Origin of the sequence: Saccharopolyspora sp. NPDC050642, assembly GCF_040654735.1 — a bacterium.
Lineage (GTDB): Bacteria > Actinomycetota > Actinomycetes > Mycobacteriales > Pseudonocardiaceae > Saccharopolyspora > Saccharopolyspora elongata.
This window is the reverse complement of record NZ_JBFAIN010000005.1, coordinates 56910-285319: the sequence shown is the minus strand read 5'-3', so window position 1 is coordinate 285319 and position 228410 is coordinate 56910. Positions and strand designations below refer to the sequence as shown.

Annotated in this window: 206 protein-coding genes and 1 pseudogene (2 of these 207 cut by a window edge); 83 read left to right on the top strand and 124 right to left on the bottom strand. The window is 71.3% G+C overall.

Going from position 1 to position 228410, the window contains the following annotated elements:
• The 4 genes from AB0H93_RS11810 to lpdA form a co-directional block, all read left to right on the top strand.
• On the top strand, positions 1 to 249 hold the 3' portion of the coding sequence (locus tag AB0H93_RS11810) for a thiamine pyrophosphate-dependent dehydrogenase E1 component subunit alpha (protein ID WP_358571245.1). It extends 717 nt beyond the left edge of the window; 249 of the gene's 966 nt are visible here — the last part of the coding sequence; the start codon falls outside the window, past its left edge; the stop codon is at positions 247 to 249.
• A 13-nt stretch (positions 250 to 262) separates the two neighbouring features.
• Positions 263 to 1294, top strand: a complete 1032-nt coding sequence (locus AB0H93_RS11805) for an alpha-ketoacid dehydrogenase subunit beta (protein WP_358571242.1) — start codon at positions 263 to 265, stop codon at positions 1292 to 1294.
• Between the two features lie 2 nt (positions 1295 to 1296).
• On the top strand, positions 1297 to 2775 hold the full coding sequence (locus AB0H93_RS11800) for a 2-oxo acid dehydrogenase subunit E2 (RefSeq protein ID WP_358571239.1): 1479 nt from the start codon (positions 1297 to 1299) through the stop codon (positions 2773 to 2775).
• Positions 2776 to 2839: 64 nt separating this feature from the next.
• A complete protein-coding gene (gene lpdA, locus AB0H93_RS11795) occupies positions 2840 to 4234 on the top strand; it encodes a dihydrolipoyl dehydrogenase (protein WP_358571236.1) in 1395 nt (464 codons plus the stop codon).
• 87 nt (positions 4235 to 4321) lie between these two features.
• Here the strand turns inward: lpdA and AB0H93_RS11790 are convergent, their stop codons facing one another.
• The 3 genes from AB0H93_RS11790 to AB0H93_RS11780 all read right to left on the bottom strand — a co-directional run bounded on the left by AB0H93_RS11790 (position 4322) and on the right by AB0H93_RS11780 (position 8185).
• Positions 4322 to 5734, bottom strand: coding sequence for a cytochrome P450 (locus tag AB0H93_RS11790; RefSeq protein WP_358571233.1), 1413 nt, complete (start codon positions 5732 to 5734; stop codon positions 4322 to 4324).
• A gap of 129 nt (positions 5735 to 5863) precedes the next feature.
• Positions 5864 to 7483: an amidohydrolase gene (locus AB0H93_RS11785; protein WP_358571230.1), complete on the bottom strand. Its 1620-nt coding sequence runs from the start codon at positions 7481 to 7483 to the stop codon at positions 5864 to 5866.
• Between the two features lie 147 nt (positions 7484 to 7630).
• Positions 7631 to 8185 (bottom strand): FxsA family protein, encoded by a 555-nt coding sequence (locus tag AB0H93_RS11780; protein WP_358571227.1) that lies wholly within the window; start codon positions 8183 to 8185, stop codon positions 7631 to 7633.
• A 121-nt stretch (positions 8186 to 8306) separates the two neighbouring features.
• Here AB0H93_RS11780 and AB0H93_RS11775 point away from each other — a divergent pair, with 121 nt between their 5' ends.
• Positions 8307 to 9386 (top strand): GDSL-type esterase/lipase family protein, encoded by a 1080-nt coding sequence (locus AB0H93_RS11775; protein ID WP_358571224.1) that lies wholly within the window; start codon positions 8307 to 8309, stop codon positions 9384 to 9386.
• A gap of 87 nt (positions 9387 to 9473) precedes the next feature.
• Here the strand turns inward: AB0H93_RS11775 and AB0H93_RS11770 are convergent, their stop codons facing one another.
• The 7 genes from AB0H93_RS11770 to AB0H93_RS11740 all read right to left on the bottom strand — a co-directional run bounded on the left by AB0H93_RS11770 (position 9474) and on the right by AB0H93_RS11740 (position 15263).
• Positions 9474 to 9944 (bottom strand): Lrp/AsnC family transcriptional regulator, encoded by a 471-nt coding sequence (locus AB0H93_RS11770; protein WP_358571221.1) that lies wholly within the window; start codon positions 9942 to 9944, stop codon positions 9474 to 9476.
• A complete protein-coding gene (locus AB0H93_RS11765) occupies positions 9941 to 11083 on the bottom strand; it encodes a Xaa-Pro peptidase family protein (protein ID WP_358571218.1) in 1143 nt (380 codons plus the stop codon). Before AB0H93_RS11765 ends, AB0H93_RS11770 begins: the two co-directional genes overlap by 4 nt.
• Positions 11084 to 11293: 210 nt before the next feature.
• Positions 11294 to 11566: an HPr family phosphocarrier protein gene (locus AB0H93_RS11760; protein ID WP_358571215.1), complete on the bottom strand. Its 273-nt coding sequence runs from the start codon at positions 11564 to 11566 to the stop codon at positions 11294 to 11296.
• Positions 11567 to 11651: 85 nt separating this feature from the next.
• On the bottom strand, positions 11652 to 13115 hold the full coding sequence (locus tag AB0H93_RS11755; RefSeq protein WP_358571212.1) for a fructose-specific PTS transporter subunit EIIC: 1464 nt from the start codon (positions 13113 to 13115) through the stop codon (positions 11652 to 11654).
• The gene (locus AB0H93_RS11750; RefSeq protein ID WP_358571209.1) at positions 13112 to 13564 is read right to left on the bottom strand and encodes a fructose PTS transporter subunit IIA; all 453 of its coding nucleotides are present in this window, start codon (positions 13562 to 13564) and stop codon (positions 13112 to 13114) included. The genes AB0H93_RS11755 and AB0H93_RS11750 overlap by 4 nt, the downstream gene beginning before the upstream one ends.
• Positions 13561 to 14505: a 1-phosphofructokinase gene (gene pfkB, locus AB0H93_RS11745; protein WP_358571206.1), complete on the bottom strand. Its 945-nt coding sequence runs from the start codon at positions 14503 to 14505 to the stop codon at positions 13561 to 13563. The genes AB0H93_RS11750 and pfkB overlap by 4 nt, the downstream gene beginning before the upstream one ends.
• Positions 14502 to 15263, bottom strand: a complete 762-nt coding sequence (locus tag AB0H93_RS11740; protein WP_358571203.1) for a DeoR/GlpR family DNA-binding transcription regulator — start codon at positions 15261 to 15263, stop codon at positions 14502 to 14504. The genes pfkB and AB0H93_RS11740 overlap by 4 nt, the downstream gene beginning before the upstream one ends.
• Positions 15264 to 15366: 103 nt before the next feature.
• Between AB0H93_RS11740 and AB0H93_RS11735 the strand changes: the two genes are divergently transcribed.
• From AB0H93_RS11735 to AB0H93_RS11725, 3 genes are all read left to right on the top strand, one after another.
• On the top strand, positions 15367 to 17010 hold the full coding sequence (locus AB0H93_RS11735; RefSeq protein ID WP_358571455.1) for a putative PEP-binding protein: 1644 nt from the start codon (positions 15367 to 15369) through the stop codon (positions 17008 to 17010).
• Positions 17011 to 17254: 244 nt separating this feature from the next.
• The gene (locus AB0H93_RS11730) at positions 17255 to 18094 is read left to right on the top strand and encodes an NAD(P)H-binding protein (RefSeq protein WP_358571200.1); all 840 of its coding nucleotides are present in this window, start codon (positions 17255 to 17257) and stop codon (positions 18092 to 18094) included.
• Between the two features lie 134 nt (positions 18095 to 18228).
• A complete protein-coding gene (locus AB0H93_RS11725; protein ID WP_358571453.1) occupies positions 18229 to 19149 on the top strand; it encodes a 5'-3' exonuclease in 921 nt (306 codons plus the stop codon).
• A 144-nt stretch (positions 19150 to 19293) separates the two neighbouring features.
• Here AB0H93_RS11725 and AB0H93_RS11720 read toward each other — a convergent pair whose 3' ends face one another.
• From AB0H93_RS11720 to AB0H93_RS11675, 10 genes are all read right to left on the bottom strand, one after another.
• Positions 19294 to 19872, bottom strand: a complete 579-nt coding sequence (locus tag AB0H93_RS11720) for a TetR/AcrR family transcriptional regulator (RefSeq protein WP_358571197.1) — start codon at positions 19870 to 19872, stop codon at positions 19294 to 19296.
• A gap of 98 nt (positions 19873 to 19970) precedes the next feature.
• The gene (locus AB0H93_RS11715) at positions 19971 to 21164 is read right to left on the bottom strand and encodes a GNAT family N-acetyltransferase (RefSeq protein WP_358571194.1); all 1194 of its coding nucleotides are present in this window, start codon (positions 21162 to 21164) and stop codon (positions 19971 to 19973) included.
• 43 nt (positions 21165 to 21207) lie between these two features.
• Positions 21208 to 21726 carry a DUF4333 domain-containing protein gene (locus tag AB0H93_RS11710; RefSeq protein ID WP_358571191.1) on the bottom strand — a complete coding sequence of 173 codons (519 nt, stop codon included), beginning with the start codon at positions 21724 to 21726 and terminating at the stop codon, positions 21208 to 21210.
• Between the two features lie 165 nt (positions 21727 to 21891).
• Positions 21892 to 24669: a DEAD/DEAH box helicase gene (locus tag AB0H93_RS11705; protein ID WP_358571188.1), complete on the bottom strand. Its 2778-nt coding sequence runs from the start codon at positions 24667 to 24669 to the stop codon at positions 21892 to 21894.
• An 80-nt stretch (positions 24670 to 24749) separates the two neighbouring features.
• The gene (locus AB0H93_RS11700; protein WP_358571185.1) at positions 24750 to 25631 is read right to left on the bottom strand and encodes a YegS/Rv2252/BmrU family lipid kinase; all 882 of its coding nucleotides are present in this window, start codon (positions 25629 to 25631) and stop codon (positions 24750 to 24752) included.
• A gap of 118 nt (positions 25632 to 25749) precedes the next feature.
• Entirely contained in the window at positions 25750 to 26706 is a 957-nt protein-coding gene (tatC, locus tag AB0H93_RS11695; protein ID WP_358571182.1) for a twin-arginine translocase subunit TatC, read from the bottom strand.
• A gap of 20 nt (positions 26707 to 26726) precedes the next feature.
• Positions 26727 to 26999, bottom strand: a complete 273-nt coding sequence (gene tatA / locus AB0H93_RS11690) for a Sec-independent protein translocase subunit TatA (protein WP_358571179.1) — start codon at positions 26997 to 26999, stop codon at positions 26727 to 26729.
• Between the two features lie 78 nt (positions 27000 to 27077).
• A complete protein-coding gene (locus AB0H93_RS11685; RefSeq protein ID WP_132480650.1) occupies positions 27078 to 27278 on the bottom strand; it encodes a bacteriophage holin in 201 nt (66 codons plus the stop codon).
• Between the two features lie 19 nt (positions 27279 to 27297).
• Positions 27298 to 28269, bottom strand: a complete 972-nt coding sequence (locus tag AB0H93_RS11680; protein WP_358571176.1) for a WYL domain-containing protein — start codon at positions 28267 to 28269, stop codon at positions 27298 to 27300.
• The gene (locus AB0H93_RS11675; RefSeq protein WP_358571173.1) at positions 28266 to 29249 is read right to left on the bottom strand and encodes a WYL domain-containing protein; all 984 of its coding nucleotides are present in this window, start codon (positions 29247 to 29249) and stop codon (positions 28266 to 28268) included. Before AB0H93_RS11675 ends, AB0H93_RS11680 begins: the two co-directional genes overlap by 4 nt.
• Before the next feature lie 145 nt (positions 29250 to 29394).
• Between AB0H93_RS11675 and AB0H93_RS11670 the strand changes: the two genes are divergently transcribed.
• The 5 genes from AB0H93_RS11670 (at position 29395) to AB0H93_RS11650 (ending at position 36354) form a co-directional block, all read left to right on the top strand.
• Positions 29395 to 31026 carry an SMI1/KNR4 family protein gene (locus tag AB0H93_RS11670; protein ID WP_358571170.1) on the top strand — a complete coding sequence of 544 codons (1632 nt, stop codon included), beginning with the start codon at positions 29395 to 29397 and terminating at the stop codon, positions 31024 to 31026.
• Between the two features lie 78 nt (positions 31027 to 31104).
• Positions 31105 to 31956, top strand: coding sequence for an SRPBCC domain-containing protein (locus AB0H93_RS11665; RefSeq protein WP_358571167.1), 852 nt, complete (start codon positions 31105 to 31107; stop codon positions 31954 to 31956).
• A gap of 173 nt (positions 31957 to 32129) precedes the next feature.
• Positions 32130 to 33446 (top strand): HEAT repeat domain-containing protein, encoded by a 1317-nt coding sequence (locus tag AB0H93_RS11660; protein WP_132480634.1) that lies wholly within the window; start codon positions 32130 to 32132, stop codon positions 33444 to 33446.
• A gap of 28 nt (positions 33447 to 33474) precedes the next feature.
• Positions 33475 to 34122: a DUF6073 family protein gene (locus tag AB0H93_RS11655; RefSeq protein ID WP_358571164.1), complete on the top strand. Its 648-nt coding sequence runs from the start codon at positions 33475 to 33477 to the stop codon at positions 34120 to 34122.
• 90 nt (positions 34123 to 34212) lie between these two features.
• A complete protein-coding gene (locus tag AB0H93_RS11650; RefSeq protein WP_358571161.1) occupies positions 34213 to 36354 on the top strand; it encodes an SRPBCC domain-containing protein in 2142 nt (713 codons plus the stop codon).
• Positions 36355 to 36391: 37 nt separating this feature from the next.
• On the opposite strand, the gene AB0H93_RS11645 is transcribed toward AB0H93_RS11650, so the two are convergent.
• Positions 36392 to 37582 carry a KR domain-containing protein gene (locus AB0H93_RS11645; protein WP_358571158.1) on the bottom strand — a complete coding sequence of 397 codons (1191 nt, stop codon included), beginning with the start codon at positions 37580 to 37582 and terminating at the stop codon, positions 36392 to 36394.
• Entirely contained in the window at positions 37579 to 38862 is a 1284-nt protein-coding gene (locus tag AB0H93_RS11640) for an AarF/UbiB family protein (RefSeq protein WP_358571155.1), read from the bottom strand. Before AB0H93_RS11640 ends, AB0H93_RS11645 begins: the two co-directional genes overlap by 4 nt.
• A 651-nt stretch (positions 38863 to 39513) precedes the next feature.
• Between AB0H93_RS11640 and AB0H93_RS11635 the strand changes: the two genes are divergently transcribed.
• From AB0H93_RS11635 to AB0H93_RS11605, 7 genes are all read left to right on the top strand, one after another.
• The gene (locus tag AB0H93_RS11635; RefSeq protein WP_358571152.1) at positions 39514 to 40497 is read left to right on the top strand and encodes a DUF1702 family protein; all 984 of its coding nucleotides are present in this window, start codon (positions 39514 to 39516) and stop codon (positions 40495 to 40497) included.
• A 31-nt stretch (positions 40498 to 40528) separates the two neighbouring features.
• Entirely contained in the window at positions 40529 to 42415 is a 1887-nt protein-coding gene (locus AB0H93_RS11630) for a CRTAC1 family protein (RefSeq protein WP_358571149.1), read from the top strand.
• Positions 42412 to 43374: an enediyne biosynthesis protein UnbU gene (locus AB0H93_RS11625; RefSeq protein ID WP_358571146.1), complete on the top strand. Its 963-nt coding sequence runs from the start codon at positions 42412 to 42414 to the stop codon at positions 43372 to 43374. Before AB0H93_RS11630 ends, AB0H93_RS11625 begins: the two co-directional genes overlap by 4 nt.
• Before the next feature lie 20 nt (positions 43375 to 43394).
• Positions 43395 to 48962 (top strand): SDR family NAD(P)-dependent oxidoreductase, encoded by a 5568-nt coding sequence (locus tag AB0H93_RS11620; protein WP_358571143.1) that lies wholly within the window; start codon positions 43395 to 43397, stop codon positions 48960 to 48962.
• 3 nt (positions 48963 to 48965) lie between these two features.
• Positions 48966 to 49376 carry an acyl-CoA thioesterase gene (locus AB0H93_RS11615; protein WP_358571140.1) on the top strand — a complete coding sequence of 137 codons (411 nt, stop codon included), beginning with the start codon at positions 48966 to 48968 and terminating at the stop codon, positions 49374 to 49376.
• Positions 49377 to 49391: 15 nt separating this feature from the next.
• Positions 49392 to 50864 (top strand): MFS transporter, encoded by a 1473-nt coding sequence (locus AB0H93_RS11610; protein ID WP_358571137.1) that lies wholly within the window; start codon positions 49392 to 49394, stop codon positions 50862 to 50864.
• A 73-nt stretch (positions 50865 to 50937) separates the two neighbouring features.
• A complete protein-coding gene (locus AB0H93_RS11605) occupies positions 50938 to 51636 on the top strand; it encodes a winged helix-turn-helix transcriptional regulator (RefSeq protein ID WP_358571134.1) in 699 nt (232 codons plus the stop codon).
• Between the two features lie 227 nt (positions 51637 to 51863).
• On the opposite strand, the pseudogene AB0H93_RS11600 reads toward AB0H93_RS11605, so the two are convergent.
• Positions 51864 to 53462: pseudogene (locus AB0H93_RS11600) on the bottom strand (ester cyclase); the annotation flags it as partial.
• Positions 53463 to 53499: 37 nt separating this feature from the next.
• On the opposite strand from AB0H93_RS11600, the gene AB0H93_RS11595 reads away from it, so the two are divergent.
• Complete coding sequence (locus tag AB0H93_RS11595) at positions 53500 to 53955, top strand: YdeI/OmpD-associated family protein (protein WP_358571131.1); 456 nt, start codon at positions 53500 to 53502, stop codon at positions 53953 to 53955.
• 9 nt (positions 53956 to 53964) lie between these two features.
• Here the strand turns inward: AB0H93_RS11595 and AB0H93_RS11590 are convergent, their stop codons facing one another.
• Positions 53965 to 54771, bottom strand: a complete 807-nt coding sequence (locus AB0H93_RS11590; protein ID WP_358571128.1) for a helix-turn-helix transcriptional regulator — start codon at positions 54769 to 54771, stop codon at positions 53965 to 53967.
• A gap of 191 nt (positions 54772 to 54962) precedes the next feature.
• Here AB0H93_RS11590 and AB0H93_RS11585 point away from each other — a divergent pair, with 191 nt between their 5' ends.
• Positions 54963 to 56273, top strand: a complete 1311-nt coding sequence (locus AB0H93_RS11585; protein WP_358571125.1) for an AarF/UbiB family protein — start codon at positions 54963 to 54965, stop codon at positions 56271 to 56273.
• Positions 56274 to 56326: 53 nt separating this feature from the next.
• Here the strand turns inward: AB0H93_RS11585 and AB0H93_RS11580 are convergent, their stop codons facing one another.
• Complete coding sequence (locus AB0H93_RS11580; protein ID WP_358571122.1) at positions 56327 to 57178, bottom strand: NAD(P)H-binding protein; 852 nt, start codon at positions 57176 to 57178, stop codon at positions 56327 to 56329.
• Positions 57179 to 57444: 266 nt separating this feature from the next.
• Between AB0H93_RS11580 and AB0H93_RS11575 the strand changes: the two genes are divergently transcribed.
• From AB0H93_RS11575 to AB0H93_RS11535, 9 genes are all read left to right on the top strand, one after another.
• The gene (locus AB0H93_RS11575; RefSeq protein ID WP_132480589.1) at positions 57445 to 57822 is read left to right on the top strand and encodes a VOC family protein; all 378 of its coding nucleotides are present in this window, start codon (positions 57445 to 57447) and stop codon (positions 57820 to 57822) included.
• A 158-nt stretch (positions 57823 to 57980) separates the two neighbouring features.
• Positions 57981 to 58427, top strand: coding sequence for an ester cyclase (locus AB0H93_RS11570; protein ID WP_358571118.1), 447 nt, complete (start codon positions 57981 to 57983; stop codon positions 58425 to 58427).
• Positions 58428 to 58446: 19 nt separating this feature from the next.
• Positions 58447 to 59289, top strand: a complete 843-nt coding sequence (locus AB0H93_RS11565) for a methyltransferase domain-containing protein (protein ID WP_358571115.1) — start codon at positions 58447 to 58449, stop codon at positions 59287 to 59289.
• A 93-nt stretch (positions 59290 to 59382) separates the two neighbouring features.
• Positions 59383 to 59814, top strand: a complete 432-nt coding sequence (locus tag AB0H93_RS11560; RefSeq protein ID WP_358571112.1) for an ester cyclase — start codon at positions 59383 to 59385, stop codon at positions 59812 to 59814.
• Between the two features lie 35 nt (positions 59815 to 59849).
• A complete protein-coding gene (locus tag AB0H93_RS11555; RefSeq protein WP_358571109.1) occupies positions 59850 to 60317 on the top strand; it encodes an ester cyclase in 468 nt (155 codons plus the stop codon).
• Positions 60318 to 60420: 103 nt separating this feature from the next.
• Positions 60421 to 61020: a flavoprotein gene (locus AB0H93_RS11550; protein ID WP_132480574.1), complete on the top strand. Its 600-nt coding sequence runs from the start codon at positions 60421 to 60423 to the stop codon at positions 61018 to 61020.
• Positions 61013 to 61987: an ATP-binding cassette domain-containing protein gene (locus AB0H93_RS11545; RefSeq protein ID WP_358571106.1), complete on the top strand. Its 975-nt coding sequence runs from the start codon at positions 61013 to 61015 to the stop codon at positions 61985 to 61987. Before AB0H93_RS11550 ends, AB0H93_RS11545 begins: the two co-directional genes overlap by 8 nt.
• The gene (locus tag AB0H93_RS11540) at positions 61984 to 62784 is read left to right on the top strand and encodes an ABC transporter permease (RefSeq protein WP_358571103.1); all 801 of its coding nucleotides are present in this window, start codon (positions 61984 to 61986) and stop codon (positions 62782 to 62784) included. The genes AB0H93_RS11545 and AB0H93_RS11540 overlap by 4 nt, the downstream gene beginning before the upstream one ends.
• Positions 62785 to 62914: 130 nt before the next feature.
• The gene (locus AB0H93_RS11535; RefSeq protein WP_358571100.1) at positions 62915 to 64192 is read left to right on the top strand and encodes a cytochrome P450; all 1278 of its coding nucleotides are present in this window, start codon (positions 62915 to 62917) and stop codon (positions 64190 to 64192) included.
• A gap of 70 nt (positions 64193 to 64262) precedes the next feature.
• Here AB0H93_RS11535 and AB0H93_RS11530 read toward each other — a convergent pair whose 3' ends face one another.
• Positions 64263 to 64625: a VOC family protein gene (locus tag AB0H93_RS11530; protein ID WP_358571097.1), complete on the bottom strand. Its 363-nt coding sequence runs from the start codon at positions 64623 to 64625 to the stop codon at positions 64263 to 64265.
• Between the two features lie 206 nt (positions 64626 to 64831).
• On the opposite strand from AB0H93_RS11530, the gene AB0H93_RS11525 reads away from it, so the two are divergent.
• Positions 64832 to 65632 (top strand): AraC family transcriptional regulator, encoded by an 801-nt coding sequence (locus tag AB0H93_RS11525; protein ID WP_358571094.1) that lies wholly within the window; start codon positions 64832 to 64834, stop codon positions 65630 to 65632.
• 8 nt (positions 65633 to 65640) lie between these two features.
• On the opposite strand, the gene AB0H93_RS11520 is transcribed toward AB0H93_RS11525, so the two are convergent.
• The 4 genes from AB0H93_RS11520 to AB0H93_RS11505 form a co-directional block, all read right to left on the bottom strand.
• Positions 65641 to 66222 (bottom strand): DUF5655 domain-containing protein, encoded by a 582-nt coding sequence (locus tag AB0H93_RS11520; RefSeq protein WP_235883311.1) that lies wholly within the window; start codon positions 66220 to 66222, stop codon positions 65641 to 65643.
• Between the two features lie 79 nt (positions 66223 to 66301).
• Positions 66302 to 67630, bottom strand: coding sequence for a cytochrome P450 (locus AB0H93_RS11515; protein WP_358571090.1), 1329 nt, complete (start codon positions 67628 to 67630; stop codon positions 66302 to 66304).
• 13 nt (positions 67631 to 67643) lie between these two features.
• The gene (locus tag AB0H93_RS11510; protein WP_358571087.1) at positions 67644 to 68774 is read right to left on the bottom strand and encodes an FAD-dependent monooxygenase; all 1131 of its coding nucleotides are present in this window, start codon (positions 68772 to 68774) and stop codon (positions 67644 to 67646) included.
• Positions 68771 to 69202, bottom strand: a complete 432-nt coding sequence (locus tag AB0H93_RS11505) for an ester cyclase (protein WP_165967965.1) — start codon at positions 69200 to 69202, stop codon at positions 68771 to 68773. The genes AB0H93_RS11510 and AB0H93_RS11505 overlap by 4 nt, the downstream gene beginning before the upstream one ends.
• 172 nt (positions 69203 to 69374) lie before the next feature.
• Between AB0H93_RS11505 and AB0H93_RS11500 the strand changes: the two genes are divergently transcribed.
• The gene (locus tag AB0H93_RS11500) at positions 69375 to 70073 is read left to right on the top strand and encodes an SDR family oxidoreductase (protein ID WP_358571084.1); all 699 of its coding nucleotides are present in this window, start codon (positions 69375 to 69377) and stop codon (positions 70071 to 70073) included.
• 71 nt (positions 70074 to 70144) lie between these two features.
• Here AB0H93_RS11500 and pafA read toward each other — a convergent pair whose 3' ends face one another.
• The 5 genes from pafA to dop all read right to left on the bottom strand — a co-directional run bounded on the left by pafA (position 70145) and on the right by dop (position 75462).
• Entirely contained in the window at positions 70145 to 71503 is a 1359-nt protein-coding gene (gene pafA / locus AB0H93_RS11495; RefSeq protein ID WP_358571081.1) for a Pup--protein ligase, read from the bottom strand.
• Positions 71504 to 71816: 313 nt separating this feature from the next.
• Positions 71817 to 72572 (bottom strand): proteasome subunit alpha, encoded by a 756-nt coding sequence (prcA, locus tag AB0H93_RS11490; RefSeq protein WP_132480541.1) that lies wholly within the window; start codon positions 72570 to 72572, stop codon positions 71817 to 71819.
• A gap of 73 nt (positions 72573 to 72645) precedes the next feature.
• The gene (prcB, locus tag AB0H93_RS11485; RefSeq protein ID WP_358571077.1) at positions 72646 to 73479 is read right to left on the bottom strand and encodes a proteasome subunit beta; all 834 of its coding nucleotides are present in this window, start codon (positions 73477 to 73479) and stop codon (positions 72646 to 72648) included.
• Positions 73480 to 73609: 130 nt separating this feature from the next.
• Positions 73610 to 73801, bottom strand: a complete 192-nt coding sequence (locus AB0H93_RS11480) for a ubiquitin-like protein Pup (RefSeq protein ID WP_010310552.1) — start codon at positions 73799 to 73801, stop codon at positions 73610 to 73612.
• A 161-nt stretch (positions 73802 to 73962) separates the two neighbouring features.
• Positions 73963 to 75462 carry a depupylase/deamidase Dop gene (gene dop, locus AB0H93_RS11475; RefSeq protein WP_358571074.1) on the bottom strand — a complete coding sequence of 500 codons (1500 nt, stop codon included), beginning with the start codon at positions 75460 to 75462 and terminating at the stop codon, positions 73963 to 73965.
• 117 nt (positions 75463 to 75579) lie between these two features.
• Here dop and AB0H93_RS11470 point away from each other — a divergent pair, with 117 nt between their 5' ends.
• Entirely contained in the window at positions 75580 to 76089 is a 510-nt protein-coding gene (locus AB0H93_RS11470) for an NUDIX domain-containing protein (RefSeq protein WP_358571072.1), read from the top strand.
• Between the two features lie 89 nt (positions 76090 to 76178).
• Here the strand turns inward: AB0H93_RS11470 and AB0H93_RS11465 are convergent, their stop codons facing one another.
• Positions 76179 to 77129: an aldo/keto reductase gene (locus AB0H93_RS11465; protein ID WP_358571069.1), complete on the bottom strand. Its 951-nt coding sequence runs from the start codon at positions 77127 to 77129 to the stop codon at positions 76179 to 76181.
• 80 nt (positions 77130 to 77209) lie between these two features.
• The gene (arc, locus tag AB0H93_RS11460; RefSeq protein WP_358571066.1) at positions 77210 to 79000 is read right to left on the bottom strand and encodes a proteasome ATPase; all 1791 of its coding nucleotides are present in this window, start codon (positions 78998 to 79000) and stop codon (positions 77210 to 77212) included.
• 505 nt (positions 79001 to 79505) lie between these two features.
• On the opposite strand from arc, the gene AB0H93_RS11455 reads away from it, so the two are divergent.
• Together AB0H93_RS11455 and AB0H93_RS11450 are read left to right on the top strand one after the other, a co-directional pair.
• Positions 79506 to 80153, top strand: a complete 648-nt coding sequence (locus tag AB0H93_RS11455; protein WP_358571063.1) for a hypothetical protein — start codon at positions 79506 to 79508, stop codon at positions 80151 to 80153.
• Between the two features lie 37 nt (positions 80154 to 80190).
• Entirely contained in the window at positions 80191 to 80943 is a 753-nt protein-coding gene (locus AB0H93_RS11450; RefSeq protein ID WP_358571060.1) for a hypothetical protein, read from the top strand.
• Positions 80944 to 80998: 55 nt separating this feature from the next.
• Here AB0H93_RS11450 and AB0H93_RS11445 read toward each other — a convergent pair whose 3' ends face one another.
• Together AB0H93_RS11445 and AB0H93_RS11440 are read right to left on the bottom strand one after the other, a co-directional pair.
• Positions 80999 to 81832, bottom strand: coding sequence for a tRNA (adenine-N1)-methyltransferase (locus AB0H93_RS11445; RefSeq protein ID WP_358571057.1), 834 nt, complete (start codon positions 81830 to 81832; stop codon positions 80999 to 81001).
• A gap of 151 nt (positions 81833 to 81983) precedes the next feature.
• The gene (locus tag AB0H93_RS11440; protein WP_358571054.1) at positions 81984 to 83123 is read right to left on the bottom strand and encodes a site-2 protease family protein; all 1140 of its coding nucleotides are present in this window, start codon (positions 83121 to 83123) and stop codon (positions 81984 to 81986) included.
• An 89-nt stretch (positions 83124 to 83212) separates the two neighbouring features.
• Here AB0H93_RS11440 and AB0H93_RS11435 point away from each other — a divergent pair, with 89 nt between their 5' ends.
• Entirely contained in the window at positions 83213 to 84100 is an 888-nt protein-coding gene (locus AB0H93_RS11435) for a RecB family exonuclease (RefSeq protein WP_358571051.1), read from the top strand.
• A 54-nt stretch (positions 84101 to 84154) separates the two neighbouring features.
• Here AB0H93_RS11435 and AB0H93_RS11430 read toward each other — a convergent pair whose 3' ends face one another.
• The 5 genes from AB0H93_RS11430 to AB0H93_RS11410 all read right to left on the bottom strand — a co-directional run bounded on the left by AB0H93_RS11430 (position 84155) and on the right by AB0H93_RS11410 (position 88122).
• On the bottom strand, positions 84155 to 85000 hold the full coding sequence (locus AB0H93_RS11430) for a VOC family protein (protein WP_132480508.1): 846 nt from the start codon (positions 84998 to 85000) through the stop codon (positions 84155 to 84157).
• 210 nt (positions 85001 to 85210) lie between these two features.
• Positions 85211 to 86059, bottom strand: a complete 849-nt coding sequence (gene hisG / locus AB0H93_RS11425) for an ATP phosphoribosyltransferase (RefSeq protein WP_358571048.1) — start codon at positions 86057 to 86059, stop codon at positions 85211 to 85213.
• 35 nt (positions 86060 to 86094) lie between these two features.
• Complete coding sequence (locus AB0H93_RS11420) at positions 86095 to 86358, bottom strand: phosphoribosyl-ATP diphosphatase (RefSeq protein WP_093260198.1); 264 nt, start codon at positions 86356 to 86358, stop codon at positions 86095 to 86097.
• A gap of 91 nt (positions 86359 to 86449) precedes the next feature.
• Positions 86450 to 87418 carry a homoserine dehydrogenase gene (locus AB0H93_RS11415; protein WP_358571045.1) on the bottom strand — a complete coding sequence of 323 codons (969 nt, stop codon included), beginning with the start codon at positions 87416 to 87418 and terminating at the stop codon, positions 86450 to 86452.
• Positions 87418 to 88122: an HAD family phosphatase gene (locus tag AB0H93_RS11410; protein ID WP_358571042.1), complete on the bottom strand. Its 705-nt coding sequence runs from the start codon at positions 88120 to 88122 to the stop codon at positions 87418 to 87420. The genes AB0H93_RS11415 and AB0H93_RS11410 overlap by 1 nt, the downstream gene beginning before the upstream one ends.
• Positions 88123 to 88381: 259 nt before the next feature.
• Between AB0H93_RS11410 and AB0H93_RS11405 the strand changes: the two genes are divergently transcribed.
• Positions 88382 to 89275, top strand: a complete 894-nt coding sequence (locus tag AB0H93_RS11405) for a hypothetical protein (protein ID WP_358571039.1) — start codon at positions 88382 to 88384, stop codon at positions 89273 to 89275.
• A gap of 1 nt (position 89276) precedes the next feature.
• Here the strand turns inward: AB0H93_RS11405 and metH are convergent, their stop codons facing one another.
• Positions 89277 to 92819, bottom strand: coding sequence for a methionine synthase (metH, locus tag AB0H93_RS11400; protein ID WP_358571036.1), 3543 nt, complete (start codon positions 92817 to 92819; stop codon positions 89277 to 89279).
• 164 nt (positions 92820 to 92983) lie between these two features.
• Positions 92984 to 95353, bottom strand: coding sequence for a lysylphosphatidylglycerol synthase domain-containing protein (locus AB0H93_RS11395; RefSeq protein ID WP_358571033.1), 2370 nt, complete (start codon positions 95351 to 95353; stop codon positions 92984 to 92986).
• A 250-nt stretch (positions 95354 to 95603) separates the two neighbouring features.
• Between AB0H93_RS11395 and AB0H93_RS11390 the strand changes: the two genes are divergently transcribed.
• The gene (locus AB0H93_RS11390) at positions 95604 to 96497 is read left to right on the top strand and encodes a PAC2 family protein (protein ID WP_132481062.1); all 894 of its coding nucleotides are present in this window, start codon (positions 95604 to 95606) and stop codon (positions 96495 to 96497) included.
• 111 nt (positions 96498 to 96608) lie between these two features.
• Positions 96609 to 97709 (top strand): chitinase, encoded by a 1101-nt coding sequence (locus AB0H93_RS11385; protein WP_358571030.1) that lies wholly within the window; start codon positions 96609 to 96611, stop codon positions 97707 to 97709.
• A gap of 68 nt (positions 97710 to 97777) precedes the next feature.
• Here the strand turns inward: AB0H93_RS11385 and AB0H93_RS11380 are convergent, their stop codons facing one another.
• From AB0H93_RS11380 to mshC, 3 genes are all read right to left on the bottom strand, one after another.
• Positions 97778 to 99550, bottom strand: coding sequence for a C69 family dipeptidase (locus AB0H93_RS11380; protein WP_358571451.1), 1773 nt, complete (start codon positions 99548 to 99550; stop codon positions 97778 to 97780).
• A gap of 103 nt (positions 99551 to 99653) precedes the next feature.
• Entirely contained in the window at positions 99654 to 100880 is a 1227-nt protein-coding gene (locus AB0H93_RS11375; RefSeq protein WP_358571027.1) for a styrene monooxygenase/indole monooxygenase family protein, read from the bottom strand.
• 297 nt (positions 100881 to 101177) lie between these two features.
• Positions 101178 to 102413, bottom strand: a complete 1236-nt coding sequence (mshC, locus tag AB0H93_RS11370; RefSeq protein ID WP_358571024.1) for a cysteine--1-D-myo-inosityl 2-amino-2-deoxy-alpha-D-glucopyranoside ligase — start codon at positions 102411 to 102413, stop codon at positions 101178 to 101180.
• 541 nt (positions 102414 to 102954) lie between these two features.
• Here mshC and AB0H93_RS11365 point away from each other — a divergent pair.
• From AB0H93_RS11365 to AB0H93_RS11355, 3 genes are all read left to right on the top strand, one after another.
• On the top strand, positions 102955 to 104013 hold the full coding sequence (locus AB0H93_RS11365) for a glycine betaine/L-proline ABC transporter ATP-binding protein (protein ID WP_358571021.1): 1059 nt from the start codon (positions 102955 to 102957) through the stop codon (positions 104011 to 104013).
• Positions 104006 to 104902, top strand: coding sequence for a proline/glycine betaine ABC transporter permease (locus AB0H93_RS11360; protein ID WP_358571018.1), 897 nt, complete (start codon positions 104006 to 104008; stop codon positions 104900 to 104902). Before AB0H93_RS11365 ends, AB0H93_RS11360 begins: the two co-directional genes overlap by 8 nt.
• A 93-nt stretch (positions 104903 to 104995) precedes the next feature.
• Positions 104996 to 105838 carry a glycine betaine ABC transporter substrate-binding protein gene (locus AB0H93_RS11355; RefSeq protein ID WP_358571015.1) on the top strand — a complete coding sequence of 281 codons (843 nt, stop codon included), beginning with the start codon at positions 104996 to 104998 and terminating at the stop codon, positions 105836 to 105838.
• Between the two features lie 53 nt (positions 105839 to 105891).
• On the opposite strand, the gene AB0H93_RS11350 is transcribed toward AB0H93_RS11355, so the two are convergent.
• The 3 genes from AB0H93_RS11350 to AB0H93_RS11340 are packed head-to-tail and all read right to left on the bottom strand — an operon-like array spanning position 105892 to position 108568.
• Positions 105892 to 106755: an NAD(P)-binding domain-containing protein gene (locus tag AB0H93_RS11350; protein WP_358571012.1), complete on the bottom strand. Its 864-nt coding sequence runs from the start codon at positions 106753 to 106755 to the stop codon at positions 105892 to 105894.
• A 41-nt stretch (positions 106756 to 106796) separates the two neighbouring features.
• Positions 106797 to 107660, bottom strand: coding sequence for an NAD(P)-binding domain-containing protein (locus tag AB0H93_RS11345; protein WP_358571009.1), 864 nt, complete (start codon positions 107658 to 107660; stop codon positions 106797 to 106799).
• 20 nt (positions 107661 to 107680) lie between these two features.
• The gene (locus tag AB0H93_RS11340; RefSeq protein ID WP_358571006.1) at positions 107681 to 108568 is read right to left on the bottom strand and encodes an NAD(P)-binding domain-containing protein; all 888 of its coding nucleotides are present in this window, start codon (positions 108566 to 108568) and stop codon (positions 107681 to 107683) included.
• A 79-nt stretch (positions 108569 to 108647) separates the two neighbouring features.
• On the opposite strand from AB0H93_RS11340, the gene AB0H93_RS11335 reads away from it, so the two are divergent.
• On the top strand, positions 108648 to 111788 hold the full coding sequence (locus tag AB0H93_RS11335; protein ID WP_358571003.1) for a BTAD domain-containing putative transcriptional regulator: 3141 nt from the start codon (positions 108648 to 108650) through the stop codon (positions 111786 to 111788).
• Positions 111789 to 111792: 4 nt separating this feature from the next.
• Here the strand turns inward: AB0H93_RS11335 and AB0H93_RS11330 are convergent, their stop codons facing one another.
• Positions 111793 to 112443 carry a response regulator transcription factor gene (locus AB0H93_RS11330; RefSeq protein WP_358571000.1) on the bottom strand — a complete coding sequence of 217 codons (651 nt, stop codon included), beginning with the start codon at positions 112441 to 112443 and terminating at the stop codon, positions 111793 to 111795.
• Positions 112444 to 112469: 26 nt separating this feature from the next.
• Here AB0H93_RS11330 and AB0H93_RS11325 point away from each other — a divergent pair, with 26 nt between their 5' ends.
• Complete coding sequence (locus AB0H93_RS11325) at positions 112470 to 112775, top strand: hypothetical protein (RefSeq protein WP_358570997.1); 306 nt, start codon at positions 112470 to 112472, stop codon at positions 112773 to 112775.
• A gap of 6 nt (positions 112776 to 112781) precedes the next feature.
• Here the strand turns inward: AB0H93_RS11325 and AB0H93_RS11320 are convergent, their stop codons facing one another.
• Genes AB0H93_RS11320 through AB0H93_RS11310 form a run of 3 tightly spaced genes read right to left on the bottom strand, consistent with a single transcriptional unit; the run spans position 112782 to position 114343 of the window.
• Positions 112782 to 113294 (bottom strand): nitroreductase family protein, encoded by a 513-nt coding sequence (locus tag AB0H93_RS11320; protein WP_358570994.1) that lies wholly within the window; start codon positions 113292 to 113294, stop codon positions 112782 to 112784.
• Positions 113291 to 113482 carry a DUF397 domain-containing protein gene (locus AB0H93_RS11315; protein WP_358570991.1) on the bottom strand — a complete coding sequence of 64 codons (192 nt, stop codon included), beginning with the start codon at positions 113480 to 113482 and terminating at the stop codon, positions 113291 to 113293. The genes AB0H93_RS11320 and AB0H93_RS11315 overlap by 4 nt, the downstream gene beginning before the upstream one ends.
• 12 nt (positions 113483 to 113494) lie before the next feature.
• On the bottom strand, positions 113495 to 114343 hold the full coding sequence (locus tag AB0H93_RS11310) for a helix-turn-helix transcriptional regulator (protein WP_358570988.1): 849 nt from the start codon (positions 114341 to 114343) through the stop codon (positions 113495 to 113497).
• 147 nt (positions 114344 to 114490) lie between these two features.
• Here AB0H93_RS11310 and AB0H93_RS11305 point away from each other — a divergent pair, with 147 nt between their 5' ends.
• Complete coding sequence (locus AB0H93_RS11305) at positions 114491 to 114772, top strand: hypothetical protein (RefSeq protein ID WP_358570985.1); 282 nt, start codon at positions 114491 to 114493, stop codon at positions 114770 to 114772.
• A 62-nt stretch (positions 114773 to 114834) separates the two neighbouring features.
• Here the strand turns inward: AB0H93_RS11305 and AB0H93_RS11300 are convergent, their stop codons facing one another.
• Both AB0H93_RS11300 and AB0H93_RS11295 read right to left on the bottom strand, forming a co-directional pair.
• Positions 114835 to 116787, bottom strand: coding sequence for a VWA domain-containing protein (locus AB0H93_RS11300; RefSeq protein ID WP_358570982.1), 1953 nt, complete (start codon positions 116785 to 116787; stop codon positions 114835 to 114837).
• Entirely contained in the window at positions 116787 to 118187 is a 1401-nt protein-coding gene (locus tag AB0H93_RS11295; RefSeq protein WP_132480448.1) for an ATP-binding protein, read from the bottom strand. Before AB0H93_RS11295 ends, AB0H93_RS11300 begins: the two co-directional genes overlap by 1 nt.
• Positions 118188 to 118305: 118 nt before the next feature.
• Here AB0H93_RS11295 and AB0H93_RS11290 point away from each other — a divergent pair, with 118 nt between their 5' ends.
• Positions 118306 to 119544 (top strand): serine hydrolase domain-containing protein, encoded by a 1239-nt coding sequence (locus AB0H93_RS11290; RefSeq protein WP_358570979.1) that lies wholly within the window; start codon positions 118306 to 118308, stop codon positions 119542 to 119544.
• Between the two features lie 220 nt (positions 119545 to 119764).
• Here the strand turns inward: AB0H93_RS11290 and AB0H93_RS11285 are convergent, their stop codons facing one another.
• Genes AB0H93_RS11285 through AB0H93_RS11275 form a run of 3 tightly spaced genes read right to left on the bottom strand, consistent with a single transcriptional unit; the run spans position 119765 to position 122120 of the window.
• Positions 119765 to 120709, bottom strand: coding sequence for an MBL fold metallo-hydrolase (locus tag AB0H93_RS11285; protein WP_358570976.1), 945 nt, complete (start codon positions 120707 to 120709; stop codon positions 119765 to 119767).
• Positions 120710 to 120753: 44 nt separating this feature from the next.
• Positions 120754 to 121548 (bottom strand): SCO1664 family protein, encoded by a 795-nt coding sequence (locus tag AB0H93_RS11280; RefSeq protein WP_358570973.1) that lies wholly within the window; start codon positions 121546 to 121548, stop codon positions 120754 to 120756.
• A gap of 5 nt (positions 121549 to 121553) precedes the next feature.
• Positions 121554 to 122120, bottom strand: coding sequence for a DUF3090 domain-containing protein (locus tag AB0H93_RS11275; RefSeq protein ID WP_132480436.1), 567 nt, complete (start codon positions 122118 to 122120; stop codon positions 121554 to 121556).
• A 221-nt stretch (positions 122121 to 122341) separates the two neighbouring features.
• On the opposite strand from AB0H93_RS11275, the gene AB0H93_RS11270 reads away from it, so the two are divergent.
• Positions 122342 to 123286, top strand: a complete 945-nt coding sequence (locus tag AB0H93_RS11270; protein WP_358571449.1) for an LD-carboxypeptidase — start codon at positions 122342 to 122344, stop codon at positions 123284 to 123286.
• Here the strand turns inward: AB0H93_RS11270 and AB0H93_RS11265 are convergent.
• Positions 123283 to 123849, bottom strand: a complete 567-nt coding sequence (locus AB0H93_RS11265) for an ABATE domain-containing protein (protein ID WP_358570970.1) — start codon at positions 123847 to 123849, stop codon at positions 123283 to 123285. The genes AB0H93_RS11270 and AB0H93_RS11265 overlap by 4 nt on opposite strands.
• Positions 123850 to 123927: 78 nt before the next feature.
• On the opposite strand from AB0H93_RS11265, the gene AB0H93_RS11260 reads away from it, so the two are divergent.
• Together AB0H93_RS11260 and AB0H93_RS11255 are read left to right on the top strand one after the other, a co-directional pair.
• Positions 123928 to 124782, top strand: coding sequence for an alpha/beta hydrolase (locus AB0H93_RS11260; protein ID WP_358570967.1), 855 nt, complete (start codon positions 123928 to 123930; stop codon positions 124780 to 124782).
• A 13-nt stretch (positions 124783 to 124795) separates the two neighbouring features.
• Positions 124796 to 125425: a uridine kinase gene (locus AB0H93_RS11255; protein ID WP_358570964.1), complete on the top strand. Its 630-nt coding sequence runs from the start codon at positions 124796 to 124798 to the stop codon at positions 125423 to 125425.
• Between the two features lie 4 nt (positions 125426 to 125429).
• Here the strand turns inward: AB0H93_RS11255 and AB0H93_RS11250 are convergent, their stop codons facing one another.
• From AB0H93_RS11250 to AB0H93_RS11235, 4 genes are all read right to left on the bottom strand, one after another.
• Complete coding sequence (locus AB0H93_RS11250; RefSeq protein WP_358570961.1) at positions 125430 to 127028, bottom strand: ABC transporter ATP-binding protein; 1599 nt, start codon at positions 127026 to 127028, stop codon at positions 125430 to 125432.
• Complete coding sequence (locus AB0H93_RS11245; RefSeq protein WP_358570958.1) at positions 127025 to 127921, bottom strand: ABC transporter permease; 897 nt, start codon at positions 127919 to 127921, stop codon at positions 127025 to 127027. The genes AB0H93_RS11250 and AB0H93_RS11245 overlap by 4 nt, the downstream gene beginning before the upstream one ends.
• Positions 127918 to 128883 (bottom strand): ABC transporter permease, encoded by a 966-nt coding sequence (locus tag AB0H93_RS11240; protein ID WP_358571447.1) that lies wholly within the window; start codon positions 128881 to 128883, stop codon positions 127918 to 127920. Before AB0H93_RS11240 ends, AB0H93_RS11245 begins: the two co-directional genes overlap by 4 nt.
• A gap of 75 nt (positions 128884 to 128958) precedes the next feature.
• The gene (locus tag AB0H93_RS11235) at positions 128959 to 130749 is read right to left on the bottom strand and encodes an ABC transporter substrate-binding protein (protein WP_358570956.1); all 1791 of its coding nucleotides are present in this window, start codon (positions 130747 to 130749) and stop codon (positions 128959 to 128961) included.
• A gap of 169 nt (positions 130750 to 130918) precedes the next feature.
• Between AB0H93_RS11235 and AB0H93_RS11230 the strand changes: the two genes are divergently transcribed.
• Positions 130919 to 131746 (top strand): M55 family metallopeptidase, encoded by an 828-nt coding sequence (locus AB0H93_RS11230; protein ID WP_358570953.1) that lies wholly within the window; start codon positions 130919 to 130921, stop codon positions 131744 to 131746.
• Here AB0H93_RS11230 and AB0H93_RS11225 read toward each other — a convergent pair whose 3' ends face one another.
• Together AB0H93_RS11225 and AB0H93_RS11220 are read right to left on the bottom strand one after the other, a co-directional pair.
• A complete protein-coding gene (locus tag AB0H93_RS11225; RefSeq protein WP_358570950.1) occupies positions 131747 to 132460 on the bottom strand; it encodes an Imm1 family immunity protein in 714 nt (237 codons plus the stop codon).
• Between the two features lie 125 nt (positions 132461 to 132585).
• Complete coding sequence (locus AB0H93_RS11220; RefSeq protein ID WP_358570947.1) at positions 132586 to 133212, bottom strand: TetR/AcrR family transcriptional regulator; 627 nt, start codon at positions 133210 to 133212, stop codon at positions 132586 to 132588.
• A 153-nt stretch (positions 133213 to 133365) separates the two neighbouring features.
• On the opposite strand from AB0H93_RS11220, the gene AB0H93_RS11215 reads away from it, so the two are divergent.
• Positions 133366 to 134100: an SIS domain-containing protein gene (locus AB0H93_RS11215; protein WP_358570944.1), complete on the top strand. Its 735-nt coding sequence runs from the start codon at positions 133366 to 133368 to the stop codon at positions 134098 to 134100.
• Here AB0H93_RS11215 and AB0H93_RS11210 read toward each other — a convergent pair.
• The 4 genes from AB0H93_RS11210 to dgt all read right to left on the bottom strand — a co-directional run bounded on the left by AB0H93_RS11210 (position 134097) and on the right by dgt (position 138826).
• Complete coding sequence (locus tag AB0H93_RS11210; RefSeq protein ID WP_358570941.1) at positions 134097 to 134918, bottom strand: enoyl-CoA hydratase/isomerase family protein; 822 nt, start codon at positions 134916 to 134918, stop codon at positions 134097 to 134099. The genes AB0H93_RS11215 and AB0H93_RS11210 overlap by 4 nt on opposite strands.
• 67 nt (positions 134919 to 134985) lie before the next feature.
• The gene (locus tag AB0H93_RS11205; protein ID WP_093260265.1) at positions 134986 to 135195 is read right to left on the bottom strand and encodes a helix-turn-helix domain-containing protein; all 210 of its coding nucleotides are present in this window, start codon (positions 135193 to 135195) and stop codon (positions 134986 to 134988) included.
• Positions 135196 to 135383: 188 nt separating this feature from the next.
• Positions 135384 to 137012, bottom strand: coding sequence for an ABC-F family ATP-binding cassette domain-containing protein (locus tag AB0H93_RS11200; protein WP_358570939.1), 1629 nt, complete (start codon positions 137010 to 137012; stop codon positions 135384 to 135386).
• A gap of 242 nt (positions 137013 to 137254) precedes the next feature.
• A complete protein-coding gene (dgt, locus tag AB0H93_RS11195) occupies positions 137255 to 138826 on the bottom strand; it encodes a dGTP triphosphohydrolase (RefSeq protein WP_358570936.1) in 1572 nt (523 codons plus the stop codon).
• Between the two features lie 58 nt (positions 138827 to 138884).
• On the opposite strand from dgt, the gene AB0H93_RS11190 reads away from it, so the two are divergent.
• The 4 genes from AB0H93_RS11190 to AB0H93_RS11175 all read left to right on the top strand — a co-directional run bounded on the left by AB0H93_RS11190 (position 138885) and on the right by AB0H93_RS11175 (position 145753).
• Positions 138885 to 140084: a lycopene cyclase family protein gene (locus tag AB0H93_RS11190; protein ID WP_358570934.1), complete on the top strand. Its 1200-nt coding sequence runs from the start codon at positions 138885 to 138887 to the stop codon at positions 140082 to 140084.
• Between the two features lie 188 nt (positions 140085 to 140272).
• Positions 140273 to 141967 carry a GGDEF domain-containing protein gene (locus AB0H93_RS11185; protein ID WP_358570931.1) on the top strand — a complete coding sequence of 565 codons (1695 nt, stop codon included), beginning with the start codon at positions 140273 to 140275 and terminating at the stop codon, positions 141965 to 141967.
• A 138-nt stretch (positions 141968 to 142105) separates the two neighbouring features.
• Positions 142106 to 144469, top strand: coding sequence for a GH92 family glycosyl hydrolase (locus AB0H93_RS11180; RefSeq protein ID WP_358571445.1), 2364 nt, complete (start codon positions 142106 to 142108; stop codon positions 144467 to 144469).
• Between the two features lie 105 nt (positions 144470 to 144574).
• On the top strand, positions 144575 to 145753 hold the full coding sequence (locus tag AB0H93_RS11175) for a serine hydrolase domain-containing protein (protein WP_358570928.1): 1179 nt from the start codon (positions 144575 to 144577) through the stop codon (positions 145751 to 145753).
• A 4-nt stretch (positions 145754 to 145757) separates the two neighbouring features.
• On the opposite strand, the gene AB0H93_RS11170 is transcribed toward AB0H93_RS11175, so the two are convergent.
• Genes AB0H93_RS11170 through AB0H93_RS11120 form a run of 11 tightly spaced genes read right to left on the bottom strand, consistent with a single transcriptional unit; the run spans position 145758 to position 155425 of the window.
• Entirely contained in the window at positions 145758 to 147455 is a 1698-nt protein-coding gene (locus tag AB0H93_RS11170; protein WP_358570925.1) for a beta-ketoacyl synthase N-terminal-like domain-containing protein, read from the bottom strand.
• Positions 147456 to 147466: 11 nt separating this feature from the next.
• Positions 147467 to 148252, bottom strand: coding sequence for a polyketide synthase (locus AB0H93_RS11165; RefSeq protein ID WP_358570922.1), 786 nt, complete (start codon positions 148250 to 148252; stop codon positions 147467 to 147469).
• Positions 148249 to 148980, bottom strand: coding sequence for an enoyl-CoA hydratase/isomerase family protein (locus AB0H93_RS11160; protein ID WP_358570919.1), 732 nt, complete (start codon positions 148978 to 148980; stop codon positions 148249 to 148251). Before AB0H93_RS11160 ends, AB0H93_RS11165 begins: the two co-directional genes overlap by 4 nt.
• Positions 148977 to 150206: a hydroxymethylglutaryl-CoA synthase gene (locus AB0H93_RS11155; protein WP_358570916.1), complete on the bottom strand. Its 1230-nt coding sequence runs from the start codon at positions 150204 to 150206 to the stop codon at positions 148977 to 148979. The genes AB0H93_RS11160 and AB0H93_RS11155 overlap by 4 nt, the downstream gene beginning before the upstream one ends.
• Positions 150206 to 150442, bottom strand: a complete 237-nt coding sequence (locus tag AB0H93_RS11150) for a phosphopantetheine-binding protein (RefSeq protein ID WP_358570913.1) — start codon at positions 150440 to 150442, stop codon at positions 150206 to 150208. Before AB0H93_RS11150 ends, AB0H93_RS11155 begins: the two co-directional genes overlap by 1 nt.
• Entirely contained in the window at positions 150439 to 151314 is an 876-nt protein-coding gene (locus AB0H93_RS11145) for an LnmK family bifunctional acyltransferase/decarboxylase (RefSeq protein WP_358570910.1), read from the bottom strand. Before AB0H93_RS11145 ends, AB0H93_RS11150 begins: the two co-directional genes overlap by 4 nt.
• Before the next feature lie 8 nt (positions 151315 to 151322).
• Positions 151323 to 151583, bottom strand: coding sequence for an acyl carrier protein (locus AB0H93_RS11140; protein ID WP_358570907.1), 261 nt, complete (start codon positions 151581 to 151583; stop codon positions 151323 to 151325).
• Between the two features lie 11 nt (positions 151584 to 151594).
• On the bottom strand, positions 151595 to 152803 hold the full coding sequence (locus tag AB0H93_RS11135) for a ketosynthase chain-length factor (RefSeq protein ID WP_358570904.1): 1209 nt from the start codon (positions 152801 to 152803) through the stop codon (positions 151595 to 151597).
• The gene (locus AB0H93_RS11130) at positions 152800 to 154080 is read right to left on the bottom strand and encodes a beta-ketoacyl-[acyl-carrier-protein] synthase family protein (RefSeq protein WP_358570901.1); all 1281 of its coding nucleotides are present in this window, start codon (positions 154078 to 154080) and stop codon (positions 152800 to 152802) included. The genes AB0H93_RS11135 and AB0H93_RS11130 overlap by 4 nt, the downstream gene beginning before the upstream one ends.
• Positions 154077 to 154313, bottom strand: coding sequence for an acyl carrier protein (locus AB0H93_RS11125; RefSeq protein ID WP_358570898.1), 237 nt, complete (start codon positions 154311 to 154313; stop codon positions 154077 to 154079). Before AB0H93_RS11125 ends, AB0H93_RS11130 begins: the two co-directional genes overlap by 4 nt.
• Before the next feature lie 5 nt (positions 154314 to 154318).
• Entirely contained in the window at positions 154319 to 155425 is a 1107-nt protein-coding gene (locus tag AB0H93_RS11120; protein WP_358570895.1) for a ketoacyl-ACP synthase III family protein, read from the bottom strand.
• A gap of 113 nt (positions 155426 to 155538) precedes the next feature.
• Here AB0H93_RS11120 and AB0H93_RS11115 point away from each other — a divergent pair, with 113 nt between their 5' ends.
• From AB0H93_RS11115 to AB0H93_RS11095, 5 genes are read left to right on the top strand one after another with little or no spacing between them, the layout of a single operon-like run.
• Positions 155539 to 156276 (top strand): SDR family oxidoreductase, encoded by a 738-nt coding sequence (locus AB0H93_RS11115; RefSeq protein ID WP_358570892.1) that lies wholly within the window; start codon positions 155539 to 155541, stop codon positions 156274 to 156276.
• Between the two features lie 26 nt (positions 156277 to 156302).
• Positions 156303 to 157346 carry an LLM class flavin-dependent oxidoreductase gene (locus AB0H93_RS11110; protein ID WP_358570889.1) on the top strand — a complete coding sequence of 348 codons (1044 nt, stop codon included), beginning with the start codon at positions 156303 to 156305 and terminating at the stop codon, positions 157344 to 157346.
• Between the two features lie 52 nt (positions 157347 to 157398).
• Positions 157399 to 158346 carry an aromatase/cyclase gene (locus AB0H93_RS11105; protein ID WP_358571443.1) on the top strand — a complete coding sequence of 316 codons (948 nt, stop codon included), beginning with the start codon at positions 157399 to 157401 and terminating at the stop codon, positions 158344 to 158346.
• Positions 158347 to 158390: 44 nt separating this feature from the next.
• Positions 158391 to 159554, top strand: coding sequence for an acyltransferase (locus AB0H93_RS11100; RefSeq protein ID WP_358570886.1), 1164 nt, complete (start codon positions 158391 to 158393; stop codon positions 159552 to 159554).
• Complete coding sequence (locus AB0H93_RS11095; protein ID WP_358570883.1) at positions 159551 to 160759, top strand: cytochrome P450; 1209 nt, start codon at positions 159551 to 159553, stop codon at positions 160757 to 160759. Before AB0H93_RS11100 ends, AB0H93_RS11095 begins: the two co-directional genes overlap by 4 nt.
• Positions 160760 to 160862: 103 nt before the next feature.
• Here AB0H93_RS11095 and AB0H93_RS11090 read toward each other — a convergent pair whose 3' ends face one another.
• From AB0H93_RS11090 to AB0H93_RS11070, 5 genes are all read right to left on the bottom strand, one after another.
• Positions 160863 to 162197, bottom strand: coding sequence for a DUF222 domain-containing protein (locus tag AB0H93_RS11090; RefSeq protein WP_358570880.1), 1335 nt, complete (start codon positions 162195 to 162197; stop codon positions 160863 to 160865).
• Positions 162198 to 162867: 670 nt separating this feature from the next.
• Positions 162868 to 163650 carry an SDR family NAD(P)-dependent oxidoreductase gene (locus AB0H93_RS11085; RefSeq protein ID WP_358570877.1) on the bottom strand — a complete coding sequence of 261 codons (783 nt, stop codon included), beginning with the start codon at positions 163648 to 163650 and terminating at the stop codon, positions 162868 to 162870.
• A 54-nt stretch (positions 163651 to 163704) separates the two neighbouring features.
• Positions 163705 to 163950, bottom strand: a complete 246-nt coding sequence (locus AB0H93_RS11080) for an acyl carrier protein (RefSeq protein ID WP_358570874.1) — start codon at positions 163948 to 163950, stop codon at positions 163705 to 163707.
• Between the two features lie 14 nt (positions 163951 to 163964).
• Complete coding sequence (locus AB0H93_RS11075; RefSeq protein WP_358570871.1) at positions 163965 to 165170, bottom strand: ketosynthase chain-length factor; 1206 nt, start codon at positions 165168 to 165170, stop codon at positions 163965 to 163967.
• Positions 165167 to 166432, bottom strand: coding sequence for a beta-ketoacyl-[acyl-carrier-protein] synthase family protein (locus AB0H93_RS11070; protein ID WP_358570868.1), 1266 nt, complete (start codon positions 166430 to 166432; stop codon positions 165167 to 165169). Before AB0H93_RS11070 ends, AB0H93_RS11075 begins: the two co-directional genes overlap by 4 nt.
• A gap of 359 nt (positions 166433 to 166791) precedes the next feature.
• On the opposite strand from AB0H93_RS11070, the gene AB0H93_RS11065 reads away from it, so the two are divergent.
• A complete protein-coding gene (locus AB0H93_RS11065) occupies positions 166792 to 167913 on the top strand; it encodes a nucleotide disphospho-sugar-binding domain-containing protein (protein WP_358570865.1) in 1122 nt (373 codons plus the stop codon).
• A 51-nt stretch (positions 167914 to 167964) separates the two neighbouring features.
• Here AB0H93_RS11065 and AB0H93_RS11060 read toward each other — a convergent pair whose 3' ends face one another.
• The 5 genes from AB0H93_RS11060 to AB0H93_RS11040 are packed head-to-tail and all read right to left on the bottom strand — an operon-like array spanning position 167965 to position 172771.
• Positions 167965 to 168939: an NAD-dependent epimerase/dehydratase family protein gene (locus AB0H93_RS11060; protein ID WP_358570864.1), complete on the bottom strand. Its 975-nt coding sequence runs from the start codon at positions 168937 to 168939 to the stop codon at positions 167965 to 167967.
• Positions 168932 to 169543 carry a dTDP-4-dehydrorhamnose 3,5-epimerase family protein gene (locus AB0H93_RS11055; protein WP_358570862.1) on the bottom strand — a complete coding sequence of 204 codons (612 nt, stop codon included), beginning with the start codon at positions 169541 to 169543 and terminating at the stop codon, positions 168932 to 168934. Before AB0H93_RS11055 ends, AB0H93_RS11060 begins: the two co-directional genes overlap by 8 nt.
• Positions 169540 to 170277, bottom strand: coding sequence for a class I SAM-dependent methyltransferase (locus tag AB0H93_RS11050; RefSeq protein ID WP_358570859.1), 738 nt, complete (start codon positions 170275 to 170277; stop codon positions 169540 to 169542). Before AB0H93_RS11050 ends, AB0H93_RS11055 begins: the two co-directional genes overlap by 4 nt.
• Positions 170278 to 170291: 14 nt before the next feature.
• Positions 170292 to 171416: a DegT/DnrJ/EryC1/StrS family aminotransferase gene (locus AB0H93_RS11045; RefSeq protein WP_358570856.1), complete on the bottom strand. Its 1125-nt coding sequence runs from the start codon at positions 171414 to 171416 to the stop codon at positions 170292 to 170294.
• Entirely contained in the window at positions 171413 to 172771 is a 1359-nt protein-coding gene (locus tag AB0H93_RS11040) for an NDP-hexose 2,3-dehydratase family protein (RefSeq protein WP_358570853.1), read from the bottom strand. The genes AB0H93_RS11045 and AB0H93_RS11040 overlap by 4 nt, the downstream gene beginning before the upstream one ends.
• Before the next feature lie 246 nt (positions 172772 to 173017).
• Between AB0H93_RS11040 and AB0H93_RS11035 the strand changes: the two genes are divergently transcribed.
• Positions 173018 to 174160: a serine hydrolase domain-containing protein gene (locus tag AB0H93_RS11035; protein ID WP_358570850.1), complete on the top strand. Its 1143-nt coding sequence runs from the start codon at positions 173018 to 173020 to the stop codon at positions 174158 to 174160.
• Between the two features lie 25 nt (positions 174161 to 174185).
• Positions 174186 to 175406 (top strand): nucleotide disphospho-sugar-binding domain-containing protein, encoded by a 1221-nt coding sequence (locus AB0H93_RS11030; protein ID WP_358570847.1) that lies wholly within the window; start codon positions 174186 to 174188, stop codon positions 175404 to 175406.
• A gap of 53 nt (positions 175407 to 175459) precedes the next feature.
• Here the strand turns inward: AB0H93_RS11030 and AB0H93_RS11025 are convergent, their stop codons facing one another.
• From AB0H93_RS11025 to AB0H93_RS11010, 4 genes are all read right to left on the bottom strand, one after another.
• Entirely contained in the window at positions 175460 to 176440 is a 981-nt protein-coding gene (locus AB0H93_RS11025) for a nitroreductase/quinone reductase family protein (protein ID WP_358570844.1), read from the bottom strand.
• A 352-nt stretch (positions 176441 to 176792) separates the two neighbouring features.
• A complete protein-coding gene (locus AB0H93_RS11020) occupies positions 176793 to 177224 on the bottom strand; it encodes a nuclear transport factor 2 family protein (RefSeq protein ID WP_358570841.1) in 432 nt (143 codons plus the stop codon).
• Between the two features lie 44 nt (positions 177225 to 177268).
• Complete coding sequence (locus tag AB0H93_RS11015) at positions 177269 to 178210, bottom strand: MBL fold metallo-hydrolase (RefSeq protein WP_358570838.1); 942 nt, start codon at positions 178208 to 178210, stop codon at positions 177269 to 177271.
• Positions 178211 to 178238: 28 nt separating this feature from the next.
• Positions 178239 to 179066 carry an AfsR/SARP family transcriptional regulator gene (locus tag AB0H93_RS11010; RefSeq protein WP_358570835.1) on the bottom strand — a complete coding sequence of 276 codons (828 nt, stop codon included), beginning with the start codon at positions 179064 to 179066 and terminating at the stop codon, positions 178239 to 178241.
• A gap of 702 nt (positions 179067 to 179768) precedes the next feature.
• Here AB0H93_RS11010 and AB0H93_RS11005 point away from each other — a divergent pair.
• Positions 179769 to 180914: an acyl-CoA dehydrogenase family protein gene (locus tag AB0H93_RS11005; protein WP_358570832.1), complete on the top strand. Its 1146-nt coding sequence runs from the start codon at positions 179769 to 179771 to the stop codon at positions 180912 to 180914.
• Between the two features lie 67 nt (positions 180915 to 180981).
• Here AB0H93_RS11005 and AB0H93_RS11000 read toward each other — a convergent pair whose 3' ends face one another.
• The 7 genes from AB0H93_RS11000 to AB0H93_RS10970 all read right to left on the bottom strand — a co-directional run bounded on the left by AB0H93_RS11000 (position 180982) and on the right by AB0H93_RS10970 (position 187627).
• Positions 180982 to 181392 (bottom strand): metal-sulfur cluster assembly factor, encoded by a 411-nt coding sequence (locus AB0H93_RS11000; protein WP_093260343.1) that lies wholly within the window; start codon positions 181390 to 181392, stop codon positions 180982 to 180984.
• A 210-nt stretch (positions 181393 to 181602) separates the two neighbouring features.
• Positions 181603 to 182058 (bottom strand): Fe-S cluster assembly sulfur transfer protein SufU, encoded by a 456-nt coding sequence (gene sufU / locus AB0H93_RS10995; protein WP_358499239.1) that lies wholly within the window; start codon positions 182056 to 182058, stop codon positions 181603 to 181605.
• A gap of 24 nt (positions 182059 to 182082) precedes the next feature.
• Complete coding sequence (locus AB0H93_RS10990) at positions 182083 to 183372, bottom strand: cysteine desulfurase (RefSeq protein ID WP_358570829.1); 1290 nt, start codon at positions 183370 to 183372, stop codon at positions 182083 to 182085.
• Positions 183369 to 184142, bottom strand: a complete 774-nt coding sequence (gene sufC, locus AB0H93_RS10985; RefSeq protein WP_358570826.1) for a Fe-S cluster assembly ATPase SufC — start codon at positions 184140 to 184142, stop codon at positions 183369 to 183371. Before sufC ends, AB0H93_RS10990 begins: the two co-directional genes overlap by 4 nt.
• Before the next feature lie 41 nt (positions 184143 to 184183).
• Positions 184184 to 185368, bottom strand: coding sequence for a Fe-S cluster assembly protein SufD (gene sufD / locus AB0H93_RS10980; RefSeq protein WP_358570823.1), 1185 nt, complete (start codon positions 185366 to 185368; stop codon positions 184184 to 184186).
• A gap of 1 nt (position 185369) precedes the next feature.
• Positions 185370 to 186833 (bottom strand): Fe-S cluster assembly protein SufB, encoded by a 1464-nt coding sequence (gene sufB / locus AB0H93_RS10975; RefSeq protein ID WP_358570820.1) that lies wholly within the window; start codon positions 186831 to 186833, stop codon positions 185370 to 185372.
• Complete coding sequence (locus AB0H93_RS10970) at positions 186830 to 187627, bottom strand: metalloregulator ArsR/SmtB family transcription factor (RefSeq protein WP_358571441.1); 798 nt, start codon at positions 187625 to 187627, stop codon at positions 186830 to 186832. Before AB0H93_RS10970 ends, sufB begins: the two co-directional genes overlap by 4 nt.
• Before the next feature lie 121 nt (positions 187628 to 187748).
• On the opposite strand from AB0H93_RS10970, the gene mptB reads away from it, so the two are divergent.
• The 5 genes from mptB (at position 187749) to AB0H93_RS10945 (ending at position 193188) form a co-directional block, all read left to right on the top strand.
• Positions 187749 to 189305 (top strand): polyprenol phosphomannose-dependent alpha 1,6 mannosyltransferase MptB, encoded by a 1557-nt coding sequence (gene mptB, locus AB0H93_RS10965; RefSeq protein ID WP_358570817.1) that lies wholly within the window; start codon positions 187749 to 187751, stop codon positions 189303 to 189305.
• 11 nt (positions 189306 to 189316) lie between these two features.
• Entirely contained in the window at positions 189317 to 190252 is a 936-nt protein-coding gene (locus AB0H93_RS10960) for an ABC transporter ATP-binding protein (protein ID WP_358570814.1), read from the top strand.
• An 89-nt stretch (positions 190253 to 190341) separates the two neighbouring features.
• Complete coding sequence (locus AB0H93_RS10955) at positions 190342 to 191058, top strand: ABC transporter permease (RefSeq protein WP_358571439.1); 717 nt, start codon at positions 190342 to 190344, stop codon at positions 191056 to 191058.
• Between the two features lie 245 nt (positions 191059 to 191303).
• The gene (locus AB0H93_RS10950; protein WP_358570811.1) at positions 191304 to 192155 is read left to right on the top strand and encodes a hypothetical protein; all 852 of its coding nucleotides are present in this window, start codon (positions 191304 to 191306) and stop codon (positions 192153 to 192155) included.
• 70 nt (positions 192156 to 192225) lie between these two features.
• Positions 192226 to 193188, top strand: coding sequence for a COX15/CtaA family protein (locus AB0H93_RS10945; RefSeq protein WP_358570808.1), 963 nt, complete (start codon positions 192226 to 192228; stop codon positions 193186 to 193188).
• On the opposite strand, the gene AB0H93_RS10940 is transcribed toward AB0H93_RS10945, so the two are convergent.
• Entirely contained in the window at positions 193178 to 194374 is a 1197-nt protein-coding gene (locus AB0H93_RS10940; protein ID WP_358570805.1) for an MFS transporter, read from the bottom strand. The two genes, AB0H93_RS10945 and AB0H93_RS10940, sit on opposite strands and share 11 nt — an antisense overlap.
• Positions 194375 to 194484: 110 nt before the next feature.
• On the opposite strand from AB0H93_RS10940, the gene AB0H93_RS10935 reads away from it, so the two are divergent.
• Positions 194485 to 195474, top strand: a complete 990-nt coding sequence (locus AB0H93_RS10935) for a LacI family DNA-binding transcriptional regulator (protein ID WP_358570802.1) — start codon at positions 194485 to 194487, stop codon at positions 195472 to 195474.
• A gap of 83 nt (positions 195475 to 195557) precedes the next feature.
• On the opposite strand, the gene AB0H93_RS10930 is transcribed toward AB0H93_RS10935, so the two are convergent.
• From AB0H93_RS10930 to AB0H93_RS10905, 6 genes are all read right to left on the bottom strand, one after another.
• Positions 195558 to 196190: a response regulator transcription factor gene (locus AB0H93_RS10930; protein WP_358570800.1), complete on the bottom strand. Its 633-nt coding sequence runs from the start codon at positions 196188 to 196190 to the stop codon at positions 195558 to 195560.
• On the bottom strand, positions 196183 to 197421 hold the full coding sequence (locus AB0H93_RS10925; RefSeq protein WP_358570796.1) for a sensor histidine kinase: 1239 nt from the start codon (positions 197419 to 197421) through the stop codon (positions 196183 to 196185). The genes AB0H93_RS10930 and AB0H93_RS10925 overlap by 8 nt, the downstream gene beginning before the upstream one ends.
• Positions 197422 to 197429: 8 nt before the next feature.
• The gene (locus tag AB0H93_RS10920; protein ID WP_358570793.1) at positions 197430 to 198188 is read right to left on the bottom strand and encodes an ABC transporter permease; all 759 of its coding nucleotides are present in this window, start codon (positions 198186 to 198188) and stop codon (positions 197430 to 197432) included.
• A 1-nt stretch (position 198189) separates the two neighbouring features.
• Positions 198190 to 199092: an ABC transporter ATP-binding protein gene (locus tag AB0H93_RS10915; RefSeq protein ID WP_358570791.1), complete on the bottom strand. Its 903-nt coding sequence runs from the start codon at positions 199090 to 199092 to the stop codon at positions 198190 to 198192.
• Positions 199093 to 199201: 109 nt separating this feature from the next.
• Positions 199202 to 199696 (bottom strand): transcriptional regulator, encoded by a 495-nt coding sequence (locus AB0H93_RS10910; protein ID WP_132491546.1) that lies wholly within the window; start codon positions 199694 to 199696, stop codon positions 199202 to 199204.
• A gap of 110 nt (positions 199697 to 199806) precedes the next feature.
• Complete coding sequence (locus tag AB0H93_RS10905) at positions 199807 to 200127, bottom strand: hypothetical protein (RefSeq protein ID WP_358570788.1); 321 nt, start codon at positions 200125 to 200127, stop codon at positions 199807 to 199809.
• Positions 200128 to 200359: 232 nt separating this feature from the next.
• On the opposite strand from AB0H93_RS10905, the gene AB0H93_RS10900 reads away from it, so the two are divergent.
• Complete coding sequence (locus AB0H93_RS10900; protein WP_358570785.1) at positions 200360 to 201328, top strand: quinone oxidoreductase; 969 nt, start codon at positions 200360 to 200362, stop codon at positions 201326 to 201328.
• A 138-nt stretch (positions 201329 to 201466) separates the two neighbouring features.
• Here the strand turns inward: AB0H93_RS10900 and AB0H93_RS10895 are convergent, their stop codons facing one another.
• Positions 201467 to 202402, bottom strand: a complete 936-nt coding sequence (locus tag AB0H93_RS10895) for a heme o synthase (protein ID WP_358570782.1) — start codon at positions 202400 to 202402, stop codon at positions 201467 to 201469.
• A gap of 493 nt (positions 202403 to 202895) precedes the next feature.
• Between AB0H93_RS10895 and tkt the strand changes: the two genes are divergently transcribed.
• From tkt to AB0H93_RS10850, 9 genes are all read left to right on the top strand, one after another.
• A complete protein-coding gene (gene tkt, locus AB0H93_RS10890; RefSeq protein WP_358570779.1) occupies positions 202896 to 204992 on the top strand; it encodes a transketolase in 2097 nt (698 codons plus the stop codon).
• Positions 204993 to 205006: 14 nt separating this feature from the next.
• Positions 205007 to 206113: a transaldolase gene (gene tal, locus AB0H93_RS10885; RefSeq protein ID WP_358570776.1), complete on the top strand. Its 1107-nt coding sequence runs from the start codon at positions 205007 to 205009 to the stop codon at positions 206111 to 206113.
• A gap of 164 nt (positions 206114 to 206277) precedes the next feature.
• Positions 206278 to 207912 carry a glucose-6-phosphate isomerase gene (locus tag AB0H93_RS10880; protein WP_358570772.1) on the top strand — a complete coding sequence of 545 codons (1635 nt, stop codon included), beginning with the start codon at positions 206278 to 206280 and terminating at the stop codon, positions 207910 to 207912.
• Complete coding sequence (zwf, locus tag AB0H93_RS10875) at positions 207909 to 209444, top strand: glucose-6-phosphate dehydrogenase (protein ID WP_358570770.1); 1536 nt, start codon at positions 207909 to 207911, stop codon at positions 209442 to 209444. The genes AB0H93_RS10880 and zwf overlap by 4 nt, the downstream gene beginning before the upstream one ends.
• Positions 209441 to 210409, top strand: coding sequence for a glucose-6-phosphate dehydrogenase assembly protein OpcA (gene opcA, locus AB0H93_RS10870; RefSeq protein WP_358570767.1), 969 nt, complete (start codon positions 209441 to 209443; stop codon positions 210407 to 210409). The genes zwf and opcA overlap by 4 nt, the downstream gene beginning before the upstream one ends.
• Positions 210406 to 211170: a 6-phosphogluconolactonase gene (gene pgl, locus AB0H93_RS10865; RefSeq protein ID WP_358570764.1), complete on the top strand. Its 765-nt coding sequence runs from the start codon at positions 210406 to 210408 to the stop codon at positions 211168 to 211170. The genes opcA and pgl overlap by 4 nt, the downstream gene beginning before the upstream one ends.
• 136 nt (positions 211171 to 211306) lie before the next feature.
• Entirely contained in the window at positions 211307 to 211924 is a 618-nt protein-coding gene (locus AB0H93_RS10860) for a hypothetical protein (protein ID WP_358570761.1), read from the top strand.
• A 142-nt stretch (positions 211925 to 212066) separates the two neighbouring features.
• Positions 212067 to 214253 (top strand): NACHT domain-containing protein, encoded by a 2187-nt coding sequence (locus tag AB0H93_RS10855; RefSeq protein ID WP_358570758.1) that lies wholly within the window; start codon positions 212067 to 212069, stop codon positions 214251 to 214253.
• Between the two features lie 115 nt (positions 214254 to 214368).
• Positions 214369 to 215583: a family 10 glycosylhydrolase gene (locus AB0H93_RS10850; RefSeq protein ID WP_358570755.1), complete on the top strand. Its 1215-nt coding sequence runs from the start codon at positions 214369 to 214371 to the stop codon at positions 215581 to 215583.
• 36 nt (positions 215584 to 215619) lie between these two features.
• Here AB0H93_RS10850 and AB0H93_RS10845 read toward each other — a convergent pair whose 3' ends face one another.
• The 5 genes from AB0H93_RS10845 to AB0H93_RS10825 form a co-directional block, all read right to left on the bottom strand.
• A complete protein-coding gene (locus AB0H93_RS10845) occupies positions 215620 to 216270 on the bottom strand; it encodes a GntR family transcriptional regulator (RefSeq protein WP_358570752.1) in 651 nt (216 codons plus the stop codon).
• Positions 216271 to 216426: 156 nt separating this feature from the next.
• Entirely contained in the window at positions 216427 to 216804 is a 378-nt protein-coding gene (locus tag AB0H93_RS10840) for a hypothetical protein (protein WP_358570749.1), read from the bottom strand.
• Positions 216797 to 218290 (bottom strand): FAD-dependent tricarballylate dehydrogenase TcuA, encoded by a 1494-nt coding sequence (gene tcuA, locus AB0H93_RS10835; protein WP_358570746.1) that lies wholly within the window; start codon positions 218288 to 218290, stop codon positions 216797 to 216799. The genes AB0H93_RS10840 and tcuA overlap by 8 nt, the downstream gene beginning before the upstream one ends.
• Positions 218287 to 219198, bottom strand: a complete 912-nt coding sequence (locus AB0H93_RS10830; RefSeq protein ID WP_358570743.1) for an NAD(P)-dependent oxidoreductase — start codon at positions 219196 to 219198, stop codon at positions 218287 to 218289. Before AB0H93_RS10830 ends, tcuA begins: the two co-directional genes overlap by 4 nt.
• A 45-nt stretch (positions 219199 to 219243) precedes the next feature.
• On the bottom strand, positions 219244 to 220725 hold the full coding sequence (locus AB0H93_RS10825; protein ID WP_358570740.1) for an aldehyde dehydrogenase: 1482 nt from the start codon (positions 220723 to 220725) through the stop codon (positions 219244 to 219246).
• 270 nt (positions 220726 to 220995) lie between these two features.
• Between AB0H93_RS10825 and AB0H93_RS10820 the strand changes: the two genes are divergently transcribed.
• Entirely contained in the window at positions 220996 to 222264 is a 1269-nt protein-coding gene (locus AB0H93_RS10820; protein ID WP_358570738.1) for an SLC13 family permease, read from the top strand.
• 174 nt (positions 222265 to 222438) lie between these two features.
• Here the strand turns inward: AB0H93_RS10820 and rraA are convergent, their stop codons facing one another.
• Together rraA and AB0H93_RS10810 are read right to left on the bottom strand one after the other, a co-directional pair.
• On the bottom strand, positions 222439 to 222912 hold the full coding sequence (gene rraA, locus AB0H93_RS10815; protein WP_358570735.1) for a ribonuclease E activity regulator RraA: 474 nt from the start codon (positions 222910 to 222912) through the stop codon (positions 222439 to 222441).
• A 263-nt stretch (positions 222913 to 223175) separates the two neighbouring features.
• Entirely contained in the window at positions 223176 to 223979 is an 804-nt protein-coding gene (locus AB0H93_RS10810; protein WP_358570732.1) for an alpha/beta hydrolase, read from the bottom strand.
• A gap of 26 nt (positions 223980 to 224005) precedes the next feature.
• Between AB0H93_RS10810 and AB0H93_RS10805 the strand changes: the two genes are divergently transcribed.
• Positions 224006 to 224491 (top strand): MarR family winged helix-turn-helix transcriptional regulator, encoded by a 486-nt coding sequence (locus AB0H93_RS10805; RefSeq protein ID WP_358570729.1) that lies wholly within the window; start codon positions 224006 to 224008, stop codon positions 224489 to 224491.
• Positions 224492 to 224571: 80 nt separating this feature from the next.
• On the opposite strand, the gene AB0H93_RS10800 is transcribed toward AB0H93_RS10805, so the two are convergent.
• The 5 genes from AB0H93_RS10800 to gap form a co-directional block, all read right to left on the bottom strand.
• On the bottom strand, positions 224572 to 224916 hold the full coding sequence (locus tag AB0H93_RS10800; RefSeq protein WP_358570726.1) for an RNA polymerase-binding protein RbpA: 345 nt from the start codon (positions 224914 to 224916) through the stop codon (positions 224572 to 224574).
• A gap of 55 nt (positions 224917 to 224971) precedes the next feature.
• A complete protein-coding gene (gene secG, locus AB0H93_RS10795) occupies positions 224972 to 225205 on the bottom strand; it encodes a preprotein translocase subunit SecG (protein WP_358570723.1) in 234 nt (77 codons plus the stop codon).
• Between the two features lie 275 nt (positions 225206 to 225480).
• Positions 225481 to 226266, bottom strand: coding sequence for a triose-phosphate isomerase (tpiA, locus tag AB0H93_RS10790; protein WP_358570720.1), 786 nt, complete (start codon positions 226264 to 226266; stop codon positions 225481 to 225483).
• Positions 226267 to 226268: 2 nt separating this feature from the next.
• Complete coding sequence (locus AB0H93_RS10785) at positions 226269 to 227471, bottom strand: phosphoglycerate kinase (protein ID WP_358570717.1); 1203 nt, start codon at positions 227469 to 227471, stop codon at positions 226269 to 226271.
• A 338-nt stretch (positions 227472 to 227809) separates the two neighbouring features.
• Positions 227810 to 228410 carry the 3' portion of a type I glyceraldehyde-3-phosphate dehydrogenase gene (gap, locus tag AB0H93_RS10780; RefSeq protein WP_358570714.1) on the bottom strand. 410 nt of this gene lie beyond the right edge of the window, so only the last 601 of its 1011 coding nucleotides appear in the window; its start codon lies off the right edge, out of view; the stop codon is at positions 227810 to 227812.

Below are 228410 nucleotides of genomic sequence, written 5' to 3'. Positions count from 1 at the left end.
TTCTGGGGCCACTTCGAGGGCGACGCGCAGCTGTACCGGACCCCGGAGCAGGTCGCGGAGCTGCGACGGACGCGGGATCCGCTGCAGATCTTCCGGGACAAGGTGGACCGGAAGAAGACCACTGGGAGGGAGCTGGACGCCATCGACGAAGAGTCCCGGGAGCTCGTCGGCGACGCCGTGGCCCGGGCCCGCGCCGCCGCGTACCCACCGATCGAGAACCTGCTCACCGACGTCTACGTCTCGTACTGAAGGGCTGGCGACGATGACCACGTCGAAGAAGACGTACCGCGAGGCCGTGAAGGACGCCCTCTGCCAGGAGATGGAGCGCGACGAGACCGTCGTGCAGATCGGCGAGGACCTGCGCGGCGGCCACGCCGGCACCAACCCGGACCTGGAGACGAAGAAGGTCGAGGCGTTCGGCGGCGTCCTCGGCGTCACCAAGGGCCTGTGGACCCAGTTCGGCTCCGAGCGCGTCATCGACACGCCGATCACGGAGTCCGCGATCATCGGCATGGCGGCCGGGGCGGCGCTGACCGGCCTGCGGCCCGTGGCCGAGCTGATGTTCATGGACTTCTTCGGAGTCTGCTACGACGCGCTCTACAACCAGGCGGCGAAGTTCCGGTACATGTTCGGCGGCAAGGCGCGCACGCCGATGGTGATGCGCGGCATGATCGGCGCGGGGTTCTCCGCCGCCGCCCAGCACTCGCAGTCGCCGTACAACGTGTTCGCCGCCGTGCCCGGCTTGAAGGTCGTGGCGCCGTCGAACGCCTACGACGCGAAGGGGCTGCTGATCCAGGCCATCCGGGACGACGACCCGGTCGTGTTCTGCGAGCACAAGACCCTCTACGACACCAAGGCCGAGGTGCCGGACGAGCCCTACGCGATCCCGTTCGGGGTGGCCAACTACACCCGGCAGGGCACGGACGTGACGGTGATCGCCCTGTCCGCCATGGTCAACGCCGCCAACGACGCGGCCGACAGGCTGGCCGCGGAGGGCATCTCGGTCGAGGTCGTGGACCCGCGGACCGTCTCGCCGCTGGACGAGGAGGGCATCCTCGAATCGGTGGCCGCCACCGGCCGGGTGGTCGTCGTGGACGAGTCGGCGGCGCGCTGCGGTTTCGGCCACGACGTGGCCGCGCTCATCGCCACCAAGGCGTTCGACTCGCTGCGGGCACCGGTCGAGCTGGTGACGCCGCCGCACACGCCGGTGCCGTTCTCCCCCAAGCTGGAGAAGGCCTGGCTGCCGGACGCGGCCCGCATCGAAACCGCGATCCGCAGGCTGGTGGCGAACTGATCATGAGCGACATCAACCTGATCGAAGTGCCGAAGTGGGGCCTTTCCATGGAGGAGGGCACCATCACCAAGTGGCTGGTCGACGAGGGCGCCGGGTTCCGCAAGGGCGACGCGATCTGCGAGGTCGAGACCAGCAAGATCACCAACGAGATGGAGGCGCCCTTCGACGGGGTGCTGCGCCGCATCCTCGCGAAGCCGGGCGAAACGCTGCCGGTGGGAGCGCCGATGGCGGTGTCGGCGGACGCCGGCGTCCCAGATTCGGCGATCGAGGAGTTCCTGGCGGCGAACGGCTCTCCCGCACCGGAACCCGTTGCAGCGAAATCAGTTTCGCCCACTACCGCGGTGGCAGTACCGGCGCCGGTTCCGACGCCCGGCACGACCGTCATCCCGGATTCGCTGGCCGGCTCGACGAACGACGACGTCTTCGCGACGCCGCACGCGCTCAAGCTCGCGACGAAGCTCCGGGTCGACCTGGGCAAGGTGACCGGTACCGGCCGCATCGGCCGGGTTTCGGTGGCCGACGTCCACGCCGCCATCCGCGCGGCAGGCGGCATCGTCGCAGAACCGGTTGCACCGCAGCGCAAGACCACTCCCCCGCAGTCCACACAGGATGACAGCGGGGTCAACGCCACCCCGGTGGCGCGGCGCCTCGCGGCGAGCCTCGGTATCAACCTGCACGACTGCCGGGCCACGGGTGCGCGCGGCCGCGTGTGCGTCGCGGACGTCCGCGAAGCGGAGCGGAAGTTCCTGCCCACCGCCGAACCCGAGGTCCGCGAAACCGCCCCGGCAGCACCGGAATTCGAGACCGTTCCACTTGATTCGATGCGCAAGGCGATCGGCCGGCGGCTGCAGTCCTCGAAGCAGAACTCCCCGCACTTCCGGCTGACCGCGGACCTGGAGATCGATGCGCTGCTCACCCTGCGGAAGCAGATCAACGCCACGGTGCCGGCGGTCAAGCTCTCGGTGAACGACTTCATCGTCAAGGCGTGCGCGGCCACGCTGCGCAAGGTCCCGGACGTCAACGTGCAGTTCGACGAGGAATCCCAGGCGGTGCTGCGGTATTCCGCCGCCGACATCTCCGTCGCGGTGGCGCTGCCCGCCGGCCTGATCACGCCCATCGTGCGCGGCGCCGACACCAAGTCCCTGGCCGACATCTCGGGCGAGGTGCACTCACTGGTGACCAAGGCCAAGACCGGCCGGCTCAAGCCCGAGGAGATCCAGGGCGGCACCTTCACGGTCTCCAACCTCGGCATGTTCGGGGTGCGCGAATTCGACGCGATCATCAACCCGCCGCAGGCTGCGATCCTCGCGGTCGGATCCGGCGAGCAGCGCCCGTTCGTCGACGACGGACAGGTCATCGCCCGGACGGTGCTGACGGTGACGCTCTCCTGCGACCACCGCGTGATCGACGGCGCGCTCGGCGCGACGTTCCTGCGGGAGCTCAAGCGTTTCGTCGAATCACCGGCCCTGATGCTGGTCTAGTGCTGCGCAGCAGGGCGCATTGCCCCGATCGAGGTTCATGGACCCAGGACACGAGGAGAAAGCGATGGGCGAGAAGTACGACGTGCTCGTCGTCGGCGGCGGCCCCGGCGGCTACGTGGCGGCCATCCGCGCCGCCCAGCTCGGGCTGCGCACCGCCGTCGTCGAACGCGACCGGCTCGGCGGCATCTGCCTGAACTGGGGGTGCATCCCGACCAAGGCGCTGCTGCACGGCGCGGACGTCGCCCACACGCTGGCGAACCTACGACCGCTGGGGTTCACCGCGAGCGGCGTGGAGTTCGACATGGCGCAGCTGGTGGCGTTCAGCCGCTCGGTTTCGGACCGCCTCGCCGGCGGCGTCGAATACCTGATGCGGAAGAACGGCATCGACGTCGTCAGCGGGTCCGCCCGGTTGACCGACAAGGGCGTGGTCGAAGTCGCCGGGGAGCGCCCGGCGACGCTGCGCGCGGACCACGTGATCCTGGCGACCGGCGCGCGGCCCCGGGCGCTGCCCGGGGTGGTGCCCGACGGGGACCGGGTCTGGACGTACTTCGAGGCGTTGGTGCCCGCGGAAGTCCCGAAGTCCTTGCTCGTCATCGGGTCCGGCGCGATCGGGGTCGAATTCGCCAGCCTGTACAACGATCTCGGCAGCGAGGTCACGCTCGTCGAGATGGCCCCGCAGGTCATGCCCGCCGAGGACGCCGCGGTCGCCGAGCACGTGCGCAAGAAGTTCGAGAAGCGCGACATCAGGGTGCACACCGGCGCATCGGTGTCCGAGGTCGCTGTGGCGGCCGATCACGTGACCGCGACGCTGAACCTCGCCGACGGCGCGGCGGAGCGGCTCACCGCGGAGCGCGTCCTGGTCGCAGCGGGCGTCGAGGGCAATGTGGCCGGTCTCGGGCTCGAAGAGCTCGGGGTCGAGGTGGAACGCGGATTCGTCCGCACCGACGCTTGGTGCCGGACCAACGTGTTCGGCGTATACGCGATCGGGGACGTCGCGGGAGCCCCGTGCCTCGCCCACAAGGCGAGCCACGAAGGCGTGGTGTGCGTCGAGCGGCTCGCCGGGGTCGAGCACGTGAAACCGCTGGACCCCGGCGTAATTCCGGGGTGCACCTACGCACGACCGCAGGTTGCCCGGCTCGGCCTGACCGAAGCCCAGGCCCGGGAGACCGGGCGCCCGCTGCAGGTCGGCCGGTTCGATCTGCAGGCCTCCGGCAAGGCGATGGCCATCGGCGAGGCGGACGGCTTCGTCAAGACCATCTTCGACGCCGCCAGCGGCGAACTGCTGGGCGCGCACCTGGTCGGCCCGGATGTCACGGAACTGGTCCAGGGCTTCGGGGTCGCCAGCTCGTTGGAGGCCACGGCCGACGATCTCGCCGAGGTCGTCTTCGCGCACCCGACGCTGTCGGAGGCCGTGCACGAATCGGTCTTGGCGGCCCTGGGCAGGCCGCTGAACGCGTGACGACGTCCGCGGGGTCCGGCCCACCCGGACCCCGCGGATCACCAGGGTCGGCGCCGCCCGTCCTCGCCTACCGCGTCTGACGATCGCTCACGAGATGCGGTGCAGGCGGATCGGCAGGCCGTCGGTCGGCATCGGGCCGGTCCCGTAGCGCATCCGCGGCTCGTACCCGGCCGGGACGGTCCACCGGAACCGCAGCAGCAACTGGTGCATGATCGCCTTGAGCTCCATGCCGCCGAAGTGCATCCCGATGCACTTGTGCACGCCGCCGCCGAACGGCGCCCACGCGTAGCGGTGCACCTTGTCCTCCCGGCGGGGCTCGGCGAAGCGCTCGGGATCGAACTCGTCCGGCGCGGGCCACCACTGCGGCATCCGCTGCGTCGCGTACAGCTGGGCGACCACCCTGGTGCCCGCCGGGATGTAGTGGCCGAGGATCTCGGTGTCCGCGACCGCCTGCCGGAACAGCCCGCCCACCGGGGCGTTGAGCCGCATGACCTCCTTCAGCACCATGTCCAGCAGCGGGAGCCCGTCCGGATCGGGCCGGTCGATGGCCGGTTTCCCCAGCGCGCGGGCCTCGGCGCGGAGCCGCTCCTGCCACTCGGGATGCCTGCCGAGGTAGTAGGCCGCCATCGCGAGCGTGATCGTGCTGGTGTCGTGCGCCGCCATCAGCACGAAGATCATGTGGTTGACGACGTCGTCGTCGGAGTACCGCTCGCCGTCGTCGGTCTCGGCCCGGCACAGCACGCTGAACAGGTCGCTGCCCGTTCCGGCGCGCTTGGCGGGGATGCGCTCCCGGAAGTAGTCCTCCAGCAACCGCCGCCCGCGCAGCCCGCGCGCCCAGGTGCCGCCCGGCACGTCGGCGCGCACGATCGCCTGACCGCCGTGCACGGCCGCCACGAACGCCTCGGCGATCCGGTCCGCGTCGGTGCCGGGGCGTTCGCCGACGAACACCTCGGTGGCCAGGTCCAGCGTGAGCCGCTTCGCCGCGGTGTACACCGGGAACCGGTCGCCCGGCCGCCACCGCGCCAGGCCGCGCTCGATGGCCGGCGTCATCGCGCCGAGGTAGTCGGCGAGGCGTTCGCGGGTGAACGCCTGCTGCATGATCCGGCGGTGGTGCAGGTGCTCCTCGAAATCCATGAGCATGACGCCGCGGCGGAAGAACGGGCCGATCAGGTAGTCGTAGAAACCCTCGTTGCCGAACGCCTTCTCGCGGTTGGCCGCCACGACCTCGACCGCGTCCGGCCCCATCACGGTGACGACCTCGGTGCCGAGCATCCCGCCCCACGACACCGGTCCGAACTCCGCGTACCGGCGGCGCGAGGCCTCCAGCAGATCGGTCAGCACGCTGATGGTGTGCCCGATGACGGGCAACCCGTAGTCGCCGAGCACCGGCTTCAGCCCCGAGCCGGGCGGCGGCGCGGCCAGCGGCCGGACCGGGGACGCGAGCCGCTCGGTGCGGGAAATAGCGGACTGCAGCTGCCTTTTGAGCGCATGGGCGATCACCGGCGCACCTCCCGACGGCGCGGAGCACCTCCATTCCACGGAAGCACAACACCGCCGGAAACCTCATCGGCCACCAGCTCGAACCCGCTACGCCGAACGGCTCGTGCCGGGCACCGCGGCGACCCGGGATCAGACGAGTTCGTCGTCCTCGGAGGTCCGGGTGTAGATGGTTTCGCCGCGCAGGACCGTGCGCAGGCAGCGCGGCTGCGGCGCGCCCGGGGAGAGGTCGGGCAGGCCCGGCACTCCCGCTCGCGGATCGGTGGACCACCGCTGCACGCGCGAATCCGGTGCCGCCACAACGAGTTCCCCGGCATCCCACACCGCGTAGGTCGCGGGCGCGCCGGGCACCAACGTGCCCGTGATGCCGTCGTCGACGCCGGCGGCCCGCCAGCCACCCCGGGTGTGCGCCGTGAACGCCGCCCGCGGCGAGATGCCGAAACCGGCGGTGCGGTGGTGCACCGCCGCCTGCACCGCGCGCCAGGGATCGACCGGCGTCACCGGCGCGTCCGAGCCGAACGCCAGCAGCACGCCGTTGGCGGCGAGCTTCGAGAACGGGTTGAGCCGGGTGCCGCGCTCGACGCCGAGGCGCCGCGCGTACATGTCGCCGGGACCGCCCCAGGCGGCGTCGAAGGACGGCTGGACGGACGCCACGACGCCGAACCTGCCCAGTTCCGCGGCCTGCTGCTCGTCGACCATCTCCAGGTGTTCCAGCCGGTGGCGCAGGCTCGCCAGCGCGGGCGCGCCCACGATCTCCGCCGCCTTGCGGAAACCGTCGCAGACCTCGGCCACCCCGGCGTCGCCGATCACGTGGAACCCGGCCTGGATGCCGGCCCGCGTGCACTCCACCAGGTGCTCGGCCACCGCGTGCGCGTCGAGGTAGAGCACGCCCGCCGTCGTCCGGTCGTCCGCGTAGGGCTCGCGCAGCGCCGCGGTGCGCGAACCGACCGCGCCGTCGACGAACAGGTCACCGGCCAGGCCGCGGACGCCGAGCTCGCGGGCCCGCTCCACCGCGCCCAGCTCGCCCCAGTAGCCGACGACCTCGGGCACCCCGCCCTGCGCGGAAAGCGCCAGCAGGTCGGCCAGGTCGTCGGCCCCGGAGATGTCCGGCCCGCCGCATTCGTGCACGCACGCCACGCCCTGCGAGGCGGCGTGCTGCAGGAAGGCCAGCTGCGCTTCCTTGCGTTGCGCGGCACCGAGAGCCTCCCGCGCGGCGCGGCGCACGTGGTGGTGCGCAACGCGCGTCAACGGGCCGTGCTCGCTCCAGCCTTCGGCGTCACGGGTAAGCGGGGCCCGGTCCACCAGCGTCGTGGACACCAGGGCGGAGTGCACGTCGATCCGGGACAGGTACACCGGCGCGCCCGCCGCGGCGCGGTCGATCTCGTCGCGGGTCGGGGGCCGTCGCTCCGGCCACCACGTCTCGTCCCAGCCGTGGCCCCACACCAGCGTGCCCGGGTACTCGGCGACGTGATCCCGCAGTGCGTGCAGGAATTCCGTCAGCGACGCGCAACCGGTCAGGTCGAGGCCGTTGAGCAGCAGGCCGGTGGAGGTCGCGTGCACGTGCGCGTCGACGAAGGCAGGCGCCACGAACGCGCCTTCGAGGTCGATGACCTCGGCGTCGGGATGCAGCGCACGGCCGACCTCGTCGGCGCCGACCCACGCGATGGTGCCATCGGTCACGGCCATCGCGGTGGCACCGGCGTCGGCGGGCGAGTGAATCCGCCCGCCGAGCAACAACGTGGTCTCGGACATGTCCTTCGTGCTTCCCCGTTCCGGGTTTCCAACTGCGCAGGTCGAGATCGGCGAAGCGGGTCGTCGCACGCCCCCGGCGAACCCGGCCGCGATCGTTCTGGCGAGCTTACCCGCCGCCCGGGACCCGCCGACGGCACGCCGACCCGATCACCTGCGCGGGCTGCCGTCCGGCCGTTCTGCCTGCGCAGATCGTTGCGGCGGCAGCAACTCCGGCCCGGTCGCGGTCGGCTCGTCGTCCTCGGTGACCGAAACCACCTCGCCGTCGATGACGTCCTCGCCGGGCGCGGTCGCGCCCCGCCTGCGGTAGGCCTGCTGGGTGTGCAGCCACATCTGGTCCTGCATCGCCTTCGACCGCCGCTCCGCCGCGCGCAGCATCCGGTTGCGCAGCAGGGCGCGAGTCGGCGGGAACAGGCACAGCAGCCCGGCGATGTCGCTGATGAAACCGGGCATGATGATCAGGATCCCGGCGGCGGCGATGAGAACGCCGTCGGAGAGCTCCTTCTCCGGGGGCCTGCGCTGGCGCGCGGCCTCGCGGAACTCCTGCAGGGTGCGACGGCCCTGCCAGCGCACCAACCAGGTCCCCAGCACGGCGGCGGCGATCAGCAGACCGACGGTGGGCAGCACCCCGATGGCCTGGCCGATGGCGACCAGCACGGCGATTTCGACCACACCGGCGACGAGGAGAAGAACGAGGATCGGCACGGCGCGGAGACCTCCTGTCGGTGGCAGTCACCAGGTTCAACGAACGAGGCCCCGCAAATGCTCCCAAAACCCGCAGAGGTGATGAACGCCCCCGGCCCTCGGCCCCATAGACTTCCACCCGATGCGGGCGCACAAGTCGAAAACAACAATCCTCCTGCTGGTCAGCACGGTGCTGGCCCTCGCGGTGTTGATCAGCGACCAGTACCTGCCCGGACTGCCGCTGCAACCCAAGCAGCTCCCGGCCGCGGTCGTGACCCTCGGCGACAGCACGCTGTCCGGCGAGGGCGGCGGCCGGTACGAGGCCGGGACCAACGGCGAGCGGGACAACTGGTGCCACCGGTCGGCGGCAGCGCCGATCAACCAGCTCCGGCTCCCGCCAGAGGTGACCCGCATCAACCTGGCCTGCTCCGGCGCGCGGACCGACCTGGTCGGCGCGGACCCGGAACCCGGCCACGCCGAAGGCTCCCAGTCCCGGAGGCTGGCGGAACTGGCGCAGCAGTACCGGATCACCGACGTCGTGGTGCAGATCGGCGCCAACGACGACCCGGGCTTCACCGACGTCGTCAACCAGTGCGTGGAGGCCTGGGTGCGGCAGGCGCCGGAAGGGTGCGCGGCGTCGATGCGCACCGCGTGGCCGCAGCGGGTGGAGCGGATGAAGCCGAAGGTGCTGGGCGCGCTGAACGACATTCGCGTGGCGATGGACAGCGCCGGCTACACGCCGAGCAGCTACTCGCTGATCGTGCAGTCCTACGCCTCGCCGGTGGGCCCCGGCGTCAAGCCCGAGCTGCAGGACCTGTCCGGCTGCCCGTTCCTGACCGGCGACCTGGAGTGGATCCGGAACACCGGGGTGCCGCAGCTGTCCGCCGGCCTGCAGGACGTCGCGCGGCAGGCGAACGCCCGGTTCCTGGATCTGTCGCGAGCGGGCATCGGGCACGAGGCGTGCACGGGCAACCCGAGGACCGCGGACGGCGAGTGGTTCACGAGGCTGACGGTCGACTGGGCGAGCCTGCAGGACGAACAGCGCGCGGCGCACGCGATGCAGGAGTCCTTCCACGCCAACGCCTCCGGGCACGCCCAGCTCGGCCGCTGCCTCGGCGAATTCATGGCCGCGGAAGACCCGGCGGCGCTGTGCTTGCCGGACGAGCTCGGCAACCTCCACGCGGTCCCGGAACACGCCGCGGCCGCCCAAGCCCACCCCTGACAGGCACACCCCTGATCCGTTCCCCGCAATTTCAATGGAAATCAGACCTTCGATTTCAATGGAAATTGCGGGGAACGGCGGGACGCGTCAGATCGCCGGGGGGCGGTGTTCGAACGGGGTCGACAGGACCACCGTCGTCCGGGTCGACACCTTCGCGGCCTCCCGGATCTGCCGCAGCAGTTCTTCCAGGCCCAGCGGCGAGGTCACCCGCACCTGCAGGATGTAGGACTCGTCGCCCGCCACCGAGTAGCACGACTCGATCTCCGGCAGGTGCTCCAGGCGCTGCGGGTAGTCGTCCGGCGCGGCCGGGTCGATCGGCGTCAGCGAGATGAACGCGGTCAGCGGCAACCCGATCTGGTCACCGTCCACTTTGGCCGTGTAGCCCTGCAGGGCGCCGCGCTGCTCCAGCCGGCGAACCCGTTGGTGCACCGCGGAAACGCTCAGCCCGACGCGCTCGGCCAGGTCGGTGAAGCTGCACCGGCCGTCCCGCGCCAGCTCGCGCAGGATGGCGCGGTCGGTGGCCTCCAGCCCGCCCGGGGTTGCGGATCTTTCGCTCACGCCGGCAGCACCACCAACTCGTGCGGCTGGTTGTTCACGCTCTCCACGCCGTCCTCGGTGACGATGACGATGTCCTCGATGCGCGCGCCCCAGCGTCCCGGCAGGTAGATGCCCGGCTCGACGCTGAAGGCGATGCCCGGCTCCAGCGATGCGGCGTTGCCGCCGACGATGTAGGGCTCCTCGTGCACGTCCAGGCCGATGCCGTGCCCGGTGCGGTGCACGAAGTACTCGCCGAACCCGGCGGCGGCGATCGGCTCGCGGGCCGCGGCGTCGATCGACTCGGCGGTCGCGCCCGGCCGCACCGCCTCGACGGCGGCGCGCTGCGCGGCCTCCAGCACGGCGTAGGTCTCGCGGACGTCCGCCTGGGCGGGCTCGCCCACGCTGTAGGTGCGGGTGCAGTCGGAGTTGTAGCCCTCCGCGATCGGGCCGCCGATGTCGACGACGACCACGTCGCCGCGCTCGATCACCCGGTCCGACACGTCGTGGTGCGGGCTGGCGCCGTTCGGCCCCGAGCCGACGATGACGAACGCCACCTCGGTGTGGCCCTCTTCGATGATCGCCGCGGAGATGTCCGCGCCGACCTCGGCCTCGGTCCGGCCCGCCTTGAGGAACTCCGCCATCCGGGCGTGCACCCGGTCGATGGCGGCCCCAGCCTTGCGCAGCGCCTCGATCTCGGCGGCGTCCTTGCGCATCCGCAGCTCGCGCAGCACGGTCCCGGCCAGCACCTGCTCGGCGTCGGGCAGGGCGGCGCGCAGCGGGATGGTGTGCAGCGCGGGCATCACGTCGGCGACGGCCAGCCTGGACGGCGCGCCGCCGCGACGGGCCAGGTCGGCCACCATCGCGTGCGGGTCCTGACCGTCGACCCAGGTCACGACCTCGATGCCGAGCTCCGCCAGCGGGATGCCGGCGAAGCCGGGCTCCTCCAGCTTCGGCACGACCAGCGCGGGCCGGCCGTCGGCCGGGAGCACCAGGCAGGTCAGCCGCTCGTGCGACTCACCGCCCGCGCCGAGGAGGTAGCGCAGATCGGAACCGGGCGAGATCAGCAGCGCGTCGAGTTTCGCCGCGGCTGCGGTTTCGGCGGCCTTGGTGAGGCGGGCCGCGAGCACGGATGGATCCTGCTTGATCGAGACGGTGGCCATAGCTCCCAAGCCTAATCCCGGGGCGGCGACCCGATGCCCGGCCGGTCCGGTTCACGCCACCGTCGGGAGCCCCGGCCGATCGGCGCCCGGCACGTCAGTCCCCAGTTTCAATTGAAACCGGCGCGAAACGGGGTCGTGAGCACTTTGGGCTGCTATGGCGACCCGAAGCACCCACGACCCCGCGAGCGGCGGAAATCGTGCCCCGACGGCTCAGGCCGGAGCCTTGTCCAGGTCCTGTTTTAGCAGGGCGACGAGCTCGTCCAGGGCGGCCTCGTCGCCGGAGAGCTCGACCTCCTCGCCGTGCTGGGCGCCCAGCGACATCAGGCCGAGCATGCTGCTCGCGTCGACCGGGTCACCGGCCACGCCGTCGACGACCTTGGCGATCGTGACGGGCGTGGCCTGCGCCGCCGCGGCCTTGGCGAGCAGCGCGGCGGGACGGGCGTGCAGGCCGACCGAGGCGGCGATGCGGACTCGACGTTGCATTGCTGTTCCTCTCCGGATCCGGGGTTGGTACGCGGTCGTGAGCGGAAATTGCTGCTATGGCGGCCAAAACCGCTCACGACGTGATTCAGGCCGGGACGGCGGACGCGGCCTCGGGGGCCGGTTCCCCGGCGTCCTGGCGACCGAGCTGCTTGGCGAACAGCACCGCCGCCGCCGCGACCACGACGCCGACGACGATCGCGGCCAGGTACATCAGCGGATTGCCCACCAGCGGCGTCACGAAGATCCCGCCGTGCGGGGCGCGCAGCGTGGCGCCGAAGGTCATCGACAGCGCGCCCGTGGTCGCCGAGCCGAGCACGATGGACGGGATCACCCGCAGCGGATCGCCCGCCGCGAACGGGATCGCGCCCTCGGTGATGAACGACGCGCCCAGCAGCCAGGCGGCGCGGCCGCTGGCCCGCTCGGCCGGGCTGAACAGCTTGCCGCGCACCGCCGAGGCCAGGGCCAGCGACAGCGGCGGGACCATGCCCGCGGCCATCACGGCGGCCATGATCTCCAGCGACGCCGTCGTGCCGATGCTCAGGCCGCCGACGGCGAAGGTGTAGGCGACCTTGTTGATCGGCCCGCCCATGTCGAAGGCGATCATCGCGCCGAGCAGGGCGCCCAGCAGCGCCGCGTTGGCGCCGGACAGGCCGGTGAGCCAGCCGGTGAGCGCCGTCATGGCCAGCGCGATCGGCTTGCCGAGCACCACGAACATCAGCCCGCCGACCACCAGCGAGCCCAGCAGCGGCAGCACCACCACCGGCATGATCCCGGCGATCCCGCGCGGGACCTTCACCTGCTTCAGCCCGGCGATCACGGCACCGGCCAGCAGGCCGGCGACGAGGCCGCCGAGGAAGCCCGCGCCGACGGTCACGGCCACCGCGCCGCCGACGAAGCCGGGGGCGATCGCGGGCCGGTCGGCGATGGCGAAGGCGATGAACCCGGCCAGCACCGGCACCAGGAACTCGAACGCCGTCGTGCCGATCTGGTTCGCCAGCGCCGCCCAGCTGAGCAGGCTCGCCGGGTCGAAGACCTCGGTGACCGGCGGCGCGTCGGTGATCTGGTAGCCGCCGAGCGCGAAGCTCAGCGCGATCAGCAGACCGCCGGCGGCCACGAACGGGATCATGTAGCTCACGCCGGTCATCAGCCACTGCCGCAGCCGGGTGCCGAAACCGGCGCCCGCGACGACCTTGCTGGCCAGTTCCGGCTCGGCGGCAGCGGCTTCCGGCTCGGCGGCCGGTTCCTGCTGCGCGGCGTCGGCGGCCTGGGTCAGCAGGCCCGCCGCGTCGTTGATGGCCTGCTTCACGGAGACCTCGACGACCGGCTTGCCCGCGAAGCGCTCCCGGTCCCGGACCCCCACGTCGGCGGCGAAGATCACCGCGTCGGCCGCGGCAATGTCCGCCGCCGACAGCGGCGTCGAGCCCGCCGAACCCTGGGTCTCGACCAGCATCTCGTCCCCGGCGGCCTTGGCGGCCTGCTCCAGGGCCTCGGCCGCCATGTAGGTGTGCGCGATGCCGGTCGGGCAGGCGGTGACGGCTACGTACTTCACGGCGCGACCTCCTCACGCACGTACTTCGCGAGCTCGGCGGCGTCGGTGGCGTCCAGCAGCGTCTGCTTGAACTCGGCGCGCACCAGGCGCCGGGCCAGCGCGGCTAGCACGGTCATGTGGTCGGAGCCGCCGCCTTCCGGCGCGGCGATGAGGAAGATGAGCTTCGCCGGGCCATCTTCGGCGCCGAAGTCGACGCCGGCGGCGCTGCGGCCGAAGGCCAGCGTCGGCGCGGTCACCGCCGACGAGCGGCAGTGCGGGATGCCGATGCCGCCCTCCAGCCCGGTCGGCATCTGCTGTTCGCGGGCTTCGATGTCGGCCAGGAACCGGTCGATGTCCGTGACGCGGCCGGCGGCGACGAGCCGCTCGGCGAGGTCGCGCACGACGGCCCGCCGGTCGGTGCCCGCCAGGTCCAGTTCGACGAGGTCCGAGGTGATCAGTTCGGTAGTCATGCCGCCACTCCGCTGAGGCTCACTGTCTTGTCCACTGCATCCATCCGCACCCGCAGCGGGTGGACGTCGTCCGGGCCGGGCATCCGGCTGCCCGCCAGCCCGACCGCCGCCGTCCCGTAGGCGACGGCGGTGCGCAAGGCGGCCGGCCCGATGCCGCCCGCCCGCAGGAATCCGGCGAACATCGCGTCGCCCGCGCCGACGGTGCTGCGCACCTCGGTCGCGGTGCTCGTGGCGTGCCAGGTGCCGGTCTCCGCGACCAGCACCGCACCCAGCTGCCCGAGGCTCACCAGCACGGTCGCCACGCCGCCGGCCCGCAGCCGGTGCGCGACGTCCAGCACGTCGCCGAGGTCGCGCAGCGGGCCACCGGCCAGCTCCGCGAGTTCGACGAGATTGGGTTTGACCAGGTCAGGCGCGGCCTGACAGGCCAGTTCGAGGGGATGTCCCGAGGTGTCGACGGCGACTCGCGCCCCGGCGCGCCGCGCGGCGGCGGTGATCCGGGCGTGCAGGTCGTCCGGGCAACCGGCGGGCAGGCTGCCGCAGGTCACCACCCAGTCCGCCCGGCCGGCCTGCTCGGCGGCGGCGCGTTCCAGCGCCGCGACCTCGGCCGGCGTGAGTTCCGGGCCGGGCTCGTTGAACTTGCTCGTGGTGCCGTCGGCTTCCACCACCGCGATGTTGCTGCGGGTCGGCGCCTGCACCGGCACCTCCACCACCGGCACCGCCTCCGGCGCCAGCAGTTCGGCCAGCTGCGCGCCCGCCGCGCCGCCGGAGGGCAGCACGGCCAGCGTCGGCACCTCCGCCGCGGCCAGCGCGCGGGCCACGTTCACGCCCTTGCCGCCCGGGTCCAGGCGTGTCCGGAGGGTGCGGTGCACCGCACCGGGCACCAGCCGGTCCACCTGGACGGTGCGGTCCAGGCTCGGGTTCGGGGTCACGGTCACGATCACGCCAGCACCACTTCCGCTTCGATCTGCTTCAGCTCGTCGAGCGCCGCCTCGTCGAGGCCCTCGTCGGTCACCACGACGTCGATCTCGGACAGCTCGGCGAACCGGCTGAACTGGTCGTCGCCGTACTTGCTGTGGTCGGCCAGCAGCACCCGCTTGCGGCAGGCGCGCACCATCGCCGTCTTGACCGCGGACTCCGCCGGGTCCGGGGTGGTGCAGCCGCGGGCGGCCGAGAAGCCGTTGGTGCCGAAGAAACCCACGTCGATGGTGAGGCCGCGCAGCACGTCCAGCGCCCAGGACTCCACCGTCGCCAGCGTGGTGCCGCGGATCCGGCCGCCGAGCAGGTGCAGGTTGTAGTTGTTGCGGGTGGCGAGCTGGTTGGCCACCGGCAGCGAGTTGGTGACGACGGTGAGCTCGCGGTCGGCGGGCAGCAGGCCGGCCAGCCGCGCGGTCGTGGTGCCCGCGTCGAACAGCACCGTGCCGCGGCTGGGCACGCGGTCCAGCGCCGCCCGCGCGATGCGTTCCTTCTCCCCCGCGTTGGTCTGGTCGCGCAGCGAGACGCCGGGTTCGAAGTCGAGCCGCTCGACCGGGATCGCGCCGCCGTAGACGCGCCGCACCAGGCCTTGGCGTTCGAGCGCGGCGAGGTCGCGACGGATGGTCTCGGGTGCCACCTCGAACTCGGCCGCCGCGGCCGTGACGTCGATGCGCCCGTCGCGTCGTGCCCGCTGCGCCAGGAGCTGCTGGCGCTCCGCCCCGTACATGCCCGTTGTCCTCCGGTTAATGTTTGGTGTTGCCTGATTGTGCCTCTTGTTGCCATATTGTCAAGGCTTCGAGAACGCGAGGGAAACCTCCAGCACGATGGGAGTGCCGATGTCCACGCTGCAGGGGGTCGGGGTCAGCCCCGGCGGGGCGGCAGGCCCGGTCCTGTGGGTTCATGACCGGTTGCCCGATCCGGCGCCCGGTCCGGCGCCTGCCGATCCGGCCGCCGAGGCGGCGCGGATCCGCCCGGCCGCGGAAGCGGTGGCGCAGCGGCTGCTCGCCCGGTCGGAAGCAGCGACGGGCGAAGCGCGGGCGGTGCTGGAGATGACCGCCGCGATGGCCGCCGACCCAGCGCTGCTCGGCAACGCCGAGAAGGCGGTCGCGCAGCGGGGCCTGCCCGCGCCGCGCGCGGTGTTCGAGGCGGCCGGGGAGTTCGCGGAGCTGCTGGCGGCCTCCGGCGGATACCTCGCTGAGCGGGTGCGGGACGTGCACGACGTCCGCGACCGGCTGGTCGCCGAGCTCACCGGCACCGCCCCGCCAGGCGTGCCCGAGCTGACCGGTCCGGCGGTGCTGGTGGCCCGCGATCTGGCCCCGGCCGACACCGCCGATCTGGATCCCGGCCTCGTGCTGGCACTGGTGACCGAGGAGGGCGGCCCGACCAGTCACACCGCGATTCTCGCGCGGGCACTGGGAATTCCGGCCGTGGTCGCCGTGCGCGGCGTGCTCGCGGCAACGGCGGCAGGGGCGCGCGTGGACGGCGCGGCGGGCACCGTCGAGCTGCTGGAGCACGCCGTCGCACCCCAGTCGGCCGACCGCACCGGCGCGCGGTGGAACGGCTCCGGCAGCACCGCCGACGGGCACCCGGTGAAGCTCCTGGCCAACATCGGCTCCGCCGCCGACGCCCGGGCCGGCGTCGAAGCGGGCGCCGAAGGATCGGGCCTGTTCCGCACCGAGTTCTGCTTCCTGGACGCCGCGGTCGAACCGGACGCCGAAACCCAGCGGCAGGCGTACGCCGCCGCGCTGCGGCCGTTCGCGGGCAAGCCGGTCGTGGTTCGCACCCTGGACGCCGGAGCGGACAAACCCTTGCCGTTCCTCGACATCGCCGGCGAACCCAACCCCGCGCTCGGGGTGCGGGGCCTCCGGGTCGCCTTCGACCGGCCCGAGCTGCTGGACCGGCAGCTCACCGCCATCGTCGCCGCGGCCGCCGAGACCGGGGCGGTGGTGTCGGTGATGGCGCCGATGGTCGCGACCGCGGGCGAGGCGGCGTGGTTCGCCGAGCGCGCCCGGGACGCGGGCGTCGAGCGGGTCGGCGTCATGGTCGAAACGCCCGCCGCCGCGCTCTGCGCCGACGAGATCCTGGACGTCGTGGACTTCGTCAGCATCGGCACCAACGACCTGGCGCAGTACACGTGCGCGGCGGACCGCATGACCGGCGCGCTGGCCGCCCTGAACGACCCGTGGCAGCCCGCGTTGTTGCGCCTGATCGCCGGGCTCGGCCGGGCGGGCCGGGAGCGCGGCAAGCCGGTCGGGGTGTGCGGCGAAGCGGCGGCGGACCCGCTGCTGGCCGGCGTCCTGGTGGGACTCGGCGTCACCAGCCTGTCGATGACGGCGGCAGCGCTGGCGGCCGTGGGCGCCGCGCTGGCCGAACGCAGCCTGCCCGACTTGCAGGAGGCCGCCCGGCAGGCCGTCGCGGCACCGGGCCCGGCCGAGGCGCGCGACCGGGCCGGTCGCAGCCTCGAACGGGGCTGACCGACTGCGGCGAACGGCCCGTTCACCTCGCCGAAAGGCGTCGAACGGGCCGCTCGCACATTTCCGCTCATTTCGCTTGACAAGAACAAATAATGCTATCCGGCTGATATTAAAACAACCACAGAACAGCAATTCGGGGATTTGTCAAATTTCCCCCATTGGCGAATCGTGGTGTAGTTTGCGTGCGCCACCGAGAAGTGGATTCGATTTGTGCCGAACGAGCACGCGATCATGTGGAGCAGCCATGACCTTTCTGGTGACCGGTGCGACCGGCAGCGTCGGCAGGCACGTCGTCGAGCACCTGCGCGGCGCGGGCGCACGGGTGCGGATCATGACCAGGAATCCCGGCACCGCAGGGTTTTCCCCGGAGGTGGAAGTGGTCCGCGGGGACCTCGGCGAGCCGGGGACGCTGGCGGCGGCGCTGGACGGCGTCGAGCGCGCGTACCTCTTCCCGCACGACGGCGCGGGCGATTTCGCGGAATTGGCGAAAAGCGCCGGAGTGCGGCGGATAGTCGTGCTGTCATCGGCGTCCGCGGCGGCGGAGAACAAGCGCGCGCACAACGCGGATAGCCACACATGGCACCGCGCGGTCGAACGCGCAGTGGAGGATTCCGGCATCGAATGCACCGCTGTCCGGCCGGGCGCATTCGCGGGCAACTCGCTGATCTGGGCAGGCGCCATCCAGGCGGGGACCGCGGTCCGCTCGGCGCACGGCAGGGCCACGCAGGCGCCGGTCCACGAGGCCGACATCGCCGCGGTGGCCGCGACCGCGCTGCTCGAAGACGGCCACGCCGGCGCGAAGTACGAGCTCAGCGGCCCGGCCGCGATCTCCATCGCCGACCAGGTGCGCACCATCGGCGAGGCGATCGGCCGGGACATCCCGTTCGAGGCGGTGACCGCCGAGCAGGAACGGGCGGAGCTGGCCGAGTTCATGCCCGAGGACGTGGTCGACATGCTGCTCGGCTACTGGGCCGAGTCGGTCGACCGCCCGGACCCGGTCCTGCCGACCGTCGAGCAGGTCACCGGCCGCCCGGCGCGCACCTTCGCGCAGTGGGCGGCCGAACACGCCGCCGACTTCCGCTGATCCCGCGCCGCCGAGGAGGCCGACCTTGACCGAACGCCGCGGAGGCGCGCGCACATCCGCGGGTCGCACCCGGCAGGTCGTGCACATCGGCGAGCGCCGACGTGACAAGCTGGGCCACTGTGACTGGTCCCCTGATGCTCGTCGATTCGGCCGGGTTGTGGTTCCGCTCGTACTACGCCCTGCCGGACTCGCTGACCGCGCCGGACGGCACGCCGGTGAACTCGGTGCGCGGTTTCTGCGACATGCTCGCCAAGCTGATCACCGACCGGCGCCCGTCCCGGCTGGTGGCCTGCCTGGACAACGACTGGCGGCCGCAGTTCCGGGTCGACGCCCTGCCGTCCTACAAGGCGCACCGCGTCGCCGAGGACGACCCCGACGCCGAAGAGGTCCCGGATTCGCTGTCCCCGCAGGTCCCGGTGATCCTCGAAGTGCTCGACGCGGCGGGCATCGCCACCGCCGAGGCGGAGGGCTACGAGGCCGACGACGTCATCGGCGCGCTCGCCGATCGCGAGGAGAAGGACGCGGTGGAGGTCGTCACCGGCGACCGGGACCTGTTCCAGCTGGTGCGCGACCGGCCCACCTCGGTGCGGGTGATCTACGTCGGCGCGGGACTGGCGAAGGCGCAGGACTACGGCCCCGCGGAGCTCGCCGAGAAGTACGCCCTGTCGGCCGACCGAGCCGGGGACGACTACGCGGAAATGGCGGTGCTGCGCGGAGATCCGTCGGACGGGCTGCCCGGAGTGGCGGGCATCGGCGAGAAGACGGCGGCGAAGCTGATCACCCAGTTCGGCTCCCTCGAAGCGCTGCTGGCGGCGGCCGACGGCGGCGACTCCCGCCTGACGCCGCGAGTCCGCGGCAAGCTCGCGGACGCCGCCGACTACCTCGCGGCGGCCCCGTCGGTGGTCCGGGTGGCGCGCGACGCACCGGTGGTCATGGACCGCGCGGACGACGCGCTCCCCCAGCCTCCGGTGGACATCGACCGGCTGCGCGCGCTCCAGCAGACCTGGGGCCTGGGCGCGAGCATCGACCGCCTCATCGCCGCACTCACCGCATAGCACCGACGACCGAAGGGCGCCTTCTCCTTGCACAGCAGGGAGAAGGCGCCCTTCGGCATCATCAGTCCACTGTGGAGTTCTGCTGGGAGTGCCAGTCGGGCGCGCAGAACACGTCGACCTGGCCCCGGTGGGCGGTCACGAGCATCACGCCCGCACGCCCTCCAGCAGGTCGGCCAGCTGATCGCCCACCGTCCGCAGCGCCGCGACGTCCCGCTGGACCTTGCAGAGCAGCAGCGCGCCTTCGAGCATCGACAACGCGATCACCGCGAGCTCCTCCGCCCGCTCCGCCGGAATCCCCCAGCCGGCGAACGCCGCCGCCAGACCCACCAGCCAGGTCCCGTACGCGCCGTCGCACGCCGACCTGACGTCCGGGCTGTCCGCACTTGCCTCCAGCGCCACGGTGGCCACCGGGCATCCCCTGCTGAAGTCCGATTCCTCCAGCGCCTGCGCGAAGTGCGCCATCATCGCCGCCACGGCCTCGCGCGGCCCGCTCGCCTCCGCCAGCACCGCGGCCAGCAACTCCGCCACCTGCCGCCCGGATGCCTCGACGGCCTCGGCGGCGAGCTGCTGCTTGCCACCCGGGAAGTGGAAGTACAGCGAGCCCCGCGGCGCCTCGGCCTCGGCGAGCACCTGGTTGACGCCCGTGGCGTGGTAGCCCTGCCGCCGGAAAAGCTCCATCGCGGTGTCGAGCATCTGCTGCTTCGTCTGCGCACCTTTCCTCACGCAGAAAATATGACACTCGGTCTACATATTTTCAAGCCGAACGCGCCGCACCGCGCGTGCTTCGGGCCGCCGCAGCAGCCCGAAGCACGCGCGAGCGGTCAGAAATTGGTGCCGCACCAAGGCGTTTCGACCGCGGCGAACAGCCGGTCCGCCGCGGCGACCGCCGCCGGGTCACGCGCCTCGATCCGGCCGGCCGCCACCAGCCCCGACGCCTTCTGGTCGCCCAGGTACAGCGCCGCGAGCGCCGCAACGTCCAGGACGAGCTGGGGTTCGTCGGAACACCGGTCCACGCCATCCGGGCCGACCCGGTAACCGCCGTCGTTGTGCGGCAGGAACTCGTCCCGGACCTCGATCACCACCGGATCGCCCGGGCCGAAGGTCCGCGCCCGCAACGCTTCGAGCACGTCCACCAGGCGCAGCCACAGGTCGTCGTCGACGCTGGTGACCCGGCACTGGCGACGATCCGCCAGCCACCACTCCAGCGGCTCGTCCAGCGGCCGGTTGTGGCCCACCACCCGGTCCACGAGGTCGACGCCGAGCAGGAACCGCCACAGCTGGACCGCCGCCGTCGCGTTCGCCGACTTCAGGTCGTAGACCTGCAGCGTGCTGACGCCGTCGGCTTTCTTCGCCTCGTACAAGGCGAAACCGTCGTCCAGCCCGTCGCCATCCGTGTGCACCGCGATCAGGACGCCGTCGCCGAGCCACGACCGCTGCCCCACCCACCACGCGTCGTCCCGGCCGATCTGCCCCGGCCGGTCCTGGGCGCAGCGCTGGTAGATCGCGGGCAGGATCGGCGCCGCCTCGTCCTGGTCCAGCACCCGCACCCGGCCGCCGACCGGCGCGCCCGCCCGCAGCGCCGCCCGGCGGCGGTCGAGTTCCACCGTGCGGCTGCGGCTGACCACGCCGTAGCCGTACCGCTCGTAGATCACCGCTTCCGAGGCGTGCAGCATCGCCACCGCCTCGCCGCGCCGCCGCGCGTCTTCGAGCTGCTCCCGCATCAACGACGTGAGCAGTCCGCGCCGGGTCTGGTCGGCGCGAACGCCGACCCCGGTCACCGCGCCGACCGGGAGCCTGCGCCCGCCGGGCACCGTGACGACGTTCGTCGTCGCCATCGCCGTGCCCGCGAGCGCGCCGTCGACGAACGCGCCCAGCACCCGCCCCGGCTCGTGGCGCCCGGAGTTCCCTTCCCACTCCTCGTCCTTCGACGGGCGCCACAGCAGGGCGCGGCGGAACAGATCGTGGGCTTCGCGGAACTCCGATTCGGCCAGGGGCCGCACTTCATGACCGGTCACGCCCACGATCTTCCCGGTCGGATCCGCCCGGGTCGACCGATTTTCACCTGGGGTGGCCGACCTCGTAGACGCCCTTCTCGTTCTTCACCGTCACGGTCACGGTCTTGGGCTGCGAATCGATGGTGACCTTGCAGTCGAAGCGGTGCCCGACGGCCACCCGCTGCCCGGCGGGGCAGCTGACCTGGCCGACCCCGGTCATGCCGTAGGAACTCCGCAGCGTCTGCGAAACGCCCTTCTCGACGCTGGCCGAGTCGAAGACCGGCTTCACGAACCAGCCCGGCGTGATGAAGCCGAGGACCAGCACCACGAGGACGAGGATCACCGCGATGATGCCGGCGAACACCCACGGCAGCGCCGAACGCTTCTTCTTCTTCTTCGGCCCGAACTCGTCGAACTGGCCGAAGCCGCCCTGTTGCGGGAACTGGGCGCCGCCGGGCGGGTACGGCTGGCCATAGCCGTACTGCTGCGGTGGCAGCGCTTGCGGCGGCGGCGGTGGTGGTTGCGGCGGCTGCTGCGGCGCGAAACCACCTGGCTGCGGATAGCCCGGCGCCGCCGGCTGCATCCCAGGGCCCTGGGGTTGCTGCCCCCACTGGGGATAGCCCCCCGGCGGACCGTAAGGGGACGACATCTGTACCTCCGGACGATTCTTCACCTGACCGACGTTCCCGACGCCAGGAAATCCAACCACAACCGACCGGCCGCCCGAATCGGCCGGGCGGCCGCCACGTCACACTGCGCCGGCGGCGACCACGCCTCGCCGGATCGCGGTGACCGCCTTCGCCGCCGCCGAACCCACCGGGTCCGCCACGCCGACGACCTCGCGGACCTGGTCGAGCAGGTCGATGACCTGGCGGCACCAGCGCACGAAGTCGCCCGCAGACAGCTCGTGCCCGCTGGACTCGGCGGCGGTGAGCACCTTCTCCAGCGACTCGCCGCGCGCCCAGCGGAACACCGGCCAGGCGAAACCGGCGTCCGGCTCGCGCGTGCGGTCCAGCTTGTGCCGCCGCTCGTCGTCCTCCAGCTCCGCCCACAGCCGCCAGGTGGCGGCCAGCGCGTCGCTGACCGGGCCGGACGGCACCTGCGGCGCCAGCCCCTCCCGCCGCGACTCGTAGACCAGCGACGACACCACGGCCGCCAGCTCGGCCGGGCCCAGCCCGCGCCACGTCCCGACCCGCAGGCACTCGGCGGCCAGCAGGTCCGACTCGCTGTAGAGCCGGGACAGCCGCCGCCCGTGCTGGGTGACCTGGCCCTCCGACGAGCCCGCCACCGGCAGGTAGTCCCGTTCGGTCAGCAGCGCGACGATCCGGTCGAAGGACCTGGCCAGCGAGTGCGTGGTCGCGGCGACCTTGCGCCGCAGGTTCTCGTTCTCACCGCGCAGCCGCTCGTAGCGCTCGGCCCACCGGGCGTGGCTCTCGCGCTCGTCGCAGCCGTGGCACGGGTGCGCCTTCAGCGCCCGCCGCAGCGTCGCCAGCTCCGCGTCGTCGGTCGCGTCGGAACGCCGCCTGCCGCGCCCGCCGGAGGCCTCGAGGCCGGTGTTGCGCAGCGAGGACGCCAGATCCCGCCGCGACCTCGGCGAACGGGTGTCGACGTGCTTCGGCAGCTTCATCTTGCCCAGCGGCTCCACCGGCGAGGTGAAGTCGGCGACCGACAGCCGCCCCGACCAGCGGTCCTCGGTGACCACCAGCGGCCGCGGCTCGCCCATCGGCTCCAGGCCCGGGTCGATCACCACCGCCAGCCCCGAGCGCCGCCCGGCGGGCACCGAGATGACGTCGCCCTTGCGCAGCTTCTCCAGCGACTTGGCCGCCTCCGCGCGCCGCGACTGCCGGTTCTGCCTGGCCAGGTGCTTCTCCCGCTCGGAAATGCGGCGGCGCAGTTCGAAGTACTCCTCGAAGTCGCCCAGGTGGCAGTGCATCGACTCGGCGTAGCCGGTGAGCGCCTCGCTGTTGCGGTCCACGCGCCGCGACAGCCCGACCACCGACCGGTCGGCCTGGAACTGCGCGAACGACTGCTCCAGCAGTTCCCGCGCGGCGTCCTGGCCGACGCGCTGCACGAGGTTGACGGCCATGTTGTAGCCGGGCCGGAACGACGAGCGCAGCGGGTACGTGCGGGTGGAGGCCAGCCCGGCGACCTGCTTCGGGTCGACGCCCGGCTGCCAGACGACCACCGCGTGGCCCTCGATGTCGATGCCGCGCCGCCCGGCCCGGCCGGTGAGCTGCGTGTACTCGCCGGGGCTGAGGTCCACGTGCGCTTCGCCGTTGAACTTCACCAGCCGCTCCAGCACCACCGTGCGGGCGGGCATGTTGATGCCCAGCGCCAGCGTCTCGGTGGCGAACACGGCCTTGACGAGGCCGCGGACGAACAGCTCCTCGACGGTCTCCTTGAACGCCGGCAGCAGCCCCGCGTGGTGCGCGGCCAGCCCGCGCTCCAGCGCCTCCCGCCACTCCCAGAAGCCCAGCACCGCCAGGTCGCTCTCCGGCAGGTTGGCGGTGTGCTCTTCGATCACCTCGCGGATCTCGTCGATCTCCGCTTCGGTGGTCAGCCGCAGGCCCGACCGCATGCACTGGGCGACGGCCTGGTCGCAGCCGTTTCGGCTGAAGATGAACACGATCGCCGGCAGCAGCCCGGCCGCGTCCAGGCTGGTCAGCATCTCCACCCGCGACGGCGGGGAGAACCGGGGCGGGCGCGGGCCCTTGCGCTTGCCGTTCGGCCCGCCGCGCCGGCCGCCGTAGGGCAGGTGCACGCGGGCGAGCTGCTGGGTGTGCCGCAGCAGGTTCGGGTTGATCTGCAGTTCCCGGTCCGCGGTCTCGCCGCCGAAGAGGTCGAACATCCGGGAGCCGACCTGCATGTGCTGCCACAGCGGCACCGGCCGGTGCTCGTCGACGACCACCGTGGTGTCGCCGCGCACCTCCTGCAGCCACTCGCCGAACTCCTCGGCGTTGCTCACCGTCGCCGACAAGCTCGCGACCTGCACGTACTCGGGCAGGTGCAGGATCACTTCCTCCCACACCGCGCCGCGGAAGCGGTCGGCGAGGTAGTGCACCTCGTCCATCACGACGTAACCGAGCTGGTCGAGGCTGCGGGAACCCGCGTAGAGCATGTTGCGCAGCACCTCGGTGGTCATCACGACCACCTGCGCCTCGCCGTTGATCGAGGTGTCGCCGGTCAGCAGCCCGACCGCGTCGCTACCGTGCCGCTCGCACAGGTCGGCGTACTTCTGGTTGGACAGGGCCTTGATCGGCGTGGTGTAGAAGCACTTCCGGCCCTCCTTGAGCGCGAGGTGCACGGCGAACTCGCCGACCACGGTCTTGCCGGCGCCGGTGGGCGCGCACACCAGGACGCCGCGCCCGGCCTCCAGGGCCTGGCAGGCGGTGTTCTGGAACGGGTCGAGTTCGAAGGACATCCCCCCGGCGAACTCCGCTAGCGCGGGATGCGCGCTGCGGCGGGTGTGCGCCTGGAAGGCGTCGGCCGGGGACAGCTTGGTGGGGTTGGAACGGCTGGCAGCCACACCCCAAGGTTTTCACATCACCCCGACCGCCGTCGCGATTGGCTGATTCCAAGCTCGTCCTGCGTGCCGGTGCGGGCAGCTCACGAACCCACCACGGTGAGCGCACCAGGGACGCAGCGCATGCTCAGCGGCAGGCGGGCCTGCGGTTCTCCGTCCGCGTAGGCCATCCAGCCGTTCTCGCCGCCCAGCCGCACGCGCTGCGCCCGCAGCGTGAGCACCGCCGGGTGCTCGACGTGCCGCCCGGTCCGCAGCGACGGCAGGATCCGCACCAGGTCGCGCCGGGCGACCTCGCCGACCACCGTCAGGTCGAGGAGCCCGTCGCGCGCGTCGGCGTCCGGGCAGACCGGGATGCCGCCGCCGTAGCAGGCGGTGTTGCCGACCGCGACGAGCGTGGCGATCAGCTCCGTCGTGCCCGCGTCGGTCTCCACCCGCAGCGGCATCGGCCGCAGGCCCAGCAGCTCGCGCACCACCGCCAGGTCGTACCGGCGCTGCCCGCGCGGCCAGCGCATCCGGTTCGCCCGCGCGTTGACCCGCGAGTCGAATCCGGCGCACAAGACCGTCGCGAACCAGCCGCCGCCAGCGACCTTGCCGAGATCGATGCGGCGCCGCTCGCCCGCGCGCAACGCCTCCGCCACCGCCCGCGCCGCCGCGACCGGGTCGCGCGGCACGCCGAGCCCGCGGGCCAGGTCGTTGCCGGTCCCGGCCGGGATCAGGGCCAACGCCGTCGCCGACTCCGCGCACGCCTGCACCGCCAGGTGCGCGACGCCGTCGCCGCCCACCACCGCGAGCACATCGGCGCCGTCGGCCACCGCCCGCTTCGCGGCGTCGGCGGTGCCTCGGGCGTCGGCGGCTAGCACGGTCTTCACGTCGCAGACGCCGCGAAGGTGGCCGACGAGTTCGCCGACCACCTTCGCGGAGAGTCCACCACCGGCAGCAGGGTTGATCACCAGGACGCAGCGCACGAGGCAAGATCCTTACCCACGCGCCCCTGCCTTGGCCAGTGACCCAGGTCCCCGTTGCTGAGCTGTGCCGCAATTTCCATTGAAATCAGAGGTTCGATTTCAATGGAAATTGCGGATCTCAGGTTGCGTCGTCGTGCTGCTTCGGGGTCGCGGACGGCGTGGTGTCCAGATCGGAGGCCCGGAAGTCGACCTTCGACGCCTCGTCCGGGCTGAGCCCCGCCAGGCCCTGCCCCTCGAGCTTCTTGGCCCGGCGCTTGTCGTTGAACTTGCAGATCACCATCGCGACGGTGAACAGCACGCACAGCGCGGCCGCCAGCGCCAGCATCGAGAACGGGTCCTGTCCCGGCGTGGCGATCGCGGCGAACACGAACAGCGCGAAGACCAGGCCCCGCCACCAGCTCTTCAGCTTGGCGTAGCTGACGATCCCGGCCAGGTTGAGCATCACCAGGATCAGCGGCAGCTCGAAGCTCACGCCGAAGATCACCAGCAGGAGCAGCATGAAGCTGATGTACTTGCCACCGGTGAGCGCCGTGAAGAACGCGTCCCCGCCGAACCCGGACATGAACCCCAGCGCGGTCGGCAGGATGTAGTAGGCGAGCACCGCGCCCGCGACGAACAGCACGGTCGCAAAGGCGACGAACAGCCGGGCGAACCTGCGCTCCTTGGCGTACAGCCCGGGCGTGATGAACGCCCACAGCTGGTAGAGCCAGACCGGGCTGAACAGCACCGCGCCCACCGACACGCCGACCTTCAGGGTCAGCATGAAGATCTCGAACGGCTCGGTCTGCAGCAGCTGGCACGTCCCGTTCGGGCTCAGCCGTTGGGTGACGGGCAGCTGGCAGTACGGCTCCAGCAGGACATCGCTGAGCGTGGGCAGCCCGTAAATCGAGTTGGAGAACCACCAGATCCCGAAGATCGCGCCGACCGTCACCGCCACCACGGCCACGCCCAACCGGTACCGCAGCTCGTAGAGGTGATCGACGAGCGTCATGGTGCCGTCGGGGTTGTGCCTGCGGCCCCACCGACGGCGACCTTTGCGGAACGGGTTCAGGCGCCCCAGTGCACTGGCACCCACCTTGTTGTTCCCGTCCTCAGTCAGTTCTTGGAGTCGTTGCGCTGCTTCTCGTCGACCGTGGACGTGACCGGGGGCGCGCTGGTCTCACCGGCGGTCAGCTCCGGCTTCGGCTCCCGCTCGGCCTTCTCCTTCTTGGCCGCTTCCTCGTCGGCCTTCATGCCGCGCGCCTCGGCCTTGAAGACGCGGGCCGACTGGCCGAGCGAACGGGCCATCTGCGGCAGCTTGGTGGCACCGAAGAGCAGCACCAAGACCAAGACGATGAGGATCAGTTCCCAGCCACCTGGCAAACCCATTCGTGTCCAACCTTTCGTGATGTCCCTGCAGGCGCAATGGTACGCAAGACGGGAGTCGACAAATAGGGCCGTTGCGCGTCACCGGTTGCGACGTTGGGCGAACGCCACCTTCAAACCGGCCACGCGAGCCTTCACCAGGCCGCTGCGGTCGTCGATGTCGTGGAACACCTGCCGCTGCACGGCTTTGAACCTGCGCAGCTCCCGGAACAACCGGACCAGCAGCAGCGCGAGCAGGACCAGGCCCACGACCAGCAGGACGAGACTCCACACGTACGGCACGTCGGTAACGGTATCCCGCTCAGGTGGACGGAAGGTGACGCGCCCGCGTCAACGCGTCTTCCGCACGTTGACGCACGTCACACGCCAGCTCGTCGGGGCTGAGCACCCGCGCCTGGCCGCCCAGGCCCAGCAGCAGCCGGGTCATCCACGACCGGTCCGAGTAGCGCATCCGCACCCTGGCCCGGCCCTGCGGCAGCTCGACGAGCTCGTCGACCGGGTAGTACTCGGCCACCCAGCGCGCGTCGGGCTCCAGCTCCACCTCGGCGACGAGCTGGTCCGGCGCCGGCCGGAACAGCCCCTCCGAGACGTCGGTCGGCTCGGCCTCCGACGGCGGCTGCGCGGCCTCGGTCAGCACCTCGACGTCGTCGATGCGGTCCAGCCGGAACATCCGCACCCCGGCCGCGCTGCGGCACCAGGCCTCCAGGTAGCTGCGCCCGTCGATGAGCAGCAGCCGCATCGGGTCGACGGTCCGCTCGCTGATCTCGTCGCGGGAGGCCGTGTAGTAGCGCATCCGCAGCGCGCGGCGGCGCGTCGTCGCGTCCTGCACCGCCGACCGCACGCCCGGCCGCACCGCGCCTTCCCGGCCCTCCAGCCCGACCACCACGCCGGCCGGGCGAGCCTGCCCGACCGCGTTCTCCACCTTCGCCAGGGCGCGCTGCACCGCGTCGGTGTCCGCGATGCCCGGGGTGTCGGCCAGCGCTCGCAGCGCCACCAGCAGCGCCGTCGCCTCGGACGCGGTGAGCCGCAGCGGCCGCCGCATGCCCGCGTCGTAGGTGACGGTGATCGAGTCGCTCTCGAAGGACAGGTCGATCAGGTCGCCGGGCCCGTAGCCGGGCAGCCCGCACATCCAGAGCAGCTCCAGGTCCTTGCGCAGCTGCTGCTCGGTGACGCCGAAGTCGGCGGCGGCGTCGGCGATCGGGATGCCCGGCCGGCTCAGCAGGTACGGCACCAGCGCCAGCAGCCTGGGCAGCCGTTGGGTCGCGCTCGTCATCGGCCCTCCCCCACCTGGTCGACGACGTCCAGGTGGATCTCGTGCACCGTCTTGCGCAGCGTGTCCGGCTCCAGCACCACGACGTCCGGCCCGTACCCGGCGAGCCAGCTCGCCGCCGACTCCGGGTAGTTCAGGTCGATCTCCAGCACGTCGCCCTCGTCGCCGCCGAGCTCCATCCGGTCCACGACGGTCGCCCGGCGCCGCAGCCCCTGCGCGCGGCCGGCCGCGGCCCACACCCGGGCCAGCGTGGCCGGCGGCGGCTCGCGGTGCTCGCCGGCGACGAACCGCAGCAGGTCGGTGTCCGGCGGGCGCTGCACCTGCCCGGTGGGGCCCACCGCCTTGGCCTGCCCCTGGATCCGGGACAGCCGGAAGCAGCGCGGCGCCTGCCGGTCGCGGTCGTGCCCGACCAGGTACCAGCGGCCGCGCCAGGACACCACGCCCCACGGCTCGACGGTGCGGCGGTGCACGTCGGGGCTGCTCGGGCGCCGGTAGTCGAACTCCACCACCCGGCCCGCCTGCACCGCGGCCAGCAGCGGCGCGAACGCCGGATCACTGGTGCGCACCTTCGGCTCGACCGCCGCCGAGGAGCGCTCGTCGACGTCGACCCCGGCGGCGCGCAGCTTCAGCAGCGCGCCCCGGGCCGCCGAGGTGAACTCCGGGGAGTCCCACAGCCGCACCGCGAGGGCGACCGCGGCGGCCTCGTCGGGTTCCAGGTCGATGTCGCCGAGCTCGTAGTCGCGGCGGGCGATCCGGTAGCCGTCGGCGGCGTCGAAGGCGGAGTTGCGCCCGGTCTCCAGCGGGATGCCCAGGTCGCGCAGCTCGGCCTTGTCGCGTTCGAAGGTCCGGAAGAAGGCCTCGTCGGTGGGCGCGCCGGCATAACCCGGCACGATCGCCCGGATCCGCTCAGCGGTGAGGTACTGGCGCGTCGACAGCAGGCACAGCACCAGGTTCACCAAGCGTTCAGCACGCACAGTGGCCACTTCGAAAGCCTAGCCCCGCTGTATTCGATCATGTGTTTGGGTCCGGTGCGCGATGCGTCCAGCGGTGCAGGCGGGACCGATGTGGCGGCGGTGCGGTAAGAAGACTTGCCCCCGCACGCACCCCGACCGGAAGCCGGAGCCGTCCTTGCCGACCGAGCACGATGCCGAGACGCTCGCGGCGCTGCGCGCGATCGCCGAACAGATCGCCGCCGCCGCGCCCAAGGGCTGGCGGCGCGCGGTGCTGCGCGGATTCGCCACGGGCGGAAGCGGCTCCGGTCATCACGGGTTCTGGTACGAGCCGGAGCCGCCCGGCGGGACCGGCGAGCTCGACCTGCACGAGGCGCTGTGCCGGGTGCACGAGCTGGAGCGGGCCGGGGACCGGCTGAGCATCGAGCTGGTGGTCCGCCCGAACGGCAGGTTCGAGGCGCTCACCAGCGAATCGCTGCGGCGCCCGACCCGGTCGGACCGCACGGGCTTCACCTACCTGCTGCGCCCCGGCGAACTGCCCGCCGAGCCCGCCGACTTCCAACCGGGGCCGGCGGACCCGACGCAGGCCGGCGACCCGCTGCAGGCGCTGGATCTGCTGGACGGCTATCTCGCGCGGCGCGCCGAGATCCTCGACCGCCCCGAGCGGCTACCGCGACCGCTGGACGCGGACGAGCGGGAGTTCCTCGAAGACCGGCTGCCGGTGCCGCTGCCCGCGGATCTCCGGGCGCTGTACGGCCGGATCAACGGCGACCGGCGCGCCGGCCTGCTGCACGGGCACGAATGGCTCGGGCTGAACAAGGTCGTCGCGTTGAGCGACCCGGCGGACCGCTGGTGGGCGGTGCGCGACTGGGAGCGGCTGCTGTTCCGGGAGCTCCGCTACGACTCCCGGCCGGCGGGCGCGGTGCGCCGGGCGGTGGACCGCCCCGGCTGGCTCCCGTTCGCGCACGACACCGGCGGCGCCTTCCTGGCGGTGGACATGGATCCCGGCCCCAACGGCCGGCCGGGACAGGTGATCCGCGTCGGCATGCGCCACGACGACGGTCCGGTCTACGTCGCCGACTCGGTGACCAGCCTGCTCCAGCGCCACGTCGACGCGCTGGCGGACTACTCCTACCAGTACCGCGGCGGCGAGCTGCGGTTGTTCATGGCGGCGGATCCGGAACCCGCCGAAGGCCGCGAACTGCGGGTGGAGGGCGATTCGGCCCGGCTGCGCGACATTCCCCCGGCGGTCCAGCGGCTCGTCATCGCCAACACCGACCGGGTCGACCTGGCGCCGCTGCGCGGTGCGCCGTCGCTGCTCGAAGTGGAGCTGATCGACTGCCCGGCCGCCGACCTCTCCGCGCTGCGCGACACCCGGGTCGAGGTGCTGACCGCCGAACTCGACAGCATCGATCTCGCGCCGTTGGCCGCGCACCCGACGCTGCGCGTGCTGCGGCTGGCCACCGGACGGCCGGTCGACCTGAGCCCGCTGCGCGACTGCCCGCGGCTGTACGGACTGGACCTGGCCCGGGCCGAGATCGGCGATGTGGCCGTGCTGACCGAATTGGACGGCGTGCGCCACCTCAGGCTCAACGAGCGCCAGTGGGACACGTTGCGGGAGACGGCGTCCCACCCGGCGGGCCTGGCCGCCGCCGAGCTGAGCGGTTCGCCGGGGCTGCGCGACGCGGCCGCGTGGGCCGAAACCCTCGTCGACGAACCGGATCTCCGCTACACCCGGAGCCGCTACGAGCCGCCGGCGGGCCCGCGCACCTCGCTGTGGCGGCGGCTGCTGCGGCTGCGGCGGCCCTGACGCCTTGACCGGATCACTATAGTATTCGTCAGCAACTTGGAGCGATCGCGTCCCCGCCGAACGACCGGGAGGCCGGGCATGGGAACCGACGACCGAGCCGCCGTGCCGCAGGGCGGGATCACCAGCGGGCACGTCGAAGTGCGGGTGCACTGCGCCGCCCCGCTGCCCCGGGTGTGGGCGGCGATCACCGAGCCCGCGCACGTCGAGCAGTGGTTCGGCTACCTGGCCGGACCGTTGCGCGTCGGCGAGGAGAACCGCGTCGACTTCGGCGACGGGGATTTCTTCGTCCTGGTGCCGCGACGGATCGAGCCGCCGGAGCTGGACTTCGACTGGCGCTTCCTGGGCGTCGCCCGCCAGGAGCTGATCACCTGGCGGCTGGCGCCGACCGCGGACGGCGTGTCGGTGACCGTCCGCGACCACGACGATCGCCGGTCCCCCGCCGAGGCCGCCGAAATGCTGGAGGGCTGGACGGATTTCCTGTCCCGCCTGGAACGGCATCTGCGCACCGGCAAGAACACCCGCTACGGCTGGCGCGATGACATCGATGGTTCGGTGGAGCTGCCGGCCGGTGATTTCCACCCGCTGCGCGAATCCGAGTTGTACGAATGGCTGCCGATCGCCAGCGACGGTTTCGAACCGAGCTGGTTCTTCGTGCTCGACGAAGAAGGCCCGCGCCGGTTCCGGATCCGCGACTGGGATCTGACGCCGGACCGCCTGCTGACCTTCACCGTGGAAATCCCGGACTCGCAGCACAATCCGGCGTGCACCGTGCGGTTGCGGGAAGCGGCGGGCGGAACCTGGAAGCTGAGCTTCGCCCACACCGGCTGGACCCGGCTGGGCTGGTCCGCGCAGCGCGCGCAATCGGTGCGCCGCCGGTTCGCCGCCACCTGGATCGCGGCCCTCTCCTCCGCCCGCGCCCACGCCGGGTGAACGGGCACCGCCGGTTCCGCTCCCGCGCGCGTTTTGGGGTGTTATAGCGCCGCAAAACGCGCACGGGCATTTCTCCGCAATGCCAGTCGGCAACTTGGGAGAAGCTTGTCGGGCCCGGCTCTCAATACCTTCGGAAGGGTCGAAACAGCCCGACGCCGAAAGGAATCAGTGCAATGGCGATCGATTTGTGCAACAAATCTCCCGGCGCACTCGCCGAGCACCACCCGGGCCGCTGGGACGCCGCCGTCCAGGATCCGAAGGCACTGGAGGACCTGGCCACCGAGCAGAAGGACGCGCTGAACTTCGCGTACCGCACCACGCTCAGCAATGTCGACCCGCGGTTCGTCGCCGGCGACCCGGCGGCGTGGGCCAGCGACTTCGGCTACGCCCTCGACCGCGTCGCCATCCGGCTGGACAACCGCAGCAACGACCAGCTGCGGGAGCAGGCGTTCCAGCACCCCGACCCGGCGATGCGCGAGCAGGCCCTGTTCGAGTACGCCGACCGCGACCACGAGGACGCGGTGGCGCTGCTGGCCGAAGCGGCCCGCACCGACCAGGACCGGCAGGTGCGGTGGGATGCGCTCTGGGCCATCGAGAAGCTCGGCGGGCCGACCGCGATCGCGGCGCTCGGCGAGTTCCTGACCGACGACGACCCGGAGATCGCCGAGTGGGCGAAGCTGTTCATCAGCGAGCTGCAGACCGGCGACCCGGCGTTCGACGGACGATCCGGGCTGTACACGCCGGACCGCACCTTCGACGAGACGATCTTCCTGCTGATCCACTGCGACCTGTACGTGCGCCTGGACCCGTCCAACACGCACTGGGGCAAGATCTCCTTGGCGCCGCAGGGACTCGCGCGCATCTACGGCCAGGCGCACGCCTGCCCGAACGTGGCCACCAGGGAGAAGCAGCTGGTGATCGCCAAGACCATCGACGGGCTGCACCAGGACGGCTCGCCGCACTGCGACAACTACCTGTTCCGCGGGTTCACCGACCGCACCCGCCGCGACCGGGGGAACTTCTTCTTCGAGTCGCTGGTGCCCCGGACGTTCTTCAAGTCCGGGCAGGCCGACGACCCGAGCCAAGGCGTGCGGCAGGCCAACATCGGCTTCGCCCGCTACGGCACCTGGCACCTGGAGCCGCGGTTCCAGGTGCGGGAGGAGGCCGCGATCCGCTACGTGCGCGGCCGGTTCCAGGGCTGGGGCTACGTGGACCTGAGCCGGATCGCGGGCAAGTCGCTGGAAGAGGTGCTGGTGCCCGGCAACGGCGTGCTGTCCACATTGCACGATCCCGAGGTCGGGCCGATGACCAACGCCTTCATCCTCGGCACGTTCAAGGGCAAGCTCAACGACTGGGACGGCGACGGCACGATCGATCTCAACTCGCGCGACGTCTACTCCACAGTAGACGGCGAGATCGACATGGACCAGGACGGCGTCGCCGACCGGCCCGGCCTGACCTGCTGCGACCACACCGCCCTGATGCCCTGAACCACCCGACGCCGAAGGGACGACCACCATGTCCACACCGACGCAGAAGCCGTCCGTGGTCTACGGCCGCCCGGTCACCACGGACGGCGTGCCCAACCTCTACTCCGGCACCGAGGTGCAGCCGTGGACGACGCCGGATCCCGGCATCGACAACCTCGGCATCTCCTCGATCGACACCTTCGCGGTGCCCGGCGTGGGCGAGTACACCGTGCCGTTCGACGGCTACGTGCGCGTGGTGCGCTCGCAGCCGACCGCGACCGAGTGGGCCAACGCCGAGGTCTACACGAACCTGATCGAGATGCGGATGACCGGCGAGTCCGAGGAGCTGGGCCGGATCACCGTGACCCTCAACCCGGAATGCCTGTCCGCGGGCCAGATCCGGACCCCGTTCGACCCGTACGCGGGCGAGGGGCCGGCGGCGAAGGCCTGCCGGATGGCGGTCGGCGCGATCTTCGACATGCCGAAGCTGGGCCTGCAGCTGATCAACAAGGAACCGATCATCCTGACCATCGACGACGTCCGGCAGATCCCGCCGGCCGGTTCGCCGGGGAAGGGGCAGATCTACCGGATGCTGCCGCTGCACGACATCCGCCGCCCGGATGACGACCCGGTCGCCTACGTGACCAGCCTGCGCTTCACGATGGGCGGCTACCTCCCCAGGGAACAGATCGCGTGATTCCGAACCCAGCTGGAAGCCGGTGGTCGCGACCACCGGCTTCCAGTGGTGTCCGCCTGGTTTTCGTCGACGTGGCGAGGGAGAAGTCAGATGAGCACCGAACAGTTGCACGTCGGCGGTCCGCCCGGCCTGGGCGTACCGGTCGCCGACGAGGCCGCGGGCTTCGCGCCCCTGCGGGGTAGCGCCGTGCCGGTCGCCCAGGACCGGTGGGAACGGCTGGTCAGCACGGTCGTCATCCCGGAACCGCCGCGGGCGGTGTGGGCCGCGCTCACCGATCCGGACCGGGTTTCCCAGTGGTTCGGGGTGTGCCGGGGGGACTGGGCCCGCACCGGCGCCGAGGTGATGCTCGACTTCGAGGACGGCGAGTTCTTCTGGTGCCGCACCCAGCAGAGCAGCGCCCCGGGCGACGGCCGCCCCGGGGTGCTGCGCTACCTGTGGCGGTGGGTCGGCATCGGGCCGGCGACCTCGGTGACCTGGACCGTGGAACCGGCCGGGGCGGGCACCTCGGTGACGGTGGTCGAGGAGGCGGTCAACCCGCCGTCGGACTGGCGGTCCTGGAACGGCATGGGCTGGCCCGGCATCCTCGACCAGCTCGCCGCGCACCTGCGCACCGGCACCGAGTGGCGGTGGCCGTGGCGCCGGATGGGCCCCTACCTGCAGATCCCGCTGCCCGCGCCGCCGTTCCAGGCGTGGGAGGCGCTCACCGCGCCGGGCGCGGTGCGGCACTGGCTGCAGCCGTGCGCCGGGTCGCTGGCGGCCGGCGAGGAGATGACCGTGGTGATGGGCGACGCCAGCGGCCGGGCGCTGCTGCGGGTCACCAAGCTGGTCGACAGCGGGCAGGAGTTCCCGTCCTACCTGCCGCACCTGGAGTTCGAGCTGCGCCGGGCGTCGTGGCCGTCGGCGCTGGGCGGCCGGATCTGGATCGAGCCGGTGGGGCTGCGGGAGAGCCTGCTGCAGGTGTTCCACGACGGCTGGGAGGACCTCGGCATCCCGGACGCGGTGACCGAGCGCAAGATCGTCACCGGGTACTGGGTGTCGGCCGCCGCTCGGGCGCAGATGTTGTTGCAGCAGCAGGGCCCGCCTGACGGCGCGCCGGTGGGGCCGCACGGTTGGTCGATCAGCGGCGGCGAGGCCGAGGCCGGCCGGACCAACGGGCACGGCCCGGCACCGGCCGCCGTGCCCGCGGAGTCGCCCGCGATGGATTTCGCCGGGCGGGCGATGTCCGATCTGGGCGGTGCGATGACCAGCGTGCTGTGCGTGCTCGGCCTGCGGCTGGGGCTGTTCCGGGCCTTGGCCGGCGCCGGTCGCGCCACCGCCGCGGAACTGGCCGGCCTCGCCGGCTGCGACGAGCGGTACCTGCTCGAATGGCTGCACGGCATGGCGAGCGCCGGCTACCTGGAACGGCATGGCGGGCAGCGGTTCTCGCTACCCGCCGGGGCGGCCGCCGTGCTCGCCGACGACTCGCCGATGAGCCTCGCGGCCGGCTACGAGCTCGTGCCGCCGCTGGTGGACGCCGTCCGGGAGGTGGAGGAGGCGTTCCGCACCGGCACCGGGGTTCCGCACGACCGCTACCCGCAGCAGTTGTTCCTCGCCATGGAACGGATGAGCCGGACCTGGCTCGACACCATGCTGGTGCCGCAGTGGATTCCGGCCGTGGACGGGCTTTCCGAGGCGCTGGCGCGGGGCGGCACGGTCGTCGACGTCGGTTGCGGCGGCGGGCACGCGGTGCTCCGGCTGGCGCGGGCCTTCGAGGCCGCCGGCTTCGTCGGGTTCGACCTGCACGAGCCGAACGTGCACCGGGCGCGGGCGGCGGCGGTGGAAGCCGGGGTCGCCGGCCGGGTGCGGTTCGAGCACCAGGACGCCGCCGAGGGGCTGCCCGAGCAGGTCGACCTGGTCACGATGTTCGACGTGCTGCACGATGCGCCGGACCCTGGCGGGCTGCTCCGGGCGGTTCGCGGCGCGCTGCGGGAGGACACCGGCGCGGTGCTCGTGCTGGAGACCAACTGCGCCGAGGACGCGGCGGACAACACCGGCCCCGGCGCGACGATCCTCTACGCCACGAGCACGCTTTACTGCCTGCCGTCGGCTCTTTCGCAGGGCGCACCCGGATTGGGGACGCTCGGGCTGCCGCCCGGGAAGCTGCGCGAACTGGCGACGGCGTCCGGTTTCCGCAGCGTCGAGCGGATCCCGATGCCCAGTCCGATGAACGCGCTGTACGTGCTGCGGCCCTGAATCCGCCCGGTGCCGTGGGCCTTCGCAGTCCGAAGGCTCACGGCGCCGGCGGGAAGGTGCGGTCGCCGAGCCCGGTCACCGCCAACGAGCCGCGGCGCGGGTCGGTGAACAGGCGGAGCAGGACTTCCATGCCCGCTCGGAGCGGGACCGGCGGCATGCCCATGCTCCGGGCCTGGCGGACCGCGCCCATCCGGTGGGCCTGGCCCGCCCCGCTGAACAGCGACCACTCCACCGCCGTGCAGCCGCAGTCCGGCAGGCCGTCGGCTGCCGCGATGGTGCTGCGGCGGAGGAGTTCGTTCGCCAGCGCGTAGGCACCCATGTTCGGGTGCGGCGACCGGGCGGTGATGGATCCGAAGGTGATCAGCCGTCGCAGCGCTCCGCGATCCACCGCCGCGAGCACGTTCCGCAATCCGGCGACCTTCGGAGCTTGCAGCGCCGCGAGCCGGGAGGCCGTCGCCTCCGCTGTGAAACCGCCGCGCACATCGCCCGCGCAATGCACGATTCCGGTCACCTGGCGCGCCGCCAGCGCCGCCGCCACTTGTGCCCGGTCGGTGACGTCGGCGTCGATTACCGTTGTCCCGCCCGAGGATTTCAGCCGCGCCAGGGCCGCGCGCACGTCGCCGGAGATCTCGCCACGGCCGAGGTCGTCGAGGAGCACCGGCCGGATTCCGGTGCGGGCCCGCAACATCCCGGCCACCCGGATGCCCAGCCCGCCGAGCCCGCCGGTGATCAGCACCTCGCCGTGCAACCGCGCCGGATCGACGCGCGGAATGTCCACATCGGACCATCCGGTGCGCCAGGCGTTGCCGTTTCCGTCGATCTCCACGTGGCGGTAGCCGTCGGCGTGGTGACCGGCGAAGGCGATCGCCGCTTCGACGGCCGGCGGCGTCGCACCGCCGGACAGCTCGATCTCGATCGCCGACAGCCGGCCGTCCTCGGCCACCGCGCAGTTCAGCAGGCTCCCGCCGCCGGAGCCGGTGTGCACCAGCACGATCCGCCCGGATCCGGCGCGGGCGACCGCGAGCCCGCGGAGCAGGAATTCGTTGTCATCAGGGCCGAATCGGTCGCCCAGCACGACGACCGGGATGACCGGACCAGGGCCGGCCGATGCGTCCAGGACGGCGCGCAGCGGTGCCGGACCCCTTCCGATCACGAACCATTGCCGCGCCTCCGACCGCTCGGGCGCGACCGGCACCCGGTGCGCCCGCCACACCGCTATCCGGTTCACCGGTTCAGCGCGGGCAGCAGCGTCGGGATGGCTTCGGCCTGGAAGTCGACGTCCACGTCGAACTCGTTGATCATCCCTTCCAGCACCAGCATCGACAGCAGCGGGAACACGAACTCCGGTGCCGCCGCCACCCCGGAACGGCGCTGCAGGTCGAACAGCCGGGTGGCGAACGGGGCGAGCTGGAAGTCACCGGCCCGGCGCCCGGCGGTGGTCGCCACCAGCTCGACGATGTCGGCGCGGAATCCCGGCAGATCGGCTTCCGGTGGCACGTGTTCGGCGCTGCGCAGCACGACCTCGGCGCATTCCGGCCCGCGCCCCAGCGACATGTTCAGGAAGAACTCCGCGAACAGCCGCTTCACGTGCGGTTGCAGCGGCACGACGAAGCCCGCGTCGAGCAGCACGACGTTCCCGTCCGGATTGAGGTAGAGGTTGCCGGGGTGCATGTCGCAGTGCACCAGGCCGTCGACGAACAGCATCCGGTAGACGGCGTGCAGCACCTGGCGCACCAGTTCGCGCCGCTGCTCGCGGGTGAAGCTGTCCGGGCCGAAGCGCCGCAGGCCGGGCACGAACTCCATGACCAGCGCGCCGTCTCCGCAGGCGGCGGGGATCGGGGCGGGAATCCGCACCCGCGCGAAGTCGCCCAGGTTCGCGCGCAGGGTCCGCAGCGCCTGCGCCTCCAGATCCAGGTCGAGCTGCCGCCGGATCGCCTGGGACACCTGGTCGACGATGCGGGCCGCGGGCACCCGCCGCATCGCGGGCAGCCGCTGCACCAGCCCGGCACCGGCGGCGACCAGCCGCAGATCGGCACCGATGAGCCGGTGCAGGCCCGGCCGGCGCAGCTTGACCGCCACCTCGGTGCTGTCGTGCAGTTCCGCCCGGTAGACGCTGGCGATGCTGCCGCTGGCCACCGCCGTGGCGTCGAACCGGCGGAACGGCCATTCCCGCTGGGCGGGGTATGCGCGGTGCAATGCCTGCACCGCCTGCGGGCGGGACATCGGGCGCACCTGGTCGTGCAGGCCGCCCATCGCGTCGCACCACTTCGGGTCGAGCAGGTCCCGGCGGGTGCTGAGCAGCTGGGCGCCCTTCACGAACGCCGGGCCGAGATCGGCGACCAGCTCGGCCAGCCCGCCGGAGCCGTTCGGCGCCCGCCGCGCCAGGGCGCGGCGCGCGAGCGCCCGGCCGCCGTGCCGCAAAGCCGTTCCGGCGATCACGGCGGACCGCAACGCGAGGTGCCGCCTTCGCACTCCCGGTGCGGCGAGGTCGTCCCGATCGTCTGACACCGCTACCTCCCGACTTCCGGAATCGGCCGCGCAACGCGCGACGGATGTCGTCAATGTCGAGCAATGGCAGAAATCGCTTTACTTTTTGTAACCATTCACGGACAGCATCGGCTACCGAGCACGGTCCCCCACGAGACGTCCCCCGTCCCGTCACACCTTCGGCACACCCCAGAGCAGATGCGATCCGGACACTCGCGGTAACGTAGCGCACCGCCGCGGCTCGCGTCGAGCGCCGTTCGGACGCAACCGATCCAGTACCGCCATCCGACTGAAATCATCGGCATTTGCTGGCAAATCTCAGCTTTCCGAGGCACTCGGAGCGACTTGCGCCGATACTGCGGAGCCCGGCGTCGAATGCTCTGCGCGGCATCGGCGCAGCCGGCGGAAACGCATCGACGAGGCCGGCAACGGCCTTCCCCAGCAGGGCTGATCACCCCTTGACACCCCCGCGAATACCGATGTAGGAAATAGTAGTGACTGGGAGCAGCTGATTCCTGCTCCGGATCCCGGGGAGACCGGGCGCACGGCCCGCAGGGCCCGCCGCGCCCGGGAGGCACGCGACATCGGCGAAGCCGAACCCCGATCCAGCGGCCGCGGCCGCGAGCTCCGCAAACTGGGACGCACTCCTTCATTGCCGCGCTGGGGGAATACGTGATTTCTCCGCCCGATCGCACCCGTTCGCACCCATCCGAGGACACCGATCGATCCACGCCGGGCCACCGCCGACCGCCCAGGATCTTGCGGCTGCCGATGGGCATGGCCGATTTCGCCCACCGCGGCTTCCGGGTGGACCGCCCGGAAAACCGCGCGCTGCTGGAAGAACACGCGAGATCGTTCCTGCGCGGTTTCAACCTGGCCGTGTCGAACTGGCGGCACCCGCATCCGGCATTGGCCGATTTGCCCGACGAGGAAAGGGGATTCGCCTACGAGGGCGCGGCGATGCACGCCGGGATGCGGGATCTCGCCACCTTCGGCCGGGCGCGCGCGCTGCACCGGCTGCTGGCCGGCCCCGGCTCCGCCTACGTCCACCTGATCCACGTCGGAGTGGGCTGGGCGCTGGCGCCGCTGCGGATCCCGCTGCCGGTGCCGGTTCCCGCGACGCCGCTGCTGCGCTGGCTGGCGCTGGACGGCGCGGGCTTCGCGGAGTGCTTCTTCGCCGGTCCGGCCAGGCTGCGCAAGGCCTGCGCGAACCCGGAGGACGAGCGCCGCCAGGCCCGCATCGCCGGTTGTGGCCGGGCGCTGTGGTTCATCGAAAGCGCCGATCTGGGCGGGGTCCGGCACCGGATATCCACTGTGGACGAACGTGCCCGGCCGCACCTGTGGTCCGGCATCGGCCTGGCTTCCTGCTACGCGGGCGGCCTCGACGCAGCCGGGTTCCGCGCGCTGCGGGAGGCCAGCGGCCCGCACTGGGCGCACCTCGGACAGGGCTGCCTGTTCGGGATCGCCGCCCGGGCGCGATCGGGCATCGTTCCCGAGCACACCGCGCTCGGCGCCAGGACCCTGTTCGCCACCGACGCGGATGGCGCCGCCGGGTGGACCGACCTGGCCGCCGAAGGTCTCGACGGCAGCACCGGAATCGCGGCCTACACCGAGTGGAAGTCGCGGTTGCGGCGCACCGTGCTCGACAACTCCTGAACCCGGCACCCGATCTTGGAGGTTAACGCCCATGCCGAGCTCGCTGCGCCGCGCCCTCCCGGCCGCCGTCGGCCTGCTGCTGTGCCTCGCACTGGGACTGCTCACCGTCCGCCCGGCCCTCAGCGAAGCCGAAACCCGCGATCTGGCAGGGGGTTTCGGCTTCGAATCGGTGCCGATCAACGCGCCACCGCCGAACGCGCGCACCGACCGGACCGTGGCTCCCGGCCTGGAGCACATCCGCGGCTGGATCTCCGCGGTCGGCGCCTCGGTGGGCCTGGCGGATCTGCGCGGACTGGGCCGCTCCGGAGACGCCTGCCTGGTCGATCCGCGCGATGACTCGGTGACCATCCTCCCGGTGCCCCGCAGCGGCGGCCCGCAGTACGAGCCGTTCCGGCTCCGGCCGGACGGGCTCCGCCAGGACGCCACGATGGCGCCGATGGGTTGCGTGCCCGCGGATCTGGACGAGGATGGCGACCAGGACGTGCTGGTCTACTACTGGGGACGCTCACCGGTGCTGTTCCTGAACACCGGCCGGCTGGACCCGGCCGGCTTCCGCCCGGTGGAGCTGGTGGAGCCGATGGAGGTCTGGAACTCCACCGCGGTCAACGTCGGCGATGTCGACGGCGACGGCCACCTCGACGTCCTGGTCGGCAACTACTTCCCCGACGGCGCCAAGGTGCTGGACCCGGCGGCGGCCGACGATCCGCGGATGCGGATGCAGGACTCGATGGGCAAGGCGCGCAACGCCGGGACCAACAAGCTGCTGCTCACCACCCCGACCGGCCGGCCCGACGACAAGCCGCGGCTGGTCGACGCCAGCAACGCGCTGCCGGACGCCTCGGCGCGGTCGTGGACGCTGTCGATCGGGCTGCAGAACCTCGCCGACCGGATGCTGCCGGACCTGTACTTCGCCAACGACTTCGGGCCCGACCAGCTGCTGGTCAACTCCTCGACGCCGGGCCAGGTCCAGCTCACCCAGGTCGACGGGCGGCGCGACGTCACCACGCCGCGCTCCGAGGTCCTCGGCCACGACTCCTTCAAGGGCATGGGGGTCAACTACAGCTACTCCCGCGGGCAGCGGTTGCCGATGATGGTGGTCAGCAACATCACCACCCCGTTCGCGTTGCAGGAGAGCAACTTCGCGTTCGTCCCGACCGGCGAGGCGGCGGACCTGCGGCACGGCGAGCTGCCCTTCGACGAGCGCGCCGAGGAGCTCGGGCTGGCCCGCGGCGGCTGGTCGTGGGACATCAAGGTCGGGGACTTCGACAACTCCGGCACCGACGAGCTGCTGCAGGCCACCGGGTTCCTCAAGGGCGAGCGCGACCGGTGGCCCGAGCTGCAGGAACTCGCGATGGGCAACGACGAGCTGCTGCGGTACCCGGCGGCGTGGCCGAAGTTCCAGGCCGGCGACGACCTCTCCGGCCACGAGCACAACCCGTTCTGGGTCCGCGCCGGCGACGGCCGCTTCCACGACCTCGCCGTCGCGGCGGGCATCGGCGCGCCGGACGTCACGCGCGGTTTCGCGCTCGGCGACGTCAACGGCGACGGCCTGCTGGACGCGCTGGTCGCCAACCAGTGGGAGGATTCGCGCCTGCTGCTCAACACCGCGCGCGGCGCCCCACCGGCCGCCTACCTGCGGTTGCTGCGGCCCGCCGCAGCCGGCGGCCGGACCCCGGCGATCGGCGCCGAAGCGGTGCTCTCCTTCCCCGACGGCGAACAGCGCGCCCAGCTCTACCCCGCCAACGGGCACGCCGGGGTGTCCGATTCGACGCTGCACTTCGGGCTGCCGGACGGCCGCGCCGTGCCGGCCGAGATCACCTGGCGCGACGGCACCGCCGTGCACACCGCCCGGATCGACATCGGTCCGGGAACGCACACCGTGTTGCTGAACCCCGACGGAACGGCGGTCATCCGATGACGAGCACCGCACCGACCACCACCCGCCAGCCCTCCCGCGACGAGCCCGATCCGGCCCCGGCACCACCGGTGGACAAGCGGATCAAGGCCCTGCGCCGGTTCGCCGTCTCGATCACCGTGTTCAACATCGCCGGGCACACCGTGCTCGGGTTCGAGCAGTCCCCGATCACCCCGGTCGCCGCGGTGCTGACCAGCTACGCCGTCGCGTTCCTGCTGGAGTTCCTGGACAGCCGGGCGCGCGACGTCCGGCCCGCCTACCGGGGCGGCGCGCAGGCCGCGGTGAACTTCCTGCTGCCGGCCCACATCACCGCCCTGGCCTGCGCGATGCTGTTGTACGGCAACAGCTCGTTGTGGCCGTACCTGTTCGCCGTGGTGGTGGCCAACACGAGCAAGTACGTCGTGCGCATCCAGGTGGCGGGCCGGCTGCGGCACGTGCTCAACCCGTCCAACTTCGGCATCGTGGTGACGCTGCTGCTGTTCCCGTGGGTGGGGATCGCGCCGCCCTACCACTTCACCAACTTCCCCACCGGCACCGTCGACTGGTTGATCCCGCTGGGCATCCTGATGCTCGGCACCATGATCAACGCCAAGCTCACCGGCAAGGTCCCGCTGATCCTCGGCTGGGTCGGCGGGTTCGCCGCGCAGGCCGTGCTGCGCTGGCTGCTGCTGGACCACTCGCTGGTGGCGGCGCTGCTGCCGATGACCGGCGTGGCGTTCGTCCTCTACACCAACTACATGATCACCGATCCGGGCACCACGCCGGTGAAATCCCGCAACCAGGCCCTTTTCGGCGCCTGCACCGCGCTCGTCTACGGCGTGCTGGTCGTCTCCGGCGTGGTGTTCGGGCTCTTCTTCGCGCTGGTGATCACCTGCGTCCTGCGCGGCGCGGTCCTGCTGCTGGCGCGAGCCACCGGATCCCGGTCCGCGCGCGAGCGGCAGCCGTTAGATCCGATCCGGTGAGCACCGAACGGGAGGTTGGCATGGAAGGGATCGCCGTGGTCGGCATCGGCTGCCGGTACCCGGACGCCACCGGTCCGCAAGAGCTGTGGCAGAACGTGCTCGGCCGCCGCAGGGCGTTCCGCGCGCTGCCCGGGGAACGGCTGGCGGCCGGCTATCGCGGCGACCCGACCGAGCCCGATCTCACCTACGTCGACCGGGCGGCCCTGCTGCGGGACTGGGAGTTCGACCGAAGCCGGTTCGGGGTGCCGGGCGCGCTGCACCGGGCGGCGGACCACACCCACTGGCTGGCGCTGGAAACGGCCGCGGCGGCGCTGGCCGACGCCGGCCGCCCGGACGGCGACGGGCTGGACCGCGCCACCGCCGGCGTGATCATCGGCAATTCGCTGACCGGCGAGTTCACCAGGGCGGGCACGTTGCGCACGCGGTGGCCGTTCGTGCGGGACGCCGCCGCGACGGCGCTGCACCGCAGCGGCGTCGCCGACGACGTGGCCGCCGAAGTGGTGAGCCGGCTGGCGGAGCTGGTGAAGTCGCCGTTCCCGGTGCCCGGCGACGAGTCGCTGGCCGGGGCGCTGAGCAACACCATCGCAGGGCGGATCTGCAACCACTTCGACTTCCACGGCACCGGGTACACCGTGGACGGTGCGTGCTCGTCGAGCCTGCTGGCCGTCATGGCGGCCTGCCGGGCGCTGAGCACCGGAGAACTGGACTTCGCCCTGGCCGGCGGCGTGGACCTGAGCCTCGATCCGTTCGAGCTGGTCGGCTTCGCCCGGCTGGGCGCGCTGGCCACCGACCGGATGCGCATCTACGACCGCGCGCCGACGGGTTTCCTGCCCGGCGAAGGCTGCGGCATCGTGGCGCTGGCGCGCGCCGCCGACGCCGAACGGCTGGGCATGCGCGTGTACGCGCGCATCGCCGGCTGGGGCAGTTCGTCGGACGGCGCGGGCGGACTCACCCGGCCCGCCGAGAACGGGCAGGCGCTGGCGTTGCGCCGCGCCTACCGGATGGCCGGGATCCGGCCCGATGCGGTCGAAATGGTGGAGGGGCACGGCACCGGCACCGCGGTCGGCGACGCGGTGGAGCTGGCCGCGTTGACCGAGGTGCGCGGGCCCGGTGCGGCCAAGGCGGCGCTGGGCAGCGTGAAGGCCAACATCGGCCACACCAAGGCCGCCGCCGGGGTCGCGGGGCTGATCAAGGCCGCGCTCGCCGCGCACCACGGCGTGCTGCCGCCGACCACCGGCTGCGACACTCCGCACGAACTGCTGGATCGCGCGACCACGCCGCTGCAGGTGCTCACCGGGGCGCAGCCGTGGGATTCGCCGAGGCGGCTGGCGGCGGTGTCGTCGATGGGATTCGGCGGCATCAACGCGCACGTCGTGCTCGAAGCCGGTGGCGAGCGCGCGCGGCGCCGGATGCCACCGGAGGTGCTGCAGTGGTCCGCGCCGCTCCCGGAGCACGAGATCGTGCTGGTGGCGGGCCGCGACGAGACCGAGCTCGCGCACCGGCTGGACGTCCTCGCACCGATCGCCGAGCGGCTCAGCGACGCCGAGCTGCACGACCTCGCGGCCACCCAGCGGCAGGAGGTGGGTGCGGTGCGCGCGGCGCTGGTCGCCGACCATCCGGCGGCGCTGGCCGATGCGGCACGCGCCGCCCGCCGCGGGCTGCGGGGCTGGGACCGGCGGCTCGGCTTCGACGAGCAGGCCGGTTACGCGCTCGGTGCCGGCGCGATCCGGGTGGGCCTGCTGTTCCCGGGGCAGGCGGCGCCGGTCCGCACCGAGCTGCCCGGCTGGGCGGCCCGGATGCTGGTCCCGGACCTGCCCGCAGTAGATCGGTCCGAAGTGGACACTCGACTGGCGCAACCCGCCATCGTCCGGCAATCGCTGGCCGGGCTGGCCTGGCTCAACCGGCTGGGTTGCCGCGCCACCGCCGCGGCCGGGCACAGCCTCGGCGAGATCAGCGCGCTCGTCTGGGCCGGCGCGTGCACCGCCGGCGCGGGGCTTCGGCTCGCGGCCGAGCGCGGGCGCATCATGTCCGAGCACGGCGCGCCGGAGAGCGGCATGGCCGGGCTGACCGCCACGGCCGAGCAGGCCGAACGGCTGCTCGACGGCACCGCGGCGGTGCTCGCCGGCTACAACGGCCCGGAACAGGTCGTGATCTCCGGTCCCACCGCCGACGTGCTGGACGTCGTCCGGCGGGCCGCCGAACATGGCATCACCGCGACGAATTTGCCCGTCTCGCACGGGTTCCACAGCCCCGCGATGCTGGGCGCGGTCGAGCCGCTGCGGCGGGCCCTGCGGGACTTCGAGTTCGACGCGCTCTCGGGCACCGTGCTGTCCACCATCACCGGGACCGAACTCCCCGCCGGCGCGGCGATTCCCGCGCTGCTGGTCGAGCAGCTGACCCGGCCGGTGCGGTTCACCGCCGCGCTCGAACGCCTTGCGGCCCGCTGCGACCTGCTGGTCGAGACCGGCCCCGGCACCATCCTGTCCGGCCTGGCCCGGTCCGCCACCGCGACCCCTGCGATCAGCCTGGACTGCGGCGGCCCGGCCCGGCGGCATGCGTTCGCCACCGCCGTGCTCGCCGCCGGTGGCGCGGCCGATCTCGGCCCGTGGTTCGCCGGCCGGCGGTTCCGGACGGTCCGGGCGGATGCGATGCCCCGACTGCTGGCCAACCCCTGCGAGCAGCCCGCCGACCGCGTCGACGGCACCGCCTTGGCGGCAGTTTCAATTGAAACTGCTGTTCCCACCGGCGCTCGGCCCGAGCCCACGGCCCAGGCGCCGCTGCCCGCGCTCATCGAGCACCTCGCGGCGCAGCTGGAGCTGCCCGCCGAGTCGATCGGCCCGGGCAGTTCGCTGCTCGGCGACCTGCACCTGAACTCCCTGCAGGTGGTGCAGATCGTCGGCAGGGTGGCCGGCGCGCTCGGCAAGCGGCCGCCGAGCTCCCCGCTGTCGCTGGCGGACGCCACGGTCGGCGAAGCGGCCGCCGTGCTCGCCGAACTCGACGCGGACGCCGCCGACAGCGACGCCGAAGTGCCGACCGGGGTCCGGGGCTGGGTGCGCGCCTTCGCCGCCGACCGGCTCCCGGTAGCACCGGCCGAAGGCGGCGGTCTGCGCTGGTCGGTGCGGGCACCGGCCGGGCACTGGTTGCTCGACCACCACGACGACGGCGCCGGGAACCTGGCGGTCGTGCTCGACGAGACGCTCTCCCGCTCCGGGATCGCCGCCGAGCTGCGGGACATCGCGGAGACCGCACCCGACCGGCTGCTGATCGTCCACAGTGGTCACGAAGCGGCGGCGGCCATCGGCCGCAGCGTCGCGGCGGAGCTGCACCCGGACTGGGTGGGAGTGGTCGGGCTCGACGAACCCGGAACGCGCTTCGACCCGGATCGACTCCCGAGCCGCGACGGCTACGCCGAACTGCACATCGACGCCGCGGGCGGTATCACGCGCACCGCACTGCGGCACCGGGAACTCGTTGGCGGACAACCACTTCCGCTGCAACAGGGGGACGTGTGCCTGGTGACCGGCGGGGTCCGCGGCATCACGGCACATTCCGCCCTCGCGCTGGCCGAACGCACCGGTTGCACGCTGGTCCTGCTCGGCCGCACCGCCGCCGACGCCCCGGAGATCTCGGCGGCGGTGCGGGACATGCGCACCAGGGTGGACGCGCACTACATCGGCTGCGATGTCGCCGACCGGGCGGCGGTTGCCGCGATGGTCGCCGAAGCGAGCGCGCACGGGCCGGTCCGGGGCCTCCTGCACGGCGCCGGCGTCAACGAGCCGCGCCGGTTGGCCGACGTGACCGGTGATTCGCTGGCGGCGACGATGCGGCCCAAGGTGGACGGGCTGGACGCCCTGCTGTCGGCGTGCGAGGACCTGCGGCTGGTGGTCGGCTACGGCTCGATCATCGGCCGGTTCGGCCTTCCCGGCCAGGCCGAGTACTGCCTGGCCAACGACGTGCTGCGGCACCGCCTGGAGGCGTGGGCCGCGCCGGGCCGCCGGGTCCACCTGCTGGAGTGGTCGCTGTGGTCGGGCATCGGCATGGGCGTTGACCTCGGCGTGCTGGAATCGCTGCGCGCGCAGGGCGTGGTGCCGATCGGCCCGGAGCAGGGCAACTCCGCGCTGCTGGACGTGCTCTCCACCCCGGACGCCCCGGTGTCGCTGCTGGTCACCTCCCGGTTCCCCGCGATGCCGACGGCGTCGTTCGACACCGGACCGGAGCCGCTGCTGCGCTTCGACGAGGACCGGCTGACGCGCACGCCGGGCGTCGAGGCCGTCAGCGACGCGCACCTGAGCCCGGGCGCCGACCGCTACCTGGACGACCACCGGATCGCCGGCACCCCGGTCCTGCCCGCGGTGCTGGGCCTGGAGGCGATGGCGCAGGTAGCGACCGTGGCGGGAGCTGAGGTGCGCTCGTTCGCCGACGTGGCGCTGCGCGAACCGATCGCGGTGGACGGCGAGGCGACCATCCGCATCTCCGCGCTCGTCGGCGGCGGTGCCGTGGAGGCGGTGATCCGCGAGGCGCGGGACGACTTCCGCGCCGACAAGTTCACCGCCCGCATCACCGCGGCGCCACCGGCCCCGGCCGCGATCCACGCGGCCGAACCGCCCCAGGAGACCCGGCAACCGCACCCCTACTACGGGAAAATCCTGTTCCACAGTGGACGTTTCCGGCGTTTGCTGCGCTACGACGTGCTGTCGGCCTTCCGCGTGCGGGCGTGGGTCCAGGCCGCCGATCAGGACTGGTTCTCCGAGTTCCACAGCGGCGAACTGCTCCTCGGCGACCCGGGCGCGCACGACGCGGCGCTGCACGCGCTGCTGGCCTGCGTGCCCCACCGGCTCGCGTTGCCGACCGGCGCCGACCGGGTGACGGTGTGGCGAGCACCGCGCGGCCCGCTGCGGGTGATCGCCGACGAACGGGAGCACACCGCCGACACGTACTGCTTCGACGTCGACGTGGTCGATCCCGGCGGCGCGGCGGTCGCCCGCTGGGAAGGGCTGCGGCTGCGTGCCACCGGCGAGCACCGGTCCGGCGAGCTCCCGCTGCGCCTGGTGGGCCCGTGGTTGTCGCGCAGGCTCGTGGAAACCGGGCTGGCCGACGGGATCGAGCTGATCACCGCCGTCGGCGCCCGCGGCGACGCCGCCGGACTCCTCACCCGCGTGCTCGGCACGCCGGCCGGGCACGATCCGCGCGGCGCCCTGCACGTGCCCGGCGGGCACGCGAGCGCCGCCTACACCGGGGGCTGCCTGCTGCTCGGAGTCGCGGGAACGCCGATCGGCCTGGACTGGCAATGGATTTCACCGACCGAACCGATCGGGCCGACCGCGCTGGAACGCGTCGACCGCGGGCTGGTCGACGAGGTGGCGGACAAGCTCGGCGAGGACCCGGCGGCGGCCGCTGCGCGGGTGTGGACGGCGCGGGAAGCGGTGGTCAAGCTCGGGCACGAGCAGGGACATCCGCTGCGCATCGACCACGTCACCGAGGACGGCCTGGTCGTGGTCCGAGCCGGGCGGGTGCGGGTGGTCATCGCCCGCGCGCCGATCGACGAGCTCGGCGACGCGGCCCTGGCCGTCGCCGTGCCGGCGGAGTGAGCCGTGCGCGCCTACCACCACCGGCACACAGTCACGCTCGACGAGACCAACCTCGTCGGGAACGTCTACTTCGCGCACTACCTGCACTGGCAGGGCCACTGCCGGGAACGGTTCTTGGCCGATCACGCGCCAGGAGTGCTCACCGCGCTGAGCACCGGCGAGCTGGCGCTGGTCACGCTGTCGTGCTCGATGCAGTACCACGCGGAGTGCTTCGCGCTGGAGACCGTGGACATCGCGATGACGCTGCGGGCGGCGTCCGGCAACCGGATCGCGATGGACTTCGACTTCCGCCGCGACGACGCCCCGGTCGCCCGCGGCGGCCAAACGGTCGCCTGCATGCGCCGCACCGGCGACGCGGTCCACCCCATCCCGATCCCCGACGAACTCGCGCACGCCCTGCGGGCCTTCAGCTGAGCGAAGGAGATTCCCATGTCCGTCGTGGCGCCCACCCGCGGCACCGCCGTGGTGGCGGTCGGCACCGCCATCACCCTGATCGCCTCCGCCATCGGCTTCGCGCGGGCGATGACCATGCCCGCATCGATGCCGGGCATGACCGGCGAGACCCCGATGTCCCGGCTGCACGGGATGCCCCTGTCGGAGATGCCCGAGATGTTCGTCGCCGCCGTCGGCATCCTCCTCGTGCTCTCCGCCGCGCCCTGGCACCCCGCGCGCCGGCCGGTCGCGGCGGACGCGCTCTCCCGGCGGCGGACGGCCCTGGTCGCCGTCGTCGCCACCGCCGCGCTGACCATCGACATCAGCAAGACGTCCACGCTCGGGTTCGTCATCCCCGGCATGCGGGAGGAGTACGGCATCTCGCCCGGCACCGCTTCGCTGCTGGCCGTCGCTGGCCTCACCGGCACCGCCGCCGGCGCGCTGCTGTTCGGCCGGCTCGCCGACCGGTACGGCCGCCGCCGCTGCTACCTGATCGCGACCCTGGGCTTCACCGCCACCAGCATGTGCGGGTGCATGCCGACCTTCGCGGGCAACGTGGTGATGTGCCTGCTGATGGGCGTCGCCGTCGGCGGGCTGGCGCCGCTGCTGGTCACGCTGCTGGCCGACGTGTTCGGCACCCGGGTGCGCGGGCCGGCGGTGGTGGCGCTGTCGGTGGTGGCGACCGCGATCGGCTACCTGGTGGCCGCCGGATCGGCGCTGTGGCTGGAACCGGTCTTCGGCTGGCGGATCCTGTGGCTCATCGGCGCGCCCACCGGGCTGGTCCTGGTGGCGGTGACCTTCCTCGTACCGGAGCGCGCGCCGAGCACGGCACCGGTCGCGCCCGCTGCGCGGGCCGCCGTCGCGCGCTCGACGCTGAGCACCGGGCTGCAGCGGGTCTACGCCGCGCTGACCGGCCTCCTGACCTTCGGGCTCACCACGTGGGTGCCCACCCTGTCGAGGGCCGACGGGCTGCCGGCGGGCACCGCCAACGCGCTGCTGACCGCCGCGGCGCTGGCGATGGTGCCCTGCGCGGTGCTGCTGGCCTGGTGCTACCGCCGGTTCGGCCCGGTGCCGATCTGCCTCGGCCTGGCCGTGCTCACCGCGACGATGCTGTTCGCGCTGACCTTCTCCGGCGTGGCCGACGGCGCCGCCTGGGTCTCGGCGGGCGCCCTGGTGGCGTCGTTGTTCGCGGTCAACACCATGGCCGCGGTCTTCCTCCCGGTCGCCGCCGACCTCGCCGAGTCGGGACGCCGGGCCGGGATCGCCGGCAACATCTCGTTCTGCAACCGGCTCGGCGGGCTGGCCGGGCCGCTGGTCCTGGCCGCCCTGGTGGCATCGGTATCGGACGTGTTAGTGGCAGTGGCCGTGCTGGCCCTCTGCAGCGGCCTGCTCTCCTGGTACATCGGCCGCCGCCACCGCACCGCAACGGCCGGGAAATCCGCACTCCTGCCCGAGAAGGCACCGCTGTGAGGCGAACGCCACGCGATCCCGAACGGTCCGCCCGGCCCAGGATGTTACTATCATTTGCGATTGTCATCTCGCAGTGACTAGCCAGAGGACGGGCGGCGGAGCGATGGCGGGCAAACGCGACTACGGCCAGTTCTGCGGGCTCGCCGCCGGGCTCACCGTCATCGGCGAGCGCTGGACCATGCTGATCCTGCGCGAGCTGCTGATCGGTCCCGCGCGGTTCAACGAGCTACCCCCGAACCTGCCCGGCATCGGCCCGAACCTGCTCGCCGAGCGGCTGCGCACCCTCACCGAGCACGGCGTGATCGAGCAGCACGCGGTGCCCGGCGACGGCCGCGGCAAGCAGTACCGGCTGACCGAACGCGGCGAGCAGCTGCGCGAGCCCATCCTGGCGCTGGCGCACTGGGGCATGCAGTTCCTCAGCGAGGAGGACAGCGCGGGCATCAGCCGGGCCGAGTGGGGTTTCCTCGCCGTGCAGGCCATGATCTCCACCTCGGACCTGCCGGATCGCGACGAGAGCTACGAATTCCGGGTCGGCGACAGGGTTTTCACCGTCGAGGTCGCCGACGGCCAGGTGCACGTGCGCCGCGGCTCCGGGGAGCTGCCGCCGGCCATCGTGGTCGGCGCGGACCCGGAGACCTTCATCCGCATCGGCGCCCGCATGCTCAGCCCCTTCGACGCCATCATCACCGGCGGCCTGACGATCGACGGCGACCCGGACGCGATCCAGCGCTGCGTCCGGATGCTCCGGCTGTCCACCACCACCGACGGCTGACCCGGGCTCAACACCCGGCGAGGTGGCGCAGCGCGGAGACCGACGGCACGAAGAAGTAGCCGCCCCCGGTGAGTTCGGTCCAGGAGCGCTCCAGATCCACCTCGACGGCCCGGCCGCCGCCAACCGGGATGCGCACGGTCGTGGGGCCACCCGGCACGACGCCCAGCAACGGATCGACGCCTTCCCCCCGGCACCCGCAGGGACGGGTTGCGCAGCCACTGCTGCAGGACGAACTCGAACTGCCGCTCGATCGAAACCTGGTAGGAGAGGAACAGCAGCCCGCGATCGACGCCGGTCGGCGTCTTGTCGGTGTACGGGACTCCCCTGCGCAGCATCCGATGCCGCTGCACGTCGCCCGCGGCCGCACCGGGCGGGGTGTCGTCGCGCAGGTAAGCCTTGCGGATGTGCGCGCCGAGCGGGCAGCGCAGGCCCGCCGGATCCGCCGGCGCGGGCGGGTGCCCGACCGGGCAGGCCGCCGACGCGGGCAGCGGCGCGGTCGCCTGCTGGTAGGCGAAGTCGTTGTTGAGACGGCCGCTCCCGCCCAGTTCCGGCACGTCGGCGTCGGGCGCGCGCATCACCGGCGCGCCGCTGCGCCACCTCCCGACCAACAGGGCTCCCAGGCGGTCCGGGGTGAGATCGGCCAGCTCCGGTTCCCGCTCCGCGATCGATGCCGCGGCCCTGTCGAGGAAGTCCGCGAATCCCTCGGTGTCCTGCCGGTACCGGGCGTAAACCAGGAAGGTGCCGTTTCTGGTCCATTGTGGACCGACATCGGCCACCGGTCCCGGCAGGGCCGGATCGGCGGCGTCCTGAGCCGGGTACCCCAGCACGAACTCCCCCGGCCACACCAGGCGCTGGCCCGGGTGGCCGCGCTGCACGTCCCGCGGATCCCGGCGCGGCGTGATCGGGTCGAACGGCGGGGCCGCCCGGTGCCCGCGGATGCCGGGCTGCGAAACCCGTCGCGGAAGCCGAAGTGCTCGCGCTCGCCGGGCAGCGCGGCACCGCGCTGGATGCCGCGCACGTCGAACCCGCCGCCCAGTTCCGCCTGCAGCGCCGCGCATTCGGCGGTCAGGCCCGGCTCGTCGTCGGCGGCGAGCAGCACGACGACATCGGGCACGGACCCCGGCGATCCAGTCCACCGCCGGCGTGGCGGCGCGGGAGTGCATTCCCGCCCGGAAGGCCGGGGCGTCGATCTGATCGGCGTCGGGGGCGAAGCGGCGCAGGGCATCGTAGGAGAAGGCCAGGTTGCGCCAGGTGGCCGTCAACCCGGGCCGGTGACCGCGGCGGCGGGTCACCGCGCCGAACAAGCGCATGAAGTCGAGCACCTCGGCGGCGGTGGCGACGACGTCCGCCTGCCGGGCGACCCAGGCTCGGGCCCGCGTCAGATCCCGGATCTCCAGGTATGCCAAGGCGAAGTGGTCCTTGCGGAACCCGGGCAGCACGTTGCCCTGGATCTCGTCGAGCTCCAGCGCCGGTTCGACCGCATTCGCAGGATCGGCGAGCCCGGCCGCCACCACTTGCTCGTCCAGCCGCTGCCAGGACTGCACGATCCGGCCGCCGTCGACCCGGAACATGCCGAACAGCGGCGCGGCGATCCGCCGCCCGGTGGGTTCCGCCGCATCCGGTCCGGGCCCGGCGGCGAGGTGCGTGCCGTGGACGGTCAACCGGGCGACGATCCAGCCGCCGTCGTCGATCAGGTCCTCCAGCACCGGCCGGGCATCGGGGAACCCGGCCAGCAGGTCGAGGATCCGCAGGCACTCCGCGCGGACCTCGGCGGCGTCGTCGGCGACGAGCAGCTCCAGGGCGGCGCGATCCCGGCCGCGGTACACCCGGCGGATCAGCGAGCGCACGACATCGGTGGCCGGAGTGACCGGCCGCCGACGGGAACCGGCTACCACGACGACGGCTGCCCGCCCGGCGGCTGCTGGGGCGGCTGCTGCTGGGGCGGCTGCTGCTGTCCGCCCCAGGCATTACGTCCGCGGCACGATCAACGGCACCGAGTTCGAGGGCTCCCTCGGCAGCAGCGGCGGGGAGTTCTTCTTCCCGGTCAACAAGAAGCTGCGCGAGGCGGCGGGCGTCGAGCCCGGCGACGAGGTGGCGGTCGCAGTCGAACCGGCCGACCCGGAACCGGTGCGGCCGCCGGCCGAACTCGCCGATGCACTGCGGGAAGAACCGGACGCGGCAGCGTTCTTCGACGACCTCTCCGGCTTCTACCAGCGCCAGTACACGGGCTGGATCGCCGGTGCTAAATCGGCTGACACCCGCACATCCCGCGCCGCCGAGGTCGTCGCGCTGCTCAAGCAGGGTCGCAAGCAGCGCTGATGGGGTGCTTCAGCCCGCCGGGGCGAGCAGGTCCGCCGCGAGGAGGATCGGGGTGGCCAGCACCAGCGGCGGGTCGACCGGGGCCTGGGGGCGCAGCTGGATGCGCAGCGGGGTCGCGGAAACGGCGCGGCCGTCCCGGATCTGCACCACCTGCGGGGCCGCGCCCACGTGGCAGAGCTCCTCGTCCTCCCCGACCAGCGCATCCGCGACGCTCGCCCGCAGGTCGAAACTCATCGCCAGCGCGTGGAAATCGCCGTCGGGCAACCCGCCGAGGGCGGCGATGCCCGGCGGTCGCACGATCGCGCAGGCCGCCGGCACCTCCTGCGGAATGCCGGAGCGGAACAGTCCCACCGCGGCCAGCGCACCGTCCGGCGCACCGGAAACCCAGCCGGTCACCTGCGCACGCGCCGGTTCCGGCAGCACCGCGCGCAGCCGCCCGAGGATCTCGCCGACGGGCTGGTCGGCGTAGGGCTCGAGGAGCTTGCGGAACCGGCGCGGCGGCACCCCGACCAGCCGGGTGAACTGGGTGGTGAAGGTGCCGAGGCTGGAATAGCCGACCCGCATGCAGATGTCGGTGACGCTCATCGGAGTGCGCGCCAGCAGGCGCTTGGCCTCCGCCATCCGCGCCGCGGCCAGGAACCGGGCCGGCGTCGCGGAGGTGACGCGCCGGAACACCCGGTGGAAGTGGAACGGGCTCAGCAGCGCGGTGTGCGCCAGGTCCGGCAGCAGGTGCGCGTCGCCGACGTTCTGCCGAATGCACCGGATGGAGCGCAGCACCGCGGCGGTCCGGTGATCGGCGGTCGTTTCAGCGGTCACGTCGTCCCCCTTCACCGGAGAGAATCCGACTATGTGATAGTTAAGCAATCTAGCCGGTGCCGACACCTGGCGGGAGCGGCGAAACGGGGGACGTCCGGCGCTGCCGGGCGGCGCATCCGGCGCTCCCACCGCCCCGAAATTCGACAAGATGCGAGAAGTCCGGCGGCCACCGGCGGGCGCACCGTCGGACCATGGAAGCTGAGCGCCAGGACGACACGTCCACCGCCCGACCGGTGCCCGGTTGGCGACTGCTGATCCGCCTGGTCGTCATCCTCTCGATCGTCGGCTGGGAATCCGCGCGAACGGGGCCCCCGACGCTGTTCAGGCGGATCGCGCGCGGCCGGTCCGACGCGCGCCGGCACGGCTATCGCGGCCTGGTCCGCGCGCTGCAGAACCTGGGGCCGACCTTCGTCAAGTTCGGCCAGATCTCCAGCACCCGGCGCGACACCATGCCCGCCGAGCTGTGCGACGCGATGGCCGACCTGCACGACTCGGTCCGCCCGATGCGCCGCAAGCACGCCGAAGCGGCGCTGCGCGAAGCGCGACTGGCCCGTCCCGCGCTGGCGATCGACGAGGTCGAGCCGGATGCCGTGGCCAGCGGCAGCATCGCCTGCGTCTACCGCGCGGTGCTCGAAGGCGGGCAGGTCGTCGCGCTGAAGCTCAAGCGGCCGGGCATCGACGACCGGATGCGCGCGGACCTGGAGCTGCTGCGGCTGCTGGTGAAGGTCGCGCAACGCATGCCGAAGATGCGCGGCATGCCGATGGCCGACCTGGTCGGCTACGTCAGCCGCGCCATCCTCGGGCAGCTCGACTTCGAGCGCGAGGCGGCCAACGTGCGGCACCTCGCCCGCTGCCTGGCCGGCATCCCGGCGGTGCGGGTGCCGGCCCTGCACCCGGAGCCGTCCGGCCCCCAATGCCTGGTCTTCGACTACATCCCGGGCCTGGACGCGACGACCCCGGATTCGCTGCCCGCGCGGACGCGGCGCGACCTGGCCGGGACGGTGCTGGCCGCGGCGTACCGGATGATGTTCGTGGACGGCTTCGTGCACTGCGACCTGCACCCGGGAAACCTCTACGTGACACCGGAACCGCAGGTGGTGATCCTCGACGCGGGTTACTGCGTGCAGCTGCCGGACCGGGTGCGGGCGCTGCTGGCGGAGTTCTTCGCGCAGCTGGTCGCGGGCAACGGGCGGCGCTGCGGCGAGATCGTCCTCGAAAGCGCGGTCGACGTCGGCCCGCAGGTGGACACCGACGGCTTCACGGCGGCGATGACGGAGCTGGTGGCCACCGCGGCCGGACCCGGAAACCGGTTCGACATGGCCGAATTCGGCAACGCGGTGTTCGAACTGCAGCAGCGCTTCGGCATCTACGCCGCCTCGGACTTCGCCTTCCCGCTGATGTCGCTGCTGGTCCTGGAAGGAACCGCCCGCGGCATCAGCCCGGACCTGGACTTCCAGCAGGTCGGCGCGGCGGACCGGCCGACCGATCTGCACAACGCGTAGGAGATCGCCTGCAGGTGGGGCGGCGTTCGGCGCCGCCCCACCTTGGCGTGCGGTCAGCGGAAGGCTTCGATGTTGTCCTTCGCCCACTCGGCGAAGGTGTGCGCCGGGCGGCCGGTCAGCTCCGCGACGGTGTCGAACAGCTGCGAGTGGATGCCGGTCTCGTCGGCCATGTGCTTCATGATCCCGTCCACCATGCCCGCCGGGTATCCCTCGTTGAGCCACTCCGCGCGGGCCACGCCCGGCGGCACGTTGATGGTGCGGATGGTTCGTCCGGTGACCTCGGCGATGATCGCGACCTGCTCCTCGATGCTGATGGCGTCCGGCCCGGACAGCGAGTACGCCTTGCCCTCGTGGCCGTCGGAGGTCAGCACCGCGACCGCCGAGGCCGCGATGTCGCGCGGGTCGATCGGGGTCTGCTTGACGTGCGCGTAGGGTTCCCGCACGTAGCCTTCCTTGATCGTCTCGGCCCAGGACAGCGCGTTGGTCATGAACTGCCCCGGCCGCAGGAAGGTCCAGCCGACACCGCTGTCGCGGACCACCTGCTCGCCGTGCCGGTGGTAGTCGGTGTGCGGGTCGTCGGCGGATTCGTCCGCCGCGGCGATCACCGAGAGCCGCACCAGGTGCGAGACCCCGCTCCTGCTCGCCGCTTCCGCGACGTGCCCGTCGTAGGTGCGGGTCTCGGGCGCGCCGAAGGTCGGCATCAGCATGAAGACCCGGTCCACGCCGGCGAAGGCGTCCGCCAGCGTCTCCGGTTTGCCGAGATCGCCGCCGACCACTTCGACCGCCGACGAGAACCGCGCGCCCTTCGGGTCGCGGGTCAGCGCCCGCACGTCGGCACCGCGCTCGACGAGCTGGCCGACGACCTGGCTGCCCACCGGTCCGGTCGCTCCGATTACCAAGATCATGAAGTTCCTCCTGGGAATGCCGACGAATCCGCGAAGAACGCCGCCCGGACTCGGTGCCGCGATCGGCGGCGCGCAGTTGGTTCGGTCGGGTGAACGTTTCATCCATTTTAAAGGCCGGGCGCGCGGATGGCGATGACGCGGTTTATTCCAGATTGCTCAGCTAATCGGCGAGCTGGCGGGACATCTGCGCGATGTGGAAAGCTGCGCGGTGGAGCGGTCGGCGACGAACGCCCGGAATTCATCTGCGTCAATTGCCCGGAGGACACGTGATCTCCCACATTTCCCAGATCGGTGTTTACGTCACCGACCAGGACGCGGCACTGAGCTTCTACACCGAGAAACTCGGCTTCGAGGTGCGGGAACTGCAGGACGGCGGCGATTTCAAGTGGATCGAGGTCGCCCCGCCGGGTTCGCCGACCACCATCTCGCTGGCCACCAAGGACTTCCCGGTCGGCACCGAATCCAAAATCGGCGGCTTCACCGATATCGCCTTCGAAACCGCGGACATCAAAGCCCTGCACGAAACGCTGAGCCGGCGCGGCGTGCGCTTCACCGTCGAACCGGAGCTGCAGCCCTACGGCAAGTGGTTCGCGGCGTTCGTCGACCAGGACGACAACGAGTTCTTCGTATTCCAGCCGGCCTGAAAGGCGGGCCCCGCGGTCGGTTGATCGCGCCCAAGCGGGCAATGCGGAAGAAGAATCCGGGGGCCGCCGGTGCCTACCTTGGCGGCAGGAGCCGACTCCTCGGCGTCGCCGCCGGGTCGGCGCCGTGAGTCAACTCCAGCTCACGAGGAGGCCGGTGCATGACCACCGCAGCGAAGAGCACCCCGGAACGGAACATGGAACTGGTCCGCCACTTCCAGCGCGACTGCATGCACGCCCAGCGCGTGGACCTGATGGACCGGTACCTGGCCCCCGACCTCGTGATCCACCTGCCCAGCGGCGCCGTCCAGCAGGGCCGGGAGAACGCGTTCTCCTGGTTCCTGGAGTGCACCACCTGGTTCACCAGCATCGGCATCGAGGTCAAGATGATGCTCGCCGACGACGACACCGTGTTCCAGCTCATCGAGCTGCACTTCGAGCACACCGGCGAGTACCAGGGGATTCCGGCCACCGGCAAGCGGATCTCCGTTCCCGGCCTGGCCGCGTTCAAGATCCGCGACGGCCTGATCTCCGAGCACTGGGGGCTGTACGAGATGGACACCATCCCGCGCCAGCTGGGCATCGAGGTTCCGACCGCGCAGTGGTAACCGCTGGGAGGCGACGCAGATGACCGCTCGGTTCGTGCCGACGCAAGAGGACGTGACCGCTTTCTACGACCAGTCGATCCCGCTGATCAGCCGAACGGCCGGGCACAACTCGCACAGCGGCTACTGGAGTTCCGCGCAGGACGCAAGCGACCTGCGGCAGGCCTCCGACGCCCTGACCGACGCGCTGATCGAACGCCTGCCGGTCGGCCCGGCCGACCGCGTGCTCGACGTCGGCAGCGGCCTCGGCGGCCCGGCGCTGCGGCTGGCCGGTGCGACCGGCGCCGCGGTCGACGGCATCGACGCCAGCTCGGCGATGATCGCGGAGTCCCGCCGGCGCGCCGACGAAGCCGGCCTGGCCGACCGGGTCCGCTTCACCCAGGCCGACGCGATGGCCGAACTCCCCTTCCCCCCAGGCACTTTCGACGCCGCCTGGGTCGTCGAGTCGTTCGTGCACATGGCCGACCGGCAGGCGGCCGTCCAGCAGATCGCACGCGTGCTCAAGCCCGGGGGCCGCCTGGTCCTGACCGACTTCTACGAGCGGTTCCCCTTCACCGGTGATCGGCTGGAGATGAACGAGATGTTCCGCCGGATGACGCTCAACAGCCCGTTCCCCACGATCGCGGGCCTCGCGGACATGGTGCGCGACGCGGGCCTGTACCCGGTCGAGATCGCCGACCTCAGCGAGCAGGTCTCCCGGCACTACCCGGAGATGGTGAAGCTGCTGCGGGAGAAGGAGGCGGAGCTGGCGGGCGACTACGGCGCCGAGGCCATCGCGGCGCTGGAAGCGGTGTGCCGGAACTGCATCGCCACCGGCGAGCCGAACTACCTGGTGATGACCGCGCTGCGGCCGGCAGCCGCCTGAGGCCGCATGCGGCAAGGTCGGAGAAGCCCACCGGTCCCGCCGCCGCGCACGATGGAACCACCACCCGCCCGCCAGCGACCGAGGTGAGCCGACGTGGACACGACCGAGCAGACCAAGCGCGTCGCGCGCGCTTTCTTCGACGCCTGCAACAGCCACGACCTGGACCGGATCATGGACTTCTTCCACCAGGACCTGGTGCACCACGCGCGGCTTTCGGACTACCCGAAGGAAGGCGTCGCGTTCGTCTACGACCTGACCCTGAAGGCCTTTCCCGACCTGCGCTGGAACATCGTGGAGATGGTCGCCGAGGGCGACCGGGTCTGCACGCTCGTCCACTACGAGGGCACCCACCGCGGCGACTACCTCGGCCTGGTCGACACCGGCAAGCAGGTGAGCTTCTACTCCATCAACATCGCCCGGGTGCGCGACGGCCGGTTCATCGAACACCGCGGCGTCCTGGACGAACTCCACCTGCTCGCCCAGATCGGCGCGCTGCCGGAACCGTTCCTGGCGCAGATGTCCTGAGAACCGGGTGAACAACATCGGACGGGAGTCACGAGATGTCACAGATCCTGTTAGCGAGCAACGAGAAACCGGTCGCCGAGGAGCTGACCGCCCCGGTCCGCGAGTTCATCGCCGCGGTCAACGCCGATGACCTCCCGGCCGCGATGGACCGCCTGGCCGCGGATTCGGTGCACCACGGGCGGATTTCGAACTACCGCCCGGAGGGCGTGCGGGTGCTGTTCCGGCTGCTGCGCGGGGTGCTCCCGGACCTGCGGTTCGAGATCCGCGACATGCGCGTCGACGGCGACCGGGTCGTGTCGCGCATCGTCGGCACCGGCACGCACACCGGCTCCTACCTGAACAAGCCGCCGACGAACCGCCCGATCGCCTGGGAGAGCGTCGACATCGCCACGGTGGGCCGCGACCAGCACGGCGCGATGGTGATCCTGGAGCGGTTCTGGGACGTCTACGCGGACGCCCGGACCTGGGAGGAGATCGGCTTCATCCCCGCGGTCATGTGCTGACGGGGAGGGCGGGTTATTCGAAGTCCGAGGGTGGTTCGCGCGGGCGGTGGCGGCAACGCCGCGCCCGCGCGAACCCGTGCCGCGACCGGGGTAGGAGTCGAGGATGGCCACGAACACCGCGCTGCTGTGCGACCGGATGCTGCTGGCGGTGACCGGTTCACCGGCGCTGCTGACGATGCCGCAGACGGTGCTGCTCATGAGGCAGTCGCTGGTTCGGGAACTGCGCGTGATGATGTCCCGATCGGCGTGCCGGTTCCTGCCGCCCTACACGATGCGGCTGTTCGCGGGCGGCTGGGTGCACACCGAGACGCACCGGGCCCGCGACGACGCGCCCATCCCGCACCTGGACCTGACCGACGGCATCGACCTGATGCTGGTCATGCCGGCCACCGCGAACGCGATCGCGAAGGCCGCGCACGGCATCTGCGACGACCTGGTGTCCACCGCGATGGTCGCCAGCACCGCGCCGGTGGTCCTGGTGCCGGCGATGAACGAGGCGATGTGGCGCAGCAGGGCGGTGCAGCGCAACGTGGCGCAGGCCCGGGAACTCGGCTACTCGGTGATCGACCCCGCCATCGGCGTCCAGCTCGCCGACCGCCGCCCGGCGCTGGGCGTGATGCCGCCGCTGGAGCACATCCTCGACCAGCTCATCGACGTCGTCACCGCGGCGAAGGAACGAGGAGGAATCGCGACCGGTGCCTGATGCGCTTCGCGCCGAAGACCTGCGCAAGAGCTTCGGCGACGTGAAATCGCTGGACGGCCTGGACTTGGCGGCCGCCGAGGGGTCGGTGCTGGGCCTGCTCGGACCCAACGGGGCGGGCAAGACCACCGCGGTGCGGGTGCTGGCCACGCTGCTCGAACCGGATTCCGGGCACGCCAGCATCTGCGGGCTGGACGTGGTCGGCCAGGCCCGGCAGGTCCGCGGGCTGATCGGCCTGACCGGCCAGTTCGCCGCCGTGGACGGCATGCTGACCGGGCTCGAGAACCTGGAGCTGATCGGACGGCTCGGGCGGCTCGGCCGCCGCGAAACCCGCCGCCGGGCCCGGGAACTGCTCGACCGGCTCGGCCTCGCCGACGTCGCCGACCGGCCGGTGCGGACCTATTCCGGCGGCATGCAGCGCCGCCTCGACCTGGCCGCCAGCATCATCGGCCGGCCCCGCGTGCTGTTCCTGGACGAACCGACCACGGGCCTGGACCTGCCGTCCCGCCGTGCACTGTGGACGGTCATCGACGAACTCGTCGCCGACGGCACGACCATCCTGCTGACCACCCAGTACCTGGAGGAAGCCGACCGGCTCAGCGACCGGATCGTGGTGCTCGACCGAGGCCGCGCCATCACCTCCGGCACCCCCGCCGAGCTGAAGGCCGAACTCGGTGGACCGCGCGTCGAACTGCGGCTGACCGATCCCACCGCGCTGCCGGCCGCCGTGCACGCGCTGCCCGCGCAGGCCGTGCAGGGCAGCCCGCAGCCCGATGAGCGGACCGGCACCCTCGTGGTGCCCGTCCGCGCCGACGACGACGCGGTGATCCCGGCCTTGCTGGCCGCGCTGCAGGAGAACGGCATCGCGGTCGCCGAGCTGGTGTTCCGCCAGCCCACCCTCGACGACGTCTTCCTCGCCGTCACCGGCGCCGGAACCACTGCCGCACCGACGAAAGGACGCACCCCGTGACCCCGGCCGCCCGCGAGCTCACCTGGTGGTGGCTGGACGCCTGGCTGCTGACCGGCCGCAGCGTGCGCCGCACCTTCCGCGCACCGGACACCATCTTCACGATGACCGCGATGCCGGTCATCTTCTTCGTCTTCTTCGGCTACGTGCTCGGCGGCATGATGCGACCACCCGGCCAGGACTACCCGACCTACCTGTTCCCGGGCCTGCTGGTCGCCACGATCACCTTCAGCACGATGCCCGCGGTGATCGCGGCCGTCTCGGCGGACCTGCGCAGCGGGATCACCGATCGTTTCCGGGCCCTGCCGACCAGCCCGTCGGCCGTGCTCACCGGGCGCACCGCAGCGGACGGCGCGCGCAACATAATCGGGATCGCGGTGCTGGTGCTGCTCGGCGCGATCACCGGCATCGACCTCACCGCACTGGGCCTCGGGCGGGCCGTCGCCGCGCTCGCCCTGCTCCTGCTCTACGGGTTCGCGATGGCCTGGATCGCCGCGTTCCTCGCGGTCGTGACGCGCGGCGGCGAGGCCGCGCAGATGATCGGCACCTCCGTGTCCGGGCCGCTCGGGTTCGTCAGTTCCCTTTACGCCACACCGGAATCCATGCCGTCCTGGCTGCGGATCTTCGCCGAGCACAACCCGGCTTCGCACACCGGCGACGCGCTGCGCGCCTGGCTGGCCGGACAGCCCGCCGGCGCTTCGCCGTGGTACAGCGCGGCTTGGCTGGTCGGCATCATCGCGGTCCTGGGCTGGCTCACCGCGCGCCGCTTCCGGCGCACCACCGCCCGCCCGCCGGAATGAGTGCGCACCGCAATTCGTGAGAAGAAAACACCCGCACCTGCTGGGTAATGTCGCGGTCACTGGTCCCTTTCCCCCATGACCGTCGTGCCGAACGACGGCAGTTCCGCATCCGCCGAACGCAGGGAGCGCCATGACCGTCAACGATGCCGTCGAATTCGATCCGTTCTCCGCCGAAATGGCCGCCGACCCGCATTCCTTCTACCACCGGATGCGGCGCAGCTGCCCCGTTTTCCGCAGCTCCATGTCGTCGGACATGTGGATGGTCAGCGACGACGCGAGCCAGGTCTTCGTGGTGACCACCTACGAAGACCTGGCCTTCGTGCTGGAGCACCCGGAGCTGTTCCCCTCCGGCAACAAGACCGGTCCCGAGGACCCGCCCGAGGTCCAGGCCGAACTCGCCCGCGGCCTGCCGAAGGCCACCACGCTCTACGAGTCCGACCAGCCCGGGCACACCCGGCTGCGCTCGCTCATCCAGTCCGCGTGGACGCCCGGCCGCATCGCCCGCTGGGAACCCCGGATCCGGGAAGCCGCCCGGGAACTCGTCGAAGAACTCGCGCCGCGTGGTTCCGCCGAACTGGTCGAGGACTACTCGGACCGGCTGATGAACACGGCGATCCTGGACTTCATGGGCGTCCCGCGCGAGGACCACGAACGCATCAAGCACTGGGACAAGCTCTGGGTGAAGGTCTTCATCCCCGGTCACCCGCTGGAGGACCAGCGGTCCGCGGCCGCCGAAATCGTGACCTACCAACGGTATCTGGAGGACCTGTTCGAGGAGCGCCGCAGCAACCCCCGGGACGATCTCGCCTCCGCCCTGGTGCACGCCAGGACCGAGGACGGCGACGCGCTGACCATGCCGGAGCTGGTGTGGGGCCTGATGGAGCTCTACGGCGCCGGCTACGGCAACACCACCGAGGGCCTGGCGAACATCCTCAACCTGCTGCTCGAACGGCGCGAACTCTGGGAGGACCTGCTCGCCGACCCGAGCGCGGTGGAGCACGCCGTCGAAGAAGGGCTGCGGCTGGACGGCCCGGTGCAGTGGCTGTCCCGGGAAGCGGCCGCGGACGTCGAGCTGGGCGGCACGAAGATCCCGAAGGGCTCCACGGTGCTGGTCTCCTACGTGGCGGCCAACCGGGACCCGAAGGACTTCCCGGAACCCGATGAGTTCCGCATCCAGCGCCGCGGCGTGAGCACCACGGGCGCCCGGCACGTCGCGCACGGCCGCGGCATCCACTACTGCGTCGGTGCCGGCTGGTCGCGAACCGCGATCCGCATCGGGCTCGAAGCGCTGCTGCAACGCATCCCGGATCTGCGGCTGCAGGACGGATTCCAGGCCGAATACCACCTGCCCGCGCCGATGATCCGCTGCGTGCAGACCCTACCGGCGGTGTGGTCGCCACAGGATTGAGCGCTCATCGCCGCACGGCCGAATGCGGGGGCGCGGATCGCGATCCGTGCCCCCGCATTCGGAAAAGGGCTCATTCCGGAGCGTCCACCTGCAACAGCGAGAACTGGTTCTTGTCCTCATCGGTGAACACCGCGGTCCACCCGAACGGCAACTGCATCGGCGGCTGGGTGAACGGAACACCCCGCGCGCTCAATTCCTCGTAGGTCGCCTTGATGTCGCGGGTGACGAACTGCAGACCGGTGAACTCGCGCATCAGATCTTCCTGGTACAGCGGATTGTCCTGCGGGAAGAGCACGATGGACGTGCCTCCGCCCGCCACTCCGACCTCGACCCAGCGGATGGGCCCGAACGCGTCGTCCCGCCGGAGTTCCAGACCGAGCTTGTTCGTGTAGAAGTCGACGGCTTTGTCCTGATCGGTTACGAAAATCGTCACGCTGGCCAGCCCTGCGAGCACGGTTTCCTCCCACCTGACGGCGAACAACGACCATTCATCGGCATTTCCAACCTATTCGAGCCACCCGAACGCGCCCTTCTCCCAAGTTGCCAATGCCCACCGCGAATCGCGGCCGAGCCGCCGGAGTCCCCCGCGCCCGGCGTATTCTGGGCGGCGCGGTAGCGCGGACCTGGGAAGGACGTGGGGTGACCAGGAGGATCGACGACGCCATCGGGACGGGCCGGGCCGAACTCGCCCAGACCGAGCCGACGTCGGCCGCCACCAGCTGGCACACCGCGGTCGAGCGGGCCGTGCAGCAGATGCGCGAGAACCTCGCCGATCCCCAGTACCTGGCCGACCACGCGCGCGCCGGGCTGTTCAGCCCGTTCCACTTCCACCGGGTGTTCCGCAACGTCACGGCCGCCACGCCGGGCCGGTTCCTGGCCGCGCTGCGGATCGCCGAGGCGCAGCGCCTGCTGATCCGCTCCCCGTTGCGGGTCACCGACATCGCCGCCCGGGTCGGCTATTCGAGCCTGAGCACCTTCACCACCCAGTTCGCCCGCCTGGTGGGCCTATCACCGCGCCAGTTCCGCGCCATGGCCATCGAGTTCGGCGACCGGCCGCTGGCCGCGCTCGCGGCCCGGGCCCCGGCCGCGCCGTCCGGCCACGACGGGGTGCCCGTCGTCGTCGACGGCGCCGAGGACGGCATCCTGTTCGTCGGCCTGTTCCACCACGGGATCCCGCAGGGCGCTCCGGTCAGCTGCGCGGTCCGGGCCACCCCGGGGCCGGTGCGGCTGCGCCGCCCCCGCGACGGCGAGTACCACGTCCTCGCGGTCTGCTTCGACCCGGACGTCCGCATCGCGGAATCGCTGGACCACCGGCACGACTGCCGGGTGGTCGCGGCGGGCTCCATGACGGTGCCCGGCGGGCGGGCCTGCCACCTGCGGCTGCGCCGCCCGCGGCCCACGGACCCACCGGTCGTGCTGGCCCTGCCGCTGCTGGGCTGACGCGCGCGTCAGGAATTCGCCTCGTAGCACTCCCGCAGCAGGGCGACCACCTCGTCGTCCACTCCCGACTCGGCGGTCAACGCGATGCGCACGTTGCCCTTCGGCAAGCTCTTCGCCGGCAGCAACCGCCCGGCGGGCTGCCTGCCCGGCAGGTGCAACCCGATGTCGAGCCTGGATTTGGTGCTGGGTTTGACGATCGCGAAGGTCCGCTTCGGCGACACCAGCGACACGTAGGTCTTGCGGGCCTGGATCGTGACCACGCCCAGGTCCACCACGGCTTCCAGCAGCTCGTCGAACACCGGCCGCAGCGCCTGCCGGTCGGCGAACTGCTCGTCGATGAGCTCCGCCGGATCGGTCCGCATGAACTCGGGGTAGCCGTAGGTCTCGTACACCAGCAGGTCCTGCGAATAGCCCCCGACGCCCTGCTCGCCCAGCCATGCCCGCAATCGCGGTTCCGATGTCGTCCCGGACGCCGCGACCCGCTCCTTCCACTCCGCCAGGCCCGCACCGGTGCGCTGCTCCAGCAAGCCGGCCGCGTGATCCATCATCGACTGCCAGCCGACCAGGTTCATCCCGTCGCGTTGCGCCATGCCGTGCTCACCCTTCCTCGACGCGGACTCCCCACGGTGCCAGATCCGCGCGAGCCGAAGTTCGCCCAGATTGCGGAGCCTAGCGGCGCTCGTAGCGGATCCGGCACGGCGAACCCGGACGGGTGACGCCCAGGTCGACGTCCGGCCGCGGATCCGGCACCGACAAGTCCAGCCGGTAGCGCGCCAGCAGCCCGCTCAGCAGCACCTTGGTCTCGGTCGTGCCGAACGCCTGCCCCGGGCACCGGTAGAACCCGCCGCTGAAACCGATCAACGCGTGCGGATTCCGCTTGTCCTCGGCGCGTTCCGGGCCGAACCGGTCCGGGTCGTAGCGCTCGGGATCGGCGAACACCTCCGGCAACCGGTGCGCGACGCTCGGGCACAGCATGGTCAGCCACCCCTCGGGCACCCGGTAGCCGCCGATCTCGTACTCCACCGCTGTCGTGCGCGCGTAGTGGCTCATCACCGGCCGCATCCGCAGCGACTCCTTGAACGCGCGCTCCAACCGGGGCAGCCGCGCGCCCGCATGCGGGCACCCCGCAGCGGCACCACCGCGGTCCGCGTCGATCTCTTCGACCACCGCGTCCAGCTGCGCCGGGTGCTGCAGCAACTGCACCAGCGTCCAGCAGGCCTGCGCGGCAGTGGTGAGGTAGCCGGTGAACAACGTCGCCATCGCCATCCCGACCTGCACGTCCGCGCCTTCGGCCCGCAGCGCGGCGTCGTCGACCAGCGACTGCAGGAAGTCGTCGTAGCCGCCCGAGCGGGCCCGCTCGGCGAGGACCGGCCGCAGCATCTCGCCGAGCCGCCGCCGCGCCCGGTCCCGGCGGCGGAAGCGGGGCAACGGCAGGTTCGGCGGCAGGATGAACTCCATGCCCCGGGCCAGGTCCACCAGCAGCGGCCGGAACTCGTCGATCCGCGCCCGGATCTCCGGGCCGAGCAGCGCGCCTGCGGCGATGCGCATCACCAGCGGCTCGAAGGTGTCCCACAGCTCGAACTCGCCCGACCGCCCCAGACCGGCCAGCCACCGCTCGGTCTCCTCGGCCATCACCTCGGTGTACGCGGCGAGCCGACCGCCCTGGAACGCCGACTGCAGCATCGACACGTGCCGGCGCCGCCGCTCGGTGTCGGTCGCCGCCATCAGCAGATCACCGAACATCGGGACGGTGAACCGGTAGATCTCCGGCACCGAGAGCTTCCGGTCCACCTCCCGGAAGAAGAACTCGTGGTGCTCGGGCCCGATCAGCATGACCCCCTTCATCGGCCCGAGCCGGATCGTGAAGATCGGCCCGTGCTCCCGGTAGGCCCGCATGAACGTCGCGTGCTGGTCCTTGCGCCACTCGAGGAAACTGCCGAGCAGCGGCAGTCCGCGCACTTCGGGCGGGAGCGCCGGTTCGACGGCGGCAGTGGACACGACGACCTCCTGATCAGATCCGGAACTCGAACATCTGCCGCAGTTGCCGGAGCTGGGCGCGCTGCGGCGCGTGGCTGAGCATCCATTCCCGCAGCCGCCCGGCCACCGGCCCCGGCCAGCCACCTATCCGCGCCAGCATCCGGGCCTGCGACGTCGCCGCGTTCGCGCGCCCCCGCCGCTGCCGCTCGTACGCCCGCAGCGCTTCGGGCACGCTCGGCGTCGCGGCCAGGCGGGCCGCGAGCACCGCGGCGTCCTCGAACGCCTGCGAGGTGCCCTGGCCCATGTTCGGCATGCTCGGGTGCGCGGCGTCGCCGACCAGCGCGACCCGGCCGCGGCTCCAGGCTCGCAACGGGCGGCAGTCGAAGATCTCGGTGGCCACCACCTGCGCCGGGTCGGTGGCCCGCAGCAACTCCGGGATCGGCTCGTGCCAGTCCCCGAATCGCCGCAGCAGCCGATCCGCACCGCCCTGCCGCGCATCGGCGGAGGGCGCGGAGGCGAACCAGTACACCCGTTCTCCGGTGAGGTTCCAGATGCCGAACGCGTCCGCCCCGCCCATCGAGAGCAGGCCGGGCGTTTCCGGGAGCCCGAACGGGATGGTGGCCCGCCAGACGACGACCCCGCAGTGCCGCAGCCGCCGCCCCAGCCCGGCGGATTCCCGCACGGCGGACCGAATGCCGTCCGCTCCCACCACTAGGTCCGCCCGCACCTCGCTGCCATCGGCGAACTCCGCCACGGCGTGCTCGCCGGCGTCGCGCACCCCGACGCAGCGCGCCCCGAACCTCACCGCTTCGGGATCGAGCAGCCCGCGGAGCGCGGCCAGCAGCTCCGCGCGGTGCACCGCCATCCCGTTGCCGCCGACGGATTTCATCGCCTGCTCGGAGACCTCGTAGAGCGTCCGGCCGTCCGCCGCCCGCATCGCCATCCCGGCCGCCGGATGGGCCCGCCCGCGCACCGCGTCACCGGCGCCGAAGGCGTCCAGGGCGGCGAATCCGTTCGGCCACAGCGTCAGGCCGTTGCCGTGGCGGCGGAGCGCTTCGACCCGCTCGTACGCGACGGCCGCCAGGCCCGCCCGGCGCAGCGCGATCGTGGTCGCCAGCCCGGCGGGCCCGGCGCCGATGACAGCGACCCGCGGTCGGCCGGTCATGCCAGGATCGTGGTGAGCAGGTCGTCCGGCACCAGTCCGAGCTGGTTGAGGAAGTGCAGCTCGTCCATCACGTTGTAGTGCTCGACGATCTTGCCGTCGACGATCCGGACCTGGCCCATCACCTGCACCCGGACCCGCCTGCCGGTGGCCCGGACGCCCTGGAAGTCGTGCTGGTGGGTGCAGGTCGCGGTCATCCGCACGAACAGCCGGTCGCCGTCGGCGGCGAGCTCCTCGATCTCGAAGGCGAGGTCCGGGAACGCGGCGCGGAATCCGCCCATCAGCTCGGCGACCTCGTCGCGGCCGTAGGTGCCGAAGCGGCCATGGTGGACCATTTCGGGCGACCAGACCCGGAGCACCTCCTCCTGGTCGCCCCGGTTCATCGCGGCGACGAACCGGCGGAACATCCGCTCGTTGTCCTCTTCGACCATCGGGCACCTCCGTGCGGTGGAACCGGCGACGTGGGAGAACTCGTGCTCGACGATATGGCGACGCGGTGGCGGCGTTCTTCTCGCGCCTTGCCCGATCGACCCGAAGGTTGAGTTCGATCAGCACTGAAGCCTTCGTAGACATGAAAGATGTTCACCGACGTAGGGTGACGGCATGGCCGAACCCGTCATGTTGATCACCGGAGCGTCGCGCGGCATCGGCGCGGCCACCGCCCGCGCCGCCGCAGCGGCCGGTTACCGCCTCGCCCTGCTCGCCCGCTCCGCGGACTCCCTGGCCCCGCTGGTCGACGAGCTGGGCGACGACGCGCTCGCCCTGCCCTGCGACATCACCGACTGGCCCGCGCTCTCCGCCGCCGTGCAACGCGTCGAGGACCACTTCGGGCGCCTGGACGCGGCGTTCGCCAACGCCGGGCTGAGCATGGAGACGTCGTTCCTGGGCAACGGCGGCGCAGACCCCGAGCAGTGGCGCGACATGGTCCTGACGAACGTCTACGGCGCCGCCATCACCGCCCGCGCGGCGCTACCGGCGCTCACCCGCACGAGCGGCCACCTGCTGCTGACCGGCTCGAACGCCGGCCGCGGCATCCGCCCCGGGAACCTCTACTCCGCGACCAAGTGGGCGGTCACTGGCCTGGCGCAGAACATCCGCGCCGAATGCGTGGGCACCGGCGTCCGGGTCACCCTCGTCCAGCCGGGCATGGTCGAGACCGAGATGACGGCGTCCGCCCAGGACGCCCCGAAGCTCCGCGCGGAGGACATCGCCAACGCCGTCCTCTACGCCCTCCGCCAGCCCCCTGGCGTCGATGTCAACGAAGTGGTCATCCGCCCGGTCGGCCAAGACCCGAACCGCTGAGCCCCGCCGCGGACGAAGGCGCCCCGCACCGAGCTGCTCGGTGCGGGGCGCCTTCGTCCGAAAAGCGCCGGTCACAGCGAGCTGATCAGGCGCTCCACCCGCTCGTCGACCGCCCGGAACGGGTCCTTGCACAGGACGGTCCGCTGCGCCTGGTCGTTGAGCTTCAGGTGCACCCAGTCCACCGTGAAGTCCCGGCCCGCGGCCTGCGCGGCGGCGATGAAGTCACCGCGCAGCTTCGCCCGCGTGCTCTGCGGCGGCGTGTCCTTGGCCGCCTCGATCTCGCCGTCCTCGGTCGCCCGGTCCACCAGGTCCTTGCGCTGCAGCATGTCGAACAGCCCACGACCCTGGCGGATGTCGTGGTAGGCGAGGTCGAGCTGGGCGATGCGCGGGCTGGACAGCTCCAGACCGTGCTTGTTGCGGTACCGCTCCAGCAGCCGGTGCTTGATCGCCCAGTCGATCTCCCGGTCGATCAGCGAGAAGTCCTGCTGCTCGATCGCGTCCAGCGTCCGGCCCCACAGCTCCAGGATCCGCTCGGTCATCGGGTCCGAACCGCGCCGCGCCACGTGGTCGACCGCCCGGCCGTAGTACTCCCGCTGGATGTCCAGCGCGGACGCCTCCCGGCCGCCGGCCAGCCGCACCGTGCGCCGCCCGGTGAGGTCGTGGCTGATCTCCCGGATCGCGCGGATCGGGTTGTCCAGGCTGAAGTCCCGGAACTGCACGCCCTGCTCGACCATCTCCAGCACCAGGTTCGCCGAGCCGACCTTGAGCAGCGTGGTCACCTCGGACATGTTGGAGTCGCCGACGATGACGTGCAGCCGCCGGTACCGCTCGGCGTCGGCGTGCGGCTCGTCGCGGGTGTTGATGATCGGCCGCGAGCGGGTCGTCGCGCTGGAGACGCCCTCCCAGATGTGCTCGGCGCGCTGCGACAGGCAGTACACCGCGCCGCGCGGGGTCTGCAGCACCTTCCCGGCGCCGCAGATGAGCTGGCGGGTCACCAGGAACGGCAGCAGCACGTCGGCGATCCGGGAGAACTCCCCGGACCGGCCGACCAGGTAGTTCTCGTGGCAGCCGTAGGAGTTGCCCGCCGAGTCGGTGTTGTTCTTGAACAGGAAGATGTCCCCGCCGATGCCCTCTTCGGACAACCGGCGTTCGGCGTCGATGAGCAGGTCCTCCAGGATCCGCTCGCCCGCCTTGTCGTGGGTGACGAGCTGGACGAGGTCGTCGCATTCCGCCGTGGCGTACTCCGGATGCGAGCCCACGTCGAGGTAGAGCCGGGCCCCGTTGCGGAGGAAGACGTTCGACGACCTTCCCCACGACACGACCCGCCGGAACAGGTACCTGGCCACCTCGTCCGGGGACAGTCGCCGCTGCCCGTGGAACGTGCAGGTGACCCCGAACTCGGTTTCGATGCCGAAGATCCGCCGCTGCATGCTTCCACACTAGGCGCAAACAGGGCTTCTCGGCGGTCCGCCGTTCGGGCACCGGTGGTGCGTTTCTCACGCGGGACCGGTTGCACCGCGTCATCACGCCCACCGGCCGGCCCGGCGCGGCTCGGCGCGCGGCCGCCGCCAAGCCGCCCCGCATCGCACCAGAAGTGCTCAACGGCACCAGAAACCACAGCATCTTGTGGCCACCAACCGAATCCGGGCCAGGCACGAGCGGCGGGCGGCCGTCCGGGGAGCCCGGACAGCGGTGGAGGGCACCTCCTCGCCGGAAGATGCCCTCCACCCGTGGCCGAGAGGACTACTTGTCCTTCTTGGTCTCGTCCTCGGAATCGCCGTCGGCGGATTCCGCTTCGGACTCCGGCTCCTTCGCCGGGAGCAGCGCCGTCAGCGCCGCGCCCTGGATGCGGCGGAAGGTGCGGTGCGGCCGGGCGCGGTCGAGCACCGCCACCTCGAGCTGGCCCATGCCCAGCTCCCGGGTGCTGTCCCCGCTCGAGGACAGCGCCTCGACCGCGAGCTTCGTCGCGTCGGCCAGTTCCAGGCCGTCGCTGAACGAATCCTTCAGCGTGCTCGCGATCGCCTCGGCCTGGCCGCCCATCACGACGTACTGCGGTTCGTCCACGATGGACCCGTCGTAGGTCAACCGGTACAGCTGGTCCGTCTCGGCGGTGAAACCGACCTCCGCCACGCAGATCTCCACCTCGAAGGGCTTGATCTGCTCGGTGAAGATCGCGCCGAGGTGCTGGGCGTAGGTGTTGGCCAGCGACCGGCCGGTGACGTCGCGGCGGTCGTAGGAATACCCGCGGACGTCGGCGATGCGCACGCCGGCGACCCGCAGCGCCTCGAACTCGCTGTAGCGGCCCACCGCCGCGAATCCGATGCGGTCGTAGATCTCAGAGACCTTGTGCAGCGTCGGAGACGGGTTCTCGGCGACGAACAGCACGCCACCGGCGTACTTCAGCACCACCACGCTGCGGCCCCGCGCGATGCCCTTGCGGGCCAGCTCGGAACGCTCCCGCATCAACTGCTCGGGAGAGGTGTAGAACGGCATCGTCACGGCTGTGCACTCCTGGTTCGAATCTGCTCGCTCGGGCAGGCGTGATCAGGGCCCGGGGCACCGGGCCGCGGCGTCAGCCGCCGGGGTTCTCCAACCGGCCGTTGATCACCTCGGTGGCGACCTCGGCCGTCCGCTCCTCGGGCACCCGCACGGCGCCGTCCGCGGCGGTGATGGTGATGACCGACGGGAAGATGCGCCGGGACACGTCGGGGCCGCCGGTGGCGGAGTCGTCGTCCGCCGCGTCGTAGAGGGCCTCGACGGCCGTGCGCACGGCGGTGTCGGCGTCGGCGTCCGGGTCGTAGCGCTTCTTCAGCGCCGACTTCGCGAACAGCGAACCCGAACCGACCGCGTGGTAACCGCCGACCTCGTCGTACCGGCCGCCGACGACGTCGTAGGAGACGATCCGGCCGGCCCGCTCGGGGTCGTCGGCGTCGAGGTCGTACCCGGCGAACAGCGGCACCACCGCGAGGCCCTGCATCGCGGCCTGGAGGTTGCCGCGCAGCATGTTGGCCAGCCGGTTCGCCTTGCCGTCCAACGAGAGCGAGACGCCTTCGAGCTTCTCGTAGTGCTCCAGCTCCACCGCGTACAGCTTGACGAGCTCCTGCGCGACCCCGGCGGTGCCCGCGATGCCGACTGCCGAGTAGGCGTCGGTGACGAACAGCTTCTCCATGTCCCGCTGGGCGATCAGGTTGCCCATGGTGGCTCGGCGGTCACCGGCCAGCAGGACGCCGCCGCGGAAGGTCACCGCGACGATCGTGGTGCCGTGCGGGGCCTGCACGGTGCCCTCCGGCACCTTGCGACCCCCGGGCAGCAGCTCGGGCGCGGTAGCGCGGAGGAAGTCGGTGAACGAGTAAGACCCCGGCGTGAGGTAGGCGGCGGGCAGGGCCTGGCCCGAGCTCGGATCCATCAGCGACATCGTCTCCCGATCGAAGGGCTTTCGACTTCAACAGCACTTTAGTCATGATCCGGCGCGCAGCCGACAACGCCGGGCCGGAGTTTCCCGGCCCGGCGTCGACGTCACGACCGGGCCCGCCGGGCTACTGGCCGCCCTTCTGCACGTAGGCGCGGACGAAGTCCTCGGCGTTCTCCTCCAGGACGTCGTCGATCTCGTCCAGGATGGCGTCGACGTCCTCGCCGAGCTTTTCGCGACGTTCCTGACCGGCGGCCTCCGGACCCTGCTCTTCGTCGCCTTCGCCGCCGCCGTGCCGCTGAACCTTTTCCTGGGACATCTTGCCTCCCGGTGCTCGCCTTCCGGATGTTCTCCCGGCAGTGGGGACACCCTGCTGTGAACACTACCCATCCGACACCCGTTCGCCCACGTCCAGCCGGGCGTCATTTCGATCATCCACACCGGGCTGACGTGCACGAAACGTGTTCACCGGCCGGTGGATCAGCCCTTCGTCAGCGAGTCGACCAGTTCTTCGGCGCTGGCCGCCGCCTCCAGCAGGGCGCCCACGTGGGCCTTGGTGCCGCGCAGCGGTTCCAACGTCGGGATGCGCACCAGGGATTCCCGGCCCAGGTCGAAGATGACCGAATCCCAGGACGCCGCGGCCACCTCCGACGGGTAGCGCTCCAGGCACCGGCCGCGGAAGTAGGCGCGGGTGTCCTCCGGCGGCGTGGTCACCGCATCCCGCACCTCCTCCTCGCTGACCAGGCGCTTCATCGAGCCGCGCGCGACCAGCCGGTTGTACAGGCCCTTGTCCAGGCGGACGTCCGAGTACTGCAGGTCGACCATGTGCAGCCGCGGCGACGCCCAGCCCAGGCCGTCGCGCGCCCGGTAGCTCTCCATGAGCCGGAGCTTGGCGGGCCAGTCCAGCCGGTCGGCGCAGTCCATCGGGTCGCCGCCGAGCAGGTCCAGCACCTCGCCCCAGGTGTCCAGCACGTCGCGGGCAGGGCGCTCGGCGCCGTGCTCGTCGAGGTGCCGGGCGGCGCGCTCGTGGTAGGCGCGCTGCAGGTCCAGGCCGGTGAACCGGCGCCCGTCGGTGAGCTCGACGGTCTGCTTGAGGGTCGGGTCGTGGCTGATCAGGTGCACCGCCTGCACCGGGTCGGCCAGCTTCAGGTCGTCGAAGCGCTGCCCGGACTCGATCATGTCCAGCACCAGCGCGGTGGCACCGAGCTTGAGGTAGGTGGAGGTCTCCGCGAGGTTGGCGTCGCCGATGATGACGTGCAGCCGCCGGTACTTGTCGGCGTCGGCGTGCGGCTCGTCGCGGGTGTTGATGATGCCGCGCTTGAGCGTCGTCTCGAGGCCGACCTCGACCTCGATGTAGTCGGAGCGCTGGGAGAGCTGGAAGCCGGCCTTCTCCCCCGCCTGGCCGATGCCGACGCGCCCCGAACCGCAGATCACCTGGCGGGACGCGAAGAACGGGGTCAGGCCGCCGATTACCGAGGTGAACGGGGTGCTGCGGGACATCAGGTAGTTCTCGTGGGTGCCGTAGCTGGCGCCCTTGCCGTCGACGTTGTTCTTGTACAGCTGGATCGGCGCGCTGCCGGGCACGCTGGCGGCCCGGATCGCCGCCTCCTCCATGACGCGCTCACCGGCCTTGTCCCAGATGACCGCGTCGCGCGGGTTGGTCACCTCGGGCGCCGAGTACTCGGGGTGCGCGTGGTCGACGTACAGCCGCGCGCCGTTGGTCAGGATGACGTTGGCCGCCCCGAGGTCGTCGCCGTCCGATCCGTTGGTCTGCTGCGCCGCTGTGCTGAGGTCGAAACCGCGGGCGTCGCGCAACGGCGACTCGACCTCGTAGTCCCAGCGGGCGCGCCGCGCCCGCGGGATGTCGGCCGCCGCCGCGTAGGCCAGCACGATGTGCGTGGAGGTCAGCACCGGGTTGGCGCCGGAATCGCCCGGCACGACGATGCCGTACTCCACCTCGGTTCCCATGATCCGCCGCATACCTCGCAGCGTACGGGGTCTCACCGACCAAGCGGAGTGCCGCACGCCACAGGGATCCGAGTCGACCCGATTCGGCGCAACGCGTGTGCCTCGAAGGGAGGGTGCGACGATTGGGCCATGAGCGCGGGCGAGGAATCGGTGGCGGTGTACGACGCGGCCGGGAGTGTCGTGGGCAGCGCGACGCGGCGGCGGATGCGCGCGGAAGGCCTCTGGCACGCGGCCTCGGCGGTGCTCCTGCTCTCCCCGGACCGCAACAGCATCTACGTGCACCGCCGCACCGACACCAAGGACGTCTACCCGGGCATGCACGACTGCGCGGCGGGCGGCGTGGTCGCGGCCGGCGAGGATCCCGATGTCACCGCGGTGCGCGAACTCGCCGAGGAACTCGGTGTGCGCGACGTGCCGGTGCGCTACCTGTTCCGCTCCACCTACGAGCAGGGCACCGTGCGCTACCACGGATTCCTCTACGAGGCGCTGTGGGACGGCCCGATCGTCCACCAGCCGGAAGAAGTCGCCGAGGGCTGGTGGATGCCCCTGGGCGAGCTCCGCGAGCGCCTGAACGACCCCGGGTGGCCGTTCGTGCCGGACGGCCGCCAGTTCGCCGAGGAGTGGTTCGCCCGATCGTGACGGAGGTCCGCAGTTTCAATTGAAACTGATGCACCCACCCGGTTCGGTGAGGTCCAGTTTCAATTGAAACTGGAGATGCTGGCGCGGGCTCAGTGCCAGGGGAGTTCGGCGCGTTCGCCCCAGTAGGTCGCGGCGTCGCGGGCCAGCCGGCTCAGCGCGTCGAGGTCCTGGTCGGTGAGCTCCACCCGGCAGGCCGCCAGGTTCGACTCCAGCTGCTCGACGCTGGCCGCGCCGACGAGCACCACGTCGGCCCAGGGCTGGCGCAGGACGTGCGCGAGCGCGATGGCATCGGTGCCCACCCCGTGCCGGTCGGCGACCCTGGTGAGCTCCGCGGGCGGATCCACCGCGAGCCGCCCGTTCGCCAGGGTCTCCTTCACCAGCACCCGCCAGCCGCCGGTGTGCGCCTCGGCCAGGAAGCGGCTCGCGGACGGCTCCAGGGTGTTCCATGTGGACTGCACGGCGCTGAACAGCTGCCGCCCGCCCACCTCGATCTCCCAGGCGCGCTCGATGGTTTCGCCCTGCGCCGCGCCGCTGGTGGAGAAGCCCAGCTGCACCCCGGCGTCCCGGATCCGCGCCAGCTCGTGCTGCAGCGCCAGGTCGTCGAACAGCGGGCTGCTGGTGGTCAGCGAATGCACCTGGTAGAGGTCGATGCGGTCGCCGAGCAGCGTCCGGGTCTCGGCCCACTGGGTGCGCAGGCGTTCCACCGAGTGCTCCTTGACCTCGTGCACCTCGGTCTCGATGCGCCACTGCGCGACGTAGGCGTACCCCCACTTGCTGGACACCGCGACGTCCTGGTGGCCGCGCTCCCGCAGCCAGTCCGCGAGGAACTGCTCGGCGCTGCCGTAGGAGCGGGCCGTGTCCACCCAGCGGATCCCGTTGGCGTACGCGGCGTCCAGCACCGTCCGGGTGCGTTCCCGCATCGCCTGCGCGGTGCGCTGCACGGGCAGCACGGCGGCGCGACCGACGTTGATGTACGCGGGCCTGCCGAGCGCGGCGAGACCGAGTCCTAGGCGCTGCACCGATCGTTGCGCTGGGAGCATGCCTGGAACCTAACCTCTGTCGGCCTGCGGCACAGCTCGGGGCCGCCACCCCCGCGGAGATGGCGGCCCCGAGGTCGGCCTTACAGGTACTGGCCCGTGTTCGTGGCCGTGTCGATCGCTCGGCCGGATTCCTGGCTCTTCCCGCTGACCAGGGTGCGGATGTAGACGATCCGCTCGCCCTTCTTGCCGGAGATGCGGGCCCAGTCGTCCGGGTTGGTGGTGTTGGGCAGGTCCTCGTTCTCGGCGAACTCGTCGACGATGGCGTCCTGCAGGTGCTGCACGCGCAGGCCCGGCTGGCGGGTCTCCAGCACCGACTTGATGGCCGCCTTCTTCGCCCGGTCCACGATGTTCTGGATCATCGCGCCCGAGTTGAAGTCCTTGAAGTACAGGACTTCCTTGTCGCCGTTGGCGTAGGTGACCTCCAGGAACCGGTTCTCCTCGGTCTCGGCGTACATCCGCTCGACCGTGGTCTGGATCATCGCCTCCACGCACGCGCCCTTGTCGCCGCCGAACTCCTTGAGGTCTTCCTCGTGGATCGGCAGTTCCTTGGTCAGGTACTTGGAGAAGATGTCCTTCGCCGACTCCGCGTCCGGACGCTCGATCTTGATCTTCACGTCCAGCCGCCCCGGCCGCAGGATCGCCGGGTCGATCATGTCCTCGCGGTTGGAGGCGCCGATGACGATGACGTTCTCCAGCCCTTCGACACCGTCGATCTCGCTGAGCAGCTGCGGCACGATGGTCGTCTCCACGTCGGAGGAGACGCCGCTGCCGCGGGTCCGGAAGATCGAGTCCATCTCGTCGAAGAACACGATCACCGGGGTGCCCTCGGAGGCCTTCTCCCGCGCCCGCTGGAAGATCAGCCGGATGTGCCGCTCCGTTTCGCCGACGAACTTGTTGAGGAGTTCGGGACCCTTGATGTTCAGGAAGAAGGACTTGGCGTGGCCGTCGTCGTCGCCGCGCGCGGCGGCGACCTGCTTCGCCAGCGAGTTGGCGACGGCCTTGGCGATCAGCGTCTTGCCGCAGCCCGGCGGGCCGTACAGCAACACGCCCTTCGGCGGCCGCAGCTGGTACTCGATGTAGAGGTCGGAGTGCAGGAACGGCAGCTCCACCGCGTCCCGGATCTGCTCGATCTGGCCGGCCAGCCCACCGATGTCCTGGTACCCGACGTCGGGCACCTCCTCCAGCACGAGGTCTTCGACCTCGGCCTTCGGCACCACGTCGTAGGCGTAGCCCGCCTTGCTGTCGATCAGCACCGAGTCGCCGGCCTTCAGCCCGGACGCGGCCAGCGGTTCGGTGACCCACACGACGCGTTCCTCGTCGGTGTGGCCCAGCACCAGCGCCCGGGGGCTCTCCCCGGCACCGCTGGACAGGAGCTCCCGGAAGGTGCAGACCTCACCGGTTCGCTCGAACGCACCAGCCTCCACCACAGTCAGGGCCTCGTTGAGGCGCACCGACTGGCCCAGTCTCAGTTCCTCCGTCTCGACGTTGGGTGACACCGCCACCCGCATCTTGCGACCAGACGTGAACACGTCGACCGTGCTGTCCTCGTAGCCGTGCAGGAAGACCCCGTAACCGCTGGGGGGCTGCGCGAGGCGGTCGACTTCTTCGCGCAGCGCCATCAGCTGGCCCCGCGCTTCCTTCAGGGTCTCGGTGAGTTTGGCGTTCCGTTCGGTGAGCTGGCTCACTCTCTCGGATGCCTCGGCCAGCCGCTTTTCCAGCAACCGGGCCTGTTGGGGAGACTCGTTGAGCCTGCGGCGCAGCAGTGCAACCTCGTCTTCCAGGAGACGAATCTGGCTGCGGAGTTCTGCGGAGCCACCGCTGTACTGCTCGCCGCCCTCCTCAGGCCGGCTGCCGGGACGGTCGTGCTGCATGTCGGCACCCTCCTCCCGTGCTCGTACCACCACGGTACCGGCGATCACCGACGACGGCGGCGTCGTTGATGCCCGCCGGATCGCCCAGCGTGCCACAAAAATCCGCGAATACCCATGAGGCGGGCCAGGTTGGCGCCAGCGGGTCGCGTTTCGGCCGGGCGGGGCGGACACGTTGCGTTGACGATCATGGTCCGTTCGATACGTTCCCGATCGGACGACGCGGCCCCACGAGCACCGGTTTTCCGTTGCGCCACGCGGATCGGGACGGTCGGCGGGCATCCGGGTTAACCGATCCGGCAACCGGGTGGCGTTGCGGCCGCCCGGCTGCGAGCGCATCCGGCACTTCTCCCATCATTTGGAACAACTGCCCCTGGACGCCACTCCAGCCCGGCGAATTCCCCATGACGATTGAGTGCCGAAAAGTCCACTCCGTGCACCACGCGTCGCGGGCTCTGATCTACTTACGGCCGCCGAAAGCAGCAACGCACCACTCCGGGGAGGAGCCATGACCTATCCGCCGCAGCAGCCTGGACAAGGCGGGTGGGGGCAGCAACCCGCGGGCAACGGGTTCCCTCAGCAGGGTCCGCCGGAAACCCCGCAGCAGCAGCCCGCCTGGTACGGCAACCAGCACACCGGCTGGGGCCAGCAGGGCCCGGACCAGCAGCAGGCGCCCATGGCCCCCCAGTGGGGCAGCGAGTTCGGCCCCGGCTCCTGGATCCAGGAGCCCAACGGCTTCGCCGACATCGAGCCGCCGCAGCGGAAGAAGTCGAAGCTGCCGCTGATCCTCGGCCTGGTCGGGGCGCTGGTCGTCCTCGCAGGGGCCGGCGTCGGGGTGTTCTTCTGGCTGAACAGCGGGCCCGGCGAGGCCCGGCCGGTCGCGCAGGAGGTCGTCCAGAAGGTCAACGCCGGCGACTTCAACGGCGTGAGCAGCCTGTTCTGCGACTCCAACAAGGCCGAGCTGAGCAAGGCGATGAGCCAGCTCCGCCAGTGGAAGTTCAACGTCAAGCTCGGCGAGGTGACCGAGCGTGGCGACCAGGCCACCGCGAAGTTGACCGGAACCTACGAGGCCGACGGATCGTCCACACCTGTGGACCAGACGATGGGCCTGGTCGTGGAGGACGGCACCTGGAAGGTCTGCCAGCTCGACCAGTGAGCCCGCAGCAAGAGCATGTGAGCAAGGGGGAGGACCCATGACGTACCCACCGCAGCAGCCGCCCGGGCAGGACGGCTGGGGGCAGCAGCCCGGCGGCCAGTACCCGCCCAGCGGTGGCCAGCCGCAGCAGGGCTTCGGCGGCCAGCCGGGCGGCGCCTACCCGCCCAGCGGCGGCCAGCCCCAGCAGGGCGGCGCGTACCCGCAGAGCGGCCCGCAGCCGCAGCAGGGCTTCGGCCAGCAGCCCCCGTACCCGCCGCAGGGCGGCGGCTTCGGCCAGCCGGGCTTCGACGCGCCGAAGAAGAAGTCCCCGCTGCCGTGGATCCTGGGCGGCGTCGGCGGCCTCGTCGTGATCGGCCTGGTGATCACCCTGGTGATCGTCTTCACCGGCGGCCCCGGCGACCCCCGCAAGGTCGCCCAGCAGGGCATCGACGCGATCAACCAGAAGGACTTCGCCAGCCTGCAGCCTCTCTCCTGCAAGAAGGAGCAGGAGAAGTTCCAGGAGATGATGGACACCTTCGAGGGCAAGAGCGCCGATTTCCAGGACCTCAAGGAGTTCGGCCTCACCGACGCCGACATCCAGAAGCTGATCGACGGCATGAAGATCGAGATGAAGCTGGGCGAGGTCAAGGACAACGGCGACAACACCGCCACGGCCAAGGTCTCCGGCAACATCAGCATCACCGCCGACGTCGAGATCATGGGCCAGAACGTGGCCGACCTGATGCCCGACCAGCAGATCGACGAGGACATGAAGATGATCGTCGAAGACGGTTCCTGGAAGTTCTGCTGATCGAACCCCGATCACGTGAGAAGGCCCGCCCCGGTCCGGGGCGGGCCTTTCGCGTTCAGCCCTTGCTGGGGCGGCGCTGGACCCGGGGCGGGGTCACGCCGTCCGCCAGGCGGCGGGTCGTCAGGAGGAACGCCGTGTGCGCCACCATCCGGTGGTCCGGGCGGACCGCCATGCCCACCACGTGCCACGGGCGCAGCAGCGTTTCCCAGGACTGGGGTTCCGTCCAGTTCTGCTGCTCGCGGATCGCCTCCGTGATCCGGGACAGCTGGGTCGTCGTGGCCACGTAGACGACCAGGACGCCGCCGGGCAGCAGCTTCTCGTGGACCTTGTCCAGGACGTCCCACGGCGCGAGCATGTCGAGCACCACCCGGTCGACCGGGTCGCCGTCGTACTCCTGGACGTCGCCCAGCTGCAGCGTCCAGTTGTCCGGCTTGTCGCCGAAGAAGCGCCGCACGTTGCGCTCCGCGTGCTCCGCGTGGTCCTCGCGCACCTCGAACGACGTCACGCTGCCCTCGGGGCCGACCGCGCGCAGCAGGGAGCAGCTCAGCGCGCCCGATCCGGCACCGGCCTCCAGCACCCGCGCGCCCGGGCGGATGTCGCCCCACATGAGGATCTGCGCCGCGTCCTTCGGGTAGATGACCTGGGCGCCGCGCGGCATCGACAGCACGTAGTCGGCCAGCAGCGGCCGCAGCGCCAGGAACGACGTGCCGCCCGCCGAGGTCACCACCGAGCCCTCCGGCTTGCCGATCAGGTCGTCGTGCGCGAGGGCACCGCGGTGCGTGTGGTACTCCCCTCCCTGCTCCAGGACGACCGTGTACTTCCGGCCCTTCGGGTCGGTCAACTGGACCCGGTCGCCGGGCTGGAACTCACCGCTGACGGTGCTGCTCAACTGCTGCCTACCTTCTCCACGCTGGTACAGCGCACCATCGTCGCAGAGCGTCCGAAGAAGGCTCGGATCGGCTTCCGCCACCCCATTGCCGCCGCGCAGGTCCCGTGAGCGTTTCGGGGCGCTATGACACCCCAAAACGCTCGCGGGCGGCTCACCCGCGACGGGAGCGCAGCGCGTTGCGGAGGTCCTCGCGGCGCAGCACGCCGCTGGGCCTGCCCTCGCTGTCGACCACGAGGAACTGCCAGGCCAGCACCGACTGCACCCGCTCCAGGATCGCGTCCGGGGTCTCGCTGTCGAGCAGGATCGTGTCCGGGTCGACCGGTTCGGCCGCGCGTTCGGCCGGTTCGTTCGGCGCGTGGGTCGCCAGGCGCTCCGCCGCGGTCTGGTCGAGCAGGCCGACCGCGATGCCGTCGGCCCGCACCAGCACCACGCCCCGGCCCGCCGCCGCCAGCAGCGCATCGCCCACCGGGCTCTCCGCCGGGAGCTGCAGGACCGGGCGCACCAGGTCCCCCAGCGCCAGGCCCGTGGGCCAGCGCTTGCGCTGCTCGGCCGCGTGCTCCGCGCTCGCACCGGCCACCACGAACCACGCCATCAGCACGCACACGCCCAGCCGCAGCCACTGGTCCTGGGCGTTGTTGAGCAGGCCGACCAGCGCCCAGCCGATCAGGACCGCCGCCACCGCTCCCGCGCCGATCACGCCCGCCGTGGTGCCCGTGGCGCGCTTGCCGGTGAGCCGCCAGGTCAGCGCCCGCAGCATCCGGCCGCCGTCCAGCGGCAGGCCCGGCAGCAGGTTGAACACCGCCACCGCGAGGTTCGCCACGCAGGTCTGCGCGACAAGCAGCCAGATCGCGCCGCCGGGCACCAGCGCGAACCAGCCGATGCCGGTCGCCAGCGCCAGCGCCATCGACACCGCGGGCCCGGCCGCCGCGATCAGGCCCTCCTGGGTGGGTTTCGGCGGCGTCCGGGAGATCTCCGACAGGCCGCCGAGCAGGAACAGGCGAACCCGCCGCACCGGCAGTCCCAGGCGCAGCGCGACGATGCAGTGCCCGAGCTCGTGCAGCAGCACCGAAACCGCCAGCAGCACGGTGAACACCGCCGCCAGCAGCGCGCTCTCCCAGATCCCCGCGCCCGGCAGTATCCGGCCCACCAGCGGCGTGTAGAGCAGCACGATCAGCGCCGCCCCGAGCCACCACGACGGCGACAGCAGCACCGGCACCCCGGCGATGCGGCACAGCAGCAGGCCGCCGTCGTTCAACTTGGGCCGGGCGGGCGGGGACGCGGTCGACGGCATGCACGCAGGGTAGTGCCCCGCCCGTGGGGCAGTCGTGATCCGTGCAGGGGGTGATCGCGTGTCGGTCGGCTCGATTAGGGTCACGGGCCATGGCGGAACCTGCGCAGGCGACAGGCGGGACACTCCAGGACGGCGGGCCCAGACGGCCGGCGCTGTCCCCGTCCCGCGCGAGCGATTTCAAGCAGTGCCCGCTGCTCTACCGGTTCCGCGCCGTGGACCGGCTGCCGGAAACGCCCAGCAAGGCGCAGGTGCGCGGCACCGTGGTGCATTCGGTGCTGGAGCGGCTGTTCGGACTGCCGACGGCCGAGCGCGACCAGGCGCAGGCGCGGGCACTGCTGCAGCCGGCCTGGGAGGAGCTGCTCGCGCAGCAGCCCGAGCTCGGCGAGCTGTTCGACGGGCCCGGCGATCCCGAGCTGGCGGGCTGGCTGGAGTCGGCGAACGCGCTGCTGGACGCCTACTTCGAGCTGGAGGACCCGCGCCGGCTGGAGCCGGAGGCCTGCGAGCTGCGGGTGGAGACCGAGCTCGACTCCGGAGTGCTGCTGCGCGGGTTCATCGACCGCGTCGACGTGGCCCCGACCGGCGAGATCCGGCTGGTCGACTACAAGACCGGTGCCGCGCCGCGGGAGATCGGCGAGGCCAAGGCGATGTTCCAGATGAAGTTCTACGCCCTGGTGCTGTGGCGCACCCGTGGCGAGATCCCCCGCCAGCTGCTGCTGATGTACCTGGCCAGCAAGCAGCGGCTGGCCTACACGCCGGACGAGACGGAGCTGCGCCGCTTCGAGCGCACCCTGGAGGCGATCTGGCAGGCGATCCTGCGGGCGGGCAAGACGGGTGACTTCCGGCCGAACCCCAGCCGCCTGTGCGACTACTGCGACCACAAGCCGCTGTGCCCGGCCTTCGGCGGCACCCCGCCGCCCTACCCGGGCTGGCCGGAACCCGACCCGGGCCCGGAATCCGTCCTCGACCGCACCGACTGACCCGCCGCCCGGGGGTCGCAGTTTCAATTGAAACTGCGATCCCCCGGCGGGCGGTCAGTCCTCGTAGGGGTCGTAGTTGGCGGCGGTGCCGAAGTCACCGGCCTGGGTCGGGTCGATGACCGCGAAGCGGGCGCCGCTGGGATCCCGGAGGACCGCGACCCGGCCGATGCTGGAGTCGTACGGATCCACCCGCACGCGGCCGCCGAGGCCGATCGCGCGGCGGACCAGCTCGTCGGTGCCGACCTCCGCGTCGACGCCGAGGTAGAGCAGCCAGTGCGGCTTGGTGGACTCGGTGATGAAGTCGCGGATCATGCTGACCCGGGCGCACACCGACTCGTCCCCGAGGTACCAGACGGAGTAGTCCGAGCGGTGCTCGGTGCCGAACTGCTCGGCGCTGTAGCCGAAGAGCTCCTGGAAGAAGTTGTCCGCGGTCTGCGCCTTGATGGTGACCAGCTCGGCCCACATCAGGGTGCCCGGCAGCCCGACGTCGAACTGCCAGGACTCCTCGGGTTCCAGCAGCCCGAACTCGGCCCCGGCCGGCCCGACCAGCACCGTCTTGGCGCCCAGCCCGGGCACCTCGTTGCGCGGCACGGTCACCGTCGCGCCCAGCGCCACGGCCCGCTCCGCGAAGGCCTCGCAGTCCGCGGTGGCCAGGTAGAGCCGCCAGCTCGACTGGTCACCGGAGGCGGCCCGCAGGCTGGCCACCGGGAAACCCTCGCGCATGGCGATCACGTGTTCACCGGAGACCGGATCGCGATGGGTTTCGTACGTCCAGTCGAACAACCCGGAGTAGAACTCCTGGGCCCGCTCGAGATCCGTGGTGATCAGCTCTATCCAGCAGGGCATCCCCTCGTAGAGCTCCCACCGCGGCGGGGTAGTTCCCGGTACCACGACGGCCATTTCCTCACCCCCACCGGCTCGTCCAAGATCGTCTCGGATTCCATTATCCGCAATCGCCACGGCCGACTCGGGGCACTCGGATCACAATCCGGTGGAGCAATCGGACATACAGGACGAACTCGCGAGGAACGCGGTGTTCACCGGAGCACCGGCAGAAAACGCCACGCCCACCCGGCGCGGACCGGGTGGGCGTGGCGTTCGGACCAGGCTTCAGAGGCGGCAGGCCCTGATGTCGGAGGACAGGATGGCCTTGGCGCCGACCGCGGCGAGGCGGTCCATGATCGCCGGGGCGTCCTTGCGGGAGACCATCGCGCGCACCGCCACCCAGCGGTCGTCGGCCAGCGGCGACATAGTCGGCGACTCCAGGCCCGGCGTCACCTTGGTGGCGTCGTCGAGCAGATCGCGCGGGCAGTTGTAGTCCAGCATCACGTACTGCTGGGCGAACACCACGCCCTGCAGGCGGGCGATGAGCTGGTTCTTGGCCTGCTCGTCGTCCGAACCGCGGCGCTCGATCACCACCGCCTCGGAGTTGCAGATCGGCTCGCCGAAGGCGACCAGGCCGTGCTGGCGCAGCGTGCGGCCGGAGCCGACCACGTCGGCGATGGCGTCGGCGACGCCGAGCTGGATGGAGATCTCCACCGCGCCGTCGAGCCGGATGACGTCGGCCGTCACGCCGTGCTGCGCGAGGTCGTCGGTGACCAGCCTCGGGTAGGACGTGGCGATCCGCTTGTCCTGCAGGTCCGCGACGGTCCAGTCGTGCGGGCCCGCCGGGGCGGCGTAGCGGAACGTGGAGCCGCCGAAGCCGAGCGCGAGCCGCTCCTCGACCGGGGCGCCGGAATCGCGGGCCAGGTCGCGGCCGGTGAGCCCGAGGTCGAGCTCGCCGGAGCCGACGTAGATCGCGATGTCCTTGGGGCGCAGGAAGAAGAACTCGACGTCGTTGGTGGTGTCCAGGACGGTGAGGTCCCGCTGCTCATGGCGCTGCCGGTACCCGGCTTCCGCGAGCATCTCGGATGCGGGACCGGCGAGGGTGCCCTTGTTGGGCACAGCCACACGCAGCATGGAACTCGATCTCCTCGGCTATTCCTGGGTTGGGTTCACAGGTAGCGGTAGACGTCCTCAAGGGACAGTCCGCGCCCCAGCATGATGACCTGCAGCCGGTACAGCAGCTGCGAGATCTCCTCGGCGAGCTGTTCGTCCGATTCGTGCTCGGCGGCGATCCACACCTCGCCGGCCTCTTCGAGGACCTTCTTGCCCTGGGCATGCGTCCCGGCGTCGAGCGCGGCCACCGTCGCCGAGCCCTCCGGACGGGTCCGGGCTCGTTCCTGCAGTTCGGCGAACAACTCGTCGAAGGTCTTCACAGTCCACGATCCTTGCATCCCGGGCCGCCGAACCAGAAGGCGGACCCGCTCGTTTGCGGGTTTCATCACGGCGCGTCACCCGCCGGACACCTCAGTGGAACCCGGTGGTCGCCTCCAGCACCGCCCCGAGCGTGTCCTTGATCATGGCCAGCGCGGCGCCCCGCGGGCTCGACCGGCCGCCGGAGACTGCGACCGTCCCGGCTTCGCCGCAGTCGTAGCTGATCGCCTTCTCCGGCCCCAGCAGCGCGCCGAAGGTGCTCGCCGCGGGTTCGGCGCGCAGCTCGACGCGCACCAGCCCAGGCTCCTCGCGCTGCGCGCTGGCGACCTGCCGGAGCCGGTGGCCTTCCGGCACCGGCGGCAGCGGTTCGCGGATCGGCTCCGCCGCGACCGCGACGTCCGCCGGGTCCCAGCCCCACAGCAGGCCGGTGATCAGCCGGAGCTTGGTCGCGGCATCCTTGCCGGAGAGGTCGGCGGTGGGGTCGGCCTCGGCGATGCCGCGCCGCTGGGCTTCGACGACCGCACCGGCCAGGCCGTGACCTGCGGCGATCCGGTCGAGGACGAAGGTCGCGGTGCCGTTCGGGCAGCCCTGCACGGCGCGGACGTCGAAGCCGCGCAGCACCGAGCGGGCCAGGTCACCGGCCGGCATCGCGGCGCCGGTCGCCCCGGAGATCCGCACCGACCGCCCGGCCAGGCGCGCGGCCTCGTCGAGCTTCCGCCAATGCGTGAGCAGGTGCGACTTCGTCGCGGTCACGACGTGCGCGCCCTGCTGCAACGCCTGCAGGGCGTCCAGCGCGGGCTGGTCGCTGCCGTCCGAGGGCACGGCCTGCGCCAGCACCCGGGCGCCGGCGAGCAGTTCGGCGATCTCACCGGCGGGATCCCACTGTCCGCGGGACGGCACGGCGCCATCGACCCGGACCTGCGACTGCCTGCCGCGGACGGCGACGACGTGCAGGTCGGCGCCGTAGGTGTCGCGCCAGCGCGCGCGGTGCCGCCGGACCAGCTCGACGTACTCCCGCCCCACCGGCCCGTACCCGGCCAGGACGACCGGCACGTCGATCATCACGCCGCCCGGGCGAACAGCTCACCGAGGGCGGCGAAGTCCACGTCCGCCAGCGAGTCGCGCAGGACCCGGTGCGGGCCGGGCTGCAGCGGCACCTCGCAGGGGATGGCGATCACCAGGCAGCCGGCGGCCTCGGCCGCGGCCACCCCGGTCGGGGAGTCCTCGATCGCGACGCACCGCGCCGGATCGACGCCGAGCAGCCGCGCGGCCTTCAGGTACGGCTCCGGCTCGGGCTTGTTCTTGCCGTCCACCTCGTCGCCGCAGACCGTCACGTCGAACGAGTCCCGGCCGAGGGTTTCCAGCGCCAGCTCCGTCAGGGGACGGATCGTGGAGGTCACCAGCGCGGTGGGGATGCCCAGCTCGCGGGCCTCGCGCAGCGCCTCCGGCGCGCCCGGCCGCCACGGCAGGCCCAGCTCGAACAGCTCCTCCATGCGGGCCGCGACCCACTTCGCCGCCGCGTCGACCTCCGCAGTGCCGACTTCTTCCGGGACGCCCGCGATCCCGACATCGACCAACAGCATTCGCATGCTGCGGGTCATGTTGGAGCCGACCATCGCCTCCCGGGTCGCGTCGGTGAGCGCGCCGCCGAGATGCCGTGCGTAGTCGTCCAGCGCGATGGTCCACAGCTTCTCGGAGTCGACGAGCGTGCCGTCCATGTCGAACAGCACTGCGGCGGGCGAGTTCTGACCGGCGTCGCGGGTCACTCGGGGATCTCCGTTCCGGGAGGAGGTGTGGACCATGACCTCCACCAGTACAGCACCCGAGGTCCGGCCTCCCCCAGCGAAAGTGTTCAATCCCTCGTCCCCCGCCCCACCGGCCACGATCGGAGCAATCGACGCGCGGCCCGGGCCCGGTCGGCCCAACGCGGCGGCCCGAACGAGCGACGCGTGATCGTTCGGCCGGAAGGCGAGATCGGCTTCACCTACCTTGGAAGGCCGCATTCCCGTTGGGAGGAGGACGCGCATGGTGTTCAGCAGGACGGGCCGGGCCGCGGCGGCGTTGCTCGCGGTCGCGTTGCTGGCGCTCGGCGGAACGGCTGCGGCGCAACCGGAAAACCCGGAAACCTCGGCGGCGGGGAACAATCCGGTCTACTTCGTGCACGGCTACAACCCGGGCAGCGACGCGAACTGCAAGACCATCTGGGGCAACGCCGTCGACTACTTCGAGAAGCGCGGCTGGCCCGGCGGGCAGCTGAAGACCGTCGGCTACTACAAGGGCGACACCGGCTGCGACGTCTCGATCAGCGACGACAACACCACCGGCACGCGGATCAAGCACGTGGCCGCCGACTTCGCCAACTACATCTACGAGCACCACACGAAGAAGGGCGAATCGGTCGACATCGTGGCGCACTCGATGGGCGGGCTGGTCACCCGCGTCGCGCTGCTGGGTTCGGCCAAGGGCTGGTCGGGCTTCCCGAACGGGCCGCTGAAGGTCGGCGACGTCGTCACGCTCGGCACCCCGCACCGGGGCGTGCGCAACCCGGACGCCTCGGACACCACGCAGTGGAAGTCGATGGACCCGGACTCGGAGTTCATGCGCGTCCTGCACGCGCCGGAGAACCGCCTGAGCCAGTCCTGGGCGGCCGGGACGGACTGGACGTTCGCCGGCGCCAACGAGGACGAAACGGTCAGCGGCACGTCCGCGATCGACAAGGGCTACCACGCCGACCACAAGTTCCGGTACCTCAACGGGAACAGCCCGAAGGTGACGCACTCCGGCATCCGCGACATCGCCGGCGGCAAGCACAACCTCCGCTACTGGCACTCCAGCGAAGGCGTCCCACACGACACCGGCAACGGCTGGGCCCCGGTCAAGACCGCCTACGAGGCGGTGAACCGGAACGACGAGTGGTAGCTCAGGTGTTGAAGTACTTGGCCTCCGGGTGGTGGGCGACGATCGCGTCGGTGGACTGCTCCGGGTGCAGCTGGAACTCCTCGGACAGCGTCACGCCGATGCGTTCCGGCCGCAGCAGATCGACGATCTTGGCGCGGTCCTCCAGGTTCGGACAGGCGCCGTAGCCGAGCGAGAAGCGGGCGCCGCGGTAGCCCAACCGGAAGAACTCCTCCACAGTGGACGGATCTTCGGCCGCCACCGGCACGCCGGAGGCGAACAGCAGTTCCTGGCGGACGCGGCGGTGCCAGTACTCCGCCAGCGCCTCGGTGAGCTGCACGCCGAGGCCGTGGATCTCCAGGTAGTCGCGGTAGGCGTTGCGGGCGAACAGCTCGTTGGCGAAGTCGGCGATGGGCTGGCCCATCGTGACCAGTTGCAGCGGCAGCACGTCCACCTGCCCGGACGCCTCGGCGCGTTCCCGCGAGCGGAAGAAGTCCGCGAGGCACAGGTGCCGGTCGCGGGCCTGGCGCGGGAACGCGAAGCGGCAGCGCTCCGGCGCGTCCGCCGCGGGCCCAGCCAGCACGACCAGGTCGTCGCCCTCGGACACGCACGGGAAGTAGCCGTAGACCACCGCCGCGTGCTGCAGGATCCCCTCCGTGGCGAGCTGGTCCATCCAGTACCGCAGCCGCGGCCGCCCCTCGGATTCGACGAGTTCCTCGTAGGTCGGGCCGCCCTTCGCGCCGCGCAGCCCCCACTGGCCGAAGAACGTGGCCCGTTCGTCCAGGTAGGCGGAGTACTCGCCGACCGGCACGCCGCGCACCTCGCGCCCGCCCCAGAACGGCGGCGTGGGCACCGGAACGCCGGCGGCCACGTCCGAGCGGGTCACCGGCTCGGGTTCGGCCGCAGCCTTGCGCTTCTCGGCGATCCGCAGCGACCGCTCCCGGCGGGCCTTGCGCTCCGCCTTCTTCGCCTCCTCCGCCTGATCCGGGACGATCACGCCGCCGCGCTTGCGGGCCATGATGGAATCCATCAGCCGCAGGCCCTCGAAGGCGTCCCGGGCGTAGCGCACCTCGCCGCGGTAGAGCTCGTCGAGATCACCCTCCACATAGGACCGCGTCAGCGCGGCGCCGCCGAGCAGCACCGGGTACTTCTCGGCCACTCCCCTGGCGTTGAGCTCCGCCAGGTTCTCCTTCATGATCACCGTCGACTTCACCAGCAGCCCGGACATGCCGATGGCGTCCGCGCGGTGCTGCTGCGCGCTGTCCAGGATCGTGCCGATCGACTGCTTGATGCCGAGGTTGACCACGTTGTAGCCGTTGTTGGACACGATGATGTCGACCAGGTTCTTGCCGATGTCGTGCACGTCGCCCTTGACGGTGGCCAGCACGAGAGTGCCCTTGCCGGCGGCGGATTCCCGCTCCAGGTGCGGTTCCAGGTAGGCGACGGCGGCCTTCATGACTTCGGCGGACTGCAGCACGAACGGCAGCTGCATCTGACCGGAGCCGAACAGCTCGCCGACGACCTTCATGCCGGCCAGCAGGTTCTCGTTGATGATCTCCAGCGGCGGCTTCTCGTCCATCGCCGCGTCCAGGTCGGCTTCCAGCCCGTTGCGCTCGCCATCGACGATCCGTCGCTCCAAGCGCTCGAACAACGGCAGCGCCGCGAGTTCCTCGGCCCGCGACGCCCGGCTGGACTTCGCGGTCTGCCCCTCGAAGAGCTCCATCAGCTTCTGCAGCGGGTCGTAGCCCTCGCGGCGCCGGTCGTAGACCAGGTCGAGCGCGACCTCCCGCTGCTCGTCCGGGATCTTGTTCATCGGCAGGATCTTCGAGGCGTGCACGATCGCCGTGTCCAGCCCCGCTTCCCGGCACTCGTTGAGGAACACCGAGTTCAGCACCTGCCGCGCCGCCGCGTTCAGTCCGAAGGAGACGTTCGAAATGCCCAGCGTGGTGCGGACTTCCGGGTGCGTGCTCTTGAGCTCGCGGATCGCCTCGATGGTCTCGACGCCGTCCCGGCGGACCTCCTCCTGGCCGGTGGAGATCGGGAACGTCAGGGTGTCGATGATGATGTCCGACTCCGCCATCCCCCAGTTCGAGGTCAGGTCGTCGATCATCCGGCCGGCGACCCGCAGCTTCCAGTCCTTGGTGCGGGCCTGCCCGTCCTCGTCGATGCACATCACCACCACCGCGGCGCCGTGCTCGCGGACGAGCTCCATGACGCGGCGGTAGCGGGAATCCGGGCCGTCGCCGTCCTCGTAGTTGACCGAGTTGACCACGCACCGGCCGCCGAGGCGTTCCAGCCCGGCGCGCAGCACCGGCGGCTCGGTCGAGTCCAGCATCACCGGCAGCGTCGAGGCGGTGGCCAGCCGCGCGGCCAGCTCGGCCATGTCGGCGGCCCCGTCGCGGCCCACGTAGTCCACGCAGAGGTCGATCAGGTGCGCCCCGTCGCGGGTCTGGGCCTTGGCGATCTCGACGCAGGAGTCGTAGTCGCCCTCCAGCATCGCCTCGCGGAACGCCTTGGAGCCGTTGGCATTCGTGCGTTCGCCGACCACCAGCACCGACGCGTCCTGGGCGAACGGCACGGCCTGGTACAGCGAGCTGACGCCCGGCTCGGGCTGCGGCTCGCGCCGCGGCGGCGCCAGGTCGCGCACCGCCTCGACGACCTGGCGGATGTGCTCGCCGGTCGTGCCGCAGCAGCCGCCGACCAGCCGGGCGCCGTACTGCGTGACGAACTCGGCGAGCGCCTCGGCCAGCTCCTCGGGCGTCAGCGGGTACACCGCGCCGTCGGGACCGAGCTGCGGCAGCCCGGCGTTGGGCATCACCGACAGCGGCACCCGCGATTGCTTGGCCAGCTGCCGCAGGTGCTCGCTCATCTCGGCCGGACCGGTCGCGCAGTTCATCCCGATCAGGTCGATGCCCAGCGGCTCCAGCGCGGTCAGCGCGGCGGTGATCTCGGTGCCCAGCAGCATCGTGCCGGTGGTCTCCACGGTCACCTGCGCGATGATCGGCACCCGCCGCCCGGCCCGCGCCATGCCGCGCTTGGCGGCCAGCACCGAAGCCTTGGTCTGCAACAGGTCCTGCGAGGTCTCCACCAGCACGGCGTCGATCCCGCCGTCGAGCATGCCGACGGTCTGCTCCGCGTAGGCGTCGCGCAGCGCCTCGAAGGTCACGTGCCCCAGCGTCGGCAGCTTGGTGCCCGGCCCCATCGCGCCCAGCACGAACCGCGGCTGCTCGGCGGTGGCGAACTCGTCGGCGCATTCCCTGGCCAGCCGCGCGCCGCGCTCGGAGAGCTCGCGGATGCGGTCGGCGATGCCGTACTCGCCGAGGTTGGCCAGGTTCGCGCCGAAGGTGTTCGTCTCGATCGCGTCCGCCCCGGCCGCCAGGTAGCCGCGGTGCACGCCGCGCACCACGTCCGGGCGGGTGGCGTTGAGGATCTCGTTGCAGCCCTCCAGGCCCGCGAAGTCGTCGAGGCCCAGCGGCACCTCCTGCAGCATGGTGCCCATCGCGCCGTCGGCGACGAGAACCCGGCGCTCCAGCGCCTCCAGCAGCGGTGACCAGGGAGAATGCGGCATACCGACCAGCGTACGAGCGCATCCCAACCCAATTCCCACAGTGTGGTACGAGGCTCCCAGCGGCACGGGATCCCCGTCCTGGTCCCGCAATTTCCATTGAAATCGAAGGTTCGATTTCAATGGAAATTGCGGACCGCACGGGGGGGAGGGCTTCGGGCCGGCGCTCAGATGAGGCCTCGGTGCTGGAGGTAGCGGAACACCGCGATGCCGGGGAGGACCGGCAGCCAGTACGTCAGCAGGCGGGAGATCAGCACTCCGGTGACCGCCGCCGTCGCCGGCACGCCCATCGCTCCGAGGCCCGCGAGCAGCACCGCCTCGACCGCGCCCAGCCCGCCGGGCGAGGGCACCAGGTGACCGAGGGTGTTGCCGATGATGAACACGACCGTCACGGCCGTCCAGGAGAAGTCCGGGTGCAGCGCGGCCAGCGACGCGGCCAGCCCCAGCCCCGACACCACGAGGTAACCCAGCGCGCCGCCGAAGAGCTGGAGCGCGCGGACCGGGTGGCGCAACGTCTCCAGCAGCTCCCGGCCGACCTCCAGCGACGGCGCGACGATCCGGCGGCGGCCGAACGGCGAGGCGATCACGGCCGCCGCGATCACCACGACCGCGGCGGTGCCGACCAGCACCGGCCAGCCGGTCGGGATCGACAGGTTGGTGAACGTGCCGGACAGGCCGACCGCGAACACGCCGATCACGGCCACGACGAACGCCACCGCCCCGGTGCCCGCCTGGTTCAGCAGCGTCACCCCGACCGCCAGCGGGCGCCGCAACCCGAGGCGTTCCATGTAGACCACGTTGATGCCGAAGAACCCGGCGCCGCCGGGCGTGGTGCGCCCGGTGAACGCCGCCGCCATCTGCACCAGGAACGTCCGCCAGAACGGCAGCGGGATCCGGCTGGAGCCCTGCACGGAGATCGACGACAGCAGGATCGCGACGAACCCCGTCACGACCGCCACCGCCAGCCAGCCCCAGTTGGCGTGTCGCACCGCCGTGAGCACCTCGCCCATGCTGGACAGCTCCGGGAGCAGCAGGTACACCGCAGCGGCGATGAGCAGCAGGCCGATCACGGTGATCGGGCGGACCGGCGAGCGGAAGCCCGGGATCGGCAGGCCCAGCCCGTCCGCCAGGGTTTCGCGCAGCTCGGCCAGCAGGAAGCGCCCGCGCTCCGCCTGGCTCCTGATGCGCCGCGGCAGCGCCAGCGGCACCAGGTTCCGCAGCGCCGCCGCGAGCTGCTCGGCCGGCAGCGCGCTGATCGCGCTTCGCACCGCGCGCTCGGTGCCGACCACCGCCGCCATCGACACCAGTGCCTCGGCCAGGTCCTGGGCGAGGCGCGCCGCCTCCGCGCCCGCGTGGCTGAACGTGAAGCTGAGCAGCCACGGCCGGTTCTCGTCGTCCACCAGGATGTTCTTCGCGCGAAGGTCGTGATGGGCGATGCGGGCCGCGCCCAGGGCCGCGAGCTGCGCCCAGATCGCCGCGAGCAGCTCGTCATCGATCTCGTCGCCGCGCAGCTCCGACAGCCGGCGCCCGGTCACCTGGCGGACCACCAGCAGCGCGGGCGCGTGCTTGACGTCGCATGCGAGCACGACCTGCGGGGTTCGCACCCCGGCCCGTTCGGCGAGCAGCGTCACGTAGGCCTCGTGCTCCACCTCGTGGTGCGGCGTCGACAGGCGCGGCTCGTCCTGGACGTCGAGCATCGTGAGCAGGCGCTTGATCTTGTACCAGGGCCCGGCGCGGCGGCTCATCCGCCGCACCACCTTGGCGCGCAGCGTCCACCCCGCCGTGGTGCCCACGGCGAACTCCCGCGGATCCAGCAGCCGGTGGCGCAGCGCGACGATCCAGGTCGGTTCCAGCCCGGCCAGCTCCAGCTCGCCCAGGATCACCTGGCCGGAGATCTTCCGCCCCGGCGCGCCCCAGACGACGTGGCAGAGCAGGCCGACGCCCCACCCCAGCAGCGCGCCACCCACGGCGTCCAGCGGCAGGTGCCCGCCGAGGTGCACCACCGCCACCCCGACCAGCACGGCGAGCGCCCACCCGAGGTACCGCGCGGTGCGGCCCAGGTAGGGCGCGGCGACCACCGCCAGCACGGTCACGATGGCCACTTCGCCCGCAGGGAACGGGAAACCGCCCGGCGGCCCGGGGAACGGCACGGGCACCGGACGAACGCCCAGGACGTGCTGCATGAGCCCGGCCAGGGCCCAGGTCGCCGCGCCCGACACCGCGCACAGCAGCGCCACCCGGATCCAGCCGAAGTACATCGCCACCGCGGTGGCCCCGGCGATCCCGGCCCAGCCGCCGACCCAGGTGAGCACCACCCACAGCGGGTCGATGACCGCCGGGATCCGCTCCAGCTGCTGGTAGACGGCGAGCTCGACGGGGTTGGCGGGCACCAGGACCAGCAGCACGCTCAGCGTGAGCAGCCCGCCGACGAGGCCCAGCTGGGCCAAGTCCTTCGGGCGGCGGCCGATCGACAACCGCAGCCGGGAACTCGGGGATATCCCGGTCCCTTCGCTCGGTGACGCTCCGGTGCTGTCCACTGGCTGGATCGGCTTCCCTCGACCGCTGACACCCACGGTGACTCGGGTAAAGGGTCTGGCCCCGGCTCCCTCCCGTCAAACCGGGATGCGGATCGTTCCACCACGGCACCGCACTGCAAGCGACCACCGCCGCTTGGAAAAACAGCGGCCCCGGGTGTTCGCGCGCAGCGGATGATGTTCGGCGGGGACGTCGGGCGCTCGCGTCGGCGTGGCGTCGTAGGCTGGCGCCGTGACCGATCGCGACGCACACATCACCGGACAACAGCGCGCCGAACTGCCCCCGCTGACCGACCCGATCGTCGTCAGCGCCTTCGAGGGCTGGAACGATGCAGGCGACGCCGCCAGTTCCGCGATCGAGCACCTGCAGCTCATCTGGGACGCGGAGCCGCTCAGCGAGGTGGACCCGGACCCGTACTACGACTTCCAGGTCACCCGCCCCACGGTCAAGCTGGTCGACGGCATCACCCGCCAGGTCTCCTGGCCGACCACGCGGCTGACGGTCTGCCGCCCGCCCGGCTGCGATCACGACGTGGTGCTGGTGCACGGCATCGAGCCGAACATGCGCTGGCGGGCGTTCTGCGCCGAACTCGTCGAGCAGATCGAGCGGATCGGCGCCCGCACCGTGGTCACCCTCGGCGCCCTGCTCGCGGACGCGCCGCACACCCGGCCGGTGCCGGTCAGCGGCGCGGCCTACGACACCGAGTCGGCGGCCCGCTACGGGCTGGAGCGCTCCCGCTACGAGGGCCCGACCGGGATCGTCGGGGTGTTCCAGGATGCCTGCGTGCAGGCCGGGATCCCGGCGATCTCGTTCTGGGCGGCGGTGCCGCACTACGTGTCGCAGCCGCCGTCGCCGAAGGCCACGCTGGCGCTGCTGCACCGGGTCGAGGAGGCGCTCGACGTGGAGGTGCCGCTGGGCAACCTGCCCGAGCAGGCCGAGGAGTGGGAGCAGACCGTCAGCGAGATGGCGGAGGAGGACGAGGACGTCCGCAACTACGTCCGCGCGCTGGAGGAGCGCGGGGACGCCGAGGTCAAGCTGACCGAGGCCAGCGGGGACGCGATCGCCGCGGAGTTCGAGCGCTACCTGCGCCGCCGCGGTCCGGGCGGCCCCGGTGGCAAGGGGCCGCTGGGCCCCGGCCCGGGCTGACCGGCACTTTCGCGGCCGTTGGCGACTAATGGACTGGACCTTGACGCGAGCAATGGTCTAGTCCATTTTTTGTTGTGCCCCAGATCACTCCCTACGGATCGGAGCACTCCCATGCCACGGATGCGCACCGCGCTCGCCGCCCTGGTCGGCCTGGTCGGGCTGACGCTGCCCGCCACCGCCGCGGCCGCCCCCGAACCCGCCGCGCCGGACATCCCGGCCCACGCCCTGGTCGGCTACCTGCACGCCAGCTTCGCCAACGGCTCCGGCTACGTGCGCATCGCCGACGTGCCCGCCGAATGGGACGTCATCGACCTCGCCTTCGCCGAGCCCACCTCCCCCACCTCCGGCCGGCTGGAGTTCAACCGCTGCCCGGCCGCCGAATGCCCGAACGTCGAGACCGACGAGGAGTTCATCGCCGGCATCAAGGCCAAGCAGGCCGAGGGCAAGAAGGTGCTGCTGTCGGTCGGCGGCGCCAACGGGCAGGTGCGGCTGGAGACGGAGGGCGCGCGCGACGCCTTCGTCGAATCCGCCGCCGCGATCATCGACCGCTACGGCCTCGACGGCATCGACATCGACTTCGAGGGCCACTCGCTGGAACTCGCCCCCGGCGACACCGACCTGAAGAACCCGACCACGCCGGTCGTGGTCAACCTGATCGCCGCGCTCCGGGCGCTGAACGAGCGCTACGGCCCGGACTTCGTGCTGACCATGGCGCCGGAGACGTTCTTCGTCCAGCTCGGCTACCAGCACTACGGCGGCGGCTCCGGCGCCGACCCGCGCGCCGGCTCGTACCTGCCGGTGATCGACGCGCTGCGGGCGGACCTGGACCTGCTGCACGTCCAGAACTACAACTCGGGCCCGATCATGGGCCTGGACGACCAGTACCACACGATGGGCACCGCGGACTTCCACGTGGCGATGATCGACATGCTGCTGACCGGCTTCCCGCTGGCGAAGAACCCGGACAACACCTTCGCGCCGCTGGCGCCGGAACAGGTCGCCATCGGCCTGCCCGCGGCCAACCCGGCGGGCAACGGCTTCACCCCGGTCCCGGAGGTCCACAAGGCGCTCGACTGCCTGCGCGCGGGCACCGGCTGCGGCCCGTACCGACCGCACGGCACCTATCCGGCCCTGCGCGGCCTGATGGCGTGGTCGATCAACTGGGACGCCTACCACGGCAACGAGTTCGCCAAGGCCCACGACACCTACTGACCCGGGCGTCGGGTGCCTGCCGCCGAACCGCTCGGCGGCAGGCACCCCAGCTCACCGCACCCGGTGGATCAGGTGGATCGGCGGCGGGCGAAGAACATCCCCACCGCTCCGAGGGCGAGGCCCACGACGGCCGCGATCGTCACCGGGAGCCAGGGGAAGGGCCGATCGGTGCGGGTGGCCGCGCGGAAGTCGGGGACCGCGTTCGGGTCGCCGACCTGGCCCTTGCGATCGACCGTGGTGCCGTCCGCCCAGCCGTTGCCCAGGTCGCAGTTGACCCGGTCGCGCGCCGAGATCGACCCCTCCGGCAGCGACATGTCCAGGCTCTCCGCCCTGGCCGTCACCCCCGGCGGCGGCTCGACCGCCGGCTTGCGGATGCCGAACTGCTCCTTGGTGCGCGCCTCGACGTCCGCCACCAGGTACTCGGTGAGGTCCAGGCCGTCCATCGCCCACTTGTTGCTCCAGTCCGTGAGCAACGCGCGGGCCCGCGGGGCGTCGCCGGCCCGGTACGCCTCGGCCGCCTGCTGCTCGACGCCGCCGATCTCGCCGAGCATCTGGGCCTCGAAGCCCTCGAACGACTTCGTGACGTCGCCGAGGAACACCTCCGGCCGGTCGCAGGTGTAGTACATGAGCCGCTTCGACACGTAGGTGGCCGAGCGGGTCGCCTCCTGCGCCGCGTACTCCGGGCTCAGGTAGTTGGCCGCCGCCCCGGACGTCAGGTAGCGGTGCTGGCCGTACTCCGGCGGCACGGTTTCGGCACCGATGTGGAACGGGATGTACGGCGCGGTGATCGCGGCGGTGTTGGCCACCCACAGCGTCGCGAGCTCCGGATGCGCCAGATCCGCCTTCAGCTCGGCGACCTGCCCGTAGCCGGAGCGGTCGTCGGACCAGCGCGGGTCGCGGACCATGCGCTGCATGTCCACCAGCGAAACCTCGCCCAGCCGCCGCAGCTCCTCCTCCAGCGTCGGCGGATGCCGCCACGGCGCCTCGTCGTCCGGGGTGGACTTGCCGGGATGCCCCGGGAACGGCGTGCCGTAGACCTGCTGGACGTTGAACGGCCTGCCGTCGGCCGGGTTCCACCAGCCCTGCTGGACCGCGAAATCGACCAGGTTCGGCGAGCCCATGTGGTCCGGGTCGTTCCGGAAGTCCACCGGGAAGTCGCCGATGTAACCCGGATAGGACACCCGCACGTCGTCGGGCCCGAGCCGCTCGGCCGCCCACAGCCCCTTGCCGCCGGCGAACTCGATGAACACCCAGCCCTCGTTGGCATCGGCGAACAGGTGCGAGTTCCCGCCGTAGGTGGTGTAGCCGTACCGGTCGATCAGATCGCCGAGGATCTGCACGGCCTCGCGCGCGGTGTGCGCCCGCTCCATCGCGATCCGCGACAGGTCGCTGTAGTTCGGCCCGGTCTGGCCGGGCGGGGTCATCTCGACCAGCTCGGGCCGCGAGTCCGACCACACGTCGCGCGCCGCCACCTGGTACTCGTTCAGCCCGCCGTTGGTGAGCGGGGCCGGGAACCCGGCGAACTCCGAGTAGTTCGAGGTGATGTACTTCGCGGTCTCCGGCACCTGCGGGATCTGCGTCAGCCGCCCCGGCAGGTCGGCCTCCTCGGTGGCGCCCACCGTGATCGTCGAGCCGGGTTCGTGCTGCTGCCGGGGCACGATCTCCAGCCAGTGGCTGGAGGGCTCGTGCCCGAACCCGCCGAGCAGCGTCGCCCCGCTCTCCGTCCGGTTCTTGCCGACGTAGAAGGCGATGCTCTTGTCCGGCATCGGCCGGACCTGCTGCTGCGGCGGGGTGGCCGGATTGGCGACGGCGATCGGCGCGGCGAGCACCGCCACCGTCACTGCCAATCCGAGCGCACCGCACCGATGTCGGAGCCGCGACACGACAACCTCCTGGATTGAGATGATCAGTCGCGCCTTTTTTAGCCCAAACGGGCGAATATTCTCAACTGAGGCTGCTGAGGTACTCCTCGGCTCCGGCCGGGTCGAGGAACCAGGACTCGAAGTCCGCCGGGTCGTCGAAGCCGTTCGCGAAGCGGTTCCGGATCGCCGGGATCTCCACCGCCGCGCCGAGCAGCCGCTGCACGTGCGGCGGCGGTCGCAGCATCGCGTTGCTCCAGACCGTCACGTGCCGGGCGTAGTCCCAGAACCGGTCGAAGGTCTCCTGCATCCACTCGGCGTGGAACGGCCGGTCCGCTCGCCGCACGATGCTGTCCAAATAGGACTCCGCCGCCTTGCTCGCGCTGTTGACGCCCTGCCCGGTGACCGGGTCGGTAACCACCACCGCGTCCGCCATGCCCAGCACCGCCGCCCCGGAGGGCAGCCGCGCAACCGGCTTGCGCACCACCGGGGTCACCCCGCCGGCCAGGATCGCCCGGTCGTCGGTCAGCTCCGCGTCGGCGAACCGCTCGTGCTCCCACGGCAGGTGGGCGCGGAGCAGCTCCAGCATCCGCGCCCGGTGCTCCGCGGGACCCGGGCGATCGGCCCAGCAGTCCAGCGGCCCGCCCGGGACACCCTCGAAGAACAGGATGTCGCACGGCCCGCCCTCGGTGTAGCCGGGAATGACGAAGACCTCGCCCACGCCCGGCACCGAGTTGAACCGGACCAGCCCCGAATCGTCCACATCGGACGACCGCGCGACGCCGCGCAGGTAGGACACCGCGAGCGCCCGCTGCGGCTCGGCGAACGGGGACCACCCCGGGTCGCGTTCGAAGATGCGGCCGAGCTTCCCGGCACCCGCCGCGACCAGCACCAGGTCGTAGCCGCGGCTCAGCTCGTCCAGGTCGGACACCTCGATGTCGCGGTACTCGACGGCGCCACCGCGCTCGGCGAAGAGCTCCAGCCACCCGGCCATCTTCAACCGCTGGTCCACCGACTGCGCGAAGTCCGTCAGCTCGCCCCGCCAGTCCAGCACCCGGGAGCCGTCCGGGCCGCCCACCGACAGCCGCAGCCCGGTGATCTTCGGCGCCTGCTCCTCCCACAGGTTCAGGCCGTGCTCCCTTTCGTACCCGAGCGCGGTCCGGAACATGACCTGCGTGGACATCACCCGGCCGCCCCGGATCTCCGCCGGCGTCCGCGCCGAGATCAACGTCACCTCGTAGCGCAGCGCCTGCAGGCTGAGTCCCAGTTGCAACCCGGACTGCCCCGCCCCGACGATCAGGACCTTCCGCATCTCCCCGACCACCTTCCCTTGGTCTCCCCGAACTCCCGGGCGCAGCAGACCCATTCCGCCATTCGTCGCAGCAGATTGGTCCATTGCTCCCAGTAACCGAGGAAGATCCAACCAGACGGGGTTCGCGAAGTCCATGCGGCATGCGGGCTCGATCCACGAGTGGTGCATACCACGCGCTGACCGGCTACTTTTGCCGAATTTAACGCAGATCTGGAACCGGATCCAACAGCTCCACCAGAAAAGTGAGCGGAAGCCGAACAATCGGCTTCCGCTCACTCTCCGTGTTGATCGCCGGTTCTAGAGCTCGACGCCGAGCAGCGCGTCGACGGCGGCGCGGATCAGCCCCGGCGCGCCGCGGTCGGAACCACCGGCGGTCAGCGCCTCGTCGGCCCAGGCGTCGATCGCGGTCAGCGCCTGCTGGGTGTCCAGGTCGTCGGACAGCCGCTCGCGCAGCCGCGCGACCGCCTGCTCCGCCGCCGGAGCCGACTCCAGCGCGACGGCCTCCCGCCAGCGCGCCAGGCGCGCGGCGCCGCCGGTCAGCGAGTCCGCCGTCCACTCGCGGTCGGCGCGGTAGTGGCCGTCCAGCAGCGCCAGCCGGATGGCCATCGGGTCCACCCGGTCGCCGCGCAGCCGCGACACGAACACCAGGTTGCCCTTGGACTTCGACATCTTCTCGCCGTCCAGGCCGACCATCCCGGCGTGCACGTAGTGCTTGGCGAACGGGAACTCGCCGGTGAGCGCTTCGGCGTGCGCGGCGCTGAACTCGTGGTGCGGGAAGATCAGGTCCGAGCCGCCGCCCTGCACGTCGAAACCGAGCCCGAGCCGGTTCAGCGCGATCACCGAGCACTCCAGGTGCCAGCCCGGCCGGCCGGCGCCGAGCTCGGACTCCCAGGACGGCTCGCCGTCGCGGGCGGCCCGCCACACCAGCGCGTCCAGCGGGTGCTCCTTGCCGCCGCGGTCCGGGTCGCCGCCGCGCTCGGCGAAGAAGGCGCGCATGGTCGCGTCGTCGTAGTTGGACTCGTAGCCGAAGCGGCCGGAGGCCTGGTGCCGGAAGTAGATGTCGGGGTACTCGTCGTCGACCCGGTAGGCCGCGCCGGAGGCCAGCAGCTTGCCGACGGCCTCGACGATCTCCGGGATCGACTCGACCGCGCCGACGAAGTCCGCCGGCGGCACCACCCGCAGCGCCGCCATGTCCTCGCGGAACAGCGCCGTCTCGCGCATCGCGAGCACGATCCAGTCCTCGCTGTCGCGCTCGGCGCGCTCCAGCAGCGGATCGTCGATGTCGGTGACGTTCTGCACGTAGTGCACCTGGTGACCGTTGTCCAGCCAAACCCGGTGGACCAGGTCGAACGCCAGGTAGGTCGCGGCGTGGCCGAGATGGGTTGCGTCGTACGGCGTGATGCCGCAGACGTACATCCGCGCGACGGGCCCGGGTTCGGTGGGCCTGATCTCACCGGCGGCGGTGTCGAAGAGGCGCAGGGGGCTTGGTGTGCCCGGCACCTGAGGCACGGGAACCGATGACCAGGGTTGCATGCATCCGACCTTAAACGTCCGGGGCCGGTGGACGCCCCCACCCGGGTCATCGGCAGTATCACATCGTGGGAAGATCGGCAGCTCGCCGACGCGGCCACCGGAAACCAGATCTTGTCGGAACTATTCGGATTCCAGTCAGGAACTTACCAAATCCGGCCCCGGAAAAGATCAATTAACGGGCCGGGGAAACCGGTCGAAACGACGCATATCCACCCGCCTTGATCATTTGAAATCGTCGCTTCGCAACGCTGGCTCCGAGGTGGGATCATTCAGTTGGAAAAGTTGAATATTCGCACGTCAGAAGACTGGCAATAACCCAGCCATCCGGCCTCGAACTCGAAAGAGAACGCCCGTACCGCGATCAGTTCCGCGCCCGAATGACTGGACAAGCCCAACTCGCTACGTATGATCAATGCCCGCACGAAAGGACTCGAACGCGAATCCGCGGCCCGCCTGAATTGATCGGCTGGATCCGGCGATTCACGCGGCCCCCGGCGCCCGGGCGAAGCTCCCGGCACCGGCGAAGCAGTGGAGGCGATCGGTGACATCGGTACGCGTGGAACGGCTCTACAAGATCTTCGGGCCGCAGCCGACGGAGCTCGTTCGCCGCCTGGAGGCGGGAGCCGACCAGGAGGAGATCAAGGCGGCGGGCGCCACCGCCGCGGTGGTGGACGCGTCGTTCGACGTCAAGGAGGGCGAGACCTTCGTCGTCATGGGGCTGTCCGGCTCCGGCAAGTCGACGCTGATCCGGATGCTCAACGGGCTGCTCACGCCCACCTCGGGCAGCGTTCTCGTCGACGACGAGGACATCACCGGTATGTCCGCCGCGGCGCTGCGGACGATGCGGCAGCAGAAGATGAGCATGGTCTTCCAGCACTTCGCCCTGTTCCCGCACCGCACCGTGCTGGACAACGCCGGTTACGGGCTGCAGATCCGCGGCGCGAGCAAGTCCGAGATCGCCGAACAGGCGCGCGAGGCGCTGAACCTGGTGGGCCTGGAGGGCTGGGAGGAGCGCTACCCGCAGCAGCTCTCCGGCGGCATGCGGCAACGCGTCGGGCTCGCCCGCGCCCTGGCGGCGCAGACCGACGTGCTGCTGATGGACGAGGCGTTCAGCGCGCTGGACCCGCTGATCAAGCGCGAGATGCAGGACCAGCTGCTCAACCTCAACGCCAAGCTCAGCAAGACCATCATCTTCATCACCCACGACCTGAACGAGGCGATGCGCCTCGGCGACCGCATCGCGATGATGCGGGCGGGCCGGATCGTGCAGATCGGCACCGCCGAGCAGATCCTCAACGAGCCCGCGGACGACTACGTCGCCACGTTCGTCGAGGACGTCGACCGCAGCCGGGTGCTCACCGCGGCATCCATCGCCGAGCCGCCGGGCACCACGCCGCCCGACGGGGAACCGGTGCCCGCCGACACCCCGATGAAGGACCTGTTCGTGCGGATGAGCACCCGCGCGGCACCGGTCCCGGTGGTCGACGAGCAGCACCGGGTGATCGGCGTGGTCACCCCGGCCGCGGTGTTCGAGGCCCTGTGCCGCGAGGCCAGGGTGCCCGGCACCGGGCCCGCGATCGAGGAGGCGTCCGATGTCTGAGGCACTCCGGCTCGCAGCCGAGTTCGAGCTGCCGCGAATCCCCATCGGCGACTGGTTCGCGGCCCTGGTCACCTGGCTGAACAGCAACATCGGCCCGGTGTTCGACTTCATCGATCTCGTGCTCCGGTCGTCGGTGGAGGGCCTGAGCTACGTGCTGAACTGGCTGCCCGACCTGGTCATGGTGCTGGTGTTCACCGCGCTGGCGCTGTGGCTGCGCAGCTGGCGGTTCGGGCTGTTCAGCCTGATCGGCTTCGGGCTGATCGCCAGCATGCGGATGTTCGAGTCGGCCATGCAAACCCTGTCGCTGGTCCTGGTGGCCAGCGTCATCGCGGTTGCCATCGGCATCCCGGTGGGCATCCTGGCCGCCCGCAACCGCAAGGTGAGCGGGGTGGTGCGGCCGGTGCTGGACCTGATGCAGACCATGCCCGCGTTCGTGTACCTGATCCCGGTCATCTTCTTCTTCAACATCGGTGAAGTGCCCGGCGTGGTGGCCACCGTGATCTTCGCGCTGCCGCCCGGGGTCCGGCTCACCGAGCTGGGCATCCGGCAGGTGGACACCGAGGTGGTCGAGGCGGGCGAGGCGTTCGGGGCGCCGGCCCGCAAGATCCTCACCGGCATCCAGCTACCGCTGGCCATGCCGTCGATCATGGCCGGCATCAACCAGGTGATCATGCTGGCCCTGTCGATGGTGGTCATCGCGGGCATGGTCGGCGCGGAGGGGCTGGGCACCGACATCTACGAGGCGGTCACCCGGGTCCGGCTCGGTCAGGGCTTCGAGGCCGGGCTGTCGGTGGTGATCCTCGCGGTCTACCTGGACCGGATCACCGCCGTGCTGTCGGACCGCTCGCCGGTGGCGCGAGCGGAGCGCAAAGCGGCCAAGACCGGCTGAGTCCGCTCGGCGGTCGTCTTGGAAAGGCAGGTAGGAATGTTGAGCAGAAGACCACGAAGACTTGTCGCGCTCCTCGCCGCATTGTTCGCCTTGGTGCTGGTAGCCGCGGGCTGCGGTGGCAGGGAAACCGGGACCGGTCAGGAGGCCAAGGCGATCAACATCGGCTACATCGCCTGGGACGAGGACATCGCCGTCACCTACCTCTACAAGGACCTGCTGGAGCGGCGGGGCTACAAGGTCAACATCACCGAGCTGGAAGTCGGCCCGATCTACGCCGGTCTCGCCCAGGGCAACCCGGACCTGTTCCTGGACGGCTGGCTGCCGGAAACCCACGGCGACTACTGGAAGCAGTACGGCCCGCAGCTGGAAGACCTCGGCGTTTGGTACAACCAGGGCACGTTGAACATCGCGGTGCCCAAGTACCTGACCGGCGTGAACTCGATCGCCGACCTCAAGGGCAGGGGCGGCGAGTTCAACGGCGTGATCACCGGCATCGACCCGGGGGCGGGGTTGAGCCGGACCACCAAGGACAAGGCCATCCCGGCCTACGGGCTCAGCGGCGAGTACACCCTGCAGAGCTCGTCGACCACCGCGATGCTCGCCTCGCTGGAGAAGGCGATCGGCGAGCAGAAGCCGATCGTGGTGACGCTGTGGCACCCGCACTGGGCGTACGCGAAGTACCCGCTCAAGGACCTGCAGGACCCGCTGGGAGCGATGGGCAAGGCCGAGGAGCTGCACGCCATCGGCCGCGCGGGCTTCAGCCAGGACTTCCCCGAGGTCACCGAGATGATCAAGAAATTCAAGCTGACCGACGAGCAGCTCGCGTCGCTGGAGAACGAGATCAACAGCGCCCAGCGGGGCCAGGAACAGCAGGCCGCCAGGAAGTGGGCCGACGCGCACCCGGAGGTGATCAACTCCTTCGCACCGGGGCAGTGACGTGAACCCCGAACGGCTGGCGGGGCGTGCCCCACCGGCCTTTCGCGTTGCCGCTACTGGGGGTTCCGGATGCCGTCGATGAGGCGGGTCCAGTTGTCGCCGCCCTTCCCGGCGGCGATGGCCCGGTCGTAGTGCGCCTTGATGGCGCGCGGCAGTTCGAGGTCGATGCCCGCGGCCTCGCTGGCGGCCAGGATGTGGTCGGCGGTCGCGCCCATCATCTTGGCGGTGCTCAGGTGGCCGGGGTGCTCGCCGCTGTCGACCTGCTCGGCGGAATCCGGCAGGAAGTGGGCGGCGAGCTGCAACACCTTCGCCGCCCACGGCGCGAACTCCTTCGCCGGCACGCCCGCCGAGCCGAGCAGCGCCGCGCCGTGCAGGAAGGCCGACAGCGCGGTCAGGAAGACGTCGAGGTTGGCCTGGTAGAACAGTTGCGCCAGGCCGGGATCATCGCCCATGTAGTGGGTTTCCCCGATGCGCCGCAACGTCTTCTCGTGCGCGTCGTAGACGTCCTTCGGCCCGCTGTAGTACACGTAGGACGCTTCGGTGCCGACCACCGGGGCGGGCACCATGACGCCGCCGGTGAGGAATCGGGCGCCGCGCTGCTCGGCCCACTCAGCCGCCTCGCGGGTCTTCTCCGGGGTGTCCGAGCTGAGGTTGACGATCACCTTGCCGCCGAAGTCCTCGACCTGGCCCAGGATGTCGTACATCGCCTGGTAATCGGTCAGGCTCAGGATCACGATGTCGCTGGCCCCAACGGCTTCGGCGGGGGTGGCGGCGCGCACGGCACCGCGCGCGACCACGTCATCCGCACGGCTCGCCGTCCGGTTCCACACCGTCACCGGATGCCCGCCATCGAGCAGGGCCCCGACCATCGCCTGCCCCATCGGCCCCAACCCGATCAGGGTGACGTGCTCATTCATGTTGTGCTCCAAGGGGATTTCGTTGGGATGTCGCGCGGGATTCACGCGGGTTCGCGGATCCCGTCGATGAGCCGGGTCCAGCTGTCGCCGCCCTTCCCGGCGGCGATGGCCCGGTCGTAATGCGCCTTGATGGCGCGCGGCAGTTCGAGGTCGATGCCCACGGCCTCGCTGGCGGCCAGCAGGTGATCGGCGCTCGCCCCCATCATCCGGGCGGTCCCCAGGTCTCCGGGGTGCTCGCCGCGGTCGATCTGCTCGGCGGCGGACGGCAGCAGGAACGAGTTGGTGTTCAGGTTCTCCACCGCCCAGGGCAGGAAGTCCTGCGCGGACACCCCGGCCGAGCCGACCAGCGCGGTGGCGTGCAGGTAGGCCGCCAGGCTCACCAGGAAGAGATCGATGTGCGCCAGGTAGAACAGCTGCGCCAGGCCGGGGTCCTCGCCCACGTGGTGCGGTTTCCCGATCAGCCGCAACGTCTGCTCGTGGGCCTCCAGGAGTTCCGCCGGCCCGCTGTAGAACACCTTGGCCGCCTCGGTGCCTACGATCTCCGCGGAGGCCAGCACGCCGCCGGTAAGGAAAGCGCCGCCGCGCTGCCGCACCCACTGCACCGCCTCGCGGGACTTGTCCGGGGTGTCCGAGCTGAGGTTGACGATCACCTTGCTGCCCAGGTCCTCGACCGGACCCAGGATGTCGTACATCGCCTGGTAATCGGTCAGGCTCAGGATCACCAGCTCACCGGCCGCGACGGCCTCGGCAGGGGTTGCAGCACGCACGGCACCGCGCGCGACCACGTCGTCCGCACGGCTCGCGGTCCGGTTCCACACCGTCACCGGATGCCCGCCATCGAGCAGGGCCCCGACCATCGCCTGCCCCATCGGCCCCAGACCGATCAGGGTGACGTGCTGATTCATGTCGTGCTCCAGGGAGATCGTCACTTCTTGAGGAGTTCGATGACGCCGGTGAGGTCTTCGTGGGCGTGGCCGTCGGCGACGCGGCGCTGCATCAGGGCGTGCAGCGGCGCGAGGAGTTCGGCGCTGATGCCCGCCTCGTCGGCGGCCGTGAAGTGGTTGACGTACGCGGCTTCCTGCATGCCGAGGTTGGAGACGACGTCCTTGCCGTAGTCGCCCGAGTCGATCTGCTCGGCCGCGCCGACCGGCCACCCGCTCATGGTCTGCAGCCACCGGTTCAGCAGCGGCGCGAACTCGCGCGCCGACGCGCCTGCCGAACGCACCAGGGCGAAGGCGTGCAGGGTGCCGCTGATCATCCCGTACATGCCGCTGAGCAGGGCGAGGTCTTGCAGCGCGGCGGAGCCCGGATCGTCGCCGAGGTAGTTGCTCTCACCGAAGGCGTCCAGCACCGTCCGCGCAGTGTCGAAGGTCCCGCTCGGCCCGCTGTAGAGCACGAACGCCGCCGGTGTGGCGATCATCGGCGGGACGGCCATGATGCCGCCGTCCAGGTAGTCGGCGCCGTGATCAGCGGCCCAGGCGGCCATCTCGCGGGCCTGCCCCGGGGTGCCGTTGGTCAGGTTGACCAGCGTCCGCCCGGCCAGCACGTCGGTGTGCGGGGCCAGCACCTGGCTGACCGAGTCGTAGTCCAGCAGGCAGACGATCACCAGCCGGCTCACGAGGACCGCGTCGGCGGCCGTGTCCGCGCGGGCGGCGCCCTTGGCCACCAGTGGATCGGCCTTGGCCGCGGTGCGGTTCCACACGGTCACCCGGTGGCCGGCGGCGAGCAGCGCCTCGGCCAGCGCCGCGCCCATGTCACCGAGCCCGAGGACGCTCACTGCCTTCCCGTTCATCCCAGCTCCTTTCGTCGACATCCACCCTGCTGAGGGCCGCGCACGAACCGCGCACGGTCGGCTGCGGGTGCTGTCACGGGCGCGGACTAACGTTGCGGACGTGCGTTTCGGAGTGCTGGGCCCGCTGGAGGTGCGGACCGCCGACGGCGAGGCCGTCGCGGTGCCGGAGGCGAAGGTCCGTGCCCTGCTCGCGGCGCTGCTCGCGCACGACGGGCCGGTGTCGGCGGACCGGTTGATCGACGACCTGTGGGGCGTCGAGCCGCCCGGCAACCCGACGAACACGCTGCAGACGAAGGTCTCCCAGCTGCGCAAGGCCATCGGCAGGGGCCTGGTGACCTACCGCGCCCCCGGGTACGCGCTGGACATCGAGCCGGACGCGGTGGATGCGCACCGCTTCCGCCGCCTCGTCGCGCAGGCCCGCGAGACCGCCACCCCGGAGGCCCGCCGGACGCTGCTGGCCGACGCGCTGGCGCTGTGGCGGGGTTGCGCGTTCGCCGAGTTCGCCGACGAGCCGTTCGCGCAGGCCCCCATCCAGCGGCTGGCCGAAGAACGCCTCGCCGCGCAGGAGGAGTTCGCCGAAACCCGGCTGGAGCTGGGCGAGCACGCCGCGCTCGCGGGCGAGCTCGGCGAGCTGGTGAGCGCGCATCCGCTGCGCGAGCGGCTGCGCGCGGTGCACGTGCGGGCGCTGTACCGCGCCGGACGGCAGAGCGAGGCGCTGGCGAGCCTGGCGGACCTGCGGGAGCGGCTGTCCGACGAGCTGGGCGTCGACCCGAGCCCGGAACTGGCCGAGCTGCAGCAGGCCGTCCTGACGCAGGACGCCGCGCTCGCCGTCCCCGCCGCGCCGGTGCACGACCTGCCGGTCCCGGTCACCGACCTGGTCGGCCGCGACCGGGAGTTCGCGCAGGTCAAGGCGTTGCTGAGCACGTCGCGGCTGGTGACGTTGACCGGGCCCGGCGGGGTGGGCAAGACGCGGCTGGCCATCGAATCGGCCCGCAGCGCGGCGTTCCGCGACGGCGTGCGGCTCGTCGAGCTGGCCGGCATCCGGGCCGATGGGGACGCGACGTGCTCGCTGGAGCACGCCGTGCTGGCGGAGCTGGACGTGCAGGAAACCGGAGCGGCGCCCGTCGCACCGGCCGATCCGCTCGTCGATGCGTTGCGCGGCAAGGAGATCCTGCTCGTCCTCGACAACTGCGAGCACCTGATCATCGGCGCCGCCGGGATGGCCGCGCGCCTGCTGCGGGCGCTGCCCGGGCTGCGGATCCTCGCCACGAGCCGGGAGGCGCTCGGCATCTCGGGCGAGACGCTGCTCCCGGTGCCGCCGCTGGACGTTCCGCCGCCCGGATCCGGGCTCGACGACGTGCGGGCATCGGGCGCGGTGCGGCTGTTCACCGCCCGCGCCGCCGCGGCGTCTCCGGGCTTCGACGTCGACGGCGACAACGCCGCATCGGTGGCCGCGATCTGCCGCCGGCTGGACGGCATCCCGCTGGCCCTGGAGCTGGCCGCCACCCGGGTTCGCGCGCTCGGCGCGAAGACCCTGTTGTCCAGATTGGACGATCGATTCGCGCTGCTCACGTCCGGCCACCGCGATGCCCCCGAGCGGCAGCGGACGTTGCAGGCGGTGATCGACTGGAGCTGGCGCCTGCTGCCGACAGCCGAGCGAACAGTGTTGCGCCGCCTGGCCATCCACCGCGACGGATGCACTTTGGACAGTGCCGAAGCGGTGTGCTCCGGCGACGGAGTCCGGCCCACCGAGGTGCTGGACCTGCTGGCGCGGCTCGTGGACCGGTCGCTGGTGGTCGCGACGGAGACACCCGCCGGAGGTCGCCGGTATCGCCTGCTGGAATCGGTTGCGGCGTACTGCCTGGAGCGGCTGGAAGAGACCGACGAGCACGAAACCCTCCGCCAACGGCACAACGAGCACTACCTGGCGCTGGCGGAGCGAGCGGACCCGAACTTGCGCGGCCGCGAACAACGGCACTGGCTGGAGCGGCTCGACGCGGAGGCGGCGAACCTGCGGGCGACGCTGGACGACGCCGTCCAGCACTCCACCGAGGTGGCGTTGCGGCTGGTCAACGCGTTGTTCTGGTACTGGTTCCTGCGCGGCAGGCTCAGCGAGGCCAAGCGCTCGCTGGCCGCGGCCCTCGCGACGGGCGGCGGCGGGGAAACGCGGGCGAAGACGGCGGCCTGGTACGCCGGGATAGGACTGCTGACCGGGGAGCCCGTCGAGGAGGTCGACGCGTGGCGGAACATCACCGATCCCACGGACCGCGCCCGCGCGCGGTGGTTCCTCATCCACGCGAGGACCACCGTCGCCGACCTCTCCAGCACCGAACGCGACGTGGACGAGCTGGTGGCGGAGTTCGCCGAGCTGGGCGACCGCTGGGGCCTCGGCGTCGCGCTCAGCGACCGGACGACGCACCAGATGACGCGCGGCGACCTGGCTGCGGCGAAGCGGGATGCGGAGCGCAGCGCCGAACTCTTCCAAGAGCTGGGCGACAGCTGGGGCCTGGCGCAAGCGTCGTACGGGCTCGGCACGGTCGCCGGGATCACCGGCGACTACGCGAGCGCCGAGCGCCATCACGCCGAGGCGCTGCGCGGCGCGGAAGCCCTCGGCCTGTGGGCGGAGGTGGCCTACCAGACGTCCTGGCTGGGCCGCGTCGCGCTGCTCAGGCACGACTACGCGCGGGCGCGCGAGCTGCACACCCGCGCGATGCGCGTGGCCGCCGAGCGCGGCTTCACCCCGGCGGAGATGTACGCGGAAACGGGCCTGGCGCTGGGCGCGCGCCGCGAAGGCAGGTTCGACGAGGCGGAGCGCCACCTGCGCAGGGTGCTCGAATGGCACCGTCGCGTGCGGTTCGAGCCGGGGAACGCCCTGATCCTCGCCGAACTCGGCTTCGCCGCCGAAGAACGCGGAAACGCCGAGCAGGCCCGCGAACTGCACCTGTCGGCCTACCGGATCGCCAGCCGGGGCACCGACCCCCGGGCGATCGCCCTGACCTTGGAGGGCCTGGCAGGCGCCGAAGCGCTCACCGGTCGCGCGGCGCGGGCAGCCCGCCTCCTCGGTGCCGCCGCGGCAGCGCGCGACTCCGTCCGCACGCCGCTCCCGCCCGCAGAACGCCTGGACGTCGACCGGATCGAGTCCGCCGCCCGGAAATCCCTGGGTGACGAGGCATTCGACGCCGAGTACGCCAGCGGATCCGCAGTGCCGCTCGCCGACGTCGACACCTTGGTCGGCGACTGACCGTTCACACGGACTGGAGGAAGGCCAGGACCGCTAGGACGCGGCGGTTGTGGTCCTCGGTGGCCGGCAGCCCGAGCTTGCCGAAGATGTTGTTGGTGTGCTTGCTGACGGCCTTGTCCGAGACGTGAAGGCGATGCGAGATCGCCCGGTTCGACAGGCCCTCGGCCACCAGCGCCATCACCTCGCGCTCGCGGGGCGTGAGCGCGTCGACCGGATCGTCGCGCCGGGGGCGCGCGAGCAGCTGGGAGATCACCTCGGGGTCCATCGCGGTCCCGCCCTCGGCGACCCGGCGCACGGCGTCGACGAAGTGCCACACGTCGCCGATCCTGTCCTTGAGCAGATAACCGATCCCGCCGGAGCGGTCGGAGAGCAATTCGCGCGCGTAGAGCTGCTCGACGTGCTGCGAGAGGATCAGGATCGGCAGCGCGGGGTTCTCCCGGCGCGCATCGAGCGCCGAGGATTGCTGACCGGGGCCTGCCTCGTGCTGATCGTCGAGGCGGGCTTCCTCGTCGGCCTGGTGCTGCCCGGTACGAGCGTGCTGTTCGCGGCTGGGCTGTGCGCCCGTCACGGCATCGTGCCGCTCGGGCCGACGATGCTCGTCGTGGCCACCGGCGCGGTTCTCGGCGCGCAGCTCGGCTATCTGCGTGGCCGCCAATGCGGTGTGTTCCGCCCAGGATGCCGGTGCCGATCCTGGTGCGCCGTCTGGGCCTCGCGGCTGTGGCGGGCGGGCAGTGGCTGTCCGGCGCGCGAGTGCTGACGCCGCGGCTGGCGGCGTCGACGGGCATGCCATACCGGCGGTTCGCCGTGGCGAGCATCCCGTCGACGACGTTGTGGGCGAGTTGCCTCGCCGGCACCGGGTACGCCGCCGGCCTGCACGTCGCGCGGCTGCTCAACTCCGCACTTTCCGGCGTGGGCGTCTTGTTCGCGGTAGCCGTCGCGGTCGTGGTGTGGCGGGCGCGGCGGGCGCCCCTGCGGGCACGCTCGTGAGCGGCGCTAGTCCGAGGTCCAGAGGACATCGAGCGGGTGGCGGCCGGTGGGGATCGCCGAGGTTCCCGGCGGACGGGGCGCGGGATGCCCCAGCGCGATGCCGGTACGCACCTGCCAGGGCGGCAAGAACCCGGCGACGGCCGTGACGCGTTCGGCGTTCTCCGCGGGGAAGAACGTCACCGGGCACGACCCCAGCCCGAGCAGATGCGCGGCGAGCATGAGGTTCTGCGCGACCCGGCCGCCGTCGAACTCCGAGTCGGCCCAGCAGTGATCGAGCGCCAGCAGCACGACGACGGGCGCGGACCGCAGGTGCACCGCATACGCGCCGCAGCGGCTCAGCTCTTCCCGCATCGCGGCGTCGCGGACGGTGTGGAACCGCCAGGGCTGCCTGTTGCGCGCCGAACCGGTCCACCGCGCCGCGTCCAGGATCCGGTGCAGAGCGGCGTCGTCGACGTCGGCATCGGTGAACCACCGGGTGGCTCGCAGCGAAGCCAGCGCGCGGAGCGGATCTTCGGTCACGCGAGATCGAACCGCCCGGCCTTGACGTCGGCGACGAAGCGGCCCCATCCGGTTCCCTGGAACCAAAGCTCCGGGCCGCCAGGGTTCTTCGAGTCCCGAGCCCCTACGACACCTTGAGCATAAGCAACCTCGACGCATGCTCCGTTGTTGGCGCTATAGCTGGACTTTCTCCAAGTTGAGACGGACACGATGTTCCTCCGCTACGTCTCCGACATCAGCGCTTTCACGAAGTCCACCGAATCAGCGGGTTCAAGCGCGACGCGTTGCAAGTTTTCCGAAACAAGTGTATATGTCCGCACGTCGTCAGGGTCCTGCACGTAGATTGCTCCATCCAGGTGTTCGACGTACGCGACCGGGCGGGCTTCAGCAAAGCTCAGAACGACGAACTCCCCAGTGCCACCAGCGTCATGGGGTCCACATGCAGGCAGTAGGACCTGGAACTTGACGTTCTCCCGTTCCGCCAACTCGATCAAGCGCCGGTACTGATTCATGCGAACCTCCGGCGTACCCACAGCCAACCGCAGAGCACTCTCGCCAATAACCGCGTGCAACCACAGCGGCTCGGAATCGACGAGTCGCTGAGCGCGAGCCAACCGGAATGAAACGAACCGCTCGTTGTGGTTTTGCCGAACAAAGCCAGTCGCGGATGTCAGCGCCTGGGCATACTCCTCTGTCTGCATCAGGCCCGGAAGTGCCATTGGCTGGTACGCGAACTCTGACTCCGCCAGGCCTTCCAGCCCGACGAACGTGCTCAGCCAGTCCGGAATGACGTCGATCCAGGGCGCGAGCCACGAGCGCTGATCTGCGCGTCCGCACAGCGACGTCAACCTTTCTACGTCCCAGGCGGGAGCGCCGTAGAACTCCAGCAGCCCCGCGATCTGTTCTGGTTGCGGGAAGTACATGCCCTTCTCGAAGTGACCGACCAGGCTCGTCGAGCACCCGATCGCCTTCGCCGCTGCGGCGAGGGTTTGCCCAGCACGTTTCCGGTATCCCGCGAGCTCGACACCGATCAACCAGCGCAGCGCCGACGGGTCACCTCGTCCAGCCACTCGTACCTCCACACCTCTCGGAACCACCGCACAGTCTGCCCTGCTCGGCCAGCGACAACATCGACACCACCCAGTTCGGTTATAGACGAGCCTAGATTTCTAGCTATGGTTATAAGTGATCGATTTCACGGTCCCGAAGGAGGTCTGATGAACGACACCGAACCCGACATCTGGGCACCGGAGCCCGCGGAATACGCGCTCGTGCGCGAGGAAATCCGGCGCGCTCCCAGGCTTTTCGCGCTGTGCGAGCTCGACCGCGACGACGAGTGGGAACTGACCGAAGGCCGGGTGTTCGCCTGGGGGCTCGCCTTCGGCGACCGCGCCGAAGTCGTCAGCACCGATGGCCGTGGCCGTGGCTCCTTCTGCTCTCCCACACGCGCCGCCGAGATCTTCGCCCACACCGCCGAAGTGCGCCTCGTCTACCCCTAGCTGCGCCGAAAGTGCTCGCGAGTGGCGATGGTCGCTCTAACGGCCACAACCACTCACGAGCTTCATCGGCGGCGCTTGGTCCGCAGGTAATCGCCGACGACCGCCGCGCCGAGGCCGTCCGCGGTGGGCGACAGGACCCGGCCGCCGCCGCGGCGGGCGACGATGTCCACGAACGCCTTCAGGCGCGGGTTCTCGCCGAGCATGAAGACGCTCAGCGTGGTCCCCAACCGGTGCAATGCGTCCACTTCGGACAACGTCACGCCGAGGGTGTGCGGCGTCGGCGGGTACTGGAACACCGCTTCGCCGTCGGGTTCGAGGTGCGCGGTCGGTTCGCCGTCGGTCACGACGAGCACCACGGGCTGGGCGTCCGGGTGGCGGCGCAGGTGGCGGCCCGCGAGCAGCAGGGCGTGGTGCAGGTTCGTGCCCTGCTCCCAAACCCCCTCCAGCGCGGCGAGTTCACCCACGTCCACAGTGGACGCATAGCGGCCGAAGGTGACCAGCTGCAGCGCGTCCGACCGGAACCGGGTCGCGACCAGGTGGTGCAGCGCGAGCGCGGTGCGCTTCATCGGCACCCAGCGGCCGTCCTGCACCATCGACCACGACGTGTCCACGCACAGCACCACAGCCGCGCGCGAACGCTGCTCGGTCTCCGCCACCTCCAGGTCCGAGATGTCCAGCAGCGCCGAGTCCGGTCCCTCCCCCGCGCGCCGCAGCACCGCGTTGCGCACCGTGCGCACGGCGTCCCACGGCTCCGCGTCGCCGTAGCTCCACGGCCGCGTGGTTCCGGTCAGCTCCCCCGCCGCGCCCGCGCGATCGGTGTCGCGCTCGCCGCGTCGCGACCGCAGCTGCGAGATCACCGACCGCAGCGCGGTCTCCCCGAGCCGCCGCATCGCTCGCGGCGACAGCCGGAGGCTGCCATCGGGCGCCCGCTGCAGCAGGCCCTGCTGCCGCAGCTGCTGCTCGATCTCCGAAAGCCGCTGCGCATCGACGACCGCCTGCGAGCCGAGCTGCCGTTCCAACGCCTCCAGGTCGATGTCCTCCAGGCTCGCGCCCGGATACGCCTGCCCCAGCTGCTCCGCCAGCCGGTCCAGCTCGCCGAGCTCAGCCATCGCCGCGGTCGCCTCGGCCAGGCCCATCGGCTGGTCGCCGCGGAACCGCGCCTGGCCCGTCCAGTCCTCGCCCGGCCGCAGCCCCTGCAGCTGCTGATCGAGCCGCTGCAACGCCTGCGCGATCCGCGGGTCTCCGAATGCCTGCTGCGACAACGACATCAGCTCGGCGCGCTGCTGCTCGCTCATGGAGTTCAGCAGCCGCTGCGCGGCGGCCGAGCGGGCCGCCAGCGCGTCGATGAGCTCGTCGACGTTGCGCGGGTTCTCCGGGAAGAACTCGCCGTGCTGGGCCATGAACTGCTCGAACTTCTGCTGGACCTCGGCGTCGCCGCGGGCGTGCGCGGCCAGCAGCGCCGACAGGTCGTCGAGCATCTGCCGCACCCGCTCGACGTCCTCGGGCGTGACGTGCTGCATCGCCTGCTTCATGCCCTGGAAGCGCTGTTCGAGGAACTCGGTGCCCAGCATCTGCCGGATCTCCTCGAAGGTCTCCCGCGCGTCCGGCGAACGCCAGTCGTAGTTCGCCAGCTCGGCGACCTGACCGGCGACGTCCGGCGGCAGCGCGTCGAGCTGCAGTTCGCGGAACCGCGCGTCCTCGCTCGTGTCGGCCGCGAGCGCCAGCCGCTCCTGCTGCAGCGCGCGGTCCAGCAGCCGGCGAACCTCGGAGAGCGTCCCGTCCAGCCGGTGCCGCCGCTGCAGCTCGCTGCGCCGCTGCCACAGCCGCCGGGTGAGCTCGTCGAGCCCGGCGGTGTCGCGGGTTCCGGTGCGCAGCATCTCCTCCAGCGCGGAGCGCGGCGATGCGCCTTCCATGACGTCGCGGCCGATCTGGTCCAGCGCGGCGCGCAGGTCGACCGGCGGGGCCAGGGGGTCCGTCCCGCCGTGCCACGCGTCGTACCGGAACCGGCGGCTCATCAGCTGTACACCGACCGGTCGTCCTCGGCGTCCTTGCCGAGCCGCTTCGCCAGGTACAGCGACTCCAGCGCGAGCTCGACGGCGCTGGCGATCCGCCCCGGCGGGTCCCCGGCCCGCACGCCGAGCCGCTCCGCGACCTGGTGCAGCACCGGCAGTTCCGGCAGCGCCGTGAGCACGTCGTGCCCGGCGATGCGCTCGCCGGTGGCCACCGGGTGGCCGTCGACGACGGCCTGGGCCAGCGACTGCAGGTCCAGCCCGGCGAACAGGCCGCGGGCGGTGTCGGCCACCGAGCGGCGCAGCAGGTAGCCGAGCAGCTCGTCCTCGCGGCCCTCCTCACCGGCCTCGAACTCGATCTTGCCGCGCAGCACGGCGGGCACCGCCGCCAGGTCGACCGGCCGCGCCACCGCCGGGTGCTCGCCGGTCACCGCGGAGCGGTGCAGCGCGGCGGCCGAGACCGTCTCGGCGGCGGCGATGGCGAACCGGGCCGACACGCCGGAGCGCTGGTCGACGGCGTTGGACTCGCGCAGGTGGCCGACGAAGCGCGCGAGCACCTCCAGCAGGTGGTCGCCGACCTCCGCGGGCAGGTCCGCCTCCTGGCGAACCAGCGAGATCTCGTCGTCGACGTCCAGCGGGTAGTGGGTGCGGATCTCCGCGCCGAAGCGGTCCTTCAGCGGCGTGATGATCCGGCCCCGGTTGGTGTAGTCCTCCGGGTTGGCGGTGGCGACCAGCAGCACGTCCAGCGGCAGTCGCAGGCTGTAGCCGCGGATCTGGATGTCCCGCTCCTCCATCACGTTCAGCAGCGCCACCTGGATCCGCTCGGCCAGGTCGGGCAGCTCGTTGACGGTGACGATGCCGCGGTGCGCGCGGGGCACGAGTCCGAAGTGGATCGTTTCCGGGTCGCCCAGCGAGCGCCCCTCGGCGACCTTCACCGGGTCCACGTCGCCGACCAGGTCGCCGACCGAGGTGTCCGGGGTCGCCAGCTTCTCCACGTACCGCTCGCTGCGGTGCCGCCAGGCCACCGGCAGGTCGTCGCCGAGTTCGGCGGCGCGGCGGCGGGAGGCCGGGGTGATCGGCTGCAGCGGGTGCTCGCCGAGCTCCGAACCCTCGATGACCGGCGTCCACTCGTCCAGGAGTTCGGTGAGGCTGCGCAGCAGCCGCGTCTTGCCCTGCCCGCGCTCCCCGAGCAGCACGACGTCGTGCCCGGCGATCAGGGCGCGCTCCAGCTGCGGCAGCACGGTCTGGTCGAAACCGACGATGCCGGGCCACAGCGAGCGGCCGGAGCGCAGCGCGGTAAGCAGGTTGGCGCGCAGCTCCGCCTTGACGCTGCGCGGTGCGTGGCCGCTGGACCGCAGCTCCCCCGCCGTGCGGGGCAGCCCTTCGGGTGGAGTCGGGGTCGTCACCCCCTCGACGCTACCGGCACGCACCGACACGCGCTGCCATAGCAGAAAGGATTTCGCATGCGGTCGAGCGAGAGTAGAAAAACCAGGTAACCCGCGACGGCACGCGCAGGAGGATCAAGTGGCCCTGGAGATCGAGGTGGACCCCGCCGAGGCCGGGTTCGACGCCGCCCGGCTGAACCGAATCGACCAGCACTTCGCCAAGTACGTCGAGGCCGGCAAGCTGCCCGGCTGGCTGGCGCTGGTGTCCCGGCAGGGCAAGATCGCGCACCTGTCGACGCACGGCATGCGCGACGTCGCCGCCGGCGCCCCGGTGCAGACCGACACCGTGTTCCGGATCTACTCCATGACCAAACCGGTCACCTCGGTGGCGATCATGATGCTGCACGAGGAGGGCGCGTTCGAGCTCACCGACCCGGTCAGCGACTTCATCCCGTCGTTCGCCGAGCTGCGCGTCTACAGCGGCGGCACGGCCCGCGCCCCGCAGACCCGCCCGGCGGGCGAGGACATGCGGATCTGGCACCTGCTGACCCACACCGCCGGCCTCACCTACGCCTTCCACTACCTGAACCCGGTCGACGAGCTCTACCGCCGCGCCGGCTTCGAGTACGGCATGGCCGACGACCTCGACCTGGCGGGCTGCTGCGACGAGTGGGCGAGCATGCCGCTGCTGTTCGACCCCGGCACGGCCTGGAACTACTCGGTGGCCACCGACGTGCTGGGCCGGATCGTGGAGGTGGCGTCCGGGCAGACGCTGGACGAGTTCTTCCGCACCCGCATCTTCGAGCCGCTGGGCATGACCGACACCGGCTTCGCGGTGGACCGCGCCGACGCCGACCGGCTCGCCACCCTCTACGTCGCCGACCCGCAGGGCAAGGCCCGCCCGCACCCGAAGCAGGCGGAGCTGGGCGCGGCGGCGTTCGAGCTGCCCAAGGCCCTCTCCGGCGGCGGCGGGCTGTTCTCCTCGGCGCACGACTACCACCGGTTCACGCAGATGCTGCTGCGCGAGGGCGAACTCGACGGGGTCCGCCTGCTCGGCAGCCGCACGGTGCAGTACATGACCCGCAACCACCTGCCCGGCGGCGCGGACCTGGAAACCCTGGCGCTCGGCGCGTTCTCGGAGGTGGCCAACGCGGGCAAGGGCTTCGGGCTGGGCTTCGCGGTGATCGACGACCCGATGGCGGCGAAGGTGATCAGCTCCCCGGGCGAGTTCTCCTGGGGCGGCCTGGCCAGCACCGCGTTCTGGGTGGACCCGGCGGAGGACCTGACGGTGCTGTTCCTGACCCAGCTGATGCCGTCGAGCACCCACCCCATCCGCTCCCAACTGCACCAACTCGTCTACCAGGCCCTGGTGGACTAGAGACTGTTTCCAAACTTGTTCTGCGTAGCGGTGCGGGTCGCGGAACCTCAGACGCCGCCTGGACTGTGGGAGCCCCGACTTACGTATGACCAATACGCGGCGTCGGGGCTGTCCTCGCCAGGCGACGTCTGAGAACCCGCGGCGGTGCAAGTTGCGCAGGTGGGCTAAGCGGCTTCGCCGCTTCAAAGGCGAAGAACATCCTCTACGGGTCGAAGATCACTCACGACTCCAGGACGCGGGATTCGCCGACCGCCAGGTCCCACAGCCGCTCCGGGTCGCGGCCCGCGTCGCGCCAGGCCTTGCGGATCCTGGTCAGGGGCTCCGTGACCGGCTCGCGGGTCAGCACGAACGTTCCCCAGTGCATGGTCGCCGCGTACTCCGCGCCCAGGTCGGCCACCGCCTGCGCGGCCTCCTCCGGGTCCATGTGCACCGGCTTCATGAACCAGCGCGGGTCGTACGCGCCGATCGGCACCATCGCCACGTCGATGCCCGGGTAGCGCTGCGCGATCTCCGCGAAGTGCGGCCCGTAGCCGCTGTCCCCGGCGTGGTAGATCCGGTGCTCCGGCCCGGTGATCACCCAGCTGCCCCACAGGCTGCGGCAGGTGTCCCGCGGGCCGCGGCGGCTCCAGTGCCGCGCGGGCGCGAAGTCGAACGTCAGGCCTGCGACCTCCGCCGACTGCCACCAGTCCAGCTCGATGACCTCGGTGAAGCCGCGGCGCCGGAACCAGCGGCCCAGCCCCGCGGGCGCCAGCACCGGGGTGGCGCGGGGCAGCCGCAGCACGGTGGGCGCGTCCAGGTGGTCGTAGTGGTTGTGGCTGATCACGACCGCGTCGATGGGCGGCAGCTCGCCGAAGGCGACGCCCGGCGGCGTGAGCCGTCGTGGCACGCCGGGGATCCGCGACGACCACACCGGGTCGGTGAGCACCGTCGCCCCGGCCATCCGCACCACGTACGTCGAGTGCCCGACCCAGGTGACCGAGGTGTCCCGCGCCGTCACCGGCGGCAGTCCGGTGCGCAGCACCGGGATCCGGTCGGCGTCCTCCACCCGGCCGCGGAAGCCGCCGGTCCACATCAGCCGCATCACGGCTCGGAAGCTGGGCAGCGGCTCGTGCAAGCGGTCCGCGTAGGAGGACTGGATCACCGGCTGCTGGTACTCGGGTCGCACCCGACCAGATTGCCCTGCGCGGCCGCGGGTCCGCACCCGCGGCGTCAGAAGGCGGGCCAGGGGATGGCCGGCCATTCCCCGGACGGCGCGGGGAACACGCCGTCCACCAGCAGCCGCTCGATGCGCGCGTTGACCGCCTGGACTTCCTTCGGGGTGACGTGTTCGGCCAGCTCAGCGGCCAGCTCGCCCTCCATCAGGGCGCGCAGCTCGCCCAGCCGGTCGACGACGTCGCCCGGCAGCGGCTGCCCGATCCAGCCCCACAGCACGGTGCGCAGCTTGTCGTCGGTGTTGAGGCTCACGCCGTGGTCGACGCCGAGCACCCGGCCGTCCGGGGCGTGCAGGATGTGCCCGCCCTTGCGGTCGGCGTTGTTGATCACGATGTCTAGCACCGCCAGCAGCCGCAGCTGCTCGTGGTCGGCGTGCGCGAGCACGACCGGGTCGCCGCGGTGGTCCTGAGCGCGCAGCACCGCCAGCCAGCCGTCCGGGACCTCGCCGGGGGCGACGATGTCGACCAGCTGCGAGTCCTCCTCGACGTCCACCCACAGCTGCACCATGCCCGGCCCGAACGGGCCGTCGCGCAGCAGCGTCGGCGGGATCAGCCCCCAGCCGGTGGCCTCGGACAGCAGGTAGGACGCGACCTCGCGGCCGGCCAGCGTGCCGTCCGGGAAGTCCCATAACGGCCGCTCGCCGCGCACCGGCTTGTAGACGCACTCGGCGGACACGCCGTCGGCCTCGATCCCGCAGAACAGCGTCGCGTTGGACGCCTCCACCAGCCGCCCCTGCACGTCCAGCCGGCCGTGCCGGAGCAGCTCCGCGAGCGCGGGATCGCCCGCGTGCACGACCGTCAGACCTCTTCCGAGCGGCGGTAGCCGTTCTGCCGCGGGCAGATGTGCCCGGCGGGGTCCAGCGGTTCGGCGCACAGCGGGCACGGCTTGCGGCCCGCGTTGATGACGCGCTCGGCGCGCTCGGCGAACGCCCGCGCGTGCGCGGGGCTGAGGAACACCCGCAGCGCGTCGGGGCCTTCCTCGGTGTCGTCGAGCACCACCGACTCGTCGATCTCCTCCTCGGTGACCGCGAGGAGCTCTACGACCACCGCCTCGGTTTCGGCGTCCCAGCCCAGCCCCATCGTGCCGACCCGGAACTCCTCGTCGACCGGCACCGCCAGCGGGTCGGTGTCGACGAGGTCGTCGGGGGTCTGGCTGGGCAGATCGGTGTTGAACCGGCGCTGCACCTCTTCCAGCAGCGCGCCGATGCGTTCGGCCAGCACCGACACCTGCTGCTTCTCGAGCTGCACGCTGACCGTGCGGACGTCCTCGGACGCCTGCAGGTAGAAGGTGCGATCGCCGGGTTCCCCGACCGTTCCGGCGACGAATCGGTCGGGTTGACGGAAGACGTGGATGACACGAGCCATGACTCCTCCGACCCTAGGCCACCGCGCGCCGTGCGTGCGCGGCTGGCCCCCGTTTCCTTCATCACCGTTGCGAACCGGCCCGGCTTCCGCCGGGTCATCCGCCGGTTTACTCGCTGAACGGGCTCGTCGACCACCTGTTTCAGCGTTGTTCGCCGATGGCGAACTGCGGCGCGCCCCCTCCGGTGCCGATATCCTCACCGACGGTGGTCAAGATCGCGGGGATGGAGCATGCCATGACCATGCGCGAACTACGTCGCCCGCACCGGCTGCGCAGCGGGGACACCGTGGCGCTCGTCGCGCCCGCCGGACCGGTGCCGGAGGACCTGCTCGAAACCGGGCTGGAGCAACTGCGCTCCTGGGGCCTGAACACCAGGGTCGGCAAACACGTCCGGGATCGCCACCCGCGCCTGGACTACCTCGCGGGCACCGACGCCGACCGCGCCGCCGACCTGCAGGAAGCGTGGTGCGATCCGGATGTCAGCGCGGTGTTCTGCGTGCGCGGCGGCTACGGCAGCATGCGGATCCTCGACCTCCTGGACTGGACCGAGATGGCCGCGGCGGGGCCGAAGCTGTTCACCGGCTCCAGCGACATCACGGCCCTGCACGACGCGTTCGCCACCCAGCTCGGCCTGGTCACGGTGTTCGGGCCGATGGCCGCGACGAAGGCGTTCACCGAAGACGCGGCGGCGCGGGAACACCTGCGCCGCACCCTGTTCCAGCCCGAGTCGGTCACCATCCTGACGCGCTCCACCGCGGACGCGCTCGTACCCGGGCGGGCGCGGGGCATCACCTACGGCGGCAACCTGAGCATCGTCGCGGGTTCCTTCGGCGCACCGGACGCACCGACGCCGCCGGAGCGCGGCATCGCCCTGCTCGAAGACGTCACGGAGGACCCGTACCAGCTGGACCGGTTCGTCACGCAGCTGCTGCGCGCGGGCTGGTTCGACCACGCCGTCGGGATCGCGCTCGGTTCCTGGACGGAGTGCGGACCGCTGGAGGAGGTGCGCACGGTGATGTCGGACCGCCTGGGCGGCCTGGGCGTGCCGATCCTGTGGGAGCTGGGCTTCGGCCACTGCACGGCCCAGCGCACCATCCCGCTCGGAGTGGCCGCCGAACTCGACACCGACGCGCAGCGCCTCTCGATCCTGCAGCCCGCGCTGCTCTAGTTCGCTTTCTTCCGGGCGTAGTGCTGGCGGGCCTTCGCGCGGTTGCCGCACCGAGCCATCGAGCACCACTGCCGGTTTCGCGCCGGGGAAACGTCGACGAACCGGATCCCGCAGAGGTGGAAGGCGCAGACGGCGACGCGCGGGAACGGCTCGGTGGCGAGCAGGTCGATCGCGTCGACCGCGACCGCCGCCAGCGCGGCCCGCACTGGGTCGTCCGGCGGCGGTCGCCGGGCTTCCACCGACCCGTCGGGGCGCACCATCAGCTGAGCCGCGGCGCGGTTCTCCGCGCGGGCGGCTTCGTTGATCACGTCCACATCGGACTCCGCGATGCCGAGCCCCTGGGCCCGGGCCTGCAGCGACCGGTCGATCGCCTCGCGCAGGTCGCGGGCGGACTCAACGTGCGCGTCCGCGGGCGCGCTGTCGGCGCGGAGCCCGGCTTCGCGCAGCCATTCGGCCAGGCGATCCGGCGTCACCAGCAGTTCGCGGCCGCCGCAGTAGCGGTCGCGCAGCGTGTTGACCAGATCGAGGCTGGGACGACCGCCGTCCCAGATCCAATCACCCATTCTCGTCCCCTCCGCCGGCCGTCGATATGGCATTCTAAGTTCTAACCCCTCAAGACGGTTAGAATCGGAGTTCGCCGGATGCCGACCGAAGAAGTCGCCCTGATCAACGGTTTGCGCGTGCACTACACGCGGGCGGGCAGCGGCCCGGGCCTGGTGCTGCTGCACGGCTGGCCGCAGACCAGCCACTGCTGGCGGAAGCTGATCCCGGAGCTGGCCCGCACCCACACCGTGATCGCGCCGGACCTGCGCGGCTACGGCCGGACCGACAAGCCCCGCACCGGCTACGACAAGCGCATGATGGCCTCCGACGTGGCCGCGCTGGCCGAAAGGCTGGGCTTCGAGTCGGTCAGCGTCGTCGGCCACGACCGGGGCGCACGGGTGGCGCACCGCTGGGGCCTGGACCGCCCGGCGCAGGTCGACCGGCTGGCGCTGCTGGACGTCGTGCCGACCCGCGAGATGTGGAAGCGGCTGAACACCGAAGCCGGCATGGCCTACTGGCACTGGCTGTTCCACATGCAGCCGGACCTGCCGGAACGCCTGGCCGGCGCCGACGTCGCGGGCTACCTCGGGTACTTCTTCGAGCGCTGGACGGTCAACCGGCACGGCCTGGAAGCGGCGGCGATCGACGAGTACGTGCGCGCCTTCTCCGCGCCCGGCGCGCTGCGCGCCGGTTTCGACGACTACCGGGCGTCGTTCCCGCACGACAGCGAGCACGACGACGTCGACGCGGCGGCGGGCCGGAAGCTGACCATGCCGGTGCTGGCGCTGTGGGGCTCGGCCGGCCTGCCCGCCCGGCTGCCGATGCGCGAGATCTGGCTCGACTACGCCGAAGACCTCACCAGCGCCGAAATCCCGGAATGCGGCCACTTCCTGCCCGAGGAACGCCCGGAAGCGGTGCTGACGCACCTGCGGGAGTTCCTGAAGGCGGCTTGATACCTTCGGGCCCATGCGCGTCCGCCCCATCTCCCCCGACCTGCTGGCCGCGGAGGTGGTGGAACGCATCGACGCCCTGCAGGGGCCCTGGGCGCGGGTGGCGGTGGACGGCGCACCCGCCGCCGACACCGGCGAATTCGCCGCCGCGCTGGTGGAACCGCTGCGGGCGCTGGGGCGCGAGGTGGTCCGGGTGCGCACCGCGGACTACCTGCGCCCGGCCTCGCTGCGACTGGAACACGGCCACCACGACCCGGACTCGTTCTACGAGAACTGGTTCGACCTGAAAGCCCTGACCCGCGAGGTGCTGACCCCGCTGTCCGCAGGCGGAAACGGCCAGGTGCTACCCGCCTTCTGGGACGCCGAGGCGGACCGCTCGCCCCGACTCGCCCGCATCGCCCTCCCACCCCGCGGAGTGGCCATTGTGGACGGACCGCTGCTGCTCGGCGCGGGCCTGGACTTCGACTTCGCGATCCACCTCTGGCTCCCGGAAGCGGCCCTGCAGCGGCGAACCCCGGAACCGGACCGCTGGACGCTACCGGCATTCCGGCGCTACGCCGAAGAAGCCACCCCGGAACGCCTCGCGGACTGCGTTGTCCGGGTCGACCGCCCAGGCCGCCCCGCCGTCGTCGACAGCCTGGACTGAACGGCTAGGCCACGCGGCGCTCGACGGACGGGACTGCGGCCAGGAGCGTTTTCGTGTAGCCGTGCTTGGGGTCGAGCAGGACCTGCTCCACCGGGCCGACCTCCACCAGATCGCCCTGGTACATCACCGCCACCCGGTCCGCGATGTTCCAGGCCAGGCCGAGGTCGTGGGTGATCACCAGGGTCGACAGGCCGCGTTCGACCCGCAGGCGCAGCAGCAGCGCCAGGATCTCGCCGCGCACCGTCGCGTCCAGCGACGCCACCGGCTCGTCCGCGATCAGCGCCCTCGGTTCCAGCACCAGCGCGCCCGCGATCACCACGCGCTGCCGCTGGCCGCCCGAGAGTTCCTGCGGCAGGCGGCCGAAGAACTTCTCCGCCGGCCGCAGCTCCGCCGCCTCCAGCGCCGCCGCGACGCGACCGCGCTCGTCATCGGTGATGCCGTGGATCCGCAGACCTTCCGCCACCGCTTCGTAAACCGTGTGCCGGGGATTGAGCGCGCCGGTCGGGTCCTGCAGCACCAGCTGCACCTGCTTGCGGTACTCGCGCAGCCCGGCGCTGCCGGTCGGCAGCGGCACGCCGTCGAAGCGCACCGCACCGCCGGTCGGCTGCTGCAGCCCCAGCATCGTCCGGGCCAGCGTCGTCTTGCCGGAGCCGGACTGGCCGACCAGCGCGACGATCTCGTTCTCGCCCACCGCCAGGTCCACCCCGCGCACGGCGCGCACGGTCTGCCCGGAGCGGCTGGTGAAGTCGACCGACACCGCCTCCGCCGACAGCAGCGCGGGCCCGCTCGGCGCCCCTTCGGTGAGCCGGAACCGCGGGTCGCCGACGGTCGGGAAGGCGCTGGCCAGCGCCTGGCTGTGGGCGTGCTGCGGATCGGTCATGACCTGCCCCGACGGACCGTGCTCGACGACCTGCCCCTCGTACATCACCGCCAGCCGCTCGCAGCTGGCCGACAGCACCGACAGGTCGTGGCTGATCATCAGCAGCGAGATGCCGCGCTCGGCGACCAGCCGGCCCATCAGATCCAGGATCTGGGCCTGCACCACCACGTCCAGCGCCGTGGTCGGCTCGTCGGCGATGACCAGGCGCGGCTCGCAGGCCAGCGCCATCGCGATCATCACCCGCTGCTTCTGCCCGCCGGACAGCTCGTGCGGATAGGCGTCGGCCCGCTCCGCGGGCAGCTCCACCTGCGCGAGCAGCTCCGCGACCCGCTTGCGCAGGTCGCCGTTCGCCCGGCCGTGCAGCTTGATCGGCTCGGCGATCTGATCGCCGATGGTGCGCACCGGGTTCAACGCGTGCATGGCGCCCTGGAACACCACCGACGCGCTCGCCCAGCGCACCGCGCGCAGCTGCCCGAACGTCATCTCGCGCACGTCCTGACCGTCCAGCAGGACCTCGCCGTCGATGCGCGCCGAACTCGGCAGCAGCCGCAGCACGGACATCGCCAGCGTCGTCTTGCCGCAGCCGGATTCCCCTGCCAGGCCGAGGGTTTCGCCCTCGCCGAGGCTCAGGCTCACGCCACGCACCGCGGCTGTTCCCGGCGAGGCCTCCTGAGCGCCCCGATAGGTCACCGACACGTCCCGGAATTGCAGAATCGGAGTCACCGCCGCCCCCGCAGCCTCGGATTGAACACGGCCTCCAGCGCCCGCCCGCAGAGCGTGAAGCCGAGCACCACCACCACGATTCCCAGGCCCGGCGGCAGCAGGTACCACCACGCGCCGCCGGTGACCGCGCCGGTGTCCATCGCGGACTTCAGCATCGAACCCCACGAAACCATGCTCGGATCGCCCAGGCCCAGGAACGACAGCGTCGACTCGGCGATGATCGCGCTGGCCACCGACAACGTGGTGTTGGCGAACACCAGCGGCAGCACGGCGGGCAGCACGTGGCGGCCGATGACGTGGCCGTGCCCCGCGCCCAGCGCCCGGGCCCGCTCGATGTAGGGGCGGGCCTCGATCGTCAGCGTCTGCGCGCGCACCATCCGCGCCGTCGGCGGCCACGCCGTCACCCCGATGGCCAGCACGATCGTCCACAGCCCGCGAGCGAGCACCGTGGACAGCGCGATGGCCAGCACCAGCGACGGCAGGACCAGGAAGAAGTCGGTGAAGCGCAGCAGCACCCGGGAGGTCCAGCCGCCGAAGTGCGCGGCGAGCACCCCCACCACGGTGCCGATCAGCACCGACAGCACGGCCGCCGACAGGCCGACGACCAGCGACACCCGCGCGCCCCACCAGGTCAGCAGCAGCACCGAACGCCCGGATTCGTCGGTGCCGAGCCAGAATTCGCCGCTCGGCGCCTGCAGCGGGCGGCCCGGCGCCCGCGTGACGTCCAGGCCGCCGGCATCCGTGAGCAGCGGCGCGAACAACGCCAGCAAGCCGACCACGACCAGCACCACGAGGCCCGCCAAACCGGCCCGGTCCGCGCGGAAGACGCGCCACGCCTCGGCCGCCCTGGCCCGGCGGCGGGCCCGGATGATCTGCCCTGCGGTGGCCGTCATGATTCCCGCACCCTCGGATCGAGCACCCGGTAGAGCACATCGGCCAGCACGTTCATCACCACCACGCTCCCCGCAAGCACGATGAAAATGCCCTGCAGCAACGGAAGGTCCGGCACCCGCAGCGCCTCGTAGGTGAGCAATCCGAGACCCGGCCAGGAGAACACCGTCTCCACCGTGATCGCGCCCCCGACCACCAGGCCGAGCCGCAGGAAGATCAGCGTGACGGTGGGCAGCAGCGCGTTGGGCACCGCGTGCCGCCGCCGCACCAGGTCCTCGCGCAGCCCCTTGGCGCGCGCGGTGGTCAGGTAGTCCTCGCCCATCTCCTCCAGCAGCGACGAGCGCATCACCATCAGGTACTCGGCGTAGATCACCGCGACCATCGTCAGCGCGGGCAGCACCAGGTGATGGGCGACGTCGAGGACCTGCGGCAGCAGCTCCGGCGGCGTGTCCGGCGAGGAGATCCCGCCGACCGGGAACATGCCCGGGATCGGCCCGACGCCGACGCCGAAGGCCATCAGCACGATCAACCCGAGCCAGAACGTCGGCACCGACCACAGCGTCAGCGCGATCGACGTCGAGGTCTTGTCGAAGGCGCCGCCGTGCTGCCACGCCGCGCGCGAACCCATCCACAGCCCCAGCAGCACGGCGATCAGGGTCGCCGTGCCCACCAGCAGCACGGTCGGGCCGATGCGGTCGAGGATCAGCTCGCCCACCGGGCGGCTGTAGGTGTAGGAGGTGCCGAGGTCACCGCGCAGCAGGTTGCCGAGGAAGTCCAGGAACTGCTTCCACAGCGGCTGGTCCAGGCCGAACCGCTCGCGCAGCACGGCGATCTGCTGCTCGGTGACCGGCGCGCCGTGGGTCATGGTGCGCACCGGGTCGCCGGGCATCACCCGGAACAGGAAGAAGCCCAGCACCGCCACCAGGAACAGGCTCACCAGGCCGCCGCCCAGCTTGCCCGCCACGTAGCGGACCGCCCGGCGGCCGCCGCCGGTGGGCGGCGCCGGTTCTGCGACTGTCGCGAGTGCTTGGGACACGGTTCACTCCCGGGTGTCGGCGGTCGCCCGGCGGCGGACCACCACCAGCGCCACGACGACGCCGACCAGCACCACGACCCCGCCGAGCACCCAGGCGACGCCGGTGTAGTCGGTGCCCGAGCCGCTCAGCGCCTTGTCCGTGGGCTGGGCGCCGTAGTAGCCCCAGTAGCCCTGCTGCGCCACGATCACGCCATCGGCCTTCGGCTGCAGGGTGAACCCGCTGTAGCGGTCGGCCCGGTAGGCCTCCAGCGAGTTCTGGTACCACAGGATCAGCCCGGCGGCCTGGTCGTAGAACCGGGCCTGCGCCTGCTGGACCAGGTCGACGCGCTTGTCCTTGTCGAACTCGCCGAGCTGCCGGTTGTACAGGTCGTCGTACTGCTGGTCGCACAGGAACGTGTCCGGGTTGCCGCCGCCGCTGGGCGTCGGCCGGGACGCGCAGGTCTGCAGCCGCAGCACGTAGTCCGGGTCCGGGTTGGCCGACCAGCCGCTGATCACCATGTCGTAGTCGGCGCTGGTGGTGCGGTCGTTGAGCTGGTTGTCCGACACGGGCTGGAGTTCGACGTTGATGCCGAGATCGGCCAGCCACCGCTTGACGAACTCGCCGACCTGGGTGTCCTCCGACCGGGACCCGTGCAGCACGAGGTTGAAGTCCAGCGGCTCGCCCTGCGGGGTGCGGCGGATGCCGTCCGCGCCGCGGGCGTAGCCCGCCTCGTCGAGCTTGCGGTTGGCGGCGGCCGGGTCGAAGGTCCGCGGCTGCGGCGGCGTCCACTGGTAGTCGGAGAAGATCGGCGGCAGGTACCCGCCGCCCTCCTGGCCGTAGCCGCCGAGCACCCGGTCCACCAGGACCTTCCGGTCGATCGCCTGGTCGATGGCCTGCCGCACCCGCACGTCCTTCAGCGCCGGGTGACCGTTACCGATCGGCTCGTTCTCGCTGTTGGTCGCGCCCGGGTTGAGCGACAGCTCGAAGAACCGCCGGCCCTGGCCCTTGACCTGCTCGACGTCGGCCTCGCCCGCCAGCGCGTCGAACTGCGCCGGGGTGAGCTTCTGGACGACGTCGATGTCGCCCTTGCGCAGCGCCTGCACCGCGGCGTCGCTGTTCTTGAACTGGACGAACTGCAGTCCCGCGACCTTCGGTGCGCCGCGCCAGAAATCGGGGTTGGCGGTCAGCGTGACGTCCTGTTCCGCGCGGTAGCCCGTGAGCGTGAACGGCCCGCTGCCGACCACCGGCATCTGGTCGTTGGCGAAGCTCGCGACGTCGGCGACCTTCGACCACACGTGCTCGGGCACGATCGGCGCGTCGATCGCCAGCATCGTGGCCTGCGGCGTCTTGGTGCGGACGACCAGCGTGGTGTCGTCCGGGGCGGTGACGGTCTCGAAGTTCTCCACGAAGTTGCCGTTGGCGGTGCTCGCGGCCGGATCGGTCATCATCCGGTTGAACGTGTAGGCGGCGTCGCGGGCGGTCACCGGCTGCCCGTCGGACCACTTGACGCCGGACCGGATCCGGAAGGTCCAGGTGAGCTTGTCCGGGGAGGGCTCCCAGCTCTCGGCGAGCTCCGGCATCACCGAGAAGTCATCCGGGCTGTACGTCGTCAGCGTCGGGTAGATGGAGCGGAAGATGTCGGTGGAGGCCAACGTGTACCCCAGGAAGGGGTTCAGCGAGTCGATCTGCTGCTGCAGCCCGATCCGCAGCGTCGCGCCCTCCTGGCGCGCGCCGTCCTGCTGCGCGGTTGCCGGCATCGGCACCAACAAGGCGACCAGCAGCGCAGTCCAGAGCACGGCGAATCGTCTGCCCACGGCGACCCCTCCTTCGTGGCGAGTGAGAAGAAGGAACCACCTTCAGGCGCTGTTCGTCAATGGTTAACCGGCGGTTGTCTCCGAGCGGCATCACGCACAGGTACCGAACCGTTACCCGATCGGCGAGCCGCGCCTCGAATGTCTGGTCGTGGGGCATAGATTGGGCGGCGTGCGGATCTTGCTCTCAGCGGACATGGAAGGCGTCACCGGCGTCACCTGGACCGACGACGTGGTGCCCGGAACCGAGCAGTGGCAGCGCTTCCGGCGCCTGTTCACCGGCGATGTCAACGCGTGCGTCGAAGGGCTCTGCGCGGCCGGCGCCACCGGCGTGCTGGTGAACGAGGCGCATTCGTCCCAGCGGAACCTGCTGCTGGAGGACCTCGACGAGCGAGCGGTGCTGCTGACCGGGCGGCACAAGCCGCTGTCGATGATGCAGGGCATCGAGTCCGATGTGGACGGTGTGGCGTTCGTCGGCTACCACGCGGGCGCGGGCGAGGAAGGCGTCCTTTCCCACACCTACCTGGAGAACTCCATCACCGGGGTGTGGCTCGACGGCGCGCCCGCCGGGGAGGGCGGCCTCAACGCGGCGCTCGCCGCCGAGTACGGGGTGCCGGTCCTGCTGGTCACCGGCGACGACCGGGCCTGCGCCGAGGCCGCCGGGTACGCGCCCGCGGCGAAGACCGTCGTGGTCAAGGAATGCGTCAGCCGCTACGCGGCGATCTGCCGCCCGCCGGCCCGCACCGCGGCCGACATCCGCGCCGCGGCAAGCGAAAGCCTGCGCCTGGCCGGGCGGACCGGAGGCGTGGCCCGCCCGCACCGCATCGAGGTGGAGTTCGACGCCGCGCACCTCGCCGCGGCCGCCGCGGTGATCCCGACCGTCGAGCAGCTGGGCGTGCGGCGGGTCGGGTTCGACGCGCCGGACATGACCGAGGCGATGAAGGCGTTCAAGATCGTGACGACCATCGCCGCGCGCGCCGTCCAGGGCATCTACGGCTGATTACAGATCGCCCCAGCGCGCAGCCTGCCACTGCACGGCCGACGGCCGCTGCCCGGTTCGGGTGAATTCGTCCAGCGCCGCCCGGAGTTCCCGGAACGGCAGCACCGCGTTGCGCGGGAACTTCAGCGTGCTACCCGCGTCGAACGGCAGTGCGGGCGCGTCCGCCGACGGCTCCGGGTTGAGCGTGTGCCAGGAGTCGAGGTCGCCTTCCTCGGACTCCTCGGTGAAGTTCAGGACGCCGACCTCGGCCTCCGCGTCGGTGACGATCCGGATCTGCTGGTACGGCCCGGCCGCGTCCGGATCCTCGTGCGGACGGTCCCAGACGTAGAGGTGGCTGGCGCCGGGCTGCTGCGGCCGGAGCACCCGGTCCACCAGCTCGGCCTTGTCGTCCTCGGTCTGCGCGTAGTACCGCTCGCCGTCGGCCACCGCGGTCGCGACCGTGATCCCGAGTTCGGTGTTGCGGGCCCCGATCGCCTCGGAGCGCAGGCCTTCCAGGCAGATCCGCGCCTCCTTCAGCGCCTTGATCGCCGCGCCCTGGTGGAACACCAGGTCTCCCCAGTACGGGTGGCCGAGCACCTTGTTGAGGTCGGCGTAGACCTCGTGCGTCGCCTCGATCAGCTTGTCCAAGGCGTCCACCGGGACGTCCGTGAGGCGGGCGAACACGACCGCAGGCGGTTCGAGCGGGCCGGTCTCGTCCGGTGCTGGATTCGACATGGGTTCCCTGCATCCACTTCGATCGTGGGCGACCCCCAGGACGCCCTGCCCAGATCTCGTTCCCCCCAAAGGCTACCGTGCGTCATCCGGCGGTCCCGCAGCGCCACCGCACGGTCGCCCGGCGATCAGCTGGCGTGGTCGCGCAGCACGCTGATCGCCGGTTCGTCCCGCACCGAGGCGAGGGACAATAACGCCCGCGCGAGCCCGTCCGGGTCGTCGAACCCGAGCTCCTCGACCAGATCGTCGGGCAGGCTGAGCATCGACAGCGCGACTCCGAGCATGCCCGCGTCCAGCAATCCCGCGCCGCGGCGGCTCATCCGGCGCCCCACCGCGGCCTGCAGCTGCACCGCGGTGTCCACATTGGCCTCGGTGATGTCCCCGAGCTCCTCGCGCACCTCGGGGTTGCGCACCGCCTCCAGGTGCAGCTCGAACAGCGCCAGGAACTGGGATCGCGCACTCGTCGACATCCGCCGCAGCATCGCCGCGTACAGCGCGGTGATGTCCTCGCCGGTGACGTCGGCGGGAACCTGGCTGCGCAGGCCGCGCAGCGCCTCGGTGTGCTGGGCGGCGAGGTAGCGCGCAACGGCCAGGAACACCGCGCTGCGCGTCGGGTAGTAGTTCTTGGTCGTGCCCTCTGGAACCTCGGCCTCGCGATCGATGGCGCGGTGCGTCAGCCCGCGGCCTCCATCGCGCGCCAGCACCTCGATGGCGGCGTCGGCGAGCAGTTCCCGGCGGTTGCCTCGTTGCGGCATGCATCCCCTGGCTGTTCGATCTTGCAGGCTGATCAACAGCGTAGCCCGCGCACCACACCAGTGGTGGGCAGGGGCACGCCGCGCGCCTTGACCGGCATCCCCACGATTGGTATAGACCTCATGTCCGCGATCACCTCGCCACGGGAGCGCAAGATGTCGGAAACAGGCCCGGTTCACGCCGAGCAAACGCTGGAACACCTGCGAAAGATCGGCACCCACAACGCCGAGGCCCTGCGGGCCGCCGCCGACCACCTCTTCGCCGCGGTCCGGGCGGACGGCCTCGTGTTCACCGCGGGCGCGGGCCATTCGCTGGCCGGCGTGATGGAGTCGTACTACCGGGCGGGCGGCCTGGCCGCGGTGCGGCCGCTGTACCACCCGGACCTGCTGCCCCTGCACGGCGCGGTGGCCAGCACCAGGACCGAACGCCGCACCGGCCTCGCCGAGGAAGTGCTCACCGCGGCCGGTTTCCGGGGCGGCGCGGACGCGCTGGTGGTGTTCTCCAACTCCGGGGTGAACCCCTACCCGGTGGAACTGGCCAGGCTCGCCCGCGCGGCGGGCTCGACCGTCGTGGCGATCACCTCGCCGACGGCCAGCGCCGAGGCCCCGAAGCGCGCGGGCACGACGCTGGTCGAAGAAGCCGAGATCGTGCTGGACACCCTGGTCCCGGGCGGCGACGCGAGCTACCCGCCGGCGGAGCCGGTGACGGCACCGCTGTCCTCGATGGCGAACGCGTTCCTGTGGAACATGCTGCTGGTGCAGATGTACGACCTGGCCGGCGCGGCTGGCGTCGACCTGCCGGTCTGGCGCAGCTCGAACACGGTCGGCGGCGACGAAGCCAACGCCGCCAACCTCGCGCACTACGGAGCGCGGGTGCCCGGCCTGAACTAGTCCGAGCCGAGCTGCTCGGCCAGTTCCGCGATGCGGCGCAGCTGAGCGGCGCGCTCGGCGGCGAGCTGCTGCTCCGGGTCGACGGCCTCGTCGGCCTGGACCAGCAGCGCCAGGGTCTCGCGGACCGCGCCGTCCGGCGGTTGGGTGACGGCATCGGCGAGCTGGTCCACGGCGTCGTCGAGCCGGTCGGGTTCGACGACGGAGTTGGCCAGACCGAGCCGCAGTGCCTCGTCCGCCTGAATTTCCCGCCCGGTCAGGCAGATTTCCACTGCCTTTGCGTAACCGACGGTCCTGACCAGGGGCAACGTGCCGCCAAGATCCGGCACGAGCCCCAGGCCGGTCTCCGCCATGCGCAGCCGGGCATCGGTGGCGAGCACGCGCAGGTCGCACGCCAGGGCGAGCTGGAAACCAGCGCCGATGGCGTGCCCCTGCACGGCCGCGATGGTCACCCGATCGGGTTCGCGCAGCCAGCTGAACCCCTGTTGGAAGCCGGCGATCTCGGCATCGGCCTGCTCGGTGGGGCGCTGGGCCAGCGCCGCCAGCCCGGGCGCCCCGTCGACGTCGGCGAAACCGAAGAGCCGGCGATCCAGGCCAGCCGAGAACGACCGGCCCGTGCCGCGCACCACCACTACCCGGATCTCCGGGCCCAGGGATCGTCCGATCTCCCGCAGCGCCTGCCAGGTGTGCGGTGTCTGCGCATTGAGCTTGTCCGGGCGGTCCAAGGTGATCGTGGCCCGCCGCCCGTGGATCGTGAACCCCACACCGCCACGATCCAACAGGCCGGCGTCCACTATCGAATCCGCCAAGCGGACCTCCATTGCAGATCTGAGCAGATCTCTGGAGTCGTGCTATGTCGTCGGTGCAGACGGCCGGTGGCCGTCGTGCTCACTTCTTCTTCGAGCGCGTCGCGCCCCCGCGGCCCCGCAACTGCACGCCTGATTCGCTCAGGACGCGGTGCACGAACCCGTAGGACCGGCCGGTCGACTCGGCCAGAGCGCGGATGCTCGCCCCCTTCTCGTACTTCTTTCTCAGGTCACTGGCAAGCTTGTCCCGCGCGCTACCCGTGATGCGCGCGCCTTTCTTCAGCTCAGCCACGGTGTCCCCGCCTTCCCTCTGAGCAGGTCGGGCCTCGCGACCCCTGTCAGCGCAATGATCGAACAGGAAACGCGGGAACGCCAGGCGATCATGGAAAAAAGATCGGCCAACGGTCGAGATGACCGCGCGGCGATCACCGGAATGCACTAATCCATCCGTAGTAGCGGACGCTGCGAGCGCAACCCCTGCTAGGCCAACTGGACGAGGTCCAAGTAGTCGTCCGACCAGTGGTCTTCGGTGCCATCCGGCAGCAGGATGACCCGTTCCGGTTCGAGTGCCTGAACTGCGCCGGGATCGTGCGTGACCAGCACGACGGCGCCGGCGAAGCTGCGCAGAGCGTCGAGCACCTGCTCGCGGCTCGCCGGGTCGAGGTTGTTGGTCGGCTCGTCCAGCAGCAGCACGTTCGCCGCGCTGGAGACCAGGCCCGCGAGCGCGAGCCGGGTCTTCTCGCCGCCGGAGAGGGTGCCGGCGGGCTGCTTCAACTGCTCGCCCTGGAACAGGAACGCGCCGAGCAGGGTGCGCAGCTGCTGTTCAGGGGTGTCCGGCGCGGCGCTGCGGACGTTCTCCCACACCGTCGCGTCGTGGTCCAGCGTTTCGTGCTCCTGCGCGAAGTACCCGACGCGCAGCCCGTGACCAGGCACGATCTCACCCGAATCGGGCTTCTCCATGCCGCCGAGCAGGCGCAGCAGGGTGGTCTTGCCCGCGCCGTTGAGGCCGAGGATGACGACCTTGGCGCCGCGGTCCACCGCCAGGTCGACGCCGCTGAAGATCTCCAGCGAACCGTAGGACTTGGACAGCCCGTCGGCGGTCAGCGGAGTGCGCCCGCACGCGGCCGGCTCCGGGAAGCGGATCTTGGCGACCTTCTCCTGGGCCTGCTCCGTCTCGGCCTCGGCCAGCAGCTTCTCCGCCCGGCGGGCCATGTTCTGGGCCGCGACCGCCTTGGTCGCCTTGGCCCGCATCTTGTCGGCCTGCGCCATCAGGGCCGACGCCTTCTTCTCGGCGTTGGCGCGCTCGCGGCGGCGGCGCTTCTCGTCCGCGGCGCGGGCGTCCTGGTAGCGGTCCCAGTCCATGTTGTACACATCCGCCTCGCCGCGGATGGCGTCCAGGAACCACACCTTGTTGACCACGGCCGCCAGCAGCTCCACGTCGTGGCTGATGACCACCAGGCCGCCGTCGTGGTTCTTCAGGAAGTCGCGCAGCCAGTTGATCGAGTCGGCGTCGAGGTGGTTGGTCGGCTCGTCGAGCAGCAGCGTGCTGGCCGAACCTCCGCCGGGCCCGGCCTCCGACGCGGCGAACAGGATGCGGGCGAGCTCGACGCGGCGGCGCTGACCACCGGAGAGCGTGCGCAACGGCTGGTTGAGCACCCGGTCGGGCAGGCCGAGGTTGCTGCAGATGCGCCCGGCCTCGCTCTCCGCGGCGTAGCCGCCGCGCGCGGCGAAGCGCTCCTCCAGCCGGCCGTAGCGGGCGATCGCCTTGTCCCGCTCCCGGTCGTCGACCAGCTCGGCCATGGCGGTCTGGGCCTTCTCCATGTCGCGGATCAGCTGGTCCAGCCCGCGCGCGGAGAGCACCCGGTCCTTCGCCGTGACGGTGAGGTCGCCTTCGCGCGGGTCCTGCGGCAGGTAGCCGATCTCGCCGCGGCGGATCACGTCACCGGCGTAGGGCTGGCCCTCGCCGGCGAGCACGCGCAGCGTCGTCGTCTTGCCCGCGCCGTTGCGGCCGACCAGGCCGATCCGGTCGCCGGGCTGGACGCGCAGGGTCGCGTCGGAGAGCAGGATGCGGGAGCCGGCGCGCAGTTCCAGGCCGGTGGCAGAAATCAAGGGGAACTCCGAAAGTCGGTGGTCAAGCGATTCCATGAACGCGCCCACCGGCCGGGCCGGGTGGGCGTGGGCACTGCTGAGCGGCTCGGTCGCTAAACGACGACCGGGCGAATCAGCGATGGAGTGGCGCGGGGAACGCGAACCACGTAACGCTTGCTAACCACGAACCCAGTGTATCGGGCGTTGTCCACCGATTTGATCGCAGACCTCATCACGTCGGTCACAACCGGCGGTGCTCCTGCTCACAGCACGAACGTGTCGTTCCACAGCTGCGTCGTCCGGCCCGACAGGGCCTCCAGCAACGCGGCGGCCTGGTCGTCGGTCAGCGAGGCGACGAAGTCGATCACCGCTCGGCCGCGCGCCATCCGCTCCAGGCGCTCCGCGTCGACCGGCTCCGCGTCACCCGGCGCCAGCAGCAGCTCCGGGTCGTCGCTGCGCAGCTGCGCGAACTCGGCGCGGGCCCGGTCGAACAGGTCTCGCAGGCGGTGCGGCAGCCGGGCGGCCTCGCTGCGGTCGATCAGCCAGTTGTCCAGGGCCTCGACGAGCTTGCTCAGCAGCCGGTCCTGGCCGCGCTGGTGCAGCGCGAGGTCGGGGCGCTGCAGCACGAACCGGCGGTGCACGAACTTCAGCACCTGCACCTCGTGCCACTGCTCCACCGCGAGCGCCACGTGCCCGGACCGCGTGTTCGGGTGCTCGTCGACCTGGATGCCCTCGACCAGGCGCTGCGTCCACTCCCCGGAGAAGGCCGCGATGGACCGCTCGGCGAGCTGGGACCGGTCGAAGGGCACCTCCAGCAGCTTGTTGACGAGGTTCGCGACGACCTTCTTCACCGCGCTGACGAACGCCTCGTCGTCGGCGATCCAGTCGTCCTTGGCGTGCAGCCGACGGCGCAGCCGCTCCAGCGAGCAGCCGGGGCGCATGCCGTCGCCGGCGAGCTCGGCGTCGGAACGGGCGGCGAACTCCGCGACGTGCCCGAGCCACTCGGTCAGCTCGTGCGAGACGCTGGTGTGCTGCAGGACCCCGACGCGGTGGAAGTCCTCCAGGTCGTGGATCGCGTAGGCGATGTCGTCGGCGGTGTCCATGATCGACGCCTCGACGGTCTGCTGCCAGTCCTCGATCCGGCCGCCGAACGCCGCGCGGGCGTCGATCAGATCATCGATTTCGCTGCTGTAGCAGGAGAATTTCGCCGATCCGGTGCCCGGCTGGTCCTCCGGCTCGGATGCGCCGCGCGGCGGCGAGGCGAGGTGCCGGGGGTGCGGTTGCGGGCGGGACAGCCGGGTCCACGGGTACTTCAGCAGCGCGGCCCGCACCGCCGCGGTCAGGTCCAGTCCCTCGCCACCGACGCCGCGCACGTCGATGCGGGTGACCACGCGGTAGGTCTGGGCGTTGCCCTCGAACCCGTCCGGCAGCGAGAAGCGCTGCCGCGCCAGCCTGTCCAGCACGCTCTCGCCGAGGTGCCCGAACGGCGGGTGCCCGAGATCGTGCCCGAGCCCGGCGGCCTCGACCACGTCCAGGTCGCAGCCGCCGAGGCGGTCCAGGCGTGCCACGTTCTCCCGGTTGGCCATCAGCCGCTCGGCGATGGCCCGGGCGACCTGCGCGACCTTCAGGCTGTGGGTGAGCCGGTTGTGCAGGAGCAACCCGGAGCCGCTGGGGCTGACGACCTGCGTCACACCGCCGAGGCGGGCGAAGAACGCGGAGCTGGACACCCGGTCGCGGTCCGCGCGGAACGGGCTGGCGGCTAGGTCACCTGGGCCGTGGGCGGATCCGGCGCGGCTGCTGCGCCGACCGGTCCGGGTTGGCTGCACATCCTGCATGGGCTCACGTTAGCGGCCCTGGCGGCGGGATTGGTGGCCGACGTGATCTGATGCTCCGGTGGATGTCGTTGTCGTGGGCGGCGGCCCGGCGGGTCGTGCGGCGGCGGCTGCCTGCAGCGATACCGGCCTGCAGGTGACGCTCGTCGATCCCGCACCGCGACGCGTCTGGCCGCACACCTACGGGACCTGGCGCGACGAGCTGCCGCCGTCGGTGCCACCGGCGGCGATGGCATCGGTGATGCCGTGGATGGCCGTGCGCGGCACCGAGCGGCACGAATGGCAGCGGCCGTACGCGGTGCTGGACAACACGGCGCTGTGGAAGCACCTATGGCGTCCCGACATCGTCGAGGTGACCGGGCGCGCGATGGCCGCCGAGCACGGGCCGACGGGCTCGACGGTGGTGCTCAAGGACGGCCGGCGGATCGCCGCGGCCGTCGTGGTCGACGCCACCGGCGCCGCGCGGGCTCTCTCCGGTGGGCGCCCGGCGCACCCCGCGGCCCAGCAGTCCGCGGTGGGCTGGGTGGTCGACGCCGCGGCCGCGGAACCGTTCTGCGATCCGGACGCCGGCGTGTTCATGGACTGGCACCCCGCGCCGCAGACCCGCGGCGGCTGGCCCACGTTCCTCTACGCGGTCCGCCTCGGCCCGGACCGGGTGCTGCTCGAGGAGACCTCGCTCGCGCGCCGCCCGGCGCTGCCGCTGGCCCTGCTGCGCAGGCGGCTCGCCGGACGACTCGCCGCCGCCGGGGTGACCGAGCAGGAGCGGATCGTCGAGGAGCGGGTCCGGTTCCCGGTGGACGATCCGCTGCCCCGGCCCGGGCGGGTGATCCCCTTCGGCGCGGCGGCGGGCTTCGTGCACCCGGCGACCGGGTTCAGCGTGGCGGGCTCCCTGCAACGCGCGCCGTGGCTGGCGGCGGCTATCAGCGCCGCGCTCCCCTCCGGCCCGGCCTCCGCCGCCAGGGCGAGCTGGTCGATCTTGTGGCCGCCGCGCGCGGTGGCCGCGCACTCGCTGCGGCACCGGGCGCTGCAGGCCCTGCTGTCGCTCCCACCGGACCTGGTGCCGGAGTTCTTCGAGGTGTTCTTCCGGCTGGACGAGCCGCACCGGACGGCGTTCCTGGCGGCCGAGGGCAGCGCCGCCGGGACGACGGCCGCGATGTCGGCCCTTTTCCGCAGCGCGCCGTGGCGGATCCGGCGCAGGCTGATGCTCGGCGGCCTCACGGTGGGACACCCGCCCGCCCGGCACGGACTCGGCGGCAGCTGAACCCGCACACCGCCTGTAGCGAAACCGCTCCGTTTCGTTGTGTCGATGGCCACAGGGTCGCCGACTGGCCGATGCTTCACGCTGGCAAAACAGGCTAGGTTGGGCCGCGGGGAGAGGCGGTGTCCTCCGCCGGGGATGAGGAACTGAGATGTCGGTGAACAGGTCGTGAACACCGTCGATGGAGCGGCATGAGTCCGGGCAGCATCGACTCCGTGCTTGCGCTGGTTGACGAAGTGCGCTTCGCGTTCCAGCCGTTGATCAACATCAAGACCGGTGCCATCGTCGCGATCGAGGCGTTGGCCCGGCCGGCGGGCGCGCACGTCCAGGACCTCTTCCGGGAGGCCGCCCGGCAGCGGCGGCTGACCGAGCTGGACGTGGAACTCGCGACGGCCGCGTTGACCTCGGCGGCGGAGCACGAATCCCTGCTCCCCCTCCACCTGAACATCTTCGGCGGCACCGTCACCCACGATCTCCCCCGGCTCGACCTGCTGCGCGAGAAGCTCCGCGAGATCGGCCGCCGCGAGCAGGAGGTGACGCTGGAGATCGGCCCGCCGTTCGCCCGGCTGGACTCCGCCGAGCTGCTCAGCGGGGTGGAGAAGCTGCGCGCCGACGGCTTCCAGGTCGCCCTGGACGGGGTGGGCGAGGGCGACGTGCCGCTGACCCTGATCGCCGACATCGGGCCAGCCGTGGTCAAGCTGGACCGCGGCGTGGTCGCCGGGCTGCCGGACAGCCCCGCCCGGGTCGCGGTGGTGGAGGCGGTCCGCCACCTGTGCGAGTCGACCGAGAGCCAGCTGGTCGCCGAGGGCGTGGAGAACGAGCGCCAGCTGACCGCGCTGCGCCGCAACGGCATTCGCCTGGTGCAGGGGAACTTGCTCGCCCCGGCGGCCCGGCGGCCCCCGACGGCGAGCAGCGTGCCCGGCGTGGCGGCGGAGGTGACCGACCCGCACGGCCCGTCGATCAGCACCCTCGCGACCGGGCCCCGGGTGACGGAGTTCCTGTCGCCCGCGACGATGCTGCCGATCGACGCGACCGCCGACAAGGTGCGCGGCGTGCTGGCCGACCACCCCGAGATCAGCGGCGTGGTGCTGGTCGACGAGCAGAACCGGCCGCGGTGGACCATCGACCGCAACCGGTTCCTGCTCGCGGTGACCGGCCCCTACGGGCACGCGCTGCACGCCAAGCGCGCGGCGTCGCGGCTGGCCGACGAACCGCGGGTGGTCAACACGGCGACGACGGCGATGGAAGCGCTGAGCCTGGTGACCCGCTCGGACCAGTACCGGATGTACGACGACGCGATCGTGGTCGACGAGTCGGGCCGCTGCCTGGGCGCGGTGCGGGCCGGCGACCTGATCCGCGGCATGGCGGAGCTGAAGGTGGAGGAGGCGGCGGCGCTCAACCCGCTGACGCGGCTGCCGGGCAGCGACGCGATCGCCCGCGACGTGGCGCGCCGGATCGCCGCCGGCGAGATCTTCGCGGTGAGCTGGCTGGACATCGACAGCTTCAAGAAGGTCAACGACACCGCCGGGTTCTCCGCGGGCGACGACCTGATCCGCTCGATCGGCCGCGGCCTCACCGACGCGGCGACGGCGCTGCGGTCGGTGCAGGTCGGTCACGTCGGCGGCGACGACTTCTTGCTGGTGTCCGATCTCGACGACCTGGTGCAGCTGGCGAGCCTGGTGCTCGACCCGTCGCGCTCGGCGGGCGATCTCGACGTGACCCTCTCGCTGGCGACGCTGGTGTGCACGCCGACCACGGTCCACGGCTACGACGAGGCCTCCAGCCGGCTCGCGCCGCTGAAGCAGCGCGCCAAGTCGCTGTCCGGTTCGAGCTGGGTCATGTCGCGGCCCGGCTCGGATCGCATCGAAGTGCTCCGCGGCGCGTAACACGCACGGCGGATTGCCGAACCCTCCCCGGATCGCCCTAGGCTGGTGATCAAGCTCCACATGACAACGTTGTCACCAATGTGGGAGGGCCGAGTGCCAACGCATCGCCGCCGTCGCAGGATCGCGACCACCGCCGCACTGCTCCTGGCCGGGCTGACCGGAGCACAACTACCCGCCGCCGCGCAGCCCGCCGACCCCGTCGAGTCGGTGAACACCTTCATCGGCACCAAGGACGAGGGCAACACCTTCCCCGGCGCGGCCGCGCCGTTCGGCATGACGCAGGTCAGCCCGATCGGATCGCACTACGCGGGCTGGCAGTACGACGACGCCGAGATCAAGGGGTTCGGGCACTTCTTCCTCTCCGGCGCGGGCTGCTGGGAGCAGGGCGGGCTGGTCTCGACACTGCCGACCACCGGCAGCATCGGTGCCGGCACCGGGCACGACTTCGACATCACCGCACCGTCCACTTTCGACCACGAGCGCTACGCGGCCGCGGCCACGCACGACGGCGAGGTCGGCGACGCGGGCTACTACCGCACCCGGCTGACCGACTACGGCGGCGTCGACGTCGAAGCCACCGCAGACACCCGTGTCGGCGTCGAGCGGTACACCTTCGACAGCGACGCCCCGGCGCACGTGTTCCTCAACGTCGGCCAGGCCAACGCGAAGAACCCGATCAACGCGAGCGGCTTGGAGGTCGTCGACGGCCAGACGGTGCGAGGCTGGGTGCGCAGCAAGGGTTTCTGCGGCGGCCGGGACTACACGCTCTGGTTCACCACTCGCTTCGACAAGCCGGTGACCTCGTTCGGCACCTGGCAACCGGACGGCGGCCGGTTCGACCGCACCGCGGTCTCCGGTGGGGAGGGCCTGCGCGGTGCGTGGTTGACCTTCGCCGACCGGCAGGTCACCGCGACGACGGCGATATCCTATGTGGACCAGGCCGGCGCGGATGCGAATCTGGCGGCGGAGGGGTTCGACGGCGAGCAGCAGCTCCGGTTCGACCAGGTGCGCAGGCACACCCAGGAGAACTGGCGGCGAGAGCTGGACCGGATCAAGGTCTCCGGCGGAAATGCCGACGACACGGCGGTTTTCTACACCTCGCTGTACCACGTGCTGCTGCAGCCGTCGACCGCCACCGACGCCGACGGCCGCTACCGCGGGTTCAACGACCGGATCCACCGCGCCGACGGCTGGACCTACTACCAATTCTTCTCGCTGTGGGACACCTACCGAACGCAGAACCAGCTGCTGGCGCTGCTGGTCCCGGACCGGGCCCGCGACATCGCGCGGAGCGTGCTGGCCATCGAGGAACAGGGCGGCTGGCTGCCGCGGTGGGCGTACGCGAACTTCGAGACCAACACCATGACCGGCGACCCGGTCACCCCGTTCCTGGTCGACCTGTGGCGCTTCGGCGCCCTTGCGGGCCGCGAGGAGCAGGCCTACCGGGCGCTGTCGCAGAACGCCAACGGCGTGCCGCCCGCGGAATCACCGTTCGAGGGCCGCGCCGGGAATCCCTCCTACCTGGCAAGCGGTTTCGTGCAGTACGACCCGGACTTCCCGAAGAAGGGCCAGGACGTCGACCCGGCGCACGGCGGCTCGGCGACGATGGAGTACGCGCTGGCCGACTGCTCGCTGTCGCTGCTGGCCGGGGCGCTGGGCCGGGCCGACGACGCGGCGGCGCTGGCCGAACGCGGCCGGTCCTGGCGCAACGTGTGGGACCCGCAGGTGCACGACGCGGAACGCGGCTTCACCGGGTTCCCCCGGCCGAAGAACGCCGACGGCAGCTGGTTCGAACCCTACGAACCGATCTCCGACAAGGGATTCCACGAAGGCACCGCCTGGCAGTACCAGTGGCTGACCCAGCAGGACGTGCCGGGGTTGCTCGACGCCGTGGGCGGCGCGGAGCAGGCCGGCCGGCGGCTGGACGTGTTCTTCGCCTACGACCAGCTCGTCCAGGACCCGGCGCGGACCGCGCGGGAGGAATGGGTGATCGACCCGTACGACTACTACGGGCAGTTCCGCTACAACCCGAACAACGAACCCGACCTGCACTCGCCGTGGATGTACTCGCTGGTCGGGCAGCCCGCGAAGACCTCCGCGGTGGTGCGGGCGCAGCAGACCCTGTTCACCAACGCCGCCGACGGCGTGACCGGCAACGACGACCTCGGCACCATGTCTGCCTGGTACGTCTTCAGCGCCCTGGGCCTGTACCCGACGACACCGGGCACCGGCCAGTTCGTGCTGAACGCGCCGCGGTTCGCCAGCGCCGTCGTGGAGCTGCCGGGCGGTCCGCCGCTGAAGATCGAGGCGCCCGGGGCCGACGGTTCGAAGCTGCAGTACATCGACGAGGTGCGGATCTCCGGTGCCCCGCAGGAACTGGTGTCGGTGGACCTGGAGCGGCTGCGGTCGGGCGGCACCATCGAACACCGCCTCGCCGACCGGCCCACCGACTGGGCCACCGGGCCGGACGCCGCGCCCGCTTCTCCTTGCGCGGCACCGTGATCCGGTTCCGCCACAGCGGTCCTCGAGCCGTGGTGTAGCCCTCCCGCGCAGGCTGGGTGCGGTGCCGGAAGGGCCGGCGCAGCCTGCGCACTGGAGGTCGGGTCAGTGATCGAGTTCCCGCACGGCGGGTGGACCGAGGGCGCTTTCGCCGGAGTGGCGCGAGCTTTCCGGGAGAACTTCGCGATCGGCGCGGAGGTGGGCGCCGCGGTCTGCGTCTACCACCGCGGCCGGCCGGTGGTGGATCTGTGGGGCGGCTACGCCGATGCGGAGCGCACCGACCCGTGGCGGCCGGAGACCTTGGGCGTGCTGGCATCGCCGACGAAGGCCATGGTCGCCGCCGCGGCGCTGGTGCTGGTCGAGCGCGGGCTGCTGGAGCTCGACGCGCCGATCGCCGAGCACTGGCCCGAATTCGCCGCCGAGGGCAAGGGCGGGATCACGCTCCGCATGGTGCTCGCCCAGCGCTCCGGCGTGGTGTGCCTCGACCACGACCCGATCACCGCCGACCACCTGCGCGCGCACTCCCCCATCGCCGATGCGCTCGCGGCGGCGCGGCCGGAATGGGAGCCGGACACCGCGCACGGCTACCACGCGACCACCTTCGGGCACCTCGTCAGCGAGCTGGTGCGCCGGCGCACCGGCCGCACCGTCGGCCGGTTCTTCGCCGAGGAGATCGCGGCGCGGCTCGGCCTGGACTGCCACATCGGCCTGCCCGACCCGGGTTCCGCGCACCTGGCGACCATGGTGGAGTCCAAGGCCGAAGAGCTGATGGCGGGCGCCGACCCTGGCGACGAGCTGGCCATGCTGGTCGCGCTCGGCGACCCCGGATCGCTGACCTTCCGCGCGGTGATCGGCAGCATGTCGCTGGACACCGCGCCCGATCCGGTGCTGGAGAACCCGTCCTACGACGGGCTGGCCAGCGCGCAATCGCTGGCCCGCCTTTACGCCTCGTTCATCGGCGAGGTGGACGGCTACCGCCTGATCCGCCCGGCGACGCTCGCCGAAACCCGCCGGGTGCACTCCACCGGCACCTGCCTGGTCACCCTGCTGCCGAGCGCCTGGGGTCTGGGCTTCCAGCTGGCGGGCGGCCCGATCTTCCCGGCGTCGGCCGGGCTCGGCACGGCCTTCGGCCTGGCCGGGGCGAACGGCAACTTCACCTTCGCCGACCCCGAGCACGAGCTGGCGTTCGCCTACGTGCAGAACGGCGGTGCCCGCGAGATCGGCGACATGGACGACCGCGCCCGCCGGCTCACCGAGGCCACCTACCGGAGCCTCGGCGCCTGGTGACCCGTCACCAGGCCACCGGGGCCGGTGGCCTCCTGTCGTACCAGTGGGAGCGGCGGCGCAGCGGCGAGCCCGGGAGGTGACTCCTGGGCGGCCGGTCGCCACCCCAGCGGCTCGCCCAGTCCACCGCTTCGCCGCGCAGCCAGGCTTGTGCCAGCGCGGATTCCGGGATCCCGGCGGGCTTTCCGGCGGCCACTTCGGACAGTGCCGAGCGCAGTTCGCCGGGCTCCGCGGCCGCGATCACCGCGCGGGTCCGGTGGTCGTGGCGACCCGTCTGCAACGTCCAGGCGAGGCTCGGCAGGCCCGGTGCCGTCGGCGCGTCGAGCTCGGCGAGCAGGCTGCGCGCGAACTCCGCCAGGCAGTCCTCGTCCTGGCCGGACAGCGGGAACAAGTGCAGGCCCGGTTCCCCCTGGTGCAACGGCGTCGTCGGCTCTTCCAGCAGTACGTGGGAAACGGCGCCGCCGAGGCCGAAGGAGTTGATCCCGGCCAGGCGAGGCGCTTGCCCGGCCGGCCACGGCACGTCGTCCACCGCGATCGCCACGTTCGTGCCTTCGATCGGCAGCCGCGGGTCCGCCTCGGTCAGGCCCGCGATCCGCGGAATCCGGCCGTGCCGCAGCACGAGCGCGGCCTTGACCACGCCCATCAGGCCCGCGGCCGCTTCGAGGTGGCCGATGCTGGCCTTGATCGAACCGACCCACACCTTGCCGTCCGGGCCCGCGGCCGCGGTCGCCCCGGAGTCGACCAGGGCCCGGGCGAGCGCGGCGACCTCGACCGCGTCCCCGCTGGGCGTTCCGGAGCCGTGCGCTTCGAGGTAGCCCAGCTCGCCCACCGAACGACCGGCGGCCGCCGCGGTCCGGCTCAGCAGTCGCACCTGCGATTCGACGTCGGTGCCGGTCAGCCCGCCGCCCCGACCGTTGTGCGCGGTGCCGACCGCGCGGATGACCGCGTGCACCGGATCGCCGTCGGCCAGCGCCTCGTCCAGGCGCTTGAGCAGCACGCAGGCGCCGCCTTCGCCGCGCACGTAGCCGTCGCGATCGGGGCCGAAGGGCACCGAGTCACCGGTCGGCGACAGCGCGCCGCCGCGGTAGGCGGTGTTGGCGTAGAACCCGTTGCTGATGACGCTCGCCGTGCCGACCAGCGCCATCGGGTACTCGCCCTGTTGGAGCCCCTGCACCGCGATGCCGAGCGCCGAGAGGCTCGACGAGCACGCCGAGTCGATCACCATGCTCGGGCCGGTCCAGCCGAACTGGTAGGAGACCCGGTTGGCGCTGAACGCCGTCATGCCACCCGGGAACGCCGCGCCGTCGGCGAGGCCGTGCGCGTTGATCCGCTCCCGGTAGTCGGACAGGAACGTGCCGACGAACACGCCGATCGGCTCCCCGTCGAGCCGGTCCGGGGCGAGCCCCGCGTTCTCCACGGCGTGCCAGGCCAGTTCCAGCATCATCCGGTGCTGCGGGTCCATCCAGGCCGCCATCCGCGGCGCGATGCCGAAGAAGCGCGCGTCGAAGGTGTCGATGCGCTCCAGCAGCGACGCGGTCGGCGGATTCGGCAGGTCCACGCCGGGTTCGAGGCCGTGCCAGCGGTCCTCCGGCACCGGGGCGAAGCGCCGCCGGCCCCGGCTGAGCATGTCCCACAGCTCGGCGAGGGTATCGACGCCTGCCGCGCGCGCGGACATGCCGATGATCGCGATCGGATCGTTGGTCATCGGGAACAACCTCAGCTCTCGTCCGTGAACCTGGTGCGGCCGCCGCGGGCCGCGAGCCGCTCGCCGTGCAGGCCCTGGATCCGGCGGCGCGCCTCGGCGCTGCCGATCGTCGCCTCGTGGTCCGGGATCTCCCGCGCCAGCGCGGTTTCCGCTGCTTCGCGGGCCTGCTCGCGCAGCTGCGCCTTGAGCCGCTCGACGGCATCGCGCGGTGCCTGGGCGATCCGCAGCGCGAGCCGCTGCGCCTCCGCGTCGACTTCGTCGTGCGCCGTCACCCGCACGCCGGCACCGCGCGCGGCGAGCTCGCCGCCCCGGTAGCTCTGGCCCGCGTACAGCATCTCCGTGCCCAGCGCCTGGCCCAGCTTCGCCGGCAGCAGGTGGGTTGCGCCCAGCACCGGGGTGAACCCGAAGGTCAGGAAGTTCGCCGCGTACCGGGAACGTTCGCTGAGCACGGTGACATCGCAGTAGAGGGCGAGCAGGAAGCCGCCGCCCAGCGCGTGGCCCCGCGCGGCGGCGACCACCGGGACCGGGCAGTCGATCACCGCGCTCAGGAACTCCCACATCGCGACGATCCGCTGCTCGCGCGTGCCGAGCATCTGCTCCGCGGACGCGCCCGCGCAGAAGATGTCGGGCAGCCCGGCCAGCACGACGGCCCGCACCGCTGGATCCGCGGCCACCGCGCGCAGCGCGGCGATGACCTCGGCGCGCAGCTCGGCCGAGAGCCGGTTGCGCCCGGCCGGGTCGGCCAGGCGGATCGTCGCCACCGGCGCCACCACGTCCACCACGACAGCCGTGTTCACGGGATCAACCCCTGGTTCCGCAATCCGGCGATCCGCTGGTGGACCTGGGCATCCGCCAGCCGTCGGCCGAGAACTTCGACGACGAGTTCTTCCGGCGGCAGCGGGGGGAAGAGTTCCGCGTAGTACGCCTTGAACGCCGCCAGCGCGCCCGGGTCCGCCGCGCGCAGCCGCCGCAGGACGCGGCGCAGCTCGTCCTCGCCGCCGGTCGCGTCGGCCAGCCCGAGCCCGACCGCTTCCGCGCCGGGCACCTCGCGCGCGGTCAGCGCCAGCCCGTAGGCGCGGTGCGCGCCGATCCGCCTGGCCACCACCGGCAGGATCGTCGCCGGAAGCAGTCCCAGCAGCACCTCGGTCATCCGGAACTCCGCTCGCGGCCCGGCGATGACCTGGTCGCAGGCCGCCGCCAAACCTACTCCGCCGCCCAGCGCCGCCCCGTCCACGAGCGCGACCGTCACCAGGGGCGACGCCGTGAGTCTGGTCAGGAGCTCGCCGACCGCCTCGATCCGCGGGCGCCAGGCGCTCTCCAGCCCGTCCAGCGCCATCCCAGCGCAGAACGCGTCCCCGGCGGCGCCCAGCACGAGCACCTGCGCACCCGGCGTGGCCTCGGCCTCGGTCAGCGCGGCGGAAAGCTCCGCGAGCAGCGGCTCGTCGAGGCGGTTTCCGGTGCCGGGGCTGGAAAGCGTCACGCGGACGACCGGCGGGCGCGAGGCGTCCACGGACACGGCGTTCACCGCCACTCGTAGCTCCGGTGGTAGTTCTCGATGCCGGTCAGCACCAGCACCGGGCCGTGCACCCGCGACGGTTCGGCGTACTGGTCCCATGTGGACAGATCGGTGCGCAGGTGTTGCCGCGGCAGCAGGCATTCGCGGGCCCATGGCAGCAGCTTCTCGTACTCCGCGAACGAGAGCTCCCGCCGGCTGCGCACCCGGTCCGCGATGCCCGCGGTCGCCAGCTCCCGGCCCGCGCCCGGCTGGACGACGCCGCTGAAGAACTCGCTGGCGCAGCCGGAACCGTAGGAGTACAGCCCGACCCTGGTGCCCTCCGCCGAGGCGTTGTCGATCAGGCTCGCCAACGCCAGGTAGATCGACCCCGAGCACAGGTTGCCCACCGTGCGCGGGTAGACCAGGGACGGGCCGATGCGGCGGGCGAAGTCCGCCTCGATCGCCTTCGGCGGGCCCGGGGCCGCCTCGCGCATCAGCTTGCGGTGCGCCGCCTTCACCATTCCCGGGAACGGCGTGTGCATCACCAGGTGGTCGAAGGTGGTGGCGAAGTCGGTGTCCGGCGCGAGCCTGCGGTAGTCGGCGTAGCTGCCCGAGAGGCACTCCAGGTAGCTCAGCAGGGAGAGGTCCGCGTCGACGTAGTCGAAGTCCGGCGCGGGCCGCGCGGTGTCCATCGTCTCGAAGCTGTGCAGCCCGTTGCGGCCCTCGTCCAGCGCCAGCACTCGTGGATCGGCCGACAGCAGCACCGCGACGGCGCCGTTGCCCATCGTCGGCTCGGCGTACTTCGCGCGCTCGTCCATGGGGCTGATGTCGGTGGCGACGACCAGCGCCCGGGCTCGCGGATTCGCCGCCCCGGCGAGGTATCCGGCCGCCAGCTGCAGCATTCCCGTCGCGCCGTAGCAGGCCTGCTTGACCTCCATGATCCGGCAGCGCCGGGACAGGCCGAGGTGGCGGTGCGCGTAGGAGGCGATCGACTTGCTGAAGTCCACACCGGACTCCGTGGAGGTGACCAGCAGCTCGATGTCCTCCGCCGCGTCGCCGAGCGCGTCCACCAGCGGCTTGGCCGCGTTGACCGCGTTGGTGACCGGATCCTCCCACGGCTGCAGCACCGAGCGGTGTTCGAGCCCGAGGTTGCCGATCCGGTCGGTGTCCAGGCCGCGGCCTTCGAACAACTCCCGCACCGGGAGTCGCGCGAACCCGCAGTAGGCGTTGAGACCGTCGATGCCGACGCGCGCCATCAGCCGTTCCCCCCGCTCAGGTGCTCGATCAGGGCCCCGATGTCCGGGATGTGCGCGAAGTTCGAGATCGGCTCCACCCGCTCCAGCCGGTGCAGCAGCAGGCTGATGATCTCCACCCGGTCCACCGAATCCGCGCCGAGTTCGCGGAGGCTCTTGTCCCGGGTGATCTCGGCGGCGGGCAGGTCGGGCAGGATCTCGACGATCGCCGCCCGCACGGCCTGCTCGACTTGGTTCATGCTTCCTCCACGAGAAGGCTGATCGCGGACACCGCGAGCAGCCGGCCGGATCCGATCTCCCGGACCGCGACGTCGGCGACCTCCGCGCCGCTGCCGGAGTCGTCCCGCCACAACCGGATCGCGATGCGCAGCCGGGAGTCGAGGTCGGCGTTGCCGAAGTAGCCGAGCTTGTGGTCCAGCACCCGGCGGGCGAGGAACTGCCGGTCGCTGCGGCCCAGCCGCCGCCACAGCCGCAGCAGCGCGGTGTCGATGATGGAGAAGTACGACGCGAAGTACACGAGCCCGACACCGTTGAAGTCGTGCACGACGTCGAGTTCGTAGGTCGTGTCGAACGTTTCGGTCAACGTGTGGCCGGGCACGCCCGACGGGTGGAACGTGCCGTTCTTCCGCGCCCGGGAGGCGATCCCGCGCGGCGAGTACTGCGGCGGCAGCCGGGGCAGGTGCTCGTGCCGGAAGTCCGGCGGCGCGGAGCGCACGAGCTCCTCGTTGCTGTCCGGCCGCGAACGCGATATCCAGCGGTTGAAGTTCTGCACGTAAATGCCGTCCGGCCGGGGGTTCTCGTAGAACTCGACCGGGTCGATCTCGTCGTCCGATGTGGACATCCGGTGCAGCGTCAGCACCGACTCGCCGCCGACGTCGAACACCCGCGAGGACACCGCCAGCTCGTCGCCGAAGGTGAGGCCGTGCGGATGCCGCTCCGCGCTGCCCCGCACGTGGAAGTAGTAGAACGACAGGTAGGCCGGGTGGCCGTCGGCGGTGCGCGCGTCGTAGACGTTGGTCCCGCAGTCGGCCGCGACGGCCTCCCAGGTCCAGTCGCCCAGCTGCGCGAAGATCGACGAGCTGCCGCCGCACATGTGCGGCGTGATCGTCACCTGGCGGATCATGCCGCCCCGGCCGCGCGTTCGCGGACGTAGTCGGCGAGCTCGTTCAGCGTCGGGTGGTCGAAGACCGCGTCGACGACCTCGCTGAGCCCGTACTTGGCGTTGATGACCGAGACCAGCTCGACGCCCAGCACCGAGTCCAGGCCGAGGTCCTGGAACGTCGCGTCGTCCTCGACCTCGGCGACCTCCACGTAGAGCACCTCCGCCAGGTGCGAGCGCAGCTCGTCCCGAATGGTGGCTGCATCCAGCGAAACGGGCACTTCCCTCTCCTTCACTTGCGAATGACGATGGCCGAGTTGTAGCCGCCGTTGCCCCGCGCGAGCACGAGCGCGGTCCGCAGCGGGACCGCCCGCGGCTCGCCGAGCACGAGGTCGATCCGGTACTCCGGCGGCACTTCCGCGGTGTGCGCGGTGGGCGGGACGACGCCGTCGCGCAGCGCCAGCAGGGCGCACGCCAGGTCGAGCGGGCCGCCGCCCGCGTAGAGCCTGCCGACCAGCGCCTTGGGTGCGCTGACCGGGACCGCTTGCGGGCCGAACACCTCGGTGATGGCGGCGGCCTCGGCCCGGTCGAGCTCGGGGGTCCCGGCGGCGTCGGCGAAGACCACGTCGACCTCGCCGGGTTCCAGGCCCGCGTCCGCCAGGGCTCGGCGGATGGCCCTCGTCAGGACCGGCGGCCGCCCGGACTCCGGCCTCGGGTCGAACGTCGCCGCGTGGCCGGCCAGACGCCCGTACACCCGGGGCGCCCCGCGTTCGCGGGCCGACCGCTCGTCCTCCAGGACCAGGTACGCCCCGCCCTCGCCCGGCACGTAGCCGGACGCCGCGGCGTCGAACGGCAGGAAGGCCCGGCGCGGGTCGGGCGTGGTGCTGATCCGGCCGGTGGCCAGGTGGGAGACCCAGCCCCACGGGTCGTAGGACGATTCGACGCCGCCCGTCACCGAAAGCCGCACGCCGTCGCGGACGACCCGTCGCGCGTGCGCCACCGCGTCCAGCCCGCCGGCCTGCTCGGCGACGACCACGCTGCCCGGGCCGCGCATCCCGTGCCGGATGGAGATCTGCCCGGTGTTGGCCGCGTTGAACCACGCGAAGGACTCGTACACGCTGACGTGCTCCGGCCCCTTGGTCCACAGCTTCTGGATCTCCCGGTGGGTGAACTCGAAGCCGCCCGTGGCGTTGGAGCTGATCACGCTCAGCTCCGTGTCCACAAAGGACTTCGGGTCCGCCTCGGCGTCGGCCAGCGCCTGATCCGCCGCGACCAGGGCCAGCCGGGTGACCCGGTCGGTCTGCGGCAGCAGCCGGCTGGACAGGAACTGCTCGGGCTTGAAGCCCCGGACCTGCCCGGCGAGCCGGGACGGGTAGCGCGTCGCGTCGAACCGCTCCAGCTCGGCGATGCCGCTGCGCTGCTCCAGCGTCGCCGACCAGAACTCCGCCGCGCTCATCCCGTTGGGCGCCACCACGCCCAGTCCGGTGAAAACCGCTGTCATGACTGGACTCCTCGCCACTTCCGCAGCACCATCGCGCTCTGGTAGCCGCCGAAGCCGCTGCCCACCGTGAGCGCGGCGCCGACCTCGTGGTCCCGGGCGACCAGCGGCACGTAGTCGAGGTCGCACTCCGGGTCCTTCTCGTGCAGGTTCGCCGTCGGCGGCACCACACCGTGCTCGATCGCCAATGCGCAGGCCGCGATCTCGATCGAGCCGATCGCGCCCAGCGAGTGCCCGATCATCGACTTGATGGAGCTGACCGGGGTCCGGTAGGCGTGCTCGCCGAGCGCGCGCTTGAAGGCCGCCGTCTCGTGCCGGTCGTTCTGCTTGGTGCCCGAGCCGTGCGCGTTGACGTAGTCGATGTCCGTGGTCGGCATCCGCGCCTCGTCCAGCGCCGCGCCGATCGCCTCGGCCATCTCCCGGCCGTCCACCCGCAGCCCGGTCATGTGGTAGGCGTTGCAGCGCGTCGCGTAACCGCCGATCTCGGCGTAGATCCGCGCGCCGCGCTTGCGCGCGTGCTCGTACTCCTCGACGACGAACATGGCGGCGCCTTCGGCGAGCACGAACCCGTTGCGGGTGCGGTCGAACGGCCGCGCCGCGTGCTCCGGATCGTCGTTGCGCGGCGTCGTCGCCTTGATCGCGTCGAAGCACGCCGCGGCCAGCGGGGACACCGCGGCCTCGGTCGCCCCGGTCAGCATCACGTCCGCGCTGCCCTCGGCGATGAGCTGGTGGGCGTAGCCGACCGCGTCGATGCCCGACGTGCAGCCGGTGGACAGCAACCCGACCGAGCCCTCCGCCCCGACCTCCCAGGCGAGCTCGGTCGCGATGGTCGTCGGCGTGAGGTGGTTGAACAGGTGCGGCGACGCGTATTCGTGGTCCACCAACCAGTTCCGCCCGGTGTCGGAGAGCACCAGGTACTCCTGCTCCAGGCTGGTGGCCGCGCCGACCGCGCTGCCGACGCTCACCCCGAGGCCACCCGGATCCACCGCGCCGAGCTCCAGCCCGCTGTCGTCGACGGCCTCGCGCGCGCACACGATCGCGAACTGGGTGACCCGGTCCATCCGGCGCAGCTGCCGATGGGTCAGGCCGTGCTCGGCCGGGTCGAAGTCGCATTCTCCCGCGACCTGGGAGCGGAAGGAACTCGCGTCGAATGCGGTGATCCGCCGGGTCGCGGTGCGGCCGGCGGTGAGCAGGTCCCAGAACTCCTTGGTGTTGCCCCCGCCCGGGGCCACCACCCCGATCCCGGTGATCACCGCGCGTCGTTCGCCTCGTGCGCTCATGCCGACTTGGCAACCAGATCGAGCAGTAGCCGGGGCGTCTCGACGACCGCGATCTCCTCGTCGGAGATCTCGATGCCGAACTCCTGCTTGATCCGGCTCGCGGTCTCCATCAGCGCCAGCGAGTCGTAGCCGAGATCGGCGAACGGCGTGTCACGAATCTCGCCGTGCAGATTGACGTTCTCGTCCGCACCGGCGCATTCCGTGAGAATTCTCCGGAGATCGTCGATGGTCATGTGGCTCAGCCCTCCAGTTCCGTGCGCTGTGCACGATCGACTTTGCTTTCCCGTGCTACAGACCCGCTCGAGCTCCGGTGGTGCTCCGGCGCTTTCCATTGCGGCGCCTCGACGATCTCCAAGACCGCTGCGGACCACGTGAACCCGCCGCCGACGCCGAGCAGCGCCACCAACTGCCCCGGCCGCGCCCGGCCGCTCTCCACCAGGTGCGCGATGCCGGCGAACTGGTCGCCCGCACCGAGGTGCCCCACGCCGCGGCTCCACGACCACAGCGACCGGTCCGGGTCGATGCCGAAGCGGCGGAAGTAGTTGACGTCCAGCCGCCGCCGCCCGAAGTGCGGGAGCACGAACCAGTCGATGTCGGCCAGCGCCGCCCCGGCCTCGTCGAGCGCGCGCCGCACCGATTCGGTGTGCCGCTCGGCCATCAGCACGACCGACCGCTGCCCGGCCGGGCTGCGCAGGAACGCCCGCGTGGTCTCGTCGATGCTGATCGGGGTTCGGGCCGACAGCGGCGCCGGGCCGAACGGGTCGTCGCCGCGGTGCATCCGCTCCAGTTCCGGTTCTCCCACCGACACCAGCGAACGCAGCCGGGCGAAACCGGAATCCCGTGCCAGCACCGCCGCGGTCGCGCCGTCGGCGAACACGGTGCCCGGGTCCGATCGCCATCGGTCGATGCCCGGCGCGCAGAACCGGTCGGCCGTGGTCAGCAGCGCCGCGCGGCCGCCCGTCGCGGTGAGGTGCGCGGCGGCGAGTTCGAGCGAGGCCATGCCGCCGTTGGAGGTCTGCCGCAGCTCGATCGCCGGGCACCGGTTGCCGACCGCCCTGTGCTGCACGTAGGACGCGGGCGCCCACATGTCGTGGCCCTGGTGGTATGAGCACGCGTGCAGGACCAGCGCGATCTCGTCGGGAGCGCAACCGGAGCGCGCCAATGCTTCCGCTGCGGCGGCCACCGCCATGTCCGGCGGGGATTCCTCGGCCACGGTGACCCCGGTCACCTGCGCCCGCCGCACCGCCTCGGCCTCCACCAGCCCGCGCGAAACCGCCTCCGCCGCGGGCATCGCGGGCGGCAGCCAGCTCGCGCAGGCGCGCAAATAGATGTCGTCCCAACGCATCCGCGAAGCCTGACCGCACGCTGTGGAACCCGGCTGGAGCCCCGCTCTAGCAGATCTCGAACAGCGCGCGCCAGCCTCGCCCAGGCAAGCGGAGCCCACATTGGAGGATCGTGGTGAGCGAGGAACGAGTCGCGCTGGTGACCGGATCGTCGTCCGGCATTGGCGCCGAGGTGGCCAGGAGGCTCGCGGCCGACGGCATGCGGGTCGTGATCAACTCGGCGCGGTCGGTCGAGGCCGGCGAGGAACTGGCCGCCGCCCTGCCCGGCGCGGTGTACCTGCGCGCCGACATCGCGCAGCAGGACGAGGCCCGGCAGCTGGTGGACGCGACCGTCGAGCGCTTCGGCCGGCTGGACGTCCTGGTCAACAACGCCGGGACGTCGCGCCCGATCCCGCACCACGACCTGGATGCCGCGGATCTCGCGGTGTGGCAGGAGATCTTCGGCGTCAACGTGTTCGGCACCTGGCAGACCACGGTCGCCGCGATGCCGGCGCTGCGGGACAGCGGCGGCGGTGTGGTCGTCAACATCTCCTCGATCGCGGGCAGCCGCCCCGCGGGCAGCTCGATCCCCTACGCGGTCAGCAAGGCCGCGATCGAGCACATGACCCGGCTGCTGGCCAAGGCGGTCGGCCCGGACGTCCGGGTCAACGCCGTCGCCCCCGGGCTGATCGAGACGCCGTGGATCCAGGGCAAGGACTTCTTCAAGCCCATCTTCGAACAGGTCCGGGACACCACGCCGCTGCGCCGCGTCGGCTGGCCCGACGACGTCGCCGAAGCCGTGCACTCCCTCATCAACTCGACCTACACCACCGGCCAGGTGCTGCTCGTCGACGGCGGCGCGCACCTGCTCTGAACCACCGACGACGGAAGGGGAAAGCCATGCGCCTCGGCGCGAATCTCGTCTACCAGGGTGCCGGAGAACTGGCGCGGGAAGCCGAACGGCTCGGCTACGACCTCGTGCTCGCCGCCGAGGGCTACCGGGCCGACGCGCCCAGCGTGCTCGGGCTGGTCGCCGGCCAGACCGAACGCATCGGCCTGGCCTCCGGGATCATGCAGATCCCGGCCCGGCCGCCGGGCACCGCCGCGCTCACCGCGGCCACGCTCGACTCGCTCAGCGGCGGCCGGTTCCGGGTCGGCCTCGGCGTGTCCAACCCGCACGTCTCGGACGGCTGGTACGGGGTCCGGTTCGACAACCCGCTCGCCCGCACCCGCGAGTACGTGGAGATCGTGCGCCAGGCCATGCAGGGCGGGCCGGTGCGCTACGCGGGCGAGCACTTCGCGCTTCCCGCGTGGGGCAAGGAAGACGCGCCGCTGCACCTGTTCACCGAACGGCCGAGCACCCAGATCCCGCTGTACCTGGCCGGGGTCGGCCCGAAGAGCCTGCAGCTGGCCGGGGAGCTCGCCGACGGCTGGCTGAGCGGGTTCACCACGCCGGAGCACGTCGCGAAGTCGATCGACGAGATCCGCATCGGCCGCGACCGGGCGGGGCTGGACTTGGCCGGCTTCGAGGTCGTGCCGTTCGTCGCGATGCAGGTGGCCGAGGACGGCGCCGACATCGCGTCGGCGGCCGACGCGCTGCGCGGGCACTACCTGTTCCTGCTCGGCGTCGGCGACCCGGCGGACAACTTCTACTGCGGGCTCGCGCGGACCATGGGGTTCGAGCAGGAGATCGCCGAGTTCCGGGAGCGCCTGATGAGCGGCGACCGGCGGGGCGCCGCGGCGGCGATCCCGCTGGAGTTCATCGACCGCACCGCGCTGATCGGCCCGCTCGGGCGCATCGCCGAGCGGATGCAGGCCTTCGCCGAAGCCGGCGTGACGGTGCTCAGCATCATGGTGTCGGCCAACGACACCACGCTCGACGGACGGCTGCACATCCTCCGGAAGGCCGCGGAGGCGCTCGAAATGTCCGGTGTGACCGGATGATTCGACGGCACCTTGAGGTCAGCTCAAGCGGGCTGCGGAAGTCTCGGTGACCATGACCGACACCGAGATCTCCGTCAACCACGTCGAGCACGAGACTCCGCTCGACGCGCCGCCTGCCCGGGTGTACGACCTGATCGCGGACGTGACGCGCTGGCCGCTGATGTTCGCGCCCTGCGTGCACGCCGAGGTCCTCGACCACGGACCCGACTTCGACCGCATCCGGCTGTGGGCCCGGACCGGGGACTCGGTGCGCAGCTGGACCTCCCGCCGCCGGCTGGATGCAGCCGCGCCGCGGATCGACTTCGAGCAGGAGAACAGCAAGCCGCCGCTGGCGTCGATGGGCGGCAGCTGGCGGGTGGACGACGGCCGGCTGGTGCTCGCCCACCACTGGTCGCTCAGCGATCCCACGCCGGAAGCCGAGCGCTGGGCCGCCGATGCGCTGGACCAGAACAGCAACGCCGAGACCGCCGCGGTGCGGACTTGGGCGGAGTACGGCACGGACTTCGACGGCCTGGTGTTCGCGTTCAGCGACGAGGTCGCCATCCCCGCGTCGGCTTCGGCGGTCTACGACTTCCTGCACCGGTCGGACCTGTGGCCGAGCCGGCTGCCGCACGTCACCGAGCTCGACCTGGAGACCGTCGAGGCCTCCGAGCTCACCGGCGGCGCGGAAGTGCAGACGATGACGATGACCACCAAGGGCCACGACGGCAGCACCCACACCACGCGCTCGATCCGGCTGTGCTTCCCGCACGAACGCATCCTGTACAAGCAGACCGCCGTGCCGCGCCCGCTGCAGGCGCACTGCGGGGAGTGGCTGATCAGCCCGATCGAGAGCGGTGTCCGCGTGGTGGCCCGCCACCAGGTCGCGCTCGCCCCGGACGAGATCGAGGACTACTTCGGCGCGGGCACCACGATCCTGCAGGCCCGCACGAAGGTGCGTGAGCTGCTGCGTCGCAACAGCCTGACGACGCTGGAGCGGGCCCGGGAGTCCCTCGCCTGATTTCGCGGCGAATAGAGGTTTTCACACACTTCAGGAGTAGGAAAATGACCGCTGAATCACCGCCGGTGCGGCAGCTGCCGTCGCTGACCGGATATCGCGCGATCCTCTTCATCGCCGTGTTCCTGACGCACGCGTTGGGGGCGGGGTACTTCTTCGCCGACCAGTCGATCAACGAGCTGGGCACCATCCTCCCCTACGGCACGGCGGCGCTGGCGACGTTCTTCGTGCTCAGCGGTTTCGTGCTGACCTGGGGCGAGCCGTGGCGCACGTCGATCGGCCGGTTCTGGCGCCGACGCGTGGTGAAGATCTACCCGGGGCACATCATCATCTGGGCCGCCACGCTCCTGATGCTGGCGGTGATCGGGCCGATGTCGATGATGGGCACGCTGGAGGGCGTGGGGCCGGGGCCGATCCTGGCGAACCTCTTCCTGGTGCAGACCTGGATCCCGGACGAGCAGTACCTGTTCAGCGTGTACGGGGTGAACTGGTCGGTCTCGTGCGAGATCCTGTTCTACCTGGCGCTGCCGCTGCTGATCCGGCCGATCCTGCGGATCCGGGACGACCGGCTGTGGGGGTGGTTCGCCGGCACCGCGGCCCTGATCGTCGCGATCCCCACGGTGACGCACTTCTTCGTCGGCGGGGAGCTGTGGGGCGGGGGCGAGATGTCCTTCGCGCAGGTGTACCTGACGAACTTCTTCCCGCTGAGCCGGATGACGGAGTTCCTGCTCGGGGTGTTCCTGGCCCGCATCGTGCAGACCGGGAGGTGGCCGCGGCTGAACTCGTGGTGGGTGGCGCTGATCTCGATCCCGCTGTGCGCGGTGATGTACGTGCTGCCGCCGACGTACCGGATCAGCGGCATCCTGACGATCGGGATCTGCCTGTTCGTGCCGGTGATCGCGATGCGGGACCTGCAGGGCAAGCCGTGCTGGCTGAACAACAAGCCGATGGTGCTGCTCGGCAACGCGTCTTATGCCGCGTACCTGGTGCACTTCCCGGCACTCGGCCTGACCCGCTACCTGGTGGGTGAGAACGAGATGTTCGACGTCGGCACCGGCCTGCTGATCGTGCTCGCGCTGTTCGTCGTCACGCAGCTGCTCGGCATCCTGATGTTCCAGTACGTCGAACGCCCGCTGATGCGGCGCTTCGGGTCGCCGCGCAAGCCCGGGCAGGTCCCGCCGCAGAACTCGAAGATCCAGGAGCCAGCGTGACAACGCCCCAGGACGAGCCGATGAAGTACCCGTTCGAAGACGATCACCGCCTGACGGTCCCGGCCGAGTTCGCCGAACTGCGGGCCAAGTGCCCGGTGCAGCGCATCACGCTGCCCTACGGCGGTGACGGCTGGCTGATGACCAAGCACGCGGACGTCAAGACCGTCCTTGGTGACCCGCGGTTCTCCCGCGCGGCCACCGTGGACGCCGACATTCCCCGCACCACGCCGTGGAAGACCGAGGGCGGCGGCGATCTGCTGGCGATGGATCCGCCCGAGCACGCCCGGCTCAGGAGGCTGGTCGCGGCGGCGTTCTCCCGCAAGAACGTGGAACGCTGGCGCCCCCGCACGGAGCAGATCGTCGACGGCCTGATCGACGACGTGCGCGCGGCCGAGGCGCCGGCCGACCTGGTCGAGCTGTTCTCGATGCCGTTGCCGATCACGGTGATCTGCGAACTGCTCGGGGTTCCGGTGGCCGACCGGCACTTCTTCCAGCGCTTCTCCGAGCTGGTGTTCGGCGGTGCCGGTGTGTCGGCCGAGGACGTCGAGAACGCCTCCACCAGCCTGGCGACCTACCTCGCGGAGCACGTCGCCAGGCACCGGGCCGAACCCCAGGACGACCTGCTCTCCCAGCTGATCACCGCGCGGGACGAGGACGAGGACCGGCTCACCGAGGAGGAGCTGGTCACCCTGGGCGTGACGATCCTGGTGGCCGGGCACGAGACCACCGCCAACGAGATCGCCAACATCGTCCACACCTTGCTGGTCAACGACCTGTGGGCCGGGCTGGTGGCTCACCCGGAACGCGTCGACACCGCCCTGGACGAGCTGCTGCGGTTCGTGCCGCTCGGCGGCAGCGAGGCGATGCCCCGGGTCGCGACCGAGGACATCGAGGTCGGTGGCACCCTGATCCGCAAGGGCGACACCTGCTTTCCCGCGATGATCTCGGCCAACTTCGACGAGGACGTCTTCTCCTTTCCTGACGTCCTCGATCTGGATCGGCCTCACAACCCCCATCTGGCCTTCGGTTTCGGGCCGCACTACTGCCTCGGCGCTCAGCTCGCTCGGATGGAGCTCCGTGTTGCTCTCACGGCTCTCCTTCGCGCGTTTCCCGCTTTGCGCCTTGCTTTGCCTGAATCCGAGGTTCCTTGGCGCGGTAAGGACACTCTGATCCGGGGGCCTCGGGAGCTTCTCGTCTCCTGGTGACCTGTTCTTGGTTCCTCTCTTGAGTTTTCAAGGTGCTGGGACACGTGCGGTTGTTTAGGTCCTCGCAGGCGGCACGGTCGGGTCGTGCGCCTGCGAGTCGGCATCAGGGGGTGCCCTCCGGAACACGTGGTGTTGGGATCAGGTCTCGGAGGTTCTCCTGGTACGCAGCAGGCAGGGCTTTGCCTCCTGGTCTGGGGGTTCTGGTTCTGTCCACGCTTGTTGGCGGGATGAATATCGGCCTGCCGTCTTGCATTTCGATCCTCCAGTGCTGGTTGTGGATCGCCCTGTGGTGGTGGGCGCAGGTCATGACCATGTTGTTGACCTCGGTGGGGCCACCGTCCACCCAGTGCACGATGTGGTGCGCTTGGGGCGTTCCCGGCGGCCTGTCGCAGCCCGGGAAGGCGCACGCGCCGTCTTGGTGCAGCAGGGCCGCTCGGATGTGAGTCGGCGCCGTTCGCTGGGACATTCCCACGTCCAGCGGGAGGCTGTCTCCGCCGAGCACGGTGGGCAGCACCTCGCAGTCGCAGGCGATACGGCGGATGTTCTCCACGGTGATGGACTGCTCGGTGACTCCCAGCGTGCCCGGCATTCCTTCGTCGGCCGCCTGCAGCAGGGTGCGCTTGAGGTTGTCGAAGTCGATCGTGACGTTCAGGTGGGGCCGCTGGCCTCCAGTGCGGGGCATCTGGTCGGAGTCGAGCACGATGTCGACCATCGCCGCGAATCCGTCCGCGTTTCGCTGCCCCGCCGTGCGCGGGTCCTTCTCCCCGTCCACCTCCGGACTAGGCGCGGAGAGCGGGCGGATCGCCTCGACGAACTTCGCCCCCGTTTCCCTGTCCAGACGCGCCTTGATCACCAGCATTCCGTCGCGGGCCGTGGCGTAGTGCAGTTCCCGCGCCTCGTGCTGAGCTTCTTCGTCTCGGTGAGCACCGTCGTGGTCGAGCAGGTAGCGGATGCGGTCGGCGAGCTTCGCCAGGTCGCGCGGGCACATTCGCGTGGCGTGGTCGGCAAGGATCGCCTCGACCTTCGCCAGGTCGTGATCACGAGAGCTTTCGAGCAGGTTTTGTTTGCACTTCGAGATGACCTTGGCATGCTCCAGGCCGATGGCTCCCTCGGCGAGAGCCGCCGCAGTGGCGGGCAGATCCGGCAGCTGCGGCCCACCCTCCGAGTCCGCTTCCTGCACGTCGCCCGCCACCCTGATCCGGGTCTTGGCGTCGTGGGAATCGACGTTGAGCAGGCTTTGCAACCACACACTCATAGACCGAGCGCCCTGCTCGACGAACAAGCGACGACGCTCCGCCTCGGCGATCAACCGCAGCTGCTCCATCCGTGCCGCGCGAATCTCCTGCTCGATTTCGGCAATGCCGCCAACAAGTTCGGCATCGCTGTACGACTCCGCCGAACGCACCACCACGGACCCGCCGGCCACAGCTGCTGACACGGCCGGAGCACCGGCGCCAGCCGAGCTCGCGGCCGCGTCGGCACTGAGGCCGAGGGCCAAACCAGAGGTGTGCAGAAGCGGTGTCATGCTTCAAGTATTCCAAGCATCGAACGCATTTTCGAGCAAATATAGGTCGCTAGATCAGGTGATCATCACGACGAAAACCCTCTACACACAAGGATTTTTCAGAACCCACAAGCCAACCCGATCCCCCAAGCCAACCCAACGACACGAACGACCACACGCCGCCAGGCGACTCCTATCAAGGCCGCAGAATCAGTCCCATACGAAGAACAGGCTGCCCGCAACGCCACCAAGCCCACGACCAAAGCCCCCGGAAGCACCGAACAAGCCGCCACACAACCAGAAACGGAACCAGCCACCCCAAGTTCCGCCGCCCAGAACCGTGACGTACGTCCATCCCACACCGGGCCATCCCCGCGATATGAAGCCGAACGGGGCTGTGGGCCGGAGGTCAAGCCGTTCACCCCCGAAGGGGCGGCCGCGAGGCCGGGCTTGACCTCCGGACCACAGCCCCCACAATCCACCGAACCGCGGGGATGGCTCCACCCAAAACCAAACCAGAAAAAGCCCCAACCCCGCCCACCACGAAAGCAAGAACCCCGACGAAGCCCTCAAAGGAGCCCCGCCGGGGCGAGAAGCCAAGAGATCAGTAGTTCCCCAACCCCCCGCAAACGTTCAAAGCCTGAGCGGTAACGGAGTTGGCCCCGGGCCCAACGAGGTACTCGACCATGGCGGCGACCTCCTCGGGAACGACGTACCGGCCGATCGGCACCCGCGCGTTGACCCGCTCGCGAACCTCCTCGACGGACACGTCCCACATCCCGGAGTAGACCTCGCGAACCCGCTCGGCCATCGGCGTCTCGACGAAGCCCGGGCAGACGGCGTTCACGGTGACGCCGGTCTTGGCCAGTTCCAGGCCGAGCGCCTTGCTGAAGCCCACCACGCCGTGCTTGGACGCCGAGTACGGTGCCCCGTGGATCACGCCCTGCTTGCCGCCGGTGGAGGCGATGTTGATGATGCGCCCCCAGCCCTTCTCCAGAATGCCGCCGTTGTTCAGGACCTCCTTGGTCATCAGGAAGACGCTGTTGAGGTTCGTGTTGATCACGTCGAACCACAGCTCGTCCGGCACGTCCTTGGTGACACCGCCGCCGGAGCGGCCCGCGTTGTTGACCAGGATGTCGACCGGGCCGAACCGTTCGGCGCCTGCCTTCACGAAGGCCCTGATGTCCTCCTGCGACGTGACGTCGCAGGTCTGCCCGTCCACCTCGAAGCCCTCGTCCTGGAAGGACTTGACGGTGCTCGCGAGCGTGTCCGCGTTGCGCGCGCAGATGTAGACGCGCCGGCCGCTGCTCGCCAGCCGCCTGGTGATCTCCAGTCCGATCCCGCTGGTGGCGCCCGTCACGAGCGCCACCTGGTCGACCTCAGCCATGTTCCCTCCGCTGTCCGTCCACTTCAGACCGGTCGGTTCCGGTCGGTTCGCCTGTCAGACCGCCGCTACTCGGTCGAGCATCGCTCGCGGGGTTTCGAGGCCGCCCAGTTCGTCGTCCGGGATCACCACTCCGAACTCGCGCCCGATGACCGCGGCGGTCTCCATCAGGGCCAGCGAGTCGTAGCCGAGGTCGGCGAAGGTCAGATCCAGGATGTCGCCGCCCAGGTCGACGTCTTCGGCCGCACCGGCGCAGCCGGCCAGGATCCGGCGAAGGTCGTCGAGCGTTATCGGGTTGCTCATCGTGCTTCTCCCTCTCAGTGCGCCGCGGCGCGAACGACGATCGCCGCGTTGTAACCCCATTTACCCCTGGCCAGCACGAGCGCGTTGGTCACCGGCTGGTAGCGCGGTCGCCCGCAGACCAGGTCGATCTCGCAGTCCGCCGGAACCCCGTCGACACCCGCCGTGGCCGGGATGACCCCGTCCCGCACGGACAGCAGCGCCGCGACCACGTCCAGCGGCCCGCCGCCGGCGAACAGCCGCCCGGTCAGCACCTTCGGCGCGGTCACCGCCACTCCGCCCGGCCCGAACACGCCGGCGATCGCCTCGGCTTCCTGCCGGTCCAGTTCGGGCACGCCGACCGCGTCGGCGAAGACCACGTCGATCTCCCCGGGTTCGAGCCCGGCGTCGGCCAGGGCCAGCTCGGCGGCGCGGCGCAGCCCCGGCGGGCGCGGCGATCCGGGCGGCGGGTCGAAGGTGGACGCGTACCCGGCGATCTCGCCGTACGCCCCGGCCGCTCCCCGCTCCCGCGCCGCGTCGGCGTCCTCCAGGACCAGGATCGCCCCGCCCTCGCCAGGCAGGTAGCCGGTCGCGTCCGCGGCGAAGGGCCGGTAGGCGGTCGGGCTCACCCGGCCGCTGGACAGGTGGGACACCCAGCCCCACGGGTCGAAGGCCGAGTCCACTCCCCCGGTCACCACCAGCCGGGTGCCGCCGCGGATGGTGCGGCGGGCGTGGCCGATCGCGTCCAGTCCGCCGGCCTGCTCGGCCACCAGCGCCTTGCTGGGGCCGCGCATGCCGTGCCGGATGGAGATCTGGCCGGTGTTCACCGCGTAGAACCAGGCGAACGATTCGTAGACGCTCACGTACTGCGGCCCCTGGGCCCACAGCTTGCGGAATTCCTTGTGGGTGAACTCGAATCCGCCCAGTGCGTTCGAGGTCACCACGCCCATGTCGAAGTCGGTCAGCGCGGCCGGGTCGGCGGCGGCGTCGGTCAGCGCCCAGTCCGCGGCGGCCAGCGCCATCTGCGTGGAGATGTCGGTCTGCGGCAGCAGCCGGGCGGGCAGGTGCTCCTTGGCCGTGAAGTCCTCCACCTGGCCGGCCAGCCGCGCCGGGTACCGGGCGGCGTCGAAGCGGGTGATCTCAGCGATCCCGCTGACCCCGTCCACCGTGGCCTTCCAGAACTCCTCGACGCCGAGCCCGTTGGGCGCCACCACCCCGAGACCCGTCACCACCGCCGCGGTCATCGCGCTCCTCCCGGCCGCTTGAGCACCATCGCGCTCTGGAATCCGCCGAACCCGCTGCCGACGCTCAGCACCGCGTCCACCCGCTGCTCGCGGGCGGTCAGCGGCACGTAGTCGAGGTCGCACTCCGGGTCCTTCTCGTGCAGGTTCGCCGTCGGCGGCACCACACCGCGCTCGATCGCCAGCGCACACGCCGCGATCTCGATCGAACCGATCGCGCCCAGCGAGTGCCCGACCATCGACTTGATCGAGCTGACCGCCGTCCGGTAGGCGTGCTCGCCCAGCGAGTCCTTGAAGGCCGCCGTCTCGTGCCAGTCGTTCTGCTTGGTGCCCGAACCGTGCGCGTTGACGTAGTCCACGGCGTCGGGGTTCAGCCGCGACTGGTCGAGCGCGTCGCGGATCGCGTCGGCCATCTCTCGGCCGTCCTTCTTCAGCCCGGTCATGTGGTAGGCGTTGGCGCGGTTGGCATATCCGCTTACCTCGGCGTAGATGTGGGCGCCCCGGGCGCGCGCCCGCTCGTAGCTCTCCAGCACGAACATCGCGGCGCCTTCGGCGAGCACGAAACCGTTGCGGGTCAGGTCGAACGGGCGCGAGGCGTGCTCCGGGTCGTCGTTGCGCGGCGAGGTCGCCTTGATCGCGTCGAAGCAGGCCACCACGATCGGCGTGACCGGGGCGTCGGTGGCCCCGGTGACCATGACGTCGACGGTGCCCTCGCGGATGAGCTGGACGGCGTTGCCGACCGCGTCCAGGCCGGAGGTGCAGCCGTTGGACACCATCGTCACCGGCCCCTCGGCGCCGACCGTCCACGCGATCTCCGCGGGCATCACGCCCGGCGTCAGGTAGTCGAACATGTGCGGCGACAGGTACCGGTGGTCCACCTCCCAGTCGCGGCCGGAGTCGGAGAGCACGCGGTACTCGTTCTCCAGGCTGGTGGAGGCGGCGATCGCGCTGCCGAGGCTCACGCCCACCCGGTGCGGGTCGAGCCCGGGCACGTCCAGCCCGCTGTCCGAGATCGCGTCCCGCGCGCACACCGCGGCGAGCTGCGTGGCCCGGTCCATCCGCCGGATCTGCTGCGCGCTCAAGCCCTCGGCTTCGGCGTCGAAGTCGCATTCGCCTGCGATCTGCGAGCGGAACGGCGCGGGGTCGAAGAAGCTGATGCGGCGGGTCGCGGTGCGCCCCGAGGTCAGCAGGCCCCAGAACCCCTCGGTGCCCGCGCCACCGGGCGCGCGCACCCCCATCCCGGTTATCACCACACGACGGGACATCGGATATCCGTTCCTCCCTTGACGCAGCGCCTTCGCGGCCCACGTTGCCAACGCGCGCTCGAGGAGCGCTCAACACCGGCTAATGAGGCGGTTCGAGCTGCTGTGGGGGATCGTGGTTCTTGAAGCGGCGCAGCCGCTTAGCCCACCCTCGCAACTCGCACCGCCGCGGGTTCTCAGAACGTCGCCTGGCGAGGACAGCCCCGATGCCGCGGGTCATACGTAGGTCGGGGCTCCCACAGTCCAGGCGGCGTCTGAGGTTCCGCCACCCGCACCGCCACGCAAAACGAGTTTGGAACACCGCTCTTGCTCTCCACAGTCGATCCAGCGTTTCTCTAGGCGTGGTAACCACTCTCGGCGCGGTGAAGCTCCTCTTCCTCACCGGCGGCAGCCCCGCGACGGTATTCGCCTTGTCCCCGTTGGCAACCGCGGCCCGGTTGGCCGGTCACACGGTCATCGTGGCCTCGCCCGAGGACATGACCTCGTTCGTCGCGGCGGCGGGCCTGCCAGCGGTTCCGGTCACCGACCGGAAGATGCTGGAGTTCATGTTCACCGACCGCGACGGCGGCAAGCTCCCGTTGCCCGAGGACCCGGACGAGCGGCTCTTCTTCAACGGGCGCGGTTTCGGCCGGTTGGCGGCCGCGAGCCTGCCCGCGCTCCGCGAACTCGTCGCGGACTGGCGCCCGGACCTGATCGTCGGCGGCTCGCTCTGCTACGCGGCGGGACTGCTCGCCGCACAGCTCGGAGTGCCGTTCGTGCGGCACACGTGGGATCTCGGCGAGCCGCCGGGGATCGATGCCGGGGCGGCCGCGGAACTCGCCGCGGAGCTGTCCGGGCTGGGGCTGACCGAGTTGCCGGAAGCCGACCTGTGGGTGGACATCTGCCCGCCCAGCCTGCGCGCGCCCGGGCTTGGTGAGCGCCAGGACATGCGCTTCGTGCCGTACAACCAGCAGCGCGCGCTGCAGCCGTGGATGTACCGCCGCGGCGACCGGCCGCGCGTGTGCGTGACCGCGGGCAGCCGTGTTGCCCACGATGCCGACCTGAAGTTCCTGCGCGAGCTCGTCGGGAGCCTCGGCGCGCTCGACGTCGAGATCGCCATCGCCGCGCCGGAGGCGGTCGCCGACGAGCTGCGCGCCGGCGAGCACGTGCGGGTCGGGTGGTTCCCGCTGGACACCCTGCTCAGCACGTGCGATCTGATCCTGCACCACGGCGGCGGGCAGACCTCGCTCAACGCGCTGCACGCCGGGGTTCCGCAGCTGCTGATCCCGAACATCCCCAAGATGGTTCCGCCGTGCGCCCGCATGTCGGATCGCGGGGCCGCGATCACGTTGCTGGGCGACGACCAGGCCCCGGAGCGGCTCGGCGCCGCGGCGGCGGAGATCCTGGCCACGCCGTCCTTCCGGGAACGGGCGGGGTCGGTGCGCGACGAGATCGCCGCGCAACCGCCCCCGGCCGAAGTGGTCGCGGTACTGGAAAAGCTCTGAAAGCACTACGTGGCGGCGGCGATTTCGCGAGGAATCAACCCACTCCGAGGCTCAGCCTGCCGCCAGTGCGGCCGCGGTCCGCTCGATCGCGGCCGCCAGCGGGGTCTGGCACTGCCATCCGGTCGCCGCCGCGAACGCCGACGGGTCGACGTCGACGCTGCGGAAGTCGGTGCCGTCCGCGTGCGACGGCGGGGGCACCGAGACCACCGGCACCGGATCGGTGCCCGTGTGCCTGGCGACGGCCCCGGCGATCAGCCGGAAGACGTCGCCGAGCGGTTCGGATTTGCCCGTGCCGATCAGGTAGTGCCCTCCGGCCAGCGCGTCGGCGTGGTCCATGGCGGCGGCGAAGGCGCGGGCCGCGTCGGCGACGTTCAGCAGGTCGCGCCGGATGGTTCCGTCGTGCCACATCGTCAGCGGCTCACCGGCCAGCGCCCGGCGGATCATGGTGGACACCACTCCCCGGTCGTCCGCGGTCGCCGCGGGCGGCCCGAACACCGGGGGCAGCCGCAGGCTGATGCCGCGCAGCCGCCCCGCCGCCGTGGCCTCCTTGAGGATCCGCTCCGCGGTGAGCTTCTGCCGGTCGTACGTCCCTTCGGGACGGTCCTCCTCGGTGCCGTCCAGGCGGCCTTCGACGTGCTTGCCGACCTGGGTGTTGCTGCCCGGGAAGACCACGACCGGCGCGGGATCGCCGTGCAGGACTTCGGCGAGTTCCCGGATCACGCCGACGTTGGTGCGTTCGGCCACCACGTCGTCCTCGGCGATCCGCCAGCCCGATGCCCCGCGGATCTGCGCGGCGAAGGGGAACACCGCAGCGGCGCCCTCGACCACCTCGGCGAGCACTCCCGGTTCGGTCAGATCCGCTTGGCAGGACTCGAAATCCGCCGTGCAACCGGCCGGCGCGGCGACCTCGCGGCGGGCCACAGCCCGCAGCCGCACCGGCCGCTCGGCCAACGCCGCCGTCACGGCCGAGCCGAGGAAGCCCGACGCGCCCAGCACGACGACGAGCGGCTTGTCGGGTTCAGGCATCGGTGTTCTCCATCGCGAGCTCGGCCGCCCGGCAGGCGGCGTAGTCCGGGAGCAGCCCGTCGGCCGCCGCGGCGGCCAGCGTGGGCGCGTTGCGGTCCCGTTCGGACATCACCAGGTCGAGGCCGTCCGGGATGGCCAGCCCCAGTTGCGGGTCCAGCGGGTGCACGGCGCGTTCCTTCTCCGCGACGTACCCCGCCGACAGCAGGTACACCATCACCGTGTCGTCCTCCAGCGCGACGAACAGGTGCCCCACCCCGATCGGCAGGTACAGCGCGGTGAACTCGGTCGCGGACAGCTCCACGGCCTCCGCGCGCCCGAAGGTGGGCGAGCCGACCCGGACGTCGACGACGAAGTCCAGCGCCCGCCCACCGGCGCAGTACACGTACTTGGCCATCGACCCGGGCAGTGCGGTGAAGTGCACTCCGCGCACCACGCCGCGCCGGGAGCGGCTGCTGCTGGCCTGCGCGACCGGGAACAGCGGCCGGCCCAGCGCCTCCCCGAACGCCTGCTCCTGGAACGGCGAGGAGAACGCGCCCCGGTCGTCGCCGAAGACCTGCGGGGTGAACTCGTACGCGCCGCTGATGCCGAGCTCGCGCACCTTCATGCCCGGCCGCCTTCCGCGGTGCCCGCGAAGATGCCGGGGGCGACGAGGTCGTGCTTGACGTACTCGGGCGTCAGCCCGGCCCGGCGGAACGCGGTTTCGTAGGTCGCCCGGTCGAACAGGCTCATCACGTGCGTGTCGGTGAAGTGCTCGATGCCGGTGTCCGGTGCGGCGACGGTGTAGTGCACCTCCATTCGGCTCGAGCCGCCCTGGCGCACCGTGTGAGAGACCCGGGCGATGGTGCGTCCGTCCACTGTGACCACGTCCGCGCCGACCCAGCCGGGGAGGAAGTTCTCCGGGAACCACCAGGGTTCCAGCAGCAGCACGCCGCCGGGCGCCAGGTGATCGGCCAGGTTCTGCACCGCGCGGTCCAGGTCGGCGGCGGTGGGCAGGTAGCCGGCGGAGCTGAACATGCAGGTCACCGCGTCGAACCGGCGGTCGAGCCGGAAGTCCCGCATGTCGCCCTGGTGCAGCTGGAGCTCCGGGTTGTGCCGCTCGGCCACGGCGAGCATCTCCGGGGCGAGGTCGACGCCGACCACCTCGCCGAACGAGCCGGCGAGCTCCCGCAGGTGCGCGCCGGTGCCGCAGGCGACGTCCAGCAGCGACGCCGCGCCCGGGGCGCGCTCCCGCACCAGGTCGCGCACCAGCGCGGCCTCGGCCCGGTAGTCCTTGCCGCGACCGTGGTAGAAGTCGTGGTAGATGTCGGCGCGCTGGTAGATTCCGGTGTCGGTTGCCATCTCGGGCCCTTTCCTCACAGTTCGCGCAGCACTTCGCGCAGCGCGCTGATCACCTTGTCCTGCAAGCCTTCCGGCATGGCCGGGTACATCGGCAGCGAGAAGATCTGCTCGGCGAGCGCCTCGGTGACGGGCAGCGAGCCCTTGGCGACGCCGAGGTGCACGAATCCGGTCATGGTGTGCACCGGCCACGGGTAGCTGATGTTCAGCGAGATGTCGTGCCGGTCCTTGAGCCGCTGGATGATCTCGTCGCGCCGCGGGTGGCGGACCACGTAGACGTAGTAGACGTGCTCGTTGCCCTCCGTCACCGAAGGCAGCTGCAGGCCGTCGGGCCCGCAGAGGTCGCCGAGCTCCTCGGCGTAGCGGCGGGCGATCCGGCGGCGCCCCTCGACGTAGTCGTCCAGGCGGGTCAGCTTGCGGCGGAGGATCTCGGCCTGCACCTCGTCGAGCCGGCTGTTGTGCCCGGGTGTGGCCACGACGTAGTAGGTCTGTTCCATGCCGTAGTAGCGCAGCCTGCGCAGCGCGCGGTCGACCTCGGCATTGGCGGTGATGACCGCGCCGCCGTCGCCGTAGGCGCCCAGCACCTTGGTCGGGTAGAAGGAGAAGGCCGCGGCGTCGCTCATCGTGCCCGCGAGCTCGCCGTTGTGCCGCGCGCCGTGCGCCTGCGCGCAGTCCTCCACGATCTTCAGGCCGTGCTCGTCGGCGAGGCGCCGCAGCGGCGCCATGTCCACGCACTGCCCGTACAGGTGCACCGGCAGGATCGCCTTGGTGCGCGGGGTGATGGCCGCCTCGACCAGGGCGGTGTCCATCAGGTAGTCCTCGGCGCGCACGTCGACGAACACCGGTGTCGCGCCGACCTCGTCGATGGCCACGACCGTGGGCGCGGCGGTGTTGGAGACCGTGATCACCTCGTCGCCGCGGCCGACGCCCACCGCCTCCAGCGCGAGCTTCACCGCGTTGGTGCCGTTGTCGACGCCGACGCAGTGCTCTACGCCGTGGTAGGCGGCGTACTCGGCCTCGAAGCCGCGAACGCTTTCGCCGAGCACGAGGCGACCGCTGGCGAACACCTTCTGCACCGCGTCCAGGATGTCGGCTCGTTCCGCCTCGTACTCGGGCAGGTAGTCCCAGACATAGGTGGTCATCGGTCGTCCTCCTGGTAGAAGCGGAAAAACGTCAGCAGGCTCCGGGCCTCCACGTTGAGGTGGTTGCCGTAGCGCACGAACTCGGTGAGCTGGCGCAGCGTGATCCACGTGTAGTTCGCCGGCACCTCCAGCGGGAAGTCGTCGTCGACCTCCACGAGCAGGTAGCGGTTCTGCGCGTGGTAGAAGCGCCCGCCCTCCTCGGAGTGGATGCTGTCCCAGCGGATCTGCTCGGGTCGCGCGCCGAGGACCTCGTCGAGGAACAGCGGCTTGCGGTCGGCGGGCACGAACCGGTAGTTCTCCGGCTGGCACTGCACCGTCGGGGCCATTTCGACGCCGTCGAACGCGCCGGTCTCGGTCCGCGCCTGCACCAGCAGGTGCAGCACGCCGCCGATGCGCCTGGTGAGGAAGGCGATCACGCCGCGGCTGCGCGGCTCGAACATCGGCTGCTGCCAGCCGGTCACCTCGCGGTTGCTGGCGCGCACGTCCACGCCGACGACCGCGAAGTGCTGGTCCCGGTCGTGGCAGATCGTCCCGTCCCGCCACGACCAGCCATCCACTTTGGACAGCGGGATGAGCTGCCGGGCGAGCGTGCAGCGGCCCTTCGCCTCGGTGAACCAGCTGAGCAGCTCCACCGTGGCGTGCAGCGAGGCGCCGTCCCGGTCCCAGGAACGGGTCAGCGCGCCGTGGAAGGTGCCGGCGGCCGGATCGGCGCCGCGGGCGCGCCGCACCACCGCGCCGGAGAGCACGGTGCGGGTGTCCATGTTGATCAGGTCCGGCACCCGCAGCAGCTCGGCGATCTGCGCGAAGCTCAGCCAGCAGAAGTCGTCCAGCACCGGGACGTCGTCCTCGACCTGCACGATCATGTTCCGGTTGCGCTTGGCGAGGAACCAGGACGCCTGCTCCGACTGCAGCACGTCGGACACGATCCGGCCGGGGCGCGGCGCGGTGAAGTACTCCAGGTACGGCACCGCCTTGCCGCCGTGCACGCCGGTGAAGTTGCTCCGCGTGGCCTGCACGGTCGGCGAGAGCTGGAAGCCGTTGATGTTGCCCGGCTCCATCTTGATCTGCAGCAGGCAGTGCGCGACGCCGCCGAACTCCTTGACCAGGATGCCGAGCACGCCCTGCTCCGCCTGCACGATGATCGGCTGGCGCCAGGCCTCGACCTCGCGGCCGGACCGGCTCACGTCCAGCCCTTCGATGGTGAAGAACTTCCCGGTGCGGTGCACGATGTTCCCGGAGTCCGGATCGGTGTGCCAGCCGTCGAGCCCGTCCAGCGGCACCTTCGTCGCCCGGTAGTCCTGCGCGCGGCACCGGTCCTGGAACCAGGCGTGGAATTCGGCCGTGTCAGCGAACATTCGGCCACCACCCGCGCGGGGACGCGGCGTATCCTCCGCGAAACAAGGGTTTTCCGCAGAATCGCATGCCGAGGAGACTGCCAGACGACCGGCCCGTTGGTTAACCCTCTTGCGCCACATAACTTTTCGTCGCGAGCGCGGCAGTACCCAGATTTGAGCGAGTCCCGAGTCGAAACCGGATCATCGCAGCATGGGCAAGATCGGGCATGGGGGTATCGCGCAGTGAACGAATTCCCGCGGGGAGGGGTGGCCACCCATCCCTTCGCCGAGGTGAACCTGGCCTTCCGGGCCAATTTCGCCACCGGCGCGGAAGTGGGCGCCGCGGTGTGCGTGTACCACCGCGGTCGTCCGGTGGTGGACCTGTGGGGCGGGTACGCCGATGCGGACCGCGGCGATCCGTGGCGGGCGGACACCTTGGGCGTGCTCGCCTCGCCGACGAAGTCGTTGGTCACGGGCGCGGCGCTGCTGCTGGTCGACCGCGGGCTGCTCGACCTGGACGCCCCGGTCGCCGAGCACTGGCCGGAGTTCGCCGCCAACGGCAAGGGCGGGATCACGCTGCGCATGGTGCTCAGCCAGCGTTCCGGCGTCGTGTGCCTGGACCACGACCCGATCACCAACGACAAGCTGCGGGCGCACGAGCCGATCGTGGCGGCGCTGGAGTCCGCCCGGCCGGAGTGGGAACCTGACACCGCGCACGGGTACCACGCCACCACCTACGGGCACCTGATCAGCGAACTGGTCCGGCGCCGCACCGGGCTGACCGTCGGGCAGTTCTTCGCCAAGGAGATCGCCAACCCGCTCGGGCTGGACTGCTACATCGGCCTGCCCAACCCGGACACGGCGCACCTGGCGACCATGATCGAGTGCAAGGCCGAGGAGCTGATGGCCGGCGCCGATCCGGGCGAGATCGAGGAGCTGCGCGACGCGGCCACGCTGACCTACCGCGCGACGATGGCCAGCATGTCGCAGGATCCCGCCGACCCGACGGTGGAGGAACCGTCCTACGGCGGACTGGCCAGCGCGCAGTCGCTGGCCAGGTACTTCGCCTCGTTCATCGGGGAGGTCGACTGCTTCCGGCTGACCAGCCCGCAGATCACCGAGCAGATGCGCGAGGTGCACTCCACCGGCGACTGCCTCGTCATGCTCTCGCCGTGCACCTGGGGCCTGGGCGTGCAGGTGGCCGACAGCCCGGTGTTCCCGGCGTCGGCGGGTCTGGGCACCGCGTTCGGCTTCAGCGGCGCGAACGGCGTGTTCGCGTTCGCCGATCCGGCGAACGACCTCGCGTTCGCCTACATCCCGAACGCCGGTTCCGAGGTGATGGGCAGCATGGACGCGCGGATTCGCCGGCTCATCGAGGCCACCTACCGCAGCATCCAGAAGGTCCGCTGAGCGATCCTCCCGGAAAGGAAACGACATGCGAATCCTGTTCCCGGCGGCGCCCGGCTACGGGCTGATGCTGCCGCTGGTTCCGCTGGCGTGGGCGGCGCGGGCGGCGGGCCACGAGGTCCTGCTGGCCACCACCGCCTACATGACCAAGGTGGCCGCGGAGTCGGGGCTGCCGGTGACCGACGTGTTCCCCGCCCGGGACGTCGGGGAGGACCTGGTGGCCGGCGCGGCGGGCGAGACCGGCGCCGATGACGACGCCGTCCCGCCGGGCTACTGGGACCTGGTCCGCGGGATGCGGCCGTTCGAGCTGTTCACGCTGGCCATGACGGGCGGCACCATCGCCGCCGGCCGCGAGTTCGACGCCGACCTGGTCGTCTTCTGCTCCGACCACGCGGCGGGCAAGCTGGCCGCGACGGCGCTGGGCGTCCCCTCGCTGGAGGTTGGCAACCGGGTGTCCTGGTCGATGCGCGACGAGGGGTTCCGGGACGCGAAGAACCTCAACGCGCGCATGGGGATCGTGCCCGACGACGCCCCGGTGGTGCGGGCCTTGCGCGACGAGCTGGGCCTGGGCGACCGGCAACCGCACCTGCTGGCGCGCATCGATCCGCGCGCACCCAGCCTCGGCGGCCTGGCCGGCGAGGAACCGGACGCCGTCGACGGCGTGCCGTGGCTGCCGATGCGGTACGTCCCGTTCAACGGCGGCGCGCTGCTGCCCTCCTGGGCGATGCGCCGCCCGCAGCGGCCGCGGATCTGCCTGACCCTGGGCACGGTCGCGCCGCTGCTGCCGGGCGGTGGCGGGCTCGGCACGCTGATCCAGGCGCTGGCCGAGCTGGACGCCGACATCGTGCTCGCCGACGCGGAAACGGATCTGTCGCAGTTCGAGCCGCTGCCGGAGAACGTGCACCCGGCGGGATTCGTGCCGCTTTCCGGGATTCTGCGGGATTGCTCGCTGATCGTGCACCACGGCGGATCGGGCACCACGGCCTCCGCGCTGCACTACGGCGTGCCGCAGCTGATCGTGCCCGGCGGTGCGGACAACGAGCTGTGCGCGCAGCGGGTGGCGGACCGCAAGGTCGGCCTGGCCGCCGATCCATCCACACTGGACGCAGACGCCATCCGGGAGCTCGCCGAGCGACTGCTCGCCGAGGAATCCTTCCGCCAGGAAGCGGCGGAGGTGCGCGCCGAGATGGCCGCCCAGCCGAGCCCGGCCGCGATCATCGACCGCATCGCCGCCGAGATCGCCGGCTGACGAACGACGATCGCGGGTGGTTCCAGCCAGGAACCACCCGCGATCTCGTGCGCTCACGGGATGTTCGGCGCCGGGCCCATCTTGTTGAGGGCGTCGACGACCGTCCGCTCCTCGTAGGCGAAGTGCTCCTCGAGTTCGGATGCCAGGACTTCCAGCCGCTCCCGCAGCTGCACCGGGTCGCTCTCGCCCGGCACGTAGCCCTCCACGAGCTGCCGGATCCCGTCCTGCAGCCGCGCCACCACCTTGTGCTCCTCGCCCAGCTTCTCCAGCTCCGGGGCGAGTTCGGGGTACTGCTGGGCCAGCATCGGGAAGGCACCCATGTCCTCGCCCGTGTGGTGCTCCTTCACGGCCGCGCAGAACTCCAGGCAGTGCGCGCGCATCTGCTCCGCCAGCCCGGGCTTCGCCCGCTCCAGCGCGGCGTCGTCCGCACCTCCGGCGATGATCTCGTCCACCTGGGCGCGGAGCTCGGTGAGCTCCTTGCGGAGCCAATCGTGTCCCTCCACCAGGAAATCGCCCAAGCCGCGCACCCGGTCGGCGCCGGAATCCGATGTGGACTCCGCCGCCGGCTCCACCCCGGCGATCGGCTCGGCGTCGATCCGGCGCAGGGTGATCACCGGCAGCACGCGGGTGGTCTTCTCCTGGTACTCACCCATGCCCGGGTCCTGCGCGACGACCCCGGCGAACAGCGCATCGCGCTCGGCGCCGGTGGTGATGGTCGCGATCGCCTCGTAGGTCTCGGTGCCGGTCTCGACCGTCACCTGCTGGTTCTTCGCGATGTTGTGGTACCAGGCGGGGTTCTTCGGGCCGCCCATCGCCGACGCGACGACCAGCGGCTGCCCGTCGACCTCGAAGTAGCCCACCGGGCCCTCGCGGCGCCGGCCGGACTTGGCGCCGATCGTGGTCAGCACGACCAGCGACCAGCCCTCCATCCAGCCGCTGAGCTTGCCGTTGTGCTGCCTGAATTCCTCGACGACCTGCCGGTTGAACGCGTTGGCGTCGAAGTCGGCGTAGTCGTCGGTCTGTCCGTCGGTCATGCAGTCCTTCCCAATGGATCGGTTGATCGGAGGAAGAGCACCACCAGGAGCGGACACGAAAAGAGCCCCGCAGGCCAGGAACGCTGGAGGGAAACGTCGTACCGCAGGCGAGTTACCGCAATAAGACGAGACCAGGTGCGAGACACGCAGAATCGTGTCGCAACTCAAAAGGTGGCTTAGAAGCCGCTACCTCCATGCGTAGGCCCATCCGGGGCGCACCGAAAGATTAGCAGGGGCCGACCACGCCCGCAAGGCGGGACACCCCGGAAACCGCCCTCACCCGGACCGCACGAAGCCCCCGGAAACCGTTCCGCCGCAACGGTTTCCGGGGCTTCTTCGGCGAGCCGGCGGATCAGCTCATCTGGTCGTGGTGCACCTGCCGGGAGCGGTTGCGCAGCTCGCCGTCTTCGAACGCGAGCACGTCGCGCACCAGGCAGCTGGGGCCGACCACCGGCTCCTTGACGCCCGGCCGCGTGGTGAGCACCAGCGCGTAGAAGGTCGTGTCCAATAAGCCGTCCTCCCGCGGCCGCACGTCGATCATGTTGAACCAGTGCCTGCGCTGCACCGGGTCGTTGTCGAACCGTTCGTTGAACCGCGTCAGTTCGGCCGTGATCCCGTCGTGGCCGTGGGCGGCGGGCTGCCCGGGCGTGTGCTGGAACTCGCCGTCGGCGGTGAACGTCGCGGCGTACTCCTCGAATCGGCAGCTGTCGAGCAGCTGGACCTGGCGCGCGTAGTGCAGCTGGACGGCTGCGTAGAGCTCGGTGACAGTGGTCGTGCTGGTCATCGGTGATTCCTCCAGAAGACTTCTTCGTTGCCAGGAAGGGGAAATCAGGCGTGGCAGACCAGCGGTCCGCCGTGGTAGTCGACCATCTCCTGGAAGACGACGCCCATCTCCTTGATGGCCGCGGCCATGTCCAGCGCCTCGCCGTGGGTCGCCAGCCGCTCCTCGGCGAACGCCCGGTGCAGGTTGGGGATCAGCCGCTCCGGCTCCAGGAACCCCGCGAACTCCCCCAGGTCCGCTTCGCGCGCGACCTCGGCCGGCGTCGACCCGGCGGCCACGCCGTCGCGGGCCATTCCCTGGACCCACCGCAGGTACTTCTCGGTGCCGTCCAGCACCTCCGGGCCGCCGACCGGGCCGTGCCCGGCCACCACGGTGACCGGCTCGAAGGCGCGCAGCCGCTCGATCGCCCGCAACGAACCGGAAACCGAGCCCAGCGGGCAGAACGGGGTCACGCCGGACATCACGATGTCGCCGGTGAACAGCACGCGCCGCTCCGGCACCCACACCACGGTGTCGTTGGTGCTGTGCGCCAGGCCGACGTGCACGAGCTCCGCGGTGAGCTCGCCGACCTGCAGCGTCAGGCCGTCCTGGTAGGTCGCGGTCGGCAGGGCCAGCTCGATGTCGCCCCACGCCACGTCCGGCCACAGCTCGGTGAGGTGCAGGCCCGCCAGGTGCATCTCGCGGCGGGTCTCCCGGTGCGCGAACACCACCGCCTCCGGGAAGACGAAGTTGCCGAAGGTGTGGTCGCCGTGCGAATGCGTGTTGATGACCGCGAACGGCGGCCGTTCGGCGACGGCGAGGACCTGTTCGCGCAGCCGGCGCGCGCGGGCCTCGGTCGCCACGGTGTCCACCAGCGCGGCCGAACCACCGGAGACGAGGACGCCGGCGTTGTTCACGCACCAGCCGCCGGCCGGCTGGACGTAGGCGAAGACGCCGTCGGCCACCTCCACCAGCTCGGGCCGGGCCGTCGTTGTCGCTGAAGCTGACAAGGCAAACTCCCAGGTGTCTCTAGGCATCTCAGACCGTCTCGGCCAGGCGCTGCTCGGACGCGAAGATCGACCGCAGCGGGATGTCGGCGGCGTTGGACAGCAGGGCCTGGTGCAGCTTCTGCAGGCGGGCGGACGGTTCGACGCCCAGCTCCCGGATCAGCGCCTGGCGCAGATCCCGGAACACCTGCAGCGCGCGCGGCGCCGACCCCGAGCGCTGGAAGGCGATCATCAGCAGCGCGGAGATGTTCTCGTCGGTGGGGTTCTCCGCCACCAGCTTGCGCAGTTCGGGGATGAGCATCGCGTGCTTGCCGAGGTAGAGGTCGGCGATGATGCGCTGCTGGTGCACCCGCGAGCGGGCCTCCTCGATGCCGATGACCTCCATCGCGAGCATCCGGCCCATCGGCACGTCCATCAGCGCCTGACCGCGCCACAGGTCCATCGCCTGCGCGAGGAATTTCGAAGCCGCCTCCGGGTCGCACTTCTCCAGCGCCGCGTCACCGCTGACCGCGAGCCGGTTGAATTCGACGAGGTCGAATGAACACGGCGTCGCGGTGAGCTGATAACCGTTGTAGCTGGTGGCGAGCAGATCCTTCGCCGTCCACGACGAATCCGGCGGCAGCGATTCGGCGATCAGCCGGCGCAGCTGGAGGACGTAGGTCTGAAGCGTGGTCGCCCCGCTGCGCGGGATGGCATCGCCCCAGACCTCTTCCATCAGGGTGGACACCGGCACCACCCGGCCGCAGCGCAATGCCAGGAGCGCGAGGATTTGCCTCGGCTTTCCCGCCGTCGGCACGATCGACGCACTCCGCAGCCGAACCGTTAAGGGCCCCAGCACGTTGATTTCTAATGACTGCATTCTCAGTCGCCTATCCGACTAGAGCTGAACAAAGTACTTAACTTACGGACACCGTCCCAGCAATGGCTGACATTCCTGTCGATCACGCATTGATCGGCGGAAATCGGACCTGTCCGACCGCGCTCCGCGCGCGTCGCTTCCGGGCGTTATCCGCACCGGAGGAGCGCAGCGCGAAGCCCCCCTTTCCCGCATTCAACCAGTCGAGAAGTCGCCAACGGATTTGGCGCGGCACTCGAACCGTTCTTTACCCGGATTTCACGGGATCATGTGCAACGGCACGCCTGGCCCCCGGTCCAAATGTGAGCCGTCATCCGGCGGCGTGGCATACCCCAAACGGCCCATCGTTTACCCCAAAAGGCCTCGGTCGGCATACTCTTGGACCTTTCGCTCGTTACGCCCGTCACTCCAGGAATCTATCATCGCAATTCACACTACAGGGGGAAACCGCGAGTGCACCGACGACGACAAAGCGAGCCTCAAGGCTGGCTCTAGCGGAAGTCAACACCGGACCAGGAAGACCAGGCCAGAGGAGGTTCAGCGGGTCCGACAACGGCCGATGACGGCCGTTCGGCTCAGCTTTCTACTACTTTCGTATGTAATGCAGTTCTGGAGGTTGAATCCGACGGCATCGACTCTAGTGGTGTTCCAGCCGAGCGCGATCGAGTCGCCCCAATATCGGCGGCAAGCGAAGGAGGCGACTCGATGCCCGACCAATTCCCGTCGAACGCCGGGATGGCCCGCGCCGCACAGGAAGTCGCGGGGCTCGCGGCCCAGCACGCCGACCGCGCGGAACAGGACCGCGTGCTGGACCCGCAAGTGCTGCGGTCGGTAGTGAACGCCGGATTCGCCCGCCATTTCGTGCCGGCCGAACACGGCGGGAACAGCGGCACTTTCGCGGAGTTGGGCGCCGCGGTCCGCACCATCGGCGAGCAGTGCCCGGCCACGGCCTGGTGCGCCTCGATCGCCGCGAGCCTGGCCAGGATGGCCGCCTACCTGCCGGCCGAAGGCCGCAAGGAGATCTGGCAGCACGGGCCCGACGCGCTGGTGGTCGGCGCGATTTCGCCGCGGGGCAAGGCGAAACCGGAAGGCGACGGGTGGCGGCTGTCCGGCGCGTGGTCCTACATCAGCGCCGTCGACCACTCCGACTGGGCGCTCGTGCTCGGCCTGGTGCCCGGCGACGCCGGCCCGGAGCCGCGGCTGTTCGCGCTCCCCCGCGCCGCGTACCGCATCGAGCACACCTGGTCGGACATCGGGATGCGGGCGACCGGGAGCAACACCCTCATCGCCGAGGACGTCTTCGTGCCGGAGGCGCTGAGCGTGCCGGCCAGGAATCTGCACGAAGGCCGCGCGCCCGGCCTGGATTCCCGCTGCCATGCGGTGCCGCTGACGGCGGTGAACGGGCTCTTCTTCACCCTGCCCATCCTCGGGGCCGCGCGCGGCGCGTTGCGGCATTGGTCCGAGTACGCCGAGGAGAAGATCCGCGCCGCGGCGAAAGCGCCCGGCCCGGGCCCCGGCCGGTCGTTCTACGAGGAAGCGCTGGCCCGCTCCTCCGGCGAGATCGATGCCGCGCAACTGCTGCTGGAGCGCGTCGCGGCGGTCGCGGATCTAGGACCGGAGATCACGCCCGCGGAAACCGCCCGCAACCAGCGCGACTGCGCATTCGTGGCGGATCTCCTCGTCGGCGCGGTGGATCGGCTGTTCCGCGCGTCGGGCACCGGCGGCCACAGCGTGCACAGCCCGTTGCAACGCTTCTGGCGCGACATCCACTCGGCGGCCGGGCACGTGGTCCTCCAGTTCGGCCCAGCCGCGACCGCGTACGCGAACAGGACCCTCGACGTCACGCCCTGAACACCCCCAGCACAACGATGAGGGGCCTGCCATGTCGGCAGGCCCCTCATCAGGTCGAAAGCCAGGGTCAGACGGTGAATCCGAGGGCGCGCAGCTGTTCGCGGCCTTCCTCGGTGATCTTCTCCGGGCCCCACGGCGGCATCCACACCCAGTTGATGCGGAAGTCGTCGACCAGGCCGCCGCCCGGGCCGGTGGTCAGCGCGGCGCGCGCTTGGTCCTCGATGACGTCGGTCAGCGGGCAGGCCGCCGAGGTCAGCGTCATGTCGACGGTCGCCGTGTTGTCCTGGTCCACCCGGATGTCGTAGACCAGGCCGAGGTCGACGACGTTGATCCCCAGCTCGGGGTCGACGACGTCGCGCAGGGCCTCCTCGACGTCTTCCAGCGCGGCCACCTCGGCGGCCGGCGCGGCCTGCTCGGGCAGCGCCTCGGCGCTGCGGGCCACGTCGGTTTCCTCCTGCACCGGGGCTTGCTCGCTCATGCCAGTTCCGCCTCTCCGCGTTTCACAGTTGTGGTTGCGCCCGGCTCAATCCCGCGTTTCGCAGTTTCTTGTGGCTGGTTTGCGTCACGTTCCCCTGAGGTGCGGTTGAGCAGAACCGGGGCTGACACAGGGCTGCTCATGACGCCTCCACGGTGTTCTGCGGTACACCCGCACCCGGTCGGCTTACACGAGCGCGGAAGAGATTGTCGCTCATGACGCCTCCACGACAACACGCGAAACCGCGTCCTTGAAAGCCATCCAACCCAGCAGCGCGCACTTCACGCGCATCGGGTACTTCGCCACTCCCGCGAACGCGACGCCGTCCTCCAGCACGTCCTCGTCCGGCTCGATCTTGCCGCGGCCGTGCATCAGCTCGCTGAACGCGGCCTCGGTGGTCAGCGCCTCCCGCAGCGGCTTGCCGACGACCAGGTCGGTGAGCACCGACACCGACGCCTGGCTGATCGAACAGCCCTGCCCCGCGTAGGACACGTCGTCGACGATCGCGTCGGTGTCCGTGCCCGTCAACCGGACCCGGAGGGTGACCTCGTCGCCGCAGGTGGGGTTCACCTGGAACGACTCGGCGTCGAACGGTTCCCGGAGGCCGTGCCGGTGCGGTTTGCGGTAGTGGTCCAGGATTATCTCCTGGTACATCTGCTCAAGCTGCATGAAGAGTTCTCCGGCAGTCCCCGATCAAGCCACCCCGAAGAAGCGCTGCGCCTCGCGCACCGCGTCCACCAACGCCTTGACCTCGTCCAGTTCGTTGTACAGGTAGAAGGACGCCCGCACGGTCGCCGGAATTCCCATCCGGCGGTGCAGCGGCCATGCGCAGTGGTGTCCGACGCGGACCTCGACGCCCTTGTCGTCCAGCACCTGACCGGCGTCGTGCGGGTGCACGCCGTCGATCACGAACGACACGGTACCGCCGCGGTGCTCGGTGTTGGTAGGCCCGATGATGCGCACCCCGTCGATCGCCGACAGCTCCCGCAGCGCGACCTCGGTGAGCTGCTGCTCGTGCTCGGCGATGCGGTCCATGCCGATCGCCGTGAGGTAGTCGACGGCCGCGCCCAGGCCGACGGCCTGCGAGGTCATCGGCACGCCCGCCTCGAACCGCTGCGGCGGCGGGGCGAACGTGGAGCGCTCCATGTGCACCAGCTCGATCATCGAGCCGCCGCTGATGAACGGCGGCATCGCGGCCAGCAGCTCGCGGCGCCCGTAGAGCACGCCGACCCCGGAAGGGCCGAGCATCTTGTGCCCGGAGAACACGGCGAAGTCCACGCCCAGCGCCTTGAAGTCCACCGGCTTGTGCGGCACCGACTGGCAGGCGTCCAGCACCACCAGCGCGCCGACCTGGTGCGCCCGCGAGACGATCTGCTCGGTCGGGTTCACCGTGCCCAGCACGTTGGACTGGTGGGTGAAGGCGACCACCTTGGCGCGCTCGGTGATCACACCGTCCACATCGGACAGGTCGAGGCGGCCCTCGTCGGTGACCCCGAACCAGCGCAGCGTGGCGCCGGTGCGCTCGCACAACTGCTGCCACGGCACCAGGTTCGCGTGGTGCTCCATCTCGGTCACCACGACCTCGTCGCCCGGCCCGAGGCGGAAGCGCTCGGCCTCCGCCCCGGACGTGGCGGCATTGCTCATGGCATAGGCGACGAGGTTGACGCCCTCGGTGGCGTTCTTGGCGAACACCACCTCGTCCGCGTCGACGCCGACGAAGCGGGCGATCCGCTCCCGGGCGCTCTCGTACGCGTCCGTGGCCTCCTCGGCGAGCTGGTGCGCGCCGCGGTGCACTGCCGCGTTGGAGTGCTCCAGGAAGGAACGCTCCGCGTCGAGCACCTGGCGCGGCCGTTGCGAGGTCGCCCCGGAGTCCAGGTACACCAGGCGCTGCCCGTCGCGGATCGTACGACCCAGGATCGGGAAGTCCGCGCGGATCGCCGCCACGTCCAGCGGCGTGCTCGTGCGAGGAGGCTCAACGGTCATGACTGGGCTGCCGCCTCCTTCTTGCCGGTGAAGCGCACGTAGCCGTTCTCCTCCAGCTCGTCGGCGAGCTCGGCACCACCGGACTCGACGACCTTGCCCTCGGCGAACACGTGCACGTAGTCCGGGGTGATGTGCTTGAGGATCCGGGTGTAGTGGGTGATCAGCAGAACACCCTTGCCGCCCTTGCCGTGGTACTTGTTGACGCCCTCGGAAACCACCCGCAGCGCGTCGACGTCGAGGCCGGAGTCGGTCTCGTCGAGGATCGCGAACTTCGGGTCCAGCAGGTCCAGCTGCAGGATCTCGTGGCGCTTCTTCTCACCACCGGAGAAGCCCTCGTTGACGCTGCGCTCGGCGAACGACGGGTCGATGTCCAGGTCCGACATGGCCTGCTTGACTTCCTTGACCCACTTGCGGATCTGCGGCGCCTCGCCGCGGACCGCGGTCGCGGCGGTGCGCAGGAAGTTCGACATCGACACGCCCGGCACCTCGACCGGGTACTGCATCGCGAGGAACAGACCGGCGCGGGCCCGCTCGTCGACGCTCATCTCCAGCACGTCCTCGCCGTCCAGCAGCACCGTGCCGGAGTCGATCTGGTACTTCGGGTGCCCGGCGATGGCGTAGGCCAGCGTCGACTTGCCGGAACCGTTCGGGCCCATGATCGCGTGGATCTCGCCCGAGCGGACGGTCAGGTTGACGCCGTTGAGGATCGGCTTGGCGCCGTCCTCGGTGAGGACCGAGCCGTGCAGGTCCTTGATCTCCAGGGTGGCCATGTTCTTCTTCGTTCTCCTGGTGTGTTCGAAAAGCTTGCGGGTCAGGCGCCGACGACGGCGAGTTCGGCCTCGATGGCCGCTTCGAGCCGCTCGCGGACCTCGGGCACGGTGATCTTCTGCAGCAGCTCGCCGAAGAAGCCGCGCACCACCAGGCGCCGGGCCTGGTCCTGCGGGATGCCCCGGGCCTGCAGGTAGAACAGCTGCTCGTCGTCGAAGCGGCCGGTGGCGCTGGCGTGCCCGGCGCCCTCGATCTCGCCCGTCTCGATCTCCAGGTTCGGCACCGAGTCGGCCCGCGCACCCTCGGTCAGCACCAGGTTGCGGTTGAGCTCGTAGGTGTCCGTGCCCTCGGCCGCGGCCCGGATCAGCACGTCGCCGATCCACACCGAGTGCGCCGCGTCGCCCTGCAGCGCGCCCTTGTAGAGCACGTTGCTGCGGCAGTTCGGCACCGCGTGGTCCACCAGCATCCGGTGCTCCAGGTGCTGGCCGGCGTCGGCGAAGTACAGGCCGAGCAGCTCGGCGTCGCCGCCCTTGTCGCCGTAGGTGATGGTCGTGTTGACCCGCACCAGGTCGCCACCGAGGGTGACGGCGAGGTGCCGGAACACCGCGTCGCGGCCCAGGTAGGCGTGCTCGGAGCTGACCTGGGTGGCGTCGTCGGCCCAGTCGTGCACCGACACCACGCGCAGCTGCGCGCCGTCGCCGGCGACGAACTCGACGTTGTCGCCCAGCGTGCCGGAGCCGCGGTAGTCGACCACCACGACGGCCTCGGCGAACTGCTCGGCGCGGACCTGCAGGTGCCCGAAGGCGACCTGGCCCTCGCCCGGGCCGTGCACCGTGATGGTGATCGGGCCCTCGGGCTTGGTGTCCTTCGGGACCGTCACGATGGTGGCCTCGGTGAAGGAGCTCCAGGCCTGCGCGGCGATGCGGTCGGACGGGATGCCGCCGTTGCCGATCCGCGCGTCGTCGCGGCCCACGGTCTCCACGGTCGCGCCGTCCCCGGTGACCTCGACCTTGATGTTGCCGGTGGCGGTGGCGGTGCCGTCGTGCAGGCCCTTGAGCCGCTTCATCGGCGTGAAGCGCCAGTCCTCCTCGCGGCCGCCGGGGACCTCGAAGGCCTCCACGTCGTAGGACGTGAAGCGCGCCCCGCGGGACGACTGGGGGATGCCCGAGCCACCACCGTGCGAGTGCTCGGTGAGGCCGTGCTGGGCGTCGGTCTTGGTGGTGCTCATCTCAGCCGACGGCCCCTTCCATCTGCAGCTCGATCAGGCGGTTCAGTTCCAGCGCGTATTCCATCGGCAGCTCGCGGGCGATCGGCTCGACGAAGCCGCGCACGATCACCGCCATCGCCTCGTCCTCGGTCAGGCCCCGCTGCATCAGGTAGAACAGCTGGTCGTCGCTGACCTTGGACACGGTCGCCTCGTGGCCCATCGACACGTCGTCGACCCGGACGTCCACGTACGGGTAGGTGTCGGAGCGGCTGATGGTGTCCACCAGCAGTGCGTCGCACTTGACGTTGGACGACGAGTGGTGCGCCCGCTTCGCGACCTTGACCAGGCCGCGGTAGGAGGTGCGGCCGCCGCCCCGGGCGATCGACTTCGACACGATCGTCGAGGAGGTGTGCGGCGCCAGGTGCTCCATCTTCGCGCCCGCGTCCTGGTGCTGGCCCTCGCCGGCGAACGCCACCGAGAGCACCTCGCCCTTGGCGTGCTCGCCCATCAGGAACACCGACGGGTACTTCATGGTCACCTTGGAGCCGAGGTTGCCGTCGACCCACTCCATGGTGGCGCCCTCTTCGGCCTTGGCGCGCTTGGTGACCAGGTTGTAGACGTTGGTCGACCAGTTCTGGATCGTCGTGTACCGGCAGCGGCCGCCCTTCTTGACGATGATCTCCACGACCGCGGAGTGCAGCGAGTCGCTGGAGTAGATCGGCGCCGTGCAGCCCTCGACGTAGTGCACGTAGGCACCCTCGTCGACGATGATCAGGGTCCGCTCGAACTGGCCCATGTTCTCGGTGTTGATCCGGAAGTAGGCCTGCAGCGGGATGTCGACGTGCACGCCCGGCGGCACGTAGATGAACGAACCGCCCGACCACACCGCGGTGTTCAGCGCGGAGAACTTGTTGTCGCCGGCCGGGATGACCGAGCCGAAGTACTCCTTGAACAGCTCCGGGTGTTCCTTGAGACCGGTGTCGGTGTCCAGGAAGATGACGCCCTGCTCCTCAAGGTCCTCGCGGATCTTGTGGTAGACGACCTCCGACTCGTACTGGGCGGCCACACCCGCGACGAGGCGCTGCTTCTCCGCCTCCGGGATGCCCAGCTTGTCGTAGGTGTTCTTGATGTCCTCCGGCAGGTCCTCCCAGGTCTGGGCCTGCTGCTCGGTGGAGCGGACGAAGTACTTGATGTTGTCGAAGTCGATCCCGGAGAGGTCGGCGCCCCAGTTCGGCATCGGCTTGCGGTCGAACAACCGCAGCGCCTTGAGCCGGGTCTCCAGCATCCAGTCGGCCTCGTCCTTCTTGGCCGAGATGTCGCGGACGACGCCCTCGTCGAGACCACGGCGGGCACTGGCACCGGCGGCGTCCGAGTCGGCCCAGCCGTACTCGTAGCTGCCCACGCTGGCCAGGATCTCGTCCTGGCTGAGCTGGCCATTGCCTTCGGACGGCGTGGTGGGTGTGCGCTGCTCCGCAGCGGCAGTCATACGGACTCCCCTCCATCAGGAATCGGGGCGGTGATCTGCTGGCCCTTCGGGAGCGGGCCGGCAGGTGTCTGGGCGGAGCCCCGGGTGTCGCCACCCGGATCCGCGAACCGCGCGGTTGGTACGTGCGTGGTGCAGGCCGCATCACCGTTCGCGATGGTGGCCAGCCGCTGCACATGGGTGCCGAGCACTTCGGCGAACGCCGCCGTCTCGGCCTCGCACAGCTGCGGGAAGTCCGCAGCGACGTGCGCGACCGGGCAATGGTGCTGGCAGAGCTGCTCGCCGCTGGCGACGCTTCGCGTCGAGGCAGCGTAGCCCTCCCTGGTGAGCGCGTCGGCAAGGACCTCCGCGCGCTCGGCCGGGCTGGCCGCGGCCGCCAGCACCTCCCGGTGGTTGGCCACCAGAGCGGCCATCCGCCGGTCGGCGAACTCGCGGACCGCCTGCTCCCCTTCGTGTTCGGCGATGAACCGCAGCGCGGCCACCGCCAGGTCGTCGTAGGCGTGCCCGAACCGCGCCCGGCCCACCTCGGTGAGCAGGAACAGCTTCGCGGGCCGGCCGCGACCCCGGCGGCCCCGCGAGGAGGCTTCCCGGGTGTAGGCCTCGCCCTCGGCGACCAGCACGTCGAGGTGCCGGCGCACGGCGGTGGGGCTGAGCCCGAGTTCGTCGGCCACCGCGGCAGCGGTGATCGGCCCCCGTTCCAGCAGCAACCGCGCGACCGTGTGCCGGGTGCGCCCGTCGCCGTGCGCGGCCGCACCCTGCTGGGCCGACTGGGCCTCAGCGGCGGCCGCGGTGCCCACAGCTGGGGCAAGCGGAGACGTCCCGACGTTTTTCACAACACGAATGTTACCTATTTCGTCGCGAGGCACCAGGGTGCGGGGTCACCGCGTGAGCTGACTCACCCGGTTACGCTTCGTCGTCGTGGCGGCAGTCGAATCCCAAGGCGCAGCGGCGGTCGATCCCGCGGCGCAACAGCCCCTGGACCGCACCGAGCGGCGTCAGCTCGACGTCGTGCGCCGGTTCGGCACCACCGGGTCGCTGGTGCTCGCGGTCGGCGCGATCGGCGCCGGCGCCGCCCCGGTGGACAACCCGCTGTCCGGGGCCCGCCTGATCGGCCTGCCCGTCCGCATCCCGACCGTGGCGATGGCCTCCTGCTGGCTGGGCATGCTGATGATCGTCATCGCCTGGCTGTGGCTGGGCAAGCTCTGCTGGCCGGGCCGCGCCCGGATGCTGTCGGTCACCCAGCTGGCCCGCACGCTGGCGATGTGGGCGCTGCCGCTGGCCCTGGCCCCGCCGCTGTTCAGCACCGACATGTACAGCTACCTGGCGCAGAGCGAGGTGGCCGCGCGCGGCTTCAACCCGTACGTGCTGGGCTCCGCCGCCGCGCTGGGCGTCGACCACCCGTTCACTGCCAACGTGCCCAACATCTGGCGCGACACCCCATCGCCGTACGGGCCGCTGTTCCTGATGTTCGGCCAGGTGATCTCCCGGATCGTCGGCGACAACGTGGTGTTCGGGGTGCTGGTGTGGCGCGCGGTGATGCTGTGCGGGCTGGCGCTGGCGATCTGGGCGATCCCGCGGCTGGCCCGCCGCTGCGGGGTGCACCCGGCCGCCGCGCTGTGGCTCGGCGCGGCCAACCCCATCGTGCTGTTCCACGTGGTCAGCGGCATGCACAACGAGGCGCTGATGGTCGGCATCATGCTCGCCGCCATCGAGCTGGGCCTGCGCTACCAGACCGTGCCGGGCACCATCGCCGCCGGCGTGCTGCTGAGCGTCGCCGGGGCGATCAAGCCGCCGGGCTGGATCGCGCTCGGCTTCTTCGGCATCTACCTGGTGCTGCGGCGCGGCGGCCGGTTCCGCGACCTGGTGCGGGTCGCGGCGCTGCTGAGCGCGGTGTTCCTGGCCACCATGACGGTGATCACGGTGGCCAGCGGCTGGGGCCTCGGCTGGATCGACACCTTCGACGTGCCCAACCGGGTCAAGACGTTCATGGCGCCGCTGACCGCGTTCGGGATGACCGGCGGCGGCCTGAGCACGCTGCTCGGGCTGGGCAACCAGACCGACGCGATGCTGGTCATCACCAAGATCATCGGATATCTGATCGTCGCCGCGATGTGCCTGCGGATGCTGTGGCTGTCCTTCCGCGGGCGCATCGAACCGCTGGCGGCGATGGGCATCACGTTCCTCACCCTCGCGCTGGCGGTGCCGGTGCTGTGGCCCTGGTACCTGCTGTGGTCGGTGGTGCCGCTGGCGCTGTCCACCAACAGCAACCGGTTCCGGATCACCGCGACCGCGATCTGCGCCGCGGTCTCGCTGCTGGTGCCGCCGACCGGCGCGGGATTCGTGCTGCGCGCCTACCAGATCCCGTTCGCCGTGATCGCCGCGGCGATCGCCTTCGCGATCACGCTCTGGCTGGTGCGCGGCAAGGTGCCGGGCCTGCTGCCGACCCGCGGCGGTGTTCGGCCGGTCACGCAATAGGCTTGGATGTCGTGAGCAACGCCGACAGCCCGGCCGTCCGGTTGCGGGGGCTGAAGAAGCGCTTCGGCGACACCGTCGCCGTTGCCGGACTCGACCTGTGCTTGCCGCGCGGCAGCGTCCTGGCGCTGCTCGGCCCCAACGGCGCGGGCAAGACCACCACCGTCGAGATCTGCGAGGGCTTCCAGCGCCCGGACGAAGGCGAAGTGCGCGTGCTCGGGCTCGACCCGCACACCCAGTCCGAGGCGCTGCGGCCGCGGATCGGCGTGATGCCGCAGGGCGGCGGCGCCTACCCGGGCGTGCGCGCCGACGAGATGCTGCACCTGGTCGCCGCCTGCGCCGCCGACCCGCTGGACCCGGCGTGGCTGCTGGACGTGCTCGGCCTCGAAGCCGCCCGCCGCACGCCCTACAAGCGGCTCTCCGGCGGCCAGCAGCAGCGCCTGTCGCTGGCGTGCGCCCTGGTCGGCCGCCCCGAGCTGGTGTTCCTCGACGAACCCACCGCCGGCCTGGACCCGCAGGCGCGGCGGCTGGTCTGGGACCTGGTCGGCGCGCTGCGCAGGGACGGCGTCAGCGTGCTGCTGACGACCCACCTGATGGACGAGGCGGAGGCGCTGGCCGACCGGGTGCTGATCGTCGACCACGGTCGCGCGGTCGCCGAGGGCACCGCGAAGGAACTCACCGAGCCCGCGGACGGCAGGCAGGAACTGCGCTTCCGCTCGCAGACCGGGCTCGACCTGAAGCTGCTGCTGGCGGCGCTGCCGGAGGGCTGCGAGGCCACCGAGCTGCGCCCCGGCGACTACGTGGTGCGCGGCGTCGTCGACCCGCAGGTGGTGTCGACGGTGACCGCGTGGTGCGCGCAGCACGGCGTGCTCGCGCAGGAACTCCGGGTCAGCCGCCGCAGCCTGGAGGACGTGTTCCTCGAACTGACCGGACGGGAGCTGCGATCGTGAACGCCGAGACCAACGCGCCGGCCCAGCTCGGCGCCCAGTTCCCGGCGGGCACGTTCGCGCCGAAGCCGGGCCGGGGCCGCGCGGGCCGGATGCTGGCCGCGCAGACCAAGATCGAGGCGCTGCTGATCATCCGGCACGGCGAGCAGGCCCTGCTGACGCTGATCATCCCGCTGGCGCTGCTGATCGGGCTGAGCACGCTGCACATCGGCGCGCTGCCGGAGCCGCGGGTGAACTCGGTGATGCCGCGGATCCTGGCGCTGGCGGTGATGTCCACGGCGTTCACCGGCCAGGCCATCGCGCTCGGCTTCGACCGCCGCTACGGCGTGCTCAAGCGGCTGTCCGCGACGGCGCTGCCGCGGTGGACGCTGGTGTCCGGGCGCGTCCTGGCGACCCTGCTGGTCGTCGCGCTGCAGGCGGTCGTGCTCAGCGTCGCCGCAGTGCTGCTGGGCTGGTCGCCGGCGCTTTACGGGCTGCTGCCCGCGATCCCGCTGCTGGTGCTGGGCACGCTGGCCTTCGGCGCGGCCGGGGTGCTGGTCGGCGGTGCGCTGCGGGCCGAGATCGTGCTGGCGCTGGCCAACGCGATCTGGTTCGTGCTGCTGCTCGCCGGCGGCCTGGCGCTGCCCGCGAGCGACCTGCCGGGCCCGGTCGCCGCGGTCGCCGGATACCTGCCCTCCGGCGCCCTCGCGGAAGCGCTCGACGCGGCCCTGGTCAACGGCGCCCTGCCCGGCGTCCAGCCGGTCGCGGTCCTCGCGGCGTGGGGCGTGGTGTGCGGCGCCCTGGCGATCCGCACCACCCGCCTGACCTGACCTGTTCCCGCGAGCAAGTGACCGTGTGCACTTTGCGTTGCTGTAGAGGCTGTTTTGAATGTCGTGGTGCGAGGTGCGGTAACGCGGGTCTTGTCGAGAAGGCGCCTGAGGTTCCGCTATCCGCACCGCTACGCGCGATGAGTCTGGAAACAGTCTCTGTGGCAGCACAAAGCGCACACGGGCCTGAGCCCGGTGAAGCCGCGCGAGGGCAGACAAATACTGGAACGGCGTTCTACGATGCGCGCATGACGGAGATCGCGCGGCGAGCGAAGCAGTCCCTGGAACTCATCCACGCCATGATTTACTTCGCCCCCGAGGCCGCCGACGGCTTCGCCGGGCTCGGCCTCGAACGCGGCCTGATGTCCTACTACGCCGGCCGGTCCGCCGCGATGGGCCCCGTCGGCCCCGGCGTCGTCGCGGCGACGTTCTACAACTTCAACCCCGAATCCATCGCCCCCGTGATCCCCCGGGCCTGGTCGATCGCCACACCGGAAGCCGTCCTCACCGCCCGACTCAAGGCCGCCGACGCGGCGCTGCGCCGGCTGCTCGGCGACGACACCGTCGCCTCCGACGCCGTCGCCGAAACCGCCGAACTGGCCCGCGAGGCCGCGCAGGCCTGCACCCCGGACGGCAAACCGCTGTACGCCGCGCACGCCGACCTCGACTGGCCCGACCAGCCGCACCTCAAGCTCTGGCACGCGATCACGCTGCTGCGCGAATTCCGCGGCGACGCGCACATCGCCGCGCTGCAGCAGGGCGACCTGAGCGGCATCCAGGCGCTCGCGCTGCACAGCACCGTGCCGGGCGGCTTCAGCGGGGACGCGGCCAAGAAGCTCCGCGCCTGGTCCGACGAGCAGTGGGACCGCGCCTTCCAGCAGCTGCGCGAGCGCGGTCTGGTCAACGCCGACCGCGAGATCACCGAGGCCGGTCACGCGCTGCGCGAGAAGATCGAGGCCGCGACCGACGCGATGTCGATGGCCCCCTGGTCCGCGCTCGGCGAAGCCAGGACGACCGAGCTGATCGGCAGCGGCGGACGGCTCAGCAAGGCGCTGGCGGAGGCGGGCGCGATGCCGCAGGGACTCCGCCGCACGCGCTGAAAATCATCGGCTCCGCGTTGTCAAGCCCCTGCGGGCGGGCGGGCCCCGGCGGCGTCATACCATCGAGGTCGTGCCAACGGCCTCTCTGACTTCCCGGATCTCCCGCCCGTCGCCGCGCGTCGTGCGCGCGCTGGCCATCGCCGTGCTGGTGACGCAGGCGCTGATCTCGGTGACCGGCGTGATCGTCCGGGTGACCGGCTCCGGGCTCGGCTGCCCCACCTGGCCGCAGTGCTTCCCGGGCAGCATGGTGCCCGTCGAGCACCCCGAGGTCGCGACCCTGCACCAGGTGATCGAGTTCGGCAACCGGCTGCTGACCGGCGTGATCGGGTTCATCGCGCTGGCCTGCCTGCTGGCCGCGTGGCGCTGCCTGCCCTACCGGAAGCGGCTGGTCGGGCTCGCGCTGATCATGCCGCTGGGCGTGGTCGCGCAGGCGGTCATCGGCGGCATCACGGTGCGCGTCAACCTGGCCTGGTGGAGCGTGTCGATCCACTTCATGGCCTCGGCGGTGCTCATCTGGCTGGCCACGATCCTGGTCAAGGCGACCACCGAGGGCGACCGCCCGCCGGTCGGCGTGGTCCCGCCGCCGATGCGCAAGCTGCTGGCCGCCCTCGTCGTGGTCACCGCGGCGGTGCTGGTCCTCGGCACCCTGGTCACCGCCGCCGGCCCGCACGCCGGCGACCCGGACACCCCGCGGCTCGACATCCCGGTGCCGACCCTGGTCCAGGCCCACGGTCTGCTGGTGATGGCGTACGTGCTGCTGCTCGCGATCTTCGGCGTGTGGCTGCGCAGCGCCCGCCCGACCAAGGCCCTGCTGAAGACCTACGGCACCGCGTGCGTGCTCGTCCTGGTGCAGGGCGGGATCGGCTCCGTGCAGTACTACCTCGGCGTGCCCGAGGCGATGGTCGTGCTGCACATGCTGGCGGCGACGCTGGTGATCATCGTGACCGCCATGCTCTGGTGCGAGGCCCGCTACCGCGGTCCGCTGCCGCAGCCGGCGACCGAGGCCACCGCCAAGGAATCCGTCACCGCCTGACCGCGGTCTCCTGCGTGCCCGCCGTCGAGCGGGACCGGCGCAGCACCCACCAGATCGCCACCAGGCACAGGGCGTTGAGTCCGAACAGGACGATCGGAACCGATGTGGCGGAGGCGCGTTCGATGCCGATGCCGAGCAAGGGCGGGAACGCGACGCCGCCCAGCATCGAAGCCGCGATCACGTACGCCCCGGCACGGCGCGCATCGGGCACCAGCCGGTACAGCCACGGCAGGCCGGTCGGGAAGACCGGCGCGATGAACAGGCCGAGACCGGCGTAGGCGAACGGGGCGAGCGGCGGGACGACCGCCAGCGCGAGGCAGACCGCCATGCCCACGCAACTCCCGGTGAGAATGGCCTGCTCCGACCAGCGGAGCGTCAGCGGCGCCACGAGGAACCGGCCGACCGTCATCATGAGCCAGTACACGGCGGTGGCGGTCGTCGCCGCGCCGACGGTGTAGCCGACGGACGTCAGGTGCGTCGGCTCCCACCCGCCGGCCCCGGACTCGACGCCCATGTTGAGCACGTACAGAACGATGAACGCGACGGTTATGGCGATGCCGCGGCTGCGCAGGTGCGCGCCCCGGTCCACGGCCTCGGCCGGGCCGCTCCCGCCCCGCTGCTCGCGCACGCCGCGGACCAGCACCACGACCGCCGCCGACGCGAGCGCGAAGACGAAGAAGACGCGGGTATAGCCGTCCGGACCCAGCTGCGCCAGCACCGCCGGGGCGAGGATCGACCCGACCCCGAAGAACGCGTTGAGCAGGTTCAGCATGGCCGGGCTGCGCGCGCCGAACCCGATCGCGAACAGGTAGTTGAGCCCGTAGTCGATCGCGCCGTACCCGAGCCCGGCGACGAACGCGCCCAGGAGCGCGACCGGCCACTGCGGCGCCGCCGCGAACACGGCGGCGCCCACCGCCATCGCCACGTAGGACCAGCCGAGGAGGACTCGGTTGCCGACCCGGCCGCAGGCCAGGTGGAACGCCATCACGCCGAGCAGGCCGCCGACGAAGTGGGCGCTCAGCGCCAGTCCGGCCACGGCCGGCGAAACTCCGTGCGCGGCGCGCACCGCCGGGATCGCGGGGCCGTAAAGCGCCTGGAGCGCACCGATCAGGACGAAACCCGCGAACGCCCCGACGATTCCCACGCCGCTGAACAATCGCGGCGCGGCGTCCTTCGCATTGCGCAACGCTGCCTCCCGTGACCGTTCACGTGAACGTTCACGAGGATGCCGCGACGACATGCCGGCGTCAAGGCCGCGCGCTTCTCCGGCGCACGCCGGTGTGGTGAGATGGACCGATGGCGGCCCCGGTTCGCAGACCCACGATCAAGGACGTCGCGCGCGCCGCCCGGGTGTCGTACCAGACCGTTTCCCGCGCGATCAACGACAAGCCGGACATCGACCCGGAGACCAAGCGCCGGGTACTCGCGGCCGCCGAGCGGCTCGGATACCGGCCGAGCAGGCACGCGCGGGCCCTGGTCAAGCCGCGCCCGAGCACCATCGGCCTGGTCATCCCGGACCTGACCAACCCCTTCTTCCCCGAGGTCATGGCCGGGCTGATCGACTCGGCCGCGACCCGCGGCTGGCAGGTGAACGTCGTCAGCAGCGCGGGACCGGCCGACGAGGCCGACCTGCTCAGGTCGTTCGCCGCCGAGGTGGACGCCCTGGTCGGCTACTTCAACCACCTCGACCGGACGCCCGCCGAGCTGGACGTGGACATCCCCGTCGTGCTGCTCGACGCCGAGGACGAGGCGCCGCGCCGCGGTGCCGTCACCGTGGACGTCGACGCGGGCGTGCGGGCCGGCGTGCGGCACCTGCTGGACTGCGGGCACCGCGCCCTCGGCATGATCGACTGCTCCACCAGCTGCGACCGCCACCAGCGGCGGCGGTCCTTCGTGCAAGCCCTCGGGGAGAACGGGATCGAACTCCCCGCCGACGCGATCGAGCAGGCCGAGCAGTCCATCCCGGACGCCGAGCGGGCGACGCACCGGCTGCTGGACCGCCGACCCGGTTCGACCGCGATCTTCGCGTTCAACGACCTGACCGCGGTGGGGGTCGTGCGCGCCCTGCACGCGCGCGGGCTTCGCGTTCCGCAGGACTGCGCGGTGCTGGGTTTCGACGGCCTGGCGCTGGGCGAGTTGATCACGCCGCCCCTGACCACGCTGCACATCGACAAGCGACGCCTGGGAAGCCTCGCGGTCGACGAGGTGGAACGCCTGCTCGCGCGGCAGGACGAAACGGCGAGCGTCGAGCTGGTCCCCGAACTCGTCATCCGGGAATCGGCCTAGCAGCGCGGGAATCAGAAACGCACCTCGCGCTCCCCGCCGGACGACACCGGCAGAACTCGTTCACCGCGCGAGAAGTCCGTCGGTCAGCCGAGGATGCCGCGGTCGTAGGCCGCGGCTACCGCGGCGGCCCGGTCGTTGACCTCCAGCTTGCCGTAGAGGTGGGTGAGGTGGGTCTTGACCGTCGCCTCGCTGACGAACAGGTCCGCCGCGATCTCGCGATTCGACCTCCCCTTGGCCACCAGCCCCAGGACCTCGCGCTCGCGCGCGCTCAACGGCTGCTCGCCCGGCGACCGCACCCGGGACACCAGCCGCGAGGCCACGGCCGGCGAGAGCACCGTCCGGCCCGCGGCCGCCGCCCGGACCGCGGCGAACAGCTCGTCGCGCATCGCATCCTTGAGCAGGTAGCCGGTGGCGCCGGCCTCGATCGCCGCGAGGGTGTCGGAATCCGTGTCGTAAGTGGTCAGCACGAGCACCTTGCAGCGCTGACCGCGCCGGACCAGCTCGGCGATCGCCGCCACCCCGCCGCCACCGGGCATCCGCAGATCCATCAGGACCACGTCGGGATCCAGCTCCGCGGCCAGCGCGACTGCCGACGGCCCGTCCGATGCCTCGCCGAGGACCTCGATGTCGGCCACCGAATCGAACATCCCGCGCAACCCGTCGCGCACGACCGGATGGTCGTCGACGATCAGCAGCGTGATGGCGCGGTCAGGCATGGCGCACCAAAGGTACGCGCGCCGAAACCGCCGTCCCGCACCCGGGCTCGGACTCGATCTCGAAGGTCCCCGCCACCCGCTCCGCGCGGGCGCGCATCCCGCCCAGCCCGAAGCCGCCCGCGCGCTCCCGGGCGTCGACGCGGTGCGGATCGAAGCCGCGGCCGTCGTCGCGCACGTCGACGCTCACCTCGTCGTCCATGTACGACAGGGTCACGCCGACCCGGGTCGCGCGGGCGTGCCGCCCCGCGTTGGCCAGCGCCTCCTGGGCGATGCGCAGCAAGGTCGCCTCGATCTCCTCGTGCAGGGCCTCGACGTCGCCGGTCACGGTGAACTCGGCCCGCACACCGGCGGTGGCCGACCATTCCTCGACCGTCTTGTGCAGCGCCACGGGCAGCGCGTCGTGCTCCAACGCGCTGGGCCCGAGATCCTGCACCGACCGACGAGCTTCGCCGAGACCGTGGCGCGCCAGGACCGCGGCCCGCTCGACGTGGCCGCGAGCCACCGCCGGGTCCTCGCTGTCCGCGGCCGCCTGCAGCTGCGTGACGATCCCGGCCAGGCTCTGCGCGATGGTGTCGTGGATCTCGGCCGCCAGCCGCCGGCGCTCGTCGCTGACACCCGCTTCCCTCGCCTGCACCAGGAGCTGCGCGTGCAGACCCGCGTTCTCCTCGTGCGCCTGCCGCAACTGGGCGTTGGCCCGCTGAAGCTCGTCGATCGTGAGCGCCCTGGCCCTGACGTTGTCGTCCCGCTGCACCTCCAGCCGCACGAACAAGAGCACCAACCCGGCGTTGATCGCGAACAACGCGACGAATGCGAACCAGTTCATCGGGCTCTGCGGCGGCAGCCCGCCGGACTGCGAACCGGCCATCGTGACCGCGGTGGCCACGAACCCGGCGTTCGCCGTGCGTGGCGACAGCAGCTGCCTGGCGTCGAAGTAGCCTTGCAGCGCGTAGAGCGCGAAGAACGGGTTGAGCCAGGTGAGCACGAACGCGAGCGCCCACCGCACGGCGAAGTAGACCTGCCCGTGCACCCCGTGCTCGGGCACGCCCGGCCGGATGCGCTCCCAGCACAGCTGCCAGACGAGCGACACCAGGACCAGTGCGGCCGCGACCTCCATCTCCGCGCTCGTCATCACCGCATCCGCCGCGAACGCCGAAACCAGCGTGGCGACGCCCAGCAGCGCGTAAGGACCCCAGCGGACGGCCCAATCCTCCCGCTGCTCGACCGTCGTCATGCCCCGCTTCACCGTCCCGGCTGTTCCCAGCGGAACCAGCGCACGGCGGCACCGACGAGAACCCTGATCCACACCACCAGGACCACCAGGTGCAGCCAGTTCGGCCAGCTGCCCCCGGCCGCCTCGCCGAGCGCCAGCGACGCCGCCCCCAGCGGCGTGAACGAGACGATCCGTTGCAGGAGTTCCGGCATGACCGGAACCGGAATCCACACCCCAGCGGTGAACATCATCGAGAAGAACGCTACCGAACCGAGCGCCGCCGCGGCCTTCGAACTCCGCGCCACGGCGGACAACGCCGCGCCCAGCGCGAGCGCGCTGAGCATGGCGAGGAACAAGATCAACGCGTAGGCGGCGAACCGGTCGGGCAGCGCGACGCCGAAGGCGACGCGGCCGACGGTGATCGCCAGCACCGCCGAGCAAAGCACGCCAGCACCGTGCAGGCCGATCTGCGCGGCCAGCAGCGCGTTCGGCCGCACCGGCGTGGTCGACATGCGACGGAGGATGCCGCGCTCCCGGTAGCCGGAGAGCACCGGCGGCATGGCCTGGACACCGGCCATGATCATGGCCGTCAGCACCACCACCGGGACGTAGAGGTCGATGACGCGCCGGCCGCCGAGGTCGGGATCGGCCTCCCGGAACGCCGGGATCAGGCCGAGGATCGTCAGCAGCACGGTGGGCGACAGCACGATCCAGAACAGGTTCCCCGGCTCGCGGGCGAACAACCGGGCCTCGGCCTTGAGCACCGCGACGGATGCCGATGCCGCCATGTCAGGCCTCCCTCCCGGTCAGGTCGAGGAAGGCCTCGTCCAGCGTCGTGTCGGTGACGCGCAGCTCGCGGGCGGTGACGCCCTGCCGGGCCAGCAGCGTGAGCACCGCGTTGACCGTCTCGTCGGTGCCGCTGATGACCAGCCGATGGCCCTCGCGCCGCACCGACGCCACGTCCGGCAGCGAAGCCAGCTCGGTCTCGTCGAGCCGCCCCGAGGGCGCGAAGGAGATGACGGTCGACGCGGCGGCCCGGCCGACGAGCCCGGCCGGCGCGTCGAGGGCCACCACCCTGCCGCGGTCGATCACCGCGACCCGGTCGCACAGCCGCTGGGCCTCCTCCATGAAGTGGGTGACCAGCACGACCGTCACGCCGCCCGCGCGCACCTCCTCGATCAGCCGCCAGGTGTCCCGGCGGGCCCTTGGGTCCAGTCCGGTGGTGAGCTCGTCGAGCACCACGATCTCGGGATTGCCGATCAGGGCCAGCGCGATGAACAGCCGCTGCTGCTGGCCGCCGGAGAGCGCGTCGAAGCGGGTCTTCAGCTGCGCGGTGATCCCGAGCCGCTCCGCGAGGCCCCGCCAGTCCGCGGGTCGCGGGTAGAAGGCGGCGTAGAGCTCCAGCGCCTCGCGCGCGGTGATCTTGGGTTGCAGCTGGGATTCCTGCAGCTGCGCGCCCAGGATCCGGGTGAGCCGGTCCCGGTCGGCCGCCGGGTCGAGACCGGCGACCCGCACCTTCCCGGCATCGGGCGTGCGCAGGCCTTCGATGCATTCGACGGTGGTCGTCTTGCCCGCGCCGTTGGGGCCGAGGATCCCGAAGATCTCGCCCGCTTCGACGGTGAAGTCCACGCCGTCCACGACGGGTCTTCCGCCGTAGGACTTGCACAGCCCGTCGACTTCGATGATCGCCATGCCGAGAGTCTCGCGGGACGGCGCTCCGCCGGACATCGCCCGGCTCGCTCGAACCGGCATCAGCCGATCGGCCGATGCCGCCATCCCCCGCGCCCCGGCGGAGCGGTGGTCAGAAGCGCAGCTTGGGCTTGCCCTCGCGCTCCCAGCGGCGCCAGAGCTCCGGCATCTCGCCGGACAGCCACTGGTAGAACTCGTTCACCGTGCGCAGGCGGCGGGCCCGCTCGCCCTGGCCGCTGAACATCCGCAGCCCCTCCGCGGTGAGCGCTTCGAGCGCGGTCACGCGCTCCATGCGCTGGCGCACCAGCGCCGGCCAGCGGTCCTCCTCCACCTGGTACAGCGCCGCTTCGCGGCCCTGCCGCGTGGTCTTGGAGATCACCCCGAGCCGCATCAGCAGCCGGACGTTGGTGCTGATCGAACCCGTGCTCGCGGCCAGCGCGTGGGACAGCTCCGCGGCGGTGCGCTCCGGCGGGTCGCAGACCAGCAGGAACGCCAGGATGCGGCCGGCGATCAGCGGCATGCCCTCGCTGGCCTCGAAGTGCGCGGCCATCTGCTCGATCCACTCCGACATGGCTGGCCGGTCGGTGCGCTGCAAGTAGTCGGACACGACGACTCCAAGTGATCGACTTTAGTCATCGCTGAAAAAATAGACCACAGCGAAGATTTCGGCCAGCATCGACCACCGGTGTGTCGCGGGACGTCAGTGCCGGGCGAACGTCACCGGGCGCGCGGACCCGCCATCTTCCGCCGGTGCGCGGGGCCGATCTTCAGCGCCGCGACCGTCTCGCCGTCCCACTCGTGCGACGACAGCCCGTCGACGGCTTCGACGAGGGCCTCCCCCGCCGCCACGTCGGGCACCATCACGTCGCCGAGCAGCCCGTCCTCGCCGACCAGCACGACCCGGGCACCGGCCCGCCCCAGGTTCTCCACCACCGCGCGCGCGGACCCGCCGTGCGCGGCGACGAACGCCTTGGCCGCGGCGATCGCCTTCGGCGACGGTGCGGTGGTCTGTTCGGTGTCCTTCTCAGCAGCCGTCATGCCCGGAATCCTAAACACGTTTCACCCCTTGGAGGGCTGCCACGTTGCGCACGACACCCGCGCGATCAACGGGCCCGCCGGGGATGATTTCGGCTGCCGGCCGGTTTCCGGGGAAGGATGGTTCGGTCTTCTTCCTCGCCGTGCAAGATGAGTTTGGAAACCTTCCTTCGGGGAAGATCGGGTCGGAGTGCGGAGTTGCACCCGTCGAACGACAACAGGCGAAGGAGCGAGCATGCGTGCGATTCGGGTGGCGGCCAACGGCGGGCCGGAGGTCCTGGAGTACGGCGAAGCCGAGCTGTCCGACCCGCAGTCCGGCCAGCTGCTGGTCGAGGTGGCCGCGGCCGGGGTCAACTTCATCGACACCTACCAGCGCAGCGGGATCTACTCGATGCAGCTGCCGTTCACGCCCGGCTCGGAGGGCGCGGGCAAGGTCGTCGCGGCGGGCCCCGACGTGACCGGCTTCGGCGTCGGCGACCGGGTCGCCTGGGCGATGGCGCCGGGCGCCTACGCCGAGCAGGCGCTGGTGCCCGCCGACAAGGCGGTGCGGGTGCCGGACGGGGTGGACGACCAAACTGCGGCCGCGGCGCTCCTGCAGGGGCTGACCGCGCACTACCTGATCACCTCCACCTACCCGGTGGGCACCGGCGAGACCGCCCTGGTGCACGCCGCGGCCGGCGGGATGGGCCTGCTGCTGACGCAGCTGATCAAGTCGCGCGGCGCCAACGTGATCGGCACCGTGTCCACGGCGGAGAAGGCGGAGCTGGCGCGAGAGGCGGGGGCCGACGAGATCATCCGCTACACCGAGGAGGACGTGGCCGAGGAGGTCGCGGACCTCACCGACGGGCGCGGCGTGGACGTGGTCTACGACGGCGTCGGCAAGACCACCTTCGACGCGAGCCTGGCCAGCCTGCGGCCGCGCGGCATGCTGGCGCTGTTCGGCGCGTCCAGCGGCCCGGTGCCGCCGGTGGACCCGCAGCGGCTGAACGCGGCGGGCTCGGTGTTCCTGACCCGCCCGAGCCTGGCGCACCACATCCTGACCCGCGAGGAGCTGGACTGGCGGGCAGAGGAGCTGTTCGCCTGGATCGCCGCCGGCACCCTGAAGATCCGCATCGGCGGCACCTACCCGCTGCCGGACGCCCGCCGGGCGCACGAAGACCTGGAAGGCCGCCGGACCACCGGAAAACTCCTCCTCCTGCCCTGACCGCCTGTTCCCGGACTCGTTCCGAGTGGCGGTGCGGGTCGCGGGGGTGGGCTGAGCGGCTGCGCCGCTTCAGAGAAGACAAAGAGCTCGTGCGCACTTCGGGCTGCCATAGCGGCCCGAAGTGCGCACGAGCTCTTGTCAGAAGGGCCAGCCGAGGACCGGGAGGCTCAGCGCCGAGTCCACCGCGAGGGCCACGCACACGATCATCAGGTACGTGTTCGACATGTGGAACAGCTTCATCGGCTTGGTCTTCTCGCCGCGCTTGGTCGCGGCGTGCAGCCGGTGCGCCAGGAGGATGAACCACGCGCCCGCCAGGACCGCGAACGCCGCGTAGAGCCAGCCGGTCGCCGGGACCAGCAGCAGCGTCCAGGCCACCATCAGCCAGGTGTAGATCACGATCTGCCGCGACACGTACGTCGGCGCGGCCACCACCGGCAGCATCGGGACGCCGGCGCGCTCGTAGTCGTCCTTGTACTTCATCGCCAGCGACCAGGTGTGCGGCGGCGTCCAGAAGAAGATCACGCCGAACATCACCAGCGCCGGCCAGTCCACCCCGCCGGTCACCCCGGCCCAGCCGATCACCACCGGCATGCAGCCCGCGGCGCCGCCCCAGACGATGTTCTGCGCGGTGCGCCGCTTGAGCACCAGCGTGTAGACGAAGACGTAGAACAGGATGGTGCCGACGGCCAGCGACGCGGCCAGCAGGTTCGTCGTCGCCCACAGCCAGCCGAAGGACGCGACGCCGAGCACGATCCCGAAGATCAGCGCGTGCCGGTTGGACACCGTGTGCCGCACCAGCGGGCGCGCCCGCGTGCGCTTCATCACCTGGTCGATATCGGCGTCGGCGACGCAGTTCAGCGCGTTCGCGCTGCCCGCCGCCATGGTGCCGCCGATCAGCGTGGCGATCACCAGCCAGGGCGACGGGATGCCCCGCGCGGCCAGCAGCATCGCCGGGATGGTGGTCACCAGCAGCAGCTCGATGACCCGCGGCTTGATCAGCCCGGCATAGGCTTTCAGCAGCTCAGCGGGCCGCCGGGCGCGCTGCGTCCGGGGGGCGTCGACGACGGTGGTCACGACGCTGCGCTCACCGACGGCATGGCACTCCTAAGGCGATTCGGACGACCTGGACCAACCCGGGCACCCCGGAAATGGACCGACCTCGAATAGTAGGCGCGCTACTGAAGCCGCCCTCGCGCGGGTCGCGCCCGAGGGGCCGCGAACGGACCGGTGGCCCTGGTCACGCCCCTTCCCCGGTATCCTGGCCGTGTTCCCGCCGCGATCGGGAACGGGTCGCCCCTCAGCGCAAAACCGCAGGGCACGGGCAGGCGGCAGCCGAGTCTCCGACATCACCCGGATGGCGCAACCGTGGTCTCCCAGGCGCAGTGCCGGGCGCCGACCGCCGCCGCTCCCCGCGAGCGGTGGACATCAATCCAGACGGGTCGGCACGTGGCTGATCGGACACGACTAGGCTGCCCGTCGGACGAGGGATAACCGCGGTTCGAATCGGTCCAGCACCGCATTCGCCGTCACATACGAAAACCGCCGAAGGAAACTTGGAGCTGCGTCCGTGTCCGTCACCGACGACCTTGCCCGCTTGACCACCAAGCACCTGCCCGAAGACTGGACCGAGCTGGACCAGCGCGCGGTGGACACCGCCCGCGTGCTGGCCGCCGACGCGGTGGAGAACTGCGGCAGCGGCCACCCGGGCACCGCGATGAGCCTGGCGCCCGCCGCCTACGCGCTGTTCCAGCGCGTCATGCGCCACGACCCCACCGACCCGAACTGGATCGGCCGCGACCGGTTCGTGCTGTCGGCCGGGCACTCGAGCCTGACGCTGTACGTGCAGCTGTTCCTGGCCGGCTACGGCCTGGAGCTGGACGACCTGAAGGCGCTGCGCAAGTGGGGTTCGAAGACCCCGGGCCACCCCGAGTACGGGCACACCGACGGCGTCGAGACCACCACCGGTCCGCTGGGCCAGGGCCTGGCCACCGCGGTCGGCATGGCGATGGCCGCCCGCCGCGAGCGCGGCCTGTACGACCCGGAGGCCGCCGCGGGTGAGAGCCCGTTCGACCACCACGTCTACGTGATCGCCTCCGACGGCGACATCGAGGAGGGCATCACCTCCGAGGCGTCGTCGCTGGCCGGTACCCAGCAGCTGGGCAACCTCACGGTGATCTACGACGCCAACGAGATCTCCATCGAGGACGACACCCGCATCGCGCTGTCCGAGGACACCGCCAAGCGGTACGAGTCCTACGGCTGGCAGGTCCTGGTGGTGCACGGCGGCGAGGACGTCAAGGGCCTGCTGGAGGCCATCGAGTCGGCCAAGGCCGAGACCTCCCGCCCGACGCTGATCGTGCTGCGCACGGTGATCGGCTTCCCAGCCCCGACCAAGATGAACACCGGCAAGGCGCACGGCGCCGCGCTGGGTGCCGACGAGGTCGCCGGGGTCAAGCAGGCGCTGGGCTTCGACCCGGAGCAGTCGTTCCAGGTCGACGCCGAGGTGCTGACCCACGCCCGCGAGGTCGTGGCCCGCGGCAAGGCCGCCCGCGCCGAGTGGCAGGTCGCCTTCGACAAGTGGGCCTCGGCCAACCCGGAGCGCAAGGCGCTGCTGGACCGGCTGAGCACCCGCGAGCTGCCCGCCGGCTGGCAGGAGAAGCTCCCGACCTGGGAGGCCGACGGCAAGGGCATCGCCACCCGCAAGGCCTCCGGCGAGGTCCTCAACGCGCTGGCCGACGTGCTGCCGGAGCTGTGGGGAGGCTCGGCCGACCTGGCGGAGAGCAACAACACCACGATGAAGGGCGCCGCCTCGTTCGGCCCGGAGTCGATCTCCACCAGCACCTGGAACGCCAACCCGTACGGCCGGACGCTGCACTTCGGCATCCGCGAGCACGCGATGGGCGCGATCCTCAACGGCATCGCGCTGCACGGCGGCACCCGCCCCTACGGCGGCACCTTCCTGGTGTTCAGCGACTACATGCGCCCGGCGGTCCGGCTGGCCGCGCTGATGAAGACCCCGGTCATCTTCGTGTGGACGCACGACTCGATCGGCCTCGGCGAGGACGGCCCGACGCACCAGCCGATCGAGCACGTCGCCTCGCTGCGTGCGATCCCCGGCTTCTCGCTGGTCCGCCCGGCGGACGCCAACGAGACCGCGGCCTCGTGGAAGGCGATCCTGGAGGACCCGAGCGGCCCGGCCGGGCTGGCGCTGACCCGCCAGGGCGTGCCGACGCTGGAGGGCGTGGACGCCGACGGCGTCGCCAAGGGCGCCTACGTGCTGGCCGAGGCCGGCAACGGCAAGCCCGAGGCGATCCTGATCGCCACCGGCTCCGAGGTCCAGCTGGCCGTCGAGGCCAGGAAGATCCTGGAGGCCGACGGCGTTGCCACTCGTGTGGTGTCCGTGCCGTGCGTCGAGTGGTTCGACGCCCAGGACGAGGCCTACCGCGAGTCGGTGCTGCCGAAGGCGGTCAAGGCCCGCGTCTCCGTCGAGGCCGGCATCGCGCTGCCGTGGTACCGGTTCGTCGGGGACGCCGGCGAGTCGGTGTCCCTCGAGCACTTCGGCGCCTCGGCCGACTACAAGACCCTTTACAACGAGTTCGGCATCACCGTCGACGCCGTTGTCGCGGCGGCCCGGCGCAGCCTGAGCAACGCCGAGCAGGCGTGAGCGGAGGAATTCCTGTGACCACCAACCCGAACCTCAAGGCGCTCAGCGAGGCCGGGGTCTCGATCTGGCTGGACGACCTGTCGCGCCAGCGGATCTCCTCGGGCAACCTGGCCGAGCTCATCACCGACCAGGCGGTCGTCGGCGTCACGAGCAACCCGACGATCTTCGCCAACGCGCTGTCCAACGCCGCCGACTACAACGAGAAGGTGCGCGAGCTGGCGGCCCGCGGCGCGAGCGTCGACGACACGGTGCGCGAGCTGACCACCGCCGACGTCCGGGACGCGGCGGACATCTTCCGCAACGTCTACGAGTCGACCGGCCGCGTCGACGGCCGGGTCTCCCTGGAGGTCGACCCGCGGCTGGCGCACGACACCGACCGCACCGTGGCCGAGGCCATCGACCTGTGGAAGGCCGTGGACCGGCCGAACCTGATGGTCAAGATCCCGGCCACCCTGGCGGGCCTGCCCGCGATCACCCGCGTGCTCGCCGAGGGCATCAGCGTCAACGTCACGCTGATCTTCTCGGTGCAGCGCTACCGCGACGTGATGGACGCCTTCCTGGCCGGCCTGGAGCAGGCCAAGGCCAACGGCCACGACGTCAGCCAGATCGCCTCGGTCGCGTCGTTCTTCGTGTCCCGGGTGGACACCGAGATCGACAAGCGGCTGGCGAAGATCGAGGGTGGCGAGGAGCTGCGCGGCAAGGCGGCGATCGCCAACGCCCGGCTGGCCTACGCGGCCTACCTGGAGGTCTTCTCCTCCGAGCGCTGGAAGGCGCTGGAGGCCGACGGCGCCAAGGCGCAGCGTCCGCTGTGGGCGTCCACCGGTGTGAAGGACCCGTCCTACTCCGACACGCGCTACGTGGACGAGCTGGTCGCGCCGAACACGGTGAACACCATGCCGGAGGCGACCCTGAAGGCCACCGCCGACCACGCCGACGTGCGCGGCGACCTGGTCACCGGCACGGCCGCCGCCTCGCAGCAGGTCTTCGACGACCTCGCGAAGATCGGCATCGACCTCGACGACGTCTTCGCGGTGCTGGAGAGCGAGGGCGTCGAGAAGTTCGAGAAGTCCTGGACCGAACTGCTGGAGACCGTCAGCCAGCAGCTGGCCCAGTCCGAGTAACGAACAGCCGAAGTCTCCGGGAATTCCGGGCCGGTGCGCATCTGCCGCACCGGCCCGGATCGGCGACACTGTGGTCGCACGAAGTTGGCTTCCAAGATCGAACTCCGGAGACGCAGGTCGAACTGGGGTTCGAGTCCAACTAAATCGAGCGCTGAAGGAACTACATGGCAACCGAAACCTCCGTCGACATTCGCGATGTGGCGCTAGCGGCCGAGGCCCGACCGCTGGTCGAGCAGTTGGCCGCCGATGCGGTTGCCGGCAAGCTCGCCGCCCAGGACGCCACGCTGTGGGGCCCGGACGCGGAGAGCGAGGCATCCATCCGGCTGTCCTGGACGACGCTGCACGAGAGCTCGCGTCCGCTGCTCGCCGAGATCGACGCGCTGCGCGCCGAACTGCACGCCGAGGGCCTGGACCGCATCGTGCTGGCCGGGATGGGTGGCTCGTCGCTGGCTCCGGAGGTGATCACCGCGACCGCCGGCGTGCCGCTGGTCGTGCTGGACACCACCGACCCCGGGCAGGTCGCCGACGCGCTGGCCGGTGATCTCGACCGGACCGTGCTGGTGGTCTCCTCGAAGTCGGGCACGACCGTCGAGACCGACAGCCACCGCCGGATCTTCGAGCGGGCTTTCACGCAAAACGGAATCGATCCTGTGACCCGCATCATCGTGGTCACCGACCCCGGTTCGCCGATGGAGTCGGCGGCGCGCGAGGCGGGCTACCGCAAGGTCTTCACCGCCGACCCGCACGTGGGCGGCCGCTACTCGGCGCTGACCGCCTTCGGCCTGGTGCCCGCCGGACTGGCCGGTGCCGACGTCGCCGCGCTGCTGGACGACGCGGCCGCCGCGTTCGGGCGGCTGAGCGCCGATGACACCGGCAACCCGGCGTTGCAGCTGGCCGCGGCGCTGAGCGCCGCGCACGCCAAGGGCGCCGAGAAGGTCGTGTTCGCCGACACCGGATCGGGCATCAAGGGCTTCGGCGACTGGGTCGAGCAGCTGATCGCCGAGTCCACCGGCAAGAACGGCACCGGCCTGCTGCCGGTGGTCGTGGAGAACACCGAGGCCCCCGGCTTCGCCGACGCCGGTCCGGACGCGACGACCGTGGCCGTCGGGCCGGCCGTCGACGGCGCGCGGATCAGCACCACCGGCCCGCTGGGCGGCATGTTCCTGCTGTGGGAGTTCGCGACCGCGGTGGCCGGCCGGCTGCTGGGCATCGACCCGTTCGACCAGCCGGACGTGGAGGCCGCGAAGAAGGCCGCGCGGGCGCTGCTGGACGGCCCGGCCGGTGGCCCGGCCGCGACCCCGGCGCTGGTCGACGGCTCGGTCGAGGTGCACGCCTCCGGCGACTGGCTGACCGCAGGCGTCGGCACCGTGGCCGAGGCGCTGCGGGCGTTCCTGGCCACCGCGCCGGAGCGCGGCTACCTTTCGGTGCAGGCGTACCTGGACCGACTCGACGACGCCTCGACCGCGGTGCTGCGGCCGGAGCTGGCGCGCCGCACCGGGCTGCAGACGACCTTCGGCTGGGGCCCGCGGTTCCTGCACTCCACCGGCCAGTACCACAAGGGCGGCCACCAGAACGGCGTGTTCCTGCAGATCACCGGTGCCGCCGAAGAGGACCTGGAGGTGCCGGACCGGCCGTACACCCTGGCCGGGCTGCAGCGCGCCCAGGCGCTCGGCGACGGGCAGGTGCTCGCCGACCGGGGCCGGCCGGTGCTGCGCCTGCACCTCACCGACCGGGCGGCCGGGCTCGTCGAGCTGGTCAAGGCCGTGCAGGACCTGCGCTCCTTGGAGGACCGGGCGTGACTCAAAGCGAACAGTGGCACAACCCGCTGCGCGACCCGCGGGACAAGCGGCTGCCCAGGATCGCCGGCCCGTGCGGGCTGACGATCTTCGGCGTGACCGGTGACCTCTCCCGCAAGAAGCTGATGCCGGCGATCTACGACCTCGCCAACCGCGGCCTGCTGCCGCCGGGCTTCGCGCTGACCGGCTTCGCCCGCCGCGACTGGGCCGACCAGGACTTCGGCCAGGTCGTCTACGACGCGGTCAAGGAGCACGCGCGGACCCCGTTCCACCAGAACGTCTGGGACCGGCTGGCGGAGGGCATCCGGTTCGTGCCCGGCTCGTTCGACGACGACGCCGCGTTCGACCGGCTCGCCGCCACGGTCAAGGAACTCGACGCCGACCGGGGCACCGGCGGCAACCACGCGTTCTACCTGTCGGTGCCGCCGTCGGCGTTCCCGACGGTGCTCAAGCAGCTGTCGCGGTCCGGGCTGACCGAGCCGACCGACGAGAGCTGGCGGCGGGTGGTCATCGAGAAGCCGTTCGGCCACGACCTGGAGAGCGCGCGGCACCTCAACGGCATCGTCAACGAGGTGTTCCCCGAGGAGTCGGTGTTCCGCATCGACCACTACCTCGGCAAGGAGACGGTGCAGAACATCCTGGCGCTGCGCTTCGCGAACCAGCTGTTCGAGCCGATCTGGAACGCGCACTACGTGGACCACGTGCAGATCACCATGGCCGAGGACATCGGCCTGGGCGGGCGCGCCGGCTACTACGACGGCATCGGCGCGGCGCGCGACGTGATCCAGAACCACCTGCTGCAGCTGCTGGCGTTCACCGCGATGGAGGAGCCGGTCTCCTTCTCGCCGCAGGACCTGCGCGCGGAGAAGGTCAAGGTGCTGTCGGCGACCAAGCCGGTCGGCCCGTTCGACGAGACCACCGCCCGCGGCCAGTACACCGGCGGCTGGCAGGGCGGTTCGCTGGTGCCGGGCCTGCACGAGGAGGGCGGTTTCGCGTCCGACTCGATCACCGAGACCTACGCGGCGATCACCCTCGAGGTGGAGAGCCGGCGGTGGGCCGGGGTGCCGTTCTACCTGCGCACCGGCAAGCGGCTGGGCCGCCGGGTCACCGAGATCGCGGTGGTCTTCAAGCGGGCCCCGCACCTGCCGTTCGACAGCACGATGACCGAGGAGCTCGGGGAGAACGCCCTGGTGATCCGGGTGCAGCCGGACGAGGGCATCACGATGCGCTTCGGCGCGAAGGTGCCGGGCACCTCGATGGAGGTGCGCGACGTGACCATGGACTTCGGTTACGGGCACGCGTTCACCGAGTCCTCGCCGGAGGCCTACGAGCGGCTGATCCTGGACGTGCTGCTCGGCGAGCCGTCGCTGTTCCCGGTGAACGAGGAAGTCGAACTGTCCTGGCAGATCCTGGACCCGGTGCTCGAGCACTGGGCCGCCCGCGGCAAGCCCCAGCCGTACAAGGCCGGGACGTGGGGTCCGCCGTCGGCGGACGCGATGCTGGCCCGAACCGGACGCGTCTGGAGGCGACCGTGATCATCGATCTGCCGTCCACCACCACTTCGCAGGTCAACAAGAAGCTGGTCGAACTGCGCGAGTCCGGTGGTGCGGTCGCGCTGGGCCGGGTGCTGACGCTGGTGATCGTCACCGGCGACGGCACCGAGGTGGAGAAGGCCATCCAGGCCGCCAACGACGCCAGCCGGGAGCACCCGTGCCGGGTGATCGTGGTGGCCAGCGGGGCGCGGCAGGCCGCGCCGCGGCTGGACGCCCAGATCCGCGTCGGCGGCGACGCGGGGGCGTCGGAGGTCATCGTGCTGCGGCTGTACGGGCCGCTGGCCGACGAGGGCGCGGGCTCGGTGGTGCCGTTGCTGCTGCCGGACGCCCCGGTGGTCGCCTGGTGGCCCACGGACGCGCCGGAAAGCCCCGCGAAGGACCCGATCGGCGCGCTGTCGCACCGGCGGATCACCGACGCGGCGGCCGACGGCGACCCGATCGCCTCGCTGCAGAAGCGCGTCGAGTCCTATGCGGACGGTGACACGGATCTGGCTTGGACCCGGCTGACCTCGTGGCGCGCGGTGCTGGCGGCGGCGCTGGACCTGCCGCCGCACGACGCGGTCACGGCCGCCACGGTCACCGGCGCGGCGGACTCGCCGTCGACCGACCTGCTGGCCGCGTGGCTGGCCAGCTACCTGGGCATCCCGGTTCGCCGGGTGGAGCACCCGCGCGGGCCGGGCATCGTCTCGGCGGTGCTGGAGCGCCCGTCGGGCAACGTGGAGATCGTCCGCCCGGACGGCAAGGTCGGGACGCTGACCCAGCCGGGCCAGCCGGACCGGCGGGTGTCGCTGCACCGCCGCGAGGTGCGTGACTGCCTCACCGAGGAGCTGCGCCGCCTCGACCCGGACGAGATCTACGAGGCCACCCTGCAGGGCCTGGACAAGATCGTGCGCGGCGAGGAGGAACCGGCGGCGGAGGCCGCCGAGTCGGCAGAGGCCGGTTCATGAGCCGACCGGAAGTGGTCGTGCACGCCACCGGCGAGCTGCTGGCCGCCGCGGCGGCGGCCCGGCTGATCACCAGGATCGTCGACGCGCAGGCCGCGCACGGCGTGGCGTCGGTGGTGCTCACCGGTGGCCGGACGGGCATCGGCGTGCTCGAACAGGTCAACCGCTCCCCCGCCAGGGACGCGGTGGACTGGGCGAACGTGGACGTGTACTGGGGCGACGAGCGGTTCCTGCCGGACGGCGACCCGGACCGCAACGAGACCCAGGCCCGCCACGCCCTGCTCGACCACGTCCCGGTCGCCCCGGAGCGGGTGCACGCGATGGCGCCGTCGGACGGCAAGTTCGGCCCGGACGCCGACGCGGCGGCGGCGCACTACGCGGAGGTGCTCGCGACCACGGCGTCGCGGGCGACCGACATCGCGGTGCCGCACTTCGACGTCCTGCTGCTGGGCGTCGGCGAGGAGGGGCACACGGCGTCGCTGTTCCCGGACACGCCGTACGTGCGGGAGGCCGAGCGGACGGTGGTGGGCGTGCACGACTGCCCGAAGCCGCCGCCGACCCGGATCTCCCTGACGCTCCCGGCGATCCGGGCTGCTACGGAGGTCTGGCTGATGACCACGGGCGAGGCGAAGGCCGAGCCGGTGGCGGCGGCGCTGGGCGGGGCGAAGCCGGTGGACATCCCGGCGGCGGGAGCCCGCGGCCGGGACCGGACCCTGTGGCTGCTGGACCCGACCGCGGCGTCGGCCGTCCCGACCGGAGGCTGATCTCCCGAGGCGAAGGGCACCCCGAGCACGAGTTGCTCGGAGGTGCCCTTCACTCGTTCCGCTGGTCGCACATCTGGTGGCGGGGCAGTTGATCGTTCCGGTTCCGCGGGCGGTCCCGCTGGTTCAGACTGGGCCGGTGCACCAGGAACGAGATGTGGTCCCGGAGTTCGTCGTCGAGATCGATGCCCGGACGGTCGCCCAGGGACGCAAGCTCATCCTGCGGTCGCGGCGCACCTCCGCTTGGACGTCGTCGATCGCCGCCGGGCTCATCATCGGGCTCGGCGGCGGCAGCGCCCTGGCGCTTCCCGACAACTGGCCGATGATGCTGCTGATCGCGTTGCCCGGCCTGTTCCTCGCGCTCGACGCCGGACGCCAGTTCACCGCGGTGCGACGCCTGCAGGAGACGTGGCAGCGAGCCGGGATTCCCGCGGTGGCGATGCGGTTCTCGGCCGCGGGACTGCACTGCAGCAACGAGGCGGCACCGGCCGTCTTCCTCCCCTGGCCCGCGATCGCCGGGATCCACCTCAAACGACGGCTCGGCCAACCGGTGCTCGCGCTGGAACTCGCGCCCAGCGCAGCCGCGACGCCGGGCGTTGTGGGGCTGGACCATCCCGACGTCCAGCGCGCACTGCGCAAGAAGACGCTCGGCGTCCGCGGCCTGTGGTTCGGAGTCCGCCCGCTCCGGCAGCCCCTCGAACAGATCGACCGGGCATTCGCCCACTTCACCGGCGGCCGGCTGCGCTGCCTGCCCTGAACGCACCGGCTCGAGATCGTTCCAATCCGCGTGAGCGGGAACAATCCGCTGCGGGCGCTGGGTAATCTTCCGCGTTATGCGCCGTGCACGAGGTCGACTTCTTCGCGTCTGCGCATTCGTGCTGGGGATTTCCGTCAGCGCCGTGCTGTTGCCGACCGCGATCAACATCGGCACCGGTGGCAGCGCGCCGGCGTTCCTCGCGCCGTACACCGGCTGGACCTGGCCGGTCATCGGTGTGCTGTGGGCCGTTTCCGTGGTGGTCGGGTTGTGGGAGATGCTGGCGCGCCAGCAGTCGGCCATCACCAGCCGCCCCGTCGATCACCCGCGCAACCGGCCGAACGCGCTGGACCGCGTCGAGCGCTACGTCGACCAGCGGTTCTCGCAGTCGCTCGCCGCCAAAGCGCGGATCGAACTGGACCTCGACGAACGGCCGGACGCGGTCATCCGCCCGCAGTCCCTGACGGTGCAACCCGTCGGCGGTGCCGAGAAGGCCATCGCGTCGAACGCGCCGATCTCCGAGGTCTTCGACGAGCTCCACCAGTCCATGCTCGTCCTCGGCGACCCCGGCGCGGGCAAGACCACGCTGCTGCTGGAGCTGGCTCACGCACTGGTCGGACGCGCCCGCCGGGACCCGGAGCAGCCGATCCCCGTGCTGGTCGACCTCTCGGGATGGCCCGGCACCGACGACAAGAAGCGCGGGCCGAACGATTTCGTCCAGTGGCTGCGCGACGAACTGCGGCGCAGGTACACCATTCCGCACGCGGTCACCGAAGCCTGGCTTGCCGCGGGAAAGCTGGCGTTGTTGCTCGACGGTCTCGACGAGGTGGCCCCGGAGCACCGCGAGGAGTGCGTCCGCGAGCTGAACTCCTTGCCGCAGAAGGTGTTCGTGCCGCAGATCGCGGTGTGCAGCCGCCTGGGCGAGTACGACAGGCTGCCCGAACGGCTCAGCCTGCACGGCGCGGTGCGCATCCAGCCGCTGACCCGCGACCGGCTGGCGGAGTACTTCGAGGGCACCGGGCGGGGACTCAGCGGCGTCCGGTCGATGCTGACCAGCGACCCGGAGCTGTGGGAACTGCTGGACTCCCCGCTGATGCTCAACATCATGGCGCTGGCCGTGCAGGGAGCCGACGGCGAGCAGCTGCGGGCCGAGGACACGACCACCGCCCGCCGGGAGCTGTTCGACGCCTACGTCTGCGAGGTGCTGGCGCGCCGGGTCACCCCGCCGTCCCGCTACACACCCCGGGAGACCATCCGCGCGTTGTGGTTCCTGGCGATGCTGGCCCGGGACTCCTACCGCGGGAACGCGACGTTGCGGATCCGGTTCCTGTCCCACCTCGACTGGTACAAGTGCGTCCCGCTCGACGTCACCGTGGCGGTCACGGGCGTTTTCACACCGGTGGCCCTGGGGGCTTTCACCGCACCGATCGTGCTCGCCGCAGTGGTGCGGTTCGGCCTGTTCGCGGGCGCGGTCACCGCGTGCGCCGCGGCGGTGGCGACAGCCATGACCAGCAACGATGCGCTCGCGCCCGCCCGTGCGCGGCCGTTGCCGCACCTGGCAAAGACCGTCCGCTCCGCAGTGGTCGTCGGCCTGACGGCCGGGGCGGGCACGATCGGTCTCGTACTGGCGGTACGCTGGATCCTCGCCGATGTCCCCGCACCGGTGTGCGCCGCCATCGTCGCCGCGGGCGCCGCCGTCAGCGCCGGTCTCACCGCATCGGTTTACCACGTGGCGGAAGCCGTCACCGCGTGGTTGGTCGGGCTCGCGTCCGGTCTCGCGGCCCTGGGGCTGGTGCTGTGGATCGGCCCGACCGAAGAACTGGTGGCCGGCTGGATGATCGGCCTGGCGGGCAGCGCCTTCATCGGAGCGATGGTCTTGGGCACGGACCAGTTCTGCATCTCCCGGCTGACCAGGGCCGCGCCGAGGAACTGGGGCTTCACCAAGCAGAACGTGCTCTGCGTGGTCGCGGGAGCGCTCGTCGCCGTGTTGCCGGGCATCGCCGTGGGCGCACCGCCCGACTCCCGGTTCCTCGGGTTCGCCGTTGGGTTGGTGATCGGCGGCTGCGGGCTCCTCGCCTGGGAAGACGGTCCAGGAGCATCGCTGCTCGGCCTGCTGGTGTTCCGCTTCACCGGCTACCTGCCGCCCAGGCGGCGCGACTTCCTCTCGCACGCCGCGGACCGGAGCCTGCTGAGCCGGTCGGACGGCGAGTGGCGGTTCGTGCACCTGCTGGTGCGCGACCACCTCGCCGAATGCGATCCGGCCCTGCTCGGGGCCCGAGCCGAGCAACGGGCCCGGGAACTGGCCGGGAACCGCTCCCGCCAGGCGGCGTGACCCGATCCGGCCGGGATCGGCCCGGATCGGGCGATATGGGTGTTCCTCGCCATTTCCGCGTCGTTGGTCGTACGCTGTGGCGCGCAGTTGTCGATCAGCGGCGAGGTGAGCTGGGATGACCCGCACGCAAGGGTTGCGTCGGATCCGGGCGGACGTGATGGGGCTGGCGCTGGGGTTGGTGGCGATCCTGCTCGGGCTCTTCGGGACCAGCGGGGCGGCCGCGAAGGAGCCGACCACCGCGATGCGCGGGATGTGGATCGCCGGGGTGGAGAACATCGACTGGCCGAGCAAACCGGGGCTGTCCGCCGCGCAGCAGCAGGACGAGTACCGGAAGCTGCTCGACCAGGCCGTCGCGAACAAGCTGAACGCCGTGTTCGTCCAGGTGCGGCCGACCGCCGACGCGTTCTGGCCGTCGCCGCACGAGCCGTGGTCGCACTGGTTGACCGGGCAGCAGGGCCGCGACCCGGGCTACGACCCGCTGCGGTTCATGGTCGACGAGGCGCACCAGCGCGGCCTGCAGTTCCACGCCTGGTTCAACCCGTACCGGATCAGCATGACCGACGACCCGCAGGCGCTCGTCCCGGAGCACCCGGCCCGCAAGCACCCGGAGTGGACCTTCGCCTACGGCGGCAAGCTCTACTACGACCCGGGCGTGCCGGCGGCCCGCGAGTTCGTGACCCGCGCGATCATGCACGCGATCGAGAACTACGACGTCGACGGCGTGCACCTGGACGACTACTTCTACCCCTACCCCGTCAAGGGCCAGCAGGTCCCGGACGAGAAGACCTTCGCCGAGCACGGCAAGGACTTCGACGACATCGAGGACTGGCGCCGGCACAACGTCGACCAGCTGGTGGCGGACCTCGACGCCCGGGTGCACCGGGCCAAGCCGGACGCGAAGTTCGGCGTCAGCCCGTTCGGCATCTGGCGCAACGCGTCCAGCGACCCTGCGGGCTCGGACACCAAGGGCCTGGAGTCGTACTCGGCGATCTACGCCGACACCCGCAAGTGGGTGCGGGAGGGCTGGGTCGACTACATCGCCCCGCAGGTCTACTGGCAGATCGGCCACCCGGCCGCCGACTACGCCGCCCTGATCCCGTGGTGGTCCAAGACGGTCTCGGGCACCGGCGTGGACCTCTACATCGGCCAGGCCGCCTACCGGGTCGGCAAGGAGGGCTGGACCGATCCCGGCGAGCTCTCCGCCCACCTGGCGCTCAACAGCCGCTACCGCGGCGTCAAGGGCGACATCTACTTCAGCGCGAAGTCGCTGACCACCAACGCCGCCGAAGCCATGGCGCGCGTCGTCAAGGAGCACTACTCGGACCGGTGAGCCGCCATCCCCGCCGGAACAGCGGCGGGCACCCGGTCAGGCGGTGGGGTCTTCGCGGTAGATCTGGAGGCGGAGATCGCGCGCCTTGGTCATGTGGTCCCGGGCCAGGTCGTGGGCCCGGGCCGCGTCGCGTTGTTCGATCGCGTCGATCAGGGCCCGGTGTTCGTCGAGGGCCTCTGCCCAGCGGCCCTGGACCTTGAGGGTGGTCGCCGGGTAGCGGGTCAGGTGGTTGTTCAGGCGGGTCAGCAGATCGACGATGGTGCCGTTGTGACTGGCCACCCAGATCGCTTCGTGCACCGCCCGGTTGGCCGCCGCCATCGCCGCCGGGTCGTCGGTCGAGGTGCCGTCCATCGCCGCCTGGGCGCGGCGGATGCGGATCAGGTCGAACTCGCTGTGCCGCTGGGCGGCCGCTGATGCCGCGGTGGCCTCCAGGGAGATCCGGACCTCGTAGATCTCGAGGATCTCCTCCGGGCTTCGGGTGCGGACCCGCATGCCGCGGTCGCCCCGCTCGACCAGTCCGTCCTGTTCCAGGCGGCGCAGCGCCTCGCGCACCGGCGTGCGGCTGGTGCCGTACCGCTCCGCCAGGGCCAGCTCCACCAGCTGGGCACCGGTCTCGAAGGTGCCGTCGACGATCTCGCCGCGCAGCCGGTCGTACACCTCGGACAGCGTCGTCACTCCTTCTGCCACGAAATCACCTCGTGAGCGCCGACCCCGGCTCTTACCGGAACGACCACTCACGACTACGTTCGGCCCGGTGCGTGGCGCCTTCGCGCCGGGCGACCCGGTCGAAGGCGCGACGCCCGAGCGCCGAACGAAAAGTATACCTCGGTATGCATTGCGTCCCTAGGCGATGCGGACGGCGAGTCCTTCCAGGCCGGGCACCGCCGGGAACCGTTGCAGCACCTGCGGATCGTGGCCAGGCACGATCAGCTCCGGGCCGGATGCCAACGCGTGCAAGGTGTCGAACGCGTCGTACATCGACGGCAGGACCCCGTAGGGCTTCTCCTGCTCGACGTTCTCGCAGAAGTGCGACGCATCGGCCGCCAGCACGACGTTCCCGGCGTGAACCCGGCGTCGACGAGCGCGGCGTGGGAGTCCGACATAGTAGGAGATCGGCCAGGCGTCCAGGGCGCACGGGTCGTGGCCGTAGAAGTGCTCGCCGCGCACCGATGCGTCCCGGTGCGCGAACCGGATCGCGTAGACCTGGAAGTCCTCAGCCATTGCGCACCGGCTTCGCAGCACCGGCGCCGGCCAGCCGGCCGAACACCGCGCCCGAGGTCAGGCCGCTGCCGCCCGGGTAGTTGCCGGAGAACAACCCGCCGACCATCTCACCGGCGGCGTACAGCCCGTCGATCGGCTGCCCCTCGGTGTCCAGCACCTGGGCGGATTCGTCCACGTGCACCCCGCCGAAGGTGAAGGTGATCCCGCAGCCCACGGCGTAGCCGTAGTACGGGGCGGTGTCCAGGGCCTGCGCCCAGTTGGACTTCGGCGGCTGGACCTGCGCGGCGCGCCCGTCCTTGACCGCCGGGTCGAACTGCTTGTCCACAATGGATGCGTTGAACTCCGCCACGGTGCGCCGCAAGCCGTCGACGTCGATGCCCAGCTCGTCCGCGAGTTCGGCCAGCGAGCCGGCCTGCGCGCCCGCGATCGGCCGCGAGTCGTACTCCTCCTTGCGCAGCAGCGGGCGGGTCTTGGCGTCGAACAGCTGGAACGCCCGGCCCTGCGGCTGGCGCAGGATCTCCCGCCCGTACTTGGCGTAGGTGTAGTTGCGGAAGTCCGCGCCCTCGTCGACGAACCGCTCGCCCTCGATGTTGACCACGATTCCGATCGGATAGCTCTGCCGGGTCAGCTGGTTGGTCAGCTCCCGGTTGCCGCCGGTCGGGCTGCCGTCGGCGTCCCACGCCACGCTGTGGCAGGAACCCCAGTCGCCGTGCGGGGCGGCGCCGGCGGCCAGCGCGAGGTCGAGCACGTCACCGGTGTTGGTCGGCGTGCCGCGCACCAGCGCGCGGTCCCAGCCCTCGCCGAGGTGCTCGGCGCGGCGCTCGGGGTCGGATTCGAAGCCACCGGCCGACAACACCACCGCACGGGCCCTGATCCGGTGCTCGGCGCCGGTGGAATCGCGATAGGTGACGCCTCGCCCGGCCGCGTCGGAGAGGTGCAGCGCCGTGACCTCCGCGTCGTAGCGGATCTCCACGCCCTCTTCCAGCGCGGCCTTGGTGTGCTGGGCGATGAGCCCCTTGCCGCCGTCGACGGTGCCGACGAACAGGCCGCCGGAGAACACCCACTTGCCGTCGGACAGGTAGGCCTGGCGCTCGTACATCAGCCGCCACTGGATGCCCTTTCCCGCCAGCCAGCGCACGGCATCGGCGGAGCGGGAGACCAGGATCTTGGTCAGCACCGGGTCGCACTTGCCGTCGGTGACCCGGCGCATGTCGTCCTCGAAGGCGCTCTCCGGGTAGGCGGGCACCACGGAATCGGCGTGCCGCTCGTCGGGTTCGAGCAGGTCGGCGACGTCGTCGAGGCCGTCGAAGGCGAACCGGAACGCGCCGGCGGTGTAGAAGGAGTTGCCGCCGGCGGCGTCTTCCGGCGCCTTCTCCAGCAGCAGCACCTTCGCGCCCTGCTCCACGGCCGAGTGCGCGGCGGAGAACCCGGCGTTGCCGCCGCCGACCACCACGACGTCGAACCGGTCGGTCTCCGGCTTGCTCATTCTTCGTCTCCCTTGTCGTTCGAGGTTTCGGTCATGGGGCGCCCGGTCCAGCGCTCCCAGAGCGTGGCGATCGAGGCGTAGTCGAGCCGGCCGAGCCCTTCCGAGACGCCGAGCTCGTAGACGGTGTGCGCGCCCTGGATGCCGAACAACGGCACCCCGGTGTCCTGGGCCATGGCCAACGCCAGGGCGGAGTCCTTGCGGGCGGCCTCGGTCGGCATGCCGCCGTCGTACTCGCCGCGCAGGATCCGCTCCACGAAGCGGTGCGTCAGCGGGCGGGTCAGCCCGGCCTCGGGGCCGGACAGCAGCGCGGCCAGCGCCGAGCCGGACACCCCGGTGGCCGCGCCCAGCGCACCGGCCTCGGCGAGCACCACCATCACCGCGTGCGCCACCGCGTTGTTGATCACCTTCGCGGCCATGCCGCTGCCCACCGGCCCGAACCTGGTGATGGTCGCGCTGATCGCCGCCAGCACGTCGGCCACCTTGTCCACATCGGACTCCTCGCCGCCGACCAGCAGCGTCGCGGTGCCACCGGCCATCTGCGACACCCCGGACAGGATCGCGGCGTCCACGATGCCGATGCCGTGCGCAGCGCAGATCTTCAGCTCCTCGGCCATGTCGGCCGGATTGACCGTGCTGGTCTCCACGATCACGCTGCCGGCCCGCATCCGCGGCGCCAGCTCGGCGATCACCTGCAGCGAAACCTTCGGCGCGGGCAGGGAAAGCACCACGACGCCGGACTCGGCCAGCTCGGCCACCGCGCCTGCGGCGGTGACCTGCGGGTGCTCGGCGACCTGGGCGACCCGCCCCGGATCGAGGTCGAACACGCGCAGCGGGCCGTGCGCGGCGAGGCGACCGGCGACGGCGCCACCCATGTTCCCCAGGCCGCACAACGAGACGGTGTCACTCACCGATGTACTCCTTTCCGGTTGCGCCCAGATCGGCGTTCTGGTCTCTCAGAGGCGGATCGAGAAGGGGTCGGGGGTCTGGCCGGTGAGGTCGACCATCACGTTCTTGGTGTTGAGGTATTCGTGGAGGGCTTCTTCGCCGCGTTCGCGGCCGTAGCCGGACTTCCGGGTGCCGCCGAAGGGCGCCTGCGCGGCGCTGGCCCGGTAGGTGTTGACCCACACCGTGCCCGCTCGCAGCCGCTTGGCGACCCGGTGGGCGCGGGTCAGGTCGTTGGTCCAGATCCCGGACGCCAGGCCGAAATCGCTGTCGTTGGCGATCTTGACGGCTTCGTCGTCGTCGGCGAACGGGATCGCGCTCAGCACCGGTCCGAAGATCTCCTCGCGGGCCAGCTTCGAGTCGTTGGCGACGTCGGCGAACACCGTGGGCCGCACGAACAGCCCCTCGCCCAGTGCCGGGTCGTCGACCGGCTCGGCGCCGGCCACCGCGCGGGCGCCGGCTTCGACCCCGGAGTCGATGGCGCGCTGGATTCGGTCGCGCTGCGGCTCGTTGGCGACCGGCCCCATCTGGGTCCGCGGATCCGCCGGGTCACCGAGGCGGATCTCCGCGGCTCGCGCCGCGACCGCCTGCACCACCTGCTCGTAGACCGATTCCTGGACCAGCAGCCGGCTTCCGGCGATGCAGGTCTGGCCGCCCGCGGCGAAGATCCCGGCGACCGCGCCGGTGACCGCGCGGTCCAGGTCGGCGTCGGCGAAGACGATGTTCGGGGACTTGCCGCCCAGCTCCAGCGTGACCGGGATCAGGTTCTTCGCCGCGGCGGCCGCGATGGCCCGGCCGGTGGGCACGCTGCCGGTGAAGCTGATCCGGTCCAGGCCCGGGTGCTCGGTCAGCGCGATCCCGGCCTGCGGCCCACCGGTGACGATGTTGATCACTCCCGGCGGGAACCCGGCCTGCTCGACGAGGTCGGCCATGCGCAGCGTGGTCGCCGACGCGTGCTCGGAGGGCTTGATGACCACGGTGCACCCCGCCGCCAGCGCCGGGGCGAGCTTGTTGGCCAGCAGCTGCATCGGCGAGTTCCACGCGGTGATCAGCGCGGCGACACCGATCGGCTCGGCGAGCGTGTAGTCCAGGGTGTCCGGGTTGTCCAACGGGATGGTGCGCCCGTAGAGCTTGTCGGCGTAACCGGCGAAGAACCGGTAGTTGCGGGCGGCGAAGCGCGCCTGGCCGGTGGTCTCGCGGACCAGCTTGCCGTTGTCGGTGGACTCCAGCCGTCCCAGTTCCTCGGCGTGCTCGTCCACCAGCGCGGCCAGCCGGTTCATCAGCTCGGCGCGGCGCACGCCAGGCGTCGTCGACCAGCCGCCGTCGAAGGCGGCGCGGGCCTCGGCGACGGCGGCGTCGACGTCCTGCGGGCTCGCGTCCGGAATGGTGGCGAACTCCGCCGCGGCGAAGGGGTTGATCGCGGGCAGCTCCTGCCCGGTGGACGCCCGCACCCGCTGCCCGCCGATGAGCATCCGGTCACTGGGGTTGGTCATGAGACGCACTCCATGGTCGGTCGACGTCACCGCGCCGGGGGCAGGTACCTCCACAGGCCCCGCGAACCCCGGTACGCCGTTGTATACAGAAGCATACTCTCGCTTCGGCGCGGCATGTCAAGCCCGAACCCTTGTGCCCCAACGGAGTCGAGTCGACGACGAAGAAGCTCTTGACCTCGCGCCGCGCGTCCGTATTCTGCTGCATACAGTCGCACACTGCTGCATTCGACTGAATTCTTTCGTCGCCCAACCCCGCAGAGAGGAACAACGATGTCCGCTGCGATCGCGGCCAGCGTGGGTTGCCTGGTCCTGATGTTCGCCCTGGCGATCGCCTTCAACGTCAACATCGGCGTGCTCGGCTTCGTCGGCGCGCTGGTGGTCGCCGGCATCGGCGGGCTGTCCGTGGACCAGGTGCTCGAATCCTTCCCCGCCGACATCTTCGTGCTGATCGCCGGGGTCACGTACCTGTTCGCGATCGCCCGCGAGAACGGCACCGTCGAGCTGATGGTCCGGACCGGCGTTCGGCTGGTCGCCGGCAAGGTGGCGCTGATCCCGGTGGTGTTCGGCGTGATCGCCGCGGTCCTGGTCGCCTTCGGCGTCTTCCCCTCCGCGGCGCTGGCGCTGCTGGCGCCGCTGGCGATGACCTTCGCCGCGCAGTACCGGGTCAGCCCGCTGCTGATGGGCCTGATCATCCTGCACGGCGTCAACGCCACCGCCATGTCGCCGATGAACTCCTACGGCGCGGTGACCAAGAGCGTGCTGGAGAAATCCGGTCTGGCCGACGTGTCGATCTGGACCGTGTTCACGCTGTTCCTGGCGATGTACGTGCTGCTGATGGCGGTGGTGTACTTCGCCTTCGGCGGGATGCACCTGATCCGGCACGGACACGGCAAGGAACCCGCGGTCGACGGCGTCGACACCACCGTGGAGCGGACGAATATCGCCGGCGAGCAGAAGGTCACGCTGCTGGCCATCGCGGCGCTGATGGTGCTGGCGCTGGGCTTCGGGCTGGACGTGGGCATCACCGCGTTCGGGCTCGGCGCGCTGCTCACGCTGTTCTTCCCGAAGCGCGCCGACGGCGCGGTCAAGGGAATCTCGTGGAGCGTCATCCTGCTGACCTCGGGATTGTTCGTCTTCGTCGGCGTCGCCAAGGAGGTCGGCGCGATCGACTACGCCTCCAACGCCATCGGCAGCCTGGGCAACCCGCTGATCACCACCCTGCTGGCGTTCGTGATCGGTGGTGTCGTGTCGGCGTTCGCCTCCACCACCGCGACGCTGGGCGCGACCTTCCCGATCCTGATCCCTCCGCTGCAGGCGGCGAACTTCGCGCACATCCCCGGCGCGGTGGCCGGTTTCGGCGTGGCGGCCAGCGTGGTCGACGTCAGCCCCACCTCCCCGAGCGGCGCGATGCTGATGGCCAACGTCCGCAATCGCGACAAGCAGGTCTACTTCCGCCAGCTGCTGAGCTACGCCGGCGCCATGCTGGTCTCCGGATCCCTGGTGCCGTGGTTCCTGCTGGTGGTGCTGGGCCTGGGCTGAGCGGTCGTGAGCGCGTGACCGGGCGCCGACCCGGTTGCGCGCTCACGACCCCGGCGAAGCGCTCGACCTGGGCGGGACTGCCCGCGACACGGCCGGGCGTTCGCGCACCGCCGCCAACCGCCGGAACGTGATCGGGACAGCCTGCGCGTGCGCTCGGCCGTCGGACCGCTGAGACTACGGCTCGGTGATCACCACGATGCCGTCCTGGTCGGACACCACGTGCTCGCCGGGGACGAACCGGATGCCGCCGAGCTCGACGACATCGTCGACGGTTCCCTCGCCGGTCTTGGTGCTCTTGCGCGGGTTGGTGCCCAGCGCCTTGACCCCGAAGTCCATCCCGGCCAGCACCGCCGAGTCGCGCACCGCGCCGTTGATGATGACCCCGCTCCAGCCGTTCGAGCGGCCGATCTCGGCGATCAGGTCGCCGATCAGCGCGGTGTGCAGCGAGCCGCGGCCGTCGATGACCAGCACCTGGCCGTCGCCGGGCTCGGAGAGGACCTTCTTGAGCAGGGCGTTGTCCTGGAAGCAGGTGACCGTGCGGATCCGGCCTTCGAACGCCTCGCGCCCGCCGAGGTTGCGGAACTGCACGTCGCAGCTGCGCACCTCCGGGCCTTCCCGGTCCGCGAGATCAGCCGTCGCCTGAGCCATGAGTCCTCCCGGATCGCCGCTGTCGTGGACGGCGAGCGTACCCACCGGTAGCCGGACGCGGCCCAACACCGCGACCAACGCCACACCGGCCCGGTACCGCAGTTTCAATTGAAACTGCACATCCGGCGCCGGCGGCGTTGGCCTTGACCATCATCGGGAACCACTCCCTCGTCGGTGAGCGGCCGGCCGCTCCGGCCGCTCACCGACGCATCGAACGGGCTCCCCGGGAATCGACGCGCCCGACGAATTCATTCCGCGAATTCCTATCCGCCCAGGTGGCGGCGGATCAACTCGTTGGTCTCCTGCGGGTTCTCCATGCTGGCCATGTGCCCGACGCCGGCCATCTCGACCAGTTCGGCGTTCGGCATCCGCTCCACCGCGTCCCGCGCCATCCGGTGCAGGTCGACCGCCTCCAGCTCGCCGACGACCAGCAGCGTCGGCGCGGTGATCTCCGCCAGCCTGCTCGCGACGTCGCGTTCCAGCAGCCGCCCGGTCGCGGTGTGGTGGTTGCCCACGGTCGTCATCGCCATGTCCCGGCAGCGCGACCGGATCTGCTGGTCCACCTCGTCCGGCCGGCGGTGCGGTCCGTCGACCCCGATGCGCAGGAACGCCTCGACGTACCGGTCGATGTCCATCGCCTGCCTGGCGGCCTCCTGCTCGCGGTGCCCTTCCTGGATGAACGGGTCGCGGAAGTCGACCGGCGGGATGCCCGGGCCGAACAGCACGATGCGGTCCACCCGCTCCGGGTGCTGCAGCGCGAAGGTCAGGGCGGTGGCGCCGCCCATCGAGTTGCCCATCAGCGACGCGGTGCCGACCTCGAAGTGGTCCAGCAGCGCTAGCAGGTCTTCCTCGGCCCGGACGTCGGCCATCGCGGTGCTGGAGCGCCCGTGGGAGCGGGCGTCGTAGCGGATCAGCCGATGGTCGGCGGCGAGTTCGAGCTGCTCGTCCCACATCCCCACGCCCAGGTAACCGGCGTGCAGCAGCACCAGCGGCGGCCCGGAACCGACCACCTCGGCGTACAGCTCGCCGTCCGGGACCGGAACTCGTACTGATTCGATAGTGTTCATGACAACCAAGGTGTCATAATGACACCGTGGTTGACAACTCAGATTCCCCGCTGCCGCCCACCGAGCTCGGACCGCGACTGGCCGAGGTCTACGCCGTCCTAGGGCCGCTCTACCGCCGGGTCGCGCGCCTGGTCGAACAGCAAAGCCCCAGCAACGGGCTGTCCGTCGGCGTGCGCGCGGTGCTCGAACGGCTGGAAATAGCCGGCACCGCCGAGACTGTCCCCCAGATCGCCCGAACCCTGGAGCTCAGCAGGCAGTTCGTGCAGCGCATGGTCAACGACGCGCAGGCGGCGGGGTTCGTCGCACTGAAGCCGAATCCCGCGCACCGCCGCTCATCGCTCGTCGAGCTCACCGAGGCCGGCTGCACCGCCATCCGCGCGGTGCAGGCGGAGGAGCACAGAACGATGGGGTTCGTCGGCGGCGACCTGACCGACGCCGAGGTGGCGACGACCATGCGGGTGCTGCGGCACATGCTCGCCGCGGTCAACGAGATCGACGTCGAGCCGTCGTGAGCGCTGAAGCCGGAACGAGCACTCACGAGAAACGAACCGGGCCGGGTGAGCTGTCGCCCACCCGGCCCGGTTCGTTGATTTCAGCGGCCCTTGCGCTCGCGGAGCTTGGCCAGCGCTTCCTCCAGGATGGCCATCCCGTCGGCATCGCTGCGCCGCTCCTTGACGTACGCGAGGTGGCTCTTGTACGGCTCGTTCCGCCGCGCCTCGGGCGGGTTCTCCTGGTCCAAGCCCGCCGGCAAACCGCAGCGCGGGCAGTCCCATTCCTCCGGCACCTCGGCGTCCATCGCAAACGACGGCCGGCTGTGGTGCGCGTTGGCGCACCAGTAGTCGACCCGCTTGCGCGGCGCGGCTTCCCCCCGCTCCGACTCGCCTACCGTGGGGCCCGAGCCCACACGCGTGCCGCGAATGGCGTTGCCACCAGTCATCCGTCTTCACCCACCAAGCGGCCCGGGGTTGTCGACCGGCTGGGTGCCCGGTCGATCAACCGATCTTGATCAACACGCCGACACCGATGATGGAGATGACCCACAGCGCCATGACGAACAACGTCATCCGGTCGAGGTTCTTCTCCGCCACACTGGAACCGGCCAGGTTGGACTGCATACCGCCGCCGAACAGCGAGGACAGACCGCCGCCCTTGGCCCGGTGCAGCAGCACCAGCAGCACCAGCAGCACACTCGTCACGATCAACACGATCTGCAGGAAAAGAGTCATCACGTCCTCGTTCGCACAGCGGTCCGCGACCAAGCGTACCGGGCCACCAACAGCGAGTTGACCACCGTCCACCCGTTTGCCGCCACGACGGTCTCACAACCCGGGCCGACAGCCACCACAGGGGCCGATCCCGATCAGGTGATGAGCGAAGGGCACCGTCGACCGAGCACCCCGGTCAACACGCCCTTCACCCTGTCCGACCTCGCCCCCGTGGCCCGGGGACCGCAATTTCAATGGAAATCAGAGGTCCGATTTCCATTGAAATTGCGGGAAGATCACGGGATGGGGCCGCCCGCGGCCATGGCGGAGAGCTTGGCGAACTCGTCGCCGTTGAGGCTCGCGCCGCCGACCAGGGCGCCGTCCACGTCCGACTGGCCGATCAGCTCGCCGATGTTGCTCGACTTCACCGAGCCGCCGTAGAGCACCCGCACCTCGTCGGCGATCTCCTTGCCGTACTTCTCCTCCAGCGCCGCCCGCAGCGCCGAGCAGACCTCCTGCGCGTCCGCGGCGGTGGCGACCTTGCCGGTGCCGATCGCCCACACCGGCTCGTAGGCCACCACGACCTGGCGCACCTGCTCGGCCTTGAGGCCCTTGAGCGCGTTGATCAGCTGCGTCGTGCAGTGCTCGACGTGGCCGCCGGACTCTCGCACGTCGAGCTGCTCGCCGACGCACAGGATCGGCGACATGCCGTGCTTGAGGGTGGCGCGAACCTTCTTGTTCACCAGCTCGTCGGTCTCCGCGTGGTACTCGCGGCGCTCCGAGTGGCCGACCACCACGTAGCTGCACCCGAGCTTGGCCAGCATCGGCCCGGACACGTCACCGGTGTAGGCCCCGGACTCGTGCTCGGAGATGTCCTGCGCGCCGTGCTTGAGCAGCAGCTTGTCGCCGTCGATCAGGGTCTGCACGCTGCGGATGTCGGTGAACGGCGGCAGCACCGCCACCTCCACCTTCGCGAAGTACTTCTCCGGCAACGCGAAGGCGACCTTCTGCACCAGGGCGATCGCCTCCAGGTGGTTCAGGTTCATCTTCCAGTTGCCGGCGATCAGTGGCTGCCTGGCCATGTTCAGCGCTCACCTTCCAGGACGGCCACACCGGGCAGGTCCTTGCCTTCAAGGTATTCCAGCGACGCGCCGCCGCCGGTGGAGATGTGCGAGAAGCCGTCCTCGGGCAGCCCGAGGGTCCGCACCGCGGCGGCCGAGTCGCCGCCGCCGACCACGCTGAACGAGTCGGAGTCGACGATGGCCTGCGCGACGCCGCGGGTGCCGTCGGCGAACGCCGGGAACTCGAACACGCCGGCCGGGCCGTTCCAGAACACCGTGCCGGCTTCGCGGAGGATCCCGGCGAACTGCTCGACGCTGCGCGGCCCGATGTCCAGCCCCATCCAGTCGGCCGGGATCGCGTCCGCGGCCACGACCTGCTTCTCCGCGTCCGCGGCGAAGCGATCGGCGACCACCACGTCCACGGGCAGCACCAGCTTGTCGCCGTGCTCGGCGAGCAGCTGCTCGGTGGAGGAGATCTGGTCCTCCTGCAGCAGCGAGTTGCCGACGTTGTGGCCCTGGGCGGCCAGGAACGTGTACGCCATGCCGCCGCCGATGAGCAGCTTGTCGACCTTGGGCAGCAGGGCCTTGATGACGCCGAGCTTGTCGGAGACCTTCGAGCCGCCGAGCACCACGACGTAGGGATGCTTCGGGTCGCCGGTCAGGGTGCGCAGCACCTCGACCTCGGCGAGCACCAGGCCGCCGGCGTAGGCGGGCAGCCGCTTGGCGACGTCGTAGACCGACGCCTGCTTGCGGTGCACCACGCCGAAACCGTCGGAGACGAAGGCGGCGTCCGGGCCGACCAGCGCGGCCAGCTCATCGGCCAGCGCGCCGCGCTCGGCGTCGTCCTTGCTGGTCTCGCGCGCGTCGAAGCGGACGTTCTCCAGCAGCGCGACCGACCCGTCGGTCAGACCCGCCACCGTGGACTTCGCCGAGTCGCCGACCAGGTCACCGGCCAGCGCGACGTCTGCGCCGAGCAGCTCGCCGAGGCGCCGCGCGACCGGGGCCAGGGAGAACTTCGGGTCCGGCTCGCCCTTGGGACGGCCGAGGTGCGCGGTGAGCACCACCTGGGCGCCGGCCCCGGTCAGCTTCCGGATGGTCGGCAGGGAGGCTCGCACCCGGCCGTCGTCGGTGATCTTCTCGCCGTCCAGCGGCACGTTGAGGTCGGCACGCACCAGAACACGCCGACCCCGAACGCCCTCGGACAGCAGATCGTCGAGGTTCTTCACGTCTGCTCCTACGCAGTTATGGAAAAGGCCCGCACGAGCCGGGGTTCGCCGAACGGCTCGTGCGGGCCTTCAGAGACTGGTCCTTGCAAGCGGCGCAGCCGCTTCCAGCGGTAGACCGGCCGCCGCGGTGCTCGGCTCACTAGCTACCTGAGCTGCCGCAAGCGGCGAAGCCGCTTAGCCCACCTGCGCAACCGGCACCGCTGCGGGTTCTCAGAAGCTTTGTCGCGAGGACAGCCCCGGCGCGACGTATTGGTCATACGTGCGTCGGGGATCCCGGAGTCGAGAAAGCTTCTGAGGTTCCGCTACCTGCACCGCTACGCGAAACGAGCCCGGAACTCTCAGGAAAGCTTCTTGCCGACCAGGTCGACGAGGTCGGCGAGGCGGTTGGAGTAGCCCCACTCGTTGTCGTACCAGCCGACGATCTTGACCTGGTTGCCGATGACCTTGGTCAGCGGCGAGTCGAAGATCGTCGAGTGCGGGTCGGTGACGATGTCGGAGGAGACGATCGGGTCCTCGTTGTACTTGAGGATGCCCTTGAGCCTGCCCTCGGCGGCCGCGGCCTTGAACGCCTCGTTGACCGACTCGACCGTGGCGTCCTTGCGGACGGTGGCGGTGAGATCGGTGACCGAGCCGGTCGGCACCGGCACGCGCAGCGCGTAGCCGTCCAGCTTGCCGTTGAGCTCCGGCAGCACCAGGCCGATCGCCTTGGCCGCACCGGTGCTGGTCGGCACCACGTTGACCGCGGCGGCGCGGGCGCGGCGCAGGTCGCTGTGCGGAGCGTCCTGCAGGTTCTGGTCCTGCGTGTAGGCGTGGATGGTGGTCATCAGGCCCTGCTCGATACCGAAGGCGTCGTCGAGCACCTTGACCATCGGGGCCAGGCAGTTCGTGGTGCAGGAGGCGTTGGAGATGATGGTCTGCGAGCCGTCGTACTTGTCGTCG

What these genes read in the sequence shown, in the direction of transcription:
- AB0H93_RS11500 (WP_358571084.1), top strand. Translation starts at nt 69,375, where the DNA reads ATGGCCGAACCCGTCATGTTGATCACCGGAGCGTCGCGCGGCATCGGC.
- AB0H93_RS11385 (WP_358571030.1), top strand. Translation starts at nt 96,609, where the DNA reads ATGCCACGGATGCGCACCGCGCTCGCCGCCCTGGTCGGCCTGGTCGGG.
- AB0H93_RS11505 (WP_165967965.1), bottom strand. Translation starts at nt 69,202, where the DNA reads ATGGTCGAAGAGGACAACGAGCGGATGTTCCGCCGGTTCGTCGCCGCG.
- AB0H93_RS11110 (WP_358570889.1), top strand. Translation starts at nt 156,303, where the DNA reads ATGCGCCTCGGCGCGAATCTCGTCTACCAGGGTGCCGGAGAACTGGCG.
- AB0H93_RS11130 (WP_358570901.1), bottom strand. Translation starts at nt 154,080, where the DNA reads ATGAGCGCACGAGGCGAACGACGCGCGGTGATCACCGGGATCGGGGTG.
- AB0H93_RS11455 (WP_358571063.1), top strand. Translation starts at nt 79,506, where the DNA reads ATGACCTATCCGCCGCAGCAGCCTGGACAAGGCGGGTGGGGGCAGCAA.
- AB0H93_RS10905 (WP_358570788.1), bottom strand. Translation starts at nt 200,127, where the DNA reads ATGACGGCTGCTGAGAAGGACACCGAACAGACCACCGCACCGTCGCCG.
- sufC (WP_358570826.1), bottom strand. Translation starts at nt 184,142, where the DNA reads ATGGCCACCCTGGAGATCAAGGACCTGCACGGCTCGGTCCTCACCGAG.
- AB0H93_RS11405 (WP_358571039.1), top strand. Translation starts at nt 88,382, where the DNA reads ATGGTGTTCAGCAGGACGGGCCGGGCCGCGGCGGCGTTGCTCGCGGTC.
- AB0H93_RS11415 (WP_358571045.1), bottom strand. Translation starts at nt 87,418, where the DNA reads ATGATCGACGTGCCGGTCGTCCTGGCCGGGTACGGGCCGGTGGGGCGG.
- AB0H93_RS11135 (WP_358570904.1), bottom strand. Translation starts at nt 152,803, where the DNA reads ATGACAGCGGTTTTCACCGGACTGGGCGTGGTGGCGCCCAACGGGATG.
- AB0H93_RS11020 (WP_358570841.1), bottom strand. Translation starts at nt 177,224, where the DNA reads ATGACCAGCACGACCACTGTCACCGAGCTCTACGCAGCCGTCCAGCTG.
- AB0H93_RS11275 (WP_132480436.1), bottom strand. Translation starts at nt 122,120, where the DNA reads ATGGCTCGTGTCATCCACGTCTTCCGTCAACCCGACCGATTCGTCGCC.
- AB0H93_RS11085 (WP_358570877.1), bottom strand. Translation starts at nt 163,650, where the DNA reads ATGGCTGAGGTCGACCAGGTGGCGCTCGTGACGGGCGCCACCAGCGGG.
- AB0H93_RS11565 (WP_358571115.1), top strand. Translation starts at nt 58,447, where the DNA reads ATGACCGCTCGGTTCGTGCCGACGCAAGAGGACGTGACCGCTTTCTAC.
- AB0H93_RS11520 (WP_235883311.1), bottom strand. Translation starts at nt 66,222, where the DNA reads ATGGCGCAACGCGACGGGATGAACCTGGTCGGCTGGCAGTCGATGATG.
- metH (WP_358571036.1), bottom strand. Translation starts at nt 92,819, where the DNA reads ATGCCGCATTCTCCCTGGTCACCGCTGCTGGAGGCGCTGGAGCGCCGG.
- AB0H93_RS11155 (WP_358570916.1), bottom strand. Translation starts at nt 150,206, where the DNA reads ATGGCGCGCGTCGGCATCGACGGTCTCAACGCCTACTGCGGGTTCGCG.
- AB0H93_RS11210 (WP_358570941.1), bottom strand. Translation starts at nt 134,918, where the DNA reads ATGGAGGTCCGCTTGGCGGATTCGATAGTGGACGCCGGCCTGTTGGAT.
- pafA (WP_358571081.1), bottom strand. Translation starts at nt 71,503, where the DNA reads ATGCAGCGGCGGATCTTCGGCATCGAAACCGAGTTCGGGGTCACCTGC.
- AB0H93_RS10955 (WP_358571439.1), top strand. Translation starts at nt 190,342, where the DNA reads ATGCTGGCCGCGCAGACCAAGATCGAGGCGCTGCTGATCATCCGGCAC.
- arc (WP_358571066.1), bottom strand. Translation starts at nt 79,000, where the DNA reads ATGCAGCACGACCGTCCCGGCAGCCGGCCTGAGGAGGGCGGCGAGCAG.
- AB0H93_RS11680 (WP_358571176.1), bottom strand. Translation starts at nt 28,269, where the DNA reads ATGACGAGCGCGACCCAACGGCTGCCCAGGCTGCTGGCGCTGGTGCCG.
- AB0H93_RS11345 (WP_358571009.1), bottom strand. Translation starts at nt 107,660, where the DNA reads ATGAATCAGCACGTCACCCTGATCGGTCTGGGGCCGATGGGGCAGGCG.
- AB0H93_RS10920 (WP_358570793.1), bottom strand. Translation starts at nt 198,188, where the DNA reads ATGGCGGCATCGGCATCCGTCGCGGTGCTCAAGGCCGAGGCCCGGTTG.
- lpdA (WP_358571236.1), top strand. Translation starts at nt 2,840, where the DNA reads ATGGGCGAGAAGTACGACGTGCTCGTCGTCGGCGGCGGCCCCGGCGGC.
- AB0H93_RS10900 (WP_358570785.1), top strand. Translation starts at nt 200,360, where the DNA reads ATGCGTGCGATTCGGGTGGCGGCCAACGGCGGGCCGGAGGTCCTGGAG.
- AB0H93_RS11350 (WP_358571012.1), bottom strand. Translation starts at nt 106,755, where the DNA reads ATGAATGAGCACGTCACCCTGATCGGGTTGGGGCCGATGGGGCAGGCG.
- AB0H93_RS11225 (WP_358570950.1), bottom strand. Translation starts at nt 132,460, where the DNA reads ATGTCGAATCCAGCACCGGACGAGACCGGCCCGCTCGAACCGCCTGCG.
- AB0H93_RS11170 (WP_358570925.1), bottom strand. Translation starts at nt 147,455, where the DNA reads ATGACCAACGATCCGATCGCGATCATCGGCATGTCCGCGCGCGCGGCA.
- AB0H93_RS11555 (WP_358571109.1), top strand. Translation starts at nt 59,850, where the DNA reads ATGTCACAGATCCTGTTAGCGAGCAACGAGAAACCGGTCGCCGAGGAG.
- AB0H93_RS11265 (WP_358570970.1), bottom strand. Translation starts at nt 123,849, where the DNA reads ATGGGTGATTGGATCTGGGACGGCGGTCGTCCCAGCCTCGATCTGGTC.
- AB0H93_RS10935 (WP_358570802.1), top strand. Translation starts at nt 194,485, where the DNA reads ATGGCGGCCCCGGTTCGCAGACCCACGATCAAGGACGTCGCGCGCGCC.
- AB0H93_RS11120 (WP_358570895.1), bottom strand. Translation starts at nt 155,425, where the DNA reads ATGCGTTGGGACGACATCTATTTGCGCGCCTGCGCGAGCTGGCTGCCG.
- AB0H93_RS11730 (WP_358571200.1), top strand. Translation starts at nt 17,255, where the DNA reads ATGACCTTTCTGGTGACCGGTGCGACCGGCAGCGTCGGCAGGCACGTC.
- AB0H93_RS11305 (WP_358570985.1), top strand. Translation starts at nt 114,491, where the DNA reads ATGAACGACACCGAACCCGACATCTGGGCACCGGAGCCCGCGGAATAC.
- AB0H93_RS11005 (WP_358570832.1), top strand. Translation starts at nt 179,769, where the DNA reads ATGCCCGACCAATTCCCGTCGAACGCCGGGATGGCCCGCGCCGCACAG.
- AB0H93_RS11800 (WP_358571239.1), top strand. Translation starts at nt 1,297, where the DNA reads ATGAGCGACATCAACCTGATCGAAGTGCCGAAGTGGGGCCTTTCCATG.
- mshC (WP_358571024.1), bottom strand. Translation starts at nt 102,413, where the DNA reads ATGCAACCCTGGTCATCGGTTCCCGTGCCTCAGGTGCCGGGCACACCA.
- AB0H93_RS11740 (WP_358571203.1), bottom strand. Translation starts at nt 15,263, where the DNA reads ATGTACGGGGCGGAGCGCCAGCAGCTCCTGGCGCAGCGGGCACGACGC.
- AB0H93_RS10825 (WP_358570740.1), bottom strand. Translation starts at nt 220,725, where the DNA reads ATGACCAACCCCAGTGACCGGATGCTCATCGGCGGGCAGCGGGTGCGG.
- hisG (WP_358571048.1), bottom strand. Translation starts at nt 86,059, where the DNA reads ATGCTGCGTGTGGCTGTGCCCAACAAGGGCACCCTCGCCGGTCCCGCA.
- AB0H93_RS11360 (WP_358571018.1), top strand. Translation starts at nt 104,006, where the DNA reads ATGTCTGAGGCACTCCGGCTCGCAGCCGAGTTCGAGCTGCCGCGAATC.
- AB0H93_RS11010 (WP_358570835.1), bottom strand. Translation starts at nt 179,066, where the DNA reads ATGCAGTCATTAGAAATCAACGTGCTGGGGCCCTTAACGGTTCGGCTG.
- prcB (WP_358571077.1), bottom strand. Translation starts at nt 73,479, where the DNA reads ATGGATCCGAGCTCGGGCCAGGCCCTGCCCGCCGCCTACCTCACGCCG.
- AB0H93_RS11060 (WP_358570864.1), bottom strand. Translation starts at nt 168,939, where the DNA reads ATGCCTGAACCCGACAAGCCGCTCGTCGTCGTGCTGGGCGCGTCGGGC.
- AB0H93_RS11760 (WP_358571215.1), bottom strand. Translation starts at nt 11,566, where the DNA reads ATGCAACGTCGAGTCCGCATCGCCGCCTCGGTCGGCCTGCACGCCCGT.
- AB0H93_RS10915 (WP_358570791.1), bottom strand. Translation starts at nt 199,092, where the DNA reads ATGGCGATCATCGAAGTCGACGGGCTGTGCAAGTCCTACGGCGGAAGA.
- tpiA (WP_358570720.1), bottom strand. Translation starts at nt 226,266, where the DNA reads ATGGCCAGGCAGCCACTGATCGCCGGCAACTGGAAGATGAACCTGAAC.
- AB0H93_RS10840 (WP_358570749.1), bottom strand. Translation starts at nt 216,804, where the DNA reads ATGGCTGAGGACTTCCAGGTCTACGCGATCCGGTTCGCGCACCGGGAC.
- sufB (WP_358570820.1), bottom strand. Translation starts at nt 186,833, where the DNA reads ATGACTGCCGCTGCGGAGCAGCGCACACCCACCACGCCGTCCGAAGGC.
- AB0H93_RS11585 (WP_358571125.1), top strand. Translation starts at nt 54,963, where the DNA reads ATGGAAGCTGAGCGCCAGGACGACACGTCCACCGCCCGACCGGTGCCC.
- AB0H93_RS11150 (WP_358570913.1), bottom strand. Translation starts at nt 150,442, where the DNA reads ATGAACCAAGTCGAGCAGGCCGTGCGGGCGGCGATCGTCGAGATCCTG.
- AB0H93_RS11630 (WP_358571149.1), top strand. Translation starts at nt 40,529, where the DNA reads ATGCCGAGCTCGCTGCGCCGCGCCCTCCCGGCCGCCGTCGGCCTGCTG.
- AB0H93_RS11125 (WP_358570898.1), bottom strand. Translation starts at nt 154,313, where the DNA reads ATGACCATCGACGATCTCCGGAGAATTCTCACGGAATGCGCCGGTGCG.
- AB0H93_RS10820 (WP_358570738.1), top strand. Translation starts at nt 220,996, where the DNA reads ATGTCCGCTGCGATCGCGGCCAGCGTGGGTTGCCTGGTCCTGATGTTC.
- AB0H93_RS11045 (WP_358570856.1), bottom strand. Translation starts at nt 171,416, where the DNA reads ATGACCACCTATGTCTGGGACTACCTGCCCGAGTACGAGGCGGAACGA.
- sufD (WP_358570823.1), bottom strand. Translation starts at nt 185,368, where the DNA reads ATGAGCACCACCAAGACCGACGCCCAGCACGGCCTCACCGAGCACTCG.
- AB0H93_RS11610 (WP_358571137.1), top strand. Translation starts at nt 49,392, where the DNA reads ATGTCCGTCGTGGCGCCCACCCGCGGCACCGCCGTGGTGGCGGTCGGC.
- tatA (WP_358571179.1), bottom strand. Translation starts at nt 26,999, where the DNA reads ATGGGTTTGCCAGGTGGCTGGGAACTGATCCTCATCGTCTTGGTCTTG.
- pgl (WP_358570764.1), top strand. Translation starts at nt 210,406, where the DNA reads ATGAGCCGACCGGAAGTGGTCGTGCACGCCACCGGCGAGCTGCTGGCC.
- AB0H93_RS11725 (WP_358571453.1), top strand. Translation starts at nt 18,229, where the DNA reads ATGCTCGTCGATTCGGCCGGGTTGTGGTTCCGCTCGTACTACGCCCTG.
- sufU (WP_358499239.1), bottom strand. Translation starts at nt 182,058, where the DNA reads ATGCAGCTTGAGCAGATGTACCAGGAGATAATCCTGGACCACTACCGC.
- AB0H93_RS11710 (WP_358571191.1), bottom strand. Translation starts at nt 21,726, where the DNA reads ATGCAGCCGGCGGCGCCGGGCTATCCGCAGCCAGGTGGTTTCGCGCCG.
- rraA (WP_358570735.1), bottom strand. Translation starts at nt 222,912, where the DNA reads ATGGCTCAGGCGACGGCTGATCTCGCGGACCGGGAAGGCCCGGAGGTG.
- AB0H93_RS11775 (WP_358571224.1), top strand. Translation starts at nt 8,307, where the DNA reads ATGCGGGCGCACAAGTCGAAAACAACAATCCTCCTGCTGGTCAGCACG.
- AB0H93_RS11070 (WP_358570868.1), bottom strand. Translation starts at nt 166,432, where the DNA reads ATGTCCCGTCGTGTGGTGATAACCGGGATGGGGGTGCGCGCGCCCGGT.
- AB0H93_RS11750 (WP_358571209.1), bottom strand. Translation starts at nt 13,564, where the DNA reads ATGACTACCGAACTGATCACCTCGGACCTCGTCGAACTGGACCTGGCG.
- AB0H93_RS10950 (WP_358570811.1), top strand. Translation starts at nt 191,304, where the DNA reads ATGACGGAGATCGCGCGGCGAGCGAAGCAGTCCCTGGAACTCATCCAC.
- AB0H93_RS11465 (WP_358571069.1), bottom strand. Translation starts at nt 77,129, where the DNA reads ATGCTCCCAGCGCAACGATCGGTGCAGCGCCTAGGACTCGGTCTCGCC.
- AB0H93_RS11650 (WP_358571161.1), top strand. Translation starts at nt 34,213, where the DNA reads ATGAGCACCGAACAGTTGCACGTCGGCGGTCCGCCCGGCCTGGGCGTA.
- AB0H93_RS11470 (WP_358571072.1), top strand. Translation starts at nt 75,580, where the DNA reads ATGAGCGCGGGCGAGGAATCGGTGGCGGTGTACGACGCGGCCGGGAGT.
- tcuA (WP_358570746.1), bottom strand. Translation starts at nt 218,290, where the DNA reads ATGAGCAAGCCGGAGACCGACCGGTTCGACGTCGTGGTGGTCGGCGGC.
- AB0H93_RS11260 (WP_358570967.1), top strand. Translation starts at nt 123,928, where the DNA reads ATGCCGACCGAAGAAGTCGCCCTGATCAACGGTTTGCGCGTGCACTAC.
- AB0H93_RS11255 (WP_358570964.1), top strand. Translation starts at nt 124,796, where the DNA reads ATGCGCGTCCGCCCCATCTCCCCCGACCTGCTGGCCGCGGAGGTGGTG.
- AB0H93_RS11040 (WP_358570853.1), bottom strand. Translation starts at nt 172,771, where the DNA reads ATGTTCGCTGACACGGCCGAATTCCACGCCTGGTTCCAGGACCGGTGC.
- dgt (WP_358570936.1), bottom strand. Translation starts at nt 138,826, where the DNA reads ATGCAGGATGTGCAGCCAACCCGGACCGGTCGGCGCAGCAGCCGCGCC.
- AB0H93_RS11050 (WP_358570859.1), bottom strand. Translation starts at nt 170,277, where the DNA reads ATGGCAACCGACACCGGAATCTACCAGCGCGCCGACATCTACCACGAC.
- secG (WP_358570723.1), bottom strand. Translation starts at nt 225,205, where the DNA reads ATGACTCTTTTCCTGCAGATCGTGTTGATCGTGACGAGTGTGCTGCTG.
- AB0H93_RS11785 (WP_358571230.1), bottom strand. Translation starts at nt 7,483, where the DNA reads ATGTCCGAGACCACGTTGTTGCTCGGCGGGCGGATTCACTCGCCCGCC.
- AB0H93_RS11665 (WP_358571167.1), top strand. Translation starts at nt 31,105, where the DNA reads ATGGGAACCGACGACCGAGCCGCCGTGCCGCAGGGCGGGATCACCAGC.
- AB0H93_RS11580 (WP_358571122.1), bottom strand. Translation starts at nt 57,178, where the DNA reads ATGATCTTGGTAATCGGAGCGACCGGACCGGTGGGCAGCCAGGTCGTC.
- AB0H93_RS11435 (WP_358571051.1), top strand. Translation starts at nt 83,213, where the DNA reads ATGGCGGAACCTGCGCAGGCGACAGGCGGGACACTCCAGGACGGCGGG.
- AB0H93_RS10880 (WP_358570772.1), top strand. Translation starts at nt 206,278, where the DNA reads ATGGCAACCGAAACCTCCGTCGACATTCGCGATGTGGCGCTAGCGGCC.
- AB0H93_RS11570 (WP_358571118.1), top strand. Translation starts at nt 57,981, where the DNA reads ATGACCACCGCAGCGAAGAGCACCCCGGAACGGAACATGGAACTGGTC.
- AB0H93_RS11340 (WP_358571006.1), bottom strand. Translation starts at nt 108,568, where the DNA reads ATGTCGACGAAAGGAGCTGGGATGAACGGGAAGGCAGTGAGCGTCCTC.
- AB0H93_RS10800 (WP_358570726.1), bottom strand. Translation starts at nt 224,916, where the DNA reads ATGACTGGTGGCAACGCCATTCGCGGCACGCGTGTGGGCTCGGGCCCC.
- dop (WP_358571074.1), bottom strand. Translation starts at nt 75,462, where the DNA reads ATGCGGCGGATCATGGGAACCGAGGTGGAGTACGGCATCGTCGTGCCG.
- AB0H93_RS11510 (WP_358571087.1), bottom strand. Translation starts at nt 68,774, where the DNA reads ATGACCGGCCGACCGCGGGTCGCTGTCATCGGCGCCGGGCCCGCCGGG.
- AB0H93_RS10850 (WP_358570755.1), top strand. Translation starts at nt 214,369, where the DNA reads ATGACCCGCACGCAAGGGTTGCGTCGGATCCGGGCGGACGTGATGGGG.
- AB0H93_RS10925 (WP_358570796.1), bottom strand. Translation starts at nt 197,421, where the DNA reads ATGACGACGGTCGAGCAGCGGGAGGATTGGGCCGTCCGCTGGGGTCCT.
- AB0H93_RS11100 (WP_358570886.1), top strand. Translation starts at nt 158,391, where the DNA reads ATGACCGCTGAATCACCGCCGGTGCGGCAGCTGCCGTCGCTGACCGGA.
- AB0H93_RS11450 (WP_358571060.1), top strand. Translation starts at nt 80,191, where the DNA reads ATGACGTACCCACCGCAGCAGCCGCCCGGGCAGGACGGCTGGGGGCAG.
- AB0H93_RS11765 (WP_358571218.1), bottom strand. Translation starts at nt 11,083, where the DNA reads ATGGCCACCGTCTCGATCAAGCAGGATCCATCCGTGCTCGCGGCCCGC.
- AB0H93_RS11655 (WP_358571164.1), top strand. Translation starts at nt 33,475, where the DNA reads ATGTCCACACCGACGCAGAAGCCGTCCGTGGTCTACGGCCGCCCGGTC.
- AB0H93_RS10810 (WP_358570732.1), bottom strand. Translation starts at nt 223,979, where the DNA reads ATGAACACTATCGAATCAGTACGAGTTCCGGTCCCGGACGGCGAGCTG.
- AB0H93_RS11430 (WP_132480508.1), bottom strand. Translation starts at nt 85,000, where the DNA reads ATGGCCGTCGTGGTACCGGGAACTACCCCGCCGCGGTGGGAGCTCTAC.
- AB0H93_RS11805 (WP_358571242.1), top strand. Translation starts at nt 263, where the DNA reads ATGACCACGTCGAAGAAGACGTACCGCGAGGCCGTGAAGGACGCCCTC.
- AB0H93_RS10930 (WP_358570800.1), bottom strand. Translation starts at nt 196,190, where the DNA reads ATGCCTGACCGCGCCATCACGCTGCTGATCGTCGACGACCATCCGGTC.
- AB0H93_RS11550 (WP_132480574.1), top strand. Translation starts at nt 60,421, where the DNA reads ATGGCCACGAACACCGCGCTGCTGTGCGACCGGATGCTGCTGGCGGTG.
- AB0H93_RS11245 (WP_358570958.1), bottom strand. Translation starts at nt 127,921, where the DNA reads ATGACGGCCACCGCAGGGCAGATCATCCGGGCCCGCCGCCGGGCCAGG.
- AB0H93_RS11480 (WP_010310552.1), bottom strand. Translation starts at nt 73,801, where the DNA reads ATGTCCCAGGAAAAGGTTCAGCGGCACGGCGGCGGCGAAGGCGACGAA.
- AB0H93_RS11030 (WP_358570847.1), top strand. Translation starts at nt 174,186, where the DNA reads ATGCGAATCCTGTTCCCGGCGGCGCCCGGCTACGGGCTGATGCTGCCG.
- AB0H93_RS11215 (WP_358570944.1), top strand. Translation starts at nt 133,366, where the DNA reads ATGTCGGAAACAGGCCCGGTTCACGCCGAGCAAACGCTGGAACACCTG.
- AB0H93_RS11535 (WP_358571100.1), top strand. Translation starts at nt 62,915, where the DNA reads ATGACCGTCAACGATGCCGTCGAATTCGATCCGTTCTCCGCCGAAATG.
- AB0H93_RS11220 (WP_358570947.1), bottom strand. Translation starts at nt 133,212, where the DNA reads ATGCCGCAACGAGGCAACCGCCGGGAACTGCTCGCCGACGCCGCCATC.
- AB0H93_RS11000 (WP_093260343.1), bottom strand. Translation starts at nt 181,392, where the DNA reads ATGAGCGAGCAAGCCCCGGTGCAGGAGGAAACCGACGTGGCCCGCAGC.
- AB0H93_RS11055 (WP_358570862.1), bottom strand. Translation starts at nt 169,543, where the DNA reads ATGAAGGTGCGCGAGCTCGGCATCAGCGGCGCGTACGAGTTCACCCCG.
- AB0H93_RS11660 (WP_132480634.1), top strand. Translation starts at nt 32,130, where the DNA reads ATGGCGATCGATTTGTGCAACAAATCTCCCGGCGCACTCGCCGAGCAC.
- AB0H93_RS11625 (WP_358571146.1), top strand. Translation starts at nt 42,412, where the DNA reads ATGACGAGCACCGCACCGACCACCACCCGCCAGCCCTCCCGCGACGAG.
- AB0H93_RS11270 (WP_358571449.1), top strand. Translation starts at nt 122,342, where the DNA reads ATGGAGCATGCCATGACCATGCGCGAACTACGTCGCCCGCACCGGCTG.
- AB0H93_RS10990 (WP_358570829.1), bottom strand. Translation starts at nt 183,372, where the DNA reads ATGACCGTTGAGCCTCCTCGCACGAGCACGCCGCTGGACGTGGCGGCG.
- AB0H93_RS11375 (WP_358571027.1), bottom strand. Translation starts at nt 100,880, where the DNA reads ATGCGGAAGGTCCTGATCGTCGGGGCGGGGCAGTCCGGGTTGCAACTG.
- AB0H93_RS11075 (WP_358570871.1), bottom strand. Translation starts at nt 165,170, where the DNA reads ATGACCGCGGCGGTGGTGACGGGTCTCGGGGTGGTGGCGCCCAACGGG.
- AB0H93_RS11025 (WP_358570844.1), bottom strand. Translation starts at nt 176,440, where the DNA reads ATGACCGACGGACAGACCGACGACTACGCCGACTTCGACGCCAACGCG.
- AB0H93_RS11105 (WP_358571443.1), top strand. Translation starts at nt 157,399, where the DNA reads ATGACCGACACCGAGATCTCCGTCAACCACGTCGAGCACGAGACTCCG.
- AB0H93_RS11185 (WP_358570931.1), top strand. Translation starts at nt 140,273, where the DNA reads ATGAGTCCGGGCAGCATCGACTCCGTGCTTGCGCTGGTTGACGAAGTG.
- AB0H93_RS11300 (WP_358570982.1), bottom strand. Translation starts at nt 116,787, where the DNA reads ATGAGCCGCCGGTTCCGGTACGACGCGTGGCACGGCGGGACGGACCCC.
- AB0H93_RS11080 (WP_358570874.1), bottom strand. Translation starts at nt 163,950, where the DNA reads ATGAGCAACCCGATAACGCTCGACGACCTTCGCCGGATCCTGGCCGGC.
- AB0H93_RS11620 (WP_358571143.1), top strand. Translation starts at nt 43,395, where the DNA reads ATGGAAGGGATCGCCGTGGTCGGCATCGGCTGCCGGTACCCGGACGCC.
- AB0H93_RS11440 (WP_358571054.1), bottom strand. Translation starts at nt 83,123, where the DNA reads ATGCCGTCGACCGCGTCCCCGCCCGCCCGGCCCAAGTTGAACGACGGC.